This window comes from Steroidobacter sp. (assembly GCF_036402275.1).
In the GTDB taxonomy this organism is placed as follows: Bacteria; Pseudomonadota; Gammaproteobacteria; order Steroidobacterales; family Steroidobacteraceae; genus Steroidobacter.
Genome location: NZ_DASWTF010000036.1, coordinates 339,378 through 570,063 on the forward strand (window position 1 = coordinate 339,378; position 230,686 = coordinate 570,063).

The 230,686-nt window shown below is 62.5% G+C and carries 195 protein-coding genes, 1 tRNA gene, 2 pseudogenes and 1 riboswitch (2 of these 199 only partly in view); of the genes and pseudogenes, 62 read left to right on the plus strand and 136 right to left on the minus strand.

The genetic code is table 11. The features are described from left to right. Both VGD45_RS21175 and VGD45_RS21180 read left to right on the plus strand, forming a co-directional pair. Window positions 1–1,708, plus strand: partial view of a 3-hydroxyacyl-CoA dehydrogenase NAD-binding domain-containing protein gene (locus VGD45_RS21175; protein ID WP_331157340.1) — the 3' portion only. Its footprint begins 320 nt before the window's first position; 1,708 of the gene's 2,028 nt are visible here — the last part of the coding sequence; the start codon falls outside the window, past its left edge; it ends in the stop codon at window positions 1,706–1,708. A gap of 137 nt (window positions 1,709–1,845) precedes the next feature. Next, the gene (locus VGD45_RS21180) at window positions 1,846–2,910 is read left to right on the plus strand and encodes a cyclic nucleotide-binding domain-containing protein (RefSeq protein ID WP_331157341.1); all 1,065 of its coding nucleotides are present in this window, start codon (window positions 1,846–1,848) and stop codon (window positions 2,908–2,910) included. Between the two features lie 6 nt (window positions 2,911–2,916). Here VGD45_RS21180 and VGD45_RS21185 read toward each other — a convergent pair whose 3' ends face one another. From VGD45_RS21185 to rrtA, 11 genes are all read right to left on the minus strand, one after another. Then, window positions 2,917–3,267, minus strand: coding sequence for a PilZ domain-containing protein (locus VGD45_RS21185; RefSeq protein WP_129648570.1), 351 nt, complete (start codon window positions 3,265–3,267; stop codon window positions 2,917–2,919). Between the two features lie 48 nt (window positions 3,268–3,315). Next, the gene (gene holB, locus VGD45_RS21190) at window positions 3,316–4,380 is read right to left on the minus strand and encodes a DNA polymerase III subunit delta' (protein WP_331157342.1); all 1,065 of its coding nucleotides are present in this window, start codon (window positions 4,378–4,380) and stop codon (window positions 3,316–3,318) included. A gap of 8 nt (window positions 4,381–4,388) precedes the next feature. Next, entirely contained in the window at window positions 4,389–5,036 is a 648-nt protein-coding gene (tmk, locus tag VGD45_RS21195; protein ID WP_331157343.1) for a dTMP kinase, read from the minus strand. A 27-nt stretch (window positions 5,037–5,063) separates the two neighbouring features. Beyond that, a complete protein-coding gene (mltG, locus tag VGD45_RS21200) occupies window positions 5,064–6,104 on the minus strand; it encodes an endolytic transglycosylase MltG (protein ID WP_331157344.1) in 1,041 nt (346 codons plus the stop codon). 16 nt (window positions 6,105–6,120) lie between these two features. Further along, on the minus strand, window positions 6,121–6,930 hold the full coding sequence (gene pabC / locus VGD45_RS21205; RefSeq protein WP_331157345.1) for an aminodeoxychorismate lyase: 810 nt from the start codon (window positions 6,928–6,930) through the stop codon (window positions 6,121–6,123). Further along, window positions 6,927–8,276 carry an aminodeoxychorismate synthase component I gene (locus VGD45_RS21210; RefSeq protein WP_331157346.1) on the minus strand — a complete coding sequence of 450 codons (1,350 nt, stop codon included), beginning with the start codon at window positions 8,274–8,276 and terminating at the stop codon, window positions 6,927–6,929. The genes pabC and VGD45_RS21210 overlap by 4 nt, the downstream gene beginning before the upstream one ends. A gap of 67 nt (window positions 8,277–8,343) precedes the next feature. Continuing rightward, window positions 8,344–9,588 (minus strand): beta-ketoacyl-ACP synthase II, encoded by a 1,245-nt coding sequence (fabF, locus tag VGD45_RS21215; protein WP_331157347.1) that lies wholly within the window; start codon window positions 9,586–9,588, stop codon window positions 8,344–8,346. A 166-nt stretch (window positions 9,589–9,754) separates the two neighbouring features. After that, window positions 9,755–9,997 (minus strand): acyl carrier protein, encoded by a 243-nt coding sequence (gene acpP / locus VGD45_RS21220; protein ID WP_066920125.1) that lies wholly within the window; start codon window positions 9,995–9,997, stop codon window positions 9,755–9,757. 147 nt (window positions 9,998–10,144) lie between these two features. Next, on the minus strand, window positions 10,145–10,888 hold the full coding sequence (gene fabG / locus VGD45_RS21225; RefSeq protein ID WP_331157348.1) for a 3-oxoacyl-ACP reductase FabG: 744 nt from the start codon (window positions 10,886–10,888) through the stop codon (window positions 10,145–10,147). Then, window positions 10,885–11,844 carry an ACP S-malonyltransferase gene (fabD, locus tag VGD45_RS21230; RefSeq protein WP_331157349.1) on the minus strand — a complete coding sequence of 320 codons (960 nt, stop codon included), beginning with the start codon at window positions 11,842–11,844 and terminating at the stop codon, window positions 10,885–10,887. Before fabD ends, fabG begins: the two co-directional genes overlap by 4 nt. A 95-nt stretch (window positions 11,845–11,939) precedes the next feature. Continuing rightward, window positions 11,940–12,587: a rhombosortase gene (rrtA, locus tag VGD45_RS21235; RefSeq protein WP_331157350.1), complete on the minus strand. Its 648-nt coding sequence runs from the start codon at window positions 12,585–12,587 to the stop codon at window positions 11,940–11,942. Between the two features lie 19 nt (window positions 12,588–12,606). Here rrtA and gspH point away from each other — a divergent pair, with 19 nt between their 5' ends. Genes gspH through VGD45_RS21270 form a run of 7 tightly spaced genes read left to right on the plus strand, consistent with a single transcriptional unit; the run spans window position 12,607 to window position 18,010 of the window. Further along, complete coding sequence (gspH, locus tag VGD45_RS21240; protein WP_331157351.1) at window positions 12,607–13,353, plus strand: type II secretion system minor pseudopilin GspH; 747 nt, start codon at window positions 12,607–12,609, stop codon at window positions 13,351–13,353. Further along, window positions 13,340–13,921 (plus strand): type II secretion system minor pseudopilin GspI, encoded by a 582-nt coding sequence (gspI, locus tag VGD45_RS21245; RefSeq protein WP_331157352.1) that lies wholly within the window; start codon window positions 13,340–13,342, stop codon window positions 13,919–13,921. The genes gspH and gspI overlap by 14 nt, the downstream gene beginning before the upstream one ends. Next, window positions 13,918–14,523, plus strand: a complete 606-nt coding sequence (gene gspJ, locus VGD45_RS21250) for a type II secretion system minor pseudopilin GspJ (protein WP_331157353.1) — start codon at window positions 13,918–13,920, stop codon at window positions 14,521–14,523. The genes gspI and gspJ overlap by 4 nt, the downstream gene beginning before the upstream one ends. Continuing rightward, entirely contained in the window at window positions 14,520–15,482 is a 963-nt protein-coding gene (gene gspK, locus VGD45_RS21255; RefSeq protein ID WP_331157354.1) for a type II secretion system minor pseudopilin GspK, read from the plus strand. The genes gspJ and gspK overlap by 4 nt, the downstream gene beginning before the upstream one ends. Beyond that, the gene (gene gspL, locus VGD45_RS21260; RefSeq protein ID WP_331157355.1) at window positions 15,482–16,756 is read left to right on the plus strand and encodes a type II secretion system protein GspL; all 1,275 of its coding nucleotides are present in this window, start codon (window positions 15,482–15,484) and stop codon (window positions 16,754–16,756) included. The genes gspK and gspL overlap by 1 nt, the downstream gene beginning before the upstream one ends. Beyond that, window positions 16,756–17,253 (plus strand): type II secretion system protein M, encoded by a 498-nt coding sequence (locus VGD45_RS21265; protein WP_331157356.1) that lies wholly within the window; start codon window positions 16,756–16,758, stop codon window positions 17,251–17,253. The genes gspL and VGD45_RS21265 overlap by 1 nt, the downstream gene beginning before the upstream one ends. Before the next feature lie 7 nt (window positions 17,254–17,260). Continuing rightward, window positions 17,261–18,010, plus strand: coding sequence for a type II secretion system protein N (locus tag VGD45_RS21270; RefSeq protein ID WP_331157357.1), 750 nt, complete (start codon window positions 17,261–17,263; stop codon window positions 18,008–18,010). 13 nt (window positions 18,011–18,023) lie between these two features. On the opposite strand, the gene VGD45_RS21275 is transcribed toward VGD45_RS21270, so the two are convergent. From VGD45_RS21275 to VGD45_RS21295, 5 genes are all read right to left on the minus strand, one after another. Then, window positions 18,024–18,563, minus strand: coding sequence for a TerB family tellurite resistance protein (locus VGD45_RS21275; protein WP_331157358.1), 540 nt, complete (start codon window positions 18,561–18,563; stop codon window positions 18,024–18,026). Window positions 18,564–18,683: 120 nt separating this feature from the next. Next, the gene (locus VGD45_RS21280; protein WP_331157359.1) at window positions 18,684–22,040 is read right to left on the minus strand and encodes a UvrD-helicase domain-containing protein; all 3,357 of its coding nucleotides are present in this window, start codon (window positions 22,038–22,040) and stop codon (window positions 18,684–18,686) included. Continuing rightward, window positions 22,033–24,699, minus strand: coding sequence for a PD-(D/E)XK nuclease family protein (locus tag VGD45_RS21285; protein ID WP_331157360.1), 2,667 nt, complete (start codon window positions 24,697–24,699; stop codon window positions 22,033–22,035). The genes VGD45_RS21280 and VGD45_RS21285 overlap by 8 nt, the downstream gene beginning before the upstream one ends. Before the next feature lie 11 nt (window positions 24,700–24,710). Next, window positions 24,711–25,979: an aminotransferase class I/II-fold pyridoxal phosphate-dependent enzyme gene (locus VGD45_RS21290; protein WP_331157361.1), complete on the minus strand. Its 1,269-nt coding sequence runs from the start codon at window positions 25,977–25,979 to the stop codon at window positions 24,711–24,713. Window positions 25,980–26,085: 106 nt separating this feature from the next. After that, entirely contained in the window at window positions 26,086–26,832 is a 747-nt protein-coding gene (locus tag VGD45_RS21295) for a hypothetical protein (protein WP_331157362.1), read from the minus strand. 281 nt (window positions 26,833–27,113) lie between these two features. Here VGD45_RS21295 and VGD45_RS21300 point away from each other — a divergent pair, with 281 nt between their 5' ends. Together VGD45_RS21300 and VGD45_RS21305 are read left to right on the plus strand one after the other, a co-directional pair. Next, entirely contained in the window at window positions 27,114–27,863 is a 750-nt protein-coding gene (locus tag VGD45_RS21300; RefSeq protein ID WP_331157363.1) for an electron transfer flavoprotein subunit beta/FixA family protein, read from the plus strand. Continuing rightward, window positions 27,863–28,807: an electron transfer flavoprotein subunit alpha/FixB family protein gene (locus VGD45_RS21305; RefSeq protein ID WP_331157364.1), complete on the plus strand. Its 945-nt coding sequence runs from the start codon at window positions 27,863–27,865 to the stop codon at window positions 28,805–28,807. The genes VGD45_RS21300 and VGD45_RS21305 overlap by 1 nt, the downstream gene beginning before the upstream one ends. 75 nt (window positions 28,808–28,882) lie before the next feature. Here the strand turns inward: VGD45_RS21305 and VGD45_RS21310 are convergent, their stop codons facing one another. The 5 genes from VGD45_RS21310 to VGD45_RS21330 form a co-directional block, all read right to left on the minus strand. Further along, window positions 28,883–29,362, minus strand: coding sequence for a peroxiredoxin (locus VGD45_RS21310; protein ID WP_331157365.1), 480 nt, complete (start codon window positions 29,360–29,362; stop codon window positions 28,883–28,885). 185 nt (window positions 29,363–29,547) lie between these two features. Beyond that, a complete protein-coding gene (locus tag VGD45_RS21315) occupies window positions 29,548–30,180 on the minus strand; it encodes a GntR family transcriptional regulator (RefSeq protein WP_331157366.1) in 633 nt (210 codons plus the stop codon). A gap of 231 nt (window positions 30,181–30,411) precedes the next feature. Continuing rightward, window positions 30,412–31,329, minus strand: a complete 918-nt coding sequence (locus VGD45_RS21320) for a hydroxymethylglutaryl-CoA lyase (RefSeq protein WP_331157367.1) — start codon at window positions 31,327–31,329, stop codon at window positions 30,412–30,414. A gap of 15 nt (window positions 31,330–31,344) precedes the next feature. After that, entirely contained in the window at window positions 31,345–33,069 is a 1,725-nt protein-coding gene (ilvD, locus tag VGD45_RS21325) for a dihydroxy-acid dehydratase (RefSeq protein ID WP_331157368.1), read from the minus strand. A 121-nt stretch (window positions 33,070–33,190) separates the two neighbouring features. Continuing rightward, on the minus strand, window positions 33,191–34,576 hold the full coding sequence (locus tag VGD45_RS21330; protein WP_331157369.1) for a class II 3-deoxy-7-phosphoheptulonate synthase: 1,386 nt from the start codon (window positions 34,574–34,576) through the stop codon (window positions 33,191–33,193). Window positions 34,577–34,733: 157 nt separating this feature from the next. Between VGD45_RS21330 and VGD45_RS21335 the strand changes: the two genes are divergently transcribed. From VGD45_RS21335 to VGD45_RS21345, 3 genes are all read left to right on the plus strand, one after another. Further along, on the plus strand, window positions 34,734–35,900 hold the full coding sequence (locus tag VGD45_RS21335; RefSeq protein ID WP_331157370.1) for a saccharopine dehydrogenase family protein: 1,167 nt from the start codon (window positions 34,734–34,736) through the stop codon (window positions 35,898–35,900). Window positions 35,901–35,902: 2 nt separating this feature from the next. Then, window positions 35,903–37,426 carry an aldehyde dehydrogenase family protein gene (locus VGD45_RS21340; protein WP_349263328.1) on the plus strand — a complete coding sequence of 508 codons (1,524 nt, stop codon included), beginning with the start codon at window positions 35,903–35,905 and terminating at the stop codon, window positions 37,424–37,426. Window positions 37,427–37,495: 69 nt separating this feature from the next. Beyond that, window positions 37,496–38,467: a 2-dehydropantoate 2-reductase gene (locus tag VGD45_RS21345; protein WP_331157372.1), complete on the plus strand. Its 972-nt coding sequence runs from the start codon at window positions 37,496–37,498 to the stop codon at window positions 38,465–38,467. Here the strand turns inward: VGD45_RS21345 and VGD45_RS21350 are convergent. Beyond that, window positions 38,464–38,946: a DUF1772 domain-containing protein gene (locus tag VGD45_RS21350; protein ID WP_331157373.1), complete on the minus strand. Its 483-nt coding sequence runs from the start codon at window positions 38,944–38,946 to the stop codon at window positions 38,464–38,466. The two genes, VGD45_RS21345 and VGD45_RS21350, sit on opposite strands and share 4 nt — an antisense overlap. 239 nt (window positions 38,947–39,185) lie before the next feature. Here VGD45_RS21350 and VGD45_RS34400 point away from each other — a divergent pair, with 239 nt between their 5' ends. Then, complete coding sequence (locus tag VGD45_RS34400; protein ID WP_331157374.1) at window positions 39,186–39,620, plus strand: addiction module protein; 435 nt, start codon at window positions 39,186–39,188, stop codon at window positions 39,618–39,620. Then, complete coding sequence (locus VGD45_RS21360) at window positions 39,617–39,916, plus strand: type II toxin-antitoxin system RelE/ParE family toxin (RefSeq protein ID WP_331157375.1); 300 nt, start codon at window positions 39,617–39,619, stop codon at window positions 39,914–39,916. The genes VGD45_RS34400 and VGD45_RS21360 overlap by 4 nt, the downstream gene beginning before the upstream one ends. Window positions 39,917–39,924: 8 nt before the next feature. Here VGD45_RS21360 and hrpA read toward each other — a convergent pair whose 3' ends face one another. From hrpA to VGD45_RS21400, 8 genes are all read right to left on the minus strand, one after another. Continuing rightward, complete coding sequence (gene hrpA, locus VGD45_RS21365; RefSeq protein ID WP_331157376.1) at window positions 39,925–43,839, minus strand: ATP-dependent RNA helicase HrpA; 3,915 nt, start codon at window positions 43,837–43,839, stop codon at window positions 39,925–39,927. 42 nt (window positions 43,840–43,881) lie between these two features. Next, window positions 43,882–45,246: an ATP-binding protein gene (locus tag VGD45_RS21370; protein WP_331157377.1), complete on the minus strand. Its 1,365-nt coding sequence runs from the start codon at window positions 45,244–45,246 to the stop codon at window positions 43,882–43,884. Between the two features lie 21 nt (window positions 45,247–45,267). Beyond that, window positions 45,268–45,957, minus strand: a complete 690-nt coding sequence (locus tag VGD45_RS21375) for a response regulator transcription factor (RefSeq protein WP_331157378.1) — start codon at window positions 45,955–45,957, stop codon at window positions 45,268–45,270. A gap of 3 nt (window positions 45,958–45,960) precedes the next feature. After that, a complete protein-coding gene (locus VGD45_RS21380; RefSeq protein WP_331157379.1) occupies window positions 45,961–46,257 on the minus strand; it encodes a PepSY domain-containing protein in 297 nt (98 codons plus the stop codon). A gap of 102 nt (window positions 46,258–46,359) precedes the next feature. Beyond that, window positions 46,360–46,917 (minus strand): glycine zipper 2TM domain-containing protein, encoded by a 558-nt coding sequence (locus VGD45_RS21385; protein ID WP_331157380.1) that lies wholly within the window; start codon window positions 46,915–46,917, stop codon window positions 46,360–46,362. Window positions 46,918–47,041: 124 nt separating this feature from the next. Continuing rightward, window positions 47,042–47,887, minus strand: a complete 846-nt coding sequence (gene mazG, locus VGD45_RS21390; RefSeq protein ID WP_331157381.1) for a nucleoside triphosphate pyrophosphohydrolase — start codon at window positions 47,885–47,887, stop codon at window positions 47,042–47,044. A gap of 4 nt (window positions 47,888–47,891) precedes the next feature. Then, window positions 47,892–48,530 carry a CoA pyrophosphatase gene (locus VGD45_RS21395; protein ID WP_331157382.1) on the minus strand — a complete coding sequence of 213 codons (639 nt, stop codon included), beginning with the start codon at window positions 48,528–48,530 and terminating at the stop codon, window positions 47,892–47,894. Continuing rightward, window positions 48,530–49,933 (minus strand): class II fumarate hydratase, encoded by a 1,404-nt coding sequence (locus VGD45_RS21400; protein WP_331157383.1) that lies wholly within the window; start codon window positions 49,931–49,933, stop codon window positions 48,530–48,532. Before VGD45_RS21400 ends, VGD45_RS21395 begins: the two co-directional genes overlap by 1 nt. Before the next feature lie 50 nt (window positions 49,934–49,983). Here VGD45_RS21400 and purB point away from each other — a divergent pair, with 50 nt between their 5' ends. The 5 genes from purB (at window position 49,984) to VGD45_RS21425 (ending at window position 56,944) form a co-directional block, all read left to right on the plus strand. Further along, a complete protein-coding gene (gene purB / locus VGD45_RS21405) occupies window positions 49,984–51,363 on the plus strand; it encodes an adenylosuccinate lyase (RefSeq protein WP_331157384.1) in 1,380 nt (459 codons plus the stop codon). 106 nt (window positions 51,364–51,469) lie between these two features. Then, the gene (locus VGD45_RS21410) at window positions 51,470–51,985 is read left to right on the plus strand and encodes an NUDIX hydrolase (protein ID WP_331157385.1); all 516 of its coding nucleotides are present in this window, start codon (window positions 51,470–51,472) and stop codon (window positions 51,983–51,985) included. Window positions 51,986–51,998: 13 nt separating this feature from the next. Beyond that, window positions 51,999–53,087, plus strand: coding sequence for a tRNA 2-thiouridine(34) synthase MnmA (gene mnmA, locus VGD45_RS21415; RefSeq protein ID WP_331157386.1), 1,089 nt, complete (start codon window positions 51,999–52,001; stop codon window positions 53,085–53,087). Window positions 53,088–53,342: 255 nt separating this feature from the next. Then, on the plus strand, window positions 53,343–56,036 hold the full coding sequence (gene acnA, locus VGD45_RS21420) for an aconitate hydratase AcnA (protein WP_331157387.1): 2,694 nt from the start codon (window positions 53,343–53,345) through the stop codon (window positions 56,034–56,036). Between the two features lie 131 nt (window positions 56,037–56,167). After that, window positions 56,168–56,944 carry an enoyl-CoA hydratase-related protein gene (locus VGD45_RS21425; protein ID WP_331157388.1) on the plus strand — a complete coding sequence of 259 codons (777 nt, stop codon included), beginning with the start codon at window positions 56,168–56,170 and terminating at the stop codon, window positions 56,942–56,944. A gap of 54 nt (window positions 56,945–56,998) precedes the next feature. Here the strand turns inward: VGD45_RS21425 and VGD45_RS21430 are convergent, their stop codons facing one another. After that, the gene (locus VGD45_RS21430) at window positions 56,999–57,319 is read right to left on the minus strand and encodes a hypothetical protein (protein WP_331157389.1); all 321 of its coding nucleotides are present in this window, start codon (window positions 57,317–57,319) and stop codon (window positions 56,999–57,001) included. A 53-nt stretch (window positions 57,320–57,372) separates the two neighbouring features. On the opposite strand from VGD45_RS21430, the gene VGD45_RS21435 reads away from it, so the two are divergent. Beyond that, window positions 57,373–58,239, plus strand: coding sequence for a GFA family protein (locus tag VGD45_RS21435; RefSeq protein WP_331157390.1), 867 nt, complete (start codon window positions 57,373–57,375; stop codon window positions 58,237–58,239). On the opposite strand, the gene creD is transcribed toward VGD45_RS21435, so the two are convergent. Then, window positions 58,205–59,530, minus strand: a complete 1,326-nt coding sequence (creD, locus tag VGD45_RS21440; RefSeq protein WP_331157391.1) for a cell envelope integrity protein CreD — start codon at window positions 59,528–59,530, stop codon at window positions 58,205–58,207. The genes VGD45_RS21435 and creD overlap by 35 nt on opposite strands. Window positions 59,531–59,715: 185 nt before the next feature. Between creD and msrP the strand changes: the two genes are divergently transcribed. The 3 genes from msrP to VGD45_RS21455 all read left to right on the plus strand — a co-directional run bounded on the left by msrP (window position 59,716) and on the right by VGD45_RS21455 (window position 62,373). Further along, entirely contained in the window at window positions 59,716–60,681 is a 966-nt protein-coding gene (msrP, locus tag VGD45_RS21445) for a protein-methionine-sulfoxide reductase catalytic subunit MsrP (RefSeq protein ID WP_331157392.1), read from the plus strand. Window positions 60,682–60,695: 14 nt separating this feature from the next. Then, window positions 60,696–61,361, plus strand: coding sequence for a protein-methionine-sulfoxide reductase heme-binding subunit MsrQ (msrQ, locus tag VGD45_RS21450; RefSeq protein WP_331157393.1), 666 nt, complete (start codon window positions 60,696–60,698; stop codon window positions 61,359–61,361). A 94-nt stretch (window positions 61,362–61,455) separates the two neighbouring features. Further along, window positions 61,456–62,373, plus strand: coding sequence for a class I SAM-dependent methyltransferase (locus tag VGD45_RS21455; protein ID WP_331157394.1), 918 nt, complete (start codon window positions 61,456–61,458; stop codon window positions 62,371–62,373). Between the two features lie 11 nt (window positions 62,374–62,384). Here the strand turns inward: VGD45_RS21455 and kynA are convergent, their stop codons facing one another. The 3 genes from kynA to VGD45_RS21470 are packed head-to-tail and all read right to left on the minus strand — an operon-like array spanning window position 62,385 to window position 64,806. Continuing rightward, the gene (gene kynA / locus VGD45_RS21460) at window positions 62,385–63,254 is read right to left on the minus strand and encodes a tryptophan 2,3-dioxygenase (RefSeq protein ID WP_331157395.1); all 870 of its coding nucleotides are present in this window, start codon (window positions 63,252–63,254) and stop codon (window positions 62,385–62,387) included. A 28-nt stretch (window positions 63,255–63,282) separates the two neighbouring features. Then, the gene (locus tag VGD45_RS21465; protein ID WP_331157396.1) at window positions 63,283–64,017 is read right to left on the minus strand and encodes a SprT family zinc-dependent metalloprotease; all 735 of its coding nucleotides are present in this window, start codon (window positions 64,015–64,017) and stop codon (window positions 63,283–63,285) included. A gap of 36 nt (window positions 64,018–64,053) precedes the next feature. Next, window positions 64,054–64,806 (minus strand): tetratricopeptide repeat protein, encoded by a 753-nt coding sequence (locus VGD45_RS21470; RefSeq protein WP_331157397.1) that lies wholly within the window; start codon window positions 64,804–64,806, stop codon window positions 64,054–64,056. Between the two features lie 60 nt (window positions 64,807–64,866). Here VGD45_RS21470 and VGD45_RS21475 point away from each other — a divergent pair, with 60 nt between their 5' ends. Further along, a complete protein-coding gene (locus VGD45_RS21475; RefSeq protein WP_331157398.1) occupies window positions 64,867–65,706 on the plus strand; it encodes a TatD family hydrolase in 840 nt (279 codons plus the stop codon). Between the two features lie 20 nt (window positions 65,707–65,726). Then, on the plus strand, window positions 65,727–67,151 hold the full coding sequence (locus tag VGD45_RS21480; protein WP_331157399.1) for a M20 family metallopeptidase: 1,425 nt from the start codon (window positions 65,727–65,729) through the stop codon (window positions 67,149–67,151). A gap of 10 nt (window positions 67,152–67,161) precedes the next feature. On the opposite strand, the gene VGD45_RS21485 is transcribed toward VGD45_RS21480, so the two are convergent. The 5 genes from VGD45_RS21485 to VGD45_RS21505 form a co-directional block, all read right to left on the minus strand. Continuing rightward, window positions 67,162–67,743 (minus strand): NERD domain-containing protein, encoded by a 582-nt coding sequence (locus tag VGD45_RS21485; protein ID WP_331157400.1) that lies wholly within the window; start codon window positions 67,741–67,743, stop codon window positions 67,162–67,164. Window positions 67,744–67,746: 3 nt separating this feature from the next. Then, on the minus strand, window positions 67,747–69,048 hold the full coding sequence (gene thrC, locus VGD45_RS21490) for a threonine synthase (RefSeq protein WP_331157401.1): 1,302 nt from the start codon (window positions 69,046–69,048) through the stop codon (window positions 67,747–67,749). A gap of 44 nt (window positions 69,049–69,092) precedes the next feature. Beyond that, window positions 69,093–70,025 (minus strand): homoserine kinase, encoded by a 933-nt coding sequence (locus VGD45_RS21495; RefSeq protein ID WP_331157402.1) that lies wholly within the window; start codon window positions 70,023–70,025, stop codon window positions 69,093–69,095. Next, window positions 70,022–72,496 (minus strand): bifunctional aspartate kinase/homoserine dehydrogenase I, encoded by a 2,475-nt coding sequence (gene thrA, locus VGD45_RS21500; RefSeq protein WP_331157403.1) that lies wholly within the window; start codon window positions 72,494–72,496, stop codon window positions 70,022–70,024. The genes VGD45_RS21495 and thrA overlap by 4 nt, the downstream gene beginning before the upstream one ends. A 224-nt stretch (window positions 72,497–72,720) precedes the next feature. Beyond that, window positions 72,721–73,869, minus strand: a complete 1,149-nt coding sequence (locus tag VGD45_RS21505) for an AAA family ATPase (protein WP_331157404.1) — start codon at window positions 73,867–73,869, stop codon at window positions 72,721–72,723. A gap of 394 nt (window positions 73,870–74,263) precedes the next feature. Here VGD45_RS21505 and VGD45_RS21510 point away from each other — a divergent pair, with 394 nt between their 5' ends. The 3 genes from VGD45_RS21510 to VGD45_RS21520 all read left to right on the plus strand — a co-directional run bounded on the left by VGD45_RS21510 (window position 74,264) and on the right by VGD45_RS21520 (window position 77,073). Beyond that, window positions 74,264–75,778 carry a CoA-acylating methylmalonate-semialdehyde dehydrogenase gene (locus VGD45_RS21510; RefSeq protein WP_331157405.1) on the plus strand — a complete coding sequence of 505 codons (1,515 nt, stop codon included), beginning with the start codon at window positions 74,264–74,266 and terminating at the stop codon, window positions 75,776–75,778. A 2-nt stretch (window positions 75,779–75,780) separates the two neighbouring features. Next, window positions 75,781–76,719, plus strand: a complete 939-nt coding sequence (locus tag VGD45_RS21515) for a glyoxylate/hydroxypyruvate reductase A (protein WP_331157406.1) — start codon at window positions 75,781–75,783, stop codon at window positions 76,717–76,719. Window positions 76,720–76,803: 84 nt separating this feature from the next. Beyond that, on the plus strand, window positions 76,804–77,073 hold the full coding sequence (locus VGD45_RS21520; protein ID WP_331157407.1) for a hypothetical protein: 270 nt from the start codon (window positions 76,804–76,806) through the stop codon (window positions 77,071–77,073). A gap of 421 nt (window positions 77,074–77,494) precedes the next feature. Here VGD45_RS21520 and VGD45_RS21525 read toward each other — a convergent pair whose 3' ends face one another. From VGD45_RS21525 to VGD45_RS21535, 3 genes are all read right to left on the minus strand, one after another. Next, window positions 77,495–77,716, minus strand: coding sequence for a hypothetical protein (locus VGD45_RS21525; RefSeq protein WP_331157408.1), 222 nt, complete (start codon window positions 77,714–77,716; stop codon window positions 77,495–77,497). Between the two features lie 155 nt (window positions 77,717–77,871). Beyond that, on the minus strand, window positions 77,872–78,681 hold the full coding sequence (locus tag VGD45_RS21530) for a metallophosphoesterase family protein (RefSeq protein WP_331157409.1): 810 nt from the start codon (window positions 78,679–78,681) through the stop codon (window positions 77,872–77,874). Further along, entirely contained in the window at window positions 78,678–79,625 is a 948-nt protein-coding gene (locus VGD45_RS21535; RefSeq protein WP_331157410.1) for a diacylglycerol/lipid kinase family protein, read from the minus strand. The genes VGD45_RS21530 and VGD45_RS21535 overlap by 4 nt, the downstream gene beginning before the upstream one ends. Before the next feature lie 140 nt (window positions 79,626–79,765). On the opposite strand from VGD45_RS21535, the gene ligD reads away from it, so the two are divergent. From ligD to VGD45_RS21550, 3 genes are all read left to right on the plus strand, one after another. Next, window positions 79,766–82,492, plus strand: a complete 2,727-nt coding sequence (ligD, locus tag VGD45_RS21540) for a non-homologous end-joining DNA ligase (RefSeq protein ID WP_331157411.1) — start codon at window positions 79,766–79,768, stop codon at window positions 82,490–82,492. 40 nt (window positions 82,493–82,532) lie between these two features. Beyond that, a complete protein-coding gene (locus VGD45_RS21545; protein WP_331157412.1) occupies window positions 82,533–83,405 on the plus strand; it encodes a Ku protein in 873 nt (290 codons plus the stop codon). A 103-nt stretch (window positions 83,406–83,508) separates the two neighbouring features. Further along, window positions 83,509–84,348, plus strand: a complete 840-nt coding sequence (locus VGD45_RS21550; RefSeq protein WP_331157413.1) for a tetratricopeptide repeat protein — start codon at window positions 83,509–83,511, stop codon at window positions 84,346–84,348. A gap of 6 nt (window positions 84,349–84,354) precedes the next feature. On the opposite strand, the gene VGD45_RS21555 is transcribed toward VGD45_RS21550, so the two are convergent. The 7 genes from VGD45_RS21555 to VGD45_RS21585 form a co-directional block, all read right to left on the minus strand. Continuing rightward, window positions 84,355–85,314 (minus strand): TIGR03885 family FMN-dependent LLM class oxidoreductase, encoded by a 960-nt coding sequence (locus VGD45_RS21555; RefSeq protein WP_331157414.1) that lies wholly within the window; start codon window positions 85,312–85,314, stop codon window positions 84,355–84,357. Window positions 85,315–85,332: 18 nt separating this feature from the next. Continuing rightward, on the minus strand, window positions 85,333–87,000 hold the full coding sequence (locus tag VGD45_RS21560; protein WP_331157415.1) for an alpha-amylase family protein: 1,668 nt from the start codon (window positions 86,998–87,000) through the stop codon (window positions 85,333–85,335). 21 nt (window positions 87,001–87,021) lie between these two features. Then, window positions 87,022–87,402, minus strand: a complete 381-nt coding sequence (locus tag VGD45_RS21565) for a sensory rhodopsin transducer (protein ID WP_331157416.1) — start codon at window positions 87,400–87,402, stop codon at window positions 87,022–87,024. Beyond that, the gene (locus VGD45_RS21570; protein ID WP_331157417.1) at window positions 87,399–88,601 is read right to left on the minus strand and encodes a D-arabinono-1,4-lactone oxidase; all 1,203 of its coding nucleotides are present in this window, start codon (window positions 88,599–88,601) and stop codon (window positions 87,399–87,401) included. Before VGD45_RS21570 ends, VGD45_RS21565 begins: the two co-directional genes overlap by 4 nt. Window positions 88,602–88,968: 367 nt before the next feature. Then, a complete protein-coding gene (locus VGD45_RS21575; RefSeq protein WP_414717596.1) occupies window positions 88,969–90,588 on the minus strand; it encodes a M28 family peptidase in 1,620 nt (539 codons plus the stop codon). Between the two features lie 118 nt (window positions 90,589–90,706). Next, a complete protein-coding gene (locus tag VGD45_RS21580) occupies window positions 90,707–92,326 on the minus strand; it encodes a methyl-accepting chemotaxis protein (RefSeq protein WP_331157419.1) in 1,620 nt (539 codons plus the stop codon). 84 nt (window positions 92,327–92,410) lie between these two features. Next, window positions 92,411–93,358, minus strand: a complete 948-nt coding sequence (locus tag VGD45_RS21585) for an NAD(P)-dependent oxidoreductase (protein WP_331157420.1) — start codon at window positions 93,356–93,358, stop codon at window positions 92,411–92,413. A 26-nt stretch (window positions 93,359–93,384) separates the two neighbouring features. On the opposite strand from VGD45_RS21585, the gene VGD45_RS21590 reads away from it, so the two are divergent. From VGD45_RS21590 to VGD45_RS21600, 3 genes are read left to right on the plus strand one after another with little or no spacing between them, the layout of a single operon-like run. Beyond that, complete coding sequence (locus VGD45_RS21590; protein WP_331157421.1) at window positions 93,385–95,436, plus strand: TonB-dependent receptor plug domain-containing protein; 2,052 nt, start codon at window positions 93,385–93,387, stop codon at window positions 95,434–95,436. Window positions 95,437–95,439: 3 nt separating this feature from the next. Then, window positions 95,440–95,991, plus strand: a complete 552-nt coding sequence (locus tag VGD45_RS21595) for a YfiR family protein (protein WP_331157422.1) — start codon at window positions 95,440–95,442, stop codon at window positions 95,989–95,991. Between the two features lie 17 nt (window positions 95,992–96,008). Beyond that, a complete protein-coding gene (locus tag VGD45_RS21600; RefSeq protein ID WP_331157423.1) occupies window positions 96,009–98,294 on the plus strand; it encodes an ATP-binding protein in 2,286 nt (761 codons plus the stop codon). Between the two features lie 9 nt (window positions 98,295–98,303). Here the strand turns inward: VGD45_RS21600 and VGD45_RS21605 are convergent, their stop codons facing one another. Genes VGD45_RS21605 through VGD45_RS21620 form a run of 4 tightly spaced genes read right to left on the minus strand, consistent with a single transcriptional unit; the run spans window position 98,304 to window position 100,564 of the window. Beyond that, window positions 98,304–99,590, minus strand: coding sequence for a phospholipase D-like domain-containing protein (locus VGD45_RS21605; RefSeq protein WP_331157424.1), 1,287 nt, complete (start codon window positions 99,588–99,590; stop codon window positions 98,304–98,306). Between the two features lie 51 nt (window positions 99,591–99,641). After that, window positions 99,642–99,914: a DUF5985 family protein gene (locus VGD45_RS21610; RefSeq protein WP_331157425.1), complete on the minus strand. Its 273-nt coding sequence runs from the start codon at window positions 99,912–99,914 to the stop codon at window positions 99,642–99,644. A 3-nt stretch (window positions 99,915–99,917) separates the two neighbouring features. After that, entirely contained in the window at window positions 99,918–100,178 is a 261-nt protein-coding gene (locus VGD45_RS21615) for a DUF5985 family protein (RefSeq protein ID WP_331157426.1), read from the minus strand. Then, complete coding sequence (locus VGD45_RS21620; RefSeq protein WP_331157427.1) at window positions 100,178–100,564, minus strand: hypothetical protein; 387 nt, start codon at window positions 100,562–100,564, stop codon at window positions 100,178–100,180. The genes VGD45_RS21615 and VGD45_RS21620 overlap by 1 nt, the downstream gene beginning before the upstream one ends. 935 nt (window positions 100,565–101,499) lie before the next feature. Here VGD45_RS21620 and VGD45_RS21625 point away from each other — a divergent pair. The 3 genes from VGD45_RS21625 (at window position 101,500) to VGD45_RS21635 (ending at window position 110,104) form a co-directional block, all read left to right on the plus strand. Beyond that, window positions 101,500–107,712 carry a HAMP domain-containing protein gene (locus tag VGD45_RS21625; RefSeq protein ID WP_414717597.1) on the plus strand — a complete coding sequence of 2,071 codons (6,213 nt, stop codon included), beginning with the start codon at window positions 101,500–101,502 and terminating at the stop codon, window positions 107,710–107,712. A 67-nt stretch (window positions 107,713–107,779) separates the two neighbouring features. Continuing rightward, entirely contained in the window at window positions 107,780–109,438 is a 1,659-nt protein-coding gene (locus VGD45_RS21630; RefSeq protein WP_331157429.1) for a response regulator, read from the plus strand. A gap of 12 nt (window positions 109,439–109,450) precedes the next feature. Beyond that, window positions 109,451–110,104 (plus strand): hypothetical protein, encoded by a 654-nt coding sequence (locus VGD45_RS21635; RefSeq protein WP_331157430.1) that lies wholly within the window; start codon window positions 109,451–109,453, stop codon window positions 110,102–110,104. Here the strand turns inward: VGD45_RS21635 and VGD45_RS21640 are convergent. Next, window positions 110,101–111,360, minus strand: a complete 1,260-nt coding sequence (locus tag VGD45_RS21640; protein WP_331157431.1) for a phospholipase D-like domain-containing protein — start codon at window positions 111,358–111,360, stop codon at window positions 110,101–110,103. The two genes, VGD45_RS21635 and VGD45_RS21640, sit on opposite strands and share 4 nt — an antisense overlap. A 6-nt stretch (window positions 111,361–111,366) precedes the next feature. Next, window positions 111,367–112,938 carry a M48 family metalloprotease gene (locus VGD45_RS21645; protein ID WP_331157432.1) on the minus strand — a complete coding sequence of 524 codons (1,572 nt, stop codon included), beginning with the start codon at window positions 112,936–112,938 and terminating at the stop codon, window positions 111,367–111,369. A 320-nt stretch (window positions 112,939–113,258) separates the two neighbouring features. Here VGD45_RS21645 and VGD45_RS21650 point away from each other — a divergent pair, with 320 nt between their 5' ends. Further along, window positions 113,259–113,819, plus strand: a complete 561-nt coding sequence (locus tag VGD45_RS21650) for a hypothetical protein (RefSeq protein ID WP_331157433.1) — start codon at window positions 113,259–113,261, stop codon at window positions 113,817–113,819. 11 nt (window positions 113,820–113,830) lie between these two features. On the opposite strand, the gene VGD45_RS21655 is transcribed toward VGD45_RS21650, so the two are convergent. Beyond that, a complete protein-coding gene (locus VGD45_RS21655; RefSeq protein WP_331157434.1) occupies window positions 113,831–114,184 on the minus strand; it encodes a DUF6152 family protein in 354 nt (117 codons plus the stop codon). A 184-nt stretch (window positions 114,185–114,368) separates the two neighbouring features. Between VGD45_RS21655 and VGD45_RS21660 the strand changes: the two genes are divergently transcribed. Then, a complete protein-coding gene (locus VGD45_RS21660; RefSeq protein WP_331157435.1) occupies window positions 114,369–115,547 on the plus strand; it encodes an alpha/beta hydrolase in 1,179 nt (392 codons plus the stop codon). Next, window positions 115,544–116,803: a DUF418 domain-containing protein gene (locus VGD45_RS21665; RefSeq protein ID WP_331157436.1), complete on the plus strand. Its 1,260-nt coding sequence runs from the start codon at window positions 115,544–115,546 to the stop codon at window positions 116,801–116,803. Before VGD45_RS21660 ends, VGD45_RS21665 begins: the two co-directional genes overlap by 4 nt. A gap of 3 nt (window positions 116,804–116,806) precedes the next feature. Here the strand turns inward: VGD45_RS21665 and VGD45_RS21670 are convergent, their stop codons facing one another. From VGD45_RS21670 to VGD45_RS21750, 17 genes are all read right to left on the minus strand, one after another. Next, window positions 116,807–117,343: a hypothetical protein gene (locus VGD45_RS21670; protein WP_331157437.1), complete on the minus strand. Its 537-nt coding sequence runs from the start codon at window positions 117,341–117,343 to the stop codon at window positions 116,807–116,809. Between the two features lie 16 nt (window positions 117,344–117,359). After that, window positions 117,360–117,575 (minus strand): hypothetical protein, encoded by a 216-nt coding sequence (locus tag VGD45_RS21675; RefSeq protein WP_331157438.1) that lies wholly within the window; start codon window positions 117,573–117,575, stop codon window positions 117,360–117,362. Further along, window positions 117,572–119,605 (minus strand): carbon starvation CstA family protein, encoded by a 2,034-nt coding sequence (locus VGD45_RS21680; RefSeq protein WP_331157439.1) that lies wholly within the window; start codon window positions 119,603–119,605, stop codon window positions 117,572–117,574. The genes VGD45_RS21675 and VGD45_RS21680 overlap by 4 nt, the downstream gene beginning before the upstream one ends. Window positions 119,606–119,715: 110 nt before the next feature. After that, on the minus strand, window positions 119,716–121,026 hold the full coding sequence (locus VGD45_RS21685; protein WP_331157440.1) for a cytochrome c: 1,311 nt from the start codon (window positions 121,024–121,026) through the stop codon (window positions 119,716–119,718). Between the two features lie 58 nt (window positions 121,027–121,084). After that, entirely contained in the window at window positions 121,085–121,513 is a 429-nt protein-coding gene (locus VGD45_RS21690; RefSeq protein ID WP_331157441.1) for a CHRD domain-containing protein, read from the minus strand. 273 nt (window positions 121,514–121,786) lie between these two features. Beyond that, window positions 121,787–122,257, minus strand: a complete 471-nt coding sequence (locus VGD45_RS21695) for an Lrp/AsnC family transcriptional regulator (RefSeq protein WP_331157442.1) — start codon at window positions 122,255–122,257, stop codon at window positions 121,787–121,789. 299 nt (window positions 122,258–122,556) lie between these two features. After that, a complete protein-coding gene (locus VGD45_RS21700; RefSeq protein WP_331157443.1) occupies window positions 122,557–123,027 on the minus strand; it encodes an Lrp/AsnC family transcriptional regulator in 471 nt (156 codons plus the stop codon). 21 nt (window positions 123,028–123,048) lie between these two features. Beyond that, on the minus strand, window positions 123,049–124,446 hold the full coding sequence (lpdA, locus tag VGD45_RS21705; protein WP_331157444.1) for a dihydrolipoyl dehydrogenase: 1,398 nt from the start codon (window positions 124,444–124,446) through the stop codon (window positions 123,049–123,051). Between the two features lie 3 nt (window positions 124,447–124,449). Further along, window positions 124,450–125,901 (minus strand): dihydrolipoamide acetyltransferase family protein, encoded by a 1,452-nt coding sequence (locus tag VGD45_RS21710; protein ID WP_331157445.1) that lies wholly within the window; start codon window positions 125,899–125,901, stop codon window positions 124,450–124,452. A gap of 2 nt (window positions 125,902–125,903) precedes the next feature. Next, complete coding sequence (locus tag VGD45_RS21715) at window positions 125,904–126,917, minus strand: alpha-ketoacid dehydrogenase subunit beta (RefSeq protein ID WP_331157446.1); 1,014 nt, start codon at window positions 126,915–126,917, stop codon at window positions 125,904–125,906. Window positions 126,918–126,919: 2 nt separating this feature from the next. Further along, window positions 126,920–128,197 carry a thiamine pyrophosphate-dependent enzyme gene (locus tag VGD45_RS21720; protein WP_331157447.1) on the minus strand — a complete coding sequence of 426 codons (1,278 nt, stop codon included), beginning with the start codon at window positions 128,195–128,197 and terminating at the stop codon, window positions 126,920–126,922. Window positions 128,198–128,362: 165 nt separating this feature from the next. Continuing rightward, entirely contained in the window at window positions 128,363–129,448 is a 1,086-nt protein-coding gene (locus VGD45_RS21725; RefSeq protein WP_331157448.1) for a hypothetical protein, read from the minus strand. A 25-nt stretch (window positions 129,449–129,473) separates the two neighbouring features. Then, the gene (locus VGD45_RS21730; protein ID WP_331157449.1) at window positions 129,474–130,877 is read right to left on the minus strand and encodes a hypothetical protein; all 1,404 of its coding nucleotides are present in this window, start codon (window positions 130,875–130,877) and stop codon (window positions 129,474–129,476) included. Window positions 130,878–130,899: 22 nt separating this feature from the next. Further along, window positions 130,900–132,237 (minus strand): DUF1552 domain-containing protein, encoded by a 1,338-nt coding sequence (locus VGD45_RS21735; RefSeq protein WP_331157450.1) that lies wholly within the window; start codon window positions 132,235–132,237, stop codon window positions 130,900–130,902. 27 nt (window positions 132,238–132,264) lie between these two features. After that, window positions 132,265–134,025 (minus strand): DUF1588 domain-containing protein, encoded by a 1,761-nt coding sequence (locus VGD45_RS21740; RefSeq protein ID WP_331157451.1) that lies wholly within the window; start codon window positions 134,023–134,025, stop codon window positions 132,265–132,267. 158 nt (window positions 134,026–134,183) lie between these two features. Further along, entirely contained in the window at window positions 134,184–135,143 is a 960-nt protein-coding gene (locus VGD45_RS21745; RefSeq protein ID WP_331157452.1) for an MBL fold metallo-hydrolase, read from the minus strand. A gap of 57 nt (window positions 135,144–135,200) precedes the next feature. Further along, window positions 135,201–138,278 carry a TonB-dependent receptor plug domain-containing protein gene (locus VGD45_RS21750; RefSeq protein ID WP_331157453.1) on the minus strand — a complete coding sequence of 1,026 codons (3,078 nt, stop codon included), beginning with the start codon at window positions 138,276–138,278 and terminating at the stop codon, window positions 135,201–135,203. 427 nt (window positions 138,279–138,705) lie between these two features. Between VGD45_RS21750 and VGD45_RS21755 the strand changes: the two genes are divergently transcribed. Further along, entirely contained in the window at window positions 138,706–139,689 is a 984-nt protein-coding gene (locus VGD45_RS21755; protein ID WP_331157454.1) for an aldolase/citrate lyase family protein, read from the plus strand. A 62-nt stretch (window positions 139,690–139,751) separates the two neighbouring features. Here VGD45_RS21755 and VGD45_RS21760 read toward each other — a convergent pair whose 3' ends face one another. From VGD45_RS21760 to VGD45_RS21790, 7 genes are all read right to left on the minus strand, one after another. Next, window positions 139,752–140,405, minus strand: coding sequence for an outer membrane beta-barrel protein (locus VGD45_RS21760; protein WP_331157455.1), 654 nt, complete (start codon window positions 140,403–140,405; stop codon window positions 139,752–139,754). Between the two features lie 15 nt (window positions 140,406–140,420). Continuing rightward, the gene (locus VGD45_RS21765) at window positions 140,421–140,948 is read right to left on the minus strand and encodes a GNAT family N-acetyltransferase (RefSeq protein WP_331157456.1); all 528 of its coding nucleotides are present in this window, start codon (window positions 140,946–140,948) and stop codon (window positions 140,421–140,423) included. Between the two features lie 40 nt (window positions 140,949–140,988). Next, window positions 140,989–144,168 carry a CusA/CzcA family heavy metal efflux RND transporter gene (locus VGD45_RS21770; protein ID WP_331157457.1) on the minus strand — a complete coding sequence of 1,060 codons (3,180 nt, stop codon included), beginning with the start codon at window positions 144,166–144,168 and terminating at the stop codon, window positions 140,989–140,991. Between the two features lie 9 nt (window positions 144,169–144,177). Then, a complete protein-coding gene (locus VGD45_RS21775; protein WP_331157458.1) occupies window positions 144,178–145,137 on the minus strand; it encodes an efflux RND transporter periplasmic adaptor subunit in 960 nt (319 codons plus the stop codon). Beyond that, entirely contained in the window at window positions 145,134–146,420 is a 1,287-nt protein-coding gene (locus VGD45_RS21780) for a TolC family protein (protein ID WP_331157459.1), read from the minus strand. Before VGD45_RS21780 ends, VGD45_RS21775 begins: the two co-directional genes overlap by 4 nt. A 73-nt stretch (window positions 146,421–146,493) precedes the next feature. Next, entirely contained in the window at window positions 146,494–146,817 is a 324-nt protein-coding gene (locus VGD45_RS21785; protein ID WP_331157460.1) for a hypothetical protein, read from the minus strand. 203 nt (window positions 146,818–147,020) lie between these two features. Beyond that, window positions 147,021–148,589: a S10 family serine carboxypeptidase-like protein gene (locus tag VGD45_RS21790; protein WP_331157461.1), complete on the minus strand. Its 1,569-nt coding sequence runs from the start codon at window positions 148,587–148,589 to the stop codon at window positions 147,021–147,023. A 187-nt stretch (window positions 148,590–148,776) separates the two neighbouring features. On the opposite strand from VGD45_RS21790, the gene VGD45_RS21795 reads away from it, so the two are divergent. Beyond that, complete coding sequence (locus tag VGD45_RS21795; RefSeq protein ID WP_331157462.1) at window positions 148,777–150,492, plus strand: hypothetical protein; 1,716 nt, start codon at window positions 148,777–148,779, stop codon at window positions 150,490–150,492. A gap of 5 nt (window positions 150,493–150,497) precedes the next feature. On the opposite strand, the gene VGD45_RS21800 is transcribed toward VGD45_RS21795, so the two are convergent. From VGD45_RS21800 to VGD45_RS21830, 7 genes are read right to left on the minus strand one after another with little or no spacing between them, the layout of a single operon-like run. Continuing rightward, on the minus strand, window positions 150,498–151,034 hold the full coding sequence (locus VGD45_RS21800; protein WP_331157463.1) for a DUF1801 domain-containing protein: 537 nt from the start codon (window positions 151,032–151,034) through the stop codon (window positions 150,498–150,500). A gap of 12 nt (window positions 151,035–151,046) precedes the next feature. After that, entirely contained in the window at window positions 151,047–151,268 is a 222-nt protein-coding gene (locus VGD45_RS21805; RefSeq protein WP_349263331.1) for a hypothetical protein, read from the minus strand. A 5-nt stretch (window positions 151,269–151,273) separates the two neighbouring features. Continuing rightward, the gene (locus VGD45_RS21810) at window positions 151,274–151,705 is read right to left on the minus strand and encodes an SRPBCC domain-containing protein (protein WP_331157465.1); all 432 of its coding nucleotides are present in this window, start codon (window positions 151,703–151,705) and stop codon (window positions 151,274–151,276) included. Beyond that, the gene (locus VGD45_RS21815; RefSeq protein ID WP_331157466.1) at window positions 151,702–152,031 is read right to left on the minus strand and encodes a metalloregulator ArsR/SmtB family transcription factor; all 330 of its coding nucleotides are present in this window, start codon (window positions 152,029–152,031) and stop codon (window positions 151,702–151,704) included. Before VGD45_RS21815 ends, VGD45_RS21810 begins: the two co-directional genes overlap by 4 nt. Before the next feature lie 48 nt (window positions 152,032–152,079). After that, window positions 152,080–153,048 carry a hypothetical protein gene (locus VGD45_RS21820; protein WP_331157467.1) on the minus strand — a complete coding sequence of 323 codons (969 nt, stop codon included), beginning with the start codon at window positions 153,046–153,048 and terminating at the stop codon, window positions 152,080–152,082. 14 nt (window positions 153,049–153,062) lie between these two features. Further along, complete coding sequence (locus VGD45_RS21825; protein ID WP_331157468.1) at window positions 153,063–156,179, minus strand: TonB-dependent receptor domain-containing protein; 3,117 nt, start codon at window positions 156,177–156,179, stop codon at window positions 153,063–153,065. Between the two features lie 25 nt (window positions 156,180–156,204). Further along, the gene (locus VGD45_RS21830; RefSeq protein WP_331157469.1) at window positions 156,205–157,533 is read right to left on the minus strand and encodes a dicarboxylate/amino acid:cation symporter; all 1,329 of its coding nucleotides are present in this window, start codon (window positions 157,531–157,533) and stop codon (window positions 156,205–156,207) included. A 202-nt stretch (window positions 157,534–157,735) separates the two neighbouring features. Between VGD45_RS21830 and VGD45_RS21835 the strand changes: the two genes are divergently transcribed. Both VGD45_RS21835 and VGD45_RS21840 read left to right on the plus strand, forming a co-directional pair. After that, window positions 157,736–159,532 (plus strand): sensor histidine kinase, encoded by a 1,797-nt coding sequence (locus VGD45_RS21835; protein WP_331157470.1) that lies wholly within the window; start codon window positions 157,736–157,738, stop codon window positions 159,530–159,532. After that, window positions 159,525–160,868: a sigma-54 dependent transcriptional regulator gene (locus VGD45_RS21840; RefSeq protein ID WP_331157471.1), complete on the plus strand. Its 1,344-nt coding sequence runs from the start codon at window positions 159,525–159,527 to the stop codon at window positions 160,866–160,868. The genes VGD45_RS21835 and VGD45_RS21840 overlap by 8 nt, the downstream gene beginning before the upstream one ends. Before the next feature lie 109 nt (window positions 160,869–160,977). On the opposite strand, the gene VGD45_RS21845 is transcribed toward VGD45_RS21840, so the two are convergent. Beyond that, window positions 160,978–161,166, minus strand: coding sequence for a hypothetical protein (locus VGD45_RS21845; RefSeq protein ID WP_331157472.1), 189 nt, complete (start codon window positions 161,164–161,166; stop codon window positions 160,978–160,980). Window positions 161,167–161,187: 21 nt separating this feature from the next. Beyond that, window positions 161,188–161,442: a hypothetical protein gene (locus tag VGD45_RS21850; RefSeq protein WP_331157473.1), complete on the minus strand. Its 255-nt coding sequence runs from the start codon at window positions 161,440–161,442 to the stop codon at window positions 161,188–161,190. Between the two features lie 289 nt (window positions 161,443–161,731). On the opposite strand from VGD45_RS21850, the gene VGD45_RS21855 reads away from it, so the two are divergent. Then, window positions 161,732–164,458: a serine/threonine-protein kinase gene (locus tag VGD45_RS21855; protein WP_331157474.1), complete on the plus strand. Its 2,727-nt coding sequence runs from the start codon at window positions 161,732–161,734 to the stop codon at window positions 164,456–164,458. Between the two features lie 4 nt (window positions 164,459–164,462). On the opposite strand, the gene VGD45_RS21860 is transcribed toward VGD45_RS21855, so the two are convergent. The 7 genes from VGD45_RS21860 to VGD45_RS21890 form a co-directional block, all read right to left on the minus strand. Beyond that, the gene (locus VGD45_RS21860; protein WP_331157475.1) at window positions 164,463–166,856 is read right to left on the minus strand and encodes a zinc-dependent metalloprotease; all 2,394 of its coding nucleotides are present in this window, start codon (window positions 166,854–166,856) and stop codon (window positions 164,463–164,465) included. A 29-nt stretch (window positions 166,857–166,885) separates the two neighbouring features. After that, the gene (locus tag VGD45_RS21865) at window positions 166,886–168,490 is read right to left on the minus strand and encodes an amidohydrolase (protein ID WP_331157476.1); all 1,605 of its coding nucleotides are present in this window, start codon (window positions 168,488–168,490) and stop codon (window positions 166,886–166,888) included. A 30-nt stretch (window positions 168,491–168,520) separates the two neighbouring features. Then, on the minus strand, window positions 168,521–171,400 hold the full coding sequence (locus tag VGD45_RS21870) for a TonB-dependent receptor plug domain-containing protein (protein WP_331157477.1): 2,880 nt from the start codon (window positions 171,398–171,400) through the stop codon (window positions 168,521–168,523). 167 nt (window positions 171,401–171,567) lie between these two features. After that, a riboswitch (glycine riboswitch) is annotated at window positions 171,568–171,666 on the minus strand. 343 nt (window positions 171,667–172,009) lie between these two features. After that, a complete protein-coding gene (locus tag VGD45_RS21875; protein WP_331157478.1) occupies window positions 172,010–173,653 on the minus strand; it encodes a hypothetical protein in 1,644 nt (547 codons plus the stop codon). A gap of 100 nt (window positions 173,654–173,753) precedes the next feature. Continuing rightward, a complete protein-coding gene (locus tag VGD45_RS21880) occupies window positions 173,754–176,381 on the minus strand; it encodes an Ig-like domain-containing protein (protein ID WP_331157479.1) in 2,628 nt (875 codons plus the stop codon). Window positions 176,382–176,521: 140 nt separating this feature from the next. Next, window positions 176,522–177,016 carry a RidA family protein gene (locus VGD45_RS21885; protein ID WP_331157480.1) on the minus strand — a complete coding sequence of 165 codons (495 nt, stop codon included), beginning with the start codon at window positions 177,014–177,016 and terminating at the stop codon, window positions 176,522–176,524. Between the two features lie 27 nt (window positions 177,017–177,043). After that, window positions 177,044–177,772 carry an SDR family oxidoreductase gene (locus tag VGD45_RS21890; RefSeq protein WP_331157481.1) on the minus strand — a complete coding sequence of 243 codons (729 nt, stop codon included), beginning with the start codon at window positions 177,770–177,772 and terminating at the stop codon, window positions 177,044–177,046. A gap of 109 nt (window positions 177,773–177,881) precedes the next feature. Between VGD45_RS21890 and VGD45_RS21895 the strand changes: the two genes are divergently transcribed. Further along, window positions 177,882–178,781: a LysR family transcriptional regulator gene (locus tag VGD45_RS21895; RefSeq protein ID WP_331157482.1), complete on the plus strand. Its 900-nt coding sequence runs from the start codon at window positions 177,882–177,884 to the stop codon at window positions 178,779–178,781. A gap of 8 nt (window positions 178,782–178,789) precedes the next feature. On the opposite strand, the gene VGD45_RS21900 is transcribed toward VGD45_RS21895, so the two are convergent. From VGD45_RS21900 to VGD45_RS21910, 3 genes and pseudogenes are all read right to left on the minus strand, one after another. Next, on the minus strand, window positions 178,790–180,370 hold the full coding sequence (locus VGD45_RS21900; protein WP_331157483.1) for an MFS transporter: 1,581 nt from the start codon (window positions 180,368–180,370) through the stop codon (window positions 178,790–178,792). 13 nt (window positions 180,371–180,383) lie between these two features. Beyond that, window positions 180,384–181,026 (minus strand): annotated as a pseudogene (locus VGD45_RS21905) (response regulator). Continuing rightward, window positions 181,023–181,976, minus strand: coding sequence for a sensor histidine kinase (locus VGD45_RS21910; RefSeq protein ID WP_331157485.1), 954 nt, complete (start codon window positions 181,974–181,976; stop codon window positions 181,023–181,025). Before VGD45_RS21910 ends, VGD45_RS21905 begins: the two are co-directional and overlap by 4 nt. Before the next feature lie 183 nt (window positions 181,977–182,159). Here VGD45_RS21910 and VGD45_RS21915 point away from each other — a divergent pair, with 183 nt between their 5' ends. From VGD45_RS21915 to VGD45_RS21920, 3 genes are all read left to right on the plus strand, one after another. Then, window positions 182,160–184,547 (plus strand): TonB-dependent receptor, encoded by a 2,388-nt coding sequence (locus VGD45_RS21915; RefSeq protein WP_331157486.1) that lies wholly within the window; start codon window positions 182,160–182,162, stop codon window positions 184,545–184,547. Window positions 184,548–184,666: 119 nt separating this feature from the next. Then, window positions 184,667–184,864: a hypothetical protein gene (locus VGD45_RS34405; protein WP_414717598.1), complete on the plus strand. Its 198-nt coding sequence runs from the start codon at window positions 184,667–184,669 to the stop codon at window positions 184,862–184,864. Continuing rightward, entirely contained in the window at window positions 184,834–185,370 is a 537-nt protein-coding gene (locus tag VGD45_RS21920; protein WP_331157811.1) for a cytochrome D1 domain-containing protein, read from the plus strand. Before VGD45_RS34405 ends, VGD45_RS21920 begins: the two co-directional genes overlap by 31 nt. On the opposite strand, the gene VGD45_RS21925 is transcribed toward VGD45_RS21920, so the two are convergent. Continuing rightward, a complete protein-coding gene (locus VGD45_RS21925) occupies window positions 185,297–186,022 on the minus strand; it encodes a hypothetical protein (RefSeq protein WP_331157487.1) in 726 nt (241 codons plus the stop codon). The genes VGD45_RS21920 and VGD45_RS21925 overlap by 74 nt on opposite strands. 301 nt (window positions 186,023–186,323) lie before the next feature. On the opposite strand from VGD45_RS21925, the gene VGD45_RS21930 reads away from it, so the two are divergent. Further along, window positions 186,324–186,791, plus strand: a complete 468-nt coding sequence (locus VGD45_RS21930; RefSeq protein ID WP_331157488.1) for a hypothetical protein — start codon at window positions 186,324–186,326, stop codon at window positions 186,789–186,791. A gap of 22 nt (window positions 186,792–186,813) precedes the next feature. On the opposite strand, the gene VGD45_RS21935 is transcribed toward VGD45_RS21930, so the two are convergent. Together VGD45_RS21935 and VGD45_RS21940 are read right to left on the minus strand one after the other, a co-directional pair. Continuing rightward, window positions 186,814–187,509, minus strand: coding sequence for a DUF6445 family protein (locus VGD45_RS21935; RefSeq protein ID WP_331157489.1), 696 nt, complete (start codon window positions 187,507–187,509; stop codon window positions 186,814–186,816). A gap of 107 nt (window positions 187,510–187,616) precedes the next feature. Then, window positions 187,617–188,582 carry an SOS response-associated peptidase family protein gene (locus tag VGD45_RS21940; protein WP_331157490.1) on the minus strand — a complete coding sequence of 322 codons (966 nt, stop codon included), beginning with the start codon at window positions 188,580–188,582 and terminating at the stop codon, window positions 187,617–187,619. Window positions 188,583–189,027: 445 nt separating this feature from the next. Here VGD45_RS21940 and imuA point away from each other — a divergent pair, with 445 nt between their 5' ends. From imuA to VGD45_RS21955, 3 genes are read left to right on the plus strand one after another with little or no spacing between them, the layout of a single operon-like run. Continuing rightward, window positions 189,028–189,678 (plus strand): translesion DNA synthesis-associated protein ImuA, encoded by a 651-nt coding sequence (gene imuA / locus VGD45_RS21945; protein ID WP_331157491.1) that lies wholly within the window; start codon window positions 189,028–189,030, stop codon window positions 189,676–189,678. 2 nt (window positions 189,679–189,680) lie between these two features. After that, window positions 189,681–191,267 carry a DNA polymerase Y family protein gene (locus VGD45_RS21950; protein WP_331157492.1) on the plus strand — a complete coding sequence of 529 codons (1,587 nt, stop codon included), beginning with the start codon at window positions 189,681–189,683 and terminating at the stop codon, window positions 191,265–191,267. Window positions 191,268–191,270: 3 nt separating this feature from the next. After that, window positions 191,271–194,345: an error-prone DNA polymerase gene (locus tag VGD45_RS21955; RefSeq protein ID WP_331157493.1), complete on the plus strand. Its 3,075-nt coding sequence runs from the start codon at window positions 191,271–191,273 to the stop codon at window positions 194,343–194,345. Between the two features lie 9 nt (window positions 194,346–194,354). Here VGD45_RS21955 and VGD45_RS21960 read toward each other — a convergent pair whose 3' ends face one another. Then, window positions 194,355–195,215 carry an aldo/keto reductase gene (locus tag VGD45_RS21960; protein ID WP_331157494.1) on the minus strand — a complete coding sequence of 287 codons (861 nt, stop codon included), beginning with the start codon at window positions 195,213–195,215 and terminating at the stop codon, window positions 194,355–194,357. Window positions 195,216–195,291: 76 nt separating this feature from the next. Next, window positions 195,292–195,504, minus strand: coding sequence for a hypothetical protein (locus VGD45_RS21965; protein WP_331157495.1), 213 nt, complete (start codon window positions 195,502–195,504; stop codon window positions 195,292–195,294). A 201-nt stretch (window positions 195,505–195,705) separates the two neighbouring features. Here VGD45_RS21965 and VGD45_RS21970 point away from each other — a divergent pair, with 201 nt between their 5' ends. Then, window positions 195,706–196,125 carry a hypothetical protein gene (locus VGD45_RS21970; RefSeq protein WP_331157496.1) on the plus strand — a complete coding sequence of 140 codons (420 nt, stop codon included), beginning with the start codon at window positions 195,706–195,708 and terminating at the stop codon, window positions 196,123–196,125. Between the two features lie 16 nt (window positions 196,126–196,141). Here VGD45_RS21970 and VGD45_RS21975 read toward each other — a convergent pair whose 3' ends face one another. From VGD45_RS21975 to VGD45_RS21995, 5 genes are all read right to left on the minus strand, one after another. Next, window positions 196,142–198,250: a TonB-dependent receptor gene (locus VGD45_RS21975; protein WP_331157497.1), complete on the minus strand. Its 2,109-nt coding sequence runs from the start codon at window positions 198,248–198,250 to the stop codon at window positions 196,142–196,144. Window positions 198,251–198,280: 30 nt separating this feature from the next. Next, window positions 198,281–199,552 (minus strand): PepSY-associated TM helix domain-containing protein, encoded by a 1,272-nt coding sequence (locus tag VGD45_RS21980; RefSeq protein WP_331157498.1) that lies wholly within the window; start codon window positions 199,550–199,552, stop codon window positions 198,281–198,283. A 128-nt stretch (window positions 199,553–199,680) separates the two neighbouring features. Continuing rightward, window positions 199,681–201,318, minus strand: a complete 1,638-nt coding sequence (locus VGD45_RS21985) for a SulP family inorganic anion transporter (RefSeq protein WP_331157499.1) — start codon at window positions 201,316–201,318, stop codon at window positions 199,681–199,683. Between the two features lie 81 nt (window positions 201,319–201,399). After that, window positions 201,400–202,272, minus strand: coding sequence for a hypothetical protein (locus VGD45_RS21990; protein WP_331157500.1), 873 nt, complete (start codon window positions 202,270–202,272; stop codon window positions 201,400–201,402). A 9-nt stretch (window positions 202,273–202,281) separates the two neighbouring features. Continuing rightward, window positions 202,282–202,668 (minus strand): GntR family transcriptional regulator, encoded by a 387-nt coding sequence (locus VGD45_RS21995; protein ID WP_331157501.1) that lies wholly within the window; start codon window positions 202,666–202,668, stop codon window positions 202,282–202,284. Window positions 202,669–202,814: 146 nt separating this feature from the next. On the opposite strand from VGD45_RS21995, the gene VGD45_RS22000 reads away from it, so the two are divergent. Further along, a complete protein-coding gene (locus VGD45_RS22000; protein ID WP_331157502.1) occupies window positions 202,815–203,192 on the plus strand; it encodes an energy transducer TonB in 378 nt (125 codons plus the stop codon). Between the two features lie 145 nt (window positions 203,193–203,337). On the opposite strand, the gene VGD45_RS22005 is transcribed toward VGD45_RS22000, so the two are convergent. From VGD45_RS22005 to VGD45_RS22025, 5 genes are all read right to left on the minus strand, one after another. Then, the gene (locus tag VGD45_RS22005; protein ID WP_331157503.1) at window positions 203,338–203,973 is read right to left on the minus strand and encodes an AraC family transcriptional regulator; all 636 of its coding nucleotides are present in this window, start codon (window positions 203,971–203,973) and stop codon (window positions 203,338–203,340) included. Between the two features lie 395 nt (window positions 203,974–204,368). Next, window positions 204,369–205,772 carry an alginate export family protein gene (locus VGD45_RS22010; RefSeq protein WP_331157504.1) on the minus strand — a complete coding sequence of 468 codons (1,404 nt, stop codon included), beginning with the start codon at window positions 205,770–205,772 and terminating at the stop codon, window positions 204,369–204,371. Then, window positions 205,769–207,583: an amidohydrolase gene (locus VGD45_RS22015; protein ID WP_349263317.1), complete on the minus strand. Its 1,815-nt coding sequence runs from the start codon at window positions 207,581–207,583 to the stop codon at window positions 205,769–205,771. The genes VGD45_RS22010 and VGD45_RS22015 overlap by 4 nt, the downstream gene beginning before the upstream one ends. A gap of 166 nt (window positions 207,584–207,749) precedes the next feature. Beyond that, window positions 207,750–208,643 (minus strand): alpha/beta hydrolase, encoded by an 894-nt coding sequence (locus VGD45_RS22020; protein WP_349263333.1) that lies wholly within the window; start codon window positions 208,641–208,643, stop codon window positions 207,750–207,752. A 70-nt stretch (window positions 208,644–208,713) separates the two neighbouring features. Next, window positions 208,714–209,511, minus strand: a complete 798-nt coding sequence (locus VGD45_RS22025; protein ID WP_331157507.1) for a LysR family transcriptional regulator — start codon at window positions 209,509–209,511, stop codon at window positions 208,714–208,716. Between the two features lie 102 nt (window positions 209,512–209,613). Here VGD45_RS22025 and VGD45_RS22030 point away from each other — a divergent pair, with 102 nt between their 5' ends. Then, window positions 209,614–210,483: an NmrA/HSCARG family protein gene (locus VGD45_RS22030; RefSeq protein ID WP_349263334.1), complete on the plus strand. Its 870-nt coding sequence runs from the start codon at window positions 209,614–209,616 to the stop codon at window positions 210,481–210,483. A gap of 42 nt (window positions 210,484–210,525) precedes the next feature. Here the strand turns inward: VGD45_RS22030 and VGD45_RS22035 are convergent, their stop codons facing one another. After that, a complete protein-coding gene (locus VGD45_RS22035; RefSeq protein ID WP_331157509.1) occupies window positions 210,526–211,119 on the minus strand; it encodes a hypothetical protein in 594 nt (197 codons plus the stop codon). Beyond that, a complete protein-coding gene (locus VGD45_RS22040) occupies window positions 211,116–211,427 on the minus strand; it encodes a PadR family transcriptional regulator (RefSeq protein WP_331157510.1) in 312 nt (103 codons plus the stop codon). Before VGD45_RS22040 ends, VGD45_RS22035 begins: the two co-directional genes overlap by 4 nt. 166 nt (window positions 211,428–211,593) lie before the next feature. Between VGD45_RS22040 and VGD45_RS34410 the strand changes: the two are divergent. Beyond that, a pseudogene (locus VGD45_RS34410) lies at window positions 211,594–211,719 on the plus strand (deaminase); the annotation flags it as partial. Window positions 211,720–212,093: 374 nt separating this feature from the next. Beyond that, window positions 212,094–212,654 carry an isoprenylcysteine carboxylmethyltransferase family protein gene (locus VGD45_RS22045; RefSeq protein ID WP_331157511.1) on the plus strand — a complete coding sequence of 187 codons (561 nt, stop codon included), beginning with the start codon at window positions 212,094–212,096 and terminating at the stop codon, window positions 212,652–212,654. A gap of 54 nt (window positions 212,655–212,708) precedes the next feature. Here the strand turns inward: VGD45_RS22045 and VGD45_RS22050 are convergent, their stop codons facing one another. From VGD45_RS22050 to ruvC, 14 genes are all read right to left on the minus strand, one after another. Further along, window positions 212,709–212,963: a hypothetical protein gene (locus VGD45_RS22050; protein WP_331157512.1), complete on the minus strand. Its 255-nt coding sequence runs from the start codon at window positions 212,961–212,963 to the stop codon at window positions 212,709–212,711. A gap of 546 nt (window positions 212,964–213,509) precedes the next feature. Continuing rightward, a tRNA-Lys gene (locus tag VGD45_RS22055) sits at window positions 213,510–213,585 on the minus strand. Window positions 213,586–213,652: 67 nt separating this feature from the next. Further along, entirely contained in the window at window positions 213,653–214,357 is a 705-nt protein-coding gene (gene queC, locus VGD45_RS22060; protein WP_331157812.1) for a 7-cyano-7-deazaguanine synthase QueC, read from the minus strand. Between the two features lie 51 nt (window positions 214,358–214,408). After that, window positions 214,409–215,101 carry a 7-carboxy-7-deazaguanine synthase QueE gene (queE, locus tag VGD45_RS22065; protein ID WP_331157513.1) on the minus strand — a complete coding sequence of 231 codons (693 nt, stop codon included), beginning with the start codon at window positions 215,099–215,101 and terminating at the stop codon, window positions 214,409–214,411. Window positions 215,102–215,173: 72 nt separating this feature from the next. Then, a complete protein-coding gene (gene ybgF, locus VGD45_RS22070; protein ID WP_331157514.1) occupies window positions 215,174–215,935 on the minus strand; it encodes a tol-pal system protein YbgF in 762 nt (253 codons plus the stop codon). 26 nt (window positions 215,936–215,961) lie between these two features. Continuing rightward, window positions 215,962–216,486 (minus strand): peptidoglycan-associated lipoprotein Pal, encoded by a 525-nt coding sequence (gene pal, locus VGD45_RS22075; RefSeq protein WP_331157515.1) that lies wholly within the window; start codon window positions 216,484–216,486, stop codon window positions 215,962–215,964. Window positions 216,487–216,645: 159 nt separating this feature from the next. Continuing rightward, a complete protein-coding gene (tolB, locus tag VGD45_RS22080) occupies window positions 216,646–217,947 on the minus strand; it encodes a Tol-Pal system beta propeller repeat protein TolB (RefSeq protein WP_331157516.1) in 1,302 nt (433 codons plus the stop codon). A 41-nt stretch (window positions 217,948–217,988) separates the two neighbouring features. Beyond that, entirely contained in the window at window positions 217,989–218,906 is a 918-nt protein-coding gene (gene tolA / locus VGD45_RS22085; RefSeq protein ID WP_331157517.1) for a cell envelope integrity protein TolA, read from the minus strand. Window positions 218,907–218,912: 6 nt separating this feature from the next. Further along, a complete protein-coding gene (gene tolR, locus VGD45_RS22090) occupies window positions 218,913–219,362 on the minus strand; it encodes a protein TolR (RefSeq protein ID WP_331157518.1) in 450 nt (149 codons plus the stop codon). 5 nt (window positions 219,363–219,367) lie between these two features. Beyond that, complete coding sequence (gene tolQ, locus VGD45_RS22095) at window positions 219,368–220,087, minus strand: protein TolQ (protein WP_331157519.1); 720 nt, start codon at window positions 220,085–220,087, stop codon at window positions 219,368–219,370. A 5-nt stretch (window positions 220,088–220,092) separates the two neighbouring features. Continuing rightward, a complete protein-coding gene (gene ybgC / locus VGD45_RS22100) occupies window positions 220,093–220,542 on the minus strand; it encodes a tol-pal system-associated acyl-CoA thioesterase (RefSeq protein WP_331157520.1) in 450 nt (149 codons plus the stop codon). An 8-nt stretch (window positions 220,543–220,550) separates the two neighbouring features. Further along, on the minus strand, window positions 220,551–221,582 hold the full coding sequence (ruvB, locus tag VGD45_RS22105; protein ID WP_349263335.1) for a Holliday junction branch migration DNA helicase RuvB: 1,032 nt from the start codon (window positions 221,580–221,582) through the stop codon (window positions 220,551–220,553). Window positions 221,583–221,588: 6 nt separating this feature from the next. After that, window positions 221,589–222,194, minus strand: coding sequence for a Holliday junction branch migration protein RuvA (gene ruvA / locus VGD45_RS22110; protein WP_331157522.1), 606 nt, complete (start codon window positions 222,192–222,194; stop codon window positions 221,589–221,591). Then, window positions 222,191–222,694, minus strand: coding sequence for a crossover junction endodeoxyribonuclease RuvC (ruvC, locus tag VGD45_RS22115; RefSeq protein WP_331157813.1), 504 nt, complete (start codon window positions 222,692–222,694; stop codon window positions 222,191–222,193). The genes ruvA and ruvC overlap by 4 nt, the downstream gene beginning before the upstream one ends. A gap of 231 nt (window positions 222,695–222,925) precedes the next feature. Here ruvC and VGD45_RS22120 point away from each other — a divergent pair, with 231 nt between their 5' ends. Continuing rightward, a complete protein-coding gene (locus tag VGD45_RS22120; protein WP_331157523.1) occupies window positions 222,926–225,091 on the plus strand; it encodes a bifunctional (p)ppGpp synthetase/guanosine-3',5'-bis(diphosphate) 3'-pyrophosphohydrolase in 2,166 nt (721 codons plus the stop codon). A gap of 7 nt (window positions 225,092–225,098) precedes the next feature. Then, window positions 225,099–225,581: a WbuC family cupin fold metalloprotein gene (locus VGD45_RS22125; protein WP_331157524.1), complete on the plus strand. Its 483-nt coding sequence runs from the start codon at window positions 225,099–225,101 to the stop codon at window positions 225,579–225,581. A 71-nt stretch (window positions 225,582–225,652) separates the two neighbouring features. Here VGD45_RS22125 and VGD45_RS22130 read toward each other — a convergent pair whose 3' ends face one another. The 5 genes from VGD45_RS22130 to odhB form a co-directional block, all read right to left on the minus strand. Beyond that, a complete protein-coding gene (locus VGD45_RS22130) occupies window positions 225,653–226,396 on the minus strand; it encodes an ABC transporter ATP-binding protein (RefSeq protein WP_331157525.1) in 744 nt (247 codons plus the stop codon). A 128-nt stretch (window positions 226,397–226,524) separates the two neighbouring features. Next, complete coding sequence (locus VGD45_RS22135; protein ID WP_331157526.1) at window positions 226,525–227,676, minus strand: hypothetical protein; 1,152 nt, start codon at window positions 227,674–227,676, stop codon at window positions 226,525–226,527. After that, window positions 227,649–228,986, minus strand: coding sequence for an APC family permease (locus VGD45_RS22140; RefSeq protein ID WP_331157527.1), 1,338 nt, complete (start codon window positions 228,984–228,986; stop codon window positions 227,649–227,651). The genes VGD45_RS22135 and VGD45_RS22140 overlap by 28 nt, the downstream gene beginning before the upstream one ends. Before the next feature lie 143 nt (window positions 228,987–229,129). Further along, entirely contained in the window at window positions 229,130–230,554 is a 1,425-nt protein-coding gene (lpdA, locus tag VGD45_RS22145) for a dihydrolipoyl dehydrogenase (protein WP_331157528.1), read from the minus strand. Window positions 230,555–230,662: 108 nt separating this feature from the next. Further along, window positions 230,663–230,686 carry the 3' end of a 2-oxoglutarate dehydrogenase complex dihydrolipoyllysine-residue succinyltransferase gene (gene odhB, locus VGD45_RS22150; RefSeq protein WP_331157529.1) on the minus strand. It continues 1,197 nt past the right edge of the window, so 24 of the gene's 1,221 nt are visible here — the last part of the coding sequence; the start codon falls outside the window, past its right edge; the stop codon is at window positions 230,663–230,665.

A 230,686-nucleotide genomic window follows, 5' to 3' on the forward strand; every position in this document is an offset into this window, starting at 1 on the left:
GGCGATCAACGGCTTCGCGCTCGGCGGCGGACTCGAAGTCGCGCTCGCGTGTCGTTATCGAGTGGCGGCCGACGATCCTTCCGTGACGCTCGGATTCCCTGAAGTCCAACTCGGCGTGCATCCGGGTCTGGGCGGAACCGTGCGAGCCGTGCAGCTGGCGGGTCCCATCGCCGCGATGGATCTGATGCTCACGGGCCGGCACATCCGTCCCAAGCAGGCGCTGCAAATGAACCTCGTCGACAAGCTCGCGCCCCCAGCCCAGCTGCACGCAGTGGCCCGCCAGGTGGCACTGAATCCGCCGCCTGCGAAGTCGCCATCGCTGAAGAACCGCCTGCTGAACCTGGGGCTGGTCCGCCCGATTCTCGCGGGACAGATGCGCTCGCAGGTCGCGCGCCGCGTCCGGCCGGATCACTACCCTGCTCCCTACAAGTTGATCGAGCTGTGGCAGGAGTACGGCGCTTCGGGCGACCGTGCTTACGAAGCCGAAGCTCGTTCGATGGGAAACCTGCTGTGCACGCCGACCTCGCGCAATCTGGTGCGTGTGTTCTTCTTGCAGGAACGACTCAAGTCCACCGGCAAGAGCGGCGGCGAGCCGATCAAACATGTGCACGTCATCGGCGCCGGCGTGATGGGTGGCGATATCGCGAGTTGGTGTGCGGCCCGTGGCCTGACCGTGACCTTGCAGGATCGCGAAGAAAAATACGTCGCGCCAGCCATGGAACGCGCGCGCAAGTTTTTCGAGAAACGTTATCCCGACGAGGCCAAGCGCAATGAAGTGCTGGGCCGGCTGAAAGCGGACGTCGCGGGCGAAGGCGTGCCGCGGGCGGATCTGGTGATCGAGGCGATCTTCGAAAATCTCGACGCCAAGCGCGAGCTGTATGCCCGCGTCGAGCCGCAATTGAAACCAAACGCCATGCTCGCGACCAACACCTCCAGCATCGTGCTCGAGCAACTGGCGGAGAAGCTCGCGCAACCCGAGCGACTCATCGGCCTGCACTTCTTCAATCCGGTGGCGCGCATGCCGCTGGTCGAAGTGATTCAGGCCGCGAACACCGATCAGAAACAGGTGCAGTCCGGCCTCGGCTTCGCTCGTCAGATCGACAAGCTGGCGATCCCGTGCCGGAGCGCGCCGGGCTTTCTGGTGAATCGCGTGCTGATGCCCTACCTCAGCGAGGCCGTGCGCGCCGCGCAAGAAGGCGTGCCGCTCGCGTTGATCGATCGTGCCGCCGAGGAATTCGGCATGCCCATGGGACCGATCGAGCTCGCCGACGTGGTCGGTCTCGACGTGGTCATGAGCGTGGGCAAAGTGTTTTTCGAAACGGGCCAGGAAGTGCCGCCGGTGCTGGCGACCCGTTTCGCCCAAAAGAAATTTGGCAAAAAGACCGGCGAAGGCTTTTATGTCTGGCAGAACGACAAGCCGGTGAAGCCGCCGTACACGGGCCAGTCCGCGCCGGACGATCTGCAGGATCGGCTGTTGCTGCCGCTGGTCAACGAAGCCGTGGCCGTGCTGCGGCAACGCATCGTGGACGATCCGGATCTGATCGACGCCGGTGTGATTTTCGGAGCCGGCTTCGCGCCCTTCCGTGGCGGTCCGCTGGAATATGCCCGCACTCGTGGCGTCGACGCCGTCATCGCCCGCTTACAAGAATTACAAACGGCGCATGGTGACCGATTTGCGCCGGACGAAGGGTGGGATTTACTGCGCTAAACGCTGCCGGTAGCACCGCCTTGCCGCTAAAACGGCTGTGCTACCATCCTAAAAAGCACTGTCGAGACCCGCGACGCGGCCGTCGCGTCATGGGTCGCGTTGTCAGCGCAACCGATTCCTTCCGACACTGGAGACACATGGAGAGCAAGCCGCTCGACATTGGCCTGCTTCGGTCATTTTCCCCGCTCGACGGATTGAAGCCCGAGAATCTGCAGTCGCTGGCGCGTAAGACCGTACTGCGCGAGCTGCCCATGGGACGCTTCCTTTTCAAGGAAGGCGAAAGCGACAAGCGCACGTTCTACCTGGTGAGCGGCGCCCTCGAGCTGATTCACGACGATCGCACCATCACCGTGGTGCGCGGCGGCTCGCCTGAAGCTCGCAACCCCCTCGCTCCTTTCACGCCGCGTCGCTACAGCGCGCGCGCCATTTCCGATCGCGTCGAGTTCATGGCCATGGACAGCGACATGCTCGACATGATGCTGACCTGGGATCAGACCGGCTCCTACGAAGTGGGCGAGCTGAGCTCGAGCGGCGATCAGCCGCCCGCCAGCAACGACGACTGGATGACCACGCTGCTGCAGACCAAGGCGTTTCATCGCATTCCGCCGGCCAACATCCAGGCCATTTTCATGCGCATGCAGCGCGTCGACGCCAAGGCGGGCGACATCATCATCAAACAAGGCGACGACGGCGATTACTTCTACGTGATCGTCAAAGGCAAATGCCTTGTCACGCGCGAGACGCCGCTGAACCGCACCGGCATCAAACTCGCCGAGCTCGGCATGGGCGACACCTTCGGTGAGGAAGCCTTGATCGCCGAGGCCAAGCGCAACGCCACCATCAGCATGATCACCGACGGCGCCCTGATGCGCCTGGCGAAGGACGATTTCCGTAAACTGCTTAACGAGCCCATGCTGCAATGGGTGAGCTTCGAGCAGGCCAGACAGATCGTCGCCAAGGGCGGCAAATGGCTGGACGTGCGCCTGCCCAGCGAATTCGAAAACTTTCACATGGAAGGCGCGATCAACCTGCCGCTGTATTTCATCCGGCTGAAGTTGAAGTCGCTGGATCCGAACACGAACTACGTCGTGGTCTGCGACACCGGCCGTCGCAGCTCCGCCGCGGCTTATATTCTCGCCGAGCGGGATTTGAATGCGTCGGTATTGAAAGGCGGCATGAGCGCGGCCGACGTGAAGCGCTGACGCGACTTACATCGTGTGGGTCGGCTTGTCTCCGCCTAGCGCGCCGGCCAGATAGCTCTCGATCTTGCGCTGAGTATTACCGCGATCCTGCTCGCTGAACTGTACGCCGATGCCGGCGGTGCGTTTGCCCTGCGCGCCTTTGGGCGTCATCCAGATCACGCGGCCGGCGACCGGCAGCTTCTCGTCCTCGCCCATCAGGTTCAGCAACATGAACACTTCGTCGCCGAGCCGGTAGTTGCTGTTGGTCGGAATGAACAAGCCGCCGTTTTTCACGAACGGCATGTACGCCAGGTACAAGGCGCTCTTGTCCTTGATTGTCAGCGTCAGCAAGCCGGGCTTGCTGCTAGGTTGGCGCATTACCATGCGATATTCCGACGGCGTATTCCGACGACTATAGAGTTGTGCTCAGCTGGCGCGTGCCATGGGCGCTCCGCCCTTGTAGGAAGGAGCCAGCGCTTCCAGTAACGCGATCAGCCAGGATTCTACGGCCAGTTCGCGTTGAAGCGCGGTGCGAGCCAGTTGCGCCTTCAAAGCCCGTGTGCGATCCACCATGCTGTACAGCGCGCTTATGTTCAACGGGCGCGACGGGCTTGGCAAGTGCGCAGGTCCCCCTGGGAACGTGACCCGTTCGTCAGTTCCGGCAATCCCTGCCCGGGCGAGCGAGGACAGCCACAGGTCGAGCCACACCAGCCGGTCGATCAGAGCGTCTTTTTCCCATTCGGCGGCGACCTGGGTCACATCCGCGTCGCCGCTCAGCAAATCCCGGAGGGACTTCAGCATGTGCTGATTCAGCGCTTCGAACTGGCCGTCGGCGTATGCCAGAGCGCGAAGCGGCGCGCCGCCGCTGAACGCGAGCAGTGCCGGCGACACCGACTTGCCAGACACCTGCTGGAGCCACGCCATGGCCTCGGCCTCGGTAGGCCGCGCGATCGTCAGTTTCTGACAGCGGCTGCGCACCGTGGGCAACAGGCCGGACGGTCGCGACGTAAGCAACACGAGCAGGCTGCCCCGTGACGGCTCTTCCAACGTCTTGAGCACACTGTTCGCAGCACCGGGCGTCATCTGGTGCGCAGGCTCGATGACGGCGACTTTGTAGCCCTGACGAAAACTGGTCTTCGACAGCTTCTCGCACGCCGCTCGCACCAGATCGACCGAGAGCTGCGTCTTGTCTTCTTCCGGCGCGACCCAGTGCAGGTCAGGATGCGATCCGGCCTTGATGAGCGCGCAACTCGCGCACGAGCCACAAACATCCAGCGACTCGGGCGTAGATTTTTCGCACAGCACCGCCGCCGCCAACCATGCAGCGAACGAGCTCTTGCCCAAACCTTCCGCGCCCTGCACAAGAATGGCGTGCGGCAAGCGATTGGCAGACCACGCCTGCCGCAGCTGTGATACCGCCGCCGAATGCCACGGCAACAAGCGCGGGCTCGGCAACGGCTGCGGTTCGGTTTGCTCGTCTTTCTTTGCCATGACTCGAATCAAGTGATATTTGTGAGCACGCGCTCGCGGAGCGCCTGCTGAATCGCCCCTGTCACTGCATCCATACTCTGCGTGGCGTCGATCACGACAAAACGTTTCGGCTCCTGGCGTGCACGATTCAGATAGGCCGCACGCACGCGTTCGAAGAAATCGCGACGTTCCTGCTCGAACCGATCGCTCGTTCCAGCGGCTGCGTTTCGAGCACTGGCTCGCGCCGCACTGACTTCCAGCGGCGCGTCGAGCAATAGAGTCAGATCGGGCCGCAACGTTCCCTGCACCATGGTTTCGAGCGTCGCGATCTGCTCGATCGGCAGGTGGCGGCCACCGCCCTGATAGGCGTAGGTGGCATCGGTGAAACGGTCACAGATGACAAAGGCGCCCCGCCCGAGCGCTGGGTGGATGACGTTCTCGATGTGCGTCGAGCGAGCGGCGAACATCAGCAGCAACTCGCACGTGCTCGGCATCGCCTCATCGCTATGCTCCAACAGCAATTCGCGAATGCGCTCGGCGCGTCGCGTGCCACCGGGCTCGCGAGTGACGACGACTTCGACGCCCTGCCCGGCGATGAAATCGCGCAGACGCCCGATCTGCGTGGATTTGCCCACGCCCTCGCCGCCTTCGATGGTGATGAACTTGCCCGCGGTCATCGGTCGAGAATCAGTTGAATTCCAGAGTCATTTGGCCTTGGTCGGCGGTTTCGACGTTCGCAGTTTCTGCAAGTAACGTTTCACCGCCGCATTGTGCTCCGACAGCGTGCGCGAAAAGTAATGGCTGCCATCGCCATTGCCCGTCGCCACGAAGAACAATGCGCCGGTGGTCTCGGGCCGCACGGCCGCCCGGATCGAATCGAGGCCCGGCAATGCAATGGGCGTGGGCGGCAAGCCCGCGCGTGTGTACGTGTTGTACGGCGTATCGCGCAGCAAGTCTTTGCGTCGGATGTTGCCATCGTACGAGGCCATCATGCCATAGATCACCGTGGGATCGGTCTGCAAGCGCATGCCCCGACGCAGTCGTTCCACGAACACGCCCGCGATCTGCGGCCGCTCGGAATCGAGCGCAGTTTCCTTCTCCACGATGGACGCCAAGATCAGGGCCTCGTATGGGCCGGCCAACGGCAGATCCTTGGCCCGCGAGTCCCACGCAGTCTTGATCTCCTGCTGCATGCGCCTGAACGCCATGCCGAGCAGCTCGATATCCGTGGTGTTGCGTGGGAAGCGATACGTATCCGGGAAGAACTGCCCTTCGGGATGCAGATCCGGCTGACCCAGCGCACGCATGATTTCTTCGGGGGTGCGGGCGGCGTATTCGTTACGAACCGAGGGGGATTGCGCGAGCGCCTTGCGCATATCGGCGAAGGTCGAGCCTTCGATGAAGGTAATGCTGTGCAGGAGCACCTGGCCCGAGTTGAGCAGCTCGAGCAAGCCGCTGGGCGTGAGCCCGGGCGAAAGCTGATATTCGCCGGCCTTGAGCGAATGCGCCCGCTTGGTGATGCGCGCCCACGCCGTCCAGATCTGCGGCTGATCGAGCAGGTTCTGATCGTTGAGACTGCTCGCGACGGTGCGCAGCGAAGCGCCTTTGGGCACTTCGAACACCGTCGGCGCGGTGAGCGTCGCAATCGGCGTCTGCAGCCAGCGATGGCCCCACCAGGCCAGCGCTCCGACGGCGACGACACCCAACACGAACAAAACACCGAACAGACGCAACAGCGTTCGCATTACAACCTAAGTCCTTTTACGTGTCGCTGAGCGACAGGGCGTTGGCGAGGCGTGTCGCCACGCTGGTCTCGCTCCATTGCAACGAATCGAGCGAAGCCACCGATCGGATGCCGCGCACCGCGTTGGTGATGAAAACTTCGTTCGCCGTCTCGATGTCGTGCGGCCACAGCGGCTCCTCGCTGACGGCGAGCCGAAGCTTGCCGGCGGCTTTGAGGACCTGAGCACGCATCACCCCGTGCACGCCACAGAAGCGCAGATCGGGCGTGATCAACGCGCCATCGCGCACGGCGAACACGTTGGCGGAGGTGGCGCAGACCACTTCGCCCTCGGTGTCCAGCATCAATCCTTCGTCGGCCTCGCCTTCTCGCCACTCGCTTTGAGCGAGCACCTGCTCGAGACGGTTCAGATGCTTGATACCTGCCAGACGAGCGTTACGACCGAGACGGATGTCACACCATCGCAAACGCAGCGATCCTTTGGGCGCTGGATTGAGCGGATGGAGCGCAACCACGCGCGTGCTCGACATGACATGGCTCGGTCGATAACCGCGACCGCCCGATCCGCGCGTCACGATGACTTTGAGCACGCCGCGCTCGGCTCCGGCCGTGACCTGGGCGATCTCGCTTCGCAATGTTTGCTCTTCGGGCGGCGTGATGCCGAGGCGATCGCAGCCTGTGAACAAGCGTTCCAGATGATCGTCGAGAAAACGTACGCTGCCGCCGACGAGCAACGCGGTTTCGAACAATCCGTCGCCGTACTGAAAGCCTCGATCGTCTGCTGCGATCAGCTGCGAAGTCTCCCCATTGACGAGCATCGCAAGCGTCATGGGCTTGCACCCGTGTCATGACCCAAGGCACGTAGCACGCCGCGAGCCTTGGCGCGCGTCTCCGCCAACTCACGCTCGGGCACGGAATCCGCAACGATGCCCGCCCCTGCACGCAAGGTCAGCTGATCGCCAGCGATCTCGAGCGAGCGGATGAGGATGTTCATATCCATGCTGCCGTCACGGTTGAGATAACCGAACGAGCCGGTGTACGCGCCCCGCGCCGTGCCTTCGAGCTCGGCGATGATCTCCATGCAGCGGACCTTCGGACAGCCCGTGATGGTGCCGCCTGGAAACACGGCGCTCAGCACCTCGCCTGGCGTCGCGTTGGCGCGCAGCTGACCGCTCACATTGGATACGATGTGATGGACGTGCGCATACGACTCGATGGTCATGAGCTCGTCGACCTTCACGGTGCCCGCTTCGCAGATTCGCCCGAGGTCATTGCGTTCCAGGTCGATCAACATCACGTGCTCGGCACGCTCCTTGGGATGAGCATGCAGCTCGCGCGCGAGATCGACGTCGTCCGCGGCAGTCTGGCCCCGCGGACGCGTACCCGCAATGGGCCGCGTCGACGCCCGACCATCGCGCACTGAAACCAGACGCTCCGGGGATGAGCTCACGATGGTGATTCCATCGAGTCGCACGATGCCACTGAACGGCGCGGGATTGGTCTCACGCAGACGTTGATACAGGTGCTGAGGAGTGATACCCGCCGCTAAACGCGCCTGCCACGCGCGCGACAGATTCGCTTGGTAGATGTCGCCGGCCGCGATGTACTCCAACGCCCGCTCGACACTGCGCAAGAATCTGGCCGGCTCGTCTTCTTTCACGCCGCCCATGACGAGCGGTACGTCCGGTGCGATCAATGCCGGCGCGTGAGCGATGTCGTTGGCCATGCGAGCCAGCAGTGGCTCGAACGCCGCCTCCGCCACGGCCCACGACTTGCCGCTGTTACGCTCGTGAATGATGGCGGCAGGAATGCGAATGGCCGAGGCGATCGGCCCGGCGCCAGGCCGCGGCAGCTTCAACTTAGGCTCGATCTCTCCGGCCAGTTCATAGCCGAGATACAGCAGCCAGCCGCCACTGAATGGCAGCTCGTGACTCGCGCAGGAGCTGCGCTCGCTCTGCCACCAACGATCGAGGCTCGAAAGAAAACGCGCGTCGGAACCGCCGGTGCGTTCGCTCAAGGTGCCATCACGAAGCAGCGACAATCGCGCTTGCGGATACGCGAACAGGATGTCGAAGCGCGTGGCGGCATTGCCAGCCGCGGCGCTTTCGAACAATGCGGGGTAACGATCGGGAAACGCGGCGTGCAGGGCCAGCAGCGCCGACGAATCGGCGCTCACGGCTTGAAGCAACGGCGGTCGGTCGATCGAGATGGACGTGGGCGACTCCTGGCCGCGCACTAGCAAATCAGTCGAGCTTCTTGAAGATCAGGCTGCCGTTGGTGCCGCCGAAGCCGAACGAGTTCGACAATGCGACCTTGATCGGCATCTGGCGTGCGACCTTCGGCACGTAGTCGAGATCGCAACCCTCGCCAGGGTTGTCCAGGTTGATGGTCGGCGGCGCGACCTGATCGCGAATGGCCAGAATCGAGAAGATGGCTTCCACCGCACCGGCCGCGCCGAGCAGATGGCCCGTCATCGACTTGGTCGAGCTCACCGCGAGCTTGGAGGCGTGGTCGCCGAAAGCACGCTTCATCGCGAATGTTTCAGCGAGGTCGCCGAGCTCAGTCGACGTCGCGTGCGCATTGATGTACTGCACCTCGTTCGGATTGAGCTGCGCGTCCTTCAATGCATTGGCCATCGCCAAACGCGCGCCCTCGCCGTCTTCCGGCGGCGCCGTCATGTGATGCGCATCGCCGCTCATGCCGAAGCCGACCAGCTCTGCGTAAATGCGAGCGCCGCGCTTCTTCGCATGCTCGTACTCTTCGAGCACCACCGAGCCTGCGCCGTCGGACAGCACGAAGCCGTCACGATCTTTATCCCACGGACGGCTGGCCGCCTGCGGGTTGTCATTGCGAGTCGACAACGCGCGCGCCTGACAGAAGCTGCCGAGACCGAGCGGCGTGGTCGCCATTTCACCGGCGCCGGCGATCATCACATCGGCGTCGCCGTACTGGATCAAGCGCATCGCCAGACCGATCGAATGCGTCGAGGTCGTGCACGCGGTGACCGTCGCGATGTTCGGTCCCTTGAGTTTGAAATCGATGGACACGTGGCCGGAGATCATGTTGATGATGCTGCCGGGCACGAAGAACGGCGAGATGCGCTTCGGACTGTTGGTCTCGGCGTACTTGCGATAGTTCTCTTCGATGGTGTCGAGGCCGCCGATGCCGGCGCCCATCGCCACACCGATGCGCTGATCGTTCTCGGGCGTGACCTGCAGGCCCGAATCCTTGATCGCATCGGCCGCCGCCGCGTAGCCGTAGTGCATGAACGGATCCATGTTCCGCAACCGCTTCGCCGGCAGATATTTCTCTGCATCGAAGTCCGCCACTGCGCCGTGGAAGCGCACCGGAAATGCGCTGACATCGAAACGGGCGATCGGCACGATGCCGCTCTTGCCTTCGAGCACGTTGCGCCACGCCGAATCGATGCTGCTGCCGACGGGAGAAACGATGCCCAGACCAGTGATGACGACGCGTCGCTTGGACAAGCGGTTACCTCACACGAAGCGTGACTTCGATTGACGGGCCACGACGATTGGTTTGGAACATGGGGGGCGATTGGCGGAAGACCGTGGATGTGCGGCCTTCCTTATGCTTCAGCGTTGGCGCTCACGTCTATGTCGAGGAAGCGCCGGCAGCTCGCGAGCGAGGCCCTCAGGCCTGGTTGCGACGTTCGGTGATGTAATCGATCGCCTGCTGCACGGTGGTGATCTTCTCCGCATCCTCGTCCGGGATCTCGGTTTCGAACTCCTCCTCCAGCGCCATCACCAGCTCGACCGTATCGAGCGAGTCTGCGCCCAGGTCGTCGACGAAGGAAGCGTCGTTGGTGACTTCTTCCTCTTTCACCCCCAGTTGTTCGGCGACGATGGCTTTGACCTGCTGTTCAATACTGCTCATTTGATTACGAGTCCTCTATGAGGTGCTTAAACCCTTCGCTCGAGACCGACCCTTTTTGTTCATGGGTGGGGTCGCACGGGGGGCGTATTCTAAGTTAGAAGCCTGTTAGGGCCAACATTTGCGAAAAATTGTCTGACGTAGTCCCAATCAGACCATGTACATGCCGCCGTTGACGTGCAGCGTTTCGCCGGTGATATAGCCGGCCTGTGGCGACGCAAGAAACGCCACAGCATGGGCAATATCCTCGACAGAACCCAGTCGCCCCAACGCAACTTGAGCGCTGAGCTGTTGTTGCTGTTCGGCCGGCAGCTTGGCGGTCATGTCGGTGGCGATGAAGCCCGGCGCCACCACGTTCACGGTGATGCCGCGCGAGCCGACCTCGCGTGCCAGAGACTTGGAAAAGCCGATGATGCCGGCCTTGGCCGCGGCGTAGTTGGTCTGCCCGGCGTTGCCCATCACACCGACCACGGAAGCGATGTTGACGATGCGGCCCCGGCGCGCCTTCATCATGCCGCGCAGGACGGCTTTCGACAGCCGGAACACCGACGCGAGGTTGGTATTCATGATGTCGTCCCATTCCTCCTGCTTCATTCGCAGCAGCAGGTTGTCACGGGTAATTCCTGCATTGTTCACCAGGATGGTGACGGCGCCTTCCTTCGCTTCGATGTCCTTGAGCGCCGCCTCGGTCGAAGCCGCGTCGGCCACGTTCAGCACCACGCCGCGACCTTTGTAGTTGCCGGCCGCGAGCCACTCGGTGATGCCTCGGGCGCCGGCTTCGGTGGTCGCCGTTCCAACCACTGTTGCGCCGTTGCGCGCCAACTGTTCAGCAATTGCTCGACCAATGCCACGCGATGCGCCCGTGACCAGGGCGATATCTGGCGACTCGCTCATGACTGACTCCGGCAGGCGGCGAGCGCCTGTTGCAACGACTCGGGATCCTCGATGGCGAGCATGCCGATGTCCTTGTTCTTGTCGACGCGGCGATTGAGCCCTGTCAGCACCTTGCCCGGGCCACACTCGACCAGCACCTTGGCGCCGCCACCCAGAATCGCGCGCACAGTTTCGGTCCAGCGCACCGGCTTGACCAACTGTTGCACCAACGCCTGGCGGATGCTGTCCGGCCCTTGATGGGTCTTCACGTCGACAGTGTAGATATCGCGCACTTCGGGCTGCGCGAAAGTAATGCTTTGTAACTTCTCCGCGAGCCGATCAGCCGCTGGCTGCATCAGCGCGGTGTGAGAAGGCACGCTCACCGGCAGCTTGATGGCGCGCTTGGCGCCTTTGGCCTTCAACAACTCGATGGCGCGATCGACCGCGGCGGCGCTGCCGGCGATCACGACCTGTCCGGGAGAATTGAAATTCGCGGCCTGCACGATTTCGCCAGCGGGACCGCTCTTCGTGGCTTCAGCGCACGAAGCTTCGACTTCGGCATCATCCACGCCGAGGATGGCCGCCATCGCGCCTTGTCCCGCGGGCACGGCCGCTTGCATGGCCTGGCCACGAAACTGCACCAGCGCCACGGCGGTCTTGAAGTCCAACGCGCCCGAGCACACCAGCGCCGAATACTCACCGAGGCTGTGCCCAGCCATCGCCGATGGCAACGGACCGCCATGCTTGCGCCAGACACGCCAGGTCGCGACCCCGGCCGTCAACATCGCCGGCTGCGTGCGTTCGGTCGCGCCCAACTGCTCTTCGGGCCCCTGCTGGCACAGCTGCCACAGGTCATAGCCGAGCACGGACGACGCTTCGGCGAAGGTCTCCTGCACCACCGGTTCGGCGCTCGCCAGCGCGGCCAGCATGCCGACCGACTGCGATCCCTGCCCGGGAAATACAAAGGCAAAACTCATTGAGCTCCTGACTGACCTTCAGACCACTTACGGTCCCGATACCTACATGACCAACCTCATGCGGCGCGCGATTATAACGATGTGCGTCGGGACGGCTAGCTCCTTGACTTTTCGGCAACTTGTCTGTGGGTGAATGCCCACAGCAGCAGCCCGGCGACCAACCCCCCAATCGCGCCATACAGGTGCGCATCTACAACGACCGGCAGGTCGCCGGACAGCGGCAATGCGCCGTGCCACTGCTCCCAGGCCAGCTTTCCGGCAAAAATAGCGCTCAACACCAGCGCCAGCAGCTTCGATTCAAAGCGCCACCAGGCCACCGTCCCGGCCGCGAGTGCGCCATGCAGAACCCCGGACAGGCCCACGTACCACACCAGTTGTGGCTCCCAGAACACAAATCCAGCGTCGATGGCGAGCACGCTGAACAGCGCGATCAGCAGCCAGGCGCGCCACGAGTAGTCATGCGTGAAAAGCGCGGCGATCAAGCCCAGACCCGCGGCGTTCAGCAACAGATGCAGCGACGTCCCATGCACCAGATGGCCTGTCACGAGCCGCCAGTATTCTCCCTGCAGCACGGCCTCGCGCTCGTAGCGCAGAGCGAGCCGTCCGCTTTCGCCAAGCAGCGACAACAGAACCAGCGCGAGCAGCGCGAGTCCAAGCAGCCAGAATCCTGGTCCGCGCTTCGGCATCCATTGGCGGAACGGCGGCGAACTCGACGTTGCGGGCCGGGACAAGCCGTCACTCATTGGTACGATTCGCTTTGTTATGATCCGGCGCCTTACGCATAACGGTAGTCCTCTTATTATCCACACCTGCCCCCCGCCTGGCCGGAAGCACAGCGGCTTTACGCTGCTGGAGTTGCTCGTGGTGCTGGTGGTCATCGGCGTCATGGTGTCGATGGCGGTGCTGTCCTTCGGCGTGCTCGGACGCGACAGTCAGGCCGAAGAAGAAGCGCGGCGCTTCTGGGTGGTGTTGCAGCAGGCCCGCGAAGAAGCGGAGCTGCAGGTCGAGGATCTCGGCATCTACATCGGGCAGGACGCTTATGAATTTCTCCGCTTCGACTCGCGCAAGAACCGCTGGGAGCTCATCGAGTACGACGAGCTGTTCGCGCAGCGTGAATTGCCCGCGGGACTGCGCTTCAGGCTGCGGCTCGAGTCCCGCGAGATCGTGTTGAAGCCGGGCCTGCCCGAGCGCGCCGTCGTCGAGGAAAAGAAGGACGGCGACGAGGACGAGGACGAGAAGGACGAGCGCAGCGGTCTGAAAGATCTCGACGACGACCAGAAATTTCCTCCTCACGTGATGGTGTTGTCCAGCGGCGAGGTGATGCCATTCGAGTTGGAGATCGAGCGCGAAGGTCAGCCTGCCTTGTGGCGCGTGACGGGGCTCGCGAACAACGATCTGCGCGTCGAGAATCGCGATGAGCGTAATGAATGGGGTCCGCTGCTGCAGACCAAGCCACCGCCGGAAAACGATCGGCAACGACCGACGCGGGTGTCCAGTGCGCGCCCATAAATATCCCAACCAGGGCAGCGGTTTCACATTGATCGAAGTGCTGGTGGCGCTGGTCGTCGTCGGCCTCGGCATGCTCGCGGTCATTCAGACGGTGAGCCAGACCGCGAACAACAGCTCCTACATGCGAGAGAAGACCATCGCGCACTGGATCGCGATGAACCAGCTCACGCAGGTGCGCCTGCAGCCCAGTGCGCCGGCCATCGACAAGTCCTCCGATGAAGTCGAGATGGCTGGCCGCGACTGGCGCTGGACCATGGTGGTGACGCAGACGCCCGTGGAATCGATCCGTCGCATCGAAGTCCGAGTGCGACCTTCAGAAGCGCCGGAAACCAGCTCACTCGCGTTCGTCACCGGCTTCTATGGCACGGCCGTGGCGCCAGCGGGCACGGTGTCGCTGAATTGGTCGGCGACGTCTCAAAGCGGTCAAGGCCCGGGCGGTCAGAATCAGCGCGGTGGCGATCAAGGCGATCAACAGGATTCGGAAACCAATCCGCCGCCGCAGCCGGAGCTCGAGCCCGGCGAACCGGTGCCCACGCCGGAGCAAGAATCGGGGAATCCCGACTCATGAAAGAGCGCGGTATCACTCTCGTAGAGCTGCTGGTCGCGATTTTCATCTTCGCCATCGTGGCCGCCATCGCCATGGGCGGCTACAACGAGATGATGAAACAAAGCGACATCGTCAAGCGGGGCGCCGGGCGCACGCGTGAGATTCAATCGGCGATGCAACGTTTGAATCTCGATTTCACCTCGCTCGAGCCGCGTCCCGTACGCGAGCCTTTGGGCGATGCGTTGCAGCCCGCGCTTCGTTCCGATGCGCGCAAAGAACAGATCGCCGAGCTCACCCATTCCAGCTGGAGCAATCCCGCCGGCGTACCCCGCTCCACTTTGCAACGCGTGGCGTATCGCCTCGAAGACACGAAGCTCATTCGCGAATACTGGCTCGCGCTCGATCGCACCATGGACAGCGAGCCCGAGACCGCCGTGCTGCTCGAACGCGTGAAGCGCATGGAACTGCGCTTCATGGATAACAATCGCACCTGGCACCAGCAATGGCCGCCGCTGGGCTACTCGGCTCCGGATGGGCCGCGCCTGCGTCCGATCGCGGTTGAGATCACGCTCGAGCTCGAAGACTGGGGCGAGCTGAAACGCCTCATCGAGGTGTCAGGATGAAGTCCCGTCAACGCGGTGTCGCGCTCATCATGGCCGTGCTCATCGTGGCGCTGGCCACCATGCTGGCGGCCGAGGTCGGCTTCAGCGGTTATCTCGATCAGCGTCGCACCGTGAATATGTTCACGCTGGATCAGTCATTCGAGATCGCGCTCGGCGGCGAAGCCTGGGCCTCGGATGCACTCCGTCGCGACAAGATGCAAAGCGCCCAGCAGGACGACTTCACCGAGGAGTGGGCGACGCCCATTCCGCCGATTCCGCTCGAGGATGTGGGCGGCGAGTTCGAAGGTCAGCTCGAAGATCTGAGCGGCCGGTTCAATCTGAACAGCCTGGTGACGTTCAACCAGGCCGGCGTCAGCCAGGTCAACCAGCCGGCGGTGGAGCGCTTCCAACGATTGCTGGAAATTCTGGAGCTGGAGCCGAAGTGGGCGAGCCTGATCGCGGACTGGATCGACTCGGACAACAATCCCGGATTTCCCGATGGCGCCGAGGACCCCGTGTACACCAATCTGCAGCCGGCATATCGCACCGCGAATATGCCAGTCACACGGGCGAGCGAACTGTTGGCGCTGCCGGAGTTCGGCATCGAGCGTTACCGCAGGCTCGCACCGTTCGTCACCGCCCTGCCCTCGGATGCCAAGATCAACCTGTGCACGGCTTCGCCTGAATTGCTGGATGCGCTGGTCGGAGGCACCCGACAGTTCACACTCGCGCGCGACAGCACCAAGCAGTCACGCATGCAGCGCTGCTTCCCGAGCAAACAAGATTTCCAAGCCGGCCTGAGCGGACTGACCCCGGATCAGAAACAGGCCGTCGAAGACATCATCGATGAAAGCAGCGATTACTTTCTCGCCACCATCTGGGTCACGCTTGGCACTCAACGGTTCACGCTGTACAGTCTGTTGTATCGCGGCGACACCAACCAGGTCCGCCCCATTCTAAGAAGCTACGGAACGCTCTGATGCCGGAACTCCAAGTCGTCCGATTGCATCCTGTCGCCGCTGCCCCCAATGGCGGCGCGCAGCCTGCGCCTCAAGCCGAATGGCTCGTCGTCGACGCCAATGGCACACGCCGCGGCAATGTTTCGTGGGGCTCGCTCAGCGATGCCGCCGCGCAAGCGAGCGGTCGCAAGACCATCGTGCTCGTGCCTGGCACCGATGTTTTGCTGGCCGAGCCAGTGCTGCCGCTCAAGAGCGGCGCGAAGCTGGCGCAGGTCGTCCCCTTCGCGCTCGAAGAACAGTTGGCGGCGGACGTGGAAGATCTGCACTTCGCCGTCGGCAAGCGCGGCACGACACCCGGCACACCCGTTGCCGCTGTGTCACGCGCCCGCATGGATGAGTGGGTCGCGACGCTCCAGGCGGCTGGCTTGTCCACCGACACCGTGTACACCGAGACCAGCGTGTTGCCGACCGTCGCGGGCGCAGTCGCCGTGCTCATCGATGGCAAGCGTCTGTACGTGCATCGCGAGAATCAACCCGGCACGGTCATCGAGGTCGAGCCGCTGTTCGAAGCGTTGCAGCTGGCGTTGGGCAGCGGCGATGAGTCGCGCGAGCACGTCACCATCTTCGTTTCCGAAGAGGACTACGAGCGCGAGCGTGAGATGCTCGAGGAGTTGCGCGAGTACACCGCGAGCCTGCAGCTGAAGCTGCTGCCCGACGGTCCCCTGCCCCTGCTGGCTTCGAACATTCCTACCGGCCTCAAGGGCACCGCGGTCAACTTGCTACAGGGACCGTATGCGGCCAAGACCAAGCTGAATGTTTCTTTCGCGCCGTGGCGCTATGCCGCCGTGCTCGCGGCCGTGTTCGTGGCCGCGCACATCGGCCTGAAAGGCTGGCAGTACGTGCATTACAAGAAGGTCGAAAGTCAGCTCGATGCACAGATCGCCGAGACGTTCCAGCAAGCGCTGCCGGGCGCGCCAGTGCCCAATCCGCTGGAAGCGCGCGGTCAAATCGAACAGATTCTGGGTCAGCTGCGCGGCACCGGCCCGACCAGCGGGATGCTGACCACGCTCGCCATGCTGAGCGAAGCGATGTCGCAAGCGCCGAACACGGATATCGAAGCCCTCTCCTATCGCGACAACGTCACCGATCTGCGCGTGCTCAGTCCGTCGGTGGACGCGCTCGATCGCATCCGGCAGGTGGCCGGTGAGCGTGGCGTGACCGCGGAGATCCAATCCACCAATCCGCGCGACTCCAAGGTCGAAGGCCGACTGCAGTTCAAGAAGGCGGGCGCGTGATGCAACAGATCAAAGACAAATTCAACACGCTGCAGCCGCGCGAGCGCATCGTCGTCATGGGCGGCGCCATCCTGGTGTTCGTGGCGCTCGTTTATGTGCTCGCGCTCGCGCCGCTGTACAGCGCCGTCGCGGCACAAGAGAAACGGGTCGCGCAAAAGGAAGGCGATCTCGCGTGGATGCGCAGCGTCGCTGGCGAAGTTGCGGTGCTGAGCGCGGCGGCGCCCAGCCGTCCCGGACCCAGCAATGAATCCCTCGTGGTGCTCATCGATCGCGCGGCTCGCGAATGTGGCCTGAGCAATTCGCTGACCGGCCAGACCCCCAATGGCGAGCGCGGCATTCGCGTGCGGCTGGAAGCCGCCGAATTCGACAAGCTGATGGTGTGCCTGGGCACGCTTCAGCAGGTGCATTCGATCGACGTCGAATCCGCCACCATCGATCGCACCGCCAAGCCCGGCCTCGTGAACGCCAACCTGGTGCTGACGCGCGTCGGCGCATAACAAACCTATGAAGCGACTTTGGCCGCTGATTGCGCTCGGCGTGGGCGCATTCATTCTCTTCGCCGTGACCACGCTGCCCGCCGGCGTCGTGTTCTCATGGCTCGGTTCCTCTGGCGTCAGCGCCGGCGGCGTCTCCGGCACCATCTGGAATGGGCGCGCGCAAGTGCTGCAAATCCAGGGCGTCAACATCGGCGGCGTCGAATGGGATTTGCACGCCCTGGCGTTGCTCACGGGGCGACTCAGCGCCGATGTGAAAGTCACGCGCATCGATGGCTTCGCCACGACACAAGTGAGCGCAACTCCCGCGGGCACGATTCGTTTGAAGGATTTGACCGCGTCGCTGCCGCTCAGCGCTCTGCCGCCGAACGTGATTCCCGGTGGCTGGGCCGGCACGCTCAACGGCAAGTTCGCGCAGCTCACGCTGGAGAAAGGTTGGCCGACGCAGGTGGACGGCACGCTGGATATCGTCGATCTGACCGGACCGGCGCGTAAGCCTGCGAATGCCGGCAGCTATCGTCTGGTGTTGGATCCGGCAGCCTCCAACGCCGAGGTGCTCAAAGGCGCGATCTCCGACGGCGGCGACGGTCCGTTACAAGTGGCGGGCACGCTGGAGCTCCGGCCCGACCGCAGCTATAAGCTCGACGCCTTGATCTCTGCCCGCCCGAATGCGCCTCGCAATCTGGTCCAGGCGCTGGAGTTTCTCGGTCCGCCGGACGCACAGGGCCGACGTCAGTTCGCAACGGAGGGTTCGCTGTGAGCTTGCCGCGAGGCTAGCTCCACTTGCCGTTCGGCCCCTTCTTGCGGGATGCGAAGAAGCGTTCGGTCGCGTCGATCAGTTTCTGCTGCTCGCCGTTGATCGAGCCGTCCATCGCAGCCAGTTTGCGCATCATGCCGAGCAACGAAGCCACGGCCGTGGGCTCGAAATGGGGCGCGCTCCTCTCCAGAATCTTATCGAGACGATCCACGATATAAATTTCGTCGCGGATCAGATGCGAGCTGGCCAGCAACAGATCGGCCGCCTCGTCGCGCGAGATCTCGAACTCGCTCTGAAACATCGACTGCAGCTCGCGTTTCTGGTCCGAGGTGATGTCGCCGTCAGCCTTGGCGACGCCGAGCAACAGCACGGCCGCGACGTCCATGGGTCGCTCCAGCTTATAGATGGGCTTGTTGCCATAAGTGCTGCGCCACTTCCAGCGGCGGTAAGCGAGGAAAGGGTTCAGGGAATTCAGATCGAATCCCGATCGCTGCAGGTTATTGAGCGCCCAAATCAAACCCGCGACCGCGGTGATCGCCGCGATGATGATGTGCACGAAAGCTCCTGCCGGCACCGACCCTGATGATGAGGCCGTTAGTGTAGCCAGCGGCGCGCCGCGGAAGCGACGTTTGCTACTGGCAACTGTGAGCTAGGTCCCCTCTTGCCGTTTTTCTGGTCAGGCTACCGGGACTTCCCGCCACTGTTTCATCAGGGGAAAGTAGAGCGCGGCGCGGACGGGCTGGCCAGGGCGGAACAGGCGCATCAGCCGGGCGTAGCGTAGTAACTGCTCGCGGTAACGCTGGACTTCCTCGGCGAGGAACTGTTCCAGGCCGCCACCTTCGTGCGTGCCGGTTTTGAAATCCACGATCCAGCGGACACCGTGCTCGTCGACGAACGTGCGATCGATCACACCCGAAACGATCTCGCCCTGGAACACGCCGCTCAACGCCAGCTCGGACTCCGCTTCGCTCAACTGCGAGGACAAGCCGAGCAGCCAGCGACCGCGCTCATCGGCGAGCGTCTGAGCCATGGCGGCGACGACGCGCTCGGCGGCAGCTTCACAGCGATCCGGCGGCACACCCAACTCAGCGAGCTCCGCGCACAGCCGGGCACGATTGGGCGATGCTTCCGGGCGCCCTGCCCGCACCAGACGATCGAGCTCGCGGTGAACCAAGGTGCCGATGTGTCGAGCGGTCTGCGATGCCCAGTCGAACTCGATCTTCGCTTCGAGGTCGCTGACGTTCACGGCCTTCGCGGTCACCGCGGAGTCCGCGGCCGGCGGCTGCCACTGCAGCGGCAAGCGACGCACGCGCAGATGCGGCTGCGGCGCGGATGCAAACAAATCCTGCTGCGGCTTGGTGTGCACGACCGATTCGAAATGCGATTTCACTTCGGACCACAACAAACGCAGCATCGAGCCGTTGCGCGGCTCCTGCATCACCGTGCCGCCCTCTGTTTCTTTGACTCGCACGGTGCCGAGCAAGTGCAGGACGCGCTTGGCTCGTGTCGCGGCCACATACAGCAATCGGCCGCGTTCGCGAGCGCTGCGTTCGCGCTCCAGCAACTCGATCCAGCGATACATCGGATCGGCATCGGCGCCTTCGGCTTTGATGGGCGCGAAGACGATGCCACCATCATCCCCTGGAATGCGCGTCCAGCGCATCAGCTCACGGCCTTCGCCTCGAATCCAACGATTCAACGCCGGCAGGATGACGACATCGAACTCCAGACCCTTCGCCTTGTGGACCGTCATCACTTCCACGCGCGCGCGATTCTCGGGCCTCGGGCGGGCAAACAATCGATCGAGCTGATCTTCCAGGCGCGCCACGTCTTCGAGATCGCCCGCGATTTCGATCTGATCGAGGCGGCGCAGATAGGCGTCCGCATCGTCCAGATCCTGCGGCCGATGCAGCGTGGCCGGGCCGCCCAGTGCATTCCACGTGCGCTCAACCCAGTCGCGCAGTGACAATCGGCCCCGCTCCGGCAGCGCGGTCTGCAGGATCGAGTGCACGCGAGCAACGCGCTCACGCCCTTCACTGCTCAGTGCCTCGCTCGACTCCAACGCCTTGCTCAGCAGCTCGTTGACCGTCGACGCACGGTTGTTATCGATGATCGCGTGCAGATCATGCAGCGTCAGGCCGCACCACGGAGCGCGCAGTACCGCAAGCCACGACGTTCTATCCGCGAGATGCAGGAGTGCACGCGTCAACGCAGTGAGGTCCTGCACGACCGGTCGATCCAACAGCGCCTCGATCTCGATGGCCTGAAAATCAATGGACGCCGCGTGCAGCTCGCTCGCAATCAATCCGACGTGAGAGCGAGCGGTCACGAGCACGGCGACGGTGGTTTCTGGATCCTCGGCGAGACTCTTGCGCACCAGCTTCACGACCTGGCGCGCCTCCGCCATCTCGTCGTTCTCGTACGATGCATGCACTTTCACACCGCCGCGAGTGCTCGGCAGCGCCGCGACGCTGGGGCTGTAACGAACCGCGCCGTGCTCGGCATTGTCGGTCGGCGACAGCACATTCGGAAACACTCGATTGACCCACTCGATGATCGGCCGCGTCGAGCGAAAGTTGGACGTGAGCTGCAACGGTTCGAGCGGCACGTTGCGCAGGCCCTGTCGCTGTAACTGCAGGAACAATCCGACCTCGGCCTGGCGGAACCGATAGATGGACTGCATGGGATCGCCCACGCAGAACAACGTGCGACCGTCGCCTTCCGTCCAGCCTGCGGTCAGCCGCTCGAGCAGATCGAGTTGCCCGAACGAGGTGTCCTGAAATTCATCGACCAGCAGATGTTGCAAGCGATAGTCGAACGCCAGCGCGAGATCGGTCGGCTCGTCACTGGTGCCCAGTGCCTGCAGTGCGCGCAAGGCGGCTTCGATGTAGTCGGCCTGCCCTTGCGCCTGGAACACGAGCTGCAACTCGGCCACCGCCACGGGCAGCACCGCCAGCAACGCTTCCAGAATCGCCCATTGCTCTTGCGAGTACGACGCTCGCGGCAACGTTCGAAGTGCGACGAGCTGCGCGACCAGATCGGTCTGCTGCGCCAGTTCAGCGAGCGCGCCGAGCATGCGCTCTTTCTCTTCGGGATGCGTGGTGGGAAAGCCGCTCTTCTTGTTGACGGTCAGATACGGCGTGCCGTCGCGCTTCAGGAACACACTCGCGAGCGCGAGCCACGCATCCAGACTGTCACTTTCCGGTCCGGGCACCGCGTCGGCATTGGTGCAGGCATCGAGCAGCAGCCGTCGCTCTTCGCTGAGGCCGGCCCCTTCGCGCAGATTCGATGCCGCGAACACGGTCAGCTCCCAGAGCTCCCGCCGGCGCACGTGATCGAGCTGTGCGCACAGCGTCGAGAGATGACGCTTGATCACACCCTGCAATGTTTGTTCGAGCACGGCGCGCAGATTTTCGTGTGCGCCGGCACTGACGATCTGATGCAGCCACTGATCACGCTTCGCGAGCAACTCGCAGAACAGCTCCGCGAGCATGTCGGTGCGATTGCCCAGGTGCACGATCAAGGATTCCAGATGCTGCGCGACCGCCGAACCTTCCCCGAGCCGCTCGATGAGCCGGCGCACCGCGGTTCCATACAAAGGCCAGGGGTCTTCGGCCGGCTCCAACGCAGAGCCCGTGCCGGCCAGAATCGGCAAGCGACGCGCCAGCGTCGAGTTGAGCGCATCGATGGTCTGGATGCGCAGACGCGAAGGATGCTCGGCGAGCTTCCAGTTGCGCTCGATATCGGCCGCTCGCACTGCGCGGGCCAGTTCCCACGTCGTCAGCTTGTGAGCCGACTCCGGCGCCGCGCCGCCTGCGGCTTCGATCGAAAGCAAGATGCGATTGCGCATTTCGGCCGCGGCCTTGCGCGTAAACGTGATCGCGAGGATCTGCTCCGGATGCTCGACCGTCGCGAGCAACCGCAGATAACGCTGCGTGAGCAGCTCGGTCTTGCCCGAGCCTGCTGGCGCCTGGACGATGAACGAGCGCGTCGGATCGAGCGCGCGCTTGCGGGCCGCGGCGTCGCTACTCATCGTGATGCTCCAGGTCCTCATCCTGGGTCTGCTCGCTGATCCGGCAGAACGCGCTGAGATGACATGTCGAGCACTCTTGCGGCAGCGGATCGACCACGGCCTGGCCCTCGACGAAACTTTCCGCCAGATGGGTCAGCGTCTTGCGCCAATGTTCCACCAGCGATGGCCAATCGGCCGGATGCTCAACCCGTAGACGTACACCCTCCGGATAGTGCAGAACGCCCTCACCGATAAAGGTGCCATCGCTCCAGCCGCGATATTCAACGGCGCCGGCGCTCAGCACGACGTAAGCCAGACCGCGCAATGTTTCTGCGTGCGCGAGTCCATACAACGGCAGCTGTGGTCGCCGCGGTCGACCAGGGAACGTATCCAGCCACTGTCTCGGCGTGTGAGAGTCGCCGAGCTTGTAATCGATCAGCAGATGGCCGCCGTTGCTCAGTGCATCGATGCGATCCGGCTGCAAGGTGATGGACAGCCCGCCAATCGCATACGGCTCGGAGGTTTCGGTGAAACGCAGGGAAAACGGCGGCCGCTGCTTCTCCACCGATAACAGCAACAACACCTGCCGGGCGATGTTGCTCGCTTCGAGCGCCGCCAGTCGCTCGCGATAACGAACGGTCGGCTGCAAAGCCTTAAGGGTGTGTCGCTCGGCGCTGTCGCGAACGCGTTGGGCCAATGTTTGTTCGTCGATCGCCATCAAGCCCGCATGGCTGCGCAACCCGCCCCAGATCTCTTCGAGCACCCGATGCAGAATGATGCCGCGATCGATGGGCTCGACGCCGAGACTCACCGTCGGCAACTCTTCCGCGCCCAAACGGATCTGCGCTTGCGCACGAAACGGACAGCGCGATTGCAACTCCAGGGTCATCGCGCCACCGCGCGCCGTTCGCACCGTCAGCCGAGGCGCGGCTTCATCTCTCATCTGTTCGAGCAAGGGACGCTGATCGAACAACGTTCTTCGCAGCGGCCGCACGGCGGCGATGGCGATGTCGCTGCCTTTGATGGTCGGCCATGAGGAAAGCATCGGACTCGGCTGCAGCTCGGCCTCGCCTTCCTGGCGCGGCCAGCTCAACACCACATCGGGTGCACTGCTGGTCCAGCGCGCAAGGCGTGCACGTGACAGCTGCATCACGCCCTCCGCCGTGGCCTCGGGCACCTTGGCGGCACGTTGCAAAGGCACAGGCAACAACGGATCCGGATTGACCGGCTCGGGCAACCGCGCGGCATCGAGACCCATCACCCACGTCGCATCGAAGGTCATTCCCGCGACCGTGGCCGGATCGATCACGGTGATCGATGTGGCCTGCGTCTCCGGCTCGAAGGGCGTATCACGCAGCAGTTCCTGCAACCGAGACAAAGCGGCCGACGCGGAGAGCGGCGGCGTCACGGCATCCAGCGTGCCGAACTCCGCCAGCGCGGCATGAAACTTCAGCACCGTCTGATGTTCGACGCTGCTCAACGAACGTTCGCCCGGCCAGCCCACCGCACGCAGCCAGGTATGAAAGCGTTCCGCCCAGGCGCTCGCGCCCGTCGAGCTCGTGTTGCCTCGGATCAGCTCACCGATGCGTCGCGCGGCGAGCGCAAGTTGATCGCAGCCCGTGGCGCCCGCCCAGCGTTCCAGCTCGAACCAATCCCACCGATCTCGCTGATCCTCGCGCAGACGGAAATCCGCCATGGCGCGCCGATCCTTTTCAGATTCGCCGCCCGCGATGAAAGGCGTGCGTAACAAGCGCCCCGCATGCGTCGCGGGACGGTCATGCAAGGCGAATTGCAACACCTGCAACGCCGCGTCGACGACCGGATACGAGGCCAGCGGCGCTGGTGCGGCGATGACCACGGGAATCCGCGTCGGCTCGGCGTGAATGTTTCTTTGGCCCGGCGCAAAAACATCTTCGAACACTCGCTGCACTTCAGCGCGCCGCGACTGCAAGTCGGCGACCACCACGCCGACGGTGCTCTTGCCTGTTGCGATCTGCGCCCGCGCCCAGCGAGCAGCGAGTTCCAGTTCGTCATCGGCATCGCGCGCCGCGACGGCCACGACGGAGCGCGATGTTTGTTTCTCGACCTCAATGTCGACGACCTTGCCTTTGGCCCGCCAACGTTCGATCAGTCGTGAGATCGACGGCGGAATGCTGTCGAAGCCCGCAAAGGCGATCGTGTCTTCGGGAACGAAGTTCGCATCGTGTGCCCAGTGCGGCAGACGCGTCTCGTCGATAGCCTGCAGTTTCTCGCAACGTTTCAGGAACTCGGTGCACCAGGCATGCAGGGCCCGGCCTTCGCTGCTGTCGCTATCGTGCAGCGCTGAGAGCGGAATCAAATATTCCTGCATGCGTCGCCAGCTGCGCGCGGCAAGCCGGGCGGCATTGGATGGATTCAGCAGGTGATCGCCCCACTCGCTGTCGTTCACCAGGCTGTCCCAAAGGATTCGCGCCTGCGCATTGGTCAGCAAGCGAGCGTGATGCGTGTGGACGCCGATGGCGCGCGCTTCCAGCCATTGCTGAGCGAGCCATGTCGACCAGGGAAGAATGCGTGGAGTACGCCAGACAGTCTGCCCACGACTCTGCGCGTGTTGGGCATAGCCAAGCCGCAGCGCGTGCGCGAGCCTGCGGCTCGCGCTGAGCACCGTCACACCTTCATCGAGGAGAGAATGGAGCTGCAATGCCCCTTATCTCATGACTTGCGGACGACCTTCAGATCCGGCGCCGCGCGTGACACAGGCTCGGCCCCATCGGCATAGCTGTCCAACAGTTCCTCCATCCGGCGGAACACGTCGGCCAGCACTTCGGGCCGCGGCAGATTGGTGATGCGGAAGTGCGTCTTGTAAGGCGTGTTGAAGCTGGTGCCCGGCGCCAGCAGCACGTGCTTGTGCTCCAGCAGGTCCATGGCGAAGCGCTGATCGTCGAAGCCCGGCAACACGCCGTCCTTCACGCCGATGAACGCGTAGATGGCGCCGCGAGGCGCATGCACTTCCAGGTATTTGCTCTTGGCCACGCCATCGAGAATCGCCTGCCGCGATTCAAACAAACGACCGCCCGGACGGACCAGCTCCTGAATGCTCTGATAGCCGCCGAGCGCGGTCTGCACGGCCCACTGGCCGGGCACGTTGCTGCACAAACGCAGCGACGACAGCTTATCGAGGGCGCTCAGATATTCGCGAGCCGCTTCGACCTCACCGGAGAACGACACCCAGCCGACGCGATAACCGCAGGCGCGATAGACCTTCGACAGGCCCGACATGGTGGCGCACAGCGTGCCGTGCACGAGTGTGGCCATCGGCACGAACTTGGCGTCGTCATAAACGATCTGGTCGTAGATCTCGTCGGAGAACACCACCAGGTGATGTTTCTCGGCGATGCGAGCGATGGCTTCCAGCGTGGCGCGCGAGTACACGGCGCCCGTCGGATTGTTTGGATTGATGACGACGATGGCACGGGTGCGGCTGGTGATCAGCGCCTCGATCTCTTTCGGATCGGGCTCGAAACCGTTCGCGGCATGACAGGGATAATGCACGGCCCGGCCGCGATTCAGGTTCACCGCCGCCGTCCACAACGGATAGTTCGGCATCGGCACCAGTACTTCGTCGTCCGTCGACAGCAGCGCACGCAGCACCAGGTCGATCAGCTCGCTGACGCCGTTGCCCATGAACACCTCATCGGCGCTCACGCCACGCACGCCGCGGCTCTGCTGTTGCATGACCACGGCTTCGCGAGCCGGGAAGATGCCTTTCTGGTGGCTGTAGGCTTCGCTCGCCTTCAGGTTTTCGATCATCGCCAGCCGCATGGTCTCGGGCGTGCGAAAACCGAACACGCCGGGATTGCCGATGTTCAGCGGGATGATGTCATAGCCCCGGCGCTCCATCTCGTGCGCTCGCCGCGCCAGATCGCCGCGAATTTCATACTTCACGTTGGCGAGGCCGGCACTGGGGCGGATGGTACGCATAGGACTCGAAGCGGCTGTTGGGGATTGACTGGTGCCGCAAGATAACAGAATCCCGTGCGCAGAAGTGCGCACAGGTTCAAGGGTCCGCGGCCACTACAGATCCGCCTCAGTGTTCACTCAGCAGCGACCCGAACCCTTCGATCTTGTCCTCGATCCCCGTGCTGCGGAGCGCGTGCCAGTAGGTGCAGGTGTTCACAGCCAGTACCGGCTTGCCGAGCCAGCGCTCGGCCTCGGCCGCTACCTGCGCAAATGCCAAGTTGGTGCCTACCTGCAGGATCAGCTCGACGCTACTGTCGTCCACCTCCCTCACTGCCCGGCGCAGGCGTTCGGGCGCCTCGTGGGCCATGAGCAGCGGGCTATTCGACTTCAACCCCAGCAGGTTGACCACTTCGAAGCCACTGTCCGTGAACGAGCGGCGCACCTGCGCGTCGCCCGAGGGCATGTACGGCGTGATGACGCTGATCCGGCGAATGCCGCCGTACCGCTGAATCGCGGCCTGGCACGCCAGCACGCCCAGGATCGCCTTCACCCCCGCTCGCGCTTCCAGGTGGGCCTGCAGGGCGTTAGCGTCGAGCACGCCTTCCCAGAAGGTCTCGGCCGACATGCCGAAAATGACCGCGGACGGTGAACAAGCCATGACCGCATCCATGGCGGCCTCAATCGAATTGCGCACCTGCCCCATCATGGCCGCGAACTCGCTTTCGGTGCCCACCGGCGAGTCGGGAATGACAACGCGGGCCATCTGATTGGTGACCCCGCGCGGGCGCATGGCGTCGTATTCCGGCTGCACGATGGTGTTGGTGGCCGGGGCAATCACACCAAACTTCAGGCGCGGAGCAAGAGCATCGGGCATGGTGAGCGGTCGTTGTGCTTGGAATGGGAGCGGAGTTTAGCCGGTCGTGCCGAAGCCGAGCGGTGACCGCATTCCACTTCTGGCGACACAATACGCACCGGGCAGACACCCGACCTGCGCCGGGCGGCCCGATGTCGGACAAACCCATGTTTTTCCTGTGCAGAACGCGGCCGAACGCGACCTCATGTTGATTGACTCGCCGGCCTGCTTCCAGTAGCGTGCCGGGCCGCTGCTGCGGCCTGCGGCAGCGAATTAAGCGATCAATTAAATCGGAGTCGACGTTGAGCAAGATTCTGGTGGGACTGAAGCGCGTGGTGGACTACAACGTCCGCGTCCGCGTCAAACCCGACGGCACGGGTGTCGTGACCGACGGCGTCAAAATGAGCATCAATCCCTTCGATGAGATCGCGCTGGAAGAGGCGCTGCGCATCAAGGAGAAAGGTGGCGCCACCGAAGTCGTGGTGGTCAGCATCGGTCCCGCCGACACCCAGCAGCAGCTGCGCACCGGTCTCGCCATGGGCGCCGACCGCGCCATCCTCGTGCAGGCCGACGCGCCGGTCGAGCCGCTCGCCGCCGCGAAGATTTTCCTCAAGCTCATCGAGAAAGAGAGCCCGCAGATCGTCCTGCTCGGCAAGCAAGGCATCGACGACGACAACAACCAGACCGGCCAGATGCTGGCCGCGCTGTGGGACCGCCCGCAGGCGACCTTCGCCTCCAAGGTCGAGCTCGAAGGCTCCAAGGCCAAGGTCACGCGTGAAGTCGACGCCGGCCTCGAGACCATCGAAGTCGACCTGCCCGCCGTGCTCACCACCGACCTGCGTCTGAACGAGCCGCGCTACGTGAAGCTGCCCGACATCATGAAGGCCAAGAAAAAGCCGCTCGACACCGTCGCCATCGCCTCGCTTGGCGTGGACACGGCGCCGCAGTTCAAGACCGCCAAGTACGAGCCGCCCGCGGCCCGTTCCAAAGGCGTCATGGTGAAAGATGTGGGCGAGCTCGTCGCCGCTCTGAAGCAAAAGGGGCTCGTCTAATGTCCGCCAAGATTCTCATCGTCGCCGAACACGCTGGCGGCAAGCTCAATCCTTCCACCGCCAAGTGCGTCGCCTGCGCCAGCACGATCTCGGGCGCGCAGATCGATGTCGCCGTGTTCGCGACCGACGGCTCCGCCGTCGCCGCCGAAGCCGCGAAGATCCAGGGTGTGAAGACCGTGTTGAAGGTCGATAACGCCGCGAATGCCGAGCCGCTCGCCGCAGTGCTCGCGCCTCAGGTCGCCGCTGTCGCCGCGAACTACACGCACGTGTTCGGTCCTTCGACCACCTTCGGCAAAGATTTGATGCCGCGAGTCGCCGCGCTGCTCGGCGTCGGTCAGCTCAGCGACATCATGGCGGCCGAAGGTGCTTATAAGTTCCGTCGCCCGGTGTATGCGGGCAACGCCATCATCACTGTCGAAGCGCCGCAAGATAAGAAGCTGGTCGCGACCGTGCGTACCGCTTCGTTCCAGGCGGCTCCGCAAGGTGGCAGCGCTGGTGTCGAAGCTGCGAATGTTTCGGCTTCGCTGCCCTCTCACACTCGCTTCGTGTCGCGCTCCGCTGCAGCCACCGGCCGCCCGGATCTGCAGACCGCGCCGCGCGTCGTGTCGGGTGGTCGTGCGCTCGGCAGCTCGGATAATTTCAAGATCATCTTCAGCCTCGCCGACAAGCTCGGCGCCGCTGTCGGCGCGTCGCGTGCGGCGGTGGACGCGGGCTACGCAGCGAACGATCTGCAGGTCGGCCAGACTGGCAAGATCATCGCGCCGGAGCTGTACGTCGCGGTCGGCATCTCGGGTGCGATCCAGCATCTGACCGGCATCAAGGACGCTCGCACCATCGTGGCGATCAACAAGGACGCCGAAGCGCCGATCTTCGAAGTGGCCGACATCGGTCTGGTCGGCGATTTGTTCACGGTCCTGCCGGAGTTGGAAAAAGCGCTCGGCTGAGCGCTGACGTTAGGAAACAAAAAGGCCGCCGCGACGATAATCGCGGCGGCCTTTTTCATTTGCGTCTCGCGCGGCTTAGAGCTGCGTCAGCACGTGCTCCGCGCTGGAGACTTTGAACTCGCCCTTCTGCTCGACATTCACCTGTTTCACCACGCCGTTATCCACGACCAGCGAAAACCGCTGCCCGCGAATGCCCATGCCGTAGCCGGTAGCGTCCATATCGAGACCCAGCGCCTTGGTGTATTCGGCGTTGCCGTCGGCCAGCATTTCCACTTTGCCTTCGGTGTTCTGGGATTTGCCCCACGCCTTCATGACGAACGCGTCGTTCACGGCCATGCAAGCGATCGTGTCGATGCCCTTGCCGCGGATGTCGCCGGCCTTTTCCACGAAGCCCGGCAAATGCTTGGCGTCGCAGGTGGGCGTGAATGCGCCTGGCACCGAGAACAGCACGACCTTGCGGCCTTTGAAGAACTCCTCGGCACTGACCTTCTGCGGCCCGTCCTTGGTGATCTGAGTGAATGTGCCCGCAGGCATCTTGTCGCCGACTTTGATCATGACAATCCCCTCGCTGATGACCTGAACCTGGAACCCGACATTCTAGACATCGGGCACCCTTGGGGTACAGGGATGTACCCCGCCACGCAAGTGGCGAGCGAGCGGCAAAAGTCGCGCCTTTTGCCGCCTCGCACGAGGGTCGTGGCAGGATGCCCGATCCCGAGTCAGATAAGATGTAGAGGGAATCAGATCTGCAACGTGCCCCTGGCTCCGAGAATATGGGATCGCATCAGTGCCGAGCTCCAATCTCCATCACGCGCTTCCAGCGCACGCACGATCTCCAGGTGATGCGACGCGCTGCGGATCAGGTCCTCGTCCTGATACGTCGCGAATGTTCTCAACATCATCGGCGCTTCGATCAACGACGCCAGCGCCGTCACCAGCCGCGGGCTGCCGGCGAACTCGTGAATGCGTCGGTGAAACTGACTATTGAGCACGCCGACCCGTTCGAGATAGCCCTCCGGCTTCGCGAGCGTTTCGTGATATTGATCCTCGGCGAGTTGCCGCAACTCGGCGATGCCCTCGACGGTGATCCGACGCGCCGCCCGCCCCGCTCCATAGGACTCGAGCATCGCCCGCAATTCATACACGTCGTCGCGATCCTCGACGGTCCACTCGGTGACGATCGCGCCCTGGTGAGGGACGAACTCCAGCAGCCCTTCGGCGTGGAGTTTTCGCAACGCCTCCCGAACCGGGGTGCGACTCACTCCGGCGACGGCCGCCACTTCCTGCTCGGTGATACGTGATGAAGCTGGATACACGCCACGCACGATGCGTTCACGTACGGTGTGATACGCCTTGTCCACTGCTTTGGCCATGGTGCTCCTTCATAGATTCGTTGATGGAGGCCCGCAATGCGCCGCTGCATAGGAATGGGTATGAACGGGCCTCGTATAACGCCAGTGTATACGCGCCCCGTCATGTGAATACAGCAATATGCGCCGTCCCGGAAGGCAAAATTCCGAGGGACTAACTTAGGTTAGGGGTGGTTAGCTAACGTCCGACAGGATTGTCGGACGTTTCAAGGCAGCGGCCAGAAAAGTGAGCTATCAGCCTGATGCGCTTACGGTTCTGACCGGGAAGCCGCCGGCCTTGGACACCATGCTGGGTACCGGCTTGCCACGCTGCTCTTGCAACCAGAGGGCAGTCTCGATCAGCCGGTTCAGATCGATGCCCGTGTCGTATCCCGCCCGGGACAACATGTACACCAAATCTTCCGTGCCCACGTTGCCGGTCGCATTCGGTGCGAACGGACAGCCGCCGACGCCACCGACGCTCGCGTCCAGCGTGTTCACGCCAGCGAGCACGGCCGCGTAGGCATTCGCCACCGCTGTATTCCGAGTATTGTGAAAGTGACAGCGGATGGCGACATCGCCGACCACGGCGCGCACCTGTTCGACCAGCGATGTGACTTGACTCGGAACCGCAACACCGATGGTGTCGGCGAGCGCGATTTCGAGCGGCTGGGTCGCGGCGAGACGCCGGCAAATCTCGACGACGCGAGATGTCGGCACTTCGCCCTCGAACGGGCAACCGAACGCCGTCGACAGCGTCACCTGCATCCGCACGCCCGCTTCGCGCGCGAGCGGCGCGATCTCTTCGATGGTGCGAATGAGTTCTTCCGTGGTTGCGCCCTGGTTGCGTTCGCTGACGCTGTTGGTCGCGGCCGCGACCAAGCCAACCTCGGTACAACCGGCGGCGAGGGCACGGTCGAAACCTTTCTTGTTGAGCACCAAGCCGACGTACTGCACGCCCGGCACTTTGGGCAGCCCGGCCATCACAGCCTCGGCATCCGCCATCTGGGGCACGCGCTTCGGATTGACGAAGCTCGCGACCTCGATGCGTCGGAGCCCCGTCGCCACCAGGCGCCCGATCAGCTCCAGCTTGGTCGCCGTCGACAGAATCTCGGGCTCACTCTGCAATCCATCGCGCGGCCCCACTTCGACGATTTCAATCGCTCGCGCCATGATCGATTCTCTACTTCAGTGACTCTCGCAGACATCGCCGTCCGTGATCGCGCCCAACGACGCGCTGCTGACGGAACGAGCGTACTTCGCAAGCACGCCGCGACGCGTGTAAGGCTCAGGCGCCTTCCACTGCGCCCGACGCTTGGACAATTCTTCCTCGCTCACCGCGACCTGAATTTCACGTGACTGCGCATCGATGGTGATCGAGTCGCCATCGCGAATCAGGCCGATGGGACCGCCCACCGCCGCTTCCGGCGCAATGTGTCCCACCACGAAACCGCGGCTGCCGCCCGAGAAGCGGCCGTCGGTGATCAACGCGACTTTGTCGGCCAGGCCCGCGCCGGCGATGGCGCTGGTCGGGCTCAACATTTCGCGCATGCCAGGACCACCCTTGGGGCCCTCGTAGCGAATCACAACCACATCTCCCGCTTGGACCTTGCCATCGAGAATGGCCTGCACCGAAGCCTCCTCGCCATCGAACACTCGCGCGCGGCCGGTGAACGACAGGCCTTCCTTGCCCGTGATCTTGGCGACCGAGCCTTCCGGCGCGAGGTTGCCATAGAGCACCACCAGATGGCTTTCCGGCTTGATGGGATTCTTGAAGGCGTAAACGATGTCCTGATTCTTCGGATACGGCTTCACGCTCTTCAGGTTCTGAGCCAGCGTCTTGCCGGTGACCGTCAAGCAGTCCCCGTGCAGCAAGCCTTCCTTCAATAGGATCTTCATCAGCGGCTGGATGCCGCCGATGCGCACCAGCTCCGACATCATGTATTTGCCGCTCGGGCGCAGATCCGCGAGCACCGGCACTTTCTTGCCGATGCGAGTGAAATCATCCAGCTCGAGCGGAATGTTCGCGGAGTGCGCGATCGCCAGCAGATGCAGGACCGCGTTGGTCGAGCCGCCGAGCGCGATGACCGTGGTGATCGCATTCTCGAACGCTTCGCGCGTCATGATCTGCGACGGTGTGATGCCCAGCTTGGCGAGCTTCACGACCGCCTTGCCAGCGTTCTTGCAGTCCTCGATCTTTTGCTTCGACACGGCGTCCTGCGCCGAGCTGTTCGGCAGGCTCATGCCCATCGCTTCGATGGCCGAGGCCATGGTGTTCGCCGTGTACATGCCGGCGCAGCTGCCGGGCCCCGGGATGGCCTTGCGCTCGATCTCGTCCATCTGCTTCTGGGTGATCTTGCCGCTGGTGAGCGCGCCACGTGCTTCGAACACTGAGATCACGTCGAGATGACCCGGCCCCGGTCGAATGGTGCCGCCGTAGACGAACACCGCGGGACGATCCAGCCGCGCCAGCGCCATCATGCAGCCTGGCATGTTCTTGTCGCAGCCGCCGATCGCGACCACGCCGTCAAAGCCCTGCGCACCGGTCACCGTCTCGATGGAGTCGGCGATCACTTCGCGCGACACGAGCGAATAGCGCATACCGGGCGCGCCGTTGGAAATACCGTCGGACACGGTGATCGTGCCGAACGTCGTGCTCTTGCCGCCCGAGGCGTCGACCGCGGCCGCGGCTGCCTTGGCGAGCTTGTCGATGTGCATATTGCACGGCGTGAGATTGCTCCAGGTGGAGGCAATGCCGATCGCCGGCTTCTTGAAGTCCGCGTCCTTGTAGCCTACCGCCCGCAGCATGGCGCGGCTCGGCGCCTGCTTCAGACCATCGACGACTTCGCTGGAATAACGACGGAAATTGACGGCGGTCTTGCCGTTGGAAGCGGATTTTTTCCTGGTGGCCATGAGTGAATCAGCTGCGATGAACGTGGCGACGAGATGATAGCGGCGGCCTCTATTGTAGAGGCCGCCGCCGAACGCAAGGCAAGTTATTGGAGGCGAAAGGACCTCGGCCGCTTTCGCCCATTTATATATTAATCACGGCGCTCTTCTGCGCGCCTTTTTTCGCGTGCAAACCGGCGATACGCATGGCCAGCTCCAGCGCCTGTTCGTAATTCAGGCGTGGATCGACCTGCGATTTATAAGCACGCGCGAGGTCCGCGTCCGTCAGACCCCGTGCGCCGCCTGTGCATTCGGTGACGTCTTCGCCCGTCAGCTCGAAATGCACTCCCCCGAGCCAAGAACCCAGTTCGCGATGGATGCGGAACGCCGCCTCCGTCTCGCTCAAGATGTTTTCGAAGCGCCGCGTCTTCAGGCCCGACGTGGCCGTCTCGGTGTTGCCGTGCATGGGATCGCAGATCCACAGCACTGGGCTGCCCGTGGCGCGTACCGCCTGAATCAGCGGCGGCAGACGCTTGTCGATGTCCTTCGCGCCCATGCGATGGATCAACACGATCCGGCCGGGCTCGTTGTTCGGATTGAGGGCTGCGATCAGCCCCTGCACCCACTCCGCGCTCATCGACGGGCCAACCTTGATGCCCATCGGATTGGAAATGCCACGGAAGAACTCCACGTGCGCGCCATCGAGCGCGGCTGTGCGCATGCCGATCCAGGGCATGTGTGTCGACAAGTTGTACCAGCGCTGCGAACGCGGGATGAATCGCGTCTGCGCCTGTTCCAGCAGCAGGTGCAGTGCCTCGTGGCTGGTGTAGAACTTGGTGACCGTGCTCTCGTGGATCGGCCGGCCCGAGGTGGACTCGAAGAAATCGAGCGACTCGGAGATGGATTGCACGATGCGCTCGTACGCGTCCTTCAACGGCGAGTGCCGCACGAAATCCAGATCCCAGTATTCGGGGTGATGCAGATCGGCGAAGCCGCCGTCGATCAGCGAGCGGACGAAATTCAGCGTCAGGGCCGAACGCTCATAGCCACGCAGCAGCAGCTGCGGATCGGGCACACGCTCCTCGGCTGTAAATCCGGGACGGTTGACGTTCGCGCCCCGGTAGCTCGGCAGCGTCACGCCGTCGCGGGTCTCGGTGTCCGCCGAGCGCGGCTTTGCATACTGTCCGGCCATGCGGCCGACGCGGATCACCGGCTTCTTCAAGCCATAGACCAGCACCAGGCTCATCTGCAGCAGGATCTTGAGCTTCTTGGCGATCTTGTCGGACTCGCAGTCCTCGAAGGTCTCGGCGCAGTCGCCTCCCTGGAGCAGGAAGCGCTCACCGCGCTGCGCGGCCGCGATCTGCTCTTTCAGCGCTTCGACCTCCCAGGAAACCACCAGCGGCGGCAGCCGGGACAGCTCGCTCACCACGTGATCGAGCGCCGCCTGGTCGGGATAGGTGGCCTGCTGTTGCGCCTGTTTGGACTGCCAGCTGGAGGGATGCCACTGAAGGAGATCGGGATTTCGCGTCATAGCGGCACGGAGACTAGCACTCGATCGGTGCGAAGCAAACGGACTCGGCGCCAAATTGCATACAGTCGGAGCAGAAATCGCCTCCCGACCGCCGCTGAAGTTTACAGTTTCGGGGTTCCGGCCTTTTAATGAACCCCTCTTTGCACCGGGAGCGAGCATGGCCAAGGTTCTGATCCTCGGCGCCGGCAAGATCGGCGCGCTGATTTCCGGGCTGCTGGCGGAGTCCGGCTCTTACGAGGTGCATCTCGGCGATGTCAGCGCCGAGGCGGCCAACGCCGTAGTCAGTGCACATCGATTTGGTAATCTGCATGCGCACCACGTCGATGCGACCGATGCCGGCGCCCTGCGCGCCCAACTGCAGAAGCAGCCGGTGGACGCGGTCATATCGAGCCTGCCCTACTACTGCAATCCCGGCGTCGCCGAAGCCGCGCGAGCGGCGGGGGCGCACTATTTCGATCTCACCGAAGACGTCGAAGTCACCAAGGACGTTCGCAAGATCTCCGAAGGCGCCTCCCAGGCCTTCGTTCCCCAGTGCGGTCTCGCGCCGGGATTCATCTCCATCGCGGCCAATGAATTGATCGGTCACTTCGACGAGCTGCGCGCGGTGAAGCTGCGCGTCGGCGCCCTGCCCCAGCATCCGAACAACGTGTTGAAGTACTCGTTGACCTGGTCGACTGAAGGACTGATCAACGAATACGGCAACCCTTGCGAAGCGATCGTCGATGGCCGCCGCATCGAAGCCGCGCCGCTGGAAGGTCTCGAGGAGATCGAGATCGACGGCACGCTGTATGAGGCTTTCAACACCTCGGGCGGCTTAGGCTCGCTAGCCGATACCTATGGCGCGCGGGTGCAGAGCATGGATTACAAGACCATGCGTTATCCGGGACACTGCGAGCAGATGCGGTTGCTGATGAACGATCTGAAGCTCAATCACGATCGCGGCACGCTCAAACGCATCCTTGAAAACGCCGTGCCGCAGACCTTGCAGGATGTAGTGGTGATCTATGTGGCGGTCACTGGCAAACAAGACGGCGAGCTGCGCGAGGAAAACTACGTCAACAAGGTCTATCCTCAGGTCATCGCGGGCCGGCTGTGGTCGGCGATTCAAGTGACCACGGCATCGGGCATTTGCGCCGTCGTGGATCTCGTCATCAACAGCCGTGGCAAGCATCACGGCTTCGTGCGACAGGAAGACTTTCGTTTGCAGGACGTGCTGCTGAATCGCTTCGGCAAGCACTACGCCGCCACTGGTGGCAAGGAAGTGTCCGCCCACATCGTCGTGAGCGGCCAGGCCGGACATCAACGCCGGAACTCGAGTAAGTGAACATCATGCGCGAACTATTTGCAGCCCTCGATCTGAAGGACATCAATTCCGGCGCCTGGTCCGGCGACGGTGGCTGGTCGAATGACACCTCCGGTCCCGTGATCGAATCCGTGAATCCCACGACCGGCGAGTTGCTAGGCCGCGTGCACAGCGCGACTGCGGCGGATTACGAGCGCATCCTCGTCTCCTCACGCCGCGTGTCCGATCAGTGGAAGATCGTGCCAGCGCCCAAGCGCGGTGAAGCCATTCGCCTCGTCGCTGACGAGCTTCGCAAACACAAGGATGCGCTTGGCAGCCTGGTCACGCTCGAGGTCGGCAAGATCAAAGCCGAGGGCGACGGCGAAGTGCAGGAGATGATCGATATCGGCGATTTCGCCGTCGGTCAGTCGCGCATGTTGTACGGACAAACCATGCACTCGGAGCGGCCGCTGCATCGCATGTACGAGCAGTGGCATCCGCTCGGCGTGGTTGGAATCATCAGCGCTTTCAACTTTCCCGTCGCCGTGTGGTCGTGGAATTCGTTTCTGGCCGCGATCTGCGGCGATGTGAGTATCTGGAAGCCCTCGCTCAAAGCGCCGCTCTGCGCGATCGCCGTTCAGAAGCTCGTCAATCGAGTGCTCGAGCGCCATGGGTATCCGGCCATCTTTCAGTTGCTCATCGGCGGTAACGAGCTGGCGGAGAAGCTGGTCGACGATCGTCGCGTCGATCTGATTTCGTTCACCGGCTCCACGCCCGTCGGACGCAAGGTCGGCGAGCGCGTCGCGGCTCGCCTCGGCAAGAGTCTGCTGGAGCTCGGCGGCAACAACGGCATCATCGTCGATGAGTTCGCGAATCTGGATCTCGCGGTGCCGTCCATCGTCTTTGGCGCGGTGGGAACGGCTGGCCAGCGATGCACGAGCACGCGCCGTGTCTTCGTGCATGAGTCGCGCTCCAAAGAATTGGAGCAACGGCTGTTGCGCGCCTATTCGCAGGTGCGCATCGGCGATCCGTTGAAACCCGAGACGTTGATGGGGCCGCTGATCGACTCAGGGTCAGTGCAGCGTTATTTACAAGCCGTCGAGAAGGCGCAGCGCGCTGGTGGTACGGTGCTTTGTGGTGGCAAGGCGCGCTCGCCGGGCAATTTCGTGGAGCCCACCATCATTCGAGCCCGTCACGATTGGGGAATCGTGCAGACGGAAACGTTCGCGCCCATTCTGTATCTCATCGAATATCAGTCGCTCGATGACGCCATCGCCATGCATAACTCGTCGCATCACGGCCTGTCGTCGGCCATCTTCACCGACAACTTGCGTCACGCCGAAAAATTCCTGTCGGCGGTGGGTAGCGACTGTGGTATCGCCAACGTCAACATCGGCACCTCGGGCGCGGAGATCGGCGGCGCGTTCGGCGGCGAGAAGGACACTGGCGGCGGCCGCGAGTCCGGCTCGGATAGCTGGAAGGCTTACATGCGCCGGCAGACCAACACGATCAACTGGAGCCGTGAATTGCCGCTGGCTCAGGGCATCGATTTCAAGGTGATGGGTTAAGCTCACGCCTCGGCAGCAGGGCTTTGTGGTCATCTGTTGCCTTCGATGCGGCGATTTTCGGAGATTTCAGTGTCACGTAGTGAGTTCGCGATTGTCGGGGCCGGCGCGCTCGGCTCCATCCTGGCTGCGCATTTGATCCGTGCTGGCCGTTCGGTCACCCTCCTCGCACGCGGCCAGCGTGCAAAGCAAGTTCAAGAACAGGGACTTCGCATCAAAGGCTTGAGCGAGATCGCGACGCCCGTGGAAGTGCTCACGGATCCTGCGCAGCTGCGCGAAGCGGACACGCTCATCATTGCGACAAAAACTCCTGGGTCCGAGCAAACGCTTGCACAGCTACGTCACGTGCAAGTCGATCGAGCGCTCTCGATTCAGAACGGCGTCATGAAAGACGAACTGCTGGCGCAAACATATGGCCGCCATCGGACGCTCGGCGCGCTCGCCGACACGAGCGGTGAGTTGCTGGCCTCGGGTGAGGTCCTGTTCACTCGCAATGTGAATTTATTCGTCGGCGAGCTGGACGGCACCATGAGCGACGAGACGCGTCGTGTCGTCAAAGCCATTGACGATGCCGGTGTGCGCGCCACGCTCGTGCCTGACATCGTCTCGCGCGAGTGGAGCAAGTTTGTGTGCTGGGTCGGATTCGTGAGTTTGTCGCTCACTACGCGCGCGATTACTTGGCGCTTTGCTTCTGATCCCGATTCGGCGCTGCTCATGGTGCGTCTCACACGCGAGGTCGCCTCGCTGGCCAAAGCGCTTGGCATTCCATTGACCGACGACCGGGCTTTGCTGCCCATTGGAACCGTCCTCAGCGGCACCGACGCCGAGGCTGTCGCAGCCGTTCGCAAAGTCGGCGCGGAATATCAGGCGAAGGCGCCCGAGCACCGCATGTCATCCCTCCAGGACCTCCTTGCCGGCCGCCCTCTCGAAATTCACGAAACGCTCGGCTACGTGGTGCGTAAGGCGCGCGACCTGAATCTTTCTATGCCGCTGCTGACTAGCTTCTATGCGCTCGTGAGCGCGATCGATCGCACTCGCCATTAACCCACAAGGGCGTGCGCGAACGCCGCGGCCGCAAGCAAACACGCCACGGTCCGGACGTGATTCCATCGCGTCCACGGCGCTCGGTAGTTGCGCCACTGCGTTTCCATATCATTCGCCGATGGCGAGACGGCTGCTAACTTGTTGTTGAGCGGCACGTTGAACACCATCGTGACTCCAATCGATCCCACGAGATAAAACACGGCGCCCGCAATCGCCAGCGCCTCATTCCTCCCATCCGGCCTCGCCGCCACGCCAATCAATATCACCACGCACAGCAGCGCCGTCCCGAAGAAAACCAGGAAGAACCCCGGATTCAGGATCACGCGATTGATACTATTCATCGCCGCAACTGCACCCGCCGCGGGCAGCCGATCGAACGCGCGCATGATCGTGTTGGAGAAAACAAAAAACAGCCCGCCGATGAGCCCGCTCCCCACCGCGGCGAGCACGAGCAACGCGATCCAGACATGATCCGTCATGACTTCTCCCCGGTGTAACTGCGCCTCCTCGGAAGTTACTTCAATCCTCGCCGCCCGACTACGCCGCCACCGCCTAGCAACGTTTGCTACAGCGCCTCAGTTCTCGCCTTGTCGAGCCACCGCGTCAAAAAGTATCCGACGGGAATTCCCTGAATTTCATAAAGTACGGAGCCGTCAAAAGGCGTAGGCAGGTCTAACGGCGATGTGCTCGGCCAGTAAGCGGTGAGCAGGAGAACGCAATGAGTCATGAGGGCACGATCCCCAAGGGCACTGACAACGTGCTTGTGGATCTCGGTTTCGAGGACGCTGAAGAACTCTCGCTCAAGACCAGGCTCGCGCTCCAACTCAACACGTTGGTCGACAAACGCGGCCTGAGCCGGATCGATGTAGCCGATATTACTGGCCCGAGTCAGCTTCCGCGGTTGCCGCCCGCGAAGCAGGCGCGTAAGCTTTCTTGCATGAGCAGCCTACCCATTCAGCAGATGTCGTGGCAGGAGAAACTCCGCGCCATGGAAGAGCTGTGGGAATCGCTCAGTAAGGAGGCATCCCGGCTGGAATCTCCAGCGTGGCACGGCGACGCTCTACGCGAAACTGAGCAGCGCTATGAGGACGGGCACGAAGCGCCCGTGGACTGGTCCATCGCCAAGCAGGAGCTTCGCGAACGCCGCAAATGAAACTGCGGATACTTCCCTCGGCCATCCAGGATCTCGATCGCGGCCGGGAATTCTATGCCCGGCAGAGCTACACTCTGGGCGACTACTTTCTCGATTCTCTCTTCTCCGATATCGACTCGCTGGAACTGTACGCAGGCGTACACGCCCAGTTCTTTGGCTATCACCGACTGCTCGCTAAACGGTTTCCCTTTGCCGTCTACTACAAAGTGGAAGGAGACGTTTGCATCGTGTGGCGCGTGCTGGATTGCCGTCAGAATCCAGCGAAGACAACCGGCGCGCTGAAACCAGACCGTTGATGAGGGGCTCACGCCGCACGCTGGACTTCGACGCGGGCGCGTTCGATTTGGTCGGCGAGGCGTTTGTCCGACACAGGCAGAGCGGTCTTGAGATCCTGGGCGAACAAAGAGACGCGGAACTCTTCGATCATCCATTGCAGGCGATCCAACTCCGGATGGGTTTCGCCGCGAGGGGCTAGAGAAAGCAAACGTTGATAGGCCTGGGTGGCGGGCGAGACCTGGCGCATCAGGTCGGCGTCGCGCTTTTGATTGCCGGGGGCTTTGTCCAGGCGGCGTGTCAGGGCGCGGAAGTACTTGGGCAGATGCGGCCAGAGTGCAGTCGGCACGCTGGCGGGGAAATCGCCAGGGACGAGCATCTGCAGCTGCGATTGAACGTCGGTGCGAAGGGGCTGGAATGTCGGTCCTTCCAGAGCCGCGAGTTTCAACCGTGCGTTACGCAACTCACGAAGAGCCGCGGTGGTATGTTCGATCACCCGGTCAGTGACTTCACCGAAGCGTGCGCGATGACGATCGAGCAGTGCATCGAACTGCGCCGAAGAGCGAGGCAGGCCGCCCTCTTCGCTCAGGAAACATTCGACGAAGCATTTCTCCGCCAACGCATCGGCAATAGGACGCGAATTGTTCAGCCCCTGAGCCAGCAGCATCAGCTCGCTGCGCTCGGAACACCGCTTGCGGGCGTATTTGAACTGTTCCGGCAGCGCCAGGATGGCAAGCCGCAGAACGCCCGCGCGAAGCATTCCCTCGGCATCGACCAACGTGGCCGCCTCAGCGACTTCCACGCCATCAGCGCGATCGCGCAGCGTGGGATAAACAGAGAAACGCAGGCCGCGGCGCTGCACCGATTCTTCGACGGCGAGATCGCCGAAATCCCAACGCCGATGGATACCGCCCTGCCGAGCCGGCTTCTGTTCGCCCGATTTGGACTGGCTTTGCGCCTCCCCTTCACGAACGGCACGTTTCAAAGCCGCAAGGTCGCGCCCCTCGGCGAGCGTCCTGCCATCCAGATCCGCCACCCGGAAATTCACACGTAGATGATCTGGCAGAGGTAACGCAGCAACCTCCTCCGCCGACACCGCCGTGCCGCCGACGCGAGTGATCCACTCAGCGACCGCAGCGTTGAATTCCTTCGACTCGTCGATCTCAGCCGCCGCGCGAGCGGCGTGCTCGGGCACGGGGACGAAGGCTTTACGAATCTGCTTGGGCAGACTGCGCAGCAGTTGCGTGATCGTTTCGACACGCCAGCCAGGAATCGGACGAGAGAAATCGCCGATGACGGCGCCGCTCAACAACGGCTTGGGCAGAACGACCGTCACGCCGTCGCTTGCCGTGCCGGGCTCGAAGCGATACTCCAGCGGCAACTCATTCCCCGTCACCGCCAGAACCGGCGGAAACTCCTGCGGAGTGATTTCCGAAGCATCGCGGCGAGTGATATCGGCCATGGTCATCTGCAACTGCTGTGCATGGCCCGGCGTCTTCAACCACTTCTCCAGCGCCGACACCGAGTTCACCTGCTGCGGCAGCCGCGACAGATAAAAGTCACAAAGCGCCTGCTCATCGGCCAGGATGTCACGGCGACGAACCTTCGCTTCCATGACCTCGACTTGCTGACGCAAGCGACGATTGTTCTTCAGGAAGTCCGCTTTGACCCGCGAATGCCCCTCGACCAGCGCCTCGCGAACGAAGATCTCCTGCGCCTCGCGTGGCGAAACATTGCCGAGATTGATCCGGCGGCGCGAGGACAACGTGAGGCCATACAACGCGACCGACTCGAACGCCGCGACAAAGCCGCGATCTTCCACCCAGTGCGGCTCGCTATAGCTTCGCTTGATGAGATGCGCGCCGGCAGACTCGATCCACTGCGGCTCGACAGCAGCAACCGTGCGTGCGTACAGACGCGTCGTTTCCATCAAATTGGCAGCAACCACCCATTTCGGCGGTTTGCTCGCCAACGGCGTGCCCGGCGCCACGACGAAGCGTGTACCACGAGCACCGTCATACTCCCGCTTCTCATCCAGCGCACCGATGTTGCCGAGGAATCCCGTGAGAATGGCCTGGTGCAGATTGGCGTAGTCGGCAGGCGCAGTGTTCGGCTTGAGCTCGAGTTCTTTCACCGTCTCGCTCAGCTGCCGATGCAACTCCTGCCACTCATGAGCTCGCATGAACGCGATGAAGTTCTCGCGACACCACTTGCGCAACTGACTGCCCGATCCCGTCGTGGCCTGCGTCGTGTACGCGTTCCACAAATTCACAATGGCAATGAAATCGGACCGCGGATCGGCAAACGCCGCGTGCTTCTGATCCGCCTGCTGTTGCGCATCCGACGGACGCTCACGCGGATCCTGTGCAGCCAGGAAAGCCGCGATGACGAGCATCTCCGCCAAACACCCATGATGGCTCGCGGCCAGCAGCATGCGACCCAATCTCGGATCAACGGGCAGCGATGACAACTGCCGTCCCAGGCTCGTGACACGACGATCATCATCGACCGCTTTCAACTCCTGCAGCAGCCGATAACCGTCGTTGATCAAGCGCGTGTCGGGCGGATCGACGAACGGAAAGTCCTCCGGCTCGCCCAACTCCAGGGCCGCCATTTGCAGAATGACGCTCGCGAGGTTGGTGCGCAGGATTTCCGGCGGCGTGAACGCCGGCCGCAGATTGAACTCGTCCTCGGCATACAAACGAATACAGATACCCGGCGCCTCGCGGCCCGAGCGACCTTTGCGCTGATCGGCGCTCGCTTGCGAGATCGGCTCGATGGGCAGCCGCTGAACCTTACCGCGCACGCTGTAACGACTGATGCGCGCAAGGCCCGAGTCGACCACGTTCCGAATACCGGGCACCGTGAGCGACGTCTCCGCAACGTTCGTCGCGAGCACCACGCGTCGCGAGCCGTGCTTCTCGAAAATCTTTTCCTGATCGCGGGTCGACAATCGCGCATACAGCGGCAGAACTTCGGTGTTGTGCAGCCTGGCCTTGGACAACGCATCGGCCGCGTCGCGGATTTGTTTCTCGCCAGGCAGGAACACCAGCACGTCGCCGCGATCGACCTTATCCAGCTCCTGGACGGCCGCGACGATGCCCTCGTCCAACGACAGCTCGTAATCGTCCTCGTCCGTACCGCTCAAGGGCCGATAGCGGACCTCGACCGGATAACTGCGACCGGACACTTCGATGATGGGCGCGCCACCGAAGAACTCCGCGAAGCGTTGCGGATCGATGGTCGCCGAGGTGATCACCACGCGCAGGTCGGGCCGCTGCGGCAGCAGGCGCTTGAGCACGCCTAACAGGAAATCGATGTTGAGGCTGCGCTCGTGCGCTTCGTCGATGATCAGCGTGTCATAACGACGCAGCAGCCGATCGTTCTCCAACTCTCGCAGCAGGATGCCGTCGGTCATCAGCTTGATGCGACAGTCAGGGCCGGTGCGATCGTTGAAGCGTACTTGATAACCGACGGCGCCACCGACGGTCGTCTGCAACTCCTCGGCAAGACGATTCGCAATGGCGCGCGCAGCGATACGACGAGGCTGGGTGTGACCGATGATGCCGAAGGCCCCGCGGCCCGCCTCCATGCAGATCTTGGGCAGCTGTGTGGTCTTGCCCGAGCCGGTCGCGCCGCAGACCACGACGACCTGGTTTGTTTGTAACGCCTTCGCAATCTCTTCGCGATGTGCGCTGATCGGCAGCGCGGCGTCGTACTCGATCCGCAACGGCAGCGCTTTCAAGCGCTCGACGTTAGCGACGGACGCTTCAACGGACTGGCGCAGGTTCGCAATGGCGCCATCCGCCTCGGTCGGCGGATTACGGCGCGCGAACAGCCGATCCAGCTCCCGCGCCAGACGCGGCCTGTCGGCAAATCGCGTGTTCGGAAGCTGATCGCGCAGCGCCAGCAGCGCCGCGTTGTAGGGACTCGTCGGGGTACTCATTGGGCAGCCGGTTTGTATGCGATCCGACCGCCATGTTTCAAGTCACACGGGCGCGATTTTCACCTCGATCCGCGCTCCGCCCAGCGCCGACTGGTCGATATCGATGACGCCGCCGTTGAGATTGACCAGTTCTCGAACCACCGACAAGCCAATTCCCTGCCCGGCCACGCGCTCATCCAGCCGCGCGCCACGCTCCAGCACCTTGGCTCGGGACTCGACCGGAATGCCAGGACCGTCGTCCTCGATGACGAGCCGCAGACCATCGCGACGGGCCGCCGGACTCACGACCCGGTCGGCGGTGATACGAACTGTCGTGCGAGCCCACTTGAATGAGTTGTCCAGCAGATTGCCCGCGATCTCGGTGAGATCCTCGCGGTCGCCCATGAAGACGCAACCTTCGCCGACGCTGAGCTCACACGTGAGACGGCGCTCCACATACACCTTCAGCAGTGCGCCTCGTAACGCCTCCAACGCGTCACGAACATCGACCGGCGCTGTTCCCAAGCCGGTGCCGCCGGACGCAGCCGCGCGACGGAGCTGATATTTGACGATATCGTCCATGCGCCCGACCTGCTCATCGAGCTGGCGAGCGACGGGCAACTCCCGCCCCTGCCCGCTGAGCAGATTGCGCATTACCGCCAACGGCGTTTTGAAGCTGTGGGCGAGATTGCCGAGGGTGTTTCGATAACGCGCGAGTCGCTCACGCTCGCTTCGAAGCAGCGCGTTCAAGTTGGTGGTGATGCCCAACAGCTCGCGCGGGTAGCCGGTGCCAAGCTCGGTGAGATCGCCGACCTCGATGGCTTCGATCTCGTGCTCCACTCGCCGCAACGGCGCGAGCAACCGTCGCAGCATCACTGTGAAAGCGGCGAGCAGCATCACCATCAATGCGCCGAACCAGCCGAACAGCCGGCCGCGCAGTCGATTCAACTGCGCGTAATAAGGATCGAGACTTTCGGCGACGCTGTAAACGAACGGCCGCGCGACGCCGTTTCGGAACTGCCACTCGATGCCCATGCTGAGCGACAGCACGGTCGAGCCATCGGCCCGTTGCAGCTCGCCGAAGCGGCGCTCGCCGACAGCCACGCGAGGAAACACGATGCCGGTGCCGATCACCGATTTCGAGCGCCAGCTGGGCAGTCCGTCACTGCGCAGAATCTCGCCGTACAACCCGGAGCCCGGGTTGTCGAAACGCGGCTCGGCGAGCTGGTCGGGCCGCAGCCCGCCGCTCGAGTCCTCTTCCGAGGCCGACAGCAACGCCACCACCTGGACCTCCAGCCGATCCTGGATGGCGCGACGGGCCAGGTCCTGGAACACGAAGTCCAGGGCCAGGATGGTGACGCCAAAGAACAGGATCAGCAGGATGCTGACCGAGACGAGCAGTCGTGTGCTTAACGAACGCGGCTGCATCGTCCTCGCGAGCGGTTCTCTTTAGGCGGCTGCAGTGTCGCGCTGAAGGGCGAAGCGGTAACCCCGGCCGCGCAGCGTCTCGATCGGCTTGATGGTCTCGTCCGGATCGAGCTTGCGGCGCAGACGGCCGATGAACACCTCGATGGTGTTGCTGTCCCGGTCGAAATCCTGGGCGTACAGCCGCTCGGTCAGCTCGCTCTTGGAAATCACTTCGCCCGCCCGGTGGATCAGGTGATCCAGGATGCGGTATTCGAAGCTGGTCAGATCGACCTTGCGGCCGTTGACCATGACTTCCTGAGTACGAGGGTCGAGCGAGACCGGCCCACAACGCAGCACCGGCTGTGCCCAACCGCCCGAGCGACGCAGCAGCGCCTGCACGCGCGCCAGCAGCTCCTCGAAATGAAACGGCTTGGCGACGTAATCGTCGGCGCCGGCTTGCAGGCCTTCCACCTTGTCCTGCCAGCGATCGCGCGCCGTCAGGATCAGGATGGGAAAGCTCTTGCCCTCGCCGCGGAGCGTCTTGATCAGCTCGAGGCCAGGCAGCTTGGGCAGCCCGAGATCGACGATCGCCAGGTCCAGGGCATATTCCCGCCCGCAGTAAAGTCCTTCCTCGCCATCGGCAGCGGCATCGACCGTGAAGCCGTGCTGCTGCAGCTGTTCGACGATGGATTCACGCAGGGTCTGTTCGTCTTCCACAATTAGAACGCGCATGGATCAGTTCATTGCTCCCGATTCTGCATCCACGCTCACGTTCCACACCTTGCCGTCGGCGCTGAGCAGACGGATGCGATGCACCCGCTTGTCGCCGTTACGAACGGTCTCGGCTCTGACCGCCTTGGCCCGATAACGCCGCTGTACCATTTCCACGGCCTGGTCGAGCGACATGCCCGAGGGCTCGATGTGGTACTCGCGCCGCTGCCGGCGATCGATCAGTTCCTGAGCGTTGGCACTCGGAACCGCCGCGATCAGCGGCAGTAACAGAACCAATGCAAGGTGCCAGGAAGTGCGCATGGGGTCTAAGTGTACGCACGGCGAGACGTATGTTCACGTCCCGCCGCACAACCTTTGAAGAAACTCCTGTCGAAGATGGAAATCGTGTGACCGGTCCCCACCTCATTCGGCCACGGCGACGGCCACCCTGACCCGAATGCGTTCACCGGGGTCATACGGCAGGCGGGTCGTATATTCACGACCGTGGTACTCGTAAGTCACCCGGTACCCGTCAACACGCTCTTCGTACCGTTTCTCATATCGGGTTTCGCAACGCTGAACTATTTCTTCACGCACCGAAGCTGAACGGCGGGCGGCGGCGCCGTAGCCCACTGCCGCGCCGATCGTGGCGCCGGCCACGGTGGCCGCATCCTGGCTCCGGCCATGGCCGAACTGGTGTCCGACCACGCCACCGATGATGGCGCCCACCAAGGTCCGACCGCCCACCCCCGGATCGGAAATATCCGGGCGGGACTCGACATACCGCACGTCGTCGTAGCACTCGCGAGTCGGGGTTTCGACGCGCACCTGCCGGACGATGGGCTCCACGTGAGTCACGGGAGCGTAGTCGTATTCGGCCGAGGAGCCGCGCTCGTAGCGGGTGTAATGCGGCGGCGTGGCCGAAGCGACACCAGCCAGCAGGACACCCATCACGGCGATCGAAACCCGAGCGGCAGTCATTTCTGATCTCTCCAGGAACCCGGCGTCTTTCCCCGGGCGTGGGAGTCAAATTAGGACTCAAGCCATGAATGAACCCTGAATCCCGTCGGCCAACTTGTTACGAACTGTGTGGCGGGAGCAACACCTATTGGCGCTCTTTGGTCTTGCCTTCGTCCCAGAGCTGGTCCATCTCCTCCAGGGTGGCCTGTTGGGGCGTCTTGCCCCGGGCCGCCAGGCCCTGTTCGACATAACGGAAACGCCGTTCGAAACTGGCATTGGTGCGCTTCAACGCCAGTTCGGGGTCGATCTTGAGATAGCGGCAGACGTTGACCACACAGAACAGCACGTCGCCGATTTCGGCCGCGAGCCTTTCGTGCTGTCGGCTCTCGTGCGCCCGCTGCGCGTCCCCCGCATCGGCTTGCAGACAAACGTGCTGCCGGACTTCTGCTTTGAACTCGGCGATCTCCTCATCGAGCTTGTCGATGGCGCCGTGCACGTCCGACCATTCGAAGCCGACCTGCGCCGCGCGCTTACCGAGCTTGTTGGCGCGCGTCAGCGCCGGCAAGGCCACGGGCACATCGTCGAGCACACTCGCATGTTCCCTGCCGCCACTCTTTTCCGCGCGCTCACGACGTTTCTGTTCTTCCCATGCGACGGTCTGCGCATCGGCCGTCTCGATGGACGCATCGCCAAACACATGCGGATGCCGCCGCTCCATCTTGTCGCAGATCGCGTTCGCCACGTCGTCGAAGTTGAACGCGCCCTGCTCTTGCGCCATCTGCGAATGAAACACGACCTGGAACAGCAGATCGCCCAACTCGTCGCGTAACGACGCGAGGTCGCCGCGATCGATGGCATCCGCCACTTCATAAGCTTCTTCGACCGTGTAGGGCGCGATCGTCTTGAAGCTCTGTTGCAGATCCCACGGACAGCCGCGCTTGGGATCGCGCAGCCGGGCCATGATGTCGAGCAGACGTTGAATGCTGGACATGTCGTTACTCGGTTCGTAGCAAACGATAAAGGCTCATCAGCATGCCGGCCGTCGCGCCCCAGATGTTGCGATCCTGATAAGGAATGTCGTACACCTGCACGCTCACCGCGCCGAGCTCGCGCTGGCGCGAGCGATGATTCACTGGATCGAGAATGTGTGCCAGCGGCACCTCGAACGCGGACTCCACTTCGCGACGGTCGAGTCGCAACTCGAAGCCCGGCTGCACGAATGACACGACCGGAGTCACCCAATAGCCTGACAGCACCAGCTGCGGCTCGAGATAACCGGCGAACGTGATGTGCTCGCGCGTGATGCCGATCTCCTCCTGCGTTTCGCGCAAGGCGGCCTCCACGGGATTGAGATCGGTCGGCTCGATGCGCCCGCCCGGAAAGCTGATCTGTCCGGCGTGATTCTTCAAATGCGAGGCACGCTGGGTCAGCAGCACGGTCAGCCCGGTGTCGTGATCCACGATGGGTATGAGCACCGCGGCCGCGATGGGCGCGGCGGGAAAGTAGGCGCGAATCGATTCGATGTCGTGCGCCGAAAACCCAGCCGGAACTGCGTTGGTGGGATCGGGTACCGCGCGCGAATCCTTCAGCCGCTCTTCGATGAGCCGCCGCAAGGCGATGCGATCGTTCAACATCAACCGCCGCCGCCTTCCACCTTGCCGCCGGGCTTGGTCAGCTCGCGCGGGTCCAGATGTTTCGCCAGCTCCTCGGCGGACAGCTGAGTGTGCTCGGCGGCCACTTCTTTGATCGGCCGCCCTGTGGCATAGGCTTCCTTGGCGATCTTGGCGCCGGCCTCGTAACCGATGATGGGGTTGAGCGCCGTCACCAGAATCGGATTGCGATTCAACGCCTCCTCGATGCGCGGCTCGTTGACTTTGAATCCAGCCAGCGCCGAGTCACCCAGCACACGCGCCGCATTCGACAGCAGATCGATACTCTGTAACAGGTTGTACGCGATCACGGGCAACATCACGTTGAGCTGGAAATTGCCGGACTGACCGGCGATGGCGATGGTCGCATCGTTCCCCATCACTTGCGCGGCGACCATGGTCACGGCTTCGGGAATCACCGGATTCACCTTGCCGGGCATGATGCTGCTGCCCGGCTGCAACGCCGGCAGCGAGATTTCACCGAGGCCCGCGAGCGGACCGCTATTCATCCAGCGCAGATCGTTGGCGATTTTCATCATCGACACCGCCAGCGTTCGCAGCTGGCCGGACAGCTCGACCGCCGCATCCTGCGAGCCCATGGCTTCGAAATAATTCGTGCTGGGCTTGAGCTCTAGGCCGCTTTTGACAGACAGATATCGCGAGGCTCGTAACGCAAAGCGCGGATGCGCATTGACGCCAGTGCCCACCGCCGTGCCGCCGAGCGCGATGGCCTGCAGTCGCATGCGTGACTCCATGATGCGAGCACTGCCATGATCGATCTGCGTGCGCCAGCCGCTCATCTCCTGACCGAAGGTGACCGGCATGGCATCCATCAAATGAGTGCGGCCGGTCTTCACGATGTCGCCAATGTCACCGATGCGACGGCTGATGATGGCGGACAGGTACGCCAGTGCTGGCAGCAGGTGCTGCTCCACCCCGAGCAGCGCGCTGACGTGGATGGCGGTGGGTATCACGTCGTTGGAGCTCTGGCTCATGTTGACGTGATCGTTCGGGTGCACGGGGATACCGGCGAACTGCGAGGCCAGCCGCGCGATGACCTCGTTGGCATTCATATTGCTACTGGTGCCCGAGCCCGTCTGGAACACGTCCACGGGGAAGTGGCGGTCATGCCGGCCGTCGGCCACTTCGAGCGACGCCTTCTGGATCGCGGCGGCGCGCTTGGCGTCCAAGCCGTCGAGCTCGAGATTGGCGGTCGCGGCCGCCCACTTGATCAGGCCGAGCGCGCGAATGAAATCGCGCGGCATCCGCAGGTTGCTGATCGGAAAATTGTCCACCGCACGCTGCGTCTGCGCGCCCCACAGCGCATCGCCCGGGACTTTCAGCTCGCCCAAGCTATCCCGCTCGATGCGAAAGTCGTCGTTCGCCACAAACACCTCTCGACAGCGCCGATCGTCCGCGCTCGCGTTATGATTCTACGATGAACACCAGCCCCTTGAACGCCCCACTCAACGCAATCTCTCCAATCGACGGCCGCTATGCCGACAAGGCCGCGGAGCTGCGACCGTTATTTAGCGAGCGCGGCCTGATCCGTCAGCGCGTCCGTGTCGAGGCGCTGTGGCTCAAAGCGCTGGCGGCCGAGCCCGGTATCGACGAACTGCGCGGTCTGCCGGCCGCGGCGCTCACGGTGCTGGACGCCCTGGCTGCCGAGCTCACCGACGCCGAAGCGGCCGAGGTCAAGAAGCTGGAGCGCGAGACCAATCACGATGTGAAGGCGGTCGAGTACTTCGTCAAGCGCAGGCTAGAGTCAGTTCCATGGTGGCGCACCCGTCGGGAGTTCGTCCACTTCGCCTGTACCTCGGAAGATATCAACAACCTCAGCTATGCCTTGATGCTGAGGGAAGCGCGGGACCTGGTGCTGCTGCCCCGGGTCGATGCGCTCATTGCGCGCCTGCGGGCGCTGGCTCACCTGCATGCCGCGACTCCGATGATGTCCCGCACGCATGGCCAGCCTGCCACGCCGACGACCCTCGGCAAGGAAATCGCGAATTTCACTTATCGCTTGCGCGAACAACGCACTCGGCTCGCGGCCGTGACCATCAGCGGCAAGATCAACGGCGCGGTGGGCAATTTCAACGCCCACATCGTCGCGTATCCGCAGGTCGACTGGCCGCGTCTCGGGCAGCGCTTCGTCGAATCGCTGGGCCTGAGCTGGAATCCATATACGACCCAGATCGAGCCGCACGACTGGATGGCGGAATACTTCGACGCCGTGGCCCGCATGAACACGGTGCTGGTGGCTCTGTGCCGCGACATGTGGGGGTACATCTCGCTCGGTTATTTCAGGCAGCGCGTGGTCGCCGGCGAAACCGGCTCCTCGACCATGCCGCACAAAGTGAATCCCATCGACTTCGAGAACGGCGAAGGCAATCTCACGTTGTCGAACTCGATGCTCCGCTATCTCTCGGACAAGTTGCCTGTGTCGCGCTGGCAGCGCGATCTCACCGACTCCACGGTGCTGCGAAATGTCGGCGTGGCTGTCAGTCATGCGTTGATTGCCTGGCGCTCCATCGAACGCGGTCTGGAGCGTGTCGACGTGGACGCGAATCGCCTCGCCGAAGATCTCGATGCGAATTGGGAATTGCTGGCCGAACCGATTCAGACCGTGATGCGCCGGTACGGCGTCGAGAACGCGTACGAACAGCTCAAATCGCTCACCCGTGGACAGCGAGTCGATGCCGCTTCCCTGCGACAGTTCATAACAAATCTCGCTCTGCCTGAATCCGCCAAGCAGGCTTTGCTGGAACTATCCCCGGCACGTTACGTTGGCTATGCAGAGCAATTGGCGAAGCAGGTGTAAGCCATTCCGACAGGTACGTCGAATACGACGAATCGGCATCACTACCTTTGTCCAATCGCCTGAAAATCATCAGGATTCGTTCATCGAGGGTGGTTATACTGCCGTTATGACCTTGCGCCCCGACCTCACCGTAGCCGCCGTCGTCGAACGCGACGGCCAATTCCTGCTCGTCGAGGAACGCGTCGGCAATCGCATGGTGTTCAACCAGCCCGCGGGGCACGTGGAACGAGGCGAACAGTTCATCGACGCCGTGGTTCGCGAGACTCTCGAGGAAACCGCCTGGACCTTCCGGCCGCACGCGCTGATCGGCATCTACCTGTGGGAACATCCCGAAAAACAGCGCAGCTTCCTGCGCGTGGCCTATTCGGGTGAAGTGATTCACCACGACCCCGACCGGCCGCTGGATCGAGGCATCGAACGCGCCGTGTGGCTGGACCGGGACCAGATCGTCGCCCGCTCCGCCCGCCTGCGCAGCCCGATGGTGCTCCGATGCATCGACGATTACCTGGACGGCGCCCGCTATCCCCTTGATGTCGCCAAACACGTCCTCAAAGATGGGCTGCTTTCACCTGAAGTGCGCACGCGCACTTTGGAACATCCGGCCATCAATCGTCTGATCTGATTCGTTTCATCCCGTGACCGCACCGCTCGTGATCGTCGGCATGTCCGGCGGCGTCGACTCGTCCGTCGCCGCGCACCTGTTGCAACAACAGGGCTACGAAGTGCAGGGACTCTTCATGAGTAACTGGGACGAGGACGAAGACGGCTACTGCACCGCTGCCGAGGATTATCAGGACGCCCGTCACGTCTGCGAGCAGCTCGGCATCCCTTTGCACAAGGTGAGCTTCGCCGGCGAGTATCGTGAGCGCGTCTTCAGTTATTTCCTCGACGAGTATCGTCATGGCCGCACGCCGAATCCGGACGTGCTGTGCAATCGTGAGATCAAATTCGGTGTTTGTTACGACTACGCACGCCGACTCGGCGCCGAGTGGGTCGCGACCGGTCACTACGCGCGCGTCGAACGCGACGCTTCACAAACGCATGCGAAGCTGTTGCGCGGTCTCGATCCGAACAAGGATCAAAGTTATTTCCTGCACGCGATGCCGGGCGATGCACTGGCGCGCACGCTGTTCCCCATCGGCGATTTGCAGAAGAGCGAAGTGCGACGTCTGGCGCGCGAGCTCACCTTGCCGGTGTTCGACAAGAAAGACAGCACCGGCATCTGTTTCATAGGTGAAAGGCCTTTCGCGCAGTTCCTCGAAACGTATCTGCCCGCGCAGCCCGGCGACATCGAGACGCTCGATGGACGCCGGCTCGGTCAGCATCGCGGCCTGATGTATTACACGCTGGGCCAGCGCCAGGGCCTCGGCATCGGCGGGCGCAACGATGCGAACGAAGAGCCCTGGTACGTGGCCGACAAGGATCTGGCGCGCAATGTGCTCGTCGTGGTTCAGGGCCACGATCATCCAGCGATGCAGCGAAACGAAGCCTGGGCCTCGCAACTGGCGTGGGTCGCAGGTGAAGCGCCGGCGTCGAGCTTCGAATGCACTGCCAAGGTGCGATATCGCCAGGCGGATCAGTCATGCCACGTCGAGGTTCTGGCTGACGGACGCTGTCATGTCCGATTCCACCAGCCGCAACGCGCCGTCACTCCCGGCCAGTACGTGGTGTTTTATGTCGGCGAAGTCTGCCTCGGCGGCGGCGTCGTCGACCGGACTGCGTGAAGCTTTCGCGAAGGCACCTTATTCGGCCCGCGAAGACCTCCCCCGAATTCACCCAGACCGCACGTGAATCCCACGCCGGAATCCCCATAAAGAGCTTCCGACCGCTATAATCCCGCCGATTTGTCCCGGGGGTATGAGGGGCACCCTTCGCGCCACGGGTCAAAAAGCATATGGGGCCGCCCTTGTCGAGGTGGCGCCCCTGGCGCTGCCAGCGCTCGAGCCAGCCGCGCCACTCCCTATCCTCGCGGAGGACGCATGAAAGACTCGTTTAAGGCGCGCACCACGCTCGCTTGCGGCAATCAGAATTTTGAAATCGCCAGCCTTGCAGCACTGAAAGACCGCAACGTCGCGCGCCTGCCCTACTCCCTGAAAATCCTGCTCGAGAATCTGCTGCGGTTCGAAGACGGCGTCAACGTGACGCGCGACGACATCGAAGCGCTGCTGAAGTGGGACCCGAAGGCCGCGCCTTCCTACGAGATTTCTTTCACGCCCAGCCGCGTGATCATGCAGGACTTCACCGGCGTGCCCGCCATCGTCGATCTGGCCGCGATGCGCGAAGCCATGATCAAGCTCGGCGGCAACCCCGACGAGATCAATCCGCTGTCGCCCGCCGAGCTCGTGATCGACCACTCGGTGCAAGTCGACGCCTACGGCACGGCGCAGGCGCAGGCCGAAAACAACCGCATCGACTTCAGCCGTAATACCGAGCGCTATGCGTTCCTGCGCTGGGGCCAGACGGCGTTCCAGAATTTCAAAGTGGTGCCGCCGAACACCGGCATCGTGCACCAGGTGAACGTCGAGCATCTGGCTCGCGTCGTGTTCGACACCGAGAAGGAAGGCGTGCGCTGGGCCTATCCGGACACGCTGGTCGGCACCGACTCGCACACCACGATGGTCAACGGCCTGGGCGTGCTGGGCTGGGGCGTCGGCGGCATCGAAGCCGAAGCCGCCATGCTCGGTCAGCCGGTCACCATGCTCATTCCGCACGTCATCGGCTTCAAGCTCACGGGCACTTTGCCTGCTGGCTCCACCGCCACCGACCTCGTGCTCACCGTCACCGAGATGCTGCGCAAGAAGGGCGTGGTCGATAAGTTCGTCGAGTTTTTCGGCGACGGCCTCGCCAACCTGCCGCTCGCCGATCGCGCCACCATCGGCAACATGGCGCCGGAATTCGGCAGCACCTGCGGCATCTTCCCGATCGACGAAGAAACATTGCGTTATCTCGAGCTCACGGGCCGCAGCCCCGAGCACATCGCAATGGTCAAGGCTTACGCGCAGCACCAGGGCATGTGGCGTAACAACGGCGATCCGCAGGCCGACTACACCGACGTGCTGGAACTGGATCTGAGCACGGTCGAGCCGTCGCTCGCCGGCCCGAAGCGTCCGCAGGATCGCGTGCCGCTGCGTACCGCGAAACAGGTCTATACGGCCGCTCACAAGAAGATGGCCGAAGAGCGCGCTACGAAGAATCCGAGCGCCAAGGGAGCTGCTACTACTTCCGTGGATGGCAAGTCGTTCGAAGTCGCCGATGGCGCGGTGCTGATCGCCGCGATCACCAGCTGCACGAACACGTCGAACCCCGCGGTGCTGATCGCGGCCGGCCTGCTCGCTCGCAACGCTCGCAAGCGTGGCCTGACTTCCAAGCCTTGGGTGAAGACGTCGCTCGCGCCGGGCTCGCGCGTCGTGACGGACTATCTCAACAAGGCTGGCCTGAGCGACGACCTCGATGCGCTGGGCTTCTACACCGTCGGCTACGGCTGCACGACCTGTATCGGCAACTCCGGTCCGCTGAAGCAGGAAATCAGCGACGCCGTGAAGGCGGGCGACGTGATCGCCGCGTCGGTGCTCTCCGGCAATCGTAACTTCGAAGGCCGCGTGCATCCGGAAGTGAAGATGAACTTCCTCGCCTCCCCGCCGCTGGTGGTCGCCTACGCGCTCGCCGGCTCCATGACCATCGACCTGACCACCGAGCCGCTGGCCACGGGCAGCGACGGCAAGCCGGTTTATCTCAAGGACATCTGGCCGACGCCAGCCGAGATTCAGGAGTTCATCGCGAAGTCGGTCGACGCGGCGATGTTCAAGAAGAGCTACTCCAGCGTGTTCTCGGGCGATGAGAACTGGAACGCCATCCGCCTGCCGAGCGGCAAGATCTACTCGTGGGACGACAAGTCGACCTACGTGAAGAATCCGCCGTACTTCGTAGGCATGACCATGAAGCCAGGCGCTGTCACCGACGTGCGTGGCGCTCGCGCCCTCGCCATCCTCGGCGATTCCGTCACCACGGATCACATCTCGCCCGCCGGCGATATTTCCAAGACGAGCCCGGCCGCGAAGTATCTCGTGGCGCAGGGCGTGCAGCCGAAGGACTTCAACTCCTACGGCGCGCGTCGTGGCAACCATGAAGTGATGATGCGCGGCACGTTTGCAAACATTCGTCTGCGCAACCTGCTGGCGCCGGGCACCGAAGGCGGCGTGACCGTCCACGTGCCAAGCGGCGAGCAGATGAGCATTTACGACGCCGCCATGCGCTACAAGCAGGAAAACACTCCGCTGGTCATCCTGGCCGGCAAGGAGTACGGCACCGGCTCGTCGCGTGACTGGGCCGCCAAGGGCACCATGCTGTTGGGCGTGAAGGCCGTGATCGCCGAGAGCTTCGAGCGTATTCACCGCTCCAACCTGATCGGCATGGGCGTGCTGCCGCTGATGTTCAAGGAAGGTCAGAACGCGGCCTCGCTGGGCCTCACCGGCAAGGAGAGCTTCGAGATCATCGGCCTGAACGGCGGCGCCGCGAAGATGGTGACCGTGGTCGCCACACCGGCCACCGGCGCGCCGATCAAGTTCGAAGTGCGTGTGCGTATCGACACGCCGAAGGAGCGCGAGTACTTCCAGCACGGCGGCATCCTGCACTACGTGCTGCGTCAGCTGGCGTCTTCGAGCAAGGCTGCTTAACTCAACGCAACCGGGTACATGGATGTACCCCGCCGCCATAGGCGGCGAGCGATTGGCAAAAGTCACGCCTTTTGCCGATCGCCCGAGGGTCGTGGCAGGATGCCCGATCCCGAGTTTTTTAAGGAACGAACATGACCGAGCACGTACGCATTGCCCTGGAAGATGGTGTTCTCCGGCTCACGCTCGCGCGAGCCGATAAAAAGAACGCGTTGACACAGGCGATGTATGCGGCGCTCGGTAATGCACTGGCCCGAGCCGAGACCGATCCATCGGTTCGGGCCGTGCTGCTCGAAGCGGACGGTGATGCCTTCACCGCGGGCAACGACCTCGGCGATTTCGCCGCGGTCGCGGCCGGCAAGCTCGATCGAGAGGACATGACGACGCATCTGTTCCTGGATGCGCTCGCCAAGGCACGCAAGCCGCTCGTGGCAGCGGTTCAAGGATTGGCGGTGGGTATCGGCGTCACCATGCTGTTGCATTGTGATCTGGTGTTCGTCGCCGACGATGCCAAATTGTCCACACCCTTCGTCAATCTGGCGTTGGTGCCGGAGGCGGCGTCGAGCGCCCTGCTCCAGGCTCGTATCGGTTATGCGCGCGCCTATGCGATGTTTGCGTTGGGTGAGCCCATCGATGGCCGCACGGCTGCATCAATCGGCCTCGCGAACGCAGCGCTGCCTGCGAGCGAAGTGCGCGCCAAGGCGTTGGCCGCCGCCAAGGTGCTTGCAACCAAGCCCATGGGCGCGCTGCAAGCCACCAAACAACTGATGCGAGATGGTGCGGCGATCGCCGCGCTGATGGCGAAGGAAAGTGAAATTTTCGGTCAGAGACTGAAGTCGCCGGAAACGGCCGAGGCGCTGCGTGCGTTCGCCGAGAAACGCGCGCCCGACTTTTCTAAATTCTCGGGCTAAAAGCGCGGCCCGCGGTTCCGCCCAGCTTTCACATGCCCCGAAGGGGTCATGTAATCAATAACTCGGTTTCGGCTTTTTCTTGAACGGCTTTTTCGGCGTCGGATGACGCTGCAAACGAAACGGCAGCTGCGGCTCCTCCGGCTCGTCCTCCACCGACCATTTCTCCTTGAACATCTGTAACGCCTCGCTCTGCACGGCTGCGTGTCGATTCGACAGCATCAGCGAGGAAGGCGCGCAAACCCGCGCCCGGATCAATCCCAGGTCCGCGGCGGCGTCGAACAGGCTCGGATACCAGCTGCGCCACGTGGGCAGCAAGTCCTCCACCTGCTCCCGCAGGCTGCGTCTATCCGATTTTTCAGGTACGGTGGCGGTCACAGCGACCCCTTTTACCACAAAGTTTTTTACCCAGGACCAGTCCAGGACCCGTCATGACGCAGGCGTCGATTCATCTGCAGGGAAGTTGTCTATGCGGCGCGGTCACTTATCAAGTGAGCGGCCCGTTCAACATGATGGTGCATTGCCATTGTTCGATGTGCCGCAAGCATCATGGTTCCGCGTTCGCCACCTTTGTCGGGGCGCCGTTGATGGGCTTCAAGTGGTTGAGCGGCGAGGACCAGATCGACTGTTATGCGTCCTCGGAAAAAGGCCGACGCTGCTTCTGTCGTCACTGCGGCTCGGTCACGCCGACTTTGATCAAAGAGATGGATCTGGCGCTGATTCCCGCTGGCAATCTCGAGGGCGATCCCGGCATTCGGCCGCAGAGTCACGTGTTCGTCGGCTCCAAGGCGCCCTGGTACACGATCACCGACGACTTGCCCCAGCACGAAGAATTTCCACCTGAGTTCGGCGTTGGCGGCATCACGCGTCCGGTGGTCCAGGCGCGCGAGGGCGTGGTTCTCGGCAGCTGTCTTTGTAACAGCATCCAATATGAGATCACGGGCAAGCCGCTGCGCACGGCCAACTGTCACTGCTCTCGCTGCCGTCGTGGACGAAGCGCCGCGCACGCTTCGAATGCGTTCTACAAACTCGATGACTTCCGCTTCACGCGTCAGGACGCTCCCATCCGCGACTATCGCGTGCCCGACGCAAAATATTTCGGTATCTCCTTTTGCACCAAGTGCGGAGGCAACGTGCCCCGTATTTCCAAGGAGCGCGGCGCCGTGGTCGTGGCGTTCGGACCCCTGGATACGGATCCAGGGGTCCAACCGTCGATGCACATCTTCGTCGGTGATAAAGCCTGCTGGTTCGAGATCACCGACTCTATTCCTCAGTATCAGTCGGGTCCTCCGGTTTGAGCTGATACCAGTCGAGGCGGCGCGTGGCGAGCATCACCGCCGCCAGCGCGACGAACAGGATGATCGAGCCGAGCAACAAGCTGTAGTCTTCGGACAGCACCAGCATGTAGAGAAGCCCGTAGACCAGGCTCATCGCGCCGCCTGCGATCACGCCGCGCCACGCACTACGTAGCGCACCCGACAGATATGCGCCGATCAAGAGCACCAGCGCGGCGGCAGCCACTACATAGGCAAGGGCAAACGCGATGTGCTCGGACAACGCGATTAGCAGCAGATAAAACATGCTGAGCGCGAGACCCACGAGCAGGTACTGCAGCGGATGCAATCGATTGCGCGTCACTTGCTCCCACGCGAAGAACGTGAGGAACGTCAGCGCGATGAACAGCACGGCGTATTTCACCGCGCGCTCGCCGCGTTGATAAATGTCCACCGGTTGAAACAGACTCACACCGAGCGCCGAAGACGCGAGCGCGCCCTCGCTCACTTCTCCATCGTGCCAAAACTGACCGTAAGATCGATTCAGCTCGAGCACTTGCCAGCGCGCCTGAAATCCCTGGTCGGTGATGTTGCGCTCGACCGGCAGGAACGCGCCCTGGAACGAGGGATGCGGCCAGTTGGAGCTCATGTTCACCGTGGTGACACTGCCAAGGGGCATCATGGACACGGCGCGACTGCCAGCGATCACCGCGCCAAAGTCGAACGTCGCCGCCGGCTTCTGATGCAGCTCGGTCAGATCCACTCGCGCTTCGATGCCGGAATACGAGCCCGAACCAGCGGGGCCAAGCTTCACCGCTCGATCGGCAAAGTTCGCTTGCTTGATCTCACGCAGGCTCGCCACGCTCGAGAGCGGCAATCGCAGCCGGCTCTGCGACCAGAGATAGGTGACGCCCGATTCCGACTTCAGCGGCTCCAATGTGGTGAAGTCGAATTCGCCCTGCAGGCGCATTGTCGACAGGTACACCGGCACTGCGTATATGCCAACGTAACGCGGCTCTTGCTCGAGCTTCACGTCCAGATCGGCATCGAGCCGGGCCGGCAACAGATAGACGTAATTGCGCACGACGCGCTCTTCGTCGTCGACGATGACCGTGCGCTCGGTGGGAACGATCAGCATGGGCCCGCCGACCGTGAGCTCGCCTCCCCACCCTTCAGCCACCCGCTGATACGCCTGCTGCCGCAGCCCTGCGCGCTCGGTGACCACGCCCCTGAGCATCGCCAGTGGAATCAACAGCACCAGCACGATGACGCCGATCAACACTGCCTTGGCCGTTACCGACCCCATGATTCGCATCGCCTTCTCTCCCATGTGATTGCTTCACTGCTTACACTGGCGGGAAGGGTGGCGCGGCGGGCGGGCAATCCGCCGACGCAATTCGGGCGAATTGTGGCGGCAATGTAATGACCGACGCGAAACTCCGGTCTGATGCTACGAGTCTTAAGTGAATCCGCCGGCTTGGGCCGGCCGCGAGGCAACTCATGTTGATCCGTCGACCCCGTCCCGGCGACAGCGCCGCCATTCGTCCTTCCGAGATCACTTCGGAGAGCGTGTATTTGAACCGTCGTCGGCTGCTGCAGGCGGCCCTGGCGGCAGGCGTCGCGGGCATCGGCTCGGGGTGGACGCCCGAGGCCGCCGCAGTCACGGATCTGAAAGCTCAGCGCAACGCCAAATACAGCCTGAGCGATCCGCCCAACAGTTACGAAGACATCACCAGCTACAACAACTTCTACGAATTCGGCCTGGACAAAGGCGATCCCGCCGCGAACTCGGGCCGATTCAAACCCGCGCCGTGGACGGTCACCGTCAAAGGCGAAGCCGAGAACAAAGGCACCTTCGCCCTCGAAGACATTCTCAAGGGCCACACCATCGAGGAGCGCGTCTATCGATTGCGCTGTGTGGAAGCGTGGTCGATGATTATTCCGTGGGACGGCGTGCCGCTCGCCGACGTGCTCAAGACGTTCAAGCCGACCTCGAAGGCGAAGTACGTCGCTTTCAAAACGGTGCTGCGACCGGAGGAAATGCCGGGTCAACGCGGCCGCTCGCTCGACTGGCCCTACGTCGAGGGCCTGCGCATCGACGAGGCCATGCATCCTCTGTCGTTGCTGGCGGTCGGCCTGTACGGCAAGACCTTGCCGAATCAGAACGGTGCGCCGCTGCGCCTGATCACGCCATGGAAGTACGGCTTCAAAGGCATCAAGTCCATCGTCGAGATCAACTTCACCGAGAGGCAACCGCCGACGACGTGGAATATCTCAGCGCCGCATGAGTACGGCTTCTATGCCAACGTCAATCCGAAAGTCGATCATCCGCGCTGGAGCCAGGCGCGCGAGCGCAAGATCGGCGCCGGCTTGTTCGGCTCGCGCGTACCGACGCTGATGTTCAACGGTTATGAGCAGGAAGTCGCGTCGCTGTACCAAGGCATGAACTTGAAGAAGTACTACTGAGCCCCGCCCCGTCGATGCCCTCCCCGACCGTCATCCGCCGCGTCATCAAGCCTGCGCTGTTCGTTCTGTGCGCGCTGCCGTTCCTGTCGATCGTGTGGGCGGCGTTCGAGATCGGCGGCGCCACGCTGGGCACGAATCCGGTCGAGAAAGTTCAAGACACGTTCGGTCAGTGGGGTCTGCGTTTCCTGGTGATTACTTTAGCGGTGACACCGGTGCGCGACTGGTTCGGCCAACCCTGGCTCGTACAACTGCGCCGCATGTTGGGGCTGTATGCTTTTTTCTACGTGCTGATGCACTTTCTCACTTGGCTGTTGCTCGACCAGGGCCTGTACTGGTCGGGCATTCTCGAAGACATCTCCAAGCGCCCTTTCATCACCATCGGCTTCACGGCGCTGCTGCTGCTCATTCCATTGGCGGTGACCTCGACCAACAAGATGATGAGAAGACTCGGCAAACGCTGGAAGTCGCTGCATCGACTCGTCTACGTCATCAGCTTGCTGGCCGTGTGGCATTACTACTGGCAAGTGAAGGCGGACACCACCGAGCCGCTCATCTATCTCGGCATCGTGCTGGTGCTGCTCGGCTGGCGTGGGTGGCAAGCCCGGATGCGACCCCAGCGAACCGTCGTCAGCCGCCCGGCCCCTAAATCTCTTGGCGAGAATCTTCCCGACAATCCTTGAGCGGATTGCCAAGCCTTCCGACACGCGGTGCCTACTTACGGAACCGCGAATTCCCGAGAGTTAGACTCCCAAAAACAAACAATGGGAGTCCGGCATGCTGCGTGTCGTCGAGACCCACTGCATTCAGTGCTGCACCGCCACGCCAGAAAAAATCCTGGCGGACAAGCTGATTCGCACCTTGCCCGAGAACCAGGTCTTTGGCGGCAAGCTACGCATCGTGGAATGCGTCAAGTGCGGCCTGCGTTATCTCAATCCCACGCCCGACGTGCGGGACCTGGGCCACATCTATAACTACGATGTGTACGAGGATTCGACCAATAACAATCCGGTGCTGATGGAACATTTCTATCGCACCCTCACTCAGTATGTTCCCAAGCCGCAGCGCCTGATCGAAATTGGCTGTGGCACGGGAGATTTCCTCGCCTGGCTGCAGAGCAAAGGCATTCCCAACGTCGAAGGCGTCGAGTTCGCCGACTCGGCCAATCGCGTCAAATACAATGGGCCGCTGCACGTGGGGCGGATGGAAGATATCGAGTTGCCCGAAGCGTCTTACGACGTGGTGTTGTTACTCAATGTGATCGAGCACCTTTCGGATCCGCAGGCGGTGCTGGTGAAAATCCGACGCATGCTGAAGCCTGAGGGGGTGTTGTTGTTACGGCATCCGAATTCGGATTTGTTTTTCTTCAAGCCCTATTGGCTGTGTGTGGAGGTACCGAAGTACTTCATGCACCGCCGTCTGTTGAAACGCGGCAAGCGCACCGGGTTCACCATCGCAGGCTTCCAGAACCAGCACTTGTTTTATTTCGATCGCCGGGCCATCACCAAGATGCTCAGCTCCGCCGGCCTGCACGTGGAGCACTTCTCCACCACCGATCCGTACAACCGGTTGCGAATCGGAAGGTCGCTCAAGAAAGGCAACCTCGTCGAAGCCGGCATCGCCGGCATCCGCCACGCGCTAGGCGCCGTAGGGCTCGGCCCCGAATGCCTCTCCGTCGCAACGCTTCGGCATTAGGGCCAGGCCCGTTACATCGACGTCCGAATCGTCCACAGCTCCGGAAAGAACCGCAGCTCCAGCGCCTTATTCAGATACGAGACACCGCCCGTGCCGCCCGTGCCGCGCTTGTAGCCGATGATGCGCTCGACCGTTTTCATGTGGCTGAAGCGCCAGAGCTGGAACTTGTGATCGAGGTCGACCAGCTTCTCCGCCAGGTCGTACAGATCCCAGTTGTCCTCGACACTGTGATACACCGCGAGCCACGCGGCGGCGACTTGTTTGCTCGGTTGGTACGGCTGTGACCAGTCGCGGTCCAGATATTCCTGCGGAATCTCGAAGCCGCGACGACTCAGCAGTCGCAATGTTTCGTCGTAGATGCTCGGGCTCTGCAGCGCCCGCTGCAGATCTTCGTATGCCTTCGCGTCGCGACGATGCACCTCGATGGTGTCCGCGTTCTTGTTGCCGATGATGAACTCCAGCATCCGGTACTGGACCGACTGGAATCCCGACGCCCGCCCGAGCTGATTGCGAAACAGCGAATATTCCGCCGGCGTCATGGTCGCCAGCACGTCCCACGACTGCACCAGCTGCTGCTGGATTCTCGACACCCGCGCCAACATTTTGAACGACGGCCCGAGATCGTCGCGCCGGATGTGCTCGCGCGCCGCCGTCAGCTCGTGCAGGCACAGCTTCATCCACAGCTCCGAGGCCTGATGGATGATGATGAACAACATCTCATCGTGCTCGAAGGAGACCGGCCGTTGCGCGCTCAGGATCTGGCTCAAGCCGAGGTATTCGCCATAGCTCTGCGATTCGCCCAGATCCCAGTGGACCTGTTCGTCGGAGAAGTCGACCGGGCGACTGGTCAGGTCGCGGGGGGGATTGTCGGAATTGGCCATGACCCCGATTCTACTCGATCGGGCAGCGCTACTCGAACATCCAGGCCGGCACCGACTGCCAGCCTCGCAGCAGCTCTCTGTCCAGCCTCCGGTAGTCGGGCTCGTGATGCTCGACCAGCGCCCAGAACCGAGGCGAATGATTCATGTGACGCGTGTGGCACAGCTCGTGAACGAACAGATAGCGCACCACCGCCGGCTGCAGAAACATCAGACACACGTTGAGGCTGATGGTGCCGGTCGCCGAGCAGCTGCCCCAGCGCGTGCGCTGACGGCGAATTTGTATACGACTGAAACTCAATCCCAGCTCGCGCGCCACCAACGCCAGCTGCTTGCCCATCTCGTCGTAGGCCAAGTCGGACAGCCACTCGCGCAAGGCCGTGCCGATCGCCGCTTCATCGTGCACGGGGCCGAAAATGCGCAGCAGGTCGTTGTCGAAGAGTTGCGGCCGGATCGAGGTCGAGCGCGTAGTTTCGTATTCGACCTTGAAGCTGCGCCCGATGGCGGGCACGTCGATGGTCGTCGGCGGACCGGCGGTGACCGGCACGCCCACCGCGCTCAAATCTTCGACGCGCCGGGAAATCCACTGGCTGTGCGTGCCGACGAAACGTTGCACGGTGGTCGACGGGACGCCCGGCGGCACGACCACTTCGACTCGCCCGCCTGGATACACTCGTACCGACATGCGCCGCGCACGACGACTCACGCGCACAGTCCAGCGCTCGGACGAGTCACGTGCTTCGAACAGCTGCAGTTGTGCGGACATGAATCGGGACGACAACTCAACTTTCGGCGGCGTCGGTCACTTGGGCCGATTGGCCGCCGTCTGCAATAGCTTTTGCGCCTGCCGGTAGTCTGGCGCAAGCACCAGGGCTCTTTCCAGCACATCGCGCGCCGCGACCATCTCCCCGCGCTTCAAGTAGCTTTGCCCCAACAGCATCAGCGCCTCCGCGTGGCCCCAGTCGGGCTTGCCCGGCTGCGAGGGAGGCGCGGCCTCGAACTTCGCGACCACGGTCCGCCAGCGTTCGAGCGCGGCTGGATCGCCCTCCACCTCCGGAGCGCACAGCGCATTGATAAACTGAACGCGTGGATTCTCGGCGCCCAAGGTCAACGCCGTGCGCATGGATTTACTACGCGCGCATGCCGAGGAGCCGTTCTTTGCCGGTCCCGGCGAAAAGGTGTCGCATACCGCCTCGATGGCATAGATATCGGCGATCCGCGAATCTTTCCCGATGGCGTCGCGCGCATGCTGAACGCAGGTCTTGGCCGCTTTGCTCGCGGTGGTCCTGCTCGATGTTCGTGCACGCTCGTCCTGGGGATTTCCCAGAAGCTCCGCGAGCTTCCAGTTGCCGTATGCGAGCTGATAGGACTTCGCCGCGTTGAGTCCCGCGTCGACCTCGAATTCGCCTAGCTCACCGAGCACTTCTTCGAGCCCGCGGCTATCGCCGGTGTAAAACGCAAACTGCAACCGGGCCACTGCATCGTCGAACTCGGCGGTGGATTCGGCCGTCGCGGAAGTCGCCGCAAGCAGCAACGGCAGCAGTAAGCGCCCCACTCCTGAGAGCCGTGGCCATGCACTACAATTCATGGCTGGAAGATAACACAGACCTCCACGATGACGATTGATCCAGCTCGAAATTCCAGCACTTCACGACGACCGCCGGCGCTGCTGGACATCGGCATCAACCTGGCTCACGACAGCTTCGATCAGGACCGCGACGCGGTCATTCAGCGCGCTTACGAAGTAGGCGTGACGCGCATGCTGATCACGGGCAGTTCGCTTGCGAGCACACATGCCGCCATCGACCTCGTGCAGCGATATCCCGAGCACATGCGCTGCACGGCTGGCGTCCATCCGCATCACGCGGTGGATCTGGATTCGACGCAGCTGCAAGCCTTCAACGACTTGGCTCGGCGACCGGAGGTGCTCGCGGTCGGCGAATGCGGTCTGGATTACTTTCGTGACTTCTCGCCGCACTCGGCGCAGCTCAAGGCCTTCGAGGAACAGCTGGAGCTCGCGGCTGAAGTGCGCAAGCCTGTATTCCTCCATCAGCGCGACGCGCACCAAGATTTCATGACGGTCATGCGCAAGCATCGCGCGCACTTGACGGGCGGTGTCGCGCATTGCTTCACCGCCGGACTGGAAGAAGCGCGCGCCTATCTCGACCTGGATTTGTACATCGGCATCACTGGCTGGATCTGCGACGAGCGACGGGGTCATCATCTGCGCGAAGTCGTGCGACACATCCCGGCCGAGCGCCTGCTGATCGAAACCGATGCGCCCTACTTGTTACCGCGCGATCTGCAGCCCAAGCCGCAAAGCCGTCGCAATGAGCCCATGTATCTCCCGCATGTGCTGGCTGCGATCGCCGAGGCACGCGGCGAATCCGCCGAAATGTTGGCGGAGGTCACCACCGCCAATGCGTTACGCCTGTTCAACTGGCACACTGCCTGACCGAACCGGAGACATCAGGAATGAATACCGAGCAACTGTTGCGCTACGTGGGCGAGGTCTGGGACAAGTCCATCGTGCCGGCGCTGTGCGAATACATTCGGATTCCGAACAAGTCCGCGCACTTCGACAAGGAGTGGGAAAAACACGGTCACATGGACGCCGCCGCGGAGCTGATGCGCCAGTGGTGCGAGGCGAATGCGTTGCCCGGCATGAAAACCGAGATCGTCCGCCTGCCCGGCCGCACGCCGCTGCTGTTCATTGACGTCCCCGGCACGGGCGCGGCCAAGTCGAGCGACGATTGCGTGCTGATGTATGGGCACATGGACAAGCAACCGGAGTTCACTGGCTGGGCCGAGGGGCTCGGACCTTGGACGCCGGTGATTCGCGATGGCCGCTTGTATGGCCGCGGCGGCGCGGACGACGGTTACGCGGTGTTCGGTTCATTGCTGGCGCTGAAGGCGCTCGCCGAGCAGAAGATTCCTCACGCGCGCTGTGTGATTCTGATCGAAGGCAGCGAAGAGAGTGGCAGTCCGGATCTGCCGGCGTATATCGATGCGCTGGCTTCGCGCATTGGTGAGCCTTCGCTGGTCGTGTGTCTGGATGCCGAGTGTGGCAACTACGATCAGTTCTGGTGCACGACGTCCCTGCGCGGCAATCTCACCGGCACGTTGCGTGTCGATGTGCTGCGTGAAGGCGTGCACTCGGGCATGGCGAGCGGTATTGCGGCGTCCAGCATGCGGATCGCTCGTAGCGTGCTCGAACGCGTCGAGGATGCGGCGACCGGACGTATCAAGCTCGACGCCTTGCATACAAAGATTCCAGAAGACCGTTTGAAACAGGCGCAGGCCGCGGCAAAGGCCCTGGGCGATGAGGTCTATCGCAAGCTGCCCATGGTCGAAGGCATGCAGCCGATGGACAAAGATCCCGCGGAGCTGCTGTTGAACAGCACCTGGCGTCCGACGCTCTCGGTCACTGGCGTCGACGGCATTCCCAGCCTGCCCAACGCTGGCAATGTGTTACGGCCGTACACCGCGTTCAAGCTGTCGTTCCGCATTCCGCCCGGCGTCGATCCGGAGCGGGCCGCGAGCGCCATCAAAGAAACATTGGAAAAGGATCCGCCGTACGGCGCCAAGGTTCGTTACGACGCCGACCCCGGCGCCGAAGGCTGGAACGCCCCCTCCACCGCTCCCTGGCTGGCCGCCGCGATGTCCGCGGCCTCGAAGAACTTCTTCGGCAAGGACGCGATGTACATGGGCGTCGGCGGCACCATCCCCTTCATGGGCATGCTGAGCGCCAAGTTTCCCAAAACCCAATTCCTCGTCACCGGCGTCCTCGGCCCGCAATCCAACGCCCATGGCCCCAACGAGTTCTTGGAAATCGCAACCGGCAAACGAGTCACCGCCTGCGTCGCCCAGGTCGTCGCCGAACATTACAGAAGGGCCTAGCGCCCTTCTTTTAGGCGATGGGATTCGATTCCGCGTGACGCTTCACGTTCGCCCAAACGTCACCGAACGCCGCCGTGATATTTCCACGGGCCTTGTCGACGGGCGGGAAATCATCCGTGAGGTCATCGATTCGTAACACATTGCGGGGCTTCCCCTTCGGGAAGTCACTGCGCAAGGTGAACAGCAGACGACCTTCCACCGGTACTTCACCTGTCAGCAGCTTCACCGCCGCCATCCGGTCATACAGCGCGTGCTGTGGATTAGGAAAGGTATAACGCTGCTTCTTGCCGATCGCCGTCCACTCCAGCATCTGATCGCCGCCGAAGATCGCACCCGGGCGATCCAGCAGATCCGCGACCAACAGTCCGCGTTGGGTCAGCAGCAGATAGTGCACGTGGATCTGCCCGCCGTTGCCGTTCGGAATCAGCACGTTCTTCAGCATCTCGTACGCGACGTTGGCGATCGCCGCGTCGATGGCTTTGCGGTACTGATATTGACGGATCAGCCAATACACCCAGACGCACAGAGCCACGACAGCCGCGACGATGGCGGCTGGGATCGCCCAGAACGGAATCTGCTCGGGAAGCTGCATGGGTTATTTATGTTGCAATTGCGTCCGTAAAGCCTGCAGCGAGGGCTCCAGTTCCGTCTCCTGGCGCGGCAGCGACAGCAGCGTCGCCAGCGCCGGCGGCACGGGCACTTCGCGCCCGGTCTGCGGTTCGACGATGTCGTTGAACTTGGCTGGATGCGCCGTCGAGACGATCACCCAATGGCCTCGCGCGCCTCGGGACAACATGCGTCGATAGACCTTGGCCGCGGTGGCCGTGTGCGGACACCAGATGCGGTCGAGCTCGTGCGAGTCACGACGCAATGTGCCGCGGATCTCGATGTCGTCCACGCTCGAGGCGCCCACCTGGCCCTGCAGTTCCTCGAAATCCGGATGCAACGAGCGCAAGCGCTCCATGTTGCTCGGGTTACCCACGTCCATCGCCGAAGCCAGCGTCGGCACGCTCGCGCGCGGCTGCCATTCGCCCGAGCGCAGGAAGTCCGTCACCGTCTGGTTGGCATTGGTCGCGAGCACGATCTCCCCGATGGGCAAGCCGACATGCCGCGCCCATACGCAAGCCATGGCGTTGCCGAGGTTGCCGGTCGGAATAATGTAGTTCGGGCGCCGCCCCAGCTGACGCCACAGCTCCAGGCTCGACTTGGCGTAGTACACCATCTGCGGCAGCAACCGGCCGATGTTGATGCTGTTCGCCGAAGACAGCTGATGCGATTCCTTGAGCGAAGGATCGAGGAACGCCTCCTTCACCATGCGCTGGCACTCGTCGAAGCTGCCCTTCACGGCGAAGGTGCGCACATTGCCGCCCCAGCAGGACAGCTGCTGCGCCTGGCGCTCGGACACGAGCCCCTTGGGATACAGCACGGCCACTTCGACCCAGGGCTTGTTGTGAAACGCCGCGGCCACCGCGCCGCCCGTATCGCCCGAGGTGGCGACGAGGATGGTGAGCTTGCGCGGCTCATTGCGCCGGATGCGCTCCAGGCACGCCGCGAGGAAGCGGGCGCCGAAATCCTTGAAGGCGCAGGTGGGGCCGTGGAACAGCTCCAGCACCGAAGCCGGCGCGGGCGCCTGATCTAGCGTCACCAATGGCGCGGGGAAATTGAATGCCTCGCGACAAATGGCGCCCAGCTCCGCCGCCAGCGGATCGCCCTCGGCGAACGGCGCCAGCAGTGTGGCGCCGATTTCGGGCAACTCGGTGACGCCGTCGAACTGGCGCGTATTGAAGTGGGGGAATTCGCCGGGCACATACAAGCCACCGTCGGGCGCGATGCCACGGGCGATGGCTTCGCTCAGCGAAGCTTTATGAGATGCGTCTCGCGTACTTATGTAGTGCATGGAACGAAAGTGAGATCGTTGATGGTCCGCTGCTTTCCGTTCCGCTAGTCCACTACTCTCGCGCCCACCGCGTCGAGCGTGGAAATCCACGCATCGCTATCCATTTTTTCTGTGGCAAACCCCGCCACCATCGCGTCGCGGACGCGTTCGGCGTGTTGTTGTTCGCACCACGCAAAAATGGTCGGCCCGGCACCAGAAATGGAGCAGCCCAAGGCGCCGTTGCTCATGGCCCCTTGCTTCACCGCCTGGAAGCCGGGAATCAACACCTGTCGCTGCGGCTCGATGATCACGTCCTCGAGCGATTCGCGAATCAGTTGTAAATCGCTTGTGAAACAGCCGGTGAGAAAGCCGGCGATATTGGCCGTCTGCCAGATCACGTTCGACAGATCCACCGTGCGGCTCAGGATGGAGCGCGCCTCGCGGGTCGACAGCACCATGTGCGGATGGACCAGCACGCAGCGCACCGTCGGCGGCACCGGAATCTGTTTGACGTTGGGATTGTCGATGCCGACCGTCAGCACCAGTCCGCCGAACAACGACGGCGCGATGTTGTCGACGTGCCGTGAGCCGCTGGCCACCTGCTCGCCCTTCAACGCGAACTGCAACTGCTCCAGCAGAGTAAGCGATTTCGGCAACAACGCGTTCGCCGCGACCACGCCCGCGACAGCCGAAGCCGCCGAGCCGCCCAGGCCCGAGCCGAGCGGAATGCCCTTCTCGATCGCCAGCTCGATGCCGAAATCCAGCTTCAGATCCCGCACCATGCTCAGGACCGCCATGCCGGCCGTGTTCTTTTCCGTGTCGAGCGGCAGATCGACCGTGGTGCCGGTGATCTTGGTGATCTTCACGCCGGGCGTTGCAACGCGACGCGCGGTCACCTTGTCGCCGATGGCCTGGAAGCTGTGGCCGAGCACATCGAAGCCGACCGCGACGTTACCGATACTCGCCGGCGCGAATGCCGTCGCCGATTGCCTGCTCAAAGCCTTGCTCCAAGATACGCGCACACGCGCAACAGATCGCCAAACACGCCGCCCGCGGTCACTTCGGGACCGGCGCCGGGACCTTGCACCACCAGCGGATTCTGGTTGTAGCGCGAGGTGAGGAAGCGGACCACGTTGTCGGTGAGATTGATGTTCGCAAACGTATGCGAACGCTCCAGCTCGACCAGGCCGACCGAGGCCTTGCCAGTCGCCGCATCCAACGAGCCCACATAGCGCAGCACGCGATCCCGGCTGCGCGCCGCCTTCAGACGATCCGCGATGGTTGCGTCGAATTCGGGCAAGCGATCCAGGAATTCTTCCGGCGCGCACTTGGCCAGCGCCGGCGGTACCAGCCCTTCCAGCTGCACGTCGCCGAGTTCCAGACGCAGCCCCATCTCGCGACCGAGAATGATGAGCTTGCGTGCGAAGTCCAGGCCGGACAGATCGTCGCGCGGATCCGGTTCGGTGTAGCCCTTGGCCTTCGCTGTGCGCACCACCGACGAGAACGGCTCCGAGCCATCCCACACGTTGAACAGATACGCCAACGTGCCGGACAGAATGCCTTCGATGCGACGGATCACATCGCCGGTGTCGCGCAGGTCACGCAATGTCTGGATGACCGGCAGGCCCGCGCCGACAGTCGCTTCATACAAATAGTGCGCGTTGCCCTGACGACGAGCCTCGTGCAGCCGGCCGTACAACTCCAGCTCGGAGCTGTTCGCTTTCTTGTTCGGCGTGACGATGTGGATGCCGCTGGCGAGCCACGCCGGATAGCGCGCGGCCACGTCGGAGCTCGACGAACAATCGATGATGATAGCGTGCGGCAAATGATCCGCGCGCACGTGTTCGGCAAACCGGGTCAGATCCGCGTCCTCGCTCTTGGACGCGAACGTCTCGCGCCAGCGATTCAGCGGCACTTCCTGATTTGCGAGGTGCATGCGCTTGGACGTCATGATGCCGCGCACGCGCAAATCGAGCTTGAGATCGCGCGACAGGCGCTCGATCTGCGAACCAATCTGATCGAGCAGCACACCGCCGACGGTGCCGGGACCGATCAAGCCGATGGAAACCGTGTGCGGCGACAGATAGAAGCTCGAATGCACCGAGCGCAGCGCTCGCGACGACTGCTTGCCGTCGATGACCGCAGAAATGTTTCTTTCGGAGGCGCCCTGCGCGATGGCGCGCACGCTCACGCCCGCCGAACCCAGCGCGCCGAACACTTTGGCAGCGACGCCGTGCGAGCCGGCCATGCCGTCGCCGACGACCGCGAGGATGCTGCAACCCGCATCGACTTCGACGCTCTGAATCTGACCTTCGCGCAACTCACGATCGAATGCCTGACGCACGACCATTTCGGCGCGCGCCGCTTCGCCCTCGGGAATCGCGAAGCAGATGGAATGTTCCGAGCTGCCTTGAGAGATCAGGATCACCGAAATGCCATGATCGCGCAGCGCGCCGAACAAACGATGCGCGGTGCCCGGGACGCCGATCATGCCGGCGCCTTCAAGGTTCACCAGCGCGATACGATCGATGCAGGTGATGCCTTTGACCGCGATCTGAGAATTGGGCTTCTCGCAAATCAGCGTGCCGGCCTTCTCGGGCGCGAACGTGTTGCGAATCCAGATGGGAATGCTCTTGCGGACGGCGGGCGCCATGGTCTGCGGATGAATGACCTTCGCGCCGAAGTACGCCAGCTCCATCGCTTCGTTGTATGAAAGCGCGTCGATGACTTTCGCGTCCGGCACCAGGCGCGGATCGGCGCTGAGCACGCCGTCGACGTCGGTCCAGATGTGAATTTCTTCGGCGTCCAGCAGCGCGCCGAAGATCGAGCCGGAGAAGTCGCTGCCGTTACGGCCGAGCGTGGTCTGCAAACCATTGGGGTCGCGCGCGACGAAGCCAGTGATGATCAGCGTCGCAGGCTCGGACGGCGTAACGCGGTCCATGTTTGCTTGGGAAACATCCCAACGCACAGCCGGACCCAGCGGGCCCCATTCGACAGAGACCACATCGCGAGCATCGACCCACTGCACGCTGCCGGGCCGACGGCCTCGATGGCGCAGGTACGCACTGAACAATCGGGTGGACCAGATCTCGCCGTAACCAGCGATGAGATCACGCACGGTCTGCGAAGCCGAACGAATCAGCTTCACCGTTTGCAGGATGCCGGCGATATCGCGGCAGTCCTGTTCCAGCTTGGTCATGTACTCGACGCGCGCACCGTCCGGGAGCAGCGTGTCCGCAATGACTTGATGACGATGGCGCAGTTGCTCGATGCGCTCGGCGAGCGTCGTCTCCTGCTGCTCGGCTGCAATCACCAGGTTCAGCAGGCCGTCGGTCACGCCGCGGCAGGCCGACAGAACCACACCAAGGCGAGGATGCGGATCCTGTTCCAGGATCCGGGCCACGCGCTCCATGCAAACCGCATCGGCGACGCTCGAGCCGCCGAATTTATGTACGCGCCAGCGCTCCACTTGTCTGATCTCTTTTAGCTAGAGGATGCCAATCCCGCGCACGCACACCTTCCCGTCTGCCTGACCGGCACAGGATCAGTGGATGAAGGGGGCGGCGCTTGGGAGGCCGACACTCTACTGACAGCGGCAGAATGGCGCAAGCTGCGGTGTCAGCGGCATTTTTTCTCATATTTTCGGTCGGAAGCGACCGCGGCCTTGCGCCATGTCCCGGTTCGGGTAACGCCTTAAGCCGACGGGTTCAGCCGCCCGAAGGCCAGCAGCGTCGAGGGTTCCTCGTCGCCGGCGGCGACCGGCAGGCCCGGCCGGGCGAGCAGCAACGTCTCGCCGGGGTCCGGCTGCACGTTGTTGGCTTGTTCGTTGATGTACATGACCCGCGCGGGGCCAATCTGGATCAGGTCGCGATGCCGCAGGGCCCGGCGCAAGATCCGGCGCGAGTTCACCAGCAGCCCGTTGGTGCTGCCCAGGTCGAGCAGCAGGTCCCGGTTGCCATCGCGCACGATCAGCGCGTGATAGCGGCTGATGAACACCGAGTCGATGCGCACGTCGGCCTCTTCGCCCCGCCCGACCAGCATGCGGTCGGACTTCAGCGGCAATTCCCGTTCGGCCTCGCCCTGCATGGTGATGACCAGCTTGGCCTGACTGGGCGTCTGTGTGAGCGCTGCCACCTGTTCCAGGACCGCGTTCTCGAGGCGCAAGCGGCGGCGCATCCAGCCGAGATCCTCGATCGCTTTGTCCAACGCCGACGCCGTCACCAACGACGCGCCTTCCTCTCGCGCATGAACGAGGGCCCGGTTGCACAGCTTATTAATGCTGGCTGGTACCCCCAGACTGCAGGCGTGGATCTGCGGCAACAAAGCGGACGGCATCAGTGCGTCCGGATTCGGCGCACCGGCGGCTCGCAACCGATGGGCCACATAGGCAGCGGTTTGATCCTCGCTGAGCGCACTCAGCGAAAAGCGGGAGACGTTGCCCGTCATCAGCTCGATCATGCGAGGCGATTCGAGCACCAGGTTGAGCGCGGGTTGTCCCAACAACAGCATTTTCAGCACACGCACGCCGTCGTGCTCGATGGCGGCCAGACAGCGCAACTCCTCCAACACCGAAGGATGCATGCTTTGCGCGTTCTCGACGATCAGCAGGCACAGCCGGCCGGCGGCGGCCTGGTGAGCGAGAAAGCGTTCGAGCAGGCGACGGCGATCGGTCTTGTCATCGTCGCCGAGCGCGAAGCCGAACTGACGCAGGATTTCCAGCAGGAATTCGCGGGGCCCGATGTGCTCGCGCTGGACCGATGCCACGGTCACGCGCTCGTCCAGATCCTTGAGCAAGCGCTTGATCAGCAGGCTCTTGCCGCAGCCATTGTCGGCGGTGACCACGCCCAGACGCGATTTGGTCCACAGCGAGTGGCCCATGAACTCCAGCGCGCGCAGGTGCTGATCGCTCGGGAAAAAGAAGGCGTCATCCGCGGTATCGGCGAACGGCTCGGTGGCGAGACCGAAGCCGATGGAAATGGGCAAAACGGACAAGTCGGATGCAGTCATGTATCGGGGCTGGAAGTGTCCGTAACTCGCTGACTTAGTTAAGGTTGCTTGGCACACATCCTTGCGCGCGTCGGAGCGGACAATAATCCCTGTGTCGCCGCAGTACAAGCGATCCTGCGGCCGATGGAGGGCCGCGAGCTCGCCCGCTCCGCGCAGACTGCGCCGAGGAAATTACTCCTCCCGCGTTGCCGGCCCGTTACCATCGCTCGATCCACAAGAGGTTCGTATCGTGAGCGCTGTGCTGCAATCTCCGTCCGATATTCATCACGTCATCGGCGGCCGCGCCGTCGTGGCCACCTCTGGCCGAGCAAGCGATGTGTTCAACCCCGCCACCGGGCAGGTGGTGGGACGCGTGCACCTGGCCAGTGCGCAAGATGTAAACGCTGCAGTGGCCGCTGCGAAAGCGGCTTTCCCCGCCTGGGCCGAGACCGCCCCACTCCGCCGGGCGCGCATTCTTTTCAAGTTCAAAGAGCTGCTCGAACGCAACCACGACACGCTCGCCGCCGCCATCACGCGCGAACACGGCAAGGTGCTGTCCGATGCGCGCGGCGAAGTGACTCGCGGTATCGAGGTCGTCGAGTTCGCCTGTGGCATCCCGCATCTGCTGATGGGCAATCACTCCGACAACATCGGCGGCGGCATCGACAATTGGAATCTGCGCCAGCCGCTGGGCGTGGTCGCGGGCATCACGCCGTTCAATTTCCCGGTGATGGTGCCCATGTGGATGTATCCGGTGGCGCTCGCTTGCGGCAACACCTTCGTGCTCAAACCCTCGGAGCGCGATCCTTCGCCGAGTCTGCTGGTCGCCGATCTCCTGCGTGAAGCGGGTCTGCCCGACGGCGTGTTCAATGTAGTGCAGGGAGATAAGGTCGCGGTCGATGCCCTGCTCGCCCATCCAGATGTGGCCGCGCTCTCGTTCGTCGGCTCCACGCCCATCGCGCAGTACATCTATGCCGAAGGCGCGAAGCACGGCAAGCGCGTGCAGGCACTCGGCGGCGCGAAGAATCACCTGGTCGTGATGCCAGACGCCAATCTCGATCAAGCGGTCGATGCGCTGGTCGGCGCGGCCTACGGCTCTGCGGGCGAGCGATGCATGGCGATTTCCGTCGCTGTGGCGGTCGGCGAAGTTGCGGACAAACTCGTCGCCGAACTGGCCAAGCGCGCACAGACTCTGCAGATCGGCAACGGCATGGACGCGAATAGCGAGATGGGTCCACTCGTTACAGCGGCTCATCGCGAGAAGGTGGAAGGCTACATCGCGCAGGGTGAGAAAGAAGGCGCGAAGCTGGTGGTGGATGGTCGCACGCACAAGGTGCGTAGCGGCAGCCAGGGATTCTTTACGGGAGCCACGCTGTTCGATCGAGTGACGGCCGGCATGAAGATCTACCAGGAGGAAATCTTCGGGCCCGTGCTGTCAGTGGTGCGCGTGCCGGATCTGGCGGCCGCGGTGAATCTCATCAATCAACATGAGTTCGCCAATGGCGCGGCGTGTTTCACGTCGGACGGCAACGCCGCGCGGACATTCTCAAGGCTGGTGCAGGCCGGCATGGTGGGCATCAACGTTCCTATTCCTGTGCCGATGGCGTGGCATTCGTTCGGGGGCTGGAAGCGCTCGCTGTTCGGCGATCATCATTCCTACGGCGAGGAAGGCGTGCGCTTCTACACACGCTACAAGAGCATCATGCAGCGCTGGCCCGATAGCATCGGCAAGGGCGCGGAGTTCTCCATGCCGGTGGCGAAATAATCATGCGCATCGTCATCGTCTACGGCAGCGACAAAGCACAAGCATGGCGTGACGCGATTGCCGCGCACTTGCGTGATGCACAGGTCGACATCTGGCACCCGGGCTTCACACAGCAAGCGGACTATGCGGTCGGCTGGACGCCACCGCCGCAGTTCTTCATCGATCAACCTCGCCTGCGCGCGTTCTTCTCCACGGGCGCGGGCGTGGAGCACGTGCTCAACAATCCGAATCTGCCGGCGGATCTGCCGATCGTTCGCGTCGAGGATGCTGGCATGGGCGAGCAGATGGTGGATTACTGTCGCTTCGAAGTGCTGCGCTGGATGCAGCGTCGAGACGAGTACGCCGCTCAGCAGGCCGCGGGGATCTGGAAGCCCTTGTCTGCGTCGTTTCGAGACGAGTGGCCGATCGGTGTGTTCGGGCTTGGCGTTCTGGGCCGGCACGTCGCGAAGGCGTTTGCTTCTGACGGTTATCCGGTCCACGCGTTCTCACGCTCGAGCACCGCGAGTGAGCCAGGCGTGCGGTTGTTCTGTGAGGCGAATGGTTCAGATCAATTCGAAGCGTTCATGCGAGCCACGCGTGTGCTGATGATTCTTGCTCCGCTCACAGCAGCGACGTACAACAAGTTCGATCGCAAGGCGCTGCAGATGCTGCCGCGAGGCGCCTGTGTCATCAACGTTGCGCGCGGTGGGCTGATCGTGGACGACGCGTTACTGGAATTGCTCGACAACGGCCATCTGAACGGCGCGGCGCTCGATGTTTTTCATCACGAGCCGTTACCTCGACAGCATCGCTACTGGAATCACCCGAAGGTGCACATCACCCCTCACACCGCCGCCGTCACTCCCATCCGCCCCGCCGCGAAGCAGATCGCCGAGAAGATCCGCCAGGTGGCCAGCAACCAGCCCACCACCGGCCTCGTCGAACGCCGCCGCGGCTACTAGATACTTAATACTTATGAGAAGCGCCGTGGAACCCACGGCTCTCTCCTCGCGTCTGGGGTTATCGCTGCTCTAGGAGGCTGCCCCATGACGCAACTACGACGCGACGCCGCCTACATCCGCACCGGATCCAGCAGCGGCAGGCCAATGTCCCTCACCTCCTTCGACGAAGAAGTGTACGAAACGCTGTCCTCCGCCCAGACCGTCGTCTCATGCACCAAGGCCCTCGCCCGAACCAGTTCGCCACCCGCTGCTCGCTCCCCGGACGATTGGGAAGCGGATCTCGAATCGAGAGTTGCGGACTCGATGCTTCGGCTCTTGCAAGCCGACCGAATTGAGTTGTCACCGGATAGCTGAGATCGACGGCTCCCTGGCAACGGAGTTGGCAAGGCATCGGAATGCACGGAGTTCAGCGCTACCGCGCGCCTACCGCACCATTGACGCTACATCCGGAGGCATCTCCGCCTGACGATACCACCCACGTATCGGCGACTGTCGGGAAGGGGGTATCTCCTCTCGGCAGCTTCGATCCAACATGGGCTCGGCGGTGCCTTTCAGCGAAGCATCGCTTCGCTCCGCCGAGCGGGTGTCCATGGATGGACACCCTGGGCTTGCGCGGAGCAGGACTGCGCAGCGCAATGTTGGTCGGAGCAGCAGCTACATGGACGTACAAGCAGGCCGACACGCGATAGCGTGGCGGAGGCGGGTGCGCGGTGCCGGGAGGAGGTACCCCCTTCCCGGCAGGCGCGAGCCACTGAGCCTCTTACGAACGCCTTCATCAAGGCTGAGTTTGCTCGTTGTTCTGGGCGACACGATCCGACTGCTTGGACAATCGAATGTCACGCGGTGTGTTCGGATTGACGGTGTCCGGCTTGAATGTGTGATAGCCAGCCACGCCGACCGGCGTAACGAGCGCGTGAGTGTTACCGTAGCTCACGCAGCCGCTCATCGCAGCGGCAAAAGAAACAATCGCGGCAGTGTGGAACAATCGTTTCATCATGCGACCTCGCGGGGTGGACCGGACTGCTAATAGAACGCATCAACCGGGCCGCGGGTCGATGCAAAAATGTCGCTTTTATGCTGAATTCTGGCTGAATTGTGGGCGACTCGCCCACACCATCGTCGGCAGCAGGCCACAGGTCGCGGAAGTTCCCCTTAATCCGCGCGTCGGTCCAAACTTAATTGTTCCTTCTTTACACAGTGGAACTCATTGCGTTCCGCGCTGTAATCCCAGCGTTCTGCGATAGCCGCATTCCCATCCGCGCGCCTGATGACATTCACCGAATTCGGATGGCGCGCGCGCACGCGGCTAGACACTGCAGTTCCCGCCTGCACGACCCAACATCGTCGATGCAAACTCCCGAACAGCTCATGCAGAGCCGCCGTGTATGGCAGGTGAATGTGTCCGCCCATGATAATGTCCGCCCCCGCGGTCGACCACGCGTTCACAGCTTGTCTGTAACCGTGCAACCGATTGTGGATCTCACTGTCTCGAAGCACGTGCACGGGCTGATGAGTCACGACGATGCGGATCTGCTGCTCCTTGGCCGTCGCAAGACGTTGTGACACGCGCACGATCTGCTCCGGCGACACCTCCCCGTCCTTGTGTCGCGACGGCCGCGTGGTGTTCACACAAACCACCAGGAAATTTTCGCTCTGCCACTCCGGTTCGAGCTCTCTGCCAAACGCTCGCTCGAAACCGGCGTATGGATAGAACAAACGTGCAACGACGTTGAACAATGGAATGTCATGGTTCCCGGGAATAGCAACCATCCCCTGCGCGGGAATCCTCGTAACAAACTGACGCGCAGCCTCGAACTGCGCCCGACGCGCACGCTGAGTGATGTCTCCTGAAAGCACCACGACATCCGGCTTCAGTTCGCTCGCGAAGCGCAGCAGCGCCTCCACAACCGGCGGCTGTTCAGTTCCAAAGTGCGTATCCGATAGCTGCAGCAGCACAGTCATCGTTCGACGGCCGGCGCCAGCAACATCAACGGCTGCGGGGCAACCTGGAAGGTCAGCGGTGGCCGGCACCAGAAGATCTCACCGTCCACCGCCACCTTGATGCCTCGTCGACCCACGCTACTCAACACTCTCACCGTCATTCGCTCAAATGAAAAGTCACGCACCCGCTCCTCTTCTTCCAATTGCCCCAGCATGCCGCGCATCGCGAGCCACAGCAGCTGGGCGGTGGTGACGGGCTTCACGATCACAGCAGCCAGACGCCTGCGATGACGGACATCCTCCGCTTCATCCAGCCCCACTTGCTCCAACTGCAAAGCGTTGTTGCCGACGAAGATCGACGGCGTTTGCACTCGCTCCACGCCCTGATCATGCTGCACTTCCACCACCCACTGGCGGTGATCGCGTAACAGCGTCATCAACCCCGACCACAGCGCCACCGAACGATGGCGGCCGTACTGACGTTTGTATGCTTCGCGATCCTGCAACAGCTCCGGATACAAGCCCAGACTGGCATTCACCAGGAACGCCCGATCGTTCACCAATCCCACCTGCACCGGCTTGAGCCACGCAGTGAGCAACGACGTGGCAGCAGCAGTGGTATCCAGCGGAATGCCGTGGGCGCGGCTCGAGTAATTGAACGTTCCCTGCGGAATGATGCCGAACGGGCGTCGCGTCGGAAGCACGGCCTGCACGACTGCGTTGATGGTCCCATCGCCGCCGGCCACCACGACCGCCCCGCCGCTGGCGGTCGCAGCCTCCACCGCTTTCTTGGCCACCGCCTGGAGCTGCTCGGGATTCTCGATCAGGATGAACTCGTGCTCGCGCCTGGCGGCGGCGAATACCGCCTCGATCTGCTGCCGGGCCTCGTGCGCATCCTTCGAGCCCGAGCCCGCGTTACTCACGATGTGAAAAGGCGCATCCGGGGACAGAACGGAATCAGCCATGAGCCGTCGGGGCACCTCTTGCCAGGATCGCCCGTTCAATGCGCGATGGGCTCACTAAGTTCGAGCATCGAAGTTCCGGCCCCGTGTCGGAACCGCCGGAGCTTCCGCGTCTTCAATGAACAGGCCAGAATCCAGCTTGCATGAAACGCACACCGGACAAGTCGCTCGAGAAGTACGGGCAGAAGCGCTCCTTCACCAAGACACCCGAGCCCGCCCCCGCCGTGCCCGCGAACCGGCGCGGTCCGCTGCTGTTCATCGTGCAGAAGCACGCCGCGCGCCGCCTGCATTACGACTTCCGCCTGGAACTCGATGGCGTGCTCAAATCCTGGGCGGTGCCGAAGGGCCCTTCGCTACAAGCAGGCGAGCGCCGGCTGGCCGTCGAGGTCGAGGATCATCCGTTCGACTATGCCTCCTTCGAAGGCGTGATCCCCGAAAAAAACTACGGCGCCGGCAACGTGATCGTCTGGGATTGCGGCGTGTACTCGCCCGACGAAGGCAGCCAGTATTCGTTCGACGATCGCGCCGAGGCCGAAGAGCGCCTGCGCCGCGAGCTCAAGCAAGGCAAGCTCAGTTTCTTTCTCCGGGGCATCAAGCTGAAGGGCTCGTTCGCCCTGGTGCGGACCACCACGGACAAGCAGTGGCTGCTGATCAAGCACAAGGACCGCTTCGTTGGCGGGGATGATCTGCTCGCCCACAACACTTCCGTGCTCACCGGCGACACGCTGGACGACGTCGCCGAGAGCAAGAGTCGCGAACGCCTCGCCGCGATGGAGCTGGCGCCGGCGGGGCCGACGGAACGAATGCCCAACGACATTGCGCCCATGCTGGCCGAGCCCGGTCAGAATCTCGAATCCGACCCGCGCTGGAGTTTCGAGCCCAAGCTCGACGGCTATCGCATCCTCGCCTTCATCGACGGTGACTCTGTCTATCTGCAGTCGCGTCGCGGCCAGGACTACACGGCGTTGTTTCCAGAAGTCGTCGCCGAGCTCAAGGCTCAGTACGTCGGCTCGATGATTCTGGACGGCGAGATCGTCGCATTGGACGCCGACGGTCGCCCCTCCTTCAACGCCATGCAGAACCGAGCGCAGATCAAGAGCCCGAAGGAGCTGGCCGAGGCGCAGCGCTTGTCGCCCGTGATCTACATTTGTTTCGATCTGCTGCACTTCGCAGGCATCAATCTACGCGCCGCCACTTACGAACAACGCCGCCGTTACCTTTCGCAATGTTTGCTACCGGGCAGCCATGTGCAGCTCATTCATTCCTCGGACGACGCCGAGGAATTACACGAGGCGTCCCTGGCTGCCGGCTTCGAAGGCACCATGGCCAAACGCAAGGACAGCCCTTATCAAGCCGGCCGCCGCTCGCCGCATTGGCTGAAATATAAATCGATCACTACCGAGGAATTCGTCGTCGGCGGTTTCACCAAGGGCAAAGGCCAACGCGCCTCCCTCGGCGCGCTGCTGCTCGGGTTCTGGAACAAGGATCAGCTGCAGTACGTAGGCCACGTCGGCTCGGGATTCAATGACGCCACCTTGAGTGAGGTTCATAAAAAGGTCAGCGCGCTCGCGACCAAAACCAATCCGTTCTCCACCAAGCCGCCACTCAACGGACCCGCGACCTGGGTCGAACCCAAGCTGGTCGCCGAAGTGAGCTTCGAGACGTGGACCGAGGACGGTTATCTGCGCGCACCGGTATTCATGCGCCTGCGCGACGACGTCGACTCTGACAGCGTCAAGAACGGCCCGACGAAAAAGCCGGCGCGCGCCAAGGCCACGCCGAAGAATGACATCCAAGCGGTGCTGGAACAGTTGGAAACGAAGTCGAACCGGCTCGATCTGACCCTGAGCCATGGCAACGGCACGGCCAAGATCCGCCTCACCAATCTCGACAAGGAATACTGGCCCGCGGATCCAGCGACACGCTCGCCCGCGATCACCAAGCGCGAGTACCTGCGTTATCTCGCAGGCATCTCACCTTACATGCTGCCGCACTTACGCGACCGGCCGCTCACCATGATCCGCATGCCCGAAGGCATCGACGGCGAGCGGTTCTTTCAGAAACATTGGGAAACCGAGCGCCCGGAGTTCGTCGACGTTATCACCACGTTTTCCGAGCACGTCGGAGGCGCGCACGACTACATCCTCGCTCACAATCTCCCCACGCTGCTGTGGCTCGGCCAGCTCGGGACGTTGGAATTCCATGTCTGGCACTCCCGCGCCAAAGTCGCCAAGGACTCGCTCAGCAAGAGCGAGGACTATTCGAGCTCGCTCGCGGCGATGGCAACATCGGTGCTGAACTATCCCGATTATCTGGTGTTCGACATCGATCCCTATATCTATTCGGGCCTGGAGGCCAAGGGCGCCGAACCCGAATACAACAAAAAAGGCTTTGCCATGGGCAAGCGCGTGGCGTTCTGGATCAATGACCTGCTCAAGGAAATGTCGTTGCGTGCTGTGGTGAAGACCTCGGGCAAGACCGGCCTGCACGTGTTCGTGCCCATCGAGCGCACCGTCACTTTCGAAGAAGCGCGAAACATTTGTGACATGGTCGGCCGCCACATCCTGCAGCAGCATCCGCGCGATGTGACGATGGAATGGGCCACGCAGAAACGCACCGGAAAAATTTTCATCGACTACAACATGAACGTGCGTGGTAAGACGTTGAACGTGGCCTACTCGCCTCGGGGGGTACCGGGGGCGCCGGTTTCCATGCCGCTGACATGGGACGAGCTGGAAGCCGCCGAGCCAGGCCATTTCACGTTGCGAAACGTGCTCTCGCGCTTGGAAAAAACCGGGGACCGGTGGCATGATGTTCTCTCGGCGAAACAGAGTCTTGCGAAAGCCTTCAGAAGTAAAGCCCGAAAGTGAGCATCGACCGCGACAGGAGTCGGTCGAAAAGGTACCCCTCATGGCCATGCGTTCCATCGGTTCATTGACCATTTCGTTCGGTCTGGTGGCGATTCCAGTCAAGCTGTACACCGCGACTCAGACGGCGAATGCCATTTCATTCAACCTGTTACACAAAGGTTGCGGATCGCGCCTGAAGCAGCAGTACGTCTGTCAGAAAGACGGCCAGGTGGTCGAGCGCGACGACATGGTGAAAGGCTACGAGTTCGCCAAGGACCAGTACGTCCAGTTCAGCAACGAAGAAATCAAAGCGATGGAAGAAATCGGCACGCACTCGATCGACATCGCCGAGTTCGTGCCCATCGAGTCCATCGATCCGGTGTATTTCGACAAGACCTACTACCTGGCGCCCGACAAGGGCGGCGCCAAACCCTACGGCTTGTTGAATGAAGCGCTGAAGGACACAAAACGTTGTGCCGTCGCCCGCTGGGCCGCGCGCGGCAAGTCGTATCTGGTGGCGCTGCGCCCTGTCGGCGATGTGCTCACCATGCAACAGCTGCACTTCGCGACCGAAGTGCGCTCGGCCACCGAAGTCGAAGTGACCAAGCCGGATGTGAAAGCACAGGAACTGAAGCTGGCCAAGCAATTGATCGAACAGCAAACCGCCGACACCTTCGATCCCACCGCGTACGTCGACGACGTGCGCGCCCGGGTCGAGGCGGCGATTCAGAAGAAGGTCGAAGGCCAGGAGATTTCCGTGGCCGAAGGCCCGGTCGAGACCGGCGGCAAGGTCATCGACCTGATGGAGGCCCTGCGCGCGAGTCTCACCAAGACTGAAACCGCCAAGGCCAATGTCGCCAAGCTCGGACCCAGGAAGGCGCCGAAGAGAGTCGAACAGGCGGAGAAGCCTGCGCGCAAAGCCAGCAAGCGCTGAGGGTACGGGGACAGATCTTTTTTCGCTCCCGCCGGGCTGAACGATGCGCCCTACGCGGTCAGCGAAAATAGATCTGTCCCCTTTACCCGCGGCCGACGCCTCCGTGCAGACATACAGTGTTCAAGATGTAGAACGGGTGTTGCGCCTGTCGCGCAGTACCATTCGGGGCCTGATCAAAACCGGCTTCGTGCAACCCGCGCGCGGCCCCAAGCGACAGCTGCAGTTCTCGTTCCAGGATCTCATCGTGCTCCGCGCCGCCCGCGCGTTGCTCGAAGCAAAGATTTCGCGCCGTCGTATCAATCGCTCGTTGGAAGATTTGCGGCGTCACCTGCCAGAGCAGATGCCGCTGTCGGGCTTGAGCATCAGCGCCATCGGCGATCGCGTGGTGGTTCGCGACGGCAAGAATCATTTTCAGGTCGACGACGGCCAGTATGTGCTCGGGCTCGATGTGAGCGTGGAGAACGGCGTCATTCGAGTCGTCGAGCACAAGGAAACACCCGCTCCCGCCACGCCGCCGGCCGAAACCGCCGATGACTGGTTCGACAAGGCTTTGAGCCTCGAAGACGCCGATGCGAAAGCCGCGCAGGCTGCCTATGAGCGCGCTGTCGAGATCGAGCCCGACTTCGTGGCCGCCTGGATCAATCTGGGCCGTCTGCATCACGCCCGTCACGACGAAAAGAAAGCGGAGATTGTGTATCGCCGCGGCATCCAGGAATGCGGCCCGAATCCCACGCTGATGTTCAATCTCGGCGTCGTGCTGGAAGACCTCGGCAAGCTGGACGACGCCATCGAGGCGTATCAGTCAGCGATCAGCGAGGATCCGAACATGGCGGACGCTCACTTCAATCTGGCGCGTTTGTATGAAGCGCAAGGCAAGGAACAGCACGCCATCCGCCACCTCGGACAATATCGACGACTGGTCAGCGCTTCGGAAAGTCGCTGAGCGCGCTCAGCCTTTCAGTTGCGGTAACACCTTCGCCGCGAACGCTTCGATAAACCCCTGCTGATTCAAGTCGACCTGGTGCAGATAAATCGTGTCGACGCCGAGCTCGGCATACTCCTGCAGCCAGGCCGCGTGGCGCGACAGGTCCGATGAGATCAGCACGCTGCCATGCATGTCTTCGGGCTTCACGAAACGAGTCGCTGTTTCGAAATCCTCCGGCGAGCGCAGCTCCCAGCCGATGTCACCGCCAAGTGTGACGTACCTCCAGTGATCGAAGGCGCCCTTGAGCGCCTCTGCCTCGGAACGAGCCCAGTTCAGTGCGACCTGCACACTCACGGGCTTGCCTTCGCCTCCGCCGCGGCGGAACGCGTCCATGACTTTCTTCAACTGCGGCGGCTTGCTGGCGACGGTCAGTAATCCGTCGCTCCAGGCGCCGACGAACTCCGCAGTAGCTTCTGTTACAGCCGCGGCCATCAGGGGTGGCGGCGTCTTCGGGCGCGAATACAGCTCGGCGTCGACCACGGTCACCGTCCCTCGATGCGTCACTCGCTCGCCGGCGAGCAACGATCTGATGATGTCCGCGCACTCTTTCATCTTTTCGTTGCGCTCTGGCTTCGAGGGCCACGACGTGCCGGTGATGTCTTCGTTGATCCGCTCGCCACTGCCGAGCGCCAACCAGAACCGATCAGGAAACATTTCGGCGAGCGTGGCCGCGGCCTGCGCCATGACGGCCGGATGATATCGATAGCCCGCCGCCGCGATCACACCGACAGGAAATGAAGTTCGCGCCAACGCAGCCCCGAGCCACGACCACGAATGCCCGGAGTGCCCTTGCGACCGACTCCAAGGCTTGAAATGATCGGACGACATGGCGCAGTCGAAACCCGCCTGTTCCGCCGCGATCGTATATTTGAGCAAGTCCGAAGGTGCGAACTGCTCGTGCGAGGCATGAAATCCGATACGCATCTCGAAAGCTCGTCGCGGTCAGTGCCGCTCATCCGGCGCCGCCGGCTCGCGGCGTAGCGCGTAATTCATCCCGCCAACGCGGAACCACTTGTAACCGAACGCCGTCAACGCAATGTCGTGGCGACCCTGCCGATCCGCTCTGCTGTCATCCGTACCCAATAGATCGACGAGCCGTTCGCAGCCATCGCCCTCCACCACCAATCGCACCTGTTGCGGCTGTCGATTGAAGTTATGGACGACGACGACTTGATTGCCACGCCACGAGTAACACAGGCACAGCACGCCGGGCACGCCGGTGTGCAGTAACGACCATTCGCCCCAACCGATCTCCGGACATTCTTTGCGCACCCGGATCATCTTGATCATCCAGTTCAAGAACGAGCCCGGATCGCGCCGTTGTGCGTCGACGTTGATGCTCTTGTAGCCGTACGGCCCTTTGGAAATAACGGGATGCACAGTCCTGCGAGCTGTCGAGAAGCCGCCGTTACGTTCGCTCGACCACTGCATGGGCGTGCGCACGGCATCGCGCTCCTTGAGCGACAAGTCCTCGCCCATGCCGATCTCATCGCCATAGCGCAGGACCGGGGACCCTGGCAGCGAGAACATCACGCTATTGGCGAGCTCCAGGTGACGACGGTCCCCCAGCATCGATGCGAGCCTGCGTCGGATGCCGCGGTGATACAGCTGCATATGGGGCTCGGGGCCGAAACGTTTGAACACTTTCTCCCGACGCTGTTTCGGCAGCCGCTCGATGTCCAGCTCATCGTGATTGCGTAGAAACACCGCCCACTGGGTCGCGTCGGGAATCTTGCGCGTCGCCTTGAGCGCCTGCTCCAGCGGCTTGGTATCGCCCGAGGCCAGCGCGTAGAACAGATGCTGGTTGACCCAGAAGTTGAACATCATGTTCAGGCCATCGCGTCCATCGCCGAAATAACGTTGCGTTTCCTTCGGCTCCACGTTCGCTTCACCGAGCAGCGCTGCGTGTCCCGCACGCCATTGCAGGAACTGTCGCATCTCGGCCAGGTACTCGAATTGCAATTCCCCTTTGGGCTGCTGGGAAGGCTCCAGGATGAATGGCACGGCATCGACCCTGAAGCCGTCCACGCCGAGTTGCAGCCAGTACCCCATGACGCGGCGAATCTCGGCGCGCACCCTTGGGTTGTCCATGTTCAGATCGGGCTGAAAGTCGTAAAAGCGATGGTGGTAGTACAGTTTCGCCTTCGGCTCGCGTGTCCACACCGACTTCTGCACGCCTGGAAACACCATGCCTTTGTTCCAGCCGGCCGGCCTTTTCTTGGACCAGATGTACCAATCGCGATACTCGGAGTCCGGATCACGACACGCCTCCTTGAACCAGGGATGTTGATCGGACGTGTGATTGACCACCAGATCCAGGATCACGCGCATGCCACGCTTGCGCGCGTGATTCACGAACTCGACGAAATCACCGCTTGACCCATAGCGACGGTCGACGCCGTAGTAATCGCTGATGTCATAGCCGTTGTCACGGTTCGGCGAAGGCTGGAACGGCGCGAGCCAAAGCACGTCGACGCCGAGCGAGTTCAGATAATCCAGCCGGTTGATCAGCCCGGGGAAGTCGCCCACGCCGTCGCCGTTGCCATCCATGAAGGTGTCGAGGTCCAGGCTGTAGACAATGGAGTTCTTGTACCAGAGGTCTTCAATCATGATGGGATTCCGGGAGGAGGCTCAGCCCGGGTAGGCGAGCGTGGTCGCGATCGCGTTGGCGGCCTGACTGGTGTCACGGCGTGTGAACTGCACCACCACGGGATGGTCCGCCACGACCAGAACCGCATAGGGAGTGTCGAGCGGCAAGGCGTGCGGATCGATGAGATCGTTGAAACGTACGTGCCTGACGCGTTGGGCCACGACCTTCAGCGGATACGGCCCGACGGGCTCGCGGTCTTCGTAGTAGATCGTCAGTTGCAGATGCGCATCGAAATGGCCGGCGTTCAGCACACACAACTCGTCGCGACTCGTGTCGCGTGGCTCGGCGCCGGAGCTCAGTAACGGCATGTGGCCACCGGGAATGGCCCACACCTTCGAGCCGATGGTTTTGAGCACAGTCACTCCTCCCCCAGCAGCTGAGCCATGGGCTCCGGCAGGAACACGCCGTTCGGATCCAGCTCTCGTCGCAGCTTGATAAAGTCATCCCAGCGCGGGTACAGGGCAGCGAGCTGTTCCGCACGCAGCGAATGTTTCTTGCCCCAATGCGGCCGGCCGTCGTAGGCGCGCACGATGAACTCGATGTCGTCAAAATATTCCTGATACGGCAAGCTCGCGTTCTGGTGCACCGAAATCGCCACCGAGTCACGCCCGTGCACGGGACTCAGGAAGGCATCGTCTCTCGCGATGAGCCGGTACAGCACACGCCAGCCCACATGCTTGCGATGCCGCTGCAGGATTCTTTGCCGCACCTCGCGAAAACATTCAGGCCCCGCGTCCGCGGGCAGGAAGTACTCCAGCTCTTCGAACTTCAACTCACGCTCGCGCGCGATGATCTCGTGACTGAATCCCTCCTGTTCCTTGATACAGCGCGCGAACGGTAGCGAGGGAGGTGGAACCTCGGGTGGATTCAGCGTACGAATCTTCACTTCATCTCGACGGGGATACCAGTAAAAGTCGAAATTGCGATGCGCATCGGCCAGCTCGTCCAGATGCGCCAGACAATCCTCGGTGCGCGCGCAGTACTCACGACGCCTGAGCCGGTAGGTCGGTTCGAGCTGCAGCCGCACGGCGGTAAAAATCCCCAGCAGTCCCATGGACACGCGAGCGGCATTGATGAGATCGGGATGTTGCTCGACAGACCAGTCGACGACCTCCGCGTTGCCGGTGATCGCCCGAACGCCGATCAGAGTCGCGGAAATGTTCTGCAGTTTGCGGCCGGAACCGTGCGTGCCCGTGCTGATGACGCCCGCGATGGTTTGTGTATCGACATCGCCAAGGTTTTGCATGCCCAGGCCGACGTTGTGCAGGATGGATCCGAGGTCATGGAGCACGGTGCCCGCACCCACCATCGCTCGATGGCTGTGCAGATCGTAGTCAATCAGCCCATGGTGATCGCGCATCGACATGAGGATGTCGGGCGTCTGCACAATCGGCGATGAGGAGTGGCCGGAGCCTGCGACCCGGATCTTGCGGCCGCGCGCCGCGGCGTCGCGGACGTACACGCAAACGGCCTGTTCCGTCGCCGGCCACACCTGCGAGCGTGGAATAAAGCGCAGGCTACCCGACCAGTTGATGAATTCGTCCGCGGAATGAGTGCGCAAGATCTTCACGTGTGGCGGCAGGCCCAGGCGGAAAACTCAGCGGAGTCACGCACCTAGAACGACACCGCTGCGCCGTAGGTTCCTCGCCGACGTATAAGTCACTACCGCGCTGAAACATGAAAACGAATCTTTCGCGGAACCTTGCGGCGGGCCCACGCGTCACACGCATCGGAAGCAGCTAAGTTATCGGTGGAATGAACCAGAGCAATCGTGCTCTAACATCAGGAACCGAAATCCGATGCTCTTCCATCGCCGTAATTTCACGAGGGTCATCCTAGATTGAGATAGGGTCATCCTCAGGTTCGCAAGAGATTACGGCACGAAGCCCCGCCCTTTGCGGGGCTTCGACTTTATGGGCCTTTGATTTTCAGAGAGTCGGCCTTTCGAGGACTTCGTATTCGAATGGATCGGTCTGCAGCGGTTTGCTCGGCAGCGGCCGCTTGGGCAAGGGCTCGTCGCGCTCGGCCGACATCCACAGCAGCGACGCCATGATCACCGCCGCCTGCTTCAGATCTTCCATCTTCAGATGATCGTAACTGTCGATGCTCGTGTGGTGAACGCGAGTGCCGTAGTCGAGCGGATCTTGGAGGAACTGGAACCCCGGGATGCCCACTGCCGACATCGGCACATGGTCAGTGCCATACGTCGGCGCGGCCACAACTGCGTCAGCGCCCATGCTCGCGAACGGCGCGAGCCACGTCTTCAGAATCGGTGTGACTGCAATGTTTCCTTCGGCGTAGATGCCGCGGATCTTGCCGGAGCCATTGTCGAGGTTGAAGTACGCGGCGAGCTTGTCGTAGTCCGGCCCAGGCTTGACGGGCCAGCGCAGATTCCAGGTCGCATACGGGGGTAGCGAAGCGCGCTCCGGCGAGTCGAGCGGCGCACGTGAGACCAAGTGACGTTCCGCGTAATCGAACGAGCCATACAGCCCCTGCTCTTCGCCGTTCCAGAGCGCAAAGCGGATCGACCGCTTGGGCTTGAGTCCGAGCGTTGTCAGGATGCGCGCGGCCTCCATCACGACGGCGCTGCCCGCGGCGTTGTCTTGAGCGCCATCGGAAGCAACCCAGCTATCCAGATGCGCACCGGCCATCACGTAACCTGACTTGGCGTCGCGCCCGGGCAGGTCGGCGAACACGTTGTACGCCTTCGAATCTTCATCGTGATAGTGCACGACGCTGACCAGTTCCAGCGTCGGCGCCGGACCCGCCTTCGCCAGACGCGCGAGTTGGCGATAGTGCTCGGCCGCGAGCTCGAAGCCCGGCAGCTTCGGTGACTGGTCGCGACGATGCATATAGCCTTCACCATGCAACAGGCCACCATCGCGATAGGACTTGCGCACCCACGCGAGCGCGCCTTCCGAAGCCAGGAACTCATCCCGCTTCGCTTCGAAGCGAACACGCTCCAGACGCTTCTCGACTTCCTCGTCCATGGACACGAGCGGCTGACGAATCACGTCCATCTTGCCGATGTCTTCCCGGTTCAAGCGAGCGAAAGGCGCCACGGCCGGCTCCGAACCTGTGTCCGGCTGAGTCACCAGCACGATCTGACCCCGCAGTTTGCCGCGCCACCGCTCGAAGTCCTCGGTCTTGGTCATCGGCGCGACGACGATGGATGCGCTGATCGCGCCGTTGGTGGCCGGCGTCCAGGCCACCGGAATGGCGCGATACTCGGCGATGCGCGGCTTCAACATACGGACGCTGGATTTTTCGATGGACCAGCCGCGTCCGAATTCGAAACCTTCTGTTCTTACATTCTTCAAGCCCCAGTCGCGAAACTGCTGCTGCGTCCAGCGCTCCGCTTCACGCATTTGCGGCGAGTTCGTGAGCCGAGCGCCGATGCGATCCGTGAGATACGCGGCCGTCATCGGCAGATGACTGCGATTGAAACCCTCGTCGACGATACGATTGATGGTGGTCAGGTCAGCCTGATCGGCCGCCACCGCCGTGATGAATACAGACGTGCTGAGAATGCAGGCCACTGACGCCATACCGGCGCGCAACGCTCTCGCTACCATGCCTCGCTCCATTGTTGGAATCTGACACGACAGTGTAACGTCGCCGCGCCGGCGATGCGTGCATTAAACGGTAACGGCGGTGGTATGCGTCCTAGGCCGCCGCCCGTACCGGCATGCCAATTTCTTCCAACTGTGCCGGAGCAGTGGCATAGCTTGCGCTCGATTCGACCGCGCGGCCGGCGATCTGGAAGAAGGCGATGGAATCGATCAGCTCGCGGGCCTGCATCTGCATGGCCTTGCTCGCGGCCGCGGCTTCTTCGACCAGGGCGGCGTTTTGCTGGGTGGTCGTATCCATCTGCGTGACGGCGTGGTTCACCTGCTGAATACCGGAGGATTGTTCCTCGCTGGCCGCGGAAATCTCGGCGACGATGTCGCTGACGCGCTTGATGCTGGTGGTGATCTGCTGCAGCGTCTCGCCGGAGGCTTCGACCAGGTCCGAGCCGGCCTTGACCTTGCCCACCGAGTCGTTGATGAGATCTTTGATCTCCTTGGCGGCCGTCGCGCTCCGCTGCGCCAACGAGCGCACTTCCGAAGCCACGACAGCAAAGCCACGGCCCTGCTCGCCGGCGCGTGCCGCTTCAACCGCTGCGTTGAGCGCGAGCAGATTGGTCTGGAACGCAATCTCGTCGATGACGCTGATGATGTCCGCGATCTGGCGGCTGGACTCGTTGATCTCGGCCATGGCCGACACGGCTCGAGTGACGACGGTGCCGCCCGACTCCGCCTGATTCCGAGCGCCGAGCGCCAGCGCATTGGCCTGCCGCGCGCTGTCGGCATTGCGTCGAACGGTGGCAGTCATCTGCTCCATGCTGGACGCAGTTTCTTCCAGCGCAGCGGCCTGTTCCTGCGTGCGCTGAGACAGATCGTCGTTACCTTGCGTGAGCTGATCGGCGGCATCGCCGACCGCATTCGCCGAGTTGCGGACGCCGCTGACGATCTCGCCCAGCTTGCCGTCCATCGACTTGAGCGATTCGAGCAGCACGCCCAGCTCATCCCGACGCTCGATGCGCACTTCGCCGCCAAGCTGGCCGCCTGCGATCCGGCGCGCCACTAAAACTGCGGTGTTCAGCGAGCTCATGATGGATTTCACCAGGAACACCGACAGCGTCACAGCCAGCAGAATGCCCAGGCTGGCGAGACCGAGCACGCGGACGCGATTGCTCTCGTACATCGCCTCCGACTCGTCGCGCATCTTCGCGGCGTTGTCGAACTGATACTGCATGGACGCTTGAATGTTCTCGCTGAACGCGGCGAACGCCGGCTCCAACTGATCCATGCGCAAGACATTGGCGCGATCCATGTCGCCAGCGCGCACGGCGCTGCGAATCGCTTCGATCGCCGCGAGCACCGGCTGGCGCAGACTCATCGTTTCGTTGTGGAGCTTGCGAGCGCCCTCGGTCGTGATCAATGCCTCACGATCGACGATGCGCTTTTCGATTCGAGTCATATCCTGCTCGATCTGCCGTTCGGCGGCCGCGAACGCCGCGGGCGTCCGTTGCGCCAGCGCGAGATCCAGCACCTGGACGATATGCAGCTGCAGGGAATGAATTTCCCCGATCCACGCCACGGGCTGAGTGCGGCGCTCGAACATGTAGTTCACGTTGTAATTGATCTTGCTCAGAGCCATCAGGCTCATGAGCAGAACGGCCACCAGGACGCCGACCAGGACACCCGTGGTGGCGATGAGGCGGGCTTTGATGCTGAGATTCATGACAGGACACCGGGATAGGGACTCGGTGTCTATCGGCCGCGCACTGCAATTACTGGAGGCGGCAACGTCGCGATCAGGGTTTGCCTAATCGCTCGGCGTAGGAACTCGCTGAGCGCGCGCGATTTCGATGATCTTGCTTTCGTTGCTGTCGGCGTGACCGAGTTCGCACAACCGGCGATACGCGTCATTCGCCAACGCACCGAAAGGCGCGCCGATGCCGAGCTTGCGGGCCAGGCGCATGGCGTAGTCCACGTCCTTCACGCGCAGTTGTGGCGTGAATTGAATGTTCTCATCGTGGCGGCCTTCGACGATGCGGCGGGCGTTGCGCACGACCTGCGGGCTTGCGGCCTGTCCGCTGGCGATGGCCTCGGCCACGGTGTGCAGATTCAGCCCGGCGCGCTCCGCGATGGCCATACCCTCGGCGACCGCGGCGATCTGGATCGCACCTTGCAGATTGATCATCAGTTTGTACGCCGTGCCGGCGCCGATGGCGCCGAAATGAATGGTCTGTTTCGAGAATGTGTCGAGCACCGGCTGCGCCCGCGCCAGATCCTCGACCGCTGCTCCCACCAATAATGTGAGCTCGCCCGCGGCGGCCATGTCTGGCAGTCCCGTCACGGGACAATCGATGTAACGCAGCGACCGGCGTTGCGCTTCAGTCGCCAATTCCAACACCCAGTCCTGGGATAAGGTGGAACATTCGATCGCAAGCGTGCCCGCCGGCAAGGTGTTGGTAAACACGCCCTGCTCGCCCATCCACACCTCGCGCGACGCTGCATCGTCGGCGACCATCGAAATGATCAGCTCCGCGCCCTCCGCGGCCTCGCCCGGCGAATCGCACAGAGTGGCGCCCCGCTCGACCAACAACGCCGCTCGCTCAGCGGTGCGGTTGTATACGCGCAGTCGATGGCCCGCGGCCAGCAGCCGCTGCGCCATGCCCGCTCCCATTCGCCCCAATCCAATAAAGGTCACGTTTGCCATCGCGATCCTTCTAAACGTTCTCCACGGACCCCCGTGCCCTGACCGTACCACGGTTTGTCCCTAATTCCGCGACGCCAGTGGCTGGCGTACGGTCCTTGGGCTTTGCCAACGACTACGAAAAGTACGCAGGACAGTACGTGAACGCTCGCAACTCACCGTTGCATCTTGTGATCGCCATCCCGATGTTCGCCACGACCTGGGGTGCGATCGCGGACAACGTGATCATTCGCGACCCCACGTTCGAAGAGCTGGCAAGTCTTACTGTCACATCGGTGACCGGCACAGCGCGGCCGCAATTCACCACGCCCGCCGCCGCCCACGTTTTCACCGCCGAGGAGTTGCAATCTCTCGGCGTCAGAACCATCCCGGATGCGTTGCGCTATGCGCCCGGGATGCAAGTCTCGCAGTTCGACGCACACCGATGGTCGGTCTCCGCGCGCGGTTTCAATTCGATTGCAGTGGACAAACTTCAGGTGCTGGTCGACGGCCGCTCGGTGTACACGCCGCTTTGGTCCGGCGTGTACTGGGAACAGCACGCATGGCTCGATCAGGATCTCGATCGCGTCGAAGTCATTCGCGGGCCGGCCGGCTCGGTATGGGGCGCCAACACCGTCAATGGCGTGGTGAACATACTTTCTCGATCCGCACGCGATACGCAAGGCACTGCGCTCACCGTCGGCACGGGAACCGAAGAGAAAGCATTCGGCAGCTTCAGATACGGCGGCGCTGCTGGCGAACACGCCTGGTATCGCGCGTACGTCGATTACAGCCGAAACGACGACACTGAGTTGGGCAACGGCAGCGCTACCGGCGATGCATGGGAAATGGGCCGCGTCGGTGTTCGCTACGACCGGGAGGACGGCGCCAGCCGCACCTTCATCAAAGCGGAAGCGCACTCCGGAGATTTCGATGAGCCTGGGTTCGTGGCCACGCCGACGCCGCCCTTCCGAACAATCCTGCCGCGCGGCTTCAATCGTGGCGGGTTCGTGCAGGCCGCCTGGTCACGCAAGTTGCCCGATGGCGCGGAGCTTGCGGTCGGCGGATGGTACGAGCGGCTCGAGCGCCGACTGCAGCCGACTGACGAGCGCAGCGATACGTTCGATGTCGGCGTTCGATATGGCAAGCAGTTCGGAGATCACGTCATCAACGCCGGCGCGCTCTATCGCTACATCGACCACGAGACGATTCCCAGTTTCGCGCTGACGTTTTCACCCGCCGACCACACGCTCCATCAATGGTCCGGCTTCTTGCAGGATGAGATTGAGCTCGCCCCCAGCTTGAGCGCGACGCTCGGCGTTCGCGTAGAAGACACGCCGTTCTCCGGCCAGGAATGGCAGCCCAATCTGCGGCTGAGTTGGAGTCTCTCGGAAGGACAGTTGCTGTGGGCGGCCGTGGGACGCGCGGTGCGCACGCCGACCATCGCCGATGAGTCACGAAGGTATGTCGTGCGCGTTTCGCCGCCAGGAACATTCGGCCCTGGCTCTCCACCGGTGCAGCAGCAAGTACTCGGCGATCCGGATCTGCAGTCGGAAGAGCTGCTGGCCTACGAGCTGGGCTGGCGCGGTCGCTGGAACAATGGCGCGATGCTCAGCGCCTCCGCGTTCTACAACGATTACGACGACTTGATGGTGTTCGATCGACTGCCGCTCGACACCGTAACGCTCGCGCCCCAGTTCTGGCGCATGCCACTCGTGCCCGTCAACGCCGGTTCGGGTCGAGCGACCGGAGCGGAAGTGACAGGATTGTGGCGGCCGATCCCACGCTGGCGGTTGTACGGTGAAGTCTCTTACCTGGATCTGCACGTACTGCCGCCCGCGTACGAGCTGTCCAGAGTCCTCACGGGATCGTCGGCGCAGCTGCAAGCCTCGTTGCGCTCCTATTTCGATCTCGGCGACGACTGGGAAATCGGCGTCGGACTGCGCTACGTCGACGACTTGCCGGCGCTGCGCGTCGAAAGCTTCGTTGGAGCGGAGATGCGCATCGCAAAGGACCTGACGAATCGCGTGAAGCTGTCGCTGGTCGGCCAGAATCTATGGGACTCGCGCCATGCGGAGTTCCGCTCCGGCTCCTTTCCGCTCGACAGCTACATCGAGCGCAGCGTCTATGTCGCACTCACCTGGCGCAGGTAAGCAATGCGTTGGCTACTGTGGCTCATGTTTCTTCCCGTGACGGTAGTCGCGGCGAACGTGAGCGGCGCGCCGGAGTACAGCATCAAGGCCGGCTATATCCTGCTGTTCACGCGCTATGTCGAGTGGCCGCAGTCCGCGTTCGCGACGGCCAAGGCTCCGATACAGATCTGCGTGCTGGGCACGGACCCTTTCGGCCCCGTGCTGGATCAGACCCTGGCCGGACAGCAAAGCCAGCGACGTCCGCTGAGCCTGCGCCGGATCGCCGACCCTCACGCCGCCGACGGTTGTCACGTGCTCTTCATCGGGACCGCCGCGATGGAGCAAACAAAGCAGTGGCTCGCGGCGGTCAGCCGTCAGCCGGTACTCACCATCTCCGATCATTCCGAAGCGTTGGAATATGGCGCCATTCTGGGTTTCGTCAGCGAAGTCGAAGATGGACGGGCGCGCATCCGCTTCGAAGCCAACCTGCCCTCGATGCAACGCGCCGGCTTGAGCGCGAGCTCGCAGATGCTGGTGGCCGCTCGCAAGGTTCATCGCGACGATCCCGGCATCTGAGCCTCGAGGAACACGCAATGACGCCTCTCGACTTCAGCAACCTGCCGCTTCGACGCCGGCTGTTGCTGCTGGTCGGATTGGCGGCGGTCGTGGCGTTGCTGCTCGCAGTGGCCGCTGCTGCGATTTACGAATACACCACATTTCGGCCCCGAGCCGCGGAGCAGGCACGCGCCCAGGCTCAAAGCATCGCAGCTATCGTGACCGCTTCTGTGGAGTTTCAGGACGCGCGCACCGCGAACCAGTATCTGAGCGCGTTCGGACGCGATCCGAGCATCGAAGCGCTCGCGATCGTTCAGGACGGAGGCGTTCTGTTCGCCAAATATCATCGCCCAAACACGCAGCCCATCGACTTCGCGGACGCGAGCGTGCGAAACCAGCTCGTGACCGCCGGGCGAGTGCTGACCACCTACCCCATCGATACGCAAAGCGGAGTACATGCCGCCCTGTGGATGTCGGCCCTGCCGCCGCCGTTCGCCGACCGTCTCTTGGAATATGCGCCGCTGCTCGGCGCCGTCGCTTTGTCGCTGTTCGCGCTGGCCATCATGCTGTCGATCACGCTGCGTCGTGCGATTTCAGAGCCGGTGCAAGCGCTAGCCGCGACGGCGCGCGACGTGACACGACTGCGGGATTATCGTCGGCGAGTGTCGAGCGCCAGCAGCGATGAAGTGGGCCAACTCGCGCGCGATTTCAATGCCATGCTCGAAGCCGTCGAAGAGCGAGAACGCGCGCTCCGACAGAGCGAGGAAACCGCGCGTCGCCAGCTCATCGAAATCGAAGCGATCTACGCCAATGCTCAAGTCGGACTGTGCGTGATCGATCGCGAGCTGCGCTACGTGCGCGTCAACAAGGTCAAGGGTGAAATGAGCGGCCAGCCTCCGGAGGCCTTGATCGGCCGCACGATCTGGGAAGCGACTCCGCAACTTGCCAACGCGCTCGGCCCGATCTGCGAGCAAGTGCTCGAAACCGGTGAGCCGGTGGCGAATGTCGAGTTCCACATCACGGCAGGACCGGAAGCAACGACACGGTACTGGGTCGGAAATCATCACGCGCTGCGCGACGAAGTCGGCAACATCATCGGCGTCAACGTGGCCCTTCACGACATCACCGATCGCAGGCGGGCCGATGAGGAACGGTTGGTGCTGGAAGCCCAGCTGCGACAATCGCAGAAAATGGAAGCGCTGGGCACGCTGGCGGGCGGCATCGCGCACGACTTCAACAACGTGCTGACCGCGATCTCCGGCAATGCTCAGCTCGCTATCGAGGACCTGGCTCCGGATCACCCCGCTGCCATCTCGCTGCATGAAATCAAGCGAGCGACGGCGCGCGCCAAGGACCTGGTGCGCAGAATCCTGGCGTTCAGCCGCCCGGAACAAAATATTCAACATCTGATCGACCTGCGGCCCGTGGTCGAAGAAGCCCTGCGCCTGCTACGGGCGGCCGTGCCGAGAATGATCGACATGCGTCTGGAAGCCGAGCCGGATCTGCCCGCCGTGATGGCCGACGCCACACAGGTTCATCAAGTGTTGATGAACCTCGGCAAAAACGCCTGCGACGCCATGCAGGCGCATGGCGGCACGCTGACCATTCGACTCTCGAGTGAACGGATCCATTCGCTGCTGGAGAGTCCGTCACCCGATTTGCATCCCGGCTGTTACCTGCGCATTTCCGTGGCGGACACAGGCACTGGCATTCCACCCGAGTTGATCGAACGCGTGTTCGAGCCCTTCTTCACCACCAAAGGACCCGGCGAAGGCACCGGCCTCGGGCTGTCCGTCGTACACGGCATCGTCAGAGGGCATCGCGGCGCCATCCTCGTTCGTAGCGAACTCGGCGTCGGCACGACGTTCGACCTTTACTTTCCCGCGGCCGACGTTGGAGCCGGCACTACCGATCAAACATCCGCGACCGCCGCGACGGCGGCGGGCCGAGGCGAACGCGTGCTCTATGTCGATGACGAAGATCAGCTGGTGCATCTGGTGACCCGAATGATGGAGCGCATGGGTTACAACGTGACAGGCATGACGCGTCCCACGGACGCGATCGAGGCGGTGCGCGCCGATCCTCGCAGCTTCGATCTGGTGCTGTCCGATCTGGGCATGCCCGGCATGAGTGGGATGGACCTGGCCGAAGAACTGCTTCAGATCCGTCCTGACCTGCCCATCATCATCACCTCGGGCTATGTCCGCACCGAGGATGCGCGCCGCGCCGAGCAGATCGGTGTGCAGGACGTCGTCATGAAGCCGAACACGGTGGCCGAGATCGGTCAATTGATTCGCGATCGCCTCGACGCGCTCCGAAAATAACAACAGCGGTTACAACTGCGACGACAAGGCGGCGGCCGCGTTCTCCACGATCTTTTCCGTCAACGGCCGGTTCCGCCAGCTTTCCAGCGTGATCTGTCGGGTGCGTTTCAGATCGCGCTCGAACACCTCGGTCAGCTCCCGCGCGAAGGCCGTATCGTAGACATTCAAATTGGCTTCGTCGTTCAGACGGAACGATCGCGTGTCGATGTTGGTGGACCCCACCGAGACCAGCAGCCCATCGACGATCAGCGTCTTGCAATGGAACATCGTCGGCTGGTACTCGAAGATCTGCGCGCCCTCCGCCAGCAACTCGCCCCACGAGGCGCGCGACGCCTTGCGTACGATCTCGGTGTCGATGTCCTCGCCGGGCACGATGATGCGCACCCGCACGCCGCGCTTGAGCGCGTCACCCAACACACGCAAGGTCAGCTCGTCCGGCACGAAGTACGATGCCGACAGATCGATGGTCTTCACCGCCGACGAAAACGCCAATAGATACATGAGTAACATGCTGTCCGCGCCACCCGTCGGCGAGCTGGTGAACACTTGTCCGGCTGCGTCGCCGACCCGCGTGAGCGGCGGAAAATAAGCTTCCCCGCGCAACACACGCCCGGTCGCCTTGATCCAGTTGTCCATGAACGCAGCCTGCATCTGCGCGACGGCCGGTCCTTCGATGCGATAGTGCGAATCGCGCCAGTGCTCCTCGTCCTGAGCATTCCCCTGCCATTGATCGGCGATGCCGACGCCGCCCGTGAAACCGATCTTGCCATCGACCACCAGCAGCTTGCGGTGCGTGCGATTGTTCATGCGGACCAGGTGATACCAATGCAGCGGGTGATAACGCTCGATGCGCACGCCCGCCTGGGTCATGCGATGGATCAGCACCTCGTCCATCTTCTGGCTGCCCACCCAGTCGACCAGCACGTGCACCGGCACTTTGGCCCGCGCCCGCTCGCTCAACGCCTCGGCGAACTCGCGACCGATGTCGCCCGACCAGTAGATATACGTCTCGAAATTGATGCTGTGACGGGCGCCGCGGATCGCCGCCAGCATGGCCGGGAAGATCTGCTCGCCGTTCTCGAAGTTGGCGACGCGGTTGCCCTCGATGATGGGCGGCCCGAGCAGCGTGCTCAACTCATGCCGGAAGCGCGGATCGTCGGTCGCATAACGGTGCTCGACCTGGCGCTGAATGCGCCGCTCCGGCTGCACGAAGTTCAGCGCGATGACCGTGAGGGCAATGGCGAGTAACGCACCCACCAGTCCTGCGACCAGGATGCGCCTGCGGCTCCAGCTCATGGCACAGAAACGCCGGCATCCCGGCGTTGTGTTCCCAAGCCGAAGTCGGCGTTATTTTCTTTTGCCGGGCGTCTGCCGGTTCTTGGCCACGATGGCTCCGAGCAGCAGCAGGAATGCCACCAGCCGCACCATATAAATGATGGGGCTACCCTCGCTCGGTTTGTCCACCATCAGGAACGCCATGCGGTTGATGCCTTCGATGGCGAAGGCGGCGGCGAACGCGAGGAACAGGTTGTCGCGGGTCTGGCGATAAAAGCGCCAGAAGAACCCGGCGGCGGTCAGCGACGCGGTGACGATCACTCCCAGTAAGAAGCCCTCGATCATGACTCACTCGCTCTCGAACACCAGGCCGTAAACCAGCAACAGCATCGCGGCCGCGGCCGTGCCGAGGCGCCACATATACAGACTCTGCTCGGGCCCTAGCACGCCCAGATCGATGAACAGCAGCGCATTGGAGACGGTGAGACCGCCGAAGCACAGTCCGCTCCACAACAGCAGGCGGCTGCGCGATCGGGCGAAGCCGCGCAACAGCAGGATGCAGCACGTCGCCGTCACGAGCGCCCCTAACAAATAGACGAGGCTGGCCATTAGTCGTTGTCCTTGAGCCGGAATGCCCGTGCGAAGTCGCGCACCGAAGCCGATGCGTTCGAATGGATGAATCGTGTCACTTGCACGAGTTGAGTGCGATAAGACTGCGCCACCTTCTGGAGCAATTGGGTCTGCGCATCCGATCTCGCGATGTACTGGTACTTGGCCGGCGACTGCTCCACTCGGGCGATCAGCGAACGGCGCGCCAGGTCCTCGAGAATGCCGCTCGCATGCTTCTCGTTGACATAGATACGCGCGGCCAGCTCCGCCACCGTCCACACGATCGCGGGCGACTGAAAGATCAGCAGCAAGGCCTCCAGGTGAGGCACCGTGTCGATGCTGTCGAGGATGAATCGCTCGACTTCCGGATCAATCGCTCCCGTCATCTCACCCGCTCGTTCGACCTTTGCTGCTCTTGCTCGTTATAATCACGGTCCGCTGAACCTTGTGAAATGTCTACCTACACAGAAAGTTCCGTGACGACAAAACTTTTGTCGTGAACTTTCCGCCAGCGTAGGACGACCTCGTGTAAGGGTTGCACGTGTTGCATCGAATGGATAGCTTGCTGCCGACTTTGAAGCAACAACAACGACTTGGTCGGCTTCTATTTTCTTCGCGTAGTGCTATCACAGGGCCCGTTTGGGCCACCGTCTGCCGCATTGATCCGGAGCTTTGAATGCAAACCCCCGCGAGAGTCCGTCGTCGCATCGCCAAAGCACCCGTGAAAAAATTACCCACTCGAAAGGCCGCCAGCGCCCGAGCGCCGCTGCCCTTCGATCTAAAGAACCTGTTGCTCACCCTGCAGGCGGTGCGCGATGGCGATTTCTCGGTGCGCATATCGGGCGACTACGAAGGCATCGAAGGCAAGATCGCCGAGACCTTGAACGAGATCATCTCGTCCAATGAGCGCCTGGCGCAGGAAATGTCACGCGCCGGCCAGCTGGTGGGCAAGGAAGGCAAGACCCGTCATCGCGTTGCCATCGATCGCCGCGCCGGGGCCTGGGGCGACATGGAAGGCTCGTTCAACACGCTCATCGACGACCTGCTCTGGCCGACCACTGAAGTGACCCGGACCATCACGGCCGTCGCCAAGGGCGACCTGTCGCAGACCGTGCGGCTCGAAGTCGACGGGCGCCCATTGAAAGGCGAATTCCTACGATCGGCGACCATTGTTAACACGATGATCGAGCAGATGGGCCTGTTCACGTCCGAAGTGACGCGCGTGGCCCGCGAGGTCGGCACGGAAGGCAAGCTCGGTGGCCAGGCTTCGGTGCCCGGCGCCGCCGGCACCTGGAAGGACCTCACCGATAATGTGAATTCCATGGCCGGTAACCTCACCGGCCAGGTTCGAAACATCGCCGAGGTGGCCACGGCCATCGCAAGCGGCGACTTGTCCCGCAAGATCACCGCCAACGTCCGCGGCGAAATTCAACAGCTGAAGGAAGCCATCAACACGATGGTGGACCAGCTCCGCTCCTTCGCCTCCGAAGTGACGCGCGTGGCGCGTGAAGTGGGCTCCGAAGGCAAGCTCGGCGGCCAGGCCGTGGTGCCCGGCGTCGCCGGCACCTGGAAAGACCTCACCGACTCGGTGAACTCGATGGCCGCGAACCTCACCGGCCAGGTGCGAAACATCGCCGAAGTGACGACCGCGGTGGCGCGAGGCGACCTGTCCCGCAAGATCACGGTGGACGTGAAAGGCGAAATTCTGCAGTTGAAAGAAACCATCAACACGATGGTGGACCAGTTGAACGGCTTCGCCGCCGAAGTGACGCGCGTGGCGCGCGAAGTGGGTACCGAAGGCAAGCTCGGCGGCCAGGCCACCGTGCCGGGCGTCGCAGGCACGTGGAAGGACTTGACCGACTCGGTCAACTCCATGGCCTCCAACCTCACCGGCCAGGTCCGAAACATCTCCGAAGTGACCATCGCCGTGGCGAACGGCGACTTGTCCCGCAAGATCACGGTGGACGTGCGCGGCGAAATTCTGCAGCTGAAGGAAGCCATCAACACGATGGTGGATCAGCTCCGCTCCTTCGCCTCCGAAGTGACGCGCGTGGCGCGCGAGGTGGGCTCCGAAGGCGAGCTCGGCGGCCAGGCCATCGTGCCGGGCGTGGCAGGCACCTGGAAAGACTTGACCGACTCGGTCAATGCCATGGCCAAGAACCTCACGGGACAGGTTCGTAACATCGCCGAAGTGACCACCGCCGTGGCGCGCGGCGACTTGTCCCGCAAGATCACCGTCGACGTGAAGGGCGAGATTCTGCAGCTGAAGGAAACCATCAACACGATGGTCGACCAGCTCAACGGCTTCTCCGCCGAAGTGACCCGCGTGGCTCGCGAGGTGGGCACCGAGGGCAAGCTCGGTGGCCAGGCCATCGTGCCCGGCATCAGCGGCGTGTGGAAAGACCTCACCGACAACGTGAACTCCATGGCCGGTAACCTGACCGGCCAGGTTAGAAATATTTCCGAGGTGACCATCGCCGTGGCGAACGGCGACTTGTCACGCAAGATCACGGTGGACGTGCGCGGCGAGATTCTGCAGCTGAAGGAAGCCATCAACACGATGGTGGATCAGCTGCGCTCGTTCGCCTCTGAAGTGACTCGCGTGGCGCGCGAGGTGGGCTCCGAAGGCAAGCTCGGCGGCCAGGCGATGGTGCCGGGCGTCGCGGGCACGTGGAAAGATTTGACCGACTCGGTCAACGCCATGGCCACCAACCTCACCGGTCAGGTCCGTAACATTGCCGAAGTGACCACCGCCGTGGCGCGCGGCGACTTGTCGCGCAAGATCACGGTGGACGTGAAAGGCGAAATCCTGCAGCTGAAGGAAACCATCAACACGATGGTCGACCAGCTGAACGGCTTCGCCGCCGAAGTGACGCGCGTGGCGCGTGAAGTGGGCACCGAGGGCAAGCTCGGTGGCCAGGCCGAAGTGAAAGATGTGTCGGGTGTGTGGAAAGACCTCACGGACAACGTGAATTCGATGGCCTCCAACCTCACCGGCCAGGTCCGAAACATCGCCGACGTGGCCACCGCCATCGCCAGCGGCGACTTGTCGCGCAAGATCACCGTGGACGTGCGTGGCGAAATCCTGCAGCTCAAAGAAACCATCAACACGATGGTGGACCAGCTCCGCTCCTTCGCCTCGGAAGTGACGCGCGTGGCGCGTGAGGTGGGCTCCGAAGGCAAACTCGGCGGTCAAGCGTACGTGCCCGGCGCCGGCGGCACGTGGAAGGACCTCACGGACAACGTGAACTCCATGGCCTCCAACCTGACCGGCCAGGTTAGAAACATCGCCGAGGTGTCCACCGCCATCGCGCGAGGTGACTTGTCGCGCAAGATCACCGTGGACGTGCGTGGCGAAATCCTGCAGCTGAAAGAAACCATCAACACGATGGTCGACCAGCTCAACGGCTTCTCCGCCGAGGTGACGCGCGTGGCCCGCGAAGTGGGCACCGAAGGCAAGCTCGGCGGCCAGGCCGAAGTGAAAGGCATCAGCGGCGTGTGGAAGGATCTCACCGATAACGTGAACTCCATGGCCGGCAACTTGACCGGTCAGGTGCGAAACATCGCCGAGGTGGCCACGGCCATCGCCAACGGCGACTTGTCCCGCAAGATCACGGCCGACGTGAAAGGCGAGATTCTGCAGCTGAAGGAAACCATCAACACGATGGTGGACCAGCTGAACGGTTTCGCGGCCGAAGTGACACGCGTGGCGCGTGAAGTGGGTACCGAGGGCAAACTCGGCGGTCAGGCCGAAGTGAAAGACGTGTCGGGTGTGTGGAAAGACCTCACCGACAACGTGAACTCGATGGCCTCGAACCTCACCGGCCAGGTGCGAAACATCGCCGAGGTGGCCACGGCTATCGCGCGAGGCGACTTGTCTCGCAAGATCACGGTGGACGTGCGCGGCGAAATTCTGCAGCTGAAGGAAACCATCAACACGATGGTGGACCAGCTCAACGGCTTCGCGGCCGAAGTGACGCGCGTGGCGCGTGAAGTCGGTACCGAAGGCAAGCTCGGCGGTCAGGCCATCGTGCCGGGCGTCGCCGGCACCTGGAAGGACCTCACGGACAACGTGAACTCCATGGCCTCGAACCTCACGGGCCAGGTGAGAAACATCGCCGAAGTGTCGACCGCCATCGCGCGCGGCGACTTGTCACGCAAGATCACGGTGGACGTGAAAGGCGAAATCCTGCAGCTGAAAGAAACCATCAACACGATGGTGGACCAGCTCAACTCGTTCGCCGCCGAAGTGACGCGCGTGGCGCGTGAAGTCGGTACCGAAGGCAAGCTCGGCGGTCAGGCCGCGGTGCCCGGCGTCGCCGGCACCTGGAAGGACCTCACTGACAACGTCAACACGATGGCGAACAACCTCACCAACCAGGTGCGCGGCATCGTGAAGGTGGTGACGGCCGTGGCCAACGGCGACTTGCGTCAGCGCCTCACCGTCGAATCGAAGGGTGAAGTCGCGGCCCTCGCCGAAACCATCAACAGCATGACGACCACACTCGCCACCTTTGCCGACCAGGTGACGAGCGTGGCCCGCGAAGTGGGCGTGGAAGGCCGACTCGGCGGTCAGGCCAACGTGCCCGGCGCCGCCGGTACGTGGAGAGATTTGACCGCGAACGTGAACCTGCTCGCCGCGAATCTCACGACGCAGGTGCGCGCCATCGCCGAAGTGGCCACCGCCGTGACCAAGGGCGACCTCACCCGCTCCATTCAGGTCGATGCGCGCGGCGAGGTGTCCGAGCTCAAGGACAACATCAACGCAATGATCGGCAACTTGCGCGAAACCACCGAGCGCAATACCGAGCAGGACTGGCTGAAGACCAACCTCGCCAAGTTCAGCCGCATGATGCAAGGTCAGCGTGACCTCGTGACCATGGGCGAAATCCTGCTGGCCGAGCTCGCGCCGCTGGTCGGCGCGCAACAGGCCATCCTGTACATCGCCGAGCTGGATGGCGGTCAGAAGGTGCTCAAGGAATTCGCTACCTACGCCGACGCCAATCGCGGCGAACGTCGTCAGTACGCGTTGCGTGAAGGCTTGGTCGGGCAAGCGGCCGCCGACGGTCGCCGCATTCTGCTCGAGAACGTGCCCATCGACTCCATCCACGTCCGCAGCGGCTTGTTGGCCGCGCGTGCTCGCAACGTCATCGCCCTGCCCATTCTGTACGAAGGCCAGGCGAAGGCGGTGATCGAGCTGGCCTCGTTACACGAATACACAGCGTCGCAGCTGGCGTTCCTCGAACAGCTCGCCGGCAGTATCGGCGTCGTGCTCAACACCATCGAAGCCACGATGCGTACCGAAGGCTTGTTGAAACAGTCGCAGGAGCTCGCGGGCGAATTGCAGACCCAGCAGAAAGAGCTGCAGCAAACCAACGAAGAGCTGGCCAACAAGGCCATGCTGCTCGCCGAACAAAACGCGGAAGTTGAACGCAAGAACGAGGAAATCGAGCTCGCGCGCCGCGCGCTCGAAGAAAAGGCCACGGAGCTTGCGCTCACGTCGCGTTATAAGTCCGAGTTCCTCGCGAACATGTCGCACGAGCTGCGCACGCCGCTCAACAGTATTCTGATCCTGGGTCAGCAGCTGGCCGAGAACGCCGATCAGAACCTCTCGCCGCGCCAGATCGAATTCGCCAAGACCATTCACGGCGCCGGCACCGACCTGCTAAACCTGATCAGCGACATCCTGGACTTGTCGAAGATCGAGTCCGGCACGGTCACCGTCGAATCGGAAGATCTGTTGTTCTCGCATCTGCGCGAGACCATCGAGCGCAATTTCCGTCACGAAGCCGAGGCGCGCACGCTGCAGTTCACCACCGACTTCGATCCGGCGCTGGGCCGGCAGATCTCGACCGATCCGAAGCGACTGCTGCAGGTGTTGAAGAACCTGCTGTCGAACGCGTTCAAGTTCACTGCGCAAGGCAGCGTGACATTGCGCGTGCGCCTGGCCGAGTCCGGCTGGAGCTCCGATCATCCGGTGCTGAACCAGGTCGCCGCGGTCGTTGCCTTCTCGGTGACTGACACCGGCATCGGCATCGCGTCCGAGAAACAAAAAATCATTTTCGAGGCCTTCCAACAAGCCGACGCGGGTACGTCCCGTAAGTACGGCGGCACGGGCCTGGGCCTTGCCATCAGTCGCGAGCTGGCGCACCTGCTGGGCGGCGAGCTGCGCCTGGTCAGCGTGCCCGGCCAGGGCAGCACGTTCACGCTCTATCTGCCGTTGGCCTATGTGGGTTCGGCGTATCGACAGGCGAAGAATCTGCCTGGCGCCGCCAGCTCGCAAAGCCAGCCCTTCCAGCCGCTGGCGCTGCCGTTGCGGGCCGAGGAGCTGGTGGACGATCGCAACGATCTGCAGGCCGACGACCGCGTGCTGCTGATCGTCGAAGACGATCCGCACTACGGCAAGGTGCTGCTGAACCTGGCGCGCGACAATGGCTTCAAGGTGCTGGTCGCGAAGACTGGCGCGGACGGCCTGGCGCTCGCCCGCAAGTATCGCCCGACCGCGATTTCGCTCGACGTGTTCCTGCCCGACATGCTCGGCTGGACGGTGTTGAATCAGCTCAAACAGAACCCGGCCACCCGGCATATTCCGGTGCAGATCCTCACCGTCGAGGAAGAGCGCCAATACAGCCTGGAGCGCGGCGCCTACGGCTTCATGAACAAACCCGCCACCACCGACGAGCTCGCGGCGGCGCTGCAGAGAATCCGTAACTTTGCGGCCGCCAACGTGCGCGACCTGCTGGTGGTGGAAGACGATCCGGCCGAGCAGCTCAGCATCGCCGAGCTCATCGGCTTCGACGACGTGACCATCACCGCGGTCGGCAGCGGCAAGGAAGCGTTGCAGGCCATGCGCACCAAGCAGTTCGACTGCGTGGTGCTGGACCTGCGTCTGCCCGATGTATCCGGCTTCGAGCTGTTGACCGAGATCCAGGCCGATCCGAATCTGCGTGATACACCTATCGTGGTGTTCACCGGCCGCGACCTGTCGCAGGCCGAAGAGCAGGAGCTGCGCACCAAGGCCAAGAGCATCGTGCTCAAGGGCGTGCGCTCGCCGGAACGGCTGCTGGATGAGACCGCGCTGTTCCTGCACCGGGTGGTCACCAATCTGCCGGCGTCCAAACAGAAGATGATCGAAGCGCTGCACGAGGGCGACGAGCCCCTGCACGGCCGCAAGGTGCTGGTGGTGGACGACGACGTCCGCAACATCTTCGCCTTGAACAGCGTGCTCGAACGGCGCGGCATGCACGTCATCAACGCCAGCAACGGCATGGACGCGATCAAGTTGGTGGAATCCACCGAGGACCTGTCGCTGGTGCTGATGGACGTGATGATGCCGGAGATGGACGGTTACGAAACCATGCGCCGGATCCGCGGCAACGCCAAGTTCCGGTTGCTGCCTATCATCGCTTTGACCGCCAAGGCCATGAAGGGTGACCGGGAAAAGTGCTTAGAAGCGGGAGCTTCCGACTATGTTGCGAAACCCGTCGATACAGCGCAGTTGCTGTCTCTGGTAAGAATGTGGCTGCAGCCTTAGGCGATGAATCCGCCAGAGGCCCAGTGAACTACCTGACCTTGCCGAACCTGAAATCGCAGCTGATATCGTGAATGCCGCACCCTTAAACGAGCGAGTCAATATTCTGCTGGTCGACGACCAGCCGAGCCGCTTGCTCTCCTACGAGTCCGTGCTGGCGGACCTAGGGCAAAACCTGATCAGCGCCCGCTCCGGCGAGGAGGCCCTGCAGCGCCTGCTGGAGGATGACTTCGCGGTCATCCTCCTCGATGTGAGCATGCCGGGCATGGACGGTTTCGAGACCGCGGCCATGATCCACGATCATCCGCGCTTCGAAAGCATTCCCATCATCTTCGTCACCGGTGTGCACGACTCCGAGTTCGACGCACTGAAGGGCTATCGTCTGGGCGCCGTGGACTACGTCTCCATTCCCATCGTGCCCGAGATCCTGCGCAGCAAGGTCTCGGTGCTGGTGGAGCTGTACGTCCAGCGCCGCGAGCTGCAACGCCTGAACCGCAGCCTCGCCGAAGCCAACGCCACGCTTCAGAATGAAAAGGCTCGCGAGCTCGAGCGCGTCAATCGCAATCTCGAACAGGCGAACGCGGCCCTGCGCGACGCCGATCGTCATAAGGACGAGTTCATCGCCATCCTGGCTCACGAGCTGCGCAATCCCCTCGCCCCCATTCGCGCGGCCGTGGATGTGATGTCGCTCATGCAGCTGGACCACCCGCAATTGCGCTGGGCCCGCGAGTTGATCGATCGTCAGACCACGCACCTGAGCCGATTGGTCGACGACCTGCTGGATGTCTCACGCATCTCCCGAGGCACCATCAAGCTCAACAAAGAGCTGCTCACGATGCGGACCATCCTGGATCGCTCGGTCGAAGCCGCCCAACCCATCATCTCCGCCCATCAACACGAGCTCCAAATCGACAGCTCCGCGGACGGCGAGACCGTCGAAGGAGATCCGACGCGGCTGGTGCAGATCCTGAGCAACTTGCTGAACAACGCCGCGAAATACATGCAGACCAGCGGCACCATTCTGCTGCGGGCCCACGTCGAAGGTTCGCACGCCGTGTTCTCGGTGAAGGACTCGGGCATCGGTCTCACTTCCGAGGCGCTGCCGAAGCTGTTCAACCTGTTCTCTCGCGTGCACGAGGACTCGGGTCAATTGCCCAGCGGTCTTGGCATCGGGCTCGCGCTCGTCCGTCAGCTCGTCGAGCTGCATGGGGGCACCGTAACTGCGACCAGTCCCGGACCCAATCGCGGCAGCGAATTCACCGTGCGCCTGCCGTTGGCCTCGGGCGTCGCTCCCGTCGCCATCGTGCAAGAGCCGCCGATAGCCGCGGCGCCGGCGCAAGCGTTGCGCGTGCTGGTCGCCGATGACAATGCCGACGCGCTCGAAAGCCTCGCTTTGCTGCTAGAGCTCTGCGGCCATGAAGTGCGCAAGGCATCCGACGGCTCAGAAACGTTGCAGGCAGTGAGCGCCTGGCGTCCTGACGTCGCGCTTCTGGACATCGGCATGCCCATTCTCGATGGCTACGAAGTGGCGCGCCGGATTCGCAGCGAGCCGTGGGGCGCGCAACTGTTCCTCGTCGCCGTGAGCGGCTGGGGCCAGAGCGAAGACCTGCAACGCGCCAACAAGGCCGGCTTCGATCTGCACTTCCGCAAACCCATCGGTCTGCCGGTTCTGGAAGATATTCTGGAAAAAGCGCAGCGCCTGAACGCCGAAACGATTGCCCGTTCCTAGCTGCAAAACACCGTGAACGACACCGCCCTGCTCGAGGACGCACTTCGCGCATACATCAACCGTCGCTGCCGACGGGCTTATGCGCATGACTTGCGCAATGGACTGCAGGGCATCTTCGGCGGTGTCGATGCGCTGACTCGCGCCGCGCGCGCTACCAAACCGCTCGCGGTTCCGCTCGATCAGTTGACCACGTTCGTACAGCAGGCCATCACGAATCACGAGCGCGGCCTGGAACGCGTGATGGACAGCATCGCTCCCGAACCGCAGCCACCCACGGCGGTCAACCTGCGGGAGCTGCTGATGGAGCTCGCCAAGTTCCTGACCAACGACGCCGCTCGCAACAACGTGCGCGTTCGCCAGGACTTCAACGAAGACCTGAAAGTCACGGCGCCCATCGAGAGACTGCGATTGATCGGTCTTGCGCTGCTGACCGAGAGCATCGACGCGCAGCCCAACGGCGGTGAAATCCGCATCTCGGGCCGAACCGGCGACGGCCGCGCTCACTTCGAAATCATCGACACGCGCACGCAGCCCCGGCCGCCCTCATTCGTCAACGAAGCCGTCCAGCGCATCGTCACCGACCTCTCCGGCCGAATCGAGAGCAAGACAGGTGCGAGTGGCGGGCACGAAGTGCGCGTGGAACTGGCGGGTTCCCGATCGCCCTAGAGCTGATCGTGTACCTGGTACGCGATCCAATCGAAGGCACGGCTGCGCCATGGCCGTCGCCGCCAGGCTTCCAACGTCAATTCCCGGCTGCGTCGTAAGTCGTTCTCATAAGCCGCCTTCAGCTCTCGCGCGATTTTCTCGTCGCGAATCCCGATGCCCACCTCCTCGTTCAGCGACAGCGAGCGGGCATCGAAGTTGGTCGAGCCGATGTGCGACCAGATCTCGTCGACGATGACGATCTTCTGGTGAAGCAGCGTGGGCGCGAACTCATACAACCGGACGCCGCCTTCGAGCAGTTGCCCATATAGGTGACATCCCGCGCGCCGTACGAAGGGACTATCGGTATGCGCGCCGGGAAGCATGAGGTGAACCGCGACGCCGCGCTTCACCATCATCGCCAGCAGATCGCAAACGCCATCGTCGGGCGCGAAGTATGGGTTTTGAATGATGACCTCGCGCCGCGCGCACGCGATTGCGACGGTGTAGAGCAACGCAACGGAAGAAACGGCGTCGCCCGACGCGCTGCTGACGACGTGAGCCTCACAGTTTCCCTTGGCATCGAGCTTCGGAAAACAGCCCTCGCCCGCCGGCACGCAATGGCTCTCCTCGATCCAGTTCTCCATGAACACCGACTGCAGTGCCTGCACCGCCGGGCCTTCGACGCGCACGGCCGTGTCACGCCAATGTTTCTCGTCCTCGCCGCGACCCAGCCACTGATCCGCGATGCCATGCCCGAAGGTGTAGCCAATGAGGCCATCGACGATCAGCAGCTTGCGATGCGTACGGTGATTGAAGCGCCGCAGATTCCACCAGTGCGGCTTGCAGTAGATGGACAATTGCACGCCGGCCGCCGCCACGCGCTCCAGATTCTTGTCGTCGCTGCCGGAGCTGCCCATCGCATCGATCAGCAGGCGTACCTTCACGCCTTCCCGCGCTTTGCGACACAACAGATCGACGAAGCGACGCTCCAACACGCCGGCGGTCCAGACGAACGATTCCAGATGGATGCAATGCCGTGCGGCTTCGATGTCCGCCTCCATCGCCGGATACAACGCGCCATCCTGCAGAATCTGACAGGCGTTGCCCTCACTCACCACGCCGCCGGTGAGACCGGCCAGCGTTTGCAGATCCTCGCCGAGGGCGGGCAAGGCATCCAGATCGAGATGCAGATACGGCGTGTTGCGGCGGTTCTTCAGCAGGAAATAAGCAGTGGCCAGCAGCGCGCCGGCCAGAAACGCCAGCAGACCGTTCCACACGCGGCGTTACTCGGCCACCTTCGCGCCGTCCACGCGGAATTTCAGATAAGGCAGCTGCGCCTGAGCAATGCTGCCGATACCCGTCTGCGCGGCAGCTTGCTGACCCGGTTGAACGACTGACCGGAATACGACCGGCGAGCCTTGCTGCGCGATTCGTCCTGCGCCGTCGACGAGCACCGGCGTCACTTGAATGCCGACCAGCGGCGCCGGCGAGCGGTTCTGAATCACGACCACGACTCGGCCTTGTGCGTCGATCTGCCCTTGCGTGGCCACGTAGTTGCCAGGATTCTGCGGCAGGTCCATGCGCACGAACTCGGCCGCCGCGCGCTGTCCGATCTGACTCTGCGACGATGAGGCAGCACGGAAATATTCCATAGCCTTGTTGCGATCGCCGCGATCCCGCGCAATCGTTCCCAAGAAATAAGCCGCTGGCGCCGTGGGGAGCATCTCCATGCTCTTGGTCAGCCATTCTTCGGCCCGCGCCTTGTTGCCGGTCTGGTACTGCGCCACGCCCGCGCCGAGATAGGAGCCGAAGTAGTCGGGATTGAGATCGATGGCTTTTTGGTAGTGCGCGATGGCCTGCTCTGGTTTCTTTTCCGCGAGCTGCATTTCTCCGAGGAACTCATGGAAGCGCCCTTCGCGCGGCTCGATCTTGATGGCCTCCTGCACCAGTGACTGGGCCTTGGAGTACTCCTTCTTCCGAGCCGCCACCATCGCTTCCTCGAACTTGTCATAGGCCGGCTCGATCTTGCGGAACGGCTGCAATCGCGCCTCGTAGCGATCCTTGCCGAGATCGCCGCCCGCGCCGAGCCGCGCAGCGGTTTCCTTGTTTTTGGCGACGCGCTCTTCGGAAGGCGGATGCGAAGCAAACAATCCTTCCAGCCAGCCGCGCGCCTTCGCGCCTTCCTGCTGCGACAGGCGCACGAATGTTTCCTGCAAGGTGATAGCGCCTTGCGGGTCGTAACCCGCCGCCTTCATGTACTTCATGCCGTACTCATCGCTCTCCAGCTCCTGATCGCGACCGTACTTCTGCTGGATCAGCTGTGCGCCCACGCCGGCGCCTGAGAGTGCGAGATTCGCGACGGTCGCATCGACATCGCTGATCGCCGCACCGATCTGCGCCGCTGCCAGACCGACTTGCATGATGGTGCCGCGCTCTTGTGCCTTGGCGCCGTGTCTTGCGGCCGCATGGACGATTTCATGGCCCAGCACCGCAGCGAGCTCCGCCTCGTTCTTCAGCTCCGACAGCAGCCCGACGTTGATCGCGATCTTGCCGCCCGGCAGCGCCCAGGCGTTCGGCACCGGATTGTTCAGCACCACGAACTCGTAGGGCAGCGGCCGGTCCGCGACCGCGGCCAGTTTCTGCCCCACTTCGTTCACATAGGCGCTGAGGTCGGGCACCACGTCGAAATCGCCGCCCTCGCTCTGCTGGGTCGGCGCGTAGTTCTGCTCGCCGATCTTGATCTCCTGGGCCTCGGAGATGAACTGGATTTCCTTTTTTCCCGTGACCGGGTTGACGCCGCACGCGCTCAGCAAAAATGCCAGAACCGGTAAGCACAGCAGCTTCGCGATACGCATGGGCGTGACCCGTGTCAGTGGATTTGGAAGATTCTACGGCCCTCCTGGTTCAAGAGCGATGGTGGCGATTTGGTTCCAGCCCTGTGCCTCAACCGCTACCTTCCGCATAGAACTGCGCGATCAGCTCGGCGTCGACCGGCTCGTCGTAGAACTTCAGCTGTCTGAGGCCGACTTTCTAACTCAGACAAATAAAGACTGGCAACAGCTCTCGCGCCGCGAACCTCAGACTGGGGCGCGGAACGATCCTGGCGGCATGGCGTTTCCCTGGGTGACCGCGCCAGGAGCGATCACGCAGCGAACATCTCCACGGGGGAATCACGATGGCACCTTCGATTGGCAATGCAGCGATGGTGACGGCCTTGTTCAAAGACGCGGCCGGCGTCGAACGCGCCTACGCGGCGGCGCTGTCACGTGGCTACAGTCGTGACGACATCAACTTGGTGCTGTCGGAGGACACCCGCCGCCGCCATTTCAATGTGGATCAGGTCGAAAGCGAGCTGGCGGACAAAGCCGCCGAGAGCACCGAAAAGAAACAACCTTCCAAACAACCCGCGGCCGATAAGGTCGGCGGTCCCGCGGGCGGCACGGTCGCGACTATCGGCACCGCGCTCGCCGCCATCGGCACCGCCGCTTTGATTCCCGGTGTGATATTCGCAGGCCCCATCGCCGTCGCGCTCGCGGCCGGCGCCGCAGTCGGTGTGGCGGGTGGATTGGTGGGCCTGCTCACCAACTGGGGCATTCCCAAGGCGCGCGTCGAGGAATATGAAACACACATCCGCCAAGGCGGCGTGCTGATAGGCGTTCAGGCACGTTCCGACGCGGACACCGCCTATCTGCAAAACGAATGGCAGGCCGCGGGCGGAACGCTGGTGCGCGCTTAGGACATCGGCAGCTAACGCAGCTCGACGGTTTTGCCTGCAACGGTGATGCGCTCGGCGCGCATTTCTTCTTCGTCGCTGGTGCTCTTGTAACCTTCGACGGTCGCTGTCGTGCCGACCTTGAGCATCTCTTCGGTGAGTCCGCGATTGTTCATGCGCGAAGGCGGCGCGAGCACGACTTCCCACGTTTTATCGGCGGTCTTCAACTGAATCGAGCCGTGTGGATTGGCATAGCTGGATTGCTCGATCACGCCCGACAGCTTCTGAATCTCCGATTCGTAGCCGCTCCAGCCGTGGTGAGCCAGAGCCGTCCCTGCGAGCGCCACCGCGCCCGCGGCTGCAATCATCACCGTGCGTAAGCGATACATGGTTCCTCCTGGACGCATCCAAACTGAAAGGTGGACCGCTCGATCTTACCCCTCGGAGCGTTCCGCGCCAGCCAGTGGTGCCGGCGCGGCACCAAGCCGACCGCTTTAATCAACTCCCGCCCACGCGCCGATCCGATAAAAAGAAGTCGCCAGCCGTGGGCTGGTCTATCGCGGGGCTATAAGAATGATCGAACGACTAGCCATCGTCGTCCTGGCTATCGCTGCGCTCACCGGCGCCGCGCGGCCTGAAGATGACTTCCAGCCCACGCCCGAGGAGCAGCGACGTCTGGAACTGATGTCGCGGCCGGAAGCCTGGTTTCTAAAGGCCCTCAGCGGACCTCGCGAGGTCATCGACGGGCAACGGCTCGATCCCAAGCTGCAGTATTACTTCGAAGAGCGTCGCCGCCGGACGCCCGAGCAAGTGGAGCGCGGACTCAATACGTTCCTCGATCCGCAAGCGCGCGTCGTCACGCGTGAGCGTCTGACGCGCGAGTGGGCGCTGTTCACCAAAGTCACCGCGCCGATGCGTAAAGTCGAGGATCGGAAGATCGACGGGCGCGGTGGCTCCATCCCCATCCGTATCTACACACCCAAAGTCGAAGGCGAGGATCCCTTGCCATTGCTGGTGTACTTCCATGGCGGCGGCTGGCTCTACAGCGGCATCGAAGCCACCGATCGCTTCGCCCGGCTGATGGCCAATGAGGCGCAGGCCATCGTGATCTCGGTCGAGTATCGGCTGGCGCCGGAACATCTCTGGCCGGCATCGAACGACGATGGCGAGGATGCGTTTCTCTGGGCGCGAGCCAACGCCAGGCAACTGGGCAGCGAGCCCGACATGGTGGCCGTGGGCGGCGACAGCGCGGGCGGCCATATCTCGCTCAATATCTCACTGCGACAGATCGTGGCGAAGCGCCCTACGCCCGCATATCAGCTGCTCTATTACACTTCCAGCGACTTCGCCGAGGGCGACGAATCGTATCGATTGTTCGAGAAGGGCTACGGTCTCGACGATACATTCCGCGCCTTTATGATCGCCACCGTCTTTCCCGGCGATTTACTGCAGAAGGCCACGCAGGAACTGAACGCAGCGAGCTTCACCGGCATGCCCGCGACCATCGCGGTCTCGGCTGGATTCGACATGCTGCGCGATTCCTCGCGACGACTCAGCGAACGTTTGCTGAAAGCCGGTGTGCCCGCAACCTATCTCAACTATCCCACGCTCGCGCACGGATTTTTACAGTGGTCCGCGGTGGTGCCCGACGCTGAGCGCGCATCGATCGATACGGCGAGACTGTTTGGCACGGCGGTTCGCAGTCGGGTTGCCGTGCTTCGTCAGCAAGCTCGCACGAGGCAAGGCGAGTGAGCGTCGCCGCCTCCTCCGAGCGCATCAATACGCTCGACGCGATTCGCGGGGCCGCGGTCCTAGGCATTCTGCTGATGAACATCGTGGACCTGGCCATGCCCGGCTATGCGTACTACGACCCGTACTATTACGGCGGCGCGGACGGAGTGAACTTCGCCACCTGGGCCATCAACTACGCATTGTTCGACGGCAAGATGCGCGGGCTGTTCACGATGATGTTTGGCGCCAGCACGGTGCTGATCGCCGAGCGCGCACTCAAGTCCGGCGAGAGCCCGGCCCGCATCCATTACGCGCGCATGTTCTGGCTGCTCGTCTTCGGCATGATCCACGTCTGGTTCATCTGGTACGGCGACATCCTCGTGCTGTATGCGGTAGCGGGCGCAATCGCGTTCATCGCGTGGCGCTGGTCGGTGCGCAGCCTGATCGTCACCGGCGTGTTGTTATTGATCGTAAAGTTATCGCTGGCGGGCTGGTCTTATTCATCGCTGCGCGGGCTCGAAGCGGCCGCAAGCGCACCCGATGCGCCCGCGAGCGTCCGGCAAGAGTGGCAATCCACTCAGGAGGCGATGACATTTCCTCCACCGCAGACGCAGCTCGACGGTTATCGCGGCAGTTACATGGATGCGTTCAAGGCGCGCGCGCCGATCACCATGTACATTCTGACTGAAGCTCATCCGCTGGCCATGACCGACACGCTCGCGCTGATCGCGTTCGGAATGGCGCTGTTTCGATTGGGCTTCTTTTCCGGGGCGTGGTCCACGGCGACGTATCGGCGCATCGCGCTGTGGGGCTTGCTCATTTGCGTGCCGCTGCATCTGCCGCTGATTCTGTGGAACGATGCCGATCGTTTCTCTCCGATTACATTGCACCTCACCGAAGCGATCCATCTGTCACTGCTACGGCCCTGGCTGGTGCTGTCTCACGCATCGCTCATCGTGCTGTTCATGCAATCCGGCGCGGCGCGCTGGCTCGCGAATCGACTGATCGCCGTGGGACGGATGGCGTTCTCCAACTACATCGCAACCAGCATCATCTGCGTGTTGCTGTTCCACGGCTACGGCTTGGGCCTGTACGGTCATCTCGAACGCTGGCAGTGTTATCTGATCGTGCCGCTGATCTGGGCGGTGCTGTTGGGCTGGTCCAAGCCCTGGCTGGAGCGTCACGCGTATGGACCGCTGGAATGGTTGTGGCGCTCGCTGACGCGCGGCCGCGCTCAGCCGTTGGCCAAGCCGGCCCGATCCACGCCCGTGGCGTGAGGATCAAACAGCGCTTTTCTTATCCAGCCGCCGCAGCACGTGCGGCGCGAGCTTTTCTTCCATGGCGCTGGTGCGAGCGACATCCGGCCGTGGCATGAACACCGAAATGCCGAAGCTCACATCGCCTCGGCGGACGGCGAGCCCATCGCCCCACCACAACGCCTCATCGCCGAACTTTCGCGGCGACGGCTTGGACGCGATGATCCCTTTATCCGCCGACTCGTGAAACGCCTGCAGGAACTTCTTCGCAAGGTCCCGACCCGCGGGCCACTGCTGGGCGTTGAGAATCACGAATCGTCGGCCCGGCTTACCGGGCTCGATCATCCAGATACAGGAGGATGAGTACTGACCGTCGCGTGACATGCCCTCGTCCTTACGGCGGCCTTGGTCGACGGGGAGTCCGATCGCTGCGCTGATCTCGGTCGGCGTCAGCAACTCACATGCGTCGATTTCGAGCGAGCTCTCCGCCGCGTGAGCGGCAGAGAGCATCGCACTGGACACGATCGCGACAGCTGTCGCCGCGCGGAGTGTCCGTTTCATCTACATGAGCCCGAGGTCATGCGCTCACCGCTTCCGAGGGCATACTGTCGCCGCAGCGCTTGAGCGAAATGCCATGCATCGTCGCTTTGTTTCTAATCGCGGATCGCGTCCTGCGCAAAGTCAGTGCAATCGTGTCCAGCGATGCACCCGCCACGGCCAGTTGCCGCAGCTGCCGGATGTCCTCGGTAGACCAGGTGTTGGTCGGAAAGGATTTGCGAACCGAATAGATCATGCCGCTCCTCGTGCCGGCGCCTCCGAGCTGGGAGGCACAGGCAAGCCTTGCACGACTCGCATGCACACGCGCGCGGTATCGGCGATCACGATCCAGAGAATCAGCGTCAGCACGATCGCAAGCACGGCATCGAGCCGTTGGTTGAAGATCAACTGTGGCGCGACTGCCGCCTGTTCGGGGGTCAGACTGCCAGCAGCCAGTTTCGATGCGATCTGATCGGCCGCGGCCAGGAAGCCGATACGCACATCGTCGGAGACGACCTTTTCCCAGGTCGCCGTCGTGGTCACGAGCGTGAGCCATGCCAGCGGCACGCCCGTCACCCACGAATATCGCACTTTACCCTGCTTGACCAGAATGCCCGTGCAGATACACAGGGCGATGCCGGCCAGCAGTTGATTTGAGATCCCGAACAGCGGCCACAGGATGTTGATGCCGCCATTGGGATCGATAACACCGATATACAGGAAATAGCCCCAGCCCGCCACAATCAGGCCGCTGGAGACAAGCACCGAGGGGTACCACGAGGTCTGCCCCATCTTGGGCCACACGTGGCTCAGCGCATCCTGGAGCATGAAGCGGCCCACGCGCGTGCCGGCATCCAGCGTCGTCAGGATGAAGACCGCTTCGAACATAATCGCGAAGTGGTACCACAGCGCCATCATGCTCTGGCCGAACGCGGACGAGAAAATGCTGGCCATGCCGACCGCGAGCGACGGTGCGCCACCGGTGCGCGCGAACAGCGAGCTCTCGCCCATCTCCACCGCGAGCGCATGCATCTGCTCGACCGTCACCGGGAAGCCCCAGCTGGCGATGGTCGCGACCGCCGCTTCCGGCGTGGCGCCGACCGCGCCGGGCCCGCTGTTGATGGCGAAGAACACGCCCGGATCGAGCAGCGTGGCCGCGATCATCGCCATGATGGCGACCGCCGACTCGAGCATCATGCTGCCATAGCCGATCATGCGCACATCGGCTTCATTGCCGATGAGCTTGGGCGTGGTGCCGCTGGACACCAGCGCGTGAAAGCCCGAGATGGCGCCGCACGCGATGGTGATGAACACGAACGGAAACAGGTTGCCGCCGAAAATGGGGCCGGTGCCGTCGATGAAGCGCGTCAATGCCGGCATGTGAATATCCGGTCGCATCACGATCACCGAGATGGCGAGCAGCAGCACCGTACCGAGCTTGAGAAACGTCGACAAATAGTCGCGAGGCGCCAACAGTAACCACACTGGCAGCACGGCGGCTATGAAGCCGTAGCCGATTACGAACCAGGCCAGCGTGATCGCGTCGAGATCGAAGAACGCCCGCAATCCCGGATGGCTGTCGACCCAGCCGCCGCCCACCACCGCGAGCAGCAGTAACACGACGCCCAATACTGACGCTTCGAGCACGCGGCCGGGACGAATGTCTCGCATGTAGATGCCGATCAGCAGTGCGATCGGAATCGTCGCGAACACCGTCGACGTTCCCCACGGGCTGTGGCGCATGGCGTTGACGACGACGAGCCCGAGCACCGCGATCAGAATCACCATGATCACCAGCGTGCCGAGCATGGCCGCGTAACCACCGATCGGACCAAGCTCATCGCGCGCCATCTGCCCGAGGCTGCGTCCGTTGCGGCGGGTCGACAGGAACAACACCGTCATGTCCTGCACACAGCCGCCCAGCACCGCGCCGACGAGAATCCACAACGTTCCCGGCAAATAACCGAATTGCGCGGCCAGCGTCGGGCCGATCAGCGGGCCCGGGCCGGCGATGGCGGCGAAGTGATGGCCGAACACGATCCATTTGTTGGTCGGCACGAAGTCGCGACCGTCGTCGATGCGCACCGCCGGTGTGGCGCGAGTCGCATCCAGCGCGAGCACCTTCGCCGCGACCCATGCGCTGTAGAGACGATAGCCGATGGCGTAAACACAGCCGGCCGCGACGATGATCCACATCGCATTGATGGACTCGCCACGATGCACGGCGAGTCCGCCGATGGCGAACGCGCCGACCGCGGCGACCAGCACCCAAAGCAATTTATTCATTCAACCCCCGCCCGCGCGCGTTGACTACTTCTCTGGTCGAAAGCGGCCGAGGCCCTTTCGACACGTCCGGCAAAAGGCGCGACTTTTGCCGGACTGGTAGCGTTCTCGGCTCAACGCTGCCTGGCCACCTGTTCTTCGCTCACCGCGCCGCCGACGTTGCCCCATGCGTTGCGCACGTAGCTTGCGATGGCGGCGATCTCTTCATCGGCCAGCTTGCTGCCGAAGTCGGGCATGTCCTTCCAGCGTTTCGGACCCGACAGTTTCGCGAGGTGCGGTCCATACAGAATCACGTTGATCAGCGAGGCGGGATTGCTCGCCTGCACCATGGGATTGCCGACCAGTTTGGCGCCGGCATCGCCGCTCAGAGCGCCTTTACCATCGGGCTGATGGCAGGTGCCGCAGTTGACGTTGTAGAGCGTCTCGCCGTCCTTCAGCACCTGCGCGCTCGCGGGCTTGCCGATGTCGCCCTTGTTGCCGGGCAGGCTCTTCAAATACACGGCCATCGCCTTCACGTCGGCGTCGCTCAGGTGCCGCGTGCTGTTGAGGATCACTTCGTTCATCGGTCCATGGGTCTCGCTGAAGACATTGCGACCGGTCTTCAGATAAGCCGCCACCTCTTCGGCGGGCCACGAGCCCAGGCCATTCGGAACATCGGTGAGATTCGGCGCGGACCACAGGCGAATTTCGCCGGTCGGCACTTTGTCGGTGTACTCGCCACCGGTCATCGCCATGCTGGATTTTTCCGCGCCCATGAAATTGCGCGGCGAGTGACAGGCCGAGCAATGACCCAATCCTTCCACGAGATACGCGCCGCGATTCCACTCCGGCGTCTGCTTGTTATCGGCTTCGAAGCGGCCTTCATCGAAGAACAGCGCCTTCCAGATTCCGAGCGCCCAGCGCTGATTGGCCGGGAAGCTCATGTCGTTTTCCGGCGGCGTGAAGTTCACCGGCTTGATGATTTTCAAATAGGCGAACAGCGCCGACACGTCCTCGTCGCTAAGCTTGGTGTACGCCGTATATGGAAACGCAGGATACAAATGCGCGCCGTCGGGCCGCACGCCTTCGCGCACCGCGCGAGCGAACTGCTCCTCGGTCCACTTGCCGATGCCGGTTTCGGGATCGGGCGTGATATTGGTGGAATATAACTTTCCGAACGGCGTCTCGAACGCGAGACCGCCCGCAAAAGCGGGGCCGTCCGGAGCCGTGTGACAACTGACGCAATTACCGGCGCGTGCCAGATATCGGCCGCGCTCCACCAGCGACTTGGCTTGATCGCCGTGGCTTGGCAGAGAGCTGTCGGCCTTGCTGGAGTCGGCAACCGACAGCGTGGCAATGAGTGCGGCTCCAAACGTGAGCCCGAGCGTGACCCAGGTGGCGGCGACGCGTACGCGTCGGCCGCCCTCGATTTTGCAGTTCATCATTTTCTGTGCAGCTGGCGATGCGTCCCGTGATTGTTCTCGTCCCCTTGTTACGAGTTGCTTACGGTTTCAGCTGACCGCGGATCTCGCCGCCTTTGTTTTTCGCGCTGTGCACGTTCACATACAGATGGCCCGCCTGGAACGCTTGATACTGTTCGTCGGTGAGCTTGGCCCCGGCGGGCGTAGTCCAGGTGTTGCCGTCGGACTTGGTGAGCGTGATGATCGGCGGACCGTTCTTACCGGGTTCGGCCAGGTGAATGTGGGCCGCGATGCCTTCGACGCCCGTGGTGGTCACTTTGCCAGTCACCGTCTTATCTTTGGCGATGGTGATGGTGCCCTCGCCTTTGGCTGTCGTCGTGACTGCCGGCACTTCCTGATCGCCGCTCAATGTCACTTTCACATCTTCAGCGCTCGCAGTCAGGCTCACCGCGAAGACGCTCATCGCAAGCAACGTGCTGCCGAAAAGTTTCGAAGCTCGATTCTTAGCCATACATCCCCCTCGAGCAGATGACTGCTCTCGTGAGCCCTCGCGGGCGTTTGTGTGACCGCTTCGTCATCGTGCGAGGCGGTTCGTTACTACAAAAGCCTACTCCTGCGCTCCGGCAGGAACTTCGCGGAAATGCGCCTGGCATTCGCGTGTTGCGCATGATGTATGCGCAACAACTACTTTCTCTGGTCGAAAGCGGCCGAGGCCCTTTCGACACGTCCGGCAAAAGGCGTGACTTTTCCCGGACTATTTACCCGCGCCGGCCCGCATGCGCGCTCAGATCTTCAGCGGCAGCGAGGTCGTCGACTTCACTTCCCACGCGGCCACGAACGAATTCACCTCGCGGATGTTGGGCACCGTGGACAGCTTGCCGAAATAGAATTTTTCGTAAGCCTCCATGTCACGCACCACCACCCGCAGCAGGAAATCGTAGGCGCCGAGGATCACGTGACATTCGAGCACTTCCGGGAAGCTGCGAATGTAATCGGTGAATTCCTGCAGGCTCTGCTGGTCGTTGCGAATGACTTTCACCTGCACGAACAGCTGGGTGAGCAGGTTCAGTTTGCGCCGGTCGAGCATGGCCACGATCCTGGTGATGTAGCCCTCTTCCTTCAGGCGCTGGATGCGCCGGTAGCAGGGCGATTGCGACAGGCCCACCGAATCGGCGATTTCGGCGGCCGAGTGCGACGCATCCTCCTGAAGCGCGCGCAGAATTTTCAAATCGATCTTGTCCAGACCTTCCATCATTCCCCCTCTCGAGTGCGATCGGAGCCCGTGTGTGTGCTGGTCGGGCATTCCCGTCATCAAGGCATGTCTTAGGACGATTTTGTGCGTTGAGCGTGTTCGCTGGCTTTAAATGTCACCCTCGTCGAATTTGGCGACATAGTGATTGCATGTAATCTTGTCTGACACAAGACGCTAACGAACTTCCGGGGAATAAATGAAAAAGATTTCAGGTTCTGGAGGGGCGCACGGCGCCGAGCCCGGCCAGCGGTCTTGCCAGGTGGTGCGATATGCGCGGGGCCCGTTGCGCGAAAGGCAGCGGGCTAGAGGTGCAACGGCCAGGCAGTGGTGGTCTTGATTTCCGAAGCCGCGACATAGGAAGTGACTTCCAGAATGTGCGGCACGCGTGACAGCTTCTCGAAGTAGAACGTCTCGTATGCCTCCATGTCCTTGGCCACGACGCGCAACAGGAAGTCGAACACGCCTAGCACGACGTGGCATTCCATGACCTCAGGAAAGGCACGGATGGCCTCGGAGAATTCGGCGAGGCTGGCGCGGTCGTTCTTTACTACTTTGACCTGCACGAACAGCTGCGCGCGCAGGCCGAGCTTCTGGCGATCCAGCAGCGCCACGATCTTGGTGATGTAACCGTCATCCTTCAGCCGCTGAATGCGCCGCCAGCACGGCGATTGCGACAAGCCCACGGCCTCGGCCACTTCCGCGGCCGACAGTGACGCGTCCTGCTGCAATACCGACAGGATCTTGTAGTCGATTTTGTCGAGGCCGCCGCTCATTTCGCTCCTGACCTCCATACTTCACACGTGCAGGGCATGACCGAGGCCCGCCAGCGAGGCCTCGAAAAACGCTTCTGACAGTGTGGGATGCGCGTGAATGACGCCGCCGATGTCTTCCAGCGTGGCACCCAGCGCCAATGCGAATTCCCCCGACAGCTCGGAGACGTGCGCGCCCACCGCTTGAATGCCGAGCAAGCGACGATCGTGTTTGCGTGCCACGACGCGGATGAAGCCGCCGGTCTCGCTCGCTTCCATCGACATCGCGCGGCCGTTGGCGGCGAACGGAAACTGCGCGTTGATCACCTCGATGTCGCCAGCACCGGCGTCGCTCGGCGACAGACCGACGCTGACGATTTCAGGTTCAGTGAAACAAACCGCCGGAATGGCCACGGGGTCGAAACGACGGCGAACGCCAGCGATGAGCTCCGCGACCATCTCGCCTTGCGCCGTGGCCTTGTGTTCCAGCATGGGCTCGCCGACCAAATCGCCGATGGCCCAAACGTTCTTCATGGAGGTGCGGCATTGATCGTCGATGTGAACGAACCGGCCGCTCATGTCCACGCCCATGTTCTCCAGCCCCCAGCCCTGCGTGCGCGGCCGACGGCCCACGGTGACCAGCACTTGGTCAGCCTTCACTGCCAGCGTCTTGCCGTCCTGGCTGCGTGCGAATAGCGAACCGGCTTCGTAGCCGCTCACCATCGCGCCGAGATGCACGATCACACCAGCGCGATCGAGCCAGCGTGCGACCGGCTTGACCAGGGCGCTGTCGTAAAGCGGCAGGATGCGATCCTGGGCTTCGATGATCGTGACCTCGACGCCCATCTTCCTAAACGCCGAGCCCAGTTCGAGACCGATGTAGCCGGCGCCGATGACTGCGAGACTGCGTGGCAGACTCTGCAATGCCAGCGCCTCAGTCGAGGAAATGATGGGCCCACCGAACGGCAAGCCAGGCAGCTCGACCGGCTCGGAGCCCGTTGCGAGCACCACATGCTCGGCCGTGATGGAGAGAAAACCCGACGCCGTCTTCACTATGCAGGACTTCGCGTCGATGAAGCTGGCCCAGCCCGAGATCACTTGCACCTTGGCGCGGCGGAGCAATCCGGCAACGCCTTCGTTCAGACGATTCACCACGTCGTCTTTCCAACGCACCGTTTCGCCCAGGTTCAACGTCGGCTCGGCGCCTACTGAAATGCCCAGGGTGCCGCCCTGCTTGGCCGCCTCGCGCACGGTGGTGAACTTTGCCGCTGCGTGGATCAGCGCTTTCGAGGGAATGCAGCCTCGGATCAGGCAGGTGCCGCCGAGTCGGTCGCCCTCCACCAGCGTGACCTGCAAACCGAGCTGGGCCGCGCGTAGGGCTGTGACATAGCCGCCGGGCCCGCCGCCCACCACCAACACTCGCGTCTTGATCGTTTCGCTCATGAGTCACCGGACGAAAATGGTGGCGGGCTGCTCGAGCACCGTGCGCAGGCGTTGAATGAATTCGGCGGCTTCGGCGCCGTCGATCACGCGATGATCGAACGAGGACGACAGGTTCATCATCTTGCGGATCACGATCTGCCCGTCGCGCACCACGGGGCGTTCGACGATCTTGTTCGGCGCGATGATGGCGACCTCGGGACGATTGATGACTGGCGTCGCGGACACGCCGCCTAGCGGGCCGAGGCTCGTGATGGTGATCGTCGAACCCGTCAGTTGTTCGCGAGATGCCTTGCCGTCGCGGGCGACGGTTGCTAGGTGAGACACTTCGGTGGCGCAGTCCCACACGTCACGCGCTTCGGCATGTTTGATCACGGCGACGAGCAAGCCACGTGTAGTCTGTACCGCCATGCCGATGTGCACCGGGGCGCTGCGATGAATGACGCCGGCTTCGTCGTCGTATGTGGCGTTCATCTGCGGGAACTCACGCAGCACGCGGATGAGCGCACGCATGAGGAACGGGAGCAACGTCAGTTTCGGTTGGTCCGGAGTGCGTGCGGCATTGAGATGAGCACGGAGCTGTTCGAGCTCGGTGACGTCGACTTCTTCGACGTAGGTGAAGTGAGGAATGTGCCGTTTGGCCAGCTGCATGCGCTCGGAGATTTGCCGCCGCATGCCGATGACTGGAATGTCTTCGCCGCCGGAGAGTTTTGTATATAAATAATTGGGCGCGGTTGAGGTTCTGTCGTTTGCAGCGCTGCCGCCGATGCGTGACAGGCCAGTGGAGCCCTCGGCCGATTCCTCAGCCAGGAACGCATCCAGATCCGAATGCATGATGCGCCCACTCGGGCCGCTGCCCCGAACGAACTGCAACTTGATGCCCAGTTCCTCCGCCCGCCGCCGCACCGCCGGTGACGCCGCCGGCCGCTGGCCGCGCAGCGGCCGACCCGCGCCGGCCTCGCGGCCGCGCCTGAAATCCGCTCCGGCTTCGCCGCTCGAATGCGCCGCGCGCGCGACTCCGTGCGAGGAATTAACGGCGGCGAGCGCAGCCGCCGCCTGAGAAACGCCGGATGACTTTGCGGTGGAGACCGCAGACACGGCCACTGGCCCGGTGCCAGTGCGACGCTGCTCGGCGTCCGCTTGTGCGGCGGCTGCCGTTTGTTTGTTCTGAGCGGGGGCGGCGACTTGCGTTGTTTGTTCCGGGGCCGAGCCGGCTCCGGATGTTTCAAGCACGACCAACACCGATCCAACCGCCGCCTTCTCGCCCGCCTTGCCGGCGATACTCTGCACGACGCCTGCGACCGGCGACGTCAACTCGACCGTGGCCTTGTCGGTCATCATATCGACCAGCGGCTGATCTTCCTCGACGCGATCGCCGACTTTCACCCGCCACTCGGCGATCTCGGCCTCGGCCGTGCCCTCGCCCACATCGGGAAGCTTGAAGCTGTACTGACCCACGGCTAAGCCTCCATCGCCTGGCGCAGCGCCGCGGCGACGCGAGCCGGACCGGGGAAGTACTGCCATTCAAACGCGTGCGGATAAGGAATGTCCCACCCTGTGACGCGCTCCACCGGCGCCTCCAGCTGATAGAAACATTCCCTCTGCACCAACGCCGCAAGCTCCGCTCCGAACCCACTCGTCTTGGTGGCCTCGTGAACCACGATGCAGCGACCGGTCTTGTTGACCGAGCTCATGATCGTGTCCACATCTAACGGAATCAGACTGCGCAGATCGATGACTTCCGCATCGACGCCACTGTCGTTAGCAGCGGCCAGCGCCACGTGCACCATCGTTCCATACGCGAGCACCGTGACTTCTTCACCCTCACGCACGACCGACGCCTTGCCTAGCGGCACTTTGTAATAATCCTCGGGCACCTCACTCGCCGGATGCACCGACCAGGGCTTCACCGCCACATCGTGACGCCCGTCGAACGGTCCCGTGTACAACCGCTTGGGCTCGAAGAACATCACCGGATCGTCGTCCTCGATGGCGCTGATCAGCAGTCCCTTGGCGTCATACGGCGTCGAAGGAATGACAACCTTCAATCCGACGACGTGCGTGAACAGTCCTTCCGGACTCTGGCTGTGCGTCTGTCCGCCGTAGATGCCGCCGCCATAAGGCGAGCGCACCACGATAGGCACGCTGAACTGCCCCGCCGACCGATAGCGGATGCGCGCCGCCTCGGAGGTGAGCTGATCGAAGGCCGGATAGATGTAGTCCGCGAACTGGACCTCCACCACCGGCCGCATGCCGTAAGCCCCCATGCCGATGGCCGCACCGACGATGCCGCCCTCGGCGATCGGCGTATCGAAACAACGATGCTTGCCATATTTCTTTTGTAAACCGTCGGTGGCGCGAAACACGCCGCCGAAGTAACCCACGTCCTCGCCGAACACGACCACGCTCGGGTCGCGCGCCATCATGGTGGCCATGGCGGAGTTCAGGGCCTGGATCATATTCATGGTCGCCATGCTCAGAAACCCGCCTCCTGGCGCTGCTTCAGCAGTCGCGGATCCGGCTCCTTGAACACGCCTTCGAACATGGTCTTGGGACTCGCCGTCTGATTGTTGCCGTGGACGCCGCTCGCTTCCGCTTCTTTCTGCACGGTGCGAACTTCCTGCGTGACATCTTCAAGCAGCGACGCGTGCTTCTGCTCGCTCCACTCGCCACGCTGGATCAGATGCTGCTTGAGACGTGCGATCGGATCGCCGAGCGGCCATTTCGCGCTCTCATCCGCCGGCCGGTAACGAGTCGGATCGTCGCTCGTCGAATGGGCTTCGGCACGATAAGTAAACAACTCGATCAATGTCGCCCCATGATTGGAGCGAGCGCGCTGCGCGGCCCACTTTGTCGCGGCATACACCGCGAGGAAATCATTTCCATCGACGCGCAACGCCGGGAGCCCGTAGCCGACGGCGCGCGCCGCGAACGGCGCTTCGTCGCCACCCGCGATGCCTTGGAAAGATGAAATCGCCCACTGATTGTTGACGACGTTCAAGATCACCGGCGCGCGATACACCGAAGCGAACGTCAGCGCGTAATGGAAATCGCCTTCGGCCGTGGTGCCATCCCCCACCCAGCCCGCGGCGATGCGCGTATCGCCGCTCAACGCCGAGCCCATGGCCCAGCCGACAGCCTGGATGAACTGCGTACCGAGATTGCCCGAGACCGTGAAGAAATTATGCTCCCGGCTAGAGTACATCACCGGCATCTGCCGGCCGAGCAGCGGATCGAGCGCGTTGGAATAAATCTGTCCCATCATCTTCAGGATGGGATAGCCGCGCGCGATCAGCAGGCCCTGCTGACGATAGCTCGGAAAGCACATGTCGCTGCTCTCGATCGCCGCGGCCTGCGCGGCAGTAACGGCTTCCTCGCCCGTGCTTCTCACATAAAACGAACATTTGCCCTGACGCTGTGCGCGATACATGCGCTCGTCGAACACGCGCGTCAGCATCATCGTGCGAAGGCCACCGAGCAGCGTCGCGGTCGACAGCTCCGGCGCCCATGGGCCAACGGCATTGCCGTTGTCGTCGAGCACGCGTATCAGCTCGTATGCGAGGTCATGCATCGAGCGGGGTTCGGTATCCAGCGCGGGGCGTCGCACGGCGCCAGGCGCCGACAGACGCAATTTACTGAAGTTGGCCGACTCGCCCGGACGTGCGACCGGCTCGGGAATTCTCAGCGTCAGCGGCGCGTTGCGCGCCGGCCTGAGCGCCACCGCCTGACGATCCAGGCGGGTTGAATGCAGCATGACGGCCCCCTAACAACGTTTGTTGTCTGCTGTTCTAGTGGGGCCAGTCTAGCTAGCGCATCGCGGTCATTTCTTCGCCAAATTCACGCCGCGAAGGCGTCTGTCTGCATGATCGTGGCAAGCATGGGGGCGCAGGCTGAAAATTCCTGCGCCCTGGAAGGAACATCACTTCTGCGACACCAGCTCCCGTTGTTCCGGCTGCCGCACGTAGACCTGCGTGAACTTGACCCGCACCGCCGAGGAGATCGCGGTGTTCTTGCCGGTCTTCGGATCGGGATAACCGTCGGCCAGGCGCATCATCGCCTTGTACTGCGAGGGAGAAGACAGCTGACCGTAGCTGTGATGATGCGTGGACCACGATGTATTCAAGTGATGATTGAATGCCTTCACATCGACGTAGCCGGCCATCAGGCCTTCCGCCGCTTCCGGGTCGAGCTTCAGCTTCAACTGAAAGCCGCGGAACACGTGATATCCGCTGGTGCCGAATGTCACACCCCACGGCAGCATCACGCGATCGGCAGGATCCGTGACGAGCACGCCGTCGACGATCTTGCCCTTCAACTGGCTCACGTATTCCTTGCCCCAGCGCAGATCGATACGCTGCGTGCCGCCAGGAATGAAACCTTCGCCCGTCGCGTCCTGTAACAAACCGTCGCTGCCGCGATAGGTCGTCACGACCACGGCATCGTCGTGCTGCAGATTGTCCACTTCGGTCAGCTCGATGACGATGCGCGCATCGTCATAGCTGCGCATGAACAGGTTTTCGAAGTGATTGATGGTGCCCATGGTGCGGTAATGGCCGATGCAGCCGATCACGCGATACAGCTGGTTATCGATGCCCTTCTCGCCTTCGGGACTCAGGAAATCTTCCAGGCCGACCTTGCCGTCCAGGTTCAGGCCATAGGACGTGTTGCCCTGGGCTTCCAGGAATTTGAACGACTCAGGCTCCGTGGTCGGATGCCACTGCTCGCCTTCGCGCTTGAGCTGCGCTTCGACGATGGAGCGCTTCTTACCGTCGCCATACAGTTTCTTGAACTGCTCGCGCGGCCCGTCGTTGAAACCTTGCGGACATTCGGTTTTCGCCCCTTCGGTCTCGTACACGGCCCAGTATTTGTGGGTCATGACGTAACCGATCTTGCGGTCTTTGAGCGCCGCGCCGCCTTCCTGCAAAGGTTGAGCGGCGACGGCTGTCACAGACGCGGCCAACAGCGCACTGGCAATGCTCAAACTCAGAGATGCATTGAAAGTCATATCCGCTCCTCTTCGCTGAACCGCCTCAACGATCATTCGCCAGCCGGCCGAGCGCGTTGTTTCGATAGTCATCGCGCAGCCAGAACGCCCGGAAGCCGTTGCGCTGGCCGTTGAACTCGCCGTAGCTGTCGCCGTTGGCGTCACCCGGCTTCGCATCGTCGCCATACGTGTAAACGGGCCGACCGCGATACGCCCACACCTGCATGGCGCCCGCATCGCCGGGCTTGGCCCACTTGCCGGTGTTCGGATCGACGGTCACGACCGTCCACAGGCTGCTGTCGCTCTTGGCGCCCGGCGAGGCCTTCACATACGGGAAGGTTTTCTGACAGACCTTGGCGTCGAAGTTGCCGCAGATCGCCATTCGATACACTTGCGGCGAATCGGGATGATCGCAGGTCTGCTGATCCATCGCGTCGTCGTTGCACTGGTAGATATAAATGGTGCGGCCTTCCTTGTCCGCCAGCACCTGGCCGATGCGCGAATCCTGCACCGTGAAATCCGCCGGCGGCGGCAGCGCGCGTTGCGTATAAACATTGTGCCAGCCCGGAATGTCACTTCCGGTGACGGCGCGCGCTTTCTTCTCATGCACGTAGGTATAGAGCGGCTGACCACGATATGCCCATTGTTTGATGCCGGGCGAGCGCTCGACCACGCTCCAGTCGCCTTTCGATTTCGCCGTCTGCGGCGCGAGCACCGGATCCCAATCCGACAAACATTTGTCGACGCAATTGGATTTGCCCGGCTCATCGGCCTCCGACGCGTACACCGAAAAGCCTTTGTACGTCGTGATCATGTGGCCCGTGCGGAACGGCACGATGGCCAGTTCGGGGGGAACATCGGGCGGCGGGCCGATCGGCTCACGCACGATGCCTTGCGCACCGCCATTCAGCGCATTGGTGCCACCGAACACGTCGCCGGGCTTGCGATCGAGATCCGAGGTGTACACGGGATAGCCGTCGTACGCCCACTGACTCTTACCATCCTTGCGTTTGATGATGGTCCACTTGCCGACGGGCTTCGCGTCCGCGGGCGCGAGCACGGGCGGCCATAGGTCCTGACAGCTCCTGCGCTTGTCCAACTCGGGCAACAGGAAGCCGCCCGGATACGGGCTCATGTAGCCGGTGGTTTCCTTGTAGATCGTGTCATCGCAGGTCGACTCGCCGCTGTTACGACGATCGCCGGCGTTACCGTTGCGAAGATTGCCCAGCTGCCATTGGTAGAGCGTCTTGCCTTCGGCGGTGGCGAACACCGGGCCTTCCAGCTCGGTCTGGATCACCTGGATGCCCGGCGGCATCGGCACCTTCACATACGCTTCGCTGGCCTTGGAATCTTTCGCCTGCCAATACGGACCGTTCGCGGCCAAGGTCGTCTGACTCACGCCGGCGCCGATCAGCACCGTCGCGGACAGCAACCATCGAAGTCTTTTCATCGCATATCCCCCTAGCGCAAGGTCAGACGAGGATCTCGCTGACCTCGTGCGAAGTGTTGTTGCTGTTGACGCCCCAGGACGGCTTGTCCACGCCGAACAGGCGCAACGCGGTGTAACCGACGCGCGTGCCGGCGGTGCCTTTACCATCGATGTGCATGCCGCTCTTTACCTTGCCGCCGGCGCGACCCGCGGTGAAGACCGGAATGTTGTCGAGGCTGTGCACGCGGGCATAACCGTGATCGGTCGTGCCGTAGATGAACACGTTGTCGAGCAGCGTGCCGTCGCCCTCCTTCACTTTGGTGAAGGCTTCGACGAAGTACGCCCACGACTCCATCGCACGACGCGTGAACCACGACGCAGTCGGCTGATAGCCGAGCTTCATGTCCACCGGCTCTTCGTGAGTCGTCGTGTGATGCGGCTTTTCGTAACCCGGCTTGATGGTCGACGAGTTCGCGTTGGTGTACGCCATGTTGAACACACGCGTCTGATCGCACGCGAGCGCCATCACCAGCAGGTCGGTCATCATGCGATGACGGTTCGCGATGGCTTCCTGCTCCTGGCCCATCGCGGGATCGACCTTGATCTCGCCCGGCCGCACGCAGGCCTGGATCGGCTCCGGCTTCTCCAGGCGCTGCTGGAACTGCTGCTCGAGATGGCGCAGGCCGGTGAAATACTGGTCCAGTCGCGCCTTATCGTCGGCTGGCACGGTGTTCATCAGCTTCTTGGTTTGATCCATCACGCCGGACAGCACGCTCTCACGCACCATGATGCGCGGGTTCGGTGTGAACGTCGGCGCGTTCGGATCCGGAAAGTCGGGACCGAACAGACGTGTATAGAACTGCAGCGGCGACCACTCCGGCGAGTTCGGTGTGTTGCTGTTCTCGTAGCTGTAAGTGTTACGCACGTCGCCGGTCGCGGTCGCGGTGAGCGATTTGAAGCGCGTCGAACCGCCGATCTGGTTGGCGATGGTGACGTCGATGGTCTCGCCCGGAATGTCTTTGTTGTCCTTCGGCGCGGCGCCGGTGCGCGCGATCACCCAACCGGTGTAGTGACAGAGGTTCTGATAGTTGTCACGAAACGCCTGGGTGTTGGTGATCAGGTTCATGTGCTGCTTGATCGGCGCCAGCGCCACGATCTCTTCGGGCAGATCGAAATCCGTGCCGTACTTCTGAGGCACGAAGATGCTCTTGGTCATCCCCAAGCCCCAACCCCAGGTGCCGAAGCGAACCGGCAGGGGCGCACCCGAAGCGAAAGCAGTGCCGTTGGTGTTGAGGAAACAATTCAACAGAGGCAGCGAAACGTTCACGGCGACGCCGCCCACCAACCCTCGCAACACTGTCCGCCTGGTCAACTTGCTCATGTGGTGAATTCTCCGCAAACGTCAAACTCAATTCTTTTGCCCGGGGCCAACGTTCGAGGCCACGGTCTGTTGTGATTCGGCCGGCCCGTCAGCCTCCACCGTCGTCGTGGTGGGCAACTGCTCGTCGATGACGATTTCTTCGGTGGGCGCATGCGCTTTCGACGGACCCGTCTTCTTCGCCGGCGTGACGTGCTGGAAGGCGTCCGACAGCGCGATGGTGCGCAACAGGTCCGGCAGCTTGTAGCCGCTCTCGGCGAACTCGGCCGTGTAGTACTTGAGCAGCGAACGATCGGTGGGTTTGGCCGCGCCGCCCGAGCCGTAGCTGTACAGACGATCGACCAGGCAACTCGGCAGGCTCGGATTGTCACGCAATGCCTTGCCCAGGCCGACCGCGTTGTCGAAGTGAACGCCGTCCAGCTCGCCCGAAGTATCGATGGTCGCGCCGTTCTCGGTGGTGCGGAAGCGGCCGGCGCCATCGAAGTTTTCCAACGCGAGGCCCATCGGATCGGTGATCTTGTGGCAGCCCGCGCACGCCGGATCTTCCAGATGCACGGCCACGCGCTCACGCTGAGTCTTGTAGTGCGCATCCGGATTTTCGAGCTTGCCGAAGTCGACGTTCGGTGGCGGCGGCGGCACGACCTGACACAGCAAACGTTCACGCAGCGCCTTGCCACGCAGAGTCGGCGAGCTGCGGCCCGGATGGGAGCGCAGAGCGACGAAGCTGATCTGCGTCAGCAGGCCCTGGCGCGGGCTGTCTTCGGCAAACTCATATTCCGTCCAGCCTCGCGACGCCGGAATCTGATACAGCGGCGCGAGCGCCGGCGACATGAACGTCTCGCGCGTGACGTACAGATCGCGATAGTCCGCTTGCTTGACGATCAGGTGATCGATGATCGTGCGCAACGTTTGCTCACGTGCGTCGGTCGCCGTCGCACCTGTGAAGAACGGATACACGGTCGGATCCTTCGAAAGTGCATCGAAGTCGTCGAAACCGAGCATGTCGTCGAAGAAGGCGCGCATGCCGGCTTCGAGACGCGGGCTCGCGATCATCGCATCGACGACGCGCTTCAAGCCGCGCTCGGACTCCAGGTCGCCGTTTTCCGCCGCCTTGAGCACCATGTCGTCGGGACCGGCGTTCCACAGAAAGAAGCTCAGGCGTGAGGCCAGCGAGTAGCTGTCGAGACGACGACGACCTTCGTCGTCGGCGTCGCCTTCGGTGCTCTCCACGATGAACAACACCTCGGGGCTGATCAGCATGGCCTCGAGCACCAGCTCGATACCGGCATAGAAATCTTTCAGCTTATCGGCGGCCTCGTTCGCCGCCGTCACGTAGTGGCCCAACTCCTCCTCGCTCAGCGTACGACGATGCAGAAGCCGGCCCGTCTGCGAGAAAAACTGCTTGGCGCACTCGGGGTCCGCCTGAGTCTCCGACGCGGGAGTGCACGGAATGAGGTAATTGCGGCGCTCCGGTGCGACCACCTGCCCGGCGATGCTGCTGGCGGCGCGCTGGAACGTTTCGATCTTGCCGGAGGTGACGCCCGCCAATGCAGCGCCATTCGACAGCAGGCCGTCGGTCCGACGCAGCGGCGGGAACTTGATGTCCATGTCCACGCTCGAGCCGAACACGTTCGCGATGGTGTTCAGATACTGCTCGGTGGTGATGACTCGCACACGCGGCGGCGTGCCGGGATTCTCGGGCTCGCTCTTGCCTGCACAACCGGCGAGCAACGCGGCGGTCAGCACGGCGGTGGCGCTGCCGAGCAGGGCTTTACGGATACTCACATTCACTCAACGTCCCCCTACCGATCGTCATGCGGATAAATAAAGATTTAGCTGGCTAGACCCGTTCTATCCGCGCTACAGAATGTACGCCTACCGCCTGGTATGAACTTTGTTTTTTTCGCCGCGAAAGTGGAAATTTTCCGTCCGTGTCAGGAGTTTACACATCACGACCGCGGCAGTTCGCCGTCCAGCTCCTGATACACACGCCAGATGGCGAGCGGCGCCTGCGAGCTGCGTAACGCCCAGTCGTGGTACTCGCCCCAGTTGGCGTGCTCCGCTGCCTGGCAATTAGCGGCTGATTCGCACTTGAACCCTGCCTTATGCAATCGTTCCGCCTCATCGATCACGGTCGCCAGCGCCAGGCGCGCTTCGTCCAACTCGCGCCTCATGATGGCCGCCTCATCGATGAAACCATGGCCCGGCAGGTAGTACGCCGCATTCATGGTCGCCGCCTTCCGCAGAGTCGCGAGCCACTCCGTCGGATACGCCGAACGCATGGCCGGAAACACATCGCGTAAGAACACTTCGCCGAGGAACAGCACATTGCTTTCGGGCAGCCACGCGACCAGATCGCCGCCGGTATGTGCGCGGCCGAGATTCAAAACCTCCATTTGTATCGCGCCGAGCCGCAGCGAGCGCTGCTCGGACACCAGCATGGTGGGCGGATTGGGATCCTTCGCCAGCCGCTTCTGCGACGCCGGCGAGCCAATGAATACGACGTTGGGATAAGCCTCTTTGAAGGCGGCGTTGCCGCCGACGTGATCGCCATGATCGGAAGCGATCACCACGTACTTGATCGGCTCGGGCGTGAGCTTGCGGATGTTCTCGATCATGAGCCTGGTCTGGGGCACATCGCCCTGCCCGTCCACCACGATCACGCCGTCGCCAGTCGCGACGATCAGGCTGACCGTGTTGACGATCACGCCCTGCTTGTCGGGCGAATGCAGCCCTTCATAGGCGTACACGTTGGGCACGATCTGCTGCCAACGTGGAAAATCTTTCGCGGTGAGATTGCGTTTGGAAATATCCGCCGAATGCGGCGGCTCCGCACTGAAGGCGGCCGGAGATAGCAGCAGCGCTCCGATCGAACATAGGATCGGCGCGAGCCCACTCGCTCTTCTCATCGTCATCCCCCAAGCGGAGCGGGCCCGCGTCGGGCCCGCCCCGCCGGTGTTTCACTATCAGAACTTGAAGCGCACGCCACCGTGGAACATGGTGCCGAAGCGGTCGTACAACTCCACGTTCGACTGACCCTGATAGAAACCAGCGCCACGACCGCCCGCGACCTTGGCTGGATCCTCATTGGTCAAGTTTTCGATCACGACGTACAGCTCGCCCATGCTCTCGAGCTGGTAGTTGACCGCCAGGTCGAAATAGTGGGCGGCCTCGATGTGGTTGTCGTTGATCGAGTTGGTGTAGCCCATGGCGGTCAGCTCGCTCGCCGACGGACAACTGCCCACGTCGCACTCGTAGAACGCGTTGTTGTACACGCCCGAACTGATACCGCGCATCGACAATGTCACCGACACCGGATTCCAGTCGTAACCCGCCGAGAGCAGGTAGCGATACTTCGGCCCGGAGAGCTCGGCGCCCAGACCGATGCCGGCATCGTCCGAGTTCACACCCTTACCGTCGATCTTGCCACCCTGAGCGTTGGTCGTCTCCAACTTGTCCACGAACGTGCCCATTGCACGCAAGGTCAAGTCGCCAGGGCCGACCGGCAGGCGGTAAGTGGCGTCGATGTCCACGCCGCTCGCCGTCTCGCCGACGATGTTCTCCGGGTAGCTGGTGACCACGTCGATGAAACCGGCGGCATTGCGATGGATCTGCGAACACAGCTGCGCGTCGTTATCGTTGTAACAACCTTCGATGATCTCACGCGTGCTGCGCACATAGATCGTGCCGTCGACTTCGATCTTGTAGTAGTCCACGGACATGGTGAAGCCCGGCAGGAAGCGCGGCGTCAACACCACACCGATACCCGTCGTATCGGCCTCTTCCGGCTTGAGATTCCGATTGCCGATGGTCTGGCTCTGCATGAAATATTGAGGCGGCGGGTTACCCGGCAGGCCCAGATCGATGTTGTTACCCGTGCCGCCAGAACCCTGGTTGAACAGCTCGCCGAGTCCTGGCGCGCGAATATCGCGCGAACGGGTGAAGCGGAAACGCATATCCTCGAGCGGCGACCAGACCAGGCCGGCCTTCCAGGTCGTGACTTCGCCGGACTCGCTGTAGTCGGTGTAGCGAACCGCGCCGTTGAAGTCCAGCACATCGGCGCCAGGCACGTCCTTCAACAACGGGAACACCGTTTCCACGAAGCCTTCGTTCACCGTGTATTCGCCGATCGTCGCCTTGTAGTTGCCCGCGAAGAAGGCGCTGGCCTGATCCAGATCGCTCACGGCGCCCTCCGAGGACTCCTTGCGGTGTTCGGCGCCGAACGCGAGCGACACCGGGCCTGCCCAGTTGTCGAACGGCTCGCCGCTCATGCTGGCGGCGACGACCTGCTGCTTCAGCGTGATATCCGAGTGCCCCATGTCGGTGACGTAGTCGAGGGCTTGCGGCGAGTTCACACCCAGGCCCATAGGATTGTAGGGACGGCAGTTCGGATCGACCACGATGTTCAGGAACTGGTCACGCGGGCCGCAAACGATTTTGCCCGTGGCCGGATCGCGTACCGCGTTGATCGCCGCGAGGTATCGCGAGTTGACGCGGTTGGTCGGTGTCAGGGATACGATGTTCTGCTCGCCATGCACGTAGGAGGCATCCCAGTTCCACTCCCTGCCGCCGAGATCGAAGTTGCCTTCGAAGCCGAACACGCCGCGCTTCAGCTCACGCTCGTTGATACCCTGCAGGTAATGCATGTCGCCGTTGAACGTGCCGATTTCGATGGCGTCGATATCATTGGCCACCATCACATCCCTGATTTCAGGCGCCAGAAACGCGTTGTCCTGATAGACGTAGACGGTGCCGCCGTTGTTCAGGATGGGCACGACCTGCGTGTTGTGCGACCAGGTCTTGCCATACTGCAAGTCGACGAAGGTGGTGACGTTGTCGGTGATGTCGAAGCTGGCGCGGCCGAACAGAGTTTTACGCTCCAGCGGCAGGGCGATGGTCGTGGCGCGATCGATACGGGAGGCTTCCCAGTCGCCGCCTCGCATGGTCGGACCGTTCACCAGATCGCCGAACTGAAACGGAATCGCGGCGCCGCCGGTCACGAACTGAGTTCCACGCAGACCGCACGGGCCCGGTGCGGCTGTCAGCCTGTTGCCGGGCTGGCCGGTCACGAGATCGACGTACGGCGTGATGTTCCGACAACTCAAGGTCAGCCCACCGAAAGTGCCATTGGCGACGCCGGCGTTATGAACCGTGAGCAGCGTCGGCTGGCCAGGCTGCGCGGACCGGGGGTTGCTCATCAGCTGGAACGAATCGTCCGCCCAATCGCGATTGTTGCCGATGATGCCTTCGTCGTCGGAGTACTCGCCGCTGAACAACAGGTGGCCACGGCCGTCGGCGAAGCCCGTTCCCGCCGTCAGCGAGAGTTTGTAGTTCTCGCCGTCGCCTTCGGTGGTCGCGCCGTAGTCGACGTTGCCCTTGACGCCGGTGAACTCCTTGTCCAGAACGAAGTTCACCACGCCCGCGAGCGCGTCCGAGCCGTACACCGCCGAGGCGCCGCCCGTCACCACGTCCACTCGCTGCACCAGGCCGCTCGGAATCATGTTGACGTCGACCGCTCCCGAGAGCGCGCCCGTGGCAATCGTCGAACCGACCATGCGCTTGCCGTCCTGGAGCACCAGAGTGCGGTTGGCGCCGAGGCCGCGCAGGTTCAGGATGTTCGTGCCGGCCGTGCCGGAGCTGATGTTCGAAGAGCGATTCCGCGGCGTCTGGCTGTTCGTAAACGCGGGCAGGCGGTTGACGGAGTCCGCGATGGTCACCGTCGCCATCTTGTTCAACTCTTCCGCACCCAGCACGGAGACTGGTGTCGGCGCTTCATAGCCGTCGGTACGCGCGATGCGCGAGCCGGTGACGGTGATGGCTTCGAGAGTGTCGCCGGAAGTATCGGCGGAGGTGCTGCCGGTTGCACTTTGGGGGGCTGGCGAGGGACCCGCCTGCGCCACCTGCTCGGCGGTCTCCTGCGCCATGGCGCTCATCGCGACGAAACTGGTCAGCGCCAGCAACGTCACGCTGGCCGGTCCCAATGCCCGTTTGACGGCTGCAGAAACCGGGCGCTCGCCCGAACGTGCCGCGCTTCGATCGTTCATCGTCATATTCCCCCTTTAGGAAAATTATTCTGTGCTCGGCTCACGTCCGGTGTGAGCCGGAGCATGACCTCGCATCTGATGAATCACTCGTGGGTCACGATGAGGGCCGGAGCCGCCATCCGTGCCGATGCTTTCATTACGCAGCACAGCCTACACGCGTCGGGTCGCAGGAATTTACTGATAATGTGTGCCGCCGGTCGGGGTCGCAGCATGAATCAGGCGTCGAAGCGCGAATTGACAGCATTAGTTTGCGCCGGCCGATGGGAGCCTCTCACGACGGGTGTCGCCCGCGCCTCGAATGCTTCGTGCAGCGGTTGAAGTCGTCCGCGACGACGGCTACTTTGAAGAAGCGCCGCGCGAGCAACGCGCGTCTATCGAAATCAATGTTCATGACGAACGCGCGCGTTCGTTGCGGGGGATTCGAAACATGCCTTCAAAGTCGATGGCCCGAGCTGCCGTGTTGTTGGGGATCGCGATCGCGAGCGGCGCTGCGCTCGCCGATGCGCCCAAGCAAAGACTCAATCCACTCATCGGTTTGATCGAGCAAGGCAAGCCCGCCATGGGCCTGTACGCGCCCAGCAATCGCCGACATGGCGCGAGCGACGCCCCGGCGCCGCAGAAAACGCCCGCGCAGCTCGCGAAAGAAACGGTCGCTTACAAACTTTCCGATTACGTTTTCGACGGCAGCATGGAGTACGACTTCGATAAGACGCTGCCGGAGTTCACTGCTTATGCGCAGGCGCTGAGCGCGGAGAAGCATCTGAGCGACACGCCTCATCCGCACATCGCGTATCCGATGATCGTGAAGATGCACGAGATCGCGCCCGACCCGGCGTTGGCCGCGCGTCACATCGGACAGCAACTGGATCTCGGCGTCAGCGGCATCATGTTCGTCGGCGTGGAAAGCGCCGAAGAAGTGAAGCAAGGCATCAAAGCCATGCGCTACCCCGCTCAAGGCGGCACGCGCGCCGACAGCGTCGGCTCGGCGCCGAAGTACTGGGGCGTTTCGGAACAGGAATATCGCCGGAAGGCGGATCTATGGCCGCTCAACCCGCAAGGCGAGCTGATCAACTGGGTGGTGGTCGAGAGCAAAGAAGGTTTGAAACACGTGCGTGAGATCGCCGCTGTCGAAGGCATCGGCGTGCTGTGGCCCGGCGCGGGCACGCTGCGTCGTGTGTTCTCCACGCCCGGCCCCGATGGCAAACCCGTCGTCGATGAAGCGGCGTGGGAAGGCGCGATTCAGCAGGTGCTGTCCGCGTGCAAGGAGTTCAAGGTGACTTGCGGCATTCCCACCGGCCCGGATCAGATCGAGATGCGCATGAAGCAGGGCTTCAGCGTGTTCGTGATGAACTGGGGCGAGGCCGGCTTCAAGACCATCGAGATCGGGCGCAAGGCCGCGGGCCGCAGCTAACGCCAGTCGTCGACTGAGATGCTACGCTCCTGCGGTCGCAACGATCGCAGGAGCTCGTGGCCTCAGAAATAGCCGAAGCCGTACAGCACGCCGACCGTCCACAACGCGATGGGATCGCCGCTCACTTTGTAACGGGTCCAGCCCACGGTCGCGGTGAGATCCTCGACGATGCCGACTTCCAAACCCGCGCCGACAAAATCATCCGAGTCGCGCTGAGTAAAGCGTTCCGACCCCACATCCAGCGAGCTGAAGGCACGCGTCTTGAGTTTCCAATAGTACTTGCCGCCCCGGAACGCCACGGCGACCCGCTCACTCAGCGGCAGCTTCACTTGCAAACCGACATCCACGCCTCGCACGGTCTGCGTGAGCGTCCGCTCGGATTGCAACAGCCTCTCCGGCAGCTCATCGACAAAACGCGATTGCAGTTTGCCGAGGTCGGTGTAACCGAGATGAACGGCCAGATAGTCGGTGAACTGGTAGCCGGTGAACACTCGCCAGCCCAGTCGCTTGTCGTCGCCCCAGGTCGCGGCCACGTCGTAACTCATGGTGCTGGGATCGCCGGAAAATTGCGTCGGCTGGCTCGGGCTGCCGTGCACCTGGCCGAGCTGCGATCCGAAGGACCAGCGGGACGCAGTGTCATCCGCGGATGCCGTCGCCGCCGCCAATCCGCCGGCTGAAATCAAAAACGCGCGCCACATCGTCCTGATCGCGAGCATGCCGTACTCCAGACGTTAGCGTTTGAGGATGAATTCCCGGTCCACGGTTTTGCCGACCGGGAATCCATATTCGCCGACCTTGCTGAATCCATAGCGCCCATAGAAACGTTGCGCGCCATAGTTCTCCGACCACACGCCGATATACAGCGGCGTCCGGCCCTGCGACTCGAGCCATTCCAGCCCCAGGGCCATCAAGCGACCGCCGAGGCGCAGGTTGTGAAATTCCGCGAGCACATACAGCTGCTGGATCTCGCCCGCGCTGGGTTCCAACTGCTCCACCGGCAGCTTGCAGGCCCCGACCACGAGGAAGCCGATGTTTCGGCCGCTTTCGTGCACGACCAGCCAGACGGCGCGTTTGGGGTCGGCGAGCGTCTGAGCCCAACTCTCCGGCGTGTGGCTCTTGGCCAGAAAAGCCTGCAAATCCTCGGGCGGATACAGGTGCCCGAAGGTTTCGGTGAACGTCGCCGCGCCCAGTTCGGCCAGGGCGGCGGCGTCCGCGGCGGTGGCGCGACGGATGGTGGCGATGTCGGCAGTGTCAGGCATCTTGATGGCTGAATGGGACGTTAACAGAGGCAAGAAACCCCTAGTCTACCGCGCCGAGCGGTTCCCCGCTCGGGGACCGCCGGGCGGGCGAATACGCCAGGCGATACAGCGCCGGCAAGACGAATAACGTCAGCGCCGTGCTAGACAAAATGCCGCCGATGACCACCGTCGCCAGCGGCCGCTGGACTTCGGATCCAGTACCGACATTGAACGCCATGGGCACGAAGCCGAGGCTCGCCACCAGAGCAGTCATCAGCACCGGCCGTAATCGCGTGGCCGCCCCGCTCACGATGGCTTCATCGAGCATGGCCCCGCGTTCGCGAAGATCTCGAATGAACGTGAGCATGACCACGCCGTTCAGCACCGCGATTCCCGACAGCGCAATGAACCCGACACCGGCCGAGATCGACAACGGCATGCCACGGATTAGCAGCGCCAGGATGCCGCCCGTCAATGCCAGCGGCACGCCGGTGAACACGATCAGCGTGTCCCTGCCCGACCCGAAGGCGGCATAGAGCAGCCCGAGCACGATCAGCAACGTGAGCGGGACCGCGACGGCGAGCCGGCGCGAGGCGGATTCGAGCTGCTCGAACGTTCCGCCGTACTCGATCCAGTAACCCGCCGGCAGCTGCAGATTCGTGCTGATGATCTGCCGTGCGTCGTCGACGAACGATCCCAGATCTCGTTCTCGGACATTGGCGGTCACCACGGCGCGCCGTTTACCGTTCTCGCGGCTGATCTGATTTGGGCCCAACGCAACGTCGATGCGAGCGACCTCCCCCAGAGGCACATACTCAGGCGGCCCCGCGGATCCGCCGAGGCTATCGGCATCGCCGCTGATTTCTCTGGATTCGCTGGGTAGCGGCACCGGCAGACGCGCCAACGACTGCGCATCGGCTCTATCGATATCGCCCAGGCGCACCAGGATGCTGAACCGTCGATCCCCTTCGAACATTTGGCCTGCGCTTTCCCCGCCCAATGCGATCCGAACGACTCTCTGGACGTCCGCGACCGCGAGGCCATACCGCGCCAGGCGTTGGCGATCCGGTGTGACCGTGAGCAATGGCAAGCCGGTTATCTGTTCTGTTTTGACGTCGCGCGCGCCATCGATGCCGGTGAGCAAGGATTCGACTCGCTCGCCCAACTGAAGCAATTGGTCCAGATCGTCGCCATAAATCTTCACCGCGACGTCCGAGCGCACGCCGGAGATCAGCTCGTTGAAACGCATCTGGATGGGCTGCGTGAACTCGTAGTTATTGCCAGGGATCTCCGCAGCCGCGGCCCGCAACTCACTCAGGAACTGCTCCTTGGACTTACGGGCGTTCGGCCATTCCGAGCGCGGCTTCATCATGACGAAGGTGTCCGATAACGAAGGCGGCATCGGATCGTTGGCGACTTCGGCGGTGCCGATTTTTCCGAAGACATGCGAGACCTCGGGCAATTGCTTGAGCCTCGCTTCCAACGCCATCTGCATATCGACCGACTGGCTCAAGCTCGTGCCAGGTATGCGCAACGCGTGCAGCGCCACGTCGCCTTCGTCCAGGCTTGGCACGAACTCGCGGCCCATCCGCAGCGACAGCAGCACGGCAACTGCCACCAAGCCGGCGGCGCCACCCACGATCAACCAGCGCTGGTCGATGGCCTTGCGTAACATCGGCTCGTAAGCGCGCCTGATGCTCGTCATGATCCGATTCTCGCCATGCCGAATGGGGCCACGAACGAACAACGCCACCGCGGCCGGCACGAAGGTGAGCGACAGAATCAACGCCGCAGTCAGCGCGATGACGACGGTGATGGCCATCGGATGAAACATTTTTCCCTCGATGCCCGTGAGCGTGAACACCGGCAGGTACACGACCAGGATGATGATCACGCCGAACGAGCTTGGCCGGACCACTTCTCGGGTCGCTTCTCGCACGATGGCCAGCCTCTCGATCAGCGTGGGCAGCCGCTGCGCCCTGGCCTGTTCTTCGCCGAGGCGACGCAGGCAGTTCTCCACGATGATGACCGCGCCATCTACGATCAAGCCGAAATCCAGCGCGCCCAGGCTCATCAAATTGCCGGACACTCGAGACCCCACCATGCCACTGATCGTGCAGAGCATGGCGATCGGAATGACAGCGGCTGTCACCAACGCCGCACGAATGTTTCCAAGCAGCGCGAACAGCACCGCGATGACCAGCAACGCGCCTTCGACCAGATTCTTGGTCACCGTATCGATCGTCGCGTCGACTAGCGAGGTGCGGTCGTAGATCACCTCGGCTTTCATTCCCTTCGGCAAGGAGGCCTGAACCTGTTCGAGGCGTTCCGCGGCAGCGCGCGCCACCGCCCGGCTGTTTTCGCCAACGAGCATGAACACCGTGCCCAGGACGATTTCCCTGCCATCCTGCGTGGCTGCGCCCGCTCGCAGCTCATGGCCCACTTCGATGTTCGCTACTTGGGCGAGACGGATCGCGACGCCCTGGCGTTGCCCCACCACGACCTCTCGCAGCTCTTCGATGGTCGCAAGTTGTCCCGGGGCCCGGATCAAATATTGCGAGCCGCTGCGCTCGATGTATCCCGCGCCTACGTTCTCGTTGTTTCTTGCGATGGCTGTGAGGATGTCGTCGAACGTCAGATCATACGCCAGCAACCGGTTCGGTTTGGGAGCGACGATGAACGCGCGTTCGTAACCGCCGATCGTGTTCACTTCCACGGCACCCGGCGTCTGCCGTAGCTGAGGCCGGATGATCCAGTCCTGGGCAGTTCGCAGATCCGTCGGCGTCCAGCCCGAGCCCTCCTCCGGCGTCACCGTGTACATGAAGATTTCGCCGAGACCGGTCGCTATGGGACCCAGTGTCGGCTCGAGGCCCGGCGGCAGTTGCGATCGAACTTCCGCCACGCGCTCGGATACCAGTTGCCGGGCGAAGTAAATATCGGTGCCGTCTTCGAACACGACGGTCACTTGCGACAATCCATATCGCGACAGCGAACGCGTGTATTCCAGCCGCGGCAAACCCGCCATGGCGGTTTCGATGGCAAACGTCACTCGCTGCTCGGACTCCAGCGGCGAGTAGCCGGGCGCCTCGGTATTGATCTGAACCTGGACGTTGGTGATGTCCGGGACCGCATCGATGGGCAGCCGCTGATAGTTGTAAACGCCGATGGCGCAGATCAGCACGACGATGCCGAGCACGAACCAGCGGTGACGCAGCGAGAACTCGATGATGTTGTTCAGCATGGCGCGTGCTCAATGATCGTGGCCGGCGCCGGCCTTCTCGATATCGGCCTTGATCAGGTAGCTGTTTTTGGTGACGTACCGCGCGCCTTCCTTCAAGCCTGCGAGGACCTCGATGTGGTCCGCGTCGGAGCGTCCCAACTCCAACATGCGTGGCTCGTATGTGTCACCGAGCTGCTCGAACACCACGTCGGCATCGCGGAAGCGCTGCAAGGCGTCGCGTCGAATGGCGAGCGGCACCTTCGTTTCGGCAACGGTCACATGTGCTGTAACGAACTGGCCTGGACGCAGCTGACCGGTCGCGTTATCGATGACGACGCGCGCTCGGACGCTCTGGCTGCCATGAACCGCGAGTGGCGCGATCCTGGAGACATGTCCGTCGGCGAGCTTTCGATTATTCAGATCGAGCACCTGGACTGGCTGCTGCTCGCCGATGCGTGCGAGATCCGTTTGGAAGACGTCGAGCTCGACCCAGACTTTGGTGAGATCGACGATCGTAAACAGGGCTTCCTCGCCAGTCGCTTCGCCGACCTGCGCGCGATGCTCCACCAGCACCCCGCCGATTGGAGCGGGGATCGGATAATTCTGCAGGCTTTCGTTGCTCTGTACCTGCGCGAGCACGGCGCCCTTGCTCACGGTCGCCCAGGGTTGCACCGCGACTTCGCGCACCACGCCCGGAAATCTCGCTCGCACTCTGGATACTCTCGCGGGGTCGGCTTGAATCACGCCGGACAGAGACAATGTTTCCTTCAGAGTTGCTGGACCCGCTTCACTCGTCGCCACGCCCATGGATTGCGCGACGTTCGGTGCGATGGTCGTGCGACCTTCGGCCTCCGCATGACCTTCCTCGTGGCCTTCTTCACGTCCCTGTTCATGACCATGCTCATCTTTATGGGCCTCCGGCGAATCGGTCGACGAGCCGCAACCGGCAATGAACAGCACAGCGAGCAACAATGCGAATAATCGGATCATGGTGCGCTCCGTTCAAAAGCGCGAACGGGCGCACCCGTCACGCGTTGTATTTCGATGAGTAAGGTGTGGAACTGCGCGGCGGCGGTGATCGCCTCGCGCTCGACTTCGAGCAATTGCGACTGGGCATCCGCCAGCTCGAGCAATGAGAAGCGGCCAGCACGGTATCCTTGCTCTGTCGTAGCCAGCATGGCTTCTGCTTGAGGCCGAACGTTTGTATGCAGAGCCTGCGCCTCGGTGCGCGCGTGTGAGATCTCCTGATACAGCTCGAACAGCTTGGCTTGAACCTCCAGGAGCGTCGCTTCACGTTCGGCATCGATGCGCGCACGGCTGGCCCGGGCGGACTTCTCTTCCAGCGCCGCTTTCTGCCGCGTACCTAACGGAACGGAGAAGGATGCGATCAGCGCGTGTTCGTCGAATGATTCCAGCCGCCGCACACCGGCAGCCACCGACACATCGGCCGCCTTTCCTGCTTCGGCCAGCCGGACGCGGGCGTCTTGCGCTCGCGCGTCCGATGCGAATCGCGCCAATTCGGGGCTGGCTTCGAGTCGCTGCTTATAGACCTCGAGTGTCTCGAGCGCAGGCAACTCGAATATATTGCCCGCGGCGGTTACGAACGAAGCGTTTGCATCGCCCCATAACACGGCAAGGTTGACGCGTGAGCTCTCGAGCTCGTGCTCCGCGTGCTCCTCCGCAATTCGAGCCCGGGCCAGCGCGATCTCCGCCTTGCTCAGCATCGCCGGCGACGCGGCTCCCGCTTCCACTCGTTGCTTGACCACGTTGCGTGTGGTGTCTGCCAGCTCCGTCGCGCGGCGCGCTGTCTGCAAAGACTGCTGATCGGAGACGACGTGAATGAAACGTCGAGCTACTTCGGCGAGCAGATCGATTCGCCGCACCTGCTGGTCGGCCGCCAGCGCATCGATCTCTCTTGCTCCGAGCTCCTTGCGCAGCGCCAACTTTCCGCCACGCTCGAATACGCGGGAAAGTTGCACCGTCGATTCGAGCGCGCTTACCCCCGAAACATTTCCTGTGCCACCGAAATTCTCGAACTCGGTTTGCAAGCTCCACGCAGGCGGCAACGCCTCCACCGCGGAGCGGCTCGCCACGCTCTCTGCTTCTGACATGAAGGCGCGAATCTGGGGGTTACGTTCAGTGGCAAGCGCCGTTGCCTGCTCGAACGTCAATTCGTCGTCCGCAACCGTCCCTGCGCCGCTCACCTCGATCCACGAGCCGAGCACGCACACAAACACGCCCGCACGCCATGCGGGCGCTCGATAACTCTTCATTGAAATGCCTCCGCAAGCGTCGTTCCGACGGAACGCCGCTGAAATCACTCAGAACGTGAAAATGCGAAGAGGCTTAGACCGGCGGCCCGCGCAGCGGCGGCCGCCAATAAATGGAATCGTCGGTGGGAATCGATTGTTGTTCGGCCGGGAACGGGCCGACACGGGTAAAAGGCAGGTCCCAGCTCAACACCGTGAGCGCGACCGCAATCGCCAGATCGAAATCGGGACCGCCCTTTTTGACCAGCGTCCCGAACAGCGGATTCACGTCCTTGTCGGCGTTGCTCTCGTCCTGATGATGCTCATCGGCATGAGCATCCGCAAAATGAACACTCGCCGGCGGCTCCTGCCCATCCAAACACAAATGAACATGCGCCCCGCTCGCCTTCACAGTCAGCACTGCAAGCACGAGCGTCCACAATAAGAAACGAGTTATGCGGGGGTGCCACATAGCTCCAATAATAACTCATCGGCGCGTTGTCGAGGTGAGTTACCCCTAAGAAAAGAGTTCTTGCAACCATAGAAATCAAGCAACCAACGCATCCGCATGCCGCCCAAGTCGGTATTGAGAAAAGAAGTTTTGCAAGGAAAAACAAAACGCAATCATCCGAACGACTCTCCCGGCGCGGACGCGCGGCGAACGAAGTCGGCGAATGCACGTTTTGCAAGCTGGCGGGCAGCGCGATCCGTGTAGAACATGTGTCCGCCAGGCACGCACACGTTGTTCACACGCGCCTTCAAGTCGGGCTCCGTTCGAGCGACCGCCTCATCCAGCAGCGCGCACGAGCCGTCGTACAGTCCCTTGAAGTTGATCACCCGCAGATTGGGGTTGAGAGTCATGGCCCGATGCAACGGCGCCTCACCCTGTTGCTGCCCCTCTGGGTTCATCTTGAATCGAGCCGTCATCCAGTCCGGAGCGAAGCCCGTGCGCGGATCGATGGCCAGCGGCTCGGGATGGAACGCGCCACCGAACGGGCCTTGATAAAGCAGATCGCTCTCGAAGCCAAGCACATTGCGGACGTAGCTGTTGAAGACGCGCGACGTGCCAGTCAACAGATCCATCGTGCGCGACAGGCTGGGATCGGGCGGCGTGCCGAACGGCATCCACGGCTGACCGGCCGGCCGAGCTTTGCGACTGATGCGGCCATCGTACCGCCCCAACTCCAGTCCTTGATCCGCGAGCAATCCATCCGCAAAAGCATCGCGAGTGAGTCGCAGCGTCTCTGCGTTCGCACGACTGGAGTCGACGCCCGTGTAACGCGCAAGCTCCGCAAGCAGCTTTGTGCGTTCCTCAGACGTCAACTGAGCGACGCGAGCAAGCGCTGGCGCATAGGTGTTGCGCGCCCACTCCGTCGATCGCTCGAGCACCTGCTCCACGGGTAACGCCTGCAGATCCGACGGCAAACGTTTGTGATAATGCGCACTGGCCGTGAACTCGGTGATCGCCAGCGCATCCGTCAGATTCTGCGGCACCTCCTGCCCGGCGTCGTAACTTCCGGAGATCAGGAGCACGCCTTTGATGTGAGTGCGCCGACGCTCAAGCACCGCGGCAACCAGCATCGCGCGTGTGGTGCCATAGCTTTCGCCGCCGATGAACAGCGGCGCGTCCCACAAATCGAAACGGGTCAAATAGACGCGGATCATCTCGGCCACGGCCTCGGCATCGCCATGCGCGGTGAACAGCGTCGCGCGGTTCGCCTCTGAAGTCGCTCGACTGAAGCCGGTGCCCACCGGATCCACGAAGACGAGATCGCTATGCTCCAGCCACGTCTCCGGATGATCGACGATGGGATTCTCGGTGTCAGGTCCGTACTCGGGATATGTGTCGGGCGTCTGCGGCCGCTTCGGCCCGAAGCCCAGCACGTGCACCTGCGCCGAATTCGCTCCCGGGCCGCCGTTCCACAGAAACGTGATCGGTCGCTTCGGCTGGTTGGGCGCTCGATCGGCCATGTAGCCGATGAAGAACACCGAGGCCATGCGCTCGCCAGTGTCATTCACGTAGAGCGGCAGCAGTCCCGTGTGCGCCGTGTACTTCAGCGTCTTGCCACTGTCCAATCGGACAGAATTCCTGGTCGTTACGATGGTGTCCGCGTGCGGCTCGATCGGCGCAGCCTCGCTCCCACTCGAGATCAAGGCCATGACGCAGACGACGGCGGCTATCGATTTCAACATCCATTTCTCCTTCTCGGGTCCGCCGCAATCTATCATCGGGCCGTTGCTGACGATGCGCGCTACCCCGCGTTTCCCCACGGCGCACATTATTTATGCCGGGAGCGCGCCCACTGCTCCGCATTCCGGCAAATTATTGCCTGGGCATGCGGCTAGTGTGCTCGGGTGAGCTCATCTTTCGAGGATGCCGATGACAAAAACACGTTCCTTTATAGGGGGCCTGGCAGTGCTGTCGCTGCTGACTGCGACCGTCGCGACGGCAGCGGATCAGGCCGAGCCGAGCCTCTCGATTACGCTGAGCCCAATGATGAAAGAAGGATCGATCGTCGGGCTCGCTGTCGAGCAGGCAATCGAGGGTGTACGCGCGGACGCTTCGACACCGCTCTTCCAGATGCCACTCGTCACTCACAACGTTCCGACCGTTGCGAGCTCTCTGCAGGCGCTGACGGCTCGCGACGCTCAAGGGCCCGTTGCGCTCACGAGTCGCGATGAAGGCGACGGGCCGGCCAAGGTCCGCCGTTGGTTCCCTGATCGAGCCGTCACCGGAACCGTGCACGCGCGCTATGAAACGACTCAGGCCAATGTGCTCGCGCCGCTCGGCGCTGCACCTCCCATCGAGATGCGTATCGAAGGCGGCGCGATGTCCGGTGGGGCGGCGATACTCGCTCTGCGACCCGTTGTCCCGAGCGTGAGTCTGTCCATCCGTTGGGATCTGAGCGAATCGCCGGGCGATCTCGGCGTCGACAGTCTCGCAGGTCAGACGAAATCCAACGTTCCGCCGTCCATGCTCGACCAGGTTTTTCTGATGGCCGGACAACTGGGCCGCCATCCAGCAGAGCGCAACGCCCTCGGCTTCCAAGCTGTCTGGCAGGACGAGCCGCCGTTCGACGCGGCATCGCTCATGCAGTGGACCGAGCGTCTGCACGCCGACTATGTTCGCTTCTTCCAGGCCAATCCTGAGCCCTACACCGTTTTCTTGCGACGGAACTTGGTGAATGCCGGCGGCGGCATCGGCATGTCTCGCTCGTTCGTGACGACGTTCGGCAATCGCGGCCAGGGTGACGATCCTCAGGATCTGAAGTTCACCCTCGCCCACGAAATGTTTCATACGTTCCAGCCACGCCTGAGTGGACAGGAAGGGTTGGCTGGAAGCTGGTTCAACGAAGGCATGGCGGTGTTCTATCAGCGAGTGCTGCCATTTCGCAGCGGCCTGATCGACGCTGAAGCGTTCCTGGAAGATTTGAACTTCCATGCCGCGCGTTACTATACCAACGCACTCGGCAACGCGCCGAACTCCGAAGTGTCCGCCCGCTTCTGGGAAGACACGCGCATTCGAACGTTGCCGTATGACCGTGGCTTCCTCTACTTCGCCACGGTGGACGAAGCGGTGAGAAACAAGTCCAACGGCAAGCGTTCGCTCGATCACTTGATGTTGCAGATGAAAGCGCGTGAAAAGGCGAATCAGCCGGTCACGGTCGAGGCTTGGGAGGCCGCCCTGCGAGACGAACTGGGCGAAGCCGGCGTGAAGTCATTCCGAGCCATGTTAGCTGGATCCGCACCGCTGCCCGGCTCCGATGCATTCGGCCCCTGCTTCAAGCGCATCTCCAAACAGATGCGCCGCTACGAGCTGGGCTTCGCGCCGAAAGCGCTAACCGAATCTCCGCGCAAGGTTCGCGGCCTCATCGCAGGCTCGGCGGCCGAGCGCGCCGGACTGCGCAATGGAGATGAGATCACTCAACCGGTGCCGCAAGACGACATCCAGGGACGGCAAGATCGACTGTTGAAACTGCAGATCAACCGCGATGGCAAGCCGCTCACCGTCGAATATCTGCCGCGCTCGGAGTCCGTAGCCACTTGGCAATGGGAACGCGTCCCCGACGTTCCCGCCGCGCAGTGTGCGCGCTAGCCGGCTTACATTTTCTCGCCGGGCAGCTTGCTGGCTTGTTTCATCCAGTCGGTGAACTGAGCTTCGTCGAACGGCTTGTCCTCGCAGATGTCGAGGTACCGCACATACGGATACTTGGACTCGCCCGGAGGCTGCGGACGCAGTGATCCGCCGTTGAGAAATGTCACCTTCACGAACTTCGTGAAGCAATGGAAGCTGACAAACCAGCCCTCGCCTTCCATGCCATAGAAAGGCGAGTTCCATTTGACGGCCTTGTTCACGCCAGGAACCGCGCGCACGATGAGCTCGTCCAGACGGCGCCCGATATCTTTTTTCCAGCCCGGCATGGCCGCGATGTAAGCCTGCACGGGAGCGTCGCCGTAGCCCTTGGGGATCTGCGGGTTGCCGCCGGACAGCAGCACGGGCTGCCCATCCTTGGGCTTCGGCAGAGGTTTACGAGGCTTGGCGGCCTTGGCCGGAGCTCGCTTGGCCGCGACCTTCTTCGCGGCTTTCTTGGCAACCTTCGCTGACGGCTTGGACTTCTCGGACGTCTTGCTGGCCATTGCGTTTCCTTGCTATTCGCGCGCGAGCCTCTGACTCCGCCACTTGGTAGCGTACGGCAACACAAACATATACAGGCCGGTGAACAGCAGCAAGAACAGCGGAATCAATGTGAGCGAGCCCACCCAGAACGCCAGTTGCTCCCGCCCCATCACAGCGAAGTTGGCGAGCACCGCTAATGTAAACGTGATCGCCAGCCAGCGATGAATCTGTCGAATCCAGTTGCTCATGTGAATCTCCCTCACTCTGGCCGAGCCAGCACCTGCTCCAGTTTGCCCAGGAACTGCTGCCACCCCGCCTTGGCGCCGCCGAATGCCTGCTTCTGCTCCGGCCGGAAGCCCACCTGCTCCACGCGCAGGAGCGTCCCCGCGTTCGATGGAGTGAGGGTGAACGTGACGACGCTCTTGAGGCTGTACGCCGCATCGTCATGGTCGAAATTCCACGTGTAAGACAGCGCTTTGTTCGGCTCGATGGTGAGAACCTCACAGTCCAGCACCCCGCCCCACTCGCCGCGCAGCTTGAAACGATGACCGATGGAGGGAACGAAGTCGTTTTTCATCAGCCACTCCTCGATGAGATGCGGCTGCGTGAGCGCGCGCCAGAGCTTTTCCGGCGGATGAGGAATGTCACGTTCGACGACGACGGAACGCGTTTCGGGCGCGGTAGCGGTCATTGATCCATCCTTTTGAGTAAGTCTTCGAGCTGGTCGAAGCGGCGCTCCCAGAACCCACCCATTTCGCGCGTCCAGTCGATCAACGGCGCGAGTGCGCCGAGCTGCGCGCGATAGTGAGTCTGCCGGCCTTCATGGCGATCGCGCACCAGTCCGGCCTGCTTCAGGACGCCAAGATGCTTCGACACCGCCGGCTGCGAAATGCCGGCGTGAGTCGTCAGCGCTCCGACGGTCTGCTCTCCCTCGCGACACAATTGCTCGAAAATCGCCCGCCGAGTCGGATCGGCCAGCGTTCTGAACAGCACGTCGCGAGTGTCTACCTTTGGCAATTGATAACCCGTTGGCTATGGATCAACATATAACCATCGGGCTATGTTTTAGTCAAGCGTGGCGCAATCCTCCCCGGCCCTCGGCGCTGACGGCGACTTTATGATTCGCGCGGCGAACGCAGCCATTTTGCCGTTCTCGTGCGCCACGCCCGGAGCAATCACGCACGACCAAGAAAATTTGAGCTTCTCACGCTCGGCTCTGTCACGAGCCGTGGCGTAAAAGTTCTGGCCACGAGCAAACCGATGCGGCCCCTGCGCGTCGGCTTCGGGTTGGTGTGGCAAGCTCGGATGATTGGGATCGTTGTCCGCATCGCCAAGCAACAGGATCAGCGGCGATGCGAACGCGCGACCAAAATCGAATTCGCCACCGGGCGCTCCGGCGACGCCGAAGGGCCAGCGCACCTCGCGGCCCGTGACCATATATGAGCCTGCATTGGCCGAGATCGCAGCGTGCATTCGCTTGCCCAGACCCAACATCACATAGCGATGCACGAACTGCGCACCCGCCGAATGGCCGAAGAGCCAGTACTTGGTCGCGCTCAAATGCTCGACTTCGCGCATGGCGTCGAAGATCGGCTCGATGGCGGAGTAACTCCACTGCGCCCGTGGCACCTCTTTGCCGTCCTCGGTGAACGCCCCGCCGAAGTTGTAGCCGTTGGCGCCCGGGAACGCCTTCGATGTGAACTCCGGGACCACGACGACAAAGCCGTTCTCTTTGGCGGTATCGACCCACTCACTCAAATATCGGTCGGCATCCCGCTTCACGCCGTGCATGACGAACACGATGGGCGCTGTCGCCGGCGCGCCTTCGGGCCGGAAGTACCACACCGGCACTTTCGGCCCCGCCCATTGCTCGAACATGAATCGCTTGGCGCCTGGAATGTTTGCTTCCGCAGGCGCCGGCGATGCCACTGGCACCGGACGGCTGCTCGCCTGAACAGCGGAGGGCGAAGCGCAGCCCCACAAACTGGCACTGCCGACCAGCAGCGCCTGGGCGATCCACAGTGAACGTTTCATCGAGCTCGACTCCGTCAGAACGAGGCGCGCAGTTGCACGTAGAACTCGCGCCCCTTGAGTGAATGATAGTCGGGCCGATAGCCCAGCGACTCATCCACCAGCGGCGGCGCTTCGTCGAAGACGTTGTTGGCGCCCAAGCGCAGACTCACCTTGTCCAGGGCCGGAAGCTCGAAACGATAGTCGGCGTACATATTCACGCGCCAGTTCTCCTCCACTTCCCAGTACTCGGGCAGTCCGTCGCCGTTCAAGTCCAGGTCGGCATTCGGATCCAGGAACATCGACACATAGCGCGCCGACATGCCCGCGCCGAAGTCACCCTTGCGCCACGTCAGCGTCGCGGAGCCGCGCCAGCGCGGATTGCCGCCGAGCTCGACGCGATCCACTTGCAACTCGTCGAACTGACCGGCAAAGGCCGGATCGCCCGCGACCGCAGCCAGCAGATCGTTCCGCACGACATCGAGTTTCTGCAGGTACATCGCTTCGAGCTCGACGTTGAATTTACCCACGATACCCGCATCGAACCCGGCGGCGATGCCGAAATCGAAGCCGTCGGCCACCTGGCTGTCGAGGTTGATGTAGGGATCGTTCACGAACAACACCTGGCCGGCGGCCACGCGCTGATCGTCCGGATGCGCCGCATTCCAGGCTGCGAACGCCGCCAGGTCGTCAGCCGTAGGATCGGCGCGCACCACGTTGGGATTGAAGCTGCCCTGCCGGCGCAACAGGAAATCGAGCGCGAGCGCTTCCTGCACACCGAATGCGCCGATAAGATTTTCCTGCTCGAAGCGCCAGTAGTCGACGTTGATCCGGAAGTCAGTAAGCCAGTCGACCTCGATCACGCGATCCAGTTGCAGGCTCACGCCCGCGACGATGGTCTCGGTGTCCTCGTTGTCGAGATCCGGATTTGAACGCCGCACCGACGCCATGTATGCATCGCCATTGGAGAGCGGATCACCCGTCACTTCCGCGCGCAGGAAGTCTTCATTGCCCAGATCCAGGCGTGAAACATCGCCGCGGTTCAACTGCACGAGGTTCGGCACTCGGAAGCCCTGGCTGTAAGCCGCCCGCAAGTTGACGAAATCGACCGGGAACCACGACAGCGCGATTTTCGGCTTCACTGCGCCGTCGTCCAGATCCTCGAAGTATTCGCCACGCGCGGCCACCTGCAACGTCACATCGTTGATCCACGTGCCCTCGCCCCGATGCAGCGGCACCAGCGTTTCGGCGAACAGCGAGTAAACATTGCGATACGCCGACGAATCTCGCGTCGGGCTCACGCCTACCACATCCGAGATACCCGAGACGTTGTCGGTCGAATAGATGATCGTGCCATCGAGGCGCGGATCGCGATCTTCGGTATAACCTTCACCGCGCCACTCACCGCCAACCGCGAAGCCCACCGGCCCAGCCCACAAGTCGAACGCGTTCGCGTTGGACATACGGAAGTCGGCGGTTGTGAGATCCGTCGAGCCGACGTTGGTCGTTGGAATGCGCACGCGGTCCCACTGCGCCTGCGTGTTTGCGTTCGGGCCGCCGAAGGGATTGATGGCGTCGGGCGTCGAGCGCGCCAGCTCCTGCGCCAGCAGCGTCTTGGAGATGTGATTGCTTTCGGTGTCGCTGGTTTCATTGGCGCTGTTGGTGAGCGCACCTTCCCACTCCCAATCGCCAAACGAGCCACGCAGGCCCGCCATCACGCGATAGGTTTCAGTCTCAGTATCGATGAAACGCGGGCCGAGATCCGTCGGGCGCCAGTTCTGGATCAGCACGTCGCGGCCCGTGGCGGGCACGTCGTTAGCATTCAATCCGGGCAGCCGGTTCGGGTTGCCGGCGACGCCGAAAGGGTTCCAGTAGTTCGAGGCCGGCACGATCAGGAATGCGAGCCCCGAATCGAGCGGCTGTGCTGCTCTGTTCGAGTCCGTGGTGGCCCGGTAGTACAACACTTCACCGAACCCCTGCAGCGTGTCCGTGAAATCGTGCTCGCCGAACGTGTACAAGTTGTAGCGCTGCGCTTCCGGGATCAACTGACGGCCCTTCGCAGTGATCGGATCGTTGGCGATGTTCACGCCTTCGTTGAGCGAGTTGTTCGGCTGATTCGCCCCATAGTCGTAACGCAACGATGCATCCAGGCTGCCGTCATCGAGTCCCATGCAACCTTCAGCACGCTGACCCAGCTCCGCGCGCGTGCCAGCAAACGAGCACGGCTGGATGTGAAACTCGCCAGTGCTGTTGGTCAACGCGGTCGTGCCCTGACGCACTCGCTGCCCCACGAACACGCCGAGATCGTTGAGCGAGCCGGCCTGATACTGGCCGAATGGCGAGGACGTCGAGGTGTTGCGAAAGTCAGTTGTTTCCGTGGCGTATGGCGAGTCGCCGAGATAAGCGCGCTTGTCCACCGAGTTGAACTGCTGGCCCATTTCGCTGGAATACAAGCCGCTGCGATCGAAGAACGATGCCGTCAACAGCACGCGCGTGCGATCGTCATTGAACTTCAGACCCTGCGCCACGTCGACGGATGTTTCATGCTCGCCCGTACCCTCCAGGCTGCTGTAGCGCGCAGTGACCGAGCTTCGCTCGAAGTCGGCGTCCATGATGGTGTTGAGCACGCCGGCGGTGGCGTCCGAACCGTACAGCGCGGACGCGCCGTCACGCAGCACTTCGACGCGCTCGATGCCGGCGGCCGGGAACGCATTCACGTTCGTGACTTGTCGTGGCGTCGAGCCGATGTCCTGATTCACACCATGCGCAGCGATGCGACGGCCGTTGAGCAATATCAGCGTGTTGCCGGTGCCGAGGCCACGCAAGTTCACCGTCGCAATATCGCCTCGCGCGTCGTTCGGACCATCGGCTGCACCGTTGATCTCGAACGCGCCGGCTTGCGCGACGTTCTCCAACAGCTCGCCCGTCGTCGTCTGGCCAAACGCCGCGAGCTTCTCCGCATCCAGCACCGACACTGCGATGGCGCCCGTATCGGACGCGCCGCGAATGTTGGAGCCGGTGACGATGACTTCCTCGAGCTTTTCCGAAACCGGTGTCGTGCTGGTCGCTTCTTGTGACCAGACCTGCGACGCGCCCGTGACCTGGATGATTGCGCCTAGCAGCGCCGCCGAGCGAATGGAGTGGTTTCTTTGCATGATGCCCCCTGAGAAAAAAAGTTGGTTATTGCTGTTCCGGCGGCGCAATCCCAGCGGGACTGTTCAACGCCGTTTCCAAAGCCTGGCGGTCGAGCGCGCCTTCCCATCGCGACACGACGATGGTGGCCACTGCGTTCCCGATGAAATTCGTGAGCGCACGGCACTCGGACATGAATCGGTCGATGCCGAGAATCAGCGTCATGCCGGCGACCGGCACCGACGGCGTAACGGCGAGCGTCGCGGCCAGAGTGATGAAGCCCGCGCCAGTCACACCCGCAGCGCCTTTCGAACTGAGCGCCGCCACGAGCAGCAACAACAGCTGCTCGCCGATGGATAGATCCACACCGGTGGCTTGCGCGATGAACAGCGCCGCGAGCGTCATGTAGATGTTGGTGCCGTCGAGATTGAACGAGTACCCGGTCGGCACCACCAACCCGACCACCGCCTTGCCGCAGCCCGCCGTCTCCAGCTTCTTCATCAGGTTCGGCAGCGCCGATTCCGAGGAGCTGGTGCCCAGCACGAGCAGCAGCTCGGCGCGCAGATAGGAAATCAATCGCAGGATGGAGAAGCCGTTGAGGCGTGCGATGGCGCCCAGCACGAGCAGCACGAACAGCGCGGACGTGAGATAGAACGTCGCGACCAACTTGGCCAGATTGGCGATGACGTCGATGCCGTACTTGCCGATAGTGAATGCGAACGCGCCGAATGCTCCCAGCGGCGCGGCCTTCATCAGCACGCCGACCAGACGAAAGAACACCTCGCTCGCGCTCTCCAGCAGCGTCACCACTGGCGCGGCTGGCGCGCCCACCAGCGAGATGCTGATGCCAAACAGGATCGCGACGAACAGCACGGGCAGAATGTCACCGCCGGTGAGCGCGCTCATGAACGTCGTCGGAATGATGTTCATCAGGAAGCCGACGATGGTCTGCTCGTGCGCCTTGCTGGCGTAGCTGGCGACTGCGCCCGGATCGAGCGTCGTCGGATCGATGCCCATGCCCGCGCCGGGCTGCACGACGTTCGCCACGACCATGCCGACGACCAGCGCGAAGCTCGACACCACGATGAAATAACCGAAAGCCTTGAACGCCACGCTGCGTAGCGCCTTCAAGCTCGACATGCCCGCGATGCCGGAGGCGACCGTGATGAATATCACCGGCGCGATGATCATCTTCACCAGCGCGATGAACGCATCGCCGAGCGGCTTCAACGCCACGCCCACGTCCGGAGAGAAATGACCGAGCAGGCCGCCGAACAGAATGGCGGCGATGACTTGGGCGTACAGGCTGCGGTACAGAGGCAGGCGCTGGGCCGGCACAGGCGCGGGCGCCTCGGCTTCGATCACGGACCGCATCATCCCCCCGGTCATGGTCATTGTTGGAAAACGGCAGCTATGGTGCGACCGGCCGCAGGGAGCTGGCAACACAACCTCCGTTGCGAGCTATCTGATTATTTCCAAAAGAAAAACGACGTAGAAGCGGGCGATTTCTGTGCGGCTTCTTGCACACGATCGGGAGGCGATGTGCGAAGATCCGCCAATCGCGGCGGGGTCGACCGGAATGATGTTCTTCAGCGATGACGCGGGCTGGTTGTGGCGACGGGCGCTCATAGTGGGCGTCGTGTCGTTGGCCACTGCGTTGGCTGCCGCCGAAGTCACCGTCCGCCTCGCCCGTCAGGATCTGGAGCGTCGGCTCAATACAGATGCAGCGCTACGCGCGGCAATGTTGGGCAACGAGCTCGAGAGACATCGTTCACTGCCCTTTGTATTGGCACACGACGCGGAGATTCGCAACGCGCTACGCACTGCGAACACGCCCGCCGAGAGCGAAGAAACATTCGAAGGGCTGAGCGAGCGTTTCGAACGCTTCGCGCAACACGCGGGCGCCGCGACGGTTTATCTGCTCGAAGTGTCGGGCCGCACGCTCGCCGCCAGCAACTGGCGCACCGACACCAGCTTCGTCGGCGAGAACTACTCATTCCGTCCGTACTACCGGGACGCCATGAAGAATGGCGCCGCCGAGTTGTTCACGCTCGGCACGGTCAGCCGGGTGCCCGGCTTATATCTCGCACGCCGCATCGATAGCTCCGGCGCGGGCGAGCCGGTGCCGGTGGGCGTCATCGTCGTCAAAGTGGAATTCGATGAGCTCGAAGCGCAATGGCGCAGTTCGGGCGATGGCGCGTACGTCACCGATGAACGAGGCGTCGTGCTAATCACCAATCGACCGGAATGGCGCTTCACGACCACGCGTCCGTTGAGTCAGCGCGATCAAGCCGCGCTGTCCAGTCCCGAACAACTGGGGCTCGACGGGCCTGTGCCGCCATTCCCCACGACCCCGAGCTCCTCGCTCATCGGCGCCGACCACGACGCGGGCAAGCCGGGCTGGACCGTGCATGTCCTGCGTGACGCCAGAAAAGAACTGGCGACGGCTCGTTTGAGCGGCGCCGCCATCGGTGGCTTCGGTGGCGCATTGCTCAGCCTGGCAGTGCTCGTTGCCCACGCCATACGAGCGCGTGAGAAGACCATGGCTGCGCGTCGTGAAGCAGCGAGGCAGGAACTTGAAGCCCAAGTGAACCTGCGCACGCGCGAGTTGAAAGAAACCAACCAGCGACTGATCCAGGAAGTCGACGAACGCACCCGCGCCGAAGCCACCCTCCACGCCCTGCAGGACGAGCTCGTTCAAGCGAACAAGCTGGCGGTGCTCGGGCAGATCTCGGCGGGCGTCGCGCATGAAATCAATCAGCCGGTCGCTGCCATCCGGTCTTATGTCGACAATGCGCGCGCCTTCCTGGAGCGTGCTCAGCCGTCGCGGGCGGCAGCGAATCTTTCGGCGATCGCCTCGCTCACCGAGCGCATCGGCACGATCACGCACGAATTGCTGACCTTCTCACGAAAGAGCAGCGGCACGCCTCAACAGATGCGCGTCGACGATGCCATCGCCGGCGCACTGTTACTGATGCGCACCCGGTTTCGTGCGCTCGGCATCAAGCATGTGCGCAATGGCGAGAGCGGGCTGCAAGTGATAGCCGAGCGCGCTCGCCTGGAACAGGTGTTGGTGAACCTGTTACAGAATGCCGCCGATGCTCTCGAAGGCATCCGTGACGCCAAAGTCAGCATCGACGTGCGCGCCAACTCGGACGACGTCACCATTGAGATCGCCGACAACGGCCCAGGCGTTGCGCCCGAGGCGCTCGAAGGTTTGTTCACTCCCTTTGCCACCAGCAAACCCAAAGGCCTCGGCCTGGGGCTGGTGATCTCGCGAGACATTCTCGCGGAATTCGGCGGCCGGCTGGAACATCTGAAACACGTGCAGCCCGGCGCCAGTTTCCTGCTTACGTTGAGACGCGCCAATGACTGAAGGTACAGAGACACGCGGCGTCGTCGCGTTCATCGACGACGACGAGGATGTGAGAGCAGCCAACGCCCAGACGCTGGAATTGGCCGGCTTCGATGTGCAGGCGTTCGCGGACGCCGAATCGGCGCTGGCGCGGCTCGATGAGAACTTCCCGGGCGTCGTCATCAGCGACATCCGCATGCCCGGCATGGACGGGCGCTCGATGTTTCATGAGCTGCGCCGTCGCGACGCCGATCTGCCCGTGATTCTCATCACCGGCCATGGCGATATTCAGGAAGCCGTCGAACTGCTCGGGGCCGGTGCGTATGACTTCATCGCCAAACCGTTTGCCGCCGAACGCCTCGTGTCAAGCGTGCATCGCGCGCTCGAACAGCGCGGGCTGGTGCTCGAGAATCGACGCTTGAGAGACGCCGCCCGCCGCGCCGACGACGAACTGCCGCTCATCGGCGATAGTCCCGTGATGGCTGGATTGCGCGCCAGCCTGCGACAACTCGCCGACGCGGATGTCGACGTGCTGATCGAAGGTGAAACCGGCGTGGGCAAAGAGGTCGCCGCGCGTGCACTGCACGCCTGGAGCAAGCGACGCAGTCGTGTATTCGCTGTTCTCAACTGCGCCGCTCTGCCGGAGAGTCTGCTGGAGCACGAGCTGTTCGGTCACGAAGCTGCGGCCTTCCAAGGCGCGGGCCGCCGTCGCATCGGACGCATCGAAGCGGCGGATGGCGGCACTTTGTTTCTCGACGATATCGAATCGATGCCTCTGGCCTTGCAAACGCGCCTCGTGCGCGTGCTGGAAGATCGAGCCGTCACACCACTGGGCGCCAACATGCCCCGCTCCGTCGACTTTCGCGTCGTCGCCGCCTCCAAGGTCGATCTAGGCGAGATGTCCTCGCGGGATGCTTTCCGCAAGGACCTGTATTTCCGATTGAACGTCGTGCGGCTACGAATCCCGCCGCTGCGCGAACGTCGCGCCGACATCGTGCCGCTGTTCGGTCACTTTCTCGCGACCGCTTCGCAACGCTTACGGCGGCCCGTGCCGCCGTTGACCAAATCGATCAAGGCGCGTTTGTTCGAACATGACTGGCCGGGCAATGTGCGCGAGCTGCGCAACTTCGCCGATCGCGTGGTGTTGAAAATGCCGGATGTGGGCGACGCTGAAACCGAATCGCCGGAGAGCTTGCCCGAACGCATGGAGCGTTACGAAGCCAGCCTGATCCGGGACGCGCTGCGCTCCACCGCCGGCGACGTGCGCGCGACGCTCGAGAAACTCGCCATCCCCCGCAAAACGTTCTACGACAAGATCGCCCGCCACGGCATCGATCTGGATTCGTTCAGGAAGTAGCAGCGGCTCCGTCGCTCGAGCGCGATCGCCCACCAGTCCGTCGGGCCGGATTTGAAAGAGATGAAGACTTCGGGGCTGACCGATCCGTCGATCAGCCCCGAGGGGGTCCTTAGAACGGCCGACGCAAGGTCGAATCCGAGAAGGTCGGCTGCGAGTTCAGCTGCGACAGCATCTCAGTATCGACCGGTGCTGACGGCTGCACCGTATCGACCGACGCCGCGTCATTGGCACTCACGCCCACGACGGTCGTCATGAGCACCACGAGAACGCTGATGGACAAGAGATAGGCAGTTTTCATATTCGTGATCTCGTGCGGGAGTTAAACGAAGAGCGGACGCTTGCCACCGGCGGTCTCATCGGCAAACAGCGGACGCTTGCCACCAGCCGTCTCATCCGCGAACAACGGACGCTTGCCACCGGCCGTCTCATCCGCAAACAGCGGACGCTTGCCGCCGGCCGTCTCATCCGCGAACAACGGACGCTTGCCACCCGCCGTCTCGTCGGCGACGCAGGCGCTTCCGACCAGAGTGCCCGCAGCAAACACCAACGAAGCAGCGATAGATACGATACGCATTGAAGTAAACTCCCGATGAAAGTGATTGGCCGTCGCCCTGGCGGCTCGGCTCATAGGACATAGCGACGACTCCTTGTGATGTCCGTCACGGGCATGAGGGTTTCGGTGACCTACTTATGTCACAATGGCCCGGTATTCAGGGGATCGCTGTACGGCCGTTGAGGAGATTCCCCCGCCGGCGCCTGCCAAGCTGAGGACTCGCAGATCTGCGGACCCGTGGGGCGCCGCCCATTTGCGTTCGGCTCTAAACTTGCGAGTGGGTCGGTACTGGGGCCTGGACGCCCTGTCTATGACAACTTCGAGAGTGGCGAATGAGCAGCGCTGGCAGCGGATGGAGGAGCTTTGGGCGCAAGCCCTGAAGCTCGATCGCGCTGCGCGCGAGTCATTTGTGATGCGCGAGGCGAAAGACGAAGAAGAACGCCGCGACCTGCTGGAACTGCTGGCGCAGGATGTCACCCGTAACGGCGCCGGCCCCCTCTCCCGCGCCATCGGCGACGCCATCGATCGGCGGACAACGGATCGCCAGCACTCGATGATCAACAAGGTCATCGGCCGCTATCGCATCGCCTCCATCCTCGGCCACGGCGGCTCCGGCACGGTGTACCTGGGCGAGCGCGCCGACAAAGCGTACTCGGCGCAAGTCGCGGTGAAGATCATCGACGAGAGCGCGGCGTCGAGCTTCGGCCTGCGCTTTCAGGCTGAACGGCAGATTCTCGCGAGCCTGAATCATCCCAATATCGCCCGTCTGGTGGATGCCGGCGAGACCGAGAATCATCAGCCGTACCTGATCATGGAGTACATCCACGGCGTCGCCGTGGATCGCTACTGCGACAGCAAGCACCTGGACGTGCGCGGTCGTCTGGAACTGTTTCTGAATATTTGCGCCGCCGTCCAGTTCGCGCACCAGCACCTGATCGTTCATCGTGACATCAAGCCGGCCAACATCCTGGTGACCGCGGATGGCACGCCCAAACTCCTGGACTTCGGCATCGCCAAGCTGCTCAACGCGTCGGATCTGACCCTCGCGGAGCTGACACGCATGAACGACCGGCTGCTCACGCCCGAGTACGCCAGTCCAGAACAGATTCTCGGCGAGCGAGTGACGACCGCGAGCGACGTGTACTCGCTGGGCGTGGTGCTGTATCAGTTGCTGACGGGCTTGCGCCCGTACACGTTGTCATCTCCTTCGGCGAGCCAGTTGGAACTGGAGCGTTCGATCTGTGTGAGCGATCCGCTGCGGCCCAGCGCAGCGGTGCATGCGTCGCGACTGTCCTCGCCCACCGACGGACAAAATTCGATCGAGGATCTCTGTAAAGCAAGATCGACCTCGCCCGAACGGCTGGAACGTCAGCTCGCCGGCGACATCGACGCGATCATCATGCGCGCGATGCGCAAGGAACCGCAGCACCGCTATGGTTCCATCGATCAATTCATGGCGGACATTCGCCGGCATCTGGCCAACGAACCGGTACAGGCGCGGCAAGGCAACTGGGTCTACCATTCGCAGCGTTTCATTCGACGCCATCGCTGGCCCGTGGCCGCCGGCACGACCTTCGTCGCGTTCCTGATCGCCACGACAACCATGCTGTCCATCTCGCGTTCAGCCACTCAGCGCGCGTTGGAAGTCGCCACGCGCGAATACGAACGCGCTGAGGCAGTGTCGGACTTCATGGGTGGCGTGTTCGAGGCCGCCGATCCCTATGTGAACTACGGGCAAGAGCTCACAGCCCGTGAAGTGCTCGATCAGGCCAGTCGTAACATCGAAATGAATCTGGACCAGCAGCCTGCGGTTCGAGCGCGTGTGCTGCGAGCCGTGGGTAATTCATATCGGCGCATGGGCCTGCCCAATCAGGCGGCCGCACAGCTGCAGAAGGCGCTCGAGTTGGAGCAGTCGCTGGAGCCCGGCGGTAATCCCCGCTTGGCATCCACCCTCCTCGACCTGGCGATGGCTGAGCGCGAGGCGGGCCTGGTCGAACAAGCGGCGCTGCATTTCGACCGGGCCAGCCGCATCGATATTGTCGGCCCGGAGCTGAAAGCCAAACTGCTGGCTGAAACCGGCAAGCTGCAAGTCGTACGGAGCCAGTCTGCGCAGGCGCTTCAATCCTTCACCGCGGCGCTGGAGCTGATGCGGGCCGCGAAAGGACGACGCGATCCCCAAGTCGGCAGCATCTTGAGCGAGATCGCTAACATCCACACCTGGTCCGACAACCTCGCCGCGGCGGAAACTGCTGCGCGTGAAGCCGTCGACATCTACAGCCACGTCGATGCTCGTCAGCCCGATCGCGTCAAGGCCGACGGCATCCTCGCAGAGATCCTGTTTCTACAAGGTCGCATCGCCGAAGCCGCGCCGATCTTCGATCGCGTGCTGGCGGCGCAGCGGCTGCTCTACAAAAACAACAGCAAGGTCGCCGATACCTTGGCCTCTTTGGCGCAGGTCCGGCTTGCTCAAGGCGACACTCGGGAAGCAGAGAAGCTGGCTCGCGAGGCGCTGGACTCGCATCGCCTGTCCGGCAGCACCGCATCCGAGAAAATTGCTTATCTACAAGTCTTGTTGGGCACGGTGCTATTGAAACAATCGCGACCCGCCGAGGCCGCTGCTGTTCTGAACGACACGCTGGCGACATTCGCCAAGACGCTGCCGCCGGATCATCAATACATTGCTTCGACCGAACATTATCTGGGCGAAGCTCTGGCCGGCATGGGCAAGCTCGTCGATGCGGAAGCTCATCTCACCGCGGCCACCAACCGATGGAAGCGCACCGACGCACCCGCCTGGCGCTCGGCTCGCTCCGCCAACGCGCTGGGCGAAGTTCTCTATCGGCAGGGCAAAATCGAGGAAGCGGAAGCCCACCTCGCTTCCAGCTACGTGATCCTCGAAACCGCATCGGGTGTCGACGGCGACACCCGTACGAAAGCTCGTGAACGCATTACTCGCTTCTACACCGACACTCATCAACGCGAAAAACTCGATGCCCTGCTACGTGAGGCCGGCCCTTCCGAGTCACGAGTAAATTAGTCGATCACAACGGCGGCCCCGGCGGCAGCGGGAACCGCGAGCGAGGACGGTCGCCCCAAGGTACCGAAGCGGACTTCGGCGCGTTTGCCGCTGGATTCTCCAGGTAACGCGTAATGTCTCGAGCGGCCTGTCGCAGATGAGCCTGCGTGAGCGGATCCGGATCCTTGCGCGACGACAGGTCAGCTTCGAGAGTAACGAGCTTGTCCCGAACGTACGCGCGAGCTTCGGGCGCCGTCTCCTGGCTTGCACCCAGCATCATCATTGCGTCTAGGGACACGCGCTGTGTTACCCGACGCAAGGCTGCGTGCCGGCGATCACGATCTTTGGGGGCATTCCACGTCTGCTTCAGCAACGCGTCCATGACTTCGGGCAGAGAGACATTTGCCGGATCGCGGTCGGCGAACGCAACGAGCCGAGCAGCACGCGAAGCATCGAGGAGAGGCTCGATGACCAGCGCCGAGAGGATTCGCGCCGCTCGCAGCTGATCGAACGCATAGTCAGACGACATGTCTTCGAGATTGACGCCAGGATGAGGCGTCAGCTGCTGGAGCAGCGAATCGGGCAGTGCCAGGTTCGCCGGCTCGATCGCATCCATCAACAGTCCGAGCACTTCGCGCTGGACGGTCGCGGGCACGATCTGCGTTGGCGGCAGTGATTCGCCCTTGACGACGATGTTGTGATACATGCCGCCGACCTGCTTCACGCCGGACTCGATCGCCCAGCGATGATGCAGATACGTCATCCACAAGCGCGCGTCGCGTAGCGCACCGACGGGTTCCCCTGGCCGCAGCATGTCAGGTCCATATTGCGCGACCATGATCTTGCGAGCCGCCATCGTCTCGCGCAGATACTCCGCGGGAGTTGCTCGATCGTCGTACCACGTCCAACGCGGATCGGTCTGCGGCACATAGAGAATGCCCTGCTGACGCATCTCGGCGACGATTGCGTCGAGCCCTGCATGCTCGCTTTCCGCCGGCAGCTCGGTATAAGCGTAGCGAGCCATGAACGTGTCATAGGCGCCGACGCTGCGCTGGAAAGATTCACTCAAATCGAGCCGCCCATCGACCACCTTCACCCGCGGCGTCGGATACTCCATGACCGATGCGCGATCGTTGATGCTCGATGCGAAGTTGTGACCGAAGCCAAGCGCATGTCCAAGCTCGTGCGCCGATAACAGCGACTGCCGTAGCAAGACCATGTCGCTCCCCGCCGCGGCGATGCCGCCCTCCGTATTGGGCATGTAGCTGCTCCAATAGTTGGCGATGGTCCGGATGCGATGCGAATCCATGCGTGTTTTGGAGCCAAGGATCTCGCCAGTGCGCGGATCACGATAGGTGCCTCCGCTGGAGAACCCGCGCTCGTCGCGATCGATCCACAGCACCCACGCATAGCGGATGTCCATCGGATCCATATCGGGCGTCGGATCCTTCACCTGGATCGCATTCCTGAAACCCGCAGCCTCGAAAGCCTTGTTCCACCAGAGGATGCCATCGCGCATGGCGCTACGAACCGGCTCCGGGATCGCGTGATCGAGATAAAACACGATGGGCTGCTTCGGCTCGCTCACAGCGGCGCTCGGATCCTGCTTCTCCAGACGCCAGCGCGTCACCCACGACACTTCGGTGCTCTCTTCGAACGGACGCGCGTAGTCGCGGAAAGTCATGCTGCTCACGCCGATGCGTGGATCGGCGACGCGCGGTTGGTAGCCTTCAGGCGCTTTCAGGAACGAGTGTCGGATGCGCAGTGTGAACGTGCGACTGTCCGGCGTGACGGCGCGCACCGTGGTCGCCGGATTGTCGAGAGCGAATGTGACTATCGTCTCGATCTCCGTGTTCTGCGGGAACGCCCGCAGTCGCGACGGATAGTAATCGCTGCGCGCCGCGTCGAACTTGAACGCGCCTTGATTGAGGTTCTTCAGCGTCACCTCCAACCCCGCCGCGTCACGCATGAACAGCGAGCTCGCATCGACCACCACACGACCACCTTCTTCCGCCGCGACGGGCAACGACGCGAGCACCGATGAGGGAAACGAATCCCGCACGTTCTCGGCGCGGCCTGCATTTCCCTGCATGGCTCGATAGCCGAGATTCTGCTCGATCACCAGCACTCGCGGCCCGGAGCGCTGGAACTGAATCACCACGCTGCGCAGGATGCCGCGATCCAGCGGCAGTTCGACCGAACCGCCGCCGCTGGCCGCGGAGACGTAATACAGGACATCGCGATCGAACGCCGGAATCTCCAGCAGCACCCGACCGCGCGTCGCATCCCAAAAAAATGGCATGAAGCCCTCGTGACGCGCCATGCCCTTGGTGGCCGCTGCAATGGATGCAGCGGCCCCCTGGGCAGGGGCAACGACGGGCCAGACGGTTGCGAACAAAATCAGGAAAGCCAACCTCATCGTTACCCCTGTTCTCACAATGCGTCCTCTCAAGGAGCCGTGCCAGCTGCCGCGGGCGCACCCGAAGCTGGTAGACCCGGATAAGGAACGCCGAGCTGTTCGAGGTACGAGCGGTATTTCTTCGGATCGTAGTAGTACTTGGTCATCTGCGGGCGAATGCGCTCCATCAGCTCCTTGTTGAGATGAATGGCGGGCTGGTCCTCCGGGGTCAGCACCGGGTCGTACTTCATGTCCTTGAGTTGCTCGTTGTTGAAGTAGTCCTTGGCGCTGGCGAGCAGCGCGGGCGTCGTCATGATGTCGAGGACGGTCAGCGCCACCGCCTTCGCGCCCGTTACCGCACCCTTGTGTGCAATCGGAGTCGCCATCGCCATGGCCGCGGTGACGTTGTGACCGATCGTGTTGGGAATGTTCGATGGGAAACGGATCGTGATCGTGGGCACCGTCCACATGATGTCGCCGATGTCGTCCGAGCCGCCGCGCATGGGATTGTCGCGGCTTTCCGGCGTGCCGAGCGGAGCAACTTCGGTGGCGAGCTTTTCCACTTTGAAGCCGTTCGCTTCCTGCACCGCCTTGGCGAAAGCCTGGTCATCCTCGCTCCATTGCGGCATGCCGATGGCTTTGATGTTCTCGTACGCCGCCTCGGCCAGCGGTTTGTTACCGAAGTTCGGCGCCGCATACCCCAGCACACGCCGTGTGACGGTCGTACTCGTTGCCTGCGCGGCTGCCTCCGAGATGGTGTTGCCCAACTCGTAGAGCTCGCGGATCGAAGCGAAATTCTGGTCACGGAAGTAATACCAAACAGTGCCCACTCCAGGAACGACGTTCGGCTGACCGCCGCCGTTGGTGATCACGTAGTGGGAACGTTGCGAGAGCGGCAGATGCTCACGCCGCATGTTCCATGCGATGTTCATGAGCTCGACGCCGTCGAGCGCGCTGCGGCCAGACCATGGCGAGCCTGCCGAATGCGCGGTCTTGCCGCTGAATGTGTATTCGACGGACACCATGCCGTTGTTGCCGGCCGGCCCCCATGCTGTGCTCAGATCCTTGCTCACGTGCGTGAAGATGGACGCGTCGACATCTTTGAAAAGTCCGGCGCGCACATAGAACGCCTTGGTAGCCAGCAGCTCTTCGGCCACGCCCGGCCAGAGCATCAAGCGACCCTGAATCTTATTCTTCTGCATCACCTCCTTCACCGACAGCGCCGCGGCGACCACGGCCGGCATGCCGGAGTTGTGACCTTCGCCGTGACCGGGCGCGCCCGCCAGTTGCGGCTTGATCGTCGGTGAGCCTGGGATCTGCGACAACCCGAGCAATGCATCGATGTCGCTGCCCAGAGCGATCAGCGGGCCCGCATCGCCCCAAGTCGCGGTCCAGGCGGTCGGAATGCCCGCCACGCCCCGCTGCACTTTGAAGCCGTTCTTTTCGAGAATGCCGGTGATGTATTCGGATGTCTTGAACTCCTGGAAGCCGGGCTCCGCGAAGCTGTAAATGGAGTCCACCATCTCCTGAACCAGCTTGGCGCGCTTGTCGACGCCGGCCAGCGTGGCTTGCTTCAACTCCGGGCTCGGCTGGCCAAACACCGCTGGGGCGAACACTGCGGGGGCGAACAAAGCTGTGAGGATGCCAATGCTCATTTTCGTCACATTCGATCTCCGTTGGATTATTTAGAACGACATCCGCACGCCGAGCCGGAACACCCGGCCCATCGTGTCGTACAGAATGCGATTGGTCTGCGGATAGGCCGGCGTGTTGTTCCCGTCCGGTCCGTTGCCGACCAGCTCCGGATCGGTGTTGAACAGGTTGCGAATGCTGAGGAACGCTTCGGCGTCGGCCGGGCCCATCGTGAACGAGTACGTCGCCGACATGTCCAGATAGAACGCGCCATCGATGTCGTTGTCGTTGATCGTACGGTGCTCGACGGTCGAGGTCGGGCAGTTGCTGGTGCATTCGATGAACGAGTTGTTATAGACGCCGCTGCTGACGCCGCGTCCGATCACACTGAACGACAGCACGTCCAGTGCGTACGTCGCGCTCAGGCGATAGCTCCAGCTCGGCGTCGCATTGCCGCCCTGGTTCACGCCGGCATAGTCGACGGGAAAGTCGATGCCGTTGTCGGTGATGTTATCGATATAATGAGTCGCCAATCCGCGCAGCGACAGGTCGCCGTGCCCGAGCTGCAGCCGGTAGCTGGCCTCGATGTCCAGGCCCTTGGTCCGCTGACTGGCGAAGTTGAACGGCACCAGCAGGATCTCCGAGATCTGCTGCACGTCGCCCACGGAGACATAGGAAATATTGTCGCAGAAGGACTGCACGCCCTGCTCGAAACACAGGTCCACTGTGTTCTGCGCCGTGACCGTGCCGATCGCGTCCTCGATCTCGATGTCGAAGTAGTCGACGGAGAATGCGAGGCCGGGCGCGAACGACGGCGTGACCACCACGCCGATGCCGAGCGACTCGGCCTCTTCCGGCTGGAGTAACAGGCTGCCGGTCTGCTTCTGCACGAACTGCACCGCTTGATTGCTCGGCGGCACATTGACCGTATTGGTGCGTGCCGTGCCCGCGGCGAACAGCTCGTTGAGATTCGGCGCGCGGATGTCCTTCGAGCTGGTGACGCGGAACTTCAGGTCCGGGATGGGCTGATACGTCAGGCCCGCCTTCCACGTCTCGACATTGCCGGAGATGCTGTAATCGGTGAAGCGCAGCGCTCCGTTGAAATCCAGGCCCTCCCACAACGGCGCCACGGTTTCGATATAGCCCTCGGTGACGTGATAGTCGCCCTTGGTGACCAGATAGTTGCCGTAGAGCCAGCCCGTTTCATACTGCTTCTCGACGAAGCCCTCGATCTTCTCCTTGCGCCACTCGCCGCCGAAGGCCAGCGAAACCGGTCCGGCCCAGGTGCTGAAGACATCGTTGGTCGCAAAGTTGAAGGCCGCCACATCCTGCGTCAACTCCTGCTCACGGTATGGATTGCTCGGAATGACGTAGTCGAGGGCTGCCTGGGTCACACCGCCAATGCCGATGCGGTTGATCGGCACACAACCGTTGCTTGGATCGGCGATCGATGAGCGGCACACGATCTCGCCCGTCGTCGGGTGAACGACAGCATCCTGCGCGAGCGCCATGCGCGCGTTGTTCCAAGTGTTGATGAGCCTCTCATCCAGCTTCGAGACGCCGCGTTGGAAGTAGGTATCCCAATGCCAGTCCCGACCGATCAGCGCAAAGTCGCCGTCCGCGCCGAGGAGATATCGATTCACCTCGCGCTCGTTGTTGCTGCCCGCCGCGGGAATGCCGGCGTTGGTCGAGCCCATGACAAATGAGGTGATATCCGGGTCGTTCGCGGCGTTGTACTGCGCGATCTGCTGTACCACCGACGCCGGCAGGTACGCATTGTCGGCGCGGATCGTGATGTTGCCGACGTTGGGCGTCTGTTGGTAATAGCTGAGGCCCTGGTACTCGTTGTGCGACACCTGCGCGAATACTTCCACGGCGGGCGTCAGCTCAAAACTCGCCCGACCGAAGATCGTGCGGCGTTCCTCGTCGGGCGCGAGCGAGTTGCTGCCCGCATGTCCCTGGCTCGTGTACTCCCAGTCGCCGCCGATCATCCATGGATTACTCGCGCTCGTGGTGCCATACGCCAGGCGGCCCACGGTGGCGCGCCCCGTCGTCTGATCGATCGTACCAAAGTAAGTGCCTCGCAAGGGACCGCTGACGATCAGCCCGCCCGGCGTGTGCTGACTGGGACCGATGCCCCCGCCCACCAGGCGAAACGGCTCTCCGTTGGTGGGCGTGTAATTCGGATTGTTGATCTGGAAAAAGCCGCTCTCGTTCCAGTCACGGTCGATGGTGTGGACGCCGTCTTGAGTGAAGTACTCGCTACTAAACAGCACGTGTCCCCGACCGCCGGCGAACGGCATGCCTGCAGCGAGCGTAAAGGTGTGATTCGGATTGTCGTCGTATGTCGTGACGCCGTATTCGTAGTCGGTCTTCACGCCCGTGAAGTCACGGTCCAGGATGAAGTTGACGACGCCGCCGACCGCGTCCGATCCGTAGGCCGCCGAGGCGCCGCCGGTGACGATCTCGACTCTCTCGATCAGCGCCTGCGGAAACGTGTTGATATCGACCGCGCCGGTCGAAGCCGAAGCCACCGAACGCTGGCCATCGAGGAGTACCAGCGTGCGATTCGTGCCCAGCGACCGTAAATTGAGCGCAGCGATGCCTGCCTGTCCATTGCTCAACGCACCGGACGAGTTGGATGCCGTCGAACTGCCCAACACGGAGGGCAGCGTATTCACGAAGTCGGCGACATTGGCCGTGCCAGACGTCTGAATCTCCTCAGCGCCGAGCACGCTCACAGGAGTGGGCGCATCGTAGCCGTCGCGCGCGATGCGACTGCCAGTCACGGTGACTGAATCGATCGGCCCCTCCGCGACCGACGTTTCCTGAGCTTCGACATTGAGTGCAATCAGCGAGGCGCACGCCAGTGTGGCGCCCAGACGATTGGAGATAGCCGCACGCAGCGACAGACGAGACGTGACATTCGACATGATGCAACTCCCTCAGCACGGACAATGCAGCGCGGCCCTTATATTTATAGGGTTGTTTCGCGCCGCTCCCGCTGTCCTGGTACCTGAGAGTTTCCGCACGACTTCACGCCGTGCTTGCCCCGACGGTGGAGACGCATGCTTGTTGCGTCTCGCTCTTCAGACGGCATCACGGATCTGCAGTACTTGGGCCTGAGAGTTCATGGGAGATTGCTCCTTCGGCGGAGCGTGGACGTCGCCGTCATCGCTCGCTCTCCTGCCGATCCGGTCTGTTGGAACGTTGTTTGTTCTGGCTCGAGGCTCCTTGGCGGACAGCGTATATCTGTATACAAGCATCTTGTGTGCCAGCGTGTTTGTATTCGGATGCACTGCCGTGAAGCGCGCCTCGGGGACGGCTTGCTCCACGCAGTTTGAGACGAGAAATTCAGATCGTTATCGGTGGAGGCGACCGCCCGCGCTCATGAGCGCTGCTCGCAAACGGGGCAGCGGCGCTGCTGCATGCAAGAGCGACACGCGCGGGAATGTGCTTCGCGATTGTGCAGAGCGATAGGACTTTCAGCTAAACTCGCGCGAGCCTAAACATCCTTCCCCTGGGGCACCTATCGGCTGTGATCAGGGGCACCCAGCAAAGTCCGTATAGACTTCCGTTGGCGCCGCCGCCCGTACCGCCGCGCGCTGATCCACCGTGAACTGCTCACAGACGCGATTCCAGGTCTGCGCCAGGACGCGATGATGTCCTTGCGTCAGTTGCCCACCGCCATTGAGGAACTCGGCTTCACGGCGCAGGAATCGCAACACCACTTCGACGCGATCCGGTAACGACAACGTGGACAGCGGCACGGCCAGCAGGCGAACCGGGCCCTGCTCCGTTCCCCAAACCGCGGCCAGATCGCCTCGCGACTCTTCCCAACTTCCGTATAAATATAGAAAACGCAGTTGCTCCGGCCCGAGCCCCACGGCCGAGCCGGCCAACAACACGTCCTGGTAGTTCAGAGGACGCCGTCCGCTGCTCATTCCACGGCCCGGATTGGCGGCCAGCTGCGCCCACCACCACGACATCGTCTGTCCCATCGCGTCCGGAACGGCGTTGCCCACTCCGGCCGCTTCGAAGAACGCGAAGCCCACCTCATAAGGATATGCAGGGCCGCCATCCGGCATTCCGTGATCCGCACGATCGAAGCCGATGCGACGTGACCAATCCCAAAGCTTGACGGCCGCGAATCGCAACACGTCGATGCGCCCATGATGATCGCCAGTGGTCACGAGAATTTCCGTGCCCACGCGCATCGCCGCCGCCATGAAGGTGCGCGCATTCTCGATCGATGGATCGTTTGCCAGCGCCTGCTCGGCCTTCGCCAAAACTCCGTCGGCCATCGTGAACCAGCTTGGATCGAACGTTCGCGGCAACCACCGCAGCCAGGTGGGCGCCTGCACCGATGTTGGAAGCACAAACGTGTCGACCGCGCCCGCAGACTCCCAAGGAGTGAAACTCCGAACGGCCTGCCCGCCCGCCTGCGCGAACGCGGCGTCGTCCGCGAGCACGGAATTGATGCCAGCTCCTGCGGCGCCCACGTTGTCCGCGCCGGGCTGGAACGGCGCTCGATACGGCCGACCGGCGCGCACCACGTCGAGTGAGCGGATATAACTCGCGATATCCTCCGCCTCCTCGCGCGTGAACCGATGAAACATTGCGCGATCGACGATGCTGTGGTTCGAGAACGCGTAATACTGCAGATCCGCGCCCGAATCGGCATGACATCGAGCACACGCCGGCCCCTCGTCGCGACTGATGTCACTGAAGAAGAAGCGACCGCGCTCGAGCGACTGCGCGTCATCTCGAATCGGCTTCCATAGCGCCGGCGCTTCGAGTGGCGCATCCACTCGCTGCGTTCTATCTCCGACTCGGAGCGCGACATTGAGCACGCGAAATCCCGAGATGGCAGAGCCGGCGTCGGTCACCTGCCGCGTGTAACGAAACACGAAGCGATTGTCGCCGACGACCAGCAGTGCGCGATCGATGGGCAAGGTCGCCGTTGTGACGCGTCCGTCTCGATGAGAGAACGGCCCGTTGGCATCACTGAGGTCGACGGGTGCGCCGCCGTTGATAACGAGCTGCGCGCTGTCCGCCTGCACGATGTTGTGCAACGTCAATGTCACAGCCGCGGGCTCGGCGCCGCTTAGCATCGCGCCGTCGATCTTGACCGGAAGCGTGACTTCCGTGCCCGCCGAGCCCAGCACCTCCAGCGGAAAAGTCACCGCCTGCGGCTCGACATTCGAGCGCGCAGGCGAATCACTTCCACCGCAAGAAGCTACCGCCAGGCTACAAAGCACTACCTGCAGGAGCCTGCGCATGCGGTCAGCGAGGCACCAGCCAGGCATCGAATGCGGGGTGATAGTTTCCGCCCGGCACCTGATTGTCGCGACGATACAGATCGAAGTTCTGCGGCAGCGTCGGATAGTCCGGATGCGAGAAGCCACGAACCTCCCACAGCGAGAACTTGTTCACGTGATCGCCGAAATCGAACGGCACGGTGCCGGCAGGAATGCGGGGGTTCTCGAGTCGCAGCCAGGCACGGATACAAGTGCCGTCGTTCGGATCGTTCTCGTTGCCGCCGACGCAGAGGTCATGCACCTGTGTGAAGGCATGCGTGCGATCGCCCGTGAACTCGAGATTGCTCATGGTCACCGGGAAGTTCGGCACGAACGTGTACAGGATCGGTCCCACGTCGTCGACCAAGCCGCCGTCGATGCGCTTGCGATCCGACAGCATGGTCGACTTGATGCCGAAGCTGCGATAACCGTTGTCGACGGCCGTCAGATTCACATACTGCACGCTGTTGCCGTAGGCGCCGTGCAGAAAGCCGTTCGATCCGTTCGACCAGCTCTGGTTGTCGGCGAACGGCGTGTCGTTCCGGGTGTTGTTCTGCCAGTTGCTGATGCCGTTGCCCGCGTTGTTGTGAGCGACATTGCCGTTGAAAAGATCGATGGGTGAATGGCCCGCCTTCTCCTCCGGCCACGTGATGGCGGCTTCGTTGCCGAACTCATGGAAGTTGTAGGCGATGCCGGTGGCCACGGAATCCAGAGTGTCGCCACCGCCCGCCGTGATGCCTCGCGCACGGCCGACAGCCAGGCAGCCTTCGGGCCGATTGGGAACCGCGACCTTGGCGGCCAGCACCTGGCTGAAGTTGTTCCGCCGGAGCACGCCCAAACCGTCCGCCGGCTCCATGCAACGCAGTCCGCAGGCGCTGTAATCGAAGTCGCGCACGAATCCGTCGCCTTGTCCGTCGTAGCCGGCGACGTCCGTCACCTCGATGCCGTTGCTGGTCTCGGCATGGAAGAACTCGCGCTTGCCGCCCCAGATGGCCGCGTGACGAATGAAGGAAGGATCGGATGCGTCGCGCTGCTGATGGAAGTAGATAGCAGCTCGGCGCATCGGCAATTCGCCGCGGGTGCAGTCATGGGAGGGGCCGAGCCAGCGCAGTTCCACGCTGTCGAGCTGAACGAGGCCGCGATTTGCGACCATGATGTGCGCGTGATTAGTAGAGTCGAACGAGCGCACGATGACGTTGCGTGACAAGTTGGCCGCTTCGCTGCGACGCATACAGTCAGTACAGCCAGCGTGCGCATAAGTCGGCGCTTGCGTGAGCGTCACTGTATTGCCCGAGACGCTGGCGATCTCTCGCTCATCGAACTGCTTCGCATAGTTCGCGACGGCGATCATCGCGCTCGGCGTGAGCATGACGCGATCACCCGCACGCCAGCCGGTCGCGTCGGCAACGGTGAATGTGGCGTCACCCGCGGCCGTACCTTCCATCAGCTTCGACCATGCTTTCTTGAGTTGGCCGGCGCCGGTGAACACACCATCGTCCACGACCCACAGACCCACGTCGGAATTCACGACGGTCATGCTGGTGTCCTGTGGTGGGCCACGCTCGCAGTCGTTGAGATCGTTCGCGACGCAACTGAACTCGCTCGGCGTGCCGACGTAGTTCCGATCCTCCATGCCCTGAAAAACAATCTCGGCGACCACGCCATTAGCGATGCGATCGGCCGGAGTGCCGTAATCGAGCAGTCCCCTCACGACCAGATTGCCATGCAGGGTGAGCGTCGAAGATTGTGAACGCGAGGCCGTCAACTTGCCGCCGGCCAGGATCGTCAGCGAACGCACATCAGCGTTGCAGTCGAGGACCACCGCGTTGCTGATTGTCACATCGCTGGTCGCCGTGGGCACCGCGCCTCCCCACGTGGCGGGATTGCACCATGAGCCGCCGCTGACGGTGCCGCTGTGATTCACAGTGACTGTGATGGTCTCCGTGCTCGTCAATCCAGCGGCATCACGCGCAGTTGCGCTCAGTGTGTGGATGCCGTTCGTGACGGCAGCCGTATCCCACGACATTGAGACAAAAGGCGCCGTCGTATCTTCTTCGCCGAACGCGGTACCGTCGATCGTGAAGCGCACACCGACGACACCGACGTTATCGGTCGCCGTCACTGCGATCGTTCGCGTGCCATTGACGGTATCGCCATTGGCGGGCTGCGTGATGGAAATCATCGGCGGCTGCGTATCTCCGCCACTTGCCTGCACGGTGACGTTCACCACCGGCGAAGTCATGGTGTTGCCCGCGGCATCTCGCGCCACCGCCGTGATCTGATGCTCACCCGCGCTCGCAGTCGCTGCGTTCCATTGCACGGAATAAGGCGATGAAGTGTCTTCGGCCGAGATGTTCGTGCCGTTGAGCTTGAACTGCACGCCTGCCACGCCGACGTTGTCCGTCGCGATAGCAGTTATTGTCGTCATGCCGGAGACGTTGCCGCTGGCCGGCTGCGAAATCGTGACAGCTGGTGGCGTCGTATCCGTCGTCCCGCCAGGATTTCCGCCACCCGGAGGATCGGTGCCGAGGCCGCCACCACCGCCACCGCCCCCTCCACAACCAGCCAAGCAAATCGCCACCGCGATGGCCAGCGAACCGATACGCAGAGTCAACCGAATCTCCTTATCGAAGCTGCCGTGCAGACCTACCCACGCGGGCAGTTCCAGAAGTCGCGCGGCAGCTTACGAGGAGCGCTTGCTTGCTCTAGTGACGCTTATAACAGACGTCGCGAAGTGCATACATGGCATCGCTGTCAGTGCGACTGACCTTCGATCGATAACAAGACTTCCACCACCGCAGAAGCGCCGAGCGGAAGACTTGTGACACCCGACACCATCCGTGTCGATGTTTTCTCCGGTCCGAAAACATCCGCCAGCAACTCGGAAGCCCCGTCCGCGACTTTGGCGTGATCGCGAAACTCGGGAGTCGTGACGAGCGAGACCGTCAAGCGAACGACGCGTGTCACTTTATCGAGTGACCCTAGCTGCCGCTTGGCGAGAGCGAGTGCGTTGAGTGCGGCCAATCGAGTCGCGCTCTTGCCCTCTTCGATGCTCAACTCGCCGCCGAGTTTGCCGAGGAACTTCGGAACGCCGCCCTCCGATGGCAGCGTTCCGCTCAAGTAGAGCAGCTGTCCGACCTGTACGGCGCCAACGTATGCACCGAGCGGCGATGGCGCGGGCGGCAAGGTGATGCCGAGATCGGCGAGTCGTTGCTCAGCGCTGGATCGTCGTTCCGTATTGGTGATCATGACACTCTCCTGACTCATCGATTGCCGTTACCACTTGCCCAGATGGGCGCCGCTGTCCACATTCAGCACTTCGCCGGTGATCTTGCTTGCCTCGGTGAGATACAACACGGCCTCGGCGATGTCCCGGCTGGTGCCGATCACCCCCATGGGCGATAGCGTCTGCAGGAAATCCTTGGGCACGCTCTTGAGCAGCGGCGTATCGACGACGCCCGGAGCAACCGCGTTCACACGAATGCCCTGCTTCGCATATTCCAGCGCGAGGCTGCGCGTGATCGCGTTGATGCCGCCCTTGGTGATCATCGGCACCGAAGCGCTCAGAGACAGGTTGGGATGGTCGGCGATGGAGGCAGTGATGCTCACCACGCTGCCACCACTCTTTTGCGCGAGCAGTTGCGCGATGACTCGCTGGGTGATGTGAATGAAACCATCCAGATTGGTGGCGGACAGCGCACGGAAATCCTCGGCGGTGTACTCCGTGAAGGGCTTCGCAAAGAAGATGCCCGCGTTGTTCACGAGCGCGTCGATCGAGCCGAAGCGCGATGTGGCCACATCGACGATCTTGTCGGCGGTGGTGGTCAGAGCGATGTCGCCGTCGACCAAGGCGAGGTTGTCCGAACGCAGCAGCTCGTTGCTCTGGCTGATACGGCGGGAGTTCGCCACCACGTTGTAGCCGCGCTCCAGAAACAGGTTGGCCACCGCGGCCCCGATGCCCTGAGAAGCGCCTGTCACGATGGCGGTCTTGCGTTTGCTAGTCATCTGAATCTCCAGTTGGGTTGAACGTGGGGGAGATTGTGGGCGCCGCACCCGCTGTTGATTAGATGGGAAACGCTGTAATCTGATTTCCATTAATGGCAAAGTGGCCACCATGGCAGCGCTCGACGACATCCTGGTTTTCGTGAAAGTGGCTCAGTACGAAAGCATCAGCCGGGCGGCCCGCTCGCTCGGCATGCCGATCTCGACCGTGAGTCGGCGGTTATCGATGCTGGAGACGCAGCTCGGCGTGACGCTACTCAGGCGCACCACCCGCCGCGTGAGCCTCACGCCACAGGGTCGTGACTATTTCAATGAGTGCCAGGAGCCGCTGAACCTATTGCAAGAAGCCGAACGGGTCCTCACCCGGACACAGAATCAACCGGAAGGTTTGTTACGGATCACGGTGCCGGTCGTTCTGGGGCAGGACCCGTTTCTGGAATTCCTCTCCGGCTTCATGAAAGCGCATCCGAAGATTCGCATCGACCTGGTCATCACCAATGTATTTCTCGACCTGGTCGCCGAGAACGTCGACGTCGCGATCCGCTTCGGCGAGTTGCAGGACTCCAGTGTGGTCGCCACACGCATCGGCAAGAACGTTCGCTATGTCGTCGCCGCACGCGAATACCTGAAAGAGCACGGACGTCCCGAAGAACCCGCGGACATCGAACAGCACGCCTGTGTGATGCTCAATGCGAAGAACAACGAAGCCGACTGGGACCTGGTCAGCGGCCGAAGAAAAGTGCGGGTTCACGTCTCCGGGCCAATCGCGACCCGCGACTTCAACACCGTCAGCACGTTCGTATATCGCGGGCACGGCATCGGGCTGTTGCCGTCGACCTACTGTGACGAGCGAATCGCGGACGGTCGGCTGATCCGACTGCTACCGAAGTGGACCTCGCCGCCGATTGCTGTCTTCGCTGTCTACACGAGTCGGAAATTCCTGCCACAGCGGCTCACCGCGTTCCTGGAAGCTCTGACCGCCTGGCACAGCCCGCTGTGGACCCGCGATTGAGAGTCGCGCTATCGCCGTCGTTCCTCTTCGATAATCAACCACCCGAACGCCGCGCTCGCCAACGCGAGCGCCGCTGCAATCAGCGACACGATGCGGAAGCTGCTGACGAAAGATTCCTTGAACGCCTGCTGCAGCACCTGTCGTTCCGAGCCATCGAGAGACGGCGGTGCTTCGGCTTCTGCGAGCTTGGGGGTCTCGGCACGCGCAAGCTCGCGCGTTCCATCCGATAGAGACATTTGCTCGAGGTGCTCGTCGAGAGTCGCGCCGAATACGCCAACTGCGATCATTCCCAGCACTGCGACCGCCAGCATCCCGGCGATGCGCGCGGTGGCATTGTTGATGCCTGAAGCTACGCCGGCATGGCGATCCTCGACAGACCGCATGACGCTCGTCGTGAGCGGAGCAACGCTTACCGCCATGCCGAAGCCAAGCACGACCATGGATGGAAAGAACGTCGTCCAATAGGACCCGCCGATCCCCGGCACGGCGAGCAATGCAAATCCGATGGCGGTGATCGCCGGACCGATGGTCAACAGCTTCCTCGCGCCATACCGATCGATCAACCCGCCGGACCAACGCGACAGAACGCCCATAATTAGGCTGAATGGCAGAAACGCCGCGCCCGCGAGCGCCGCGGAGTACCCCTGCACTCGGATCAGGTTGAACGGCACGAAGAACAGCGCCCCTCCCAACGAAAAATACAGCAGCAACGTAATCGCATTCGCGCCGCTGAAATTTCTCGACCGAAACAGCTCCAGGGGCATCATCGGAGAACGCGCGCGAGTTTCGCACCACAGGAACAGACACAGTGTGCCGATTGCGACGCCGAGCGAGCCCAGCACGGTCGCGCCCGTCCACCCATTCTCCGACGCGAGCGTCAGTCCATACACGAGTGCACCGAGCCCAACGACGGCAAGCGCACCCCCCGTCCAATCGACGGAGACATCACCCGATTCGTGACGGCTCTCCGGCACGCGCCAGATCGCGAGCGCGACAGCCACTGCCGCAATAGGAACATTGATTAAAAAAATGATCCGCCAGGACCAGGTGTCGACGATCCATCCGCCCAGCACCGGACCCAACGCCGTGGTGAGCGCCGATGCGCCGGCCCATGTACCGATGGCGCGGCCTCGCTCGCGCTCCGGGAACGCCGCACTGATGATCGCAAGACTCCCGGGCACGAGCAGTGCGCCACCGATACCTTGAACAGCTCTAGCCGCGATCAGCGCACCCGCGTTGGGCGACCACGCGCATGCAACCGACGCGACCGTGAACACAGCGACACCGATCACAAACATGCGACGCCGTCCGAATCGATCGCCGGCTGCGCCACCGACGAGAAGCAACGAGCCGAGCAGCAGCATGTAAGCGTTGACCACCCATTGCGTGTCACGCATCGACGCGGCGAGATCCGCCTGGATCGCAGGCAGGGCCACATTCACGACCGAAGTATCAATGAACGCCATGCTCGAGCCGACGATGGTAGCGGCGAGAACCCATGGCTTCGCGCGCTCCGCGCAGGGACGAGCGCCCGCCTCCGCGCCTCGAATCACGCCCTCGTCACAGGAGATGAACGCCGAACTCAACATCTGCAGGATTCCATCAGAGCGGCGGAACGAGTCCGAGCCGCATGGCTGCACGCAACAGTTGGGTCGCGGTCTCCGCACCGAGTTTCTGTCGGATCGACGACTGATGATTCGATTGTCTTGGGATTCAGCCCCAGCTGTTGCGCGATTTCGTTGAGCGTGCAGCCTTCTGCAAGCAGTTTGAGGACCTCGAACTCCCGCGCCGAGAGAACATCGGGAGTCGCACGCTCGGCGTTCATCGGCTGCAGCGCCAATGTCTGCGCCACGTCGGGACTCAGAAAGCGTCGACCGGCGGCGACGGTGGCAACGGCCTCCACCAGCACGCGGGGCGCGGCAGCTTTCGTCAGGTAGCCAGCGGCGCCAGCCTCGAGTGCTCGCCGCACGAAGATGGCGTCCTCATACATACTGAACATCAGCACGCGCGCCTTGGGTTCATGCGCAAGGATCCGGCGCATCGCTTCGATGCCGCTCACGCCAGGCAGCGAAATATCCATGACTACGACGTCTGCCGATAAACTGCAAAACATCTGATACGCCTCGGCGGCGCTGGTGGCCTCGCCGACCACCCTGATTCCCCCGCTGACCTCGAGCAAGCGCCGGTAGCCTTCGCGCACCACGGCGTGATCGTCGACCAACAGCACGGTGATTCGCGCACTCATGGCGACACACTCCTATGCTCACTGACGGGAATGCGCGCGAACACGCGGAAGCCTCGATCGGGGGCCGTGGTGATCTTCCACTGTCCACCGAGCATCTCGACGCGCTCGCGCATGCCGATCAAGCCGAGCCCGGAGCGAATTTCGCCCGGCTCGGCGCCGCGTCCATCATCGGTCACTTCGAAAGTAACTGCATCGGAAACATCGGCTGGCGAACCCGTACGCGCCACGCGGATCGTCACATGCCCAGCTCGTGCATGCCGCGACACGTTGGTCAGCGCTTCCTGTGTCAGCCGATAGATCGTCACGTTGAGCGGCTCGCGCAGCGAATCGAGATCGCCTTCGAATGAGACGCTGAAATGCACTGTCGGCATGCGCTGCTGACGTTGATCCAGATAGTGTTCCAGGGCCGCTTGCAGACCGAGCTCGTCGAGCGCCACCGGCCGTAGCTCGCGAATCAAATCGCGCACGACTGCGTGCAGATGATCGATGTGACGAATGATGGCGGACACGGTGCTCGCCTGCGGACCGTTCACCTGCTCCTGGATGGAAACAGCGTCGGTCTTGATGGCGTTCAAATATTGACCGAGCTCATCGTGCAGTTCGCGCGCCAGGGACTTGCGTTCGGCTTCCTGGGCTTGCAGATACTGTTGAGCGAGCCGGCGATTCTCGAGCAATAACGCTGCGAGTTGCTCTTCGGCGAGTTGCCGCCTGCTGACCTCGGCGCGCGCTTCGCGGTATCGTCGCCAGGCGAACCAGCTCAGGCACGTGGAGAGCACGAACAGGATGGCGGGCGCTTCATCGACTTGCAGCGCTTCCAATTCACGCGTGCGCGCAAACAGCCACTCATTCAACTCCACCTGGGTGAACAGTACGGCCGACCCGAGCACCACGAACGCGACGATCGCCAGGTCGAGACCGGACCGCGCACCCGCGGTTCGCTGTGAATCCACTGCCGCACCTCCCCCTCAGTAGGCAATTCGGTCGCGCGCGATCGGGAAGAATTCCCAGACAGATCGGGAAGGACTCCCTGTTCCTCCCGGAGTCCCCTGTGTGAAATTCTACGGCAGGCGGTGTTGCGCCACCGAATCAATATATCCGGGGATACTGTTCGGTCAACGGCACTCGAGCGGGGGATGAATAAGATGTCGGCAGGTCATTCGGCGGCGGCTCGACTCTCGTTATTCGCTAGCTGTCTCTCGGCTATTCCGTACCTGGCGCTGGCAGCCGACGACGAGCGCGGCCGGCCGCTCGAAGAAATCGTGGTTACGGCGCCCTATGGCGCGGGCATCGACCCGTCACTCGTTCCGGCCAACGTCCAGCGCGCCACGGCCGAGGAGCTCGAACGCTCTCACGCCCTCGACTTGACGGATTTTCTGAATCGCGGCTTCTCCAGCGTCAACGTCAATCACGCCCAGAACAACCCGCTGCAGCCAGATTTCAACTTTCGCGGCTTCACGGCGTCACCGCTGCTGGGCCTGCCCCAAGGACTCGCCGTGTATCAGAACGGCGTGCGCATCAACGAACCCTTCGGCGATACGATCAATTGGGACCTGGTGCCGATCTCGGCGATCGACTCCATCCAGCTCATGGCGGGCACTCAGCCCGTGTTCGGTTTGAATACGCTGGGTGGCGCGCTGTCGCTGAGGATGAAGAATGGCTTCACTCACGAGGGCACCCAGGCCGAGGCGTATGGCGGCTCGTTCTCCCGGCGGGCTGGGTCCATTCAATCCGGCGGCAACAATGGGCGTTGGGGCTACTACGGCAACGTCGATTACTTCGAGGAAGACGGCTGGCGGGATTACTCGGAGTCTGACGCGTTACGCGTGTTCACCGCGCTGAGCGGCCGAGGCGATGACTGGACGCTCGATCTGAGCGGCGCTTACGGCAAGACCGAGCTGCGCGGCAACGGCGCGTCGCCCGTCGAGCTGCTGGCCATCGATCGGGAACAGGTCTTCACGCACCCGGACCTGACCGAGAACACCCAGATGCAGTTGATCCTGGAAGGCTCGCGCAAGATCTCGGACGGACTGCAGATCGCCGGCAATGTTTATTATCGGGACATCGATACCGACACGTTCAACGGTGACGGCTCCATCTTCGAAGAGTGCGATGTCGACGGCGAAGAACTGCTCGTCGAGGATGAGTTCATCGACGTGAACGGCGACGGCGAATGCTCATCGGACGACGATGACGACATCGAACCCGTGCTGGATCTGGACGGTGAGCCGATCGAGGCGGAGCTGGACGATGAAGAGCTCGACGCCGTCAACAATATCGGCCGCCGCCGCCAGGAAAGCTATGGAGTCTCGGGTCAGCTCGCTCTGCATTCACCGCTGTTCGGCGGCGACAACGACCTCACGCTTGGCGTCGCGTACAGCGAGGGGCGCGCGTCCTTCCACTCCATGTTGGAGGTCGCGAGGCTGCTCGAGAATCGCGCCACCTCGCGCACTGGCATCTTTGCCGAGGAGTTCATTACGGATGTCAGCAGCGAGGTGACCAACGCCAGCGTGTACTTCGCCGATACCCTGAGCGTTTCCGAGCGCGTCGCAGTGACACTCTCGGGGCGCCTGGATAACACTCGTATCCGACTTTCGGATGGCACCGGCGAGAGCTCGGAACTCAATGGCAGTCACGAATTTCAGCGGTTCAACCCGGCCGCCGGTGTCACATTCCAACCGACTTCCGCACTGACGCTGTACGGAAGTTATGGAGAGTCGGCGCGAGCGCCCTCGCCCGTCGAGCTTGCGTGCGCGAGTGAAGATGCGCCCTGCAATCTGCCGAATGCATTCCTCGCCGACCCGCCACTCGATCAGGTCGTGGCAAAGAGCTGGGAAGCGGGTTTACGCGGCACGCTCGGGCGAGATCTGCGCTGGCATCTCGGCGGCTTTCGCACGATCAACCACGATGACATCTTGTTCCAGACGACGGGCGGCGCCCAAGCGAACGTGGGGTTCTTCGACAACGTCGGCGACACGCGACGCACGGGCCTCGAGCTCAGCATCTCCCAGCGACTGTCGCGCGTGCACTGGTCCATCGAATACAGCTTCGTGGACGCTACTTTCGAAGACAGCTTCATCATCAACAGTCCCAATCACCCCGTCTTCGACGACGAACCGGATGACGCGCCGATTGTCGGCGAAGACAAATTGCTGGTCCGCTCCGGCTCGACGATTCCTGGCATCCCCGAGCATCAAGCGAACCTGGGCCTGGACTTCAACGTCACCGATCGTTTCAGCATTGGCGGCGACGTAGTAACGCGCTCGGGCGTCTACCTGCGTGGCGACGAAGCCAACCTGCTCGAGAAGACCGACAGCTACACCATTCTCAATCTGCGGGGCGAGTATCGCATCGGCGATTCAGTCACGCTGTTTGCGCGCATCGATAACGTCTTCGACGAGGACTACGAAACATTCGGGCTGCTGGGCGAACCGGACGAAATCTTCGAGGACTTCGAAGATCCTCGCTTCTTCGGCGCCGGCCCGCCGTTGGGCGCTTGGATGGGCGTCAAGATCAAATTATAGGGATGGACTCATCCGGCATGCGCCATCGAATCATCGTGCTTGGTCTGTTGGTCGTGGCGTCTGCCGCGCACAGTTCCAGCGAACGCTAGCAAGCCGCGGCGCCTACGACAGCGCACCGGATCTATGTCACCAATGAGATGTCTGGCGACATGACTGTCATCGACAGCCAGACACATCGGGTGCTCGCTACGGTTCCGCTCGGCAAGCGTCCGCGTGGCATTCAACTGAGTCCCGACGGCACGCAGCTCTTTGTCGCACTGAGCGGCTCGCCCATCGCCGGGCCGGGATCAGTCCCGACGGACGCTTCGTGTATATGACCTCGGAAGAACATCACCAGGTCTCGGTGATCGATACTGCACAGAACAAGGTCATCAAACAATTCAGCGTCGGCCAACGACCGCGGCAGGCCGCCTTCTCTCCCAACGGCGAAAGTGCCTACGTCACTGGAGAGAACGATGGCACGGTAGCGGTCATCGATGCGCGCAATCACACGGTGATCAAAACCATTCAGCTGACGGGCGAGCTCGTTCGTCCCATGGAAATCGATGTCTCGCCCGACGGCCGTTCGGCGTATGTCACAACGGGCCGCGGGCGCACGGTGGTCGAGATCAGCGCGACGACCCATCAACCGGTGCGCACCGTCACCGTCGGCCAGCGCCCTTGGGGACTGGCAGTCAGCCCCGACGGCAAGCGACTCTACACGGCGAACGGGCCGTCCAACGATGTGTCGATCGTGGACGCGGCGTCATTCAAGGTTGTGGCGACAGTGCCGGCGGGGACGCGTCCGTGGGGCGTCGTGGTGGCTCCGTCACCTCGGGAATGAGCTTCCGCTTAGATTTCCCGATGGACTCGAACAGGTCGCCGCGGGCTTCGCGCTCGCCGAACTGTTGCATGCATTTGGGCGGGTTGGGCGCACCGACCAGTGCATTGGGATCCTTGATCGTAGGAAAGCGCAACTCTGTATAGCAATGCTCGTTGTGCCAGATCAGGGTGCGGCCCTGAACTGCATCGTTGTCGATATCGCCGGCTTTGCGTCGGGGCGCTTCGAAGATCGACGGCGCCGATGCAGAACCCGACCGCTCGCGCTCGACCGGTCCCAGCGCTCGATAGCTCCCATCTCTGATCGCCTTGCCCACCGCTGCCGTAGCCGCGGCCTCCATGGAGCCACGCCAGTCCTGGATCGCCGCGCGCTCGGTCGTCGCTACGTCTTCTGACGTCGCGGGAACGGGCGCTATCGGGGCGACACTGAGCGGTGGCGTGCGCGTCGGCTCGGGCACGGTCTGTTTCGGAGCAACCGCACGCAGGTCGCGCTTCGACTCGTCAACATTCACCAGAGTGAGTGCGCGCGAATCAGCGGCTGTGTTCGGACGATTCCAGCGAGCATTGAGCGCTATCTTGAGCACCACCAAATGCAGCGCGGCCACGAGCAGGCCCACACATACGCGTGCAGCGGCGTTGCCTGCCGACGTCCCCATTCAACTCTCCATGCGACTTTCTTCGAACCCGCGCGGCCGACGCGCGCGCTGTCGTTATACGATCGATTCTTCATGAGAGAGTTCCATACCGTTCTGATCGCCGCCGTTCGTTCTCGGAACTGTTTGCCTTCGCCAAGCGCTAAAAACAGTGGTCGATGCTTGATTACGTGAACTTTGGTGGACGCGTTGAGGGAGATTGGCTGGCCTGAGATCAGGCAGATATCTGGCGCAATAGGCACTGCTTCGCAGCCGCGCATCCGTTTTCTCAAATCCTGTACTCACATTTTCTTCGAGGTCTTCAGTGAAATTGCCTGTTTACTTCGCGGCGATCGCCGCAGCTACACTGATGCAGGGATGCGCCAAATCATCTGTTTCTCCGCTGGCCGCCGCGTTCGGCGCGACGGGTTCCGATTCAGCGAATGCGACTGCAGGCGTGAATCCTGCAACGGGAATTACCATCTGCGCGAATCCCGCGGGTTGTGACGACAACGGCCAGGGCCTGGCTCACGGCGACGAGATCGGCGAGGAAAAGAACGCCCCGCAGGTGGAAGGTCATCCGCTCACATCCGTGGTGGTCACTCAATGCAACCTGATCGTCGCCGTGTACATGACCATGCCGGATGGCCGCCTGCTGCGCTTCGACAGCAAGGCGGAGGTGGCCGCCGATCAGCTCGTCAGCATGGCCTATACGGCGACACGCAGCGAACGCGTCGAGGTCTCGTGCAGCGGCATGGGTCCCTCCGGATACGAAACTCACGAGCCGACTTGACTTTGAACTCGGCGCAGCAGCGTTATTCTGGGTCGACGAAGCTATTGATCGACAGGCGACCGGTGCGAGGGTTGGCGTCCGGAATGAACGCGCGGTCGATTGATCCCGAATGTAACGAGTTACGGCGGTACACGAGCATCCGGTTGAAGACGCTTTCCGCGCGGGCGACTTGCTCGAAGATTGGAGTGTCGCCGTTGATGTACTCGCCAATGGGTCGGGCGGGGCCGGAGCACTCGGCTTCGAGGGTGCGCGAATAGGTGGGGCGGCGAGATTCGTCCAGGTATTCGTAGCCGGTGGCGCGATGACGATAGAACGCGGTCCCGCCGAGATTCTCTTTGAAGAGATAATGAATGGTCGCGACGCCCTCGGGTGCGAATGAATCCACATGCGGCAGACACTGTGGAAGCGTGAGCTGTGCAGCTGGCGTGGTCACGAGCGAGAAGTGACACATGCTCAACCGCAAGGAAGCACTGTTGATGCCGAAGTACTGCGAAAGCAGCGGCTGCAGCCGGGTCGCCAGAAAGTTTTCGTAAGAAGGTGGCGCCTTCGCCCGAATGCCTGGATAGTAGCGACCGCCGGAAGCGAACGGCGCTTTAGCCGCCCGACTCACCAGCCGGTCGGGCTCGGCAACGAAATTGTCGATGACCAGAAGCGGTGCGCCTTCGCGCCCGATGGTGAGCTTTTCGATCCTTATGTCTGGGTGCAGCTCCAGAATCACGCAACAGTCCCCGTTCCATTTGCCGCTACCCTGTCATTTTCATACGGCCGCGGCAACTTATCGAGGAACTACCCGCAGGTCAGGCACAGCTTCTAATCGGCCTAGCCTCAAGCAGCCTCGGCGATGCGATGCTCGTAATACGGCCGATGCCGCTGGCTCAAGATCTCGAAGAGTTCCTTGGCACTGCGTCCTCGCGGCGTCAGCCAGGCGAGCGCCGCTTCTCGCGTGAGATTGATGGGGCACCTGTTGTGCCCCGCCTGCGCGACTTCGGCGGGCGGCTCATCGGTGATGAGCGCCATCGAGTGGAGCACTTCGTCACCTCGCTGCCATCGTGCCCAGATGCAAGGGACGAGCATCGTGGTCGCGTCCTGCGGATTGAACTGGAGCACGACATTCTCCGGTCGTTCGCCCTCCTTCAGCTCGCGTCCCTCCATATCATGAACTTTGACGTTCTCGCGGAATCCTTCCAACACCAGCAAACCGTGATTTTTGCCGAACACCGGACGCCACCAGTCTTCCAGCGAGTCGATGCGCGCGTTGTAGTTTCCCTGCAGGCGCTTGTCCATGTCCGGCGCATGCCCCGGCAATCGGCAGTGATAACGCATGGGTGTGATTTGCCGCTGGCCGTCGATCTCGACGATCAGCGGCCCGTAGTGCATCGGATACATGACGAGGTCTTCTTCGACCGTCTCGACGTCGCGAAAGTCGTTCAGCCATTTCAAGCGCTGCTCGATCTTGTCCGCCGACACCTGCAGATCTTTCTGCGCGGCCTTGGTGGCTTTCTGCGCCAGCTTGCGTTGCGCGTCGGCATGTCGCCGACGCTGCTCGAAGATTTCCGTCTGCCATTCGCTCGTGCGCTGCTGACGATAAGCGGCGATTGCGGCCACGATCTGCGCCACCGCCGGATCGTTCATGCCGAGAAATTGCCGATCAAGCGCAATCGGCAATTTGAACGCTTTGGGGTCGTCGCCGCGCGCCTCGTAGACACGCTGAAAGGCGGCAAAATCGATACGAGCGCCGAGCTCCCGCTCCAAACGACGCAAGTCCGCGGCGACCAGCGCTGCGTAACACATGACAACCCCTGAAGGACAAAAGCCTGGGGTCAGATGATGCCATGCCCGCCAAAAATAATTCAGCGGGCGATCAGCCGGTTATCTCGCCTCGGGGGATCGTCCACACGTTTCTGCCGGTCTAGCTCCTTCCACCCGCGCTCAAAGCGATCTAGGATCTGTACATCCGTACAGTCCATGACTCGCCATGCCCGACCGGCCCGACCACATCTGCTGTCCCACTTGCAATGGCACCGTGTTCCAGCCCGTTGTGTTCACGCGCCGGGATGGTTCGCGCGTCACGACTGCATTGTTCGCCTGTGCGAACTGCACCAGCGTCTGCCTGGACCCGGTCGCGTTGACGCGCGCGTTCGAGGATCGACCGAAAGCGCGACGGCCTCCGTCCAGCAGTCCGGCCATTCAGGCGTGGTCGAAGATCAATCAGCGGCGCCGGGAGCGGGAGTGAGCGATGAACACCGTCACGCTCGCCGACATTCCGCTGCTCTGGCGTGCAGAGTCGCTCGCGCCGCTACAGGCCCAATGCGTTTCCACAGGCCACGACACACTCGATCGGGCCCTGGGCGGCGGTTGGCCGCAGCCCTCGCTCATCGAGTTGCTGTGTGACGATCATGGCATCGGCGAATTGCGACTCCTCATCGGCCTGTTGAGGAACGCGCAAGGAACGTCAGACACGGCGTCCCGAAAAGTAGTGCTGTGGTTATCGCCCCCCTTCGAACTGCATGCCATTGCGCTGAGCCAGTGCGGTCTGGCGCCGAACGATCATTGGGTGTGTTCGGTAGCGACGCCCTCTGACTTGCAATGGGCCATGACCCAGGCGCTGCGCTCCGGCGCATGTCTTGCCGTCATTGCATGGGCGCGACAGTTGAAGCCTGCAGCCCTACGAACGCTCAAGCTCGCAGCCATGACGGGCCGCAGTGTGGGTGTGTTGTTTCGACCGACGAGCGAAGCGCGAATCGCATCCCCTGCAACCTTGCGCATCGCGCTCCGACCGCAGCCGGACGCACTCGAACTTTCGATTCTCAAAATGCAAGGCCGACGGCCGAGCGTCGTGTGCATGGTGCCCGCCGACGCGGATCGCTCGACGAGCGAGGCGAAGTAGCCATGGCTGCCGCTGCTCAATTGATGCTGTTCGAGATGCCGGTGCGACCCATCGCGCCAGCGCCTCAGCCCATCGAATCGCCACCCACGCCCTCACCTGCTTCCTCGCGCCGACGTTCGCAGGCGTGGTTGGCGTTGCACTTCACCGATCTCTCACTGGCAGCCGCATATAACGCCGCACCGTTGGATCGCCGTGCGTCGCTCGATGCGTCAGCGTGGGCCGTGATCGATGACGATCGGTTGAAACACGTCGTGGCCTGCAATGAGCGGGCTTGGAACTACGGCGTTCGCCCGGGCCATCGCATGAATGCCGCGATTGCCTTGTGCAGCTCGCTCACGTTGATCTCACGTGATATGGCAGCGGAGACGAGCTTGCTTGAACGCATCGCGAGCGAATGTCTGAAGTACACGTCGGCCGTCAGCGTGCAACCGCCGAACGAAGTGTTGCTCGAAGTGCGCGGTAGTTTCCGGTTGTTCGGCGGGCCCGCTGCATTGATCGAGCGCATTCAAGCCGATCTCTGCGGCCTCAACGCAGGTCTGCAACTTGCGCTCGCACCGACTGCACGGAGCGCACAGTGGCTGGCTCGATCGTCAACCACACCGCGCGTCTGCTTCCCGCGCGAGCTCTCGGAGGCGCTTGGCTCGCTGCCAATCACAAGCCTGCAATGGCCGCTGCCGGTCGAACTGCAACTAACACGTTTTGGCGTCATGACCCTCGGCGATCTGATGCGGCTATCGCGCAAGGATCTGGCGCGACGAATCGGCGGCGGCCCCGTTCGTGAGCTGCAACAGGCGATGGGCCGTACGACGTGGCTTCATCGCGGCTGGTCGACGCCGCCCAGTTATCACGATCGAGTCCTGCTCGATTTCGAGATAGAAACGACGTCGCTGCTCGAGAAAATGCTGGAGCGTCCGCTCGCTCGTTTGAAACGCACGCTGATCGGCGCGGCGCGCACCATCGACGAGCTCACCATCACGCTGAAACATCGCGAGGGCTGCACACCCATTGCGATTCGTCTGCAACAGGCCACCGCCGACACTGCGCATCTTTCTACCCTGCTGCACGAACATTTGGATCGACTCGCGCTGCGAGCGCCGGTCCGTGAAGTGGCGATCGACGCGCCGAGGTTACTCGTTGCCCACGCACGCAATCACTCGCTTGCCATGGATCCCGCCACGCGGGCCGATGTGCCCGCGGCGTCCGAGCTCAAAGCCCGATTGCTCGAACAGCTGCAAAGTCGCTTCGGTGTGAACGCGATTCGCGCGCTCGCGATGCGGGCGCATCACGTCCCAGAACGGGCGCAGTGGGCGGAGGCGCCATCGCAAGCCTCAGCAGCTATCGCCACTCCAACCCGCTTGCCGAGGCGCCCCCTCTGGCTGTTTCGTGAACCGAAACCCGCCACGCGCGAGTATCTGCAAGGTGCCTTTCGAATCGAATCGAGCCCCGAGACGATTGAGGCCGAAGCCTGGGAAGGCGCCAGCGTGAGGCGCGCGTACTATCGGGCGCGCACGCGCGAAGGCGTTGAATGCTGGATCTACCGCGACTTGCAGTCACCTCACGACTGGTTCGTGCACGGGCTGTTTGGATGAGCGATGTACGCCGAGTTGCATGCCCTGAGCAACTTCTCATTCTTGAGAGGCGCCTCCTTTCCTGAAGAGCTCGTTGAGCGCGCAGCGGAGCTTGGTTACCGCGCCATCGCCATCACCGACGAGTGCAGTGTCGCGGGCATCGTACGCGCCCATGAGGCATCCAAAAAACACAACCTTCCTTTGATCGTTGGTGCGACTCTCACTTGCACCGATGGGCTGACGGTCGTCGCGCTCTCGCAATCCCGTCGCGGCTACGGCCAACTATGTCGCCTGATTACAAAGGCACGGCGAGCAGCCGTTAAAGGCGCGTATACGCTCGAACGCCCCTGGCTGGACGGCGCGCTGGATGAGTGTTGTTTGGTATGGCTGCCGGATGGTAATAACACCGCAGCCGACGGCGACTGGTTACAAGCGCGCTTTGCGGGTCGGCTGTGGATTGGCGTGGAGTTACATCACGACGGTCACGATCGCGAACACGTTGATCGCGCCCGCAAGCTGTCGGACGCGTTGAATCTGCCAGTCACTGCCTGCGGCGGCGTGCTGATGCACGTACGCGAACGAAAGCCGCTCCACGATGTATTGACCGCGATCCGTCTTCGCATGCCCTTGTCACAGTGTGGCTATGCGCTCGAGCCCAATCGCGACCGGCACCTTCACGCCATCAAGACGCTGGCCGCGCGCTACCCCGCCGAGTGGTTGGCTGAAAGTGTGCGCATCGCCGAGCGATGCCGCTTTTCACTGGACGAGATCAAATATCAATTCCCGGCCGAGTTGGTCCCCGAAGGACACACGGCCGCGAGCTGGTTACGTAAGCTATCGTACGAAGGCGCGCGAGAACGCTGGCCCGATCAGATTCCCGAGAACGTTCAGACGCTGCTCGAACACGAGCTGTCACTGATCGCGGAACTGCGTTACGAGCATTTCTTTTTGACCGTCCACGACCTGGTGCGGTTCGCGAAGAGTCGCCGCATCCTGTGCCAGGGCCGCGGCTCGGCGGCCAACTCCGTCGTCTGCTACTGCCTCGGCATCACCATCGTCGATCCCTCCCGACAACAGGTCCTGTTCGAGCGCTTCATCAGCAAGGAACGTCATGAGCCGCCGGACATCGACGTGGACTTCGAACACGAACGCCGCGAGGAGGTCATGCAGTACCTCTACGAGCGATATGGCCGCCACCGAGCCGGCATCGCCGCGACCGTCATCACCTATCGCCTGAAGAGCGCGCTTCGCGACGTCGGCAAAGCGCTCGGCTTCGACCTGCTACAAATAGAACGCTTGATCGGCACGCTGGCGCGACGCGAAAGCGAAGATCCGCAGGAATTGCCGAACTGGCTCGCCGAAGTGGGGTTCGATGCGAGCAATCCTTTGGTGGAACGGTTGATGCAACTGGTGGCCGAGATCGTGAGATTCCCGCGCCATCTCTCGCAACACGTGGGCGGCTTCGTGATCGCCGCCCATCGCCTGGACGAGCTGGTGCCCATCGAGAACGCCAGCATGGAGAATCGAACGGTCATTCAGTGGGACAAGGACGATCTCGAATCGCTGGGACTGCTGAAGGTCGATGTGCTCGCCCTGGGCATGCTCACCGCCGTCCGCCGCACCCTCGACCTGCACAATCGCGCCACCGGCGAGTCACTGACCATGGCGACGATTCCAATTGAGGATCCCGAGACATACGAAATGTTTTGTCGCGCGGATACCGTGGGCGTGTTTCAGATCGAGTCGCGTGCACAGATGTCGATGCTGCCTCGACTGCAGCCGCGCGAGTTCTACGACCTGGTGATCGAGATCGGCCTCGTGCGCCCCGGCCCCATCGTCGGCGACATGGTGCATCCCTACTTGCGTCGACGCATGGGATTGGAACCCATTACCTATCCTAGCGAAGCAGTACGCAGAGTGCTCGAGCGCACCAAGGGCATTCCCATCTGGCAGGAACAGGCGATGGAGCTTGCCGTCGTGGCCGCTGGGTTTACGCTCGGCGAAGCCGATGCCCTTCGGCGCGCGATGGCTGCATGGCGTCGTCACGGCAACTTGGAGACCTTTCACGAAAAGCTGCTCCGAGGATTGCGAGAGCGCGGCTACAGCGAGCAGTTTGCCGATCAGCTATGGCGGCAGCTGCAGGGCTTTTCGGCGTATGGCTTTCCGGAGAGTCACGCCGCCAGTTTCGCGGCGATCGCTTATGCAAGCGGCTGGCTGAAATGTCATTCGCCCGCGGCGTTCGCCGCGGGGCTGATCAACAGTCAGCCGATGGGCTTCTACACGCCCTCGCAGATCGTCCGAGACGTACGGGAACATGGCGTCGAGGTTCGCGCCATCGATGTGACCCGGAGCGATTGGGACTGCACACTCGAAGTCGACGCACCTGGACGAGCACCGGCGTTGCGACTGGGGCTGCGGCTCGTCAAAGGATTGAGCGAAGCGGCGACAATGCAGTTGCTGAGCGCGCGCAGCGCCAGCCCGTTTGCCGGCACGGGCGATCTCGTTCAGCGCAGCCGGTTGTCCCGTCGCGACCTAGAGCTGTTAGCCGGCGCAAACGCCCTGTCCGCGCTGGCGGGCAACCGTCATCACGCGGCTTGGGCACTCGCCGGTGTGGAAACCGACTATGCGCTGTTGGCGGACGCGCCACCGAACGAAGCCACTCCATTATTGCGAGCGCCGAGCGAGGGCCAGAACATCCTCGCGGATTTCAGGAGCGCCGGGCTGTCACTGCGTCGCCACCCGGTTGCGTTACTGCGCGATCGTCTGATTCGACGGCGAATCCAATCGGCACGCGAGGTGCTGGAATCCGAGAATGGCGCCGAGGTTCGTTTCGTCGGGCTGGTCACGCTGCGGCAGAGTCCGAGCACGGCGAAGCATACGACCTTCATGACCGTCGAAGATGAAACCGGCATCGTGCAGGTCATCGTCTGGAATCGGGTCGCGCAGGAGTATCGCGCCGCCTTCCTGGGCGCCGCGCTGATGGAGGTACGTGGCACGTTTCAGCATGAGAACGGCGTCAAGCACCTGATCGCGCTGGCGCTCTTCGACCATAGCCAGTGGCTGGGCGTCCTGCGGGTGCCCTCACGGGACTTTCATTGACGTCGCGGGCTATGCCCTGAGCTTGTTGAGCGCCGCGACCTCGTTGTCGGAGAGCTCGATCTCGACCGCCGCGACGTTCTGCTCTAGATGTTTCACCTTCGACGTGCCAGGAATCGGCAACATCACCGGGCTGCGCTTGAGAATCCACGCCAGCGCGATCTGACTCGGCACGACGCGATGTTTCTTCGCGATCTCATCGAGCTTGGAACCCGGGCGCGCCAGCTCGCCGGCCGCGAGCGGATACCACGGAATGAAGCCGATGCCCTGCTGCTCGCAATAATTCACAACGGCTTCGGCGCTACGATCCGCCAGGTTGTAAAGATTCTGGACCGTGGCGACCGGGAAGACCTTCGACGCCGCCTCGATCTCTTCGACACTGACTTCGCTCAAGCCGGCGAAACGAATCACGCCCTCGTCGAGCAACTGCTTGACCGCGCCGAACTGCTCGGCACGCGGCACCTTCGGATCGATCCGATGCAGCTGCCAGAGGTCGATGCGCTCCACGCCGAGCTTCTTCAGACTATTGCGAGCCTGCTTGATCAGGTAGTCCGGCCGGCCGTTCGTCACCCACTGATCCGGTCCAGGCCGCGTCAAGCCGGCCTTGGTGGCAACGACCAACCCCTTGTACGGATGCAACGCCTCACGCAGCAGCTGTTCCGACACGTCCGGACCGTAGGAGTCCGCCGTATCGATGAAGTTGACGCCGAGCTCCGGCAAGCGCTTCAACACGCGCAAAGCCTCCGCCCTATCCTCCGGCGGCCCCCAGATCCCTTCGCCAGTAATGCGCATCGCGCCGAAGCCCAAGCGATTGACTTCGAGCTCGCCGCCTAGACGAAAAGTGCCCGCGTGCGCTGCAGTCAAAGTGGCCATGATGCTCTCCCCTTCACGGTCCAAAGCCTCCGCCAAAGGCGCGTGTGAGTAAAGCCGGAAACCCGAAGCGGGCGTGTCAGCGCTTCCTCAAGCCTGCGATCACGAGCACGAGGCCGGCGCCCAGCGCAACGCCGCCGATCCAATCCGGCACACGGTGCTTCTGCTGCATCTTCGCTTCGAGGCTGCCGAACTTGATCACGCTCTCCTCGCGCGTGTAGCTCACGCCTTTGAAGACGATGAACGCACCGGCCAGGGCAAGTATCACTCCGGCAATCAAAGCGCTTCGCATGAATCCTCCTCTGTGGGTGTGCGCCATTATGAATGCGCATTTGTCATATGCACGGCGGCGGGCCCGGATCTTGTGATCTGTATCACGCTTTCCCTCGAGTACGGAACTGTTCTGGTCGGATCTACGTGTATCCTCATGCAGCCCAGCGGCGGTTGGAAACGCCGCGCAGTCGCTTGCGAGCGAGCCCAAGGGAGGAACTTCATGAACGAATCGATACGGATGAGTCCGCAGTTCGACGAAGCAGACACGGAGGTAGAACTGAGCGCACAGGATCTGCTGGCGCTTTCGGACCCTCTGCCTGCTCCGTCACGTAAACTGGATGCCCCGAAAGCATCGGCGGACCGCAGCTCGCGCCTCGCCATCGCAATCATCGCGATCGTCAGCATCGCCGGCGTAGCGCACGTGCTGAAGCCCTCCGAGCGCGCCAGCCAGTCGACAGCAGAAACTTCACAACCAGCCTCTCCATCCGAGCAGGTCGCCAAGGACCAGCCGGTGCGATTTTCAAACCCGTTCGATAAGAACGAAGTGTTCGAGTTCCCTGCTGGAACGACCGAAACCGAAGCACGCGATGCGGTCGCCGCGGTTCTCATGGAACGGGCGATGTCGCGTCAGGACACTTGATCAGGGCCGCTCCGGCTCAGAAACCGACGTGATACTGCAGCCGGAACGTCCGGCCGAGACCCTTGAAATATCGGATGTCGATGGCGTTGGTCTGCGAGTGATACGTAAAGTAATCCTCGTTCGTCAGGTTCTGAACCGCGGCGCTCACTGAGCCACCGAACGCAGCGACATCGGCGCTCAGATCGACCGTCGTGTAGCCATCGAACTTGACGGTCGTGACGCCCGCGCTGTTCTCGAAGTCGCGGTCCATCAGATGATTGACTTGCAGCCGCGAGGTCACGGATGCCGACCAGGCGCGATCCCAGCTTACGTTGATGCGATCCGGAGCGATGTTGGCGCCACCGAGGTCTGAGTCGACGCGGCCATCGGCGTTGGAGTCATAGCGGCCATCGGTGTGCGCATAACGCAGGCCAAGCGAGTCGGCTTCTGTGGCTTGCCAGGTCGTGCGGAACTCGACACCGTCGATCTCCGTCTTCTCACGCTGCACCGAATAGATGCCGTCGCTGCCCCGTTGCAAACGCTGGCCGAGATCGGACGTGGAGCGGAAGTACGCGACCTGCGCGTCCAGAATGGCGTTCTTGAACTCGAGGCCCGCCTCGGTGCTCTCGGTCAGCACCGGCTTCAGATCGAGGAAGCTCTCGACGCTCTGATTGGGAATATTGATGCCACGGAGCACGCGACCGACATCGGGCATGGAGAACGCCTCGGCGCGGTTTGCAAACACACGCCAGGCATCCGTCAGCCGATAAGTGGCGCCGATGTTGTAGAGCGTCTCGGAGAACGAAGGCTCGCCGCCCCGTACGAAACGGCTGCCGGCCGAAGCGAGCGTCGTGAAGTCATCGACTTCGAGCTTCGCATCTTCGTAACGCACGCCGCCGCTCACCGTCAGACGATCGATGCCCGTGTAGTCCACTTGCAGGAACGGCGCATAGTTTTCGTAACGCGATTTCGGCACCCAGCTGCGGCCGGTTTGAATCAGCTCCTGCCAGGTCTCGTCGATCAGCACGTCGAAGCCATACACGAGCGTGACCGGCAGCCCCGCGACGTCGCGCTTGGACAAGGTCACCTTCAGGCCCTGCTTTTCCGAGTTGTTCTGCGACTGGTCGATCAGGTTCGGGCCATACGCCGGATCCTGGAAAGTATCGAGCGGCGTCGCCTCGGCGCCGTAGGTCGCTTCGAGATCCTGGCTGAAAATCTGCGCGCGCAGGTTCTGGCCGAGGAACACCTCGTTCGTATAGGTCAGCGCCAGATTCGTCACTTTGTTACGAGCGCCCTCGCCCGCGATGTGACCCTTCACTGCGCTGCTCGGAATGCCGTTGTCGACATCGCCGGGCACCGAGATCCAATCGTTGTTGCCTTCGATGTCGTAACGATTGAACATCAGCTCGACCCGCTGGTCGTCCCAGTCGTAGCCCGTCTTGAGAAACGCGTTGATCGTGCGCGAGTCCATGGTGTCGCCCTGAGTGTTGTCAGAGCCGATGACATCGCCATTCGCGTCGTAGCCAATGCCAGACTCGCGATAGCTCAAGCTCGCCAGCACGTCGGCGTCACCGAAGCGATTCGAGATGCTGTACGTCACGCCGTAATCGGCGCTCTCGCCCACATCCTCGGTTTGAAACGTGCTATCGACACGAACGCTCTGCTCGAGCTTCTCCGAGGGTCGCTTGGTGATCAGATTGATGATGCCGCCGGAAGCGCCCAGGCCATGAATCGCGTTCGCGCTGTGCAGGACTTCCACACGCGACAGCACAGTGGAATCGATGATGTGTCCATCGCGACCACCTTCGCGCAAGGGGCTCGACTGCGGTACGCCGTCGATCATGTACAGCGGCTTACGACCGCGCAGACTCTCACCGGCGTTGGTCATCTTCTGACGGCTCGGCGAGAAGCTCGGAATCAAGTTGCCCAGGACGGTCGAAATGTCGTTGTGAATCGCGAGTTGCTGCTCCAACTCGGCCGAGCTGATGACCGTCACGGTGTTGGGAATGGTGCTCAGCGGCCGATCGATGCGACTCGATGTGACCATCACCTCCTCCAGTTCGCCAGCTGAGTCCGCCGCGAAACCCTCACCGGCAAACACCGTAGCGACTAGCGCGGACACGGCGACACATTCTTTTTTCAACATGGGGTGAACCTCCCAATCGACTTGATTTGTTTACTGCGCGACGGCGCCGCGGGCGCGGCCGAGCTTGATGGCGGCGAAGCTGCGAGCTTCGCGCTTTTTCATCCAGATGAGCACGCCGGTAACGGACAGCAGAGTGACCATCAACCCCAACGCGCTGACGACGATGCGATAGGGCAATCCCCACACTGAGGCCATGTGCAGAGCGAGAATCCAATTGGTGAAGGTGTTCGCGCCGTTCTGGCCTTGAGGCAGGCGCACCTTGCGCAGTTCGCCGGTGTTGCCGTCGAACAGGACCATCGTCCGGCCGCCGCGATTGGTGAAATCGCGATCGGTGGTGAAGTAATAGACGTAGACGCCGTGCTTCGGTCGATACAACAGCGCGCTGAATCCATCGGATTCGATTGTGAGACCCCGAAGCTCAGCCTCGCGACGTGCATGCTCGCGGCCCTGCTCGGCAGCCGCACGAAAATCCAGTTTGGGTTCGTGCAGAGCCTTACGAAGTGGCGTCACTCCGTCCAACAGCTGCTCCTGCCCAAACAGCTTCATGACCGGGTCATACACTTCGTCGAGATTGAACGACACACTCGACCACGCGAACACGAACAGCAGCGGCCACAGCCACAAGCCGCCGGCGCGATGCAGGTCGAAAGTCAGTTTGTGCTTGCCGCCGTTCCAGCGGACCAGCCAGCTCGGCTTCCAACGTGGCCACCACGGTCGCGCGTTCTGCTCGGCCGCGTTCGCCTCGCGTCGGCGACGTTGAGGGAATGTGAGATAGAACCCGATGAAACAATCCAGGGTCCAGATGAGCGCCGCGATGCCGAACGCGTAGCTGCCGATCTTTCCCGAAGCGAGCGTGTAGTGCAGCCGATACAGGAACGACATCAGCGTGATCGGACCTTGCGTGGGATCGCCCCAAAGACGCTCGGCGACGACCCTACCCGTGTACGGGTCAACGAAAGCCTCGTCCATCTTCGCTGACCAAGGCACGACAGCTCCGGTGACGGGATCGAGGCGATCGACACTGAGCTTCAGCGTGTGACCCGGCTCGACCTGCAGCGGTAGATAGTTGATGACCGCGTCGGGATAAGCAGCCCGCACGCGCTCTTGCAACTCGAGAGAATCGAAAGGACGTGCGTCAGGCGTGGGAGCGGCGACGAGGTGCGCCTTTGGCACCAGCCAGGCGTCGAGCTCGTCCATGAAGGCGAGCAGCGCGCCGGTGATTCCCGCGATCGTCAGGAACAATGCGATCGTGAGCCCGGCCCAACGGTGCGCGATCACCCAGAATTGCCGGCCCATCGACATGATTTGCGTGCACGAAGCCATAGAGCGACGGGCCGGCGGGGGTCGCTCAGAAGAGAGTTTCAATGCGAATCATTATCGATTTGTCGGACGGCGAATGCAATCCCGCCCAACTCTCATACTGAGCCGTCTCAGCCTGCGTTGAGTCGCTGCAACGCCTGCTCGAGGTTCTCGCAAAAGTTCTCGGCGCCGATCAGGTCCACGATGCCGGCTCGGCGCAGCTTGCCCGTGACGCGCTCGTTAGCGCCAGTCAACATCACGCGCACCTTGCGCCTCTGCAAGTCGCGAATGACTTCCTCCAGCGTCTGCAAGCCGGTGATGTCGATGAACGGCACCCAGCGCAGCCTGATGATCAGCACTTGCGGATCAGTTCGCGTGCTCGCCAGGGCGCGTTCGAAATTCTCGACGGCGCCGAAGAAAAACGGTCCCTCGACGGCGAACGCGAGAACGCCCGGCGGAAACGTGAGGCCGCGATGCGCGAACTCGCGACTAAGGTCCTGATGCGTCTGATGCTGAACTTCCACGCTGCTCGCCATCCGGCGCAGGAAGTGCAAGGTCGCAATGATCACGCCGACATTGACGGCGACGACGAGGTCGACAAACACGGTGAGCACGAACGTCACCAGCAACACGGCGACATCCGCCGGTGGCGCACGTCGCACCATGGTGACGAAATGGCGCGCCTCGCTCATGTTCCAGGCAACCACGAACAGAATGGCGGCGAGCGCAGCCAACGGAATGTGCACGGCTAGCGGGGCCAACGCGAGCACGATGAGTAGCAACGTCACCGCGTGCACGATGCCCGCGAGCGGACTGGAGCCGCCATTGCGAACATTGGTCGCGGTTCTTGCGAGCGCCCCGGTTGCGGCGAAGCCTCCCAACAAAGGCGCGGCGATGTTTGCGATGCCCTGCCCGATCAGCTCTTGATTCGAGTCATGCCGCGTCCCCGCCATGCCGTCGGCCACGACGGCGGACAGCAGCGATTCGATCGCACCCAGCATCGCAATGGTGAACGCCGGACCGATCAGCTCGATGACGCGATCGACAGTGATCTCGGGCACCTGCAAGGACGGCAAGCCGCGGGGAATGCCACCGAATGCCGAGCCGATCGTGGCGACGCCTTCGATGTGAAATACCGCGTGCACGACGGTTGCGAACAGTAGTCCGAGCAACGGCCCCGGCACCCGTTTCAAGAACGCCAGGCGCGGCGCGAATATGACGATCAGCAGTGTCGCCGTTGCCAAGGCCGTCGTGCCGGCCTGCGCCTGCGGCAGCACTTGCAACGTGTGCCACAGCTTTTCGTGAAAGTGCTCGCCTGTCACTGCCGGCAGACCGAAGAAGTCCCGCCACTGCCCGGTCCAGATGACCACGGCGATGCCCGCGGTGAAGCCCAGGATCACCGGATCGGGAATGAACTTGATGATTGCGCCGAGCCGAGCGAGCCCGAGCAGCAGGAGCATGATGCCGGCCAGCAGAGTGGCGATCTGCAAACCGTCGATGCCGTACTGAGCCGTGATGCCCGAGAGAATGACGATGAACGCCCCGGTGGGTCCGGCGATCTGCAGCCGGCTGCCGCCGAACAGGGAGACCAGCAATCCCGCGACGATGGCGGTATAGAGCCCCTGCTCCGGCTTCGCGCCCGAAGCGATCGCAAACGCCATGGCCAGCGGCAGCGCCACCACGCCGACGATCACTCCCGACACCACGTTTCGCGCCCAATGCGCGCGCCCAAGCAAACCGGCTCGGTGCGCCTCCAGAATTGCGATCATCGCGTAATGTTTCTCTTTCGCGGCGACCGCGAGATTATGCCGGAGGGCGCACGAGAACAACTAAAGAGTGGCCCTGAGTCGCTAGGTGGCAGTCCCTAGTCCGGATCCGAGCTCATGCGCTTCTGGCCGGCGCGGCGTCGCGGTGAAAACCATCGAACACAGCAGCGCGGTGGTCACGAAAAACACACTCAGGGCGAACGGCTCCCATCTCTGCAGATCCAGCAGCACGAGCGTGAAATTGAGCGAAATGAACACCACGCACCCTATGCAGGAGTACACGCAGGACTTCACTGTCAGACTCATTGTGTGCAAGTGACCCGCATGCGTCTCGATCGGATTGATCTTTTTGCCGTATAACATCTTGTACACGCCGAATGCATTCACCGCGTAGACCAACGTGACGCCGCCGATGGTGGCCAGCCCGGCAAATCCCGGGAACGGGTGCTGTTGGATATAAATCAAGAACGCAACGAACAGGAAATAGCTCGAGACGGCAATGACTACGACGAGCGGCGAGACGAAATCGAACAAACCACGCCGCTGCAGGACGGCCTTGCGCTTTCCGTCGGGCGACGAGTGCTTGAGCACGTTATGTTTGAACCTGACGCCGAACCAGCCAACGAGGCATAGCGGCAACAGTTGGAGCATGAAGTACGCGGACACGAGCATTTCCACCGGACCGTCATCCCAATCCGGGCGCTGCATGTAGCTGAACAGCCAGCCCAGCAGTAACAAGCCGATCATTGCGATGCTCGCGTTCAGAACGCGGTACCAGGTCAAAAAGCGCTCTGGAGCGCGAGTGAAGTCGACATCCGGGTATAGCTGCGCGAAGCGTTCGGCGGGGATGTTCGTCACCTGCACTCGGACGTACCTGACGAACCAGGACGGAGCCAGGACTGACATTGCCACTATTTGTATCGTGAACGCGGCGACGAACGCATAGGCTTCGATCATGACGGCACCTCATTTCGCAGGCGGTTGCTGGCTGATGGCGCCGGCGAACGCATTGCGAATTTCCGAATCGGTCACACCCGCCTCACGCAACTCGGCGATCGTTTCGCTGAGCTTGCGCAGAGTCCATTCCTGCAGATTGAACTTGCAGTTCGCTTTAGCCTTGGGGTGAACATAGGTGCCGCGGTAGCCCTTGGCCTCGATGATCGAATCCCGCTCCAGCAGCTTGTAAGCCTTCGCCACGGTCTTGCTGTTGAGCTCGAGATCGTTGGCCAGCTGGCGGATCGACGGCAGCGCATCCCCCGGCTTCAGCACGCCGGAGGTAACCGCAGCCTTGATCTGCTCGATCAGCTGCTCGAACTGAGGGACCGGGTTATCGATGTCGATGGTGATTTCCATCGGCGCGTTCACTCTTATGTACCACTCGATCCCATGGTACAACTGGCTCAGAGGCTTTGCAACCTCAGCTGCCTTGACCTGATGGCGCTAAACGGCTGGAATCGAGTCAACATCCACGCTCAGCTCCGCGCAAAGGAGTGATACCCATGGTCCGGGTTCAGATTCCCTCGCTGGTTCTTGTGGTCGCGATGACAGTAGCTGCAGCCGCTTACGGCCAAACGGAGCAGGCGTCCGACAGTGGGAACAACGTTGTATCGGCTTCAACACTGAAGCGCACATACACAATTCCTCCAACATGGCCCGCCTCGGCAGTTGGAGTCGAAGGTTGGGTACTGCTGAGGTTCACGTTATTGCCGAATGGGACGGTTACCGACGTCGAAATTAAAGAGGCCCACCCTGCGGGACTCTTCGATGCCTCCGCGGTGGAGGCACTTCGTCAATGGAAGTTTGAGCCTGTGGAGCGCGACGGCAAGAAGATCGCTCAACGTGCAGAGATACGGATGAAGTACGCGCTGCCGCGATAGCCCTCAGTGAGGCCGGTCGTTACCGCCAAGCGCGCGACGTAATAAACATGTGATCGCAGTTCCGTGGGTGATTCGTTTGCGTCGAACGGCCTTCGCGGAAAATGCCAGTTGCCCAACCTCGTTGAGAACTGACTTTGCCAGCCTCCTAAGTGAGCCGGTCCATCCGCCATGCAGCTGGGGTAGCGCCAGTCATCTTGCGGAAGGTCCGACCGAAGTGCACCGCGTCTGCAAAGCCGGTGGCTTCGGCAACATCCTGTAGACAGCCATTGGTGTTCAACAGCAGGTCCTTGGCTCGCTCGATACGAGCCTGCAACTGCCACTGATACGGCGCCAGCCCGGTCGACGCCTTGAAGGCGCGGCTGTAGTGCGACTGCGATAAACCAGCCAGTTCCGCGAGTGTGGCTAGCTCCACCCTCGCCGGCATCTTCGCCTCGAGATAGCTCATCGCATCCTTGAGCTGGATCGCCGAGAGCCCACGCTCGCTCCCTTTGGCCTCTTTGGGTCGTTCGAAGAGCCTTGCCGCAATCGCTGCAGTTAGCGAGTCACCGTACAGCTGAGTGGTCGGGTCAGAGTCGTCGATCGCGTCTGCAAGCAACCTGATCAACGTCCACAACCGGTCATCATTCATGCGCAGCCGAGGAACGTCCATCAGTCCCACCGATTCAGAAATTCCCAGACGCTCTTGAAGCATCTTTACGTCGAAGCTGATCGTCGCACACTTGATATAGCGGGTATCTGCCGAATACCCCCACAACTTCATTTGCGCCGGCGCGAAATACATGGACCGAGGCTTGTAGGCATGTGGGTTGGGAATGTTCGGCGCCGACCGGGGCTCAGCGTGGTCTCGTCCGACCTCTTCGAGCTGAGCGCTAAGTCGAGTCGACTCTTCACGGCTATGTATCTGAAACAAGAATCTGCCGGTGCACGTGTGCTCATGCAGATCGACGTTCACGCCGTTCCAGCAACGACTGGAGGTCGTCCGCTTGGCCACGTTCTCAGGAAGTTCAAATGCGTTCGACATCCGAATGGGACCGCTTGCGACACGCCTTCGATGCGCATCTCGTTTATCTTCTTCGGCCCTCAGAGCGCCGAGCATTGCGGGCGCAGCTTTGCATCCCTTTCTTTGGTACGGTAGGCCCGAGATGTGTGCATGTGTGTCGCAAAAACAGGAACGCTTCAGAAGCGGTACTGCAAACTGAGACTGATGAAGCTCAGCACATCGTTGGCGCCAGTCTCGCGCAGGAACGCGCCAGGCTGCGCGTAGGCGACGACCGCAGTCGAGGACCAGCCCGGGGTCAGCGTCCAAGTGGCGCCGAGCGATGCGATGGTCGCCACATAGCGGGCACGACTATCATCATCTGCCTGGCCCGCGGCTCGGATCAGCATGCCGTTGGGCGCATACACGCCGTCACGGGTACTGTGACGCCAGAAGAAATCGAGGCTGGCGTTCAGCTGGACCCGAGGCGCGAGCCGCAAGGTCAGCGCCGGATGAATGTTGAAGAAGTTGCGTGGCCCGAGCGTCGCTTCGTCGCCGAAATAATTGCCGCGCGGGTAGAGAGGATTGAGGGTACCGAGGCGGTCGTCGTCAGGATCATTATCGCCGCTGGCAACGGCGAGGAGCAGCGCCACCCTCGGTTGGCCGGCCACTCCATCGAAGGTGTAGCCGGTGTCTGTGGCGAGCGACCAGGCGCGGATCTCGGCGTCGCCGAACCGCCCGCCCTGCACGGCCAATTCCCAATTCCAGTCCCAGGCTTTGCGTCCGCCGAACACGCGGGTACCAAGCGACCAACGGCGTTCGTGCGCCACGCCCTGAACGTAGCGGGCAACGATATCTTCGTAATGCAGCGCGTAGACATCCCAGGAGGTGACGCCTCCGGTGCGGGTCGCGTAGATGCCACGCAGCGCCTGCGTCTGCGAGCGGGCGTCATCGAAGCTACCCGGACGGTTCTGTCTCGACGCCGCGGCGAACGCATCGATGCGCCAAGCGCCGCGGGTCGCATAGGCGCGGACCGCTTCGAAACTGCGCCGTACGTTCGGACCCTCGCGGGCGTCGATCGCGCGCCCCGATCCGAACTGCAGCTCCTGGACGCCGATACGCATCCCGATGCTGCCTTCGCCATCCGCCGCTGATCGCCATTCGACGAACAGGTTGGTGGGATCGAGTCGGTTCTCGTCCACCGGAGACGGGCCTGCGACGCGACCCTCGGTGTACGAACTGGACAGCTGAGCGAAGCCGCGCCAGTGCTCGCCCAGGCGCAGGTCCGCGAAGACGGAACCACGCTGCATCAACACACCCCATCGGTCCTGGCGATCCAGCCCATAGCGCGGATTGCCAGTGTGCTCGTAGCGCCAGCGCAGATCGCCGCCGATACTCATGCGCACATGATCTGCGATCGGGCGGTCCTTCCAGCATGCGATGCGGTTGTTGTCCTCAAAGCAGGACTGACGCTGGGCGCTGAAATCATCATCGAATCGCAATGGACGGAACTGCGCGAGCGCGGCATCGGCCGCCAGTATCGAGAGGATGCCGAACCACGCCGCGCGCACGCTCGCCCCACCTAGGACACTCTGGGATTTCACCGAGTCTGGTGGTAGCCGCCGAAATGTTTGATCGGCGACCAGGTGGGCAGGATCTCGGGCAATGCCGGCGAAAGCGAGTGATAGTCTTGCGCACCGTACACCACGCGGCCATCCATGACGGTCAACACCGAGGCGATGGATTTGATTTGTGACTCCTCCACCGCGAAGTAGTCCCTGTCCAGCAGCACGAAGTCGGCGAGGTGGCCAGCGGCGATCATGCCCATCTCGGATTCGGCATTCATGAACCACGCCGGACTGCGAGTAAACAATCCCAGCGCTTCAGTGCGTGACAGGCGGTTGTCCTTGGCGAGCACTTCAGTTCCGGAGATCGACTTCCCCGACACCATCCAACTGATGCCGACCCACGGATTGAACGAGGCCGCCCGGAAAGCGTCGGTGGTCATGGCCAGAGGGATGCCGCTGTCGACGAGTTGGCGCAGGCGCGGGGTCAGCAATGCCTTGTCGCGACCGTGAGTCTTGATGAAGCCGTCACCGTGCAAGGCCATCTTGGTGTCCAGGGCGATGCCGCCGCCCAGCGCTTTGACCCTGGCGATGTTCGCGGGACTGATGGTCTCGGCGTGTTCGAGGCTCCATCGCAGACCGTCGAGCGGCATCTTCTCGTTGAGCTTCTCGAGCGCATCGAGGAACGGCGTGATGTTCTCGTCGTAGCTGATGTGCTCGCGGAAAGGAATTCGGCGCTGGACCAGTTTGGAGATGTCTCGCTCCACCAGTTCCCGCATCTTATTCGGCTCGATGATGACCGCCGGGCGGTCGAAATTCTCGTGATCGTGGACGTCCACAGACAGCAACTCACCGGCGCCGCGGTAGACGTGGCCGTGCGCCAGTTGCGGGTGCAAGTTGTGCCCGGGACTGATCGGCGCCGTCCTCGTGATCGCCGTGAGCTGCGCGTCCACCACGTTGAAGGCTTCGCCTTCTCCAAACTGAATGTCGACGAAAGGCATGCGAATGTTGAGGCGGTTGTCGCGGGCGACGACGTCCACGGTGCGCTGGGCCTTGGGATACCCACGAAAGCCCGTGCCCGAATCGATAACGGATGTGATCCCGACGCGATTGAGACTGTGGATCGTCTGAACCAGCGAGCTCACCTCTTCGTCGAAAGAGAGCTGGGGGACCATGGTCTCGATGGCGATGAACATGAACGTGTAGCCATGGACCACACCGGTGTACTTGCCCCGCGCGTCCTTCTCCAACTCGGTGCCCGGCAGGTTGGGAAACCTGTCGGTGCCCACGCCGAGGGCATCCATCGCCTGCTGGTTCATGAAGGCGCGGTTGTAAGCGTACTGCACGAAGAGCGGACGATTGGGGACGGCCTTGCGCAGCTCATCCATGGTGGGGAAGCGGTTCTCCTCGAATTGGTACGGAGACCAGCCGCCAATCACTTTTACCCAGTGACCTTCCGGTGTTCGTTTGGCTTGCTCACTCAGCATCGCCAAGGCCCGACGCAGCGTTGGCACGCCGTCCCATCGCAGGGTGTAGTTGTATCCGCCCTCGTTGAGCACGTGGGTGTGCGCGTCGATGATGCCCGGGATGAGCCGTCGGCCGCGGGAATCGATGACCCGGGTGTTGGCGTTCTTCAAACCCAGCACCTCGGCATCCGTGCCGACCCAGTAGATGCGACCGCTTCTGACGGCCAGGGCGGACGCCTCGGGTTGAGCGGGATTGCCGGTGAAGATCTTGGCGTTGTGCACGATCAGGTCCGCGCCTGGCGCCTCTTGCTTGGCTTGTGCATGGACGCTGCTCAAGCCATTCACCACGATGAATCCGATCAGTAGTATCGACTTCACTGCCATTTCCCATTCGATGGATTTGAAAGAACACCACGCTGCGCGGATCTCGATCAGCGAGCCGAACTGCGCAGCGGTGTGCGTTGAATGGGAAAGATGTTGCCTACTCGGGTCCGGCACAGTCACTGACTGTTCTTGCTGGCGGCAGCACGATTCGCTCACGGGGCTGAGCTCAGTGCCGGCAAGCGACCCATGTTCGTATCGTAATGATTGCGTCAGCGAAATCCTGTGGCGCCTCCCACGGGAAGTTGTGCCCACAGCTGACGACCCGGTGCTCATGCCGCGATACGAACATCGAAGCATGATCCGCAGTACCGCCCGGCTTGAGAGGATCTTCCGTACCATCGAGCGTGATAGCAGGAACCGTGATGACCGGCTTCTTCGCCAGTTGCGCTTCCAACGGCGCTAAAGCCGGATCACCCTCGGCAAGCCCAAAGTCGAAGCGGTAAGAGTGGATGACGACATCGACGAAGTCGGGATTGTCGAACGACACTGCTGTTCGTTCGAAGGTGGCGTCATCGAATGCCCATCTCGGCGACCATTGTTTCCACAATATGCGGCAGAGCTCTCTTCGATGGAGCGCCAGGCATTCGCGTCCACGCGCATGCTGGAACAGGTGCTGATACCAGAGAACCTGCTCCAATGAGGGATTGTAGGCACGCCCCAGCCGCTCAACATCGATGATGTCATAGCCAGCGTACGATACGAGACCTGCTACGCGTTCCGGCCAAAGAGCTGACGCCACGCAGGAAGCAAGCCCGCCCCAGTCATAGCCGGCGAGGATCGCTCGCTCGATGCCGAGAGCGTCCATGAGCTCGACCAGGTCTTTACCGAGAGCTGCCTGCTGGCCACTGCGCATCGTGCGACTCGATAAGAAACGCGTCGGCCCAAACCCTCGCAGGTAGGGAACGATTACACGCGCACCGGCTTGCCCTAGAACGGGCGCAACTTCGTCGAAAGCATGCACGTCATACGGGAAACCGTGAGCCAGGATCACCGGCCATCCGTTTGCGGGCCCCTCTTCGCGGAAGGCGATCTCCAAACTACTCGTCCGGGCGGTCTTCAGAGTAGCTCCTTTGCGATGTCGGCGAGCTCCTGCAGCGTCAAACGCTACTGCGGTTCGCCTGGTTCCTAAATCAGCGATTCTGATTCCGTCCAGAAGCGCGTTTCGCTTTCCTGATATCGTCACCGACTTCGCCGCTTCTTCCAGCTCCCGTCATTTCAATGTATGCGGCAAGCTCGTTGGGCGTTCCCAGTGGAAAGGCAGATCTGAGGTGATCGAGGAATGCCGATACTCGGGCGCTCAACAACCGTCGTGATGGATACAGCGCCCACAAGCTGATTTCAGAGCGGTCGACCTCACCCCAAAGAACCAGCCGGCCCGCGGCGAGGTCACCGCTAACGAGTGAGATAGCGGGTCGCGCGATAGTCGGACTAGCCACGACCACGAGTCGATCGCGCAAAAAGGCGCGGCCGACGAGAGTTTCGTCCGGATTTGGATTGACTCGGATCGCCAGGTCGTAACCTTCCTCAACCATATCGACCGGCCTGTCTTCGGACGTGACTTCGAGCCGGACCTGCGGATGTTTGACGGCGAACTCGGCGGCGAGCCTGCCCATCGCGATCTGGCAGAAGAGCAATGGCGCGCTGATACGAAGCGTGCCCCTCGGAATGTTTCCGCCCGACGCAATCGCTGCGGAGGTCTCCTCCAGCTCGGTCAGTAACGGTGCAGTCCGCTCGTAAAGCGCCTTGCCTTCTTGGGTGAGCGTCAGCGTCCGAGCCCCGCGCTCGAACAAACGCAAGCCGAGGCTGTTCTCGAGCTCCGAGACTCTCCGTGAAAGCGTTGCCTTCGGCCGGTCGCTCATCCTGGCGGCGCGACCGAAGCCGCCGTGTCGTGCAACGAGGTTGAAGTCCGCGAGAGCGAGCAGATCCATATGTTCCACCAGTGAGACGAACTGTCCAACTATATGGGCTTACGTTCCGCCTGTGAATCACTAATGATCTCGGCACGCCCATCACAACCAGGAGCGATTGCCATGACCATTCTCGTTACCGGCGCAACCGGAAATGTCGGCCGCCAGGTCGTCCAACAACTCGTCAAGCGCGGCGCGAACGTGCGCGCGCTCGTCCGTAATCCAGCAAAGGCCGAGCTTCCCGACGCGGTCCATGTCGTGCAGGGAGATCTGCTCGATGTCGATTCGTTGCACTCCGCGCTGGACGGTGTTTCCACTCTGTTCTTGTTGAACGCAGTGGTGCCCGATGAATTCACGCAGGCGCTGATCGCGCTCAACGTCGCCCGCGAAGCAGGCATCGAGCGGGTCGTATATCTCTCCGTAATCCATAGCGACATCTATGTAAACGTGCCGCACTTCGCCGGTAAGTATGGAGTCGAGCGTATGATCGAACGGATGGGCTTCGGCGCCACCATCCTTCGTCCCGCCTATTTCATCGACAATGACCTCACGATCAAAAACGTGGTGCTCGACTATGGGGTGTACCCGATGCCTATCGGGAGCAAGGGCCTCGCAATGATCGATGCACGAGATATTGGTGAGATCGCTGCGATCGAGTTGATCCGCCGCGAGCAGGCGGCAGAGGCGCTTCCGGTCAAACGAATCAACCTCGTCGGTCCAGACTTACTCACAGGAGACGCCGTTGCGGCGATTTGGTCGGAGGTTCTGCATCGCCCGATCGCGTACGGCGGCGATGACACCCGCGGATTCGAGCAGAACCTCAAGAAGTTCATGCCGGCGTGGATGGCCTTCGATATGCGGCTGATGAGCGAACGCTTCCTCAGCGACGGCATGATTCCCGAATCCCTCGATGTCGAGCAGTTGACGGCCCTGCTCGGCCGCCCGCTGCGCTCGTATCGGGACTTCGCTGCCGAAGTCGCCGCCGCAACCTGAGGGGGCACGCCCATGAGCAACTCAACAGTCGGCAGGAAGCGCTCATTCGAGACGCGCGATGTGGGCAAGACGATCAAAATGCAATGCGCCGATAAGAGGGAGCAAGCAAACCAGCAAGAAGGTGCCGAAATCGAAACGGAGCCACTGCAAACTGATCTTCTCATTCACTCCGGCGTTCAGCATCTGAAGCAGCACCATTGCCGCGAAACCGAGAACGAGCAAGCGCGCATAGCGGCGCGCGTCGATATTGCGCTTCGACGCTGTCTTCCGGAGCGAGACTATCAGCGCGATCGGACCCAGTGTTCCGAACGCAGCCGCTAGAAACACGTCGGGCGGAGCATGGTCTAGGCTGACGATCAGACTCACCGCAGCAGCCCATAGCAGTGTCAGCGGCGCGAAGCACATCAACCATTCGAGGATCAGGACTGGTCGCGATATCCCGCCGCGCAAACTCAGCATTGCAATCACCCTCTCTTGAAGACTGGCCAGCACACAACCGAACGCCCAACTCAGAGCAACGTGATCGGACTTCAGGAAGTCGAGCTCACCACGCATATCACGCATCCATTCCCGCCGCCCCGGAGGAAGAATCCTCGACGCGAGCTGCAGAAGCGCCACAGCAATGTGGCGTTTCACGCGCGGCCTCGCACCGCTTTTCCAACGTGGATCTCGTTCGCCATCGCAAGCTCCGACTTAGCGTGCGCAATACCTGCCGCGGTAAGTCGATACATGCGCCGCGGCGGCCGCCCCGGCAGCTCGGACTCTTCCCATTTCGAATCGAGAAAGCCACGATCGTTGAGCCGCATCAGCACCGGATACAAGGTGCCCGACTTCAGCTCGGTCTGGAGCGACAAGTCATACCCGTGTCGCCATGCACGAGGCTGCTCGAGCAAGGCTTCCAAGATGCACAACGTTTGGCTGGAGCTGCGGCGTTCACGTCCCATGCGATAAGTCTACATATGCAGAGTTGCGCGTCAACTGGCTGCAGGCCTCATTTGTGAGCAGTCTCACGTTTAAAGGCGGGCGTCGTAGAGTTGACGTCCGCTTCGGGTCGAACGCGGACGCGACGCCCAACGCCGCGCCGGCGCGGATGTAGGGTAAGCTCACGTCATGCAACCACTTCGCTACTCCATCAATGTCACTTTGGACGGATGCTACGATCATCTTGCGATCTCGCCAGATGAGGAATTGCATCGTCACGCGACCGAGAACCTCGCCCGGGCCGACGCCCTCCTCGACGCTGTTCGCGGGGCTATCGAAGCATGTCGCTTTGAAGCTCGTGAGCCGGCAGGAATTCAGCTCGGGGGCGGTGGCGATGCGCTATGAGCCAACAAGGTAGTCAGTGGACCACACCCGCAGGTTGCACCGCTGAGCCCGCTCGAAAGTTCGCGCTCCGATGCCTGGATCGGCTATTTAACATTCGAGCTTTCTGCAGAAACGTCCTCCGCTGGAATAGCGTCGCAGACCGCAGCTGTAATGGTGCAGCCCGCTGCCCGCTTCTCGCCGCAACTCGCTGTGGCTAAAATTTCCCCTCGCCAGTTTTCGAGTGCTTCAACGGAATCGGACGCCGATCCTCATTACATTGCTCCTGCGGGCGGTTGGAGACCGAGATGAATCAGAGCGTGACATTGGCAATGGGGTTGATCTTCGGAGCATCCGAGGTGTTGCTGGCTATCGCCAAACGTCGAGGCAAGCAGGTTGCTGCATCGGATGCAGGGTCACTCCGGCTCATCTGGATCGTCGTGGCCGTGAGCCTGACGGCGGCGTTTCTTGTCGCAGGCGTATTCCCCGAGGGCCGATTTCGCGATGTCGAGCTGATGCGGGCGGTCGGTGTCGCCATATTCGTTTGCGGGGCAGCCCTGCGCTGGTATGCCATTTTCTATCTCGGGCCCTACTTCACCGTGGATGTGCGCATCGCCGAGAGCCAGCGCGTCATCGACACGGGGCCGTATCGGTTCGTTCGTCATCCCAGTTATACCGGGGTGCTCCTGGAGTTCCTGGGGTTCGCGCTCTGCATCGGCAATGCTTGGTCGATGCTACTGCTGGTACCGGTGGTGATTGTTTTCTCGTATCGGATTCGGGTGGAGGAGCGCGCGCTCGAGCGGGGTTTGGGGGAAGCGTATGCGAGCTATCAGCGGCGGACGAAGCGACTGATCCCGTTCGTGTACTAGCGGACCACGAATCGACAGGCGGCGTGGACACCCGAGCACCTGCCGAATCGCGCATCACTTCTTCGCGCGTTTGCGACGGCGACTGGCCACCGCCCGGGTGATGACCGTTTCGATCTCGATCGTCTCCAGAATTTCGGCGCGCGAGTGCCCCTTGGCGAGTTGGTCCTCGGCGTACTCCTTGATCGCCTCGAGATGCTTTCGATAGAACGATAGCGAGGCGCCGAAGAGCTCGTCGACCGAGCGGAATTCTTTCAGGGCCACACACTCATCGATGAATTTGAATTCGTCCTCGCACAGCGTGATGGTCAAGGCGAGGCGTCTTTTCCGCCGAGGGCTTGGCGTCTTGATCCGTCTTTTCGCCGATGGCATGTCGCACCGATGAAGCTCGCGCGGAACGTCTCGCGCGCGAGTATCCTACGAGCATTGACAGCGATGAGTCAGCCGCGAGAATCGGGGGCTGGCGCCCGGCAAGCAATTGCGTGAGACCGGGTCTGCCTGACGATCTCATCCGGGGATGCCTTAAAGCGCTCGGCGTCATCGTCGCACTTTCGGGCGAACGAGCGGCGTGTATCTTCACGGCTCGCTGATGGACTCACGCCAAAATAAATACTGCCTATGCTTTCCAAGCTGTTCCGCAAACAAACTGACTCTCGTCCGCGCTTCGAGCAGGATTCGTCGATGACCGAGGCGCTCCAGCGTCGCGTCAACGCGATCGAGTTCCAGCCCAGCCGAGGATTCCTCAAGGATCAACGGCAGCCGAAACGCTCCGCCGCACGGCCGGCGTGGGCGACTGAATCTCGAAACACGGACGCTGAGTAGCCCGCAGAAACGGGCGCGGGGACGGCTAAGGGAAGATGGTGGGTCGGCTGGGACTCGAACCCAGGACCAATGGATTAAAAGTCCAGTGCTCTACCAACTGAGCTACCGACCCACACCGGAAAGCAGTCAGGCTGGGATGCCTGACGGGGCGCGCATCATACCTAAACGATCTTAGAAATTCATCGAAAATACCGCGTGGGGTCCGGTACCCCGGCCGCCGCGAAGCCGGCGCGACGCAGGCGGCAGGAATCGCAGCTGCCACAGGCCTGGCCAGCCGCATCGGCCTGGTAGCAGGACACTGTCAGCGAATAGTCCACACCGAGCGAGACGCCGCGCTGGATGATCTGGGATTTGGTGAGGTCGATCAGCGGCGTCACGATCTTGAACGCCACCGTGCCCTCCACGCCCGCTTTGGTGGCCAGGTTTGCGACGCGCTCGAAGGCGGCGATGAAAGCCGGGCGGCAGTCCGGATAGCCTGAATAATCCACCGCGTTCACGCCGATGAAAATGCGTGGCGCTCCCAGGACCTCGGCCCAGCCCAGCGCAAAAGACAACATAACGGTGTTGCGCGCTGGAACGTACGTGATCGGGATCCCCACTTGCGGGGACTCGGGCACGGCGATGCTCGAATCGGTCAACGCGGAGCCGCCGATCCCGCCGAGATCGATGCGCAGCGTGCGATGCTCGACCACGCCCAGGGACTGGGCCACACGCTGAGCGGCGTCAAGTTCAGCGCGATGCCGCTGACCATAATCCACGCTCAGCGCGTAGCACTCGAAGCCTTGCTCACGAGCAATGGCGAGCGCGGTGGCCGAATCGAGACCACCGGAAAGAAGCACTACTGCGCGAGTACCAGACATAGATCTTGTTACCAGCCGCCGCAGCGACCCCTCAACCGCAAACCAACGGACTGTTAATCCGTCGCTCGCGGATTCCTATTTCCCGGGCGTATCGCCCCACAACACCTTGTGCAGCTGAATCTGCAGCCGCACTGGCAGGCGCTCCTCGATCACCCACTCCGCCAGATCGCGCGGCGCGACCTGACCGTAGCTCGGGCTGAACAGCACCATGCAGCGCTCGGGCAAGCGCCGCTCGCGAATGAAATCGCGCGCCCATTCGAAATCGGCGCGGCTGCAGAGCACGAACTTCACCTGCTCTTCCGGCCGCAGCACATCGAGATTCTCGTAACGGTTCCGAGCCACTTCGCCGCTGCCCGGTGTTTTCACGTCAACCACACGCACCACGCGCGGATCCACATTACTCACATCGATCGCGCCGCTGGTTTCGAGCGAAACGCTGTAACCGGCGTCGCACAGCCGCTGTAACAGAGGAAAGCATCCCTTCTGCGCAAGCGGCTCGCCGCCCGTGACGCAAACATGGCGAGTGTTGAAAGAAGCGACGCGCTCCAACACTTGCTCGAGCGAGAACCACTCGCCGCCGTAGAACGCATAAGCGGTATCGCAGTACTGACAGCGCAGCGGACAACCGGTGAGGCGCACGAACACGGTGGGCCAGCCCACGCTGTCGGCTTCACCCTGAATCGACAAGAAGATTTCAGTGAGCTTGACGCGCGCGACGCCAGAGGTGGCGGCGGCGGAATCGACAGTGGTTGAGTCAGCGACGTTCATGACAAAACTGATTCGAACCACCCGGCAGCGGCAGCAACACCGCCCATCGACGGGCGGCGTCGACCTGACCGACTACCTGCCCTCGCTATCCAGTTTCGCCAGCCGTTGGCTGGCGAGGCGCGCGGCGGTGGTATCGCCAAAACGCTGCACGACCTGGGACAGCGCCGAGCGCGCCTCGCCCCAGTTCTTCAGCTCGTAGTTGCAATAGCCAATCTTCAACAGCGCATCCGGAATCTTGCGCGACTCCGGATATTTCTCCACGACGGTGCGGAAGTCGCGCAGCGCGTCTGGATACTGCTTGGTCACATAGTGCGCCTCGCCCAGCCAGTACTGCGCATTGTCGGCCAACGGGCCGTTCGGGAACGTGGTGAGGTACTGCTTGAAGGCGTTGATCGCTTCGGGATATTTCGCATCCTTCAGCAGATCGAACGCGGCCTGATAGTTGGCGCGATCGTCACCCGACGGAATCGGCAAGCCGCCAGAAGCCGGCGGGACGCCGTTCGACGCCGCGGCCCCCGGATTGCCTTCGAGCGCCGACAAGCGGCGATCGACATCAGCATACATCTCGCGCTGTTGCGTCTGACTCTGATTGAGCGCGTGTTGCACTTCATCGAGCTGACCGCGCAGCATTCGCGCCTCGTTCTGGGCCGTCTCGATCCGTTGCGACAGCTCGAGCAAGCCCTGGTTGGCGCGCTCCAGCCGTAACAACCGGCTGTCGAGATCGGACAGCTTCTGCACTACCGGATCGGCTTCCGGCGGCGTGGTGACGCAGCCTGACAGCATCGCTGCCGCGACGGCGATCACTCCGGCACGCACCACAGTGATGTTTGGCATGAAAGTCATAGCGGCAGCGGCTCTGATCATCGACCGTAGACCAACTCGACGCGACGATTCTTGCCGTAAGCGGACTCGTCACTGCCCTGCACGGCCGGACGCTCTTCGCCGTAGCTCACGGTGGTGATCTGGTTTTCCGTCACACCTTGCAGCATCAGCGCACGACGCACGGCCTGTGCACGACGCTCGCCGAGGCCGATGTTGTACTCACGCGAGCCGCGCTCGTCGGAGTGACCTTCCAGACGAACCTTGTACTGCGCGTTGCCGTTCAGGTATTTCGCGTGAGCGGCGACAACCGGCACGAACTCCGGCTTGATCTCGGCGCGGTCGTAATCGAAGTAGACGATCACGCCGGCGGCCTTGGCGGCTGCCAACGCTTGCTGTTCCGCCGACAGCGGGCTGCTGCCGACCGAGCTGCCAGACGCGCCTTCCGTGCTGGTCGTGGGTCCGACGGCTTCGGAGCTCGGCCCGGCTTCGGGCAGGGGCTTGTTGCCACAGGCTGCCAGCATCAGACCACTCGCCGCGATCAGCATCAGCTGCGTTACACGCATCTACATCTCCTGAGAGTTAGTTGTTACGACCCGCGGAGCCGCTGAAAAATCCGCTGTCGCCGTTCCCAGACCAAAACTGCGGCGAATTTTGCCACAACTTCGGCCCGGACACGGCGCTTTGGCGGACTTTTTCCAGCCCGTTAGCCGCCATTTTCGCGCTTAGCGCTGCGAAAACGGGGCCCAGACCGGCTCGCGGACTTCGCCGGCGGTGTTGGTGAACCGCTCCGCCGTGCGGCCGTCCGTCGACACCGTCGCCAACACGCCGCGGCCCTTTTCCTGCGTGGCGTAAATCAGCACGGCGCCGTTGGGAGCAAAGCTCGGGCTCTCGTCCTGACGCCCCTCGGACAACACTTGCAGGCCCTTGGAGGCCAGGTCGATTATGGCAATTCGGTAATTGCCGCGATCCAGGTGCACCACCGCGAGCTGCTTTCCATCCGGCGATACACGCGGGCGTGCGTTGTAGTTGCCTTCGAAGCTGACGCGCGTGGGCCGCTTCGGGTCTTCGACGTCGACCTCATAGATCTGCGGGCCGCCGGCGCGATCGGACATGAAATACAGCTTCTTGCCGTCGGAGGACCAGCTCGGCTCGGTGTCGATGCCAGGATCGAACGTCATGCGCGTCGGCATCTGGCTGGCGAGATCCAAAACATAGACGTCGACATCGCCGTCCTTGCGCGACAACGTGAGCGCCAGCTTCTTGCCGTCAGGCGACCAGGTCGGCGCACCGTTGATACCGGCACGCGCCGATACGCGACGCCGCTCGCCAGTGCGCAACGTCTGCACGTAGATAGCGGAGGCTTTGCTTTCAAACGATACGTACGCGAGGCTCTGGCCATCGGGCGACCATGCCGGAGACATCAGCGGCTCGTCCGAAGTGGTGATGGTCTGCTGATTCTCACCGTCGTAATCCGACACGATCAATTTGTAACGCTGTTTCGGCGGCGTGCCTTCGACGTTGATGAAGGCAACGCGCGTCGAGAATGCACCGCGCACGCCGGTGAGCTGTTCGAAAATGATGTCCGAGATCCGATGCGACAGCGCACGCATGGAATTAGCGGTGGCTGTCAGGCGCTGGCCCGCCAGGCGCTGGCCGGTGAGCACGTTGTATAGCTCGAACGTCGCCGCGAAGCCCTGGCCGTCCGGTGTCAGCTTGCCGACCGTGATGAAGTCGGTCTTGAGATAGCGCCAGTCCTGGAAACGAATCTGATCGCCCTGCGTCGGGCGGTCGATCATGGTCTTGCGGTCGAGCGGCTCGAAGCGGCCGCTACGGCGCAGATCGGCGGCCACCACTTCGGCCACGTCGAACGGCGCGGCGCCCGTGGATTCCCAGCCAAACGGCACGATGGCGATCGGCACCGCGTCCTCGGCGGACTTGGTGATCTCGATGACCAGTTGCGCGTTGGCCGCGGCCGCAAACAACGACAGCGCCCAGCAAGCGAGAACAGCGAAGGTTTTTTTCATCAGTAACGGCTCCTTCGAGCAAAGTCGGACTGGCCCCGGCGCTACGCGCCGCCGGGCCTGAAGACAAACGTGAGATTCGGGTTGAACAGCCGCGGATTGGACGGCAGCGGCAAGGGCGAAGCACTCTGCACCGCGACCTCGATCGACTGCTTCACGGCAGCGTCGCCGTTGCATGTGCCGACGCGCACCGACAGCACGACGCCCGCCGGGGTCTGTCGCACCTGGACCTGGCACTGCAAGTCGTCCCTTGCGGACAGCGGACGTTTCCATCTGCGCTCGACCTGCTGTCGGATCATTGCAACGTACTGCGCCATTTCCGGTGAGCTCGCCGCCGCCGCGTCGGCCTCCTCTTCCGCCAACTGACGAGCGAGCTCGGATTCACGCGCTTCCTGCAAGCGTGCTTCGTCCGCGGCCCGGCGTCGTTCGGCCTCTTCTTTCTGCCTGCGTTCGATCTCGGCGACTTTCTTCGCCTCTTCCTCGGCCCGTTTCTTTCTTTCGGCCTCGGCGGCAGCGCGTTTCTTTTCCGCTTCCTGCCGCTCGCGCAATTGTTGCTCTTCCGCCAGGCGGCGCTGTTCGGCCTCCTCGCGTTGTTTCAATTCGACCTGACGCTCCTGCTCGGCCCGTTGTTCCGATTCCCGCCGTGCAGTTTCTTCCTGTTGCTTGCGCGTGGCCTCTTCTTCCTGTTCACGGCGCTGTTGCTCGGCCTGTTCACGCTCGCGCTGAGCCTCAGCCTCACGCTCCCGTTGCTGAACGCGCTCGCGCTCACGCTCCTGCCGTTGCTGACGGGCGGCCTTGTTCAGGGCGGCCGGATCGACCACCACCGCTTGAATCGCCAGCTGCACCGGCGGCGGCGTGCGCTGCATGTTCAGCATCGTGAGGCCGAAAATGCCCGCGAACACCGCGTGCAACGCCAACGCGCCGAGAATGTACAGCCAGTGTTGTTTGATGAAATCGACCATGAAGTCTTAGCGCTGCTTCTTATCTCGCGCATCGGCCGGATCGGTGATGAAGCCCACCTTCTCCGCGCCCGCTTCCTGCAACAACACCATGCCAGTCACGACGCGCCCGTACGGCACGTTGGTGTCGGCTTTCACCAGCACCGGCGTCTGCGGCTCACGCCCCAGCACGGCGGACACTCGCTCGATGACGACGTCCTCGGAGATCGCGGTCTCCTCATCGGAGCCGATGTTCAAGTAATACTGGCCGCCGGCATCGACGCTCAGGATCAACGGCGTATGCTGCCGCATCATCTCTTCGGGCAGCGGCTCGGCGCCGGCCTTCGGCAGATCCACCTTGATGCCCTGGGTAAGCATGGGCGCGGTGATCATGAAAATGATCAGCAACACGAGCATCACGTCGATGTAAGGCACGACGTTGATCTCGGCCATCATCTTCTTGCCGCGGCGGGCATTCATCGGGCTCATCCGTGCGCCTCCACACCGGCGCTACGCTGTGACTCGCGAGGAGACGCTGCGTGACGTTGCAGAATGGTCGACAGCTCTTCGACGAACGTGTCGTAGCGCACTTCCACGCGGCTCACCTGGTCCGCATAGCGGTTGTATGCGACGACCGCCGGAATGGCCGCGAACAGGCCCATCGCCGTGGCAATCAGCGCTTCGGTGATGCCGGGCGCGACCATCGCGAGCGTCGCCTGCTGCACGTTACCGAGGCCGTGGAACGCATTCATGATGCCCCACACCGTGCCGAACAGGCCGATGTACGGGCTGGTCGAGCCGATGGTGGCGAGCATCGACAAGCCGAGCTCCAGGCGATCGCTTTCTTTCAGCAACGCGACGCGCATGCCGCGGCGAGCGCCTTCGATCAGCTGCGCGGATGCGATCCCGCCCTGCTGGCGCAAACGTGAGAACTCACGAAAGCCCTGCTCGAAGATCGCCTCCATGCCCTTGGTGACACGGCGGCTCTGGTCGATGGAACGGAACATCGCCGTGAGATCGCCGCCCGACCAGAACGATTCCTCGAAGCGGTCGGCGTCGGAGCGGGCGCGGTTCAGCTCGGCGCGTTTGCGCAGCATGATGGACCACGACACCAGCGAGGCCAGCAGCAGCAGACCCATCACGATCTGCACCACGATACTGGCGTTCAGCACCAGCTCCAGAGGATTCAGGTTCTCTGACATCATTCCCATCACTCCCGAATTAGATCTTTTGGTAATGCGGTGGGCCGTAAGTTCACCGCATCGAGGCACGCCACGCGCACCTTGCCTTCAACCAGCAGCTCGCCCTCCAGGCCGCCGCGAAAAACCTGTTGTTGGAACGTGAGGCTGGCGCGAGTGCGCTCGGCGATGACGCAGGTCACGAGCAATTCGTCGCCGTAACGGGCGGGCCTGCGATAGTGCGCCTCCATGTCGACCACCACGAACATCAGTCCATGCTGCTCCTTCAGAGGCAGCTGCTCGACGCCGGCCGCCCGCAGCCATTCGGTGCGCGCGCGCTCCATGAACTTCAAATAGTTCGCGTAATACACGATGCCGCCGGCATCGGTGTCTTCCCAATAGATACGGATCGGCCAGGCGAACGGCCGCGCCCCAGTCGGGGCTTCAGAAACATTCATCGCCGAAGAAATATCCGCTGCCATGCGCCCGATCAGTCTCCGAACAATTCGCCAGTTCCCGGCCGCTCCGGCGACTTCAGGCCGAAATGTTGATACGCCATGCGCGTGGCCACCCGGCCGCGCGCCGTGCGCATGATGAAACCCTGCTGGATCAGATACGGCTCGATCACGTCCTCGATGGTGCCGCGCTCCTCGCCCAGCGCCGCCGACAGGCTTTCCACGCCCACCGGGCCGCCGTCGAACTTTTCGATGATGGTCAGCAGCAGCTTGCGGTCCATGAGATCGAACCCCAGCGGATCCACGTCCAGCATGTCCAACGCTGCCTGCGCGACCTCATCGGTAATCCGCCCACCGGCGCGCACTTCGGCGTAGTCACGCACGCGCCGGAGCAATCGATTGGCGATACGGGGAGTTCCCCGCGAGCGCTGCGCAATCCGGCTGGAGCCACCGGGGTCCGCTGGCACGCCCAACAAGCCGGCCGAGCGCGTCACGATGCGTGTCAGCTCGGCGTGGTCGTAAAACTCCAAACGCTGCACGATGCCGAAACGGTCTCGCAGCGGCGAGGTCAGCAAGCCTGCGCGAGTGGTCGCGCCGATCAGCGTGAACGGGGGCAGATCCAGTTTGATGGAGCGCGCGCCCGGGCCTTCCCCGATCATGATGTCCAGCTGAAAGTCTTCCATCGCCGGATACAGGATCTCTTCGACCACTGGGCTCAGGCGATGGATCTCGTCGACGAACAACACGTCGTTCGCCTGCAGATTCGTGAGCAGCGCGGCCAGATCGCCGGCGCGCTCGATCACGGGTCCCGAGGTCTGGCGCAGATTCACGCCCAGCTCGTTCGCGACGATGTTCGCCAGCGTGGTCTTGCCGAGCCCCGGCGGACCGAAGATCAGCACGTGATCCAGCGCTTCCTTCCGGTTGCGAGCCGCCTGGATGAATATTTCCATCTGCGTCTTCACCGCCGACTGGCCGACGTAATCGGCCAGCTTCTTCGGCCGCACGGCGCGGTCGAAGGCAGCTTCATCGCCCTGGCTGGCGGCGGAAACGATGCGGTCCTGCTCGATCATTTGTTATCGGGTGGCCGCTGCCTGCAGCGCGCGGCGAATGATTTCCTCGGTGGTCTGCACCGACGCGTCCACCGCCTTCAGCAGCCGCGTCACCTCGGCGGGCTTGTAACCCAGCGCCACCAGCGCACTGAAAGCCTCCGCCTGTGGACCAATCGTAGCCTCGCCGGTTCCGCCCGAGGGCAGCACGGCCTGACCGGTGTCGCCAAAACCCTTCACCCGGTCGCGCATCTCGACCACCAGGCGCTCGGCGGTCTTGCGGCCGACGCCGGGTGTGCGCACCAGGGTGTCGATGTCCTGCGCCTCGATGCACATCAGGAACGCATCGACCGTCATGCCCGATAACAGGGCGAGCGCGAGCTTCGGCCCCACGTTGGAAACTTTCAGCAGCTCGCGGAACAGACGCCGCTCGCGCTCGGTGCCGAAGCCAAACAGGATGTGCGCGTCCTCCCGGACCACCAGGTGCGTGAACAAATGAATGTCCGCGCCGGTCGCCGGCAGGCCGTAGAACGTCGACATGGGCGCTTCCAGCTCGTAACCGACGCCGCCCACGTCGATCACCAGCTGCGGAGGTTGCTTGGCGGTCAGCCGACCGCGCAGAAATCCGATCATTGCGCCGAGCCCGCGGCGAGCCGGTGCAGCTGGCCGTTGAGATTGCGCGAATGCGCGTGACAGAGCGCGATCGCCAGCGCGTCGGCGGCGTCGGCGCCCATCGGGCCGGTGAGATTCAACAAACGTCGGACCATCAGTTGTACTTGTTCCTTCTGCGCACCACCGGTGCCCACCACGGCCAGTTTCACCTCACGCGGCGCGTACTCAAAAACACGGGGACGCACGGCAAAAGTCGCACTCAAGGCCGCACCCCGCGCCTGCCCCAGTTTCAGCGCGCTGTCGGCATTGCGGTGCATAAACACGCGCTCGATCGCCACCTCGTCGGGCCGAAACTCGTTGGCCAATTTATCCACGCCGGCAAAAATTTCCTGGAGCCGATCGGACAACGCCGCGCCTTTCGCCCGGATCGAGCCGCTGACCAGATAGGTCATCTTCGGCCCGGTTTCGATCACGGCGTAACCGGTGCATAACGAGCCCGGGTCCAGGCCCAGGATTCGCACCCGCGCCGGCGGCGCCTCCGACGGCTGCTGAACCCTCACGAACGCGGACGAGACCTTCACGTCACCCCGGGCGAGGTTGAGCTCAGCGAGACTTTTCGGGCGCCTGAGTCTGCGCAAGGACTCCCTCCGCTTGTAACCGGCGGGCCAAGATCATAGTTCAGGCCGCAGGTTGTGACCTTCGAAGCCGGTATGATACCGGCAACGGCTACAAACCGACACGATTCCCCGTCCATGCCTTCCGTCGACGTCGCTGCCTCCGATACCGAACAGACCGCGAATGCCCGGCGGCGCGCCCACGAGCTGTTGGGAAAACTGGCCGGCGTGGTCGCCGAGGGCCAGCCCCAAGCCACAACGGCTCTGGCCCGTGCACAGGCCATCGTCGACATCCTCGTCAGCTTGACCGATGACGACGACATACTGGGCGGCGCCCTGCTCCTGCCGCTGCTCGAAGCCGACGTGATCACGCCCGAGCAAGCCATCGCCACGGTGAGCGCGTCGGCGAATCGGATCGCGACGGAGTTGCAGCGACTCGGCTCGCTGAACATCAGCATGCCCAGCGGGGGTCGACGCTCGGCTCCAGCGCTCTCGGGCAATCAGGCCGAAGGCTTGCGCAAGATGCTGCTCGCCATCGTTACCGATCCGCGACTGGTGCTCGTGAAGCTCGCGGCTCAATTACAGCAGCTGCGCGATAGCAAGGACGCGCCGGCCGCTGAGCGCGAACGTCTGGCGTATGAAACTCGCGAGGTCTATGCCCCGCTCGCGAACCGCCTCGGCGTGTGGCAGCTCAAATGGGAGCTGGAGGACCTGAGCTTTCGGTATCTGGACCCGGAGAATTACAAGCGCATCGCTGGCTGGCTCGCCTCCAAACGCGTCGATCGCGAACGCTACATCGACGAGGTGATCGAGCTGCTTCGTGGCGAGCTGGCGAAGGCGCACGTGACGGACGCCGAGATCGCCGGCCGGCCCAAGCACATCTACAGCATCTGGCGCAAAATGCAGCGTAAGGGGCTGCAGTTCGAGCAGCTCTACGATGTGCGCGCCGTGCGCGTGCTGGTCAACTCTATTGCCGACTGTTATGCCGCACTCGGCATCGTGCATGGAATGTGGCCGTACATTCCGGGCGAGTTCGACGACTACATCGCCACGCCCAAGGACAATCTGTACCGATCCCTCCACACTGCGGTCATCGGGCCGGGCAAGCTGCCGCTGGAAGTGCAGATTCGCACACGCGAAATGCATGCTCATGCTGAGCTCGGCGTGGCGGCACACTGGCGGTACAAGGAAGGTGGCCGCGCCAATCCGGCGTACGAGCAGAAGATCGTCTGGCTGCGCCAGATTCTCGAGCCTGGCGAGCGCGGCGAAGAAACCGAAGGCGAATTTCTCGATCGTGTTCGCTCGGAGCTGTTCGAGGATCGCGTCTATGCCATCTCACCTCGCGGCGAAGTCGTGGACCTGCCTCGGGGCGCGACACCGCTCGACTTCGCGTATCACGTGCACACCGATCTGGGTCACCGATGCCGGGGCGCGAAGGTCAACGGTCGCATGGTGCCTTTGAACCAGGTGCTCGCGAACGGCGATCAGGTCGAGATCATCACCGGCAAGCAGTTGAACCCGAGTCGCGACTGGCTGGTGCCCTCACTGGGTTATCTGGCGTCGCCCCGCAATCGAAACAAAGTTCGCTCGTATTTTCGCAAGCTCGACGAGCAGCAGAATATCCAACAAGGCCGGCAGATCCTGGAGCGCGAGTTGCAGCGGTTGGCCGTGCATTCGGTGACGCTGCCCGAGCTGATCAGCGAGTTCAAAGTCGATAACGCGGAGCAACTGTATCGCGCCATCGGCGAGGGCGAAATCAACGTGGCGCAGATCGGCGGCGCCGTGCAACGTCGCGCCAAGCCGCAGGAACTGCCCACGCCCATCGTGCGCCGGCCGGCGGCCGAGCCGAAGAAGGCGTCGGGCATCACCGTCGATGGCGTCGACGATCTGTTGTCGAACTTCGCCGGCTGCTGTAACCCGGTGCCGCCCGAAGCCATTCATGGCTACATCACGCTGGGTCGCGGCGTCAGCATCCATCGCGATGACTGCATGAACTTCAAGCGGCTGGCGGCGGCCAACCCGGAACGGGTCATTCCCGTCGAATGGGGCTCGGGCGGCGATCGCTCATTCCCCGTGGACATCAACGTGCGCGCCTACGACCGTCGCGGTTTGCTCCGCGACGTGAGCGCGGTGCTCGCGGATTCGAAGATCAATATTCACGCCATGAACACGTTAACGCACGAGACCGACGGCGTCGCCGATATGAATCTCAAGATCACGGTGCACGACCTGGAAGAGTTGTCTCGCGTGCTCGCCCGGATTCAGGGACTGCCGAACGTGCTCAGCGCCCGACGCAAGGTTTAAAGGCCCCATGAAGCTCATCTCCTCGTCCCTGCTCGATGAACTCACCACCAAGGCTGCCGCAAGTCCCCGGCGCCGCGCGCATTACAATCTGCACGCGTCATCGAGCGACGTCGTGCAACGCTTCGTCGTGGTCGCGCAGTCCGACTCGTACGTTCGCCCACATCGACACCTGACCAAGTCCGAGTTGTGCACCATCGTTCGCGGGCGCTTTGACGTGGTGGTGTTCGATCATGACGGTGTGATCACGGCGCGGAATGTCGTGGGCGAAGGCACGCCAAACATGGCGTTCGAGCTGCCGCGCGAGACCTGGCACACGCTGCTGCCTTTGAGCGATGGCGCTGCTTTCCTCGAAGTAAAAGAGGGTCCCTACGATCCCGCGACCGCCGCCGAATTCGCGTCGTGGGCGCCAGAGGAAGGAAACCCAGCCACCGCTGCGTTTCAGCGGTGGGTCAGAACCGCGCCGATCGGCGCTCGCGCGCCTCGGTCATGAGTGTGGTGCGGACACTCTCCTCCGAGCTGCGTTTCTCATCAATCGCGCCGTATCTGCCACAAATCGCATCCTCATGTTGATCCGACTGTGTTCGATGCAGCCGCCAGCGCGGTTTCCATCGCACTGTCTCCTTGCACTCGATACGCGGCGATCTCCGTTTCATCCCACTCGCGCACGATACGGCCGTCGATGAGCAGGGCCGCTTTGTCGGCGTAGTGCTCGACGATGTCGAGCGAATGAGTTGCCAGCAACACGGCGCACCGCCCGCCCGACAAGCGCTGTTGCAGATGGTGCTTCACCACCAGCGCGCTCGCTGGGTCGAGTCCGTTGAACGCCTCATCCAGCACGATCAGCGCTGGCTCGCCTAACAACGCAAGTAGGATGCAGAGCTTCTGTCGCGTGCCGAGCGAATATGTGTCGACGAAGGCATCCAAGTAGCTTTCGAATCGCAGCTGCGTCGCCAACGCCAGGACAGCGTCGTCCAGGGCTTGCAACCCCTTGGCGTGCGCATAGACCTCCAGGCATTGGCGTCCCGTCAGCAACTCAGGCAATTGCTCCGGCGCACAGGCATAACCCAGGCGTCGTTTGGCCGCGAGCGGCTCCGCGATCACCGAATGTCCCGCCACCAGCAAATCACCCGCCGAAGGCACGAGCGCACCGCTGATACAACGTAACAGCGTGCTCTTCCCAACGCCGTTGGGCCCGAGCAAACAAAACCACTCCCCTGCCGGCACCTGCAAGCTCACGCCGCTGAGAACTTCGTGCTTACCGTACTTCGCGTGAACTTCGCGAACGTCGAGTACGACTGAAGTCATTTGAACGTTCCTCCACCGCACAGACGACATTCGCACTCATGTCGCCAAGCGTCGCGTATCCAGGCTGCCAATCCGCAATTTAACATTCGACGTTTCCGCAGAAAGGTTTCCGCAGAAGCGCCGCATGCTCATATCTTTGCTCCCACCCGTATTTGCATCAACGTTGCAAGCGCGGCGAACGCCGCAGCGGAGAGCGCGATCCGTGCGAGCGGCGAACGGCCGCGATAGTTCTCGGCGAGTGCAAAACCGGAGACCGATATTACGAGACCGAGCCACAACGCGCCGATCTGCACAGCCATCGCGAGTGGCGCGTCGAGCAGCAGCATCACGACCACGGCAACCGCGGTGCCCGCCAGCTGGTGAACGAGCGCGCGACGCATCAGCGACCAGACAAACTCACTCAGAGTCATCGGTGTGGATCGCAGCCACGAGGCGGCTGACTTGGCCACTGGCATCATCGCTAACAACAGCGTACCGAGGTAGCTGGCTATGAAATACATGGCGACCACGGACAAACCCGCGATCGCGGACGAGCCGCCCTGGACGGCCAGCAGCGCCACGATCAACACATAGCGGGAGTTGTCCGGGCGGCTCCATGACAGCACTTGGAGGATCGGCCAGCGAGACAATGCCGACGCGTCGGGTTTCAGGGCAACGCGCGCCGGTTCAGACTTCGAGCGAAATCGGGGACTTGGTACGTAACGTGGGGCCACTACGCCGGTTTGTTTGGGTTCGCGCCCGGCTATCCACCAACCGGCAACGCCGCCGATGAACAACCCTGCGCTGAAAGCGGCGATAACACGGCCAACTGCTGGCGCGACGCCGTAATTCAGCAGGATGACGACGAGGGAAAGCGCCAAGACAGCAGCAAACACCGCGACGACGGGGAACAACGTCCGAATCGCACTTGATAAGCGCAGGCTCGACGGTGAGATGGGCGTGGCGATGAGCCACGACTGCGATTGTGATTCTTCGACGTGTCTCCGTCGCCGGCCCACCGTGGTCCAGGCAAAGATGGCAGTCACTGCAGCCACCAGCAGCCAGGAGCGAGCCAGTGTCTCAACGGCCGCACTGACATGCACCGAGAGCGCCACCGCTAACAGGCCGGCCACGACGATAACGATACTGAGAAGCATCGCCGTGCGGACACTCCCCTGTCGCCAGCGCGACAATAAATTCACGAGTCGCAGCCACTCGACCACCAGGGCCGGATGGCCGCGCAGGACGGCCGGCGCTTCAGCCGGCAAGCGCGTTACGTTGTCTGGACCTTCAGTCGCCATGCGCGCAGGAAATAAAGCGCGAACACCAGAGCCAGCACGATCAGCAATGCGACAAATTGATCCTTCGTCACCGTCTCGCGGAACAACCACGCGATCGATAAACAGGCGGCAATGGGCACCAGCGGGCCGCCGGGGGCGAGGAAGGGTTCGCCATCGGTGCGGATATCTTTTTGACGCAGCACGTAAGCCGCGATGGCGCACAGGAAATACAGCATCAGCGCGGAAAGATTCGCGAAGATGGTGAGCGTCTCGTATGTGCCGGACAAAGCGATGCTGCCGATCACTACGCCGTACACGATGATGGCGATATGCGGCGTATGGAAGCTGGGATGTACGCTCGACAGCACGCGAGGCAGGAAGCCGTCGCGGCTCATTGCGAACAAACCGCGAGGCTCGGACAAAACGTTGGCGCTCAGGTAGCCGAACATCGAAATCGCCGCACCGGCCACCAGGATGGTTCGTCCGATCGGACCGACGACCGCGCCAGCCGCGCTCGCGAGCGGGGTGGTGCGATCCTCGCCGAGGGCGGTTCCGAGGATGCCGAGTGCGACAAACTGAATCGCGAGATACAAAAGCGTCGCCGCGCCGAGGGCCAGAAACGCTGCGCGAGGCACGGTCCGCGAGGGGTTCTTCACTTCGCCGCTGGGGATCAGCGAGCCTTCGATGCCTGAAAAGGCGAAGATGATGATGCCGGAGGTAGCAAGCACGGAGCTCGCCTCCGGCACCGCGCTCCAGACGAGATTCGAAGGTTCGATGAAGAACACGCCGATGCCGACGAAGGCGAGCAGCGGTAACAATTTGGCCACCGTGATCGCCTCGATCACGCGCGCACCGGTTTTGACACCGCGATAGTTGATCGCAACCAGAGTGCTGACGAGTAGCACGATCATGGCGCGGTTCACCCAGATGGATGCATCGGGGACCAATGTGAGAATGGATCGCGCGAGAACGCTGGAAACGGCCGCCGCGGCGGATCCGCCCGTGGCCACCACGAGGCAGCCGGCGACGAAGCCCCACATCGGCCCGAGCGCCGTTTCTACATACGCATACGGCCCGCCGGTCGCCGAGACTCGGCTGCCGGCCTCGGCGAAGCACAGCACGACCAAACCGATGATGATCGCGCAGGCCACATAGGCCATCGGCGCAGCGCTGCCGAGCTGCCCGACCGCGAAGGCCGGCAGCACGAAAATGCCGCTGCCCACGGTGTAATTGAAGATGGTGGCCGCCAGCTGTCGCGTGCCTAGCTCGCGAGACAGGAGTGCGTCGGGGTTGCCAGTCTGGACCGAGGGCGCGTTATTCGTATGGTGCATCGGCCGGAGAATAGCCGATTCGGCCGGAAGACCCACCCCCTGGCCCCCTCCCGTGCACGGGAGGGGGAACATATTTTTTTATTTTTTCCCAAGAGGGGAAGCGACAAGCGAGACCGGGCCCGCTTGTCACCCATTCGGGCCAATTACCGATTCGGAAAGTCGATCGCGATCTTGTCCGCGTTCAGGGCCGCCTCGTGCACCGCTTCGGACAGGGTCGGATGCGCGTGGATGGTCCGCTGCAGGTCCTCGGTGGAAGCCGAGTATTCCATCGCCAGCACGGCTTCGGCGATCAGCTCGCCGGCCATCGGGCCGATGATGTGCACGCCCAGGATTTCATCGTCATCCTGCGCGGCGACGACCTTTACAAAGCCCGCGGTGGACTCCATTGCGCGAGCGCGACCGCTCGCCAGGAACGGGAACGAGCCGACTTTGTAAGCCCGGCCGCTCTTCTTCGCTTCCTCTTCGGTCTGACCGACCCAGGCGATCTCGGGATGGGTGTAGATGACCGAAGGAATGGTCTTGTAATTCACTTCGGCGATCTTGCCGGCGATCAGGTCGGCGACCATCACGCCCTCTTCCTTGCCCTTGTGCGCCAGCATCGGGCCGCGAACCACGTCGCCGACGGCCCAGACATTGTCCACGCCGGTCTTGCAGTCGTGATCGACCTTGATGAAGCCGCGCTCGTCGATCTGCACGCCGGTGCCGTCGCCGAGCAGATCCTTGGTGAACGGACGGCGGCCGATGGCGACCACCACCTTGTCGACCTCGACGGTCTGCTCGCCCTTGCCATCGGTGTACTTCAGCTTCACGCCGCTCGCAGACTTGTCCGCGCCGCTGACTTTCGCGCCCAGGCGAATGTCGAGGCCGAGCTTCTTGAAGTGCTTGAGCGCTTCCTTGGAGACGGCGCCATCGGCGGCCGGCAGGAACGTGTCGAGCGCTTCGAGCACCACGACTTCCGAACCCAGGCGACGCCACACGCTGCCCAGCTCGAGACCGATGATGCCGGCGCCGATCACGCCGAGACGCTTCGGCACGGCGTCGAATTCGAGCGCGCCCCACGAGTCGACGATCTGCTTGCCGTCGAACGGCAGGCTCTTCAGTTCAGTCGGCGACGAACCGGAAGCGAGAATGACGTGCTTGGCCGTCAGCTCTTCCTTCTTGCCGTCCTTGTTGGTGTATTCGACTTTGTTGCCCTTGAGCAGTTTGCCGTGGCCCTGCAGGCCCGTGACGCCCGCGGCCTTGAACAGCGCGCTGATGCCCTGCGTGGACGCCTTCACGATGCCGGCGCGACGCTTCTGCATCGCCGCCAGATCGACGGACACCTCGCCCACCTTGATGCCGTGAGTCGCAAACTCGTGCTGCGCCCGGTGCACCAGCTCCGAGGACTCGAGCATGGCCTTGGAAGGAATACAGCCCGCGTTCAAGCAGGTGCCGCCGAAGGCATACGAGCCATCTTTGTTCACCCACTCATCGATACAAGCCACTTTCAATTTGTTCTGGCCAGCACGGATGGCGGCGGGATAACCGGCGGGACCGCCGCCGATGACGATGACGTCGTATTCAGACATGAGAACTCCGCAGCGAGTTTTTCTTTAGAAACAAATTAGAAAAAAATGGGCGCTGCAAGCCGCAGCGCCCATGTTCATTGCTCAGTAGTCGGTAGTCACTTGCAGCGATTACAGCTGCAGCAGCAGCCGCGC

Excerpts from the sequence above, each read along its gene's own strand:
- VGD45_RS21455 (WP_331157394.1), top strand. The coding sequence starts at position 61,456 with ATGCTGCGTGTCGTCGAGACCCACTGCATTCAGTGCTGCACCGCCACG.
- VGD45_RS21990 (WP_331157500.1), bottom strand. The coding sequence starts at position 202,272 with ATGATCGAAGCCTATGCGTTCGTCGCCGCGTTCACGATACAAATAGTG.
- pabC (WP_331157345.1), bottom strand. The coding sequence starts at position 6,930 with ATGACGCTTGCGATGCTCGTCAATGGGGAGACTTCGCAGCTGATCGCA.
- VGD45_RS22000 (WP_331157502.1), top strand. The coding sequence starts at position 202,815 with ATGGTCCGGGTTCAGATTCCCTCGCTGGTTCTTGTGGTCGCGATGACA.
- pal (WP_331157515.1), bottom strand. The coding sequence starts at position 216,486 with ATGCGTGTAACGCAGCTGATGCTGATCGCGGCGAGTGGTCTGATGCTG.
- VGD45_RS21580 (WP_331157419.1), bottom strand. The coding sequence starts at position 92,326 with ATGAATCTCAGCATCAAAGCCCGCCTCATCGCCACCACGGGTGTCCTG.
- VGD45_RS21485 (WP_331157400.1), bottom strand. The coding sequence starts at position 67,743 with ATGCAGCTTCCCGAGCAGATTCCGTTCTGGGCGATCCCAGCCGCCATC.
- VGD45_RS21820 (WP_331157467.1), bottom strand. The coding sequence starts at position 153,048 with ATGAAACGTTCACTGTGGATCGCCCAGGCGCTGCTGGTCGGCAGTGCC.
- VGD45_RS21330 (WP_331157369.1), bottom strand. The coding sequence starts at position 34,576 with ATGACGCGAAATCCCGATCTCCTTCAGTGGCATCCCTCCAGCTGGCAG.
- VGD45_RS21755 (WP_331157454.1), top strand. The coding sequence starts at position 138,706 with ATGCCTTCAAAGTCGATGGCCCGAGCTGCCGTGTTGTTGGGGATCGCG.
- tmk (WP_331157343.1), bottom strand. The coding sequence starts at position 5,036 with ATGACCGCGGGCAAGTTCATCACCATCGAAGGCGGCGAGGGCGTGGGC.
- VGD45_RS21810 (WP_331157465.1), bottom strand. The coding sequence starts at position 151,705 with ATGACCGCTACCGCGCCCGAAACGCGTTCCGTCGTCGTCGAACGTGAC.
- tolB (WP_331157516.1), bottom strand. The coding sequence starts at position 217,947 with ATGAAAAAAACCTTCGCTGTTCTCGCTTGCTGGGCGCTGTCGTTGTTT.
- ilvD (WP_331157368.1), bottom strand. The coding sequence starts at position 33,069 with ATGGCCACCAGGAAAAAATCCGCTTCCAACGGCAAGACCGCCGTCAAT.
- VGD45_RS21660 (WP_331157435.1), top strand. The coding sequence starts at position 114,369 with ATGATCGAACGACTAGCCATCGTCGTCCTGGCTATCGCTGCGCTCACC.
- VGD45_RS21775 (WP_331157458.1), bottom strand. The coding sequence starts at position 145,137 with ATGATCCGATTATTCGCATTGTTGCTCGCTGTGCTGTTCATTGCCGGT.
- VGD45_RS21800 (WP_331157463.1), bottom strand. The coding sequence starts at position 151,034 with ATGGCCAGCAAGACGTCCGAGAAGTCCAAGCCGTCAGCGAAGGTTGCC.
- VGD45_RS21850 (WP_331157473.1), bottom strand. The coding sequence starts at position 161,442 with ATGCGTATCGTATCTATCGCTGCTTCGTTGGTGTTTGCTGCGGGCACT.
- VGD45_RS21530 (WP_331157409.1), bottom strand. The coding sequence starts at position 78,681 with ATGACTGTGCTGCTGCAGCTATCGGATACGCACTTTGGAACTGAACAG.
- VGD45_RS21480 (WP_331157399.1), top strand. The coding sequence starts at position 65,727 with ATGAATACCGAGCAACTGTTGCGCTACGTGGGCGAGGTCTGGGACAAG.
- VGD45_RS21835 (WP_331157470.1), top strand. The coding sequence starts at position 157,736 with ATGATGTTCTTCAGCGATGACGCGGGCTGGTTGTGGCGACGGGCGCTC.
- VGD45_RS21320 (WP_331157367.1), bottom strand. The coding sequence starts at position 31,329 with ATGGCGCGAGCGATTGAAATCGTCGAAGTGGGGCCGCGCGATGGATTG.
- ybgC (WP_331157520.1), bottom strand. The coding sequence starts at position 220,542 with ATGGCAGCGGATATTTCTTCGGCGATGAATGTTTCTGAAGCCCCGACT.
- holB (WP_331157342.1), bottom strand. The coding sequence starts at position 4,380 with ATGGCAAAGAAAGACGAGCAAACCGAACCGCAGCCGTTGCCGAGCCCG.
- VGD45_RS21865 (WP_331157476.1), bottom strand. The coding sequence starts at position 168,490 with ATGAGCATTGGCATCCTCACAGCTTTGTTCGCCCCCGCAGTGTTCGCC.
- VGD45_RS21475 (WP_331157398.1), top strand. The coding sequence starts at position 64,867 with ATGACGATTGATCCAGCTCGAAATTCCAGCACTTCACGACGACCGCCG.
- tolQ (WP_331157519.1), bottom strand. The coding sequence starts at position 220,087 with ATGATGTCAGAGAACCTGAATCCTCTGGAGCTGGTGCTGAACGCCAGT.
- VGD45_RS22015 (WP_349263317.1), bottom strand. The coding sequence starts at position 207,583 with ATGGCAGTGAAGTCGATACTACTGATCGGATTCATCGTGGTGAATGGC.
- VGD45_RS21310 (WP_331157365.1), bottom strand. The coding sequence starts at position 29,362 with ATGATCAAAGTCGGCGACAAGATGCCTGCGGGCACATTCACTCAGATC.
- gspH (WP_331157351.1), top strand. The coding sequence starts at position 12,607 with ATGATCCGGCGCCTTACGCATAACGGTAGTCCTCTTATTATCCACACC.
- VGD45_RS21465 (WP_331157396.1), bottom strand. The coding sequence starts at position 64,017 with ATGTCCGCACAACTGCAGCTGTTCGAAGCACGTGACTCGTCCGAGCGC.
- acpP (WP_066920125.1), bottom strand. The coding sequence starts at position 9,997 with ATGAGCAGTATTGAACAGCAGGTCAAAGCCATCGTCGCCGAACAACTG.
- VGD45_RS21965 (WP_331157495.1), bottom strand. The coding sequence starts at position 195,504 with ATGCGAAGCGCTTTGATTGCCGGAGTGATACTTGCCCTGGCCGGTGCG.
- VGD45_RS22040 (WP_331157510.1), bottom strand. The coding sequence starts at position 211,427 with ATGGGACGTGAACGCCGCAGCTCCAGCCAAACGTTGTGCATCTTGGAA.
- VGD45_RS21715 (WP_331157446.1), bottom strand. The coding sequence starts at position 126,917 with ATGGCGACCATGAATATGATCCAGGCCCTGAACTCCGCCATGGCCACC.
- VGD45_RS21380 (WP_331157379.1), bottom strand. The coding sequence starts at position 46,257 with ATGCGCACTTCCTGGCACCTTGCATTGGTTCTGTTACTGCCGCTGATC.
- VGD45_RS22030 (WP_349263334.1), top strand. The coding sequence starts at position 209,614 with ATGACCATTCTCGTTACCGGCGCAACCGGAAATGTCGGCCGCCAGGTC.
- VGD45_RS22120 (WP_331157523.1), top strand. The coding sequence starts at position 222,926 with ATGCCTTCCGTCGACGTCGCTGCCTCCGATACCGAACAGACCGCGAAT.
- VGD45_RS21545 (WP_331157412.1), top strand. The coding sequence starts at position 82,533 with ATGGCCATGCGTTCCATCGGTTCATTGACCATTTCGTTCGGTCTGGTG.
- VGD45_RS21315 (WP_331157366.1), bottom strand. The coding sequence starts at position 30,180 with ATGGCCAAAGCAGTGGACAAGGCGTATCACACCGTACGTGAACGCATC.
- gspJ (WP_331157353.1), top strand. The coding sequence starts at position 13,918 with ATGAAAGAGCGCGGTATCACTCTCGTAGAGCTGCTGGTCGCGATTTTC.
- VGD45_RS21735 (WP_331157450.1), bottom strand. The coding sequence starts at position 132,237 with ATGAGCAAGTTGACCAGGCGGACAGTGTTGCGAGGGTTGGTGGGCGGC.
- VGD45_RS21725 (WP_331157448.1), bottom strand. The coding sequence starts at position 129,448 with ATGACTTTCAATGCATCTCTGAGTTTGAGCATTGCCAGTGCGCTGTTG.
- VGD45_RS34400 (WP_331157374.1), top strand. The coding sequence starts at position 39,186 with ATGAGTCATGAGGGCACGATCCCCAAGGGCACTGACAACGTGCTTGTG.
- hrpA (WP_331157376.1), bottom strand. The coding sequence starts at position 43,839 with ATGAGTACCCCGACGAGTCCCTACAACGCGGCGCTGCTGGCGCTGCGC.
- VGD45_RS21960 (WP_331157494.1), bottom strand. The coding sequence starts at position 195,215 with ATGGCCACTTTGACTGCAGCGCACGCGGGCACTTTTCGTCTAGGCGGC.
- VGD45_RS21335 (WP_331157370.1), top strand. The coding sequence starts at position 34,734 with ATGGCCAAGGTTCTGATCCTCGGCGCCGGCAAGATCGGCGCGCTGATT.
- VGD45_RS21575 (WP_414717596.1), bottom strand. The coding sequence starts at position 90,588 with ATGGCGTCAGTGGCCTGCATTCTCAGCACGTCTGTATTCATCACGGCG.
- VGD45_RS21840 (WP_331157471.1), top strand. The coding sequence starts at position 159,525 with ATGACTGAAGGTACAGAGACACGCGGCGTCGTCGCGTTCATCGACGAC.
- VGD45_RS22025 (WP_331157507.1), bottom strand. The coding sequence starts at position 209,511 with ATGGATCTGCTCGCTCTCGCGGACTTCAACCTCGTTGCACGACACGGC.
- VGD45_RS21995 (WP_331157501.1), bottom strand. The coding sequence starts at position 202,668 with ATGGAAATCACCATCGACATCGATAACCCGGTCCCTCAGTTCGAGCAG.
- VGD45_RS21925 (WP_331157487.1), bottom strand. The coding sequence starts at position 186,022 with ATGGGGACGTCGGCAGGCAACGCCGCTGCACGCGTATGTGTGGGCCTG.
- VGD45_RS21765 (WP_331157456.1), bottom strand. The coding sequence starts at position 140,948 with ATGCCTGACACTGCCGACATCGCCACCATCCGTCGCGCCACCGCCGCG.
- VGD45_RS21885 (WP_331157480.1), bottom strand. The coding sequence starts at position 177,016 with ATGATCACCAATACGGAACGACGATCCAGCGCTGAGCAACGACTCGCC.
- VGD45_RS21980 (WP_331157498.1), bottom strand. The coding sequence starts at position 199,552 with ATGTCGATGGGCCGGCAATTCTGGGTGATCGCGCACCGTTGGGCCGGG.
- VGD45_RS21855 (WP_331157474.1), top strand. The coding sequence starts at position 161,732 with ATGACAACTTCGAGAGTGGCGAATGAGCAGCGCTGGCAGCGGATGGAG.
- VGD45_RS21790 (WP_331157461.1), bottom strand. The coding sequence starts at position 148,589 with ATGTTGAAATCGATAGCCGCCGTCGTCTGCGTCATGGCCTTGATCTCG.
- thrC (WP_331157401.1), bottom strand. The coding sequence starts at position 69,048 with ATGCACTACATAAGTACGCGAGACGCATCTCATAAAGCTTCGCTGAGC.
- VGD45_RS21830 (WP_331157469.1), bottom strand. The coding sequence starts at position 157,533 with ATGATGCGGTCCGTGATCGAAGCCGAGGCGCCCGCGCCTGTGCCGGCC.
- VGD45_RS21290 (WP_331157361.1), bottom strand. The coding sequence starts at position 25,979 with ATGCGTACCATCCGCCCCAGTGCCGGCCTCGCCAACGTGAAGTATGAA.
- fabD (WP_331157349.1), bottom strand. The coding sequence starts at position 11,844 with ATGAGTTTTGCCTTTGTATTTCCCGGGCAGGGATCGCAGTCGGTCGGC.
- msrQ (WP_331157393.1), top strand. The coding sequence starts at position 60,696 with ATGCCCTCCCCGACCGTCATCCGCCGCGTCATCAAGCCTGCGCTGTTC.
- VGD45_RS21620 (WP_331157427.1), bottom strand. The coding sequence starts at position 100,564 with ATGACGGGAGCGATTGATCCGGAAGTCGAGCGATTCATCCTCGACAGC.
- VGD45_RS21955 (WP_331157493.1), top strand. The coding sequence starts at position 191,271 with ATGTACGCCGAGTTGCATGCCCTGAGCAACTTCTCATTCTTGAGAGGC.
- VGD45_RS21975 (WP_331157497.1), bottom strand. The coding sequence starts at position 198,250 with ATGTTGAAAAAAGAATGTGTCGCCGTGTCCGCGCTAGTCGCTACGGTG.
- mazG (WP_331157381.1), bottom strand. The coding sequence starts at position 47,887 with ATGTCCAGCATTCAACGTCTGCTCGACATCATGGCCCGGCTGCGCGAT.
- VGD45_RS21900 (WP_331157483.1), bottom strand. The coding sequence starts at position 180,370 with ATGTTGAGTTCGGCGTTCATCTCCTGTGACGAGGGCGTGATTCGAGGC.
- gspL (WP_331157355.1), top strand. The coding sequence starts at position 15,482 with ATGCCGGAACTCCAAGTCGTCCGATTGCATCCTGTCGCCGCTGCCCCC.
- VGD45_RS21555 (WP_331157414.1), bottom strand. The coding sequence starts at position 85,314 with ATGCGTATCGGATTTCATGCCTCGCACGAGCAGTTCGCACCTTCGGAC.
- VGD45_RS21360 (WP_331157375.1), top strand. The coding sequence starts at position 39,617 with ATGAAACTGCGGATACTTCCCTCGGCCATCCAGGATCTCGATCGCGGC.
- VGD45_RS21605 (WP_331157424.1), bottom strand. The coding sequence starts at position 99,590 with ATGAGCTGGAGCCGCAGGCGCATCCTGGTCGCAGGACTGGTGGGTGCG.
- VGD45_RS21890 (WP_331157481.1), bottom strand. The coding sequence starts at position 177,772 with ATGACTAGCAAACGCAAGACCGCCATCGTGACAGGCGCTTCTCAGGGC.
- VGD45_RS21600 (WP_331157423.1), top strand. The coding sequence starts at position 96,009 with ATGACGCCTCTCGACTTCAGCAACCTGCCGCTTCGACGCCGGCTGTTG.
- VGD45_RS21675 (WP_331157438.1), bottom strand. The coding sequence starts at position 117,575 with ATGATCTATTCGGTTCGCAAATCCTTTCCGACCAACACCTGGTCTACC.
- VGD45_RS21185 (WP_129648570.1), bottom strand. The coding sequence starts at position 3,267 with ATGCGCCAACCTAGCAGCAAGCCCGGCTTGCTGACGCTGACAATCAAG.
- VGD45_RS21915 (WP_331157486.1), top strand. The coding sequence starts at position 182,160 with ATGAATAAGATGTCGGCAGGTCATTCGGCGGCGGCTCGACTCTCGTTA.
- VGD45_RS21870 (WP_331157477.1), bottom strand. The coding sequence starts at position 171,400 with ATGTCGAATGTCACGTCTCGTCTGTCGCTGCGTGCGGCTATCTCCAAT.
- VGD45_RS21615 (WP_331157426.1), bottom strand. The coding sequence starts at position 100,178 with ATGGCCAGCCTCGTCTATTTGTTAGGGGCGCTCGTGACGGCGACGTGC.
- VGD45_RS21520 (WP_331157407.1), top strand. The coding sequence starts at position 76,804 with ATGACGCAACTACGACGCGACGCCGCCTACATCCGCACCGGATCCAGC.
- mltG (WP_331157344.1), bottom strand. The coding sequence starts at position 6,104 with ATGCGAACGCTGTTGCGTCTGTTCGGTGTTTTGTTCGTGTTGGGTGTC.
- VGD45_RS21770 (WP_331157457.1), bottom strand. The coding sequence starts at position 144,168 with ATGCTGAACAACATCATCGAGTTCTCGCTGCGTCACCGCTGGTTCGTG.
- imuA (WP_331157491.1), top strand. The coding sequence starts at position 189,028 with ATGAACACCGTCACGCTCGCCGACATTCCGCTGCTCTGGCGTGCAGAG.
- VGD45_RS21395 (WP_331157382.1), bottom strand. The coding sequence starts at position 48,530 with ATGTTGAACGATCGCATCGCCTTGCGGCGGCTCATCGAAGAGCGGCTG.
- VGD45_RS21750 (WP_331157453.1), bottom strand. The coding sequence starts at position 138,278 with ATGAACGATCGAAGCGCGGCACGTTCGGGCGAGCGCCCGGTTTCTGCA.
- VGD45_RS21560 (WP_331157415.1), bottom strand. The coding sequence starts at position 87,000 with ATGATTGAAGACCTCTGGTACAAGAACTCCATTGTCTACAGCCTGGAC.
- VGD45_RS21745 (WP_331157452.1), bottom strand. The coding sequence starts at position 135,143 with ATGAGAAGAGCGAGTGGGCTCGCGCCGATCCTATGTTCGATCGGAGCG.
- VGD45_RS21730 (WP_331157449.1), bottom strand. The coding sequence starts at position 130,877 with ATGAAAAGACTTCGATGGTTGCTGTCCGCGACGGTGCTGATCGGCGCC.
- VGD45_RS21695 (WP_331157442.1), bottom strand. The coding sequence starts at position 122,257 with ATGATGGAAGGTCTGGACAAGATCGATTTGAAAATTCTGCGCGCGCTT.
- purB (WP_331157384.1), top strand. The coding sequence starts at position 49,984 with ATGAACACCAGCCCCTTGAACGCCCCACTCAACGCAATCTCTCCAATC.
- VGD45_RS21385 (WP_331157380.1), bottom strand. The coding sequence starts at position 46,917 with ATGACTGCCGCTCGGGTTTCGATCGCCGTGATGGGTGTCCTGCTGGCT.
- VGD45_RS21795 (WP_331157462.1), top strand. The coding sequence starts at position 148,777 with ATGACAAAAACACGTTCCTTTATAGGGGGCCTGGCAGTGCTGTCGCTG.
- VGD45_RS21650 (WP_331157433.1), top strand. The coding sequence starts at position 113,259 with ATGGCACCTTCGATTGGCAATGCAGCGATGGTGACGGCCTTGTTCAAA.
- VGD45_RS21700 (WP_331157443.1), bottom strand. The coding sequence starts at position 123,027 with ATGAGCGGCGGCCTCGACAAAATCGACTACAAGATCCTGTCGGTATTG.
- VGD45_RS21690 (WP_331157441.1), bottom strand. The coding sequence starts at position 121,513 with ATGGCTAAGAATCGAGCTTCGAAACTTTTCGGCAGCACGTTGCTTGCG.
- queE (WP_331157513.1), bottom strand. The coding sequence starts at position 215,101 with ATGAACGTCGCTGACTCAACCACTGTCGATTCCGCCGCCGCCACCTCT.
- VGD45_RS21940 (WP_331157490.1), bottom strand. The coding sequence starts at position 188,582 with ATGTGTTACGCAGCGCTGGTCGCCGCGGACTTGCGTCGTTTGGAGCGG.
- msrP (WP_331157392.1), top strand. The coding sequence starts at position 59,716 with ATGTTGATCCGTCGACCCCGTCCCGGCGACAGCGCCGCCATTCGTCCT.
- ybgF (WP_331157514.1), bottom strand. The coding sequence starts at position 215,935 with ATGCCAAACATCACTGTGGTGCGTGCCGGAGTGATCGCCGTCGCGGCA.
- VGD45_RS21375 (WP_331157378.1), bottom strand. The coding sequence starts at position 45,957 with ATGCGCGTTCTAATTGTGGAAGACGAACAGACCCTGCGTGAATCCATC.
- kynA (WP_331157395.1), bottom strand. The coding sequence starts at position 63,254 with ATGGCCAATTCCGACAATCCCCCCCGCGACCTGACCAGTCGCCCGGTC.
- VGD45_RS21595 (WP_331157422.1), top strand. The coding sequence starts at position 95,440 with ATGCGTTGGCTACTGTGGCTCATGTTTCTTCCCGTGACGGTAGTCGCG.
- VGD45_RS22130 (WP_331157525.1), bottom strand. The coding sequence starts at position 226,396 with ATGACTTCAGTCGTACTCGACGTTCGCGAAGTTCACGCGAAGTACGGT.
- VGD45_RS22045 (WP_331157511.1), top strand. The coding sequence starts at position 212,094 with ATGAATCAGAGCGTGACATTGGCAATGGGGTTGATCTTCGGAGCATCC.
- VGD45_RS21895 (WP_331157482.1), top strand. The coding sequence starts at position 177,882 with ATGGCAGCGCTCGACGACATCCTGGTTTTCGTGAAAGTGGCTCAGTAC.
- gspK (WP_331157354.1), top strand. The coding sequence starts at position 14,520 with ATGAAGTCCCGTCAACGCGGTGTCGCGCTCATCATGGCCGTGCTCATC.
- VGD45_RS21625 (WP_414717597.1), top strand. The coding sequence starts at position 101,500 with ATGGCCGGTAACCTCACCGGCCAGGTTCGAAACATCGCCGAGGTGGCC.
- fabG (WP_331157348.1), bottom strand. The coding sequence starts at position 10,888 with ATGAGCGAGTCGCCAGATATCGCCCTGGTCACGGGCGCATCGCGTGGC.
- VGD45_RS21970 (WP_331157496.1), top strand. The coding sequence starts at position 195,706 with ATGAACGAATCGATACGGATGAGTCCGCAGTTCGACGAAGCAGACACG.
- VGD45_RS21985 (WP_331157499.1), bottom strand. The coding sequence starts at position 201,318 with ATGATCGCAATTCTGGAGGCGCACCGAGCCGGTTTGCTTGGGCGCGCG.
- VGD45_RS21305 (WP_331157364.1), top strand. The coding sequence starts at position 27,863 with ATGTCCGCCAAGATTCTCATCGTCGCCGAACACGCTGGCGGCAAGCTC.
- VGD45_RS21370 (WP_331157377.1), bottom strand. The coding sequence starts at position 45,246 with ATGCAGCCGCGTTCGTTAAGCACACGACTGCTCGTCTCGGTCAGCATC.
- VGD45_RS21265 (WP_331157356.1), top strand. The coding sequence starts at position 16,756 with ATGCAACAGATCAAAGACAAATTCAACACGCTGCAGCCGCGCGAGCGC.
- creD (WP_331157391.1), bottom strand. The coding sequence starts at position 59,530 with ATGCGAATCATGGGGTCGGTAACGGCCAAGGCAGTGTTGATCGGCGTC.
- VGD45_RS22125 (WP_331157524.1), top strand. The coding sequence starts at position 225,099 with ATGAAGCTCATCTCCTCGTCCCTGCTCGATGAACTCACCACCAAGGCT.
- lpdA (WP_331157444.1), bottom strand. The coding sequence starts at position 124,446 with ATGAGCGAAACGATCAAGACGCGAGTGTTGGTGGTGGGCGGCGGGCCC.
- VGD45_RS21780 (WP_331157459.1), bottom strand. The coding sequence starts at position 146,420 with ATGAAGAGTTATCGAGCGCCCGCATGGCGTGCGGGCGTGTTTGTGTGC.
- VGD45_RS21685 (WP_331157440.1), bottom strand. The coding sequence starts at position 121,026 with ATGATGAACTGCAAAATCGAGGGCGGCCGACGCGTACGCGTCGCCGCC.
- VGD45_RS21295 (WP_331157362.1), bottom strand. The coding sequence starts at position 26,832 with ATGCCCGATGCTCTTGCTCCGCGCCTGAAGTTTGGTGTGATTGCCCCG.
- VGD45_RS21950 (WP_331157492.1), top strand. The coding sequence starts at position 189,681 with ATGGCTGCCGCTGCTCAATTGATGCTGTTCGAGATGCCGGTGCGACCC.
- VGD45_RS21270 (WP_331157357.1), top strand. The coding sequence starts at position 17,261 with ATGAAGCGACTTTGGCCGCTGATTGCGCTCGGCGTGGGCGCATTCATT.
- VGD45_RS21280 (WP_331157359.1), bottom strand. The coding sequence starts at position 22,040 with ATGAGTAGCGACGCCGCGGCCCGCAAGCGCGCGCTCGATCCGACGCGC.
- VGD45_RS21435 (WP_331157390.1), top strand. The coding sequence starts at position 57,373 with ATGACGCAGGCGTCGATTCATCTGCAGGGAAGTTGTCTATGCGGCGCG.
- acnA (WP_331157387.1), top strand. The coding sequence starts at position 53,343 with ATGAAAGACTCGTTTAAGGCGCGCACCACGCTCGCTTGCGGCAATCAG.
- ruvA (WP_331157522.1), bottom strand. The coding sequence starts at position 222,194 with ATGATCGGATTTCTGCGCGGTCGGCTGACCGCCAAGCAACCTCCGCAG.
- VGD45_RS22005 (WP_331157503.1), bottom strand. The coding sequence starts at position 203,973 with ATGTATTTCGCGCCGGCGCAAATGAAGTTGTGGGGGTATTCGGCAGAT.
- VGD45_RS21825 (WP_331157468.1), bottom strand. The coding sequence starts at position 156,179 with ATGCAAAGAAACCACTCCATTCGCTCGGCGGCGCTGCTAGGCGCAATC.
- VGD45_RS21655 (WP_331157434.1), bottom strand. The coding sequence starts at position 114,184 with ATGTATCGCTTACGCACGGTGATGATTGCAGCCGCGGGCGCGGTGGCG.
- VGD45_RS21180 (WP_331157341.1), top strand. The coding sequence starts at position 1,846 with ATGGAGAGCAAGCCGCTCGACATTGGCCTGCTTCGGTCATTTTCCCCG.
- VGD45_RS21860 (WP_331157475.1), bottom strand. The coding sequence starts at position 166,856 with ATGAGGTTGGCTTTCCTGATTTTGTTCGCAACCGTCTGGCCCGTCGTT.
- lpdA (WP_331157528.1), bottom strand. The coding sequence starts at position 230,554 with ATGTCTGAATACGACGTCATCGTCATCGGCGGCGGTCCCGCCGGTTAT.
- VGD45_RS21425 (WP_331157388.1), top strand. The coding sequence starts at position 56,168 with ATGACCGAGCACGTACGCATTGCCCTGGAAGATGGTGTTCTCCGGCTC.
- ligD (WP_331157411.1), top strand. The coding sequence starts at position 79,766 with ATGAAACGCACACCGGACAAGTCGCTCGAGAAGTACGGGCAGAAGCGC.
- VGD45_RS21845 (WP_331157472.1), bottom strand. The coding sequence starts at position 161,166 with ATGAAAACTGCCTATCTCTTGTCCATCAGCGTTCTCGTGGTGCTCATG.
- VGD45_RS21680 (WP_331157439.1), bottom strand. The coding sequence starts at position 119,605 with ATGAATAAATTGCTTTGGGTGCTGGTCGCCGCGGTCGGCGCGTTCGCC.
- VGD45_RS21515 (WP_331157406.1), top strand. The coding sequence starts at position 75,781 with ATGCGCATCGTCATCGTCTACGGCAGCGACAAAGCACAAGCATGGCGT.
- VGD45_RS21525 (WP_331157408.1), bottom strand. The coding sequence starts at position 77,716 with ATGATGAAACGATTGTTCCACACTGCCGCGATTGTTTCTTTTGCCGCT.
- VGD45_RS22140 (WP_331157527.1), bottom strand. The coding sequence starts at position 228,986 with ATGCACCATACGAATAACGCGCCCTCGGTCCAGACTGGCAACCCCGAC.
- VGD45_RS21720 (WP_331157447.1), bottom strand. The coding sequence starts at position 128,197 with ATGCTGCATTCAACCCGCCTGGATCGTCAGGCGGTGGCGCTCAGGCCG.
- VGD45_RS21610 (WP_331157425.1), bottom strand. The coding sequence starts at position 99,914 with ATGATCGAGGGCTTCTTACTGGGAGTGATCGTCACCGCGTCGCTGACC.
- rrtA (WP_331157350.1), bottom strand. The coding sequence starts at position 12,587 with ATGAGTGACGGCTTGTCCCGGCCCGCAACGTCGAGTTCGCCGCCGTTC.
- tolR (WP_331157518.1), bottom strand. The coding sequence starts at position 219,362 with ATGAATGCCCGCCGCGGCAAGAAGATGATGGCCGAGATCAACGTCGTG.
- VGD45_RS21645 (WP_331157432.1), bottom strand. The coding sequence starts at position 112,938 with ATGCGTATCGCGAAGCTGCTGTGCTTACCGGTTCTGGCATTTTTGCTG.
- VGD45_RS21410 (WP_331157385.1), top strand. The coding sequence starts at position 51,470 with ATGACCTTGCGCCCCGACCTCACCGTAGCCGCCGTCGTCGAACGCGAC.
- VGD45_RS21350 (WP_331157373.1), bottom strand. The coding sequence starts at position 38,946 with ATGACGGATCATGTCTGGATCGCGTTGCTCGTGCTCGCCGCGGTGGGG.
- VGD45_RS22135 (WP_331157526.1), bottom strand. The coding sequence starts at position 227,676 with ATGGCGACTGAAGGTCCAGACAACGTAACGCGCTTGCCGGCTGAAGCG.
- VGD45_RS21760 (WP_331157455.1), bottom strand. The coding sequence starts at position 140,405 with ATGCTCGCGATCAGGACGATGTGGCGCGCGTTTTTGATTTCAGCCGGC.
- VGD45_RS21670 (WP_331157437.1), bottom strand. The coding sequence starts at position 117,343 with ATGAAACGGACACTCCGCGCGGCGACAGCTGTCGCGATCGTGTCCAGT.
- VGD45_RS21535 (WP_331157410.1), bottom strand. The coding sequence starts at position 79,625 with ATGGCTGATTCCGTTCTGTCCCCGGATGCGCCTTTTCACATCGTGAGT.
- tolA (WP_331157517.1), bottom strand. The coding sequence starts at position 218,906 with ATGGTCGATTTCATCAAACAACACTGGCTGTACATTCTCGGCGCGTTG.